The organism is Flagellimonas oceanensis, from assembly GCF_003992595.1.
Classification (GTDB): domain Bacteria; phylum Bacteroidota; class Bacteroidia; order Flavobacteriales; family Flavobacteriaceae; genus Flagellimonas; species Flagellimonas oceanensis.
In genome coordinates this window covers 230,687-395,602 of record NZ_RZNA01000040.1, presented here as the reverse complement: position 1 = coordinate 395,602, position 164,916 = coordinate 230,687, and the positions used below count along the sequence as shown (strand labels likewise).

At 41.5% G+C, this 164,916-nt stretch carries 166 protein-coding genes and 1 other RNA gene (1 of these 167 running past the window's edge); 77 read left to right on the top strand and 90 right to left on the bottom strand.

The features are described 5' to 3' along the window. Positions 1-49: 49 nt before the first annotated feature. From EO132_RS11580 to EO132_RS11530, 11 genes are all read right to left on the bottom strand, one after another. On the bottom strand, positions 50-868 hold the full coding sequence (locus EO132_RS11580; RefSeq protein WP_127136440.1) for an IS3 family transposase: 819 nt from the start codon (positions 866-868) through the stop codon (positions 50-52). Positions 869-891: 23 nt separating this feature from the next. Beyond that, positions 892-1,167 (bottom strand): transposase, encoded by a 276-nt coding sequence (locus tag EO132_RS11575; protein WP_072882405.1) that lies wholly within the window; start codon positions 1,165-1,167, stop codon positions 892-894. A 48-nt stretch (positions 1,168-1,215) separates the two neighbouring features. Further along, positions 1,216-1,581 carry a hypothetical protein gene (locus tag EO132_RS11570; protein ID WP_127138002.1) on the bottom strand — a complete coding sequence of 122 codons (366 nt, stop codon included), beginning with the start codon at positions 1,579-1,581 and terminating at the stop codon, positions 1,216-1,218. Between the two features lie 6 nt (positions 1,582-1,587). After that, the gene (locus EO132_RS11565; RefSeq protein ID WP_127138001.1) at positions 1,588-2,301 is read right to left on the bottom strand and encodes a hypothetical protein; all 714 of its coding nucleotides are present in this window, start codon (positions 2,299-2,301) and stop codon (positions 1,588-1,590) included. Between the two features lie 155 nt (positions 2,302-2,456). After that, on the bottom strand, positions 2,457-2,672 hold the full coding sequence (locus tag EO132_RS11560; RefSeq protein ID WP_127138000.1) for a hypothetical protein: 216 nt from the start codon (positions 2,670-2,672) through the stop codon (positions 2,457-2,459). 5 nt (positions 2,673-2,677) lie between these two features. Further along, positions 2,678-3,373 carry a hypothetical protein gene (locus EO132_RS11555; protein ID WP_127137999.1) on the bottom strand — a complete coding sequence of 232 codons (696 nt, stop codon included), beginning with the start codon at positions 3,371-3,373 and terminating at the stop codon, positions 2,678-2,680. 286 nt (positions 3,374-3,659) lie between these two features. Further along, entirely contained in the window at positions 3,660-4,616 is a 957-nt protein-coding gene (locus tag EO132_RS11550) for a DUF4365 domain-containing protein (protein ID WP_127137998.1), read from the bottom strand. A 154-nt stretch (positions 4,617-4,770) separates the two neighbouring features. Then, positions 4,771-6,063, bottom strand: coding sequence for an SEC-C metal-binding domain-containing protein (locus EO132_RS19300; protein ID WP_164732329.1), 1,293 nt, complete (start codon positions 6,061-6,063; stop codon positions 4,771-4,773). Between the two features lie 757 nt (positions 6,064-6,820). After that, positions 6,821-7,168, bottom strand: a complete 348-nt coding sequence (locus EO132_RS11540; RefSeq protein WP_127137997.1) for a hypothetical protein — start codon at positions 7,166-7,168, stop codon at positions 6,821-6,823. Continuing rightward, complete coding sequence (locus EO132_RS11535; protein ID WP_127137996.1) at positions 7,165-7,521, bottom strand: hypothetical protein; 357 nt, start codon at positions 7,519-7,521, stop codon at positions 7,165-7,167. The genes EO132_RS11540 and EO132_RS11535 overlap by 4 nt, the downstream gene beginning before the upstream one ends. 10 nt (positions 7,522-7,531) lie before the next feature. Next, a complete protein-coding gene (locus EO132_RS11530) occupies positions 7,532-8,743 on the bottom strand; it encodes a HEPN domain-containing protein (protein WP_127137995.1) in 1,212 nt (403 codons plus the stop codon). Between the two features lie 144 nt (positions 8,744-8,887). Here EO132_RS11530 and EO132_RS11525 point away from each other — a divergent pair, with 144 nt between their 5' ends. Further along, a complete protein-coding gene (locus EO132_RS11525; RefSeq protein WP_127137994.1) occupies positions 8,888-9,283 on the top strand; it encodes a helix-turn-helix domain-containing protein in 396 nt (131 codons plus the stop codon). A gap of 81 nt (positions 9,284-9,364) precedes the next feature. Here the strand turns inward: EO132_RS11525 and EO132_RS11520 are convergent, their stop codons facing one another. Next, on the bottom strand, positions 9,365-9,961 hold the full coding sequence (locus tag EO132_RS11520; protein WP_127137993.1) for a hypothetical protein: 597 nt from the start codon (positions 9,959-9,961) through the stop codon (positions 9,365-9,367). 449 nt (positions 9,962-10,410) lie between these two features. Between EO132_RS11520 and EO132_RS11515 the strand changes: the two genes are divergently transcribed. Then, positions 10,411-10,698: a DUF6922 domain-containing protein gene (locus tag EO132_RS11515; protein ID WP_127137992.1), complete on the top strand. Its 288-nt coding sequence runs from the start codon at positions 10,411-10,413 to the stop codon at positions 10,696-10,698. Continuing rightward, on the top strand, positions 10,695-11,459 hold the full coding sequence (locus tag EO132_RS11510; RefSeq protein ID WP_127137991.1) for a nucleotidyl transferase AbiEii/AbiGii toxin family protein: 765 nt from the start codon (positions 10,695-10,697) through the stop codon (positions 11,457-11,459). Before EO132_RS11515 ends, EO132_RS11510 begins: the two co-directional genes overlap by 4 nt. Positions 11,460-11,667: 208 nt before the next feature. Here EO132_RS11510 and EO132_RS11505 read toward each other — a convergent pair whose 3' ends face one another. Further along, positions 11,668-11,895, bottom strand: coding sequence for a hypothetical protein (locus tag EO132_RS11505; RefSeq protein WP_127137990.1), 228 nt, complete (start codon positions 11,893-11,895; stop codon positions 11,668-11,670). A gap of 293 nt (positions 11,896-12,188) precedes the next feature. On the opposite strand from EO132_RS11505, the gene EO132_RS11500 reads away from it, so the two are divergent. Further along, complete coding sequence (locus EO132_RS11500; protein WP_127137989.1) at positions 12,189-13,916, top strand: sulfatase family protein; 1,728 nt, start codon at positions 12,189-12,191, stop codon at positions 13,914-13,916. Positions 13,917-14,091: 175 nt separating this feature from the next. Continuing rightward, on the top strand, positions 14,092-17,496 hold the full coding sequence (locus EO132_RS11495; protein ID WP_127137988.1) for a HEAT repeat domain-containing protein: 3,405 nt from the start codon (positions 14,092-14,094) through the stop codon (positions 17,494-17,496). A gap of 153 nt (positions 17,497-17,649) precedes the next feature. Here EO132_RS11495 and EO132_RS11490 read toward each other — a convergent pair whose 3' ends face one another. The 5 genes from EO132_RS11490 to EO132_RS11470 all read right to left on the bottom strand — a co-directional run bounded on the left by EO132_RS11490 (position 17,650) and on the right by EO132_RS11470 (position 21,527). Further along, positions 17,650-18,975, bottom strand: coding sequence for a hypothetical protein (locus EO132_RS11490; protein WP_127137987.1), 1,326 nt, complete (start codon positions 18,973-18,975; stop codon positions 17,650-17,652). A gap of 24 nt (positions 18,976-18,999) precedes the next feature. After that, the gene (locus EO132_RS11485) at positions 19,000-19,617 is read right to left on the bottom strand and encodes a hypothetical protein (protein WP_127137986.1); all 618 of its coding nucleotides are present in this window, start codon (positions 19,615-19,617) and stop codon (positions 19,000-19,002) included. A 114-nt stretch (positions 19,618-19,731) separates the two neighbouring features. Then, complete coding sequence (locus tag EO132_RS11480) at positions 19,732-20,433, bottom strand: response regulator transcription factor (RefSeq protein ID WP_205780357.1); 702 nt, start codon at positions 20,431-20,433, stop codon at positions 19,732-19,734. A 26-nt stretch (positions 20,434-20,459) separates the two neighbouring features. Further along, entirely contained in the window at positions 20,460-21,152 is a 693-nt protein-coding gene (locus EO132_RS11475) for a hypothetical protein (protein ID WP_127137985.1), read from the bottom strand. 30 nt (positions 21,153-21,182) lie between these two features. Next, positions 21,183-21,527: a hypothetical protein gene (locus tag EO132_RS11470; RefSeq protein WP_127137984.1), complete on the bottom strand. Its 345-nt coding sequence runs from the start codon at positions 21,525-21,527 to the stop codon at positions 21,183-21,185. A gap of 200 nt (positions 21,528-21,727) precedes the next feature. On the opposite strand from EO132_RS11470, the gene EO132_RS11465 reads away from it, so the two are divergent. Then, positions 21,728-23,722 (top strand): tetratricopeptide repeat-containing sensor histidine kinase, encoded by a 1,995-nt coding sequence (locus EO132_RS11465; RefSeq protein ID WP_127137983.1) that lies wholly within the window; start codon positions 21,728-21,730, stop codon positions 23,720-23,722. Here EO132_RS11465 and EO132_RS11460 read toward each other — a convergent pair. The 4 genes from EO132_RS11460 to EO132_RS11445 all read right to left on the bottom strand — a co-directional run bounded on the left by EO132_RS11460 (position 23,719) and on the right by EO132_RS11445 (position 26,358). Beyond that, positions 23,719-24,660, bottom strand: coding sequence for an HTTM domain-containing protein (locus EO132_RS11460; protein ID WP_127137982.1), 942 nt, complete (start codon positions 24,658-24,660; stop codon positions 23,719-23,721). The two genes, EO132_RS11465 and EO132_RS11460, sit on opposite strands and share 4 nt — an antisense overlap. Next, positions 24,635-25,237, bottom strand: coding sequence for a hypothetical protein (locus tag EO132_RS11455; protein WP_164732328.1), 603 nt, complete (start codon positions 25,235-25,237; stop codon positions 24,635-24,637). The genes EO132_RS11460 and EO132_RS11455 overlap by 26 nt, the downstream gene beginning before the upstream one ends. Before the next feature lie 54 nt (positions 25,238-25,291). Next, positions 25,292-25,696: a hypothetical protein gene (locus EO132_RS11450; RefSeq protein ID WP_127137980.1), complete on the bottom strand. Its 405-nt coding sequence runs from the start codon at positions 25,694-25,696 to the stop codon at positions 25,292-25,294. A 116-nt stretch (positions 25,697-25,812) separates the two neighbouring features. Further along, positions 25,813-26,358, bottom strand: a complete 546-nt coding sequence (locus tag EO132_RS11445; protein WP_127137979.1) for a hypothetical protein — start codon at positions 26,356-26,358, stop codon at positions 25,813-25,815. A gap of 163 nt (positions 26,359-26,521) precedes the next feature. Here EO132_RS11445 and EO132_RS11440 point away from each other — a divergent pair, with 163 nt between their 5' ends. Then, a complete protein-coding gene (locus EO132_RS11440) occupies positions 26,522-26,869 on the top strand; it encodes a winged helix-turn-helix domain-containing protein (RefSeq protein WP_127137978.1) in 348 nt (115 codons plus the stop codon). On the opposite strand, the gene EO132_RS11435 is transcribed toward EO132_RS11440, so the two are convergent. The 10 genes from EO132_RS11435 to EO132_RS11390 are packed head-to-tail and all read right to left on the bottom strand — an operon-like array spanning position 26,866 to position 35,235. After that, complete coding sequence (locus EO132_RS11435; protein WP_127137977.1) at positions 26,866-27,621, bottom strand: sulfite exporter TauE/SafE family protein; 756 nt, start codon at positions 27,619-27,621, stop codon at positions 26,866-26,868. The genes EO132_RS11440 and EO132_RS11435 overlap by 4 nt on opposite strands. A 3-nt stretch (positions 27,622-27,624) precedes the next feature. Further along, the gene (locus tag EO132_RS11430; protein WP_127137976.1) at positions 27,625-28,791 is read right to left on the bottom strand and encodes a molybdopterin molybdotransferase MoeA; all 1,167 of its coding nucleotides are present in this window, start codon (positions 28,789-28,791) and stop codon (positions 27,625-27,627) included. Beyond that, positions 28,791-29,783, bottom strand: a complete 993-nt coding sequence (gene moaA, locus EO132_RS11425; protein ID WP_127137975.1) for a GTP 3',8-cyclase MoaA — start codon at positions 29,781-29,783, stop codon at positions 28,791-28,793. Before moaA ends, EO132_RS11430 begins: the two co-directional genes overlap by 1 nt. Further along, positions 29,776-30,672, bottom strand: coding sequence for a bifunctional molybdenum cofactor biosynthesis protein MoaC/MoaB (gene moaCB / locus EO132_RS11420; RefSeq protein ID WP_127137974.1), 897 nt, complete (start codon positions 30,670-30,672; stop codon positions 29,776-29,778). Before moaCB ends, moaA begins: the two co-directional genes overlap by 8 nt. Beyond that, positions 30,673-31,116, bottom strand: coding sequence for a molybdenum cofactor biosynthesis protein MoaE (locus EO132_RS11415; protein WP_127137973.1), 444 nt, complete (start codon positions 31,114-31,116; stop codon positions 30,673-30,675). It abuts the gene before it with no gap. Then, positions 31,109-32,122, bottom strand: coding sequence for a HesA/MoeB/ThiF family protein (locus EO132_RS11410; RefSeq protein ID WP_127137972.1), 1,014 nt, complete (start codon positions 32,120-32,122; stop codon positions 31,109-31,111). Before EO132_RS11410 ends, EO132_RS11415 begins: the two co-directional genes overlap by 8 nt. Then, entirely contained in the window at positions 32,119-32,355 is a 237-nt protein-coding gene (locus EO132_RS11405) for a MoaD/ThiS family protein (protein ID WP_127137971.1), read from the bottom strand. The genes EO132_RS11410 and EO132_RS11405 overlap by 4 nt, the downstream gene beginning before the upstream one ends. Continuing rightward, positions 32,352-32,957, bottom strand: a complete 606-nt coding sequence (locus EO132_RS11400; protein WP_127137970.1) for a nucleotidyltransferase family protein — start codon at positions 32,955-32,957, stop codon at positions 32,352-32,354. The genes EO132_RS11405 and EO132_RS11400 overlap by 4 nt, the downstream gene beginning before the upstream one ends. After that, positions 32,954-34,108 (bottom strand): XdhC family protein, encoded by a 1,155-nt coding sequence (locus EO132_RS11395; protein WP_127137969.1) that lies wholly within the window; start codon positions 34,106-34,108, stop codon positions 32,954-32,956. Before EO132_RS11395 ends, EO132_RS11400 begins: the two co-directional genes overlap by 4 nt. Next, on the bottom strand, positions 34,105-35,235 hold the full coding sequence (locus tag EO132_RS11390; RefSeq protein ID WP_235856442.1) for a cysteine desulfurase family protein: 1,131 nt from the start codon (positions 35,233-35,235) through the stop codon (positions 34,105-34,107). The genes EO132_RS11395 and EO132_RS11390 overlap by 4 nt, the downstream gene beginning before the upstream one ends. 176 nt (positions 35,236-35,411) lie before the next feature. Between EO132_RS11390 and EO132_RS11385 the strand changes: the two genes are divergently transcribed. Genes EO132_RS11385 through arsB form a run of 4 tightly spaced genes read left to right on the top strand, consistent with a single transcriptional unit; the run spans position 35,412 to position 37,936 of the window. Next, complete coding sequence (locus tag EO132_RS11385; protein ID WP_127137967.1) at positions 35,412-35,741, top strand: ArsR/SmtB family transcription factor; 330 nt, start codon at positions 35,412-35,414, stop codon at positions 35,739-35,741. A 46-nt stretch (positions 35,742-35,787) separates the two neighbouring features. Then, positions 35,788-36,252 carry a DUF6428 family protein gene (locus EO132_RS11380; protein ID WP_127137966.1) on the top strand — a complete coding sequence of 155 codons (465 nt, stop codon included), beginning with the start codon at positions 35,788-35,790 and terminating at the stop codon, positions 36,250-36,252. Between the two features lie 14 nt (positions 36,253-36,266). Next, positions 36,267-36,884, top strand: coding sequence for an arsenate-mycothiol transferase ArsC (locus EO132_RS11375; protein ID WP_127137965.1), 618 nt, complete (start codon positions 36,267-36,269; stop codon positions 36,882-36,884). Then, complete coding sequence (arsB, locus tag EO132_RS11370; protein ID WP_127137964.1) at positions 36,884-37,936, top strand: ACR3 family arsenite efflux transporter; 1,053 nt, start codon at positions 36,884-36,886, stop codon at positions 37,934-37,936. Before EO132_RS11375 ends, arsB begins: the two co-directional genes overlap by 1 nt. Before the next feature lie 8 nt (positions 37,937-37,944). Here the strand turns inward: arsB and EO132_RS11365 are convergent, their stop codons facing one another. Then, a complete protein-coding gene (locus tag EO132_RS11365) occupies positions 37,945-39,480 on the bottom strand; it encodes an N-acyl-D-amino-acid deacylase family protein (RefSeq protein ID WP_127137963.1) in 1,536 nt (511 codons plus the stop codon). A gap of 141 nt (positions 39,481-39,621) precedes the next feature. Here EO132_RS11365 and EO132_RS11360 point away from each other — a divergent pair, with 141 nt between their 5' ends. Continuing rightward, positions 39,622-40,575: a TolB family protein gene (locus EO132_RS11360; protein WP_127137962.1), complete on the top strand. Its 954-nt coding sequence runs from the start codon at positions 39,622-39,624 to the stop codon at positions 40,573-40,575. Positions 40,576-40,617: 42 nt separating this feature from the next. Further along, complete coding sequence (locus tag EO132_RS11355) at positions 40,618-41,067, top strand: hypothetical protein (RefSeq protein WP_127137961.1); 450 nt, start codon at positions 40,618-40,620, stop codon at positions 41,065-41,067. A gap of 8 nt (positions 41,068-41,075) precedes the next feature. Here the strand turns inward: EO132_RS11355 and EO132_RS11350 are convergent, their stop codons facing one another. Then, entirely contained in the window at positions 41,076-42,359 is a 1,284-nt protein-coding gene (locus tag EO132_RS11350) for a TlpA family protein disulfide reductase (protein ID WP_127137960.1), read from the bottom strand. Between the two features lie 63 nt (positions 42,360-42,422). On the opposite strand from EO132_RS11350, the gene EO132_RS11345 reads away from it, so the two are divergent. Then, positions 42,423-42,812 carry a DoxX family protein gene (locus tag EO132_RS11345; protein ID WP_127137959.1) on the top strand — a complete coding sequence of 130 codons (390 nt, stop codon included), beginning with the start codon at positions 42,423-42,425 and terminating at the stop codon, positions 42,810-42,812. Here EO132_RS11345 and EO132_RS11340 read toward each other — a convergent pair. Then, positions 42,804-44,297: a potassium/proton antiporter gene (locus tag EO132_RS11340; protein WP_127137958.1), complete on the bottom strand. Its 1,494-nt coding sequence runs from the start codon at positions 44,295-44,297 to the stop codon at positions 42,804-42,806. The two genes, EO132_RS11345 and EO132_RS11340, sit on opposite strands and share 9 nt — an antisense overlap. Positions 44,298-44,679: 382 nt before the next feature. Here EO132_RS11340 and EO132_RS11335 point away from each other — a divergent pair, with 382 nt between their 5' ends. Beyond that, positions 44,680-45,528 (top strand): TolB-like translocation protein, encoded by an 849-nt coding sequence (locus EO132_RS11335; RefSeq protein WP_127137957.1) that lies wholly within the window; start codon positions 44,680-44,682, stop codon positions 45,526-45,528. Between the two features lie 684 nt (positions 45,529-46,212). After that, positions 46,213-46,857, top strand: coding sequence for a response regulator transcription factor (locus tag EO132_RS11330; RefSeq protein WP_127137956.1), 645 nt, complete (start codon positions 46,213-46,215; stop codon positions 46,855-46,857). 68 nt (positions 46,858-46,925) lie between these two features. On the opposite strand, the gene EO132_RS11325 is transcribed toward EO132_RS11330, so the two are convergent. Both EO132_RS11325 and dnaK read right to left on the bottom strand, forming a co-directional pair. Then, positions 46,926-49,328: a TonB-dependent receptor gene (locus EO132_RS11325; RefSeq protein ID WP_127137955.1), complete on the bottom strand. Its 2,403-nt coding sequence runs from the start codon at positions 49,326-49,328 to the stop codon at positions 46,926-46,928. 213 nt (positions 49,329-49,541) lie between these two features. Further along, entirely contained in the window at positions 49,542-51,470 is a 1,929-nt protein-coding gene (gene dnaK / locus EO132_RS11320) for a molecular chaperone DnaK (protein WP_127137954.1), read from the bottom strand. A gap of 231 nt (positions 51,471-51,701) precedes the next feature. Between dnaK and EO132_RS11315 the strand changes: the two genes are divergently transcribed. Both EO132_RS11315 and EO132_RS11310 read left to right on the top strand, forming a co-directional pair. After that, positions 51,702-53,126 carry an L-serine ammonia-lyase gene (locus EO132_RS11315; RefSeq protein WP_127137953.1) on the top strand — a complete coding sequence of 475 codons (1,425 nt, stop codon included), beginning with the start codon at positions 51,702-51,704 and terminating at the stop codon, positions 53,124-53,126. Between the two features lie 47 nt (positions 53,127-53,173). Continuing rightward, positions 53,174-54,283, top strand: coding sequence for a glycoside hydrolase family 88/105 protein (locus tag EO132_RS11310; RefSeq protein WP_127137952.1), 1,110 nt, complete (start codon positions 53,174-53,176; stop codon positions 54,281-54,283). Between the two features lie 2 nt (positions 54,284-54,285). On the opposite strand, the gene EO132_RS11305 is transcribed toward EO132_RS11310, so the two are convergent. Continuing rightward, positions 54,286-54,768, bottom strand: coding sequence for a nuclear transport factor 2 family protein (locus EO132_RS11305; RefSeq protein WP_127137951.1), 483 nt, complete (start codon positions 54,766-54,768; stop codon positions 54,286-54,288). A 71-nt stretch (positions 54,769-54,839) separates the two neighbouring features. Here EO132_RS11305 and panB point away from each other — a divergent pair, with 71 nt between their 5' ends. Continuing rightward, positions 54,840-55,658, top strand: a complete 819-nt coding sequence (gene panB, locus EO132_RS11300; RefSeq protein ID WP_127137950.1) for a 3-methyl-2-oxobutanoate hydroxymethyltransferase — start codon at positions 54,840-54,842, stop codon at positions 55,656-55,658. Positions 55,659-55,678: 20 nt separating this feature from the next. Then, complete coding sequence (locus EO132_RS11295; protein ID WP_127138015.1) at positions 55,679-56,383, top strand: RluA family pseudouridine synthase; 705 nt, start codon at positions 55,679-55,681, stop codon at positions 56,381-56,383. Here the strand turns inward: EO132_RS11295 and EO132_RS11290 are convergent. Beyond that, complete coding sequence (locus EO132_RS11290) at positions 56,373-57,917, bottom strand: hypothetical protein (protein WP_127137949.1); 1,545 nt, start codon at positions 57,915-57,917, stop codon at positions 56,373-56,375. The genes EO132_RS11295 and EO132_RS11290 overlap by 11 nt on opposite strands. Before the next feature lie 147 nt (positions 57,918-58,064). Here EO132_RS11290 and EO132_RS11285 point away from each other — a divergent pair, with 147 nt between their 5' ends. Next, entirely contained in the window at positions 58,065-59,237 is a 1,173-nt protein-coding gene (locus EO132_RS11285; RefSeq protein ID WP_127137948.1) for a 2-isopropylmalate synthase, read from the top strand. Positions 59,238-59,251: 14 nt separating this feature from the next. Then, on the top strand, positions 59,252-60,370 hold the full coding sequence (gene leuB / locus EO132_RS11280; protein ID WP_127137947.1) for a 3-isopropylmalate dehydrogenase: 1,119 nt from the start codon (positions 59,252-59,254) through the stop codon (positions 60,368-60,370). Between the two features lies 1 nt (position 60,371). Here leuB and EO132_RS11275 read toward each other — a convergent pair whose 3' ends face one another. After that, positions 60,372-61,619, bottom strand: a complete 1,248-nt coding sequence (locus tag EO132_RS11275; RefSeq protein ID WP_127137946.1) for a peroxiredoxin family protein — start codon at positions 61,617-61,619, stop codon at positions 60,372-60,374. A 129-nt stretch (positions 61,620-61,748) separates the two neighbouring features. On the opposite strand from EO132_RS11275, the gene pheT reads away from it, so the two are divergent. Next, complete coding sequence (gene pheT / locus EO132_RS11270) at positions 61,749-64,160, top strand: phenylalanine--tRNA ligase subunit beta (RefSeq protein ID WP_127137945.1); 2,412 nt, start codon at positions 61,749-61,751, stop codon at positions 64,158-64,160. Here the strand turns inward: pheT and EO132_RS11265 are convergent, their stop codons facing one another. Next, positions 64,161-64,688, bottom strand: a complete 528-nt coding sequence (locus tag EO132_RS11265) for a fasciclin domain-containing protein (protein ID WP_127137944.1) — start codon at positions 64,686-64,688, stop codon at positions 64,161-64,163. A 214-nt stretch (positions 64,689-64,902) separates the two neighbouring features. Between EO132_RS11265 and EO132_RS11260 the strand changes: the two genes are divergently transcribed. After that, positions 64,903-65,622, top strand: coding sequence for a hypothetical protein (locus EO132_RS11260; protein WP_164732327.1), 720 nt, complete (start codon positions 64,903-64,905; stop codon positions 65,620-65,622). Here the strand turns inward: EO132_RS11260 and EO132_RS11255 are convergent. Beyond that, the gene (locus EO132_RS11255) at positions 65,619-67,247 is read right to left on the bottom strand and encodes an ABC-F family ATP-binding cassette domain-containing protein (RefSeq protein ID WP_127137943.1); all 1,629 of its coding nucleotides are present in this window, start codon (positions 67,245-67,247) and stop codon (positions 65,619-65,621) included. The genes EO132_RS11260 and EO132_RS11255 overlap by 4 nt on opposite strands. Positions 67,248-67,418: 171 nt before the next feature. Between EO132_RS11255 and EO132_RS11250 the strand changes: the two genes are divergently transcribed. Beyond that, complete coding sequence (locus tag EO132_RS11250; RefSeq protein WP_235856441.1) at positions 67,419-68,807, top strand: TlpA family protein disulfide reductase; 1,389 nt, start codon at positions 67,419-67,421, stop codon at positions 68,805-68,807. 61 nt (positions 68,808-68,868) lie between these two features. On the opposite strand, the gene fsa is transcribed toward EO132_RS11250, so the two are convergent. From fsa to ffs, 3 genes are all read right to left on the bottom strand, one after another. Beyond that, a complete protein-coding gene (fsa, locus tag EO132_RS11245; protein WP_127137941.1) occupies positions 68,869-69,525 on the bottom strand; it encodes a fructose-6-phosphate aldolase in 657 nt (218 codons plus the stop codon). Positions 69,526-69,564: 39 nt separating this feature from the next. Further along, a complete protein-coding gene (locus tag EO132_RS11240) occupies positions 69,565-70,374 on the bottom strand; it encodes an SDR family oxidoreductase (protein ID WP_127137940.1) in 810 nt (269 codons plus the stop codon). A gap of 24 nt (positions 70,375-70,398) precedes the next feature. Beyond that, positions 70,399-70,497, bottom strand: an RNA gene (gene ffs, locus EO132_RS11235) — signal recognition particle sRNA small type. 99 nt (positions 70,498-70,596) lie between these two features. Here ffs and EO132_RS11230 point away from each other — a divergent pair. From EO132_RS11230 to EO132_RS11205, 7 genes are all read left to right on the top strand, one after another. After that, complete coding sequence (locus tag EO132_RS11230) at positions 70,597-71,640, top strand: glutaminyl-peptide cyclotransferase (RefSeq protein WP_127137939.1); 1,044 nt, start codon at positions 70,597-70,599, stop codon at positions 71,638-71,640. Further along, entirely contained in the window at positions 71,640-72,032 is a 393-nt protein-coding gene (locus EO132_RS11225; protein WP_127137938.1) for an acyl-CoA thioesterase, read from the top strand. The genes EO132_RS11230 and EO132_RS11225 overlap by 1 nt, the downstream gene beginning before the upstream one ends. Before the next feature lie 408 nt (positions 72,033-72,440). Continuing rightward, positions 72,441-73,172 carry a LytR/AlgR family response regulator transcription factor gene (locus EO132_RS11220; RefSeq protein WP_127137937.1) on the top strand — a complete coding sequence of 244 codons (732 nt, stop codon included), beginning with the start codon at positions 72,441-72,443 and terminating at the stop codon, positions 73,170-73,172. Between the two features lie 165 nt (positions 73,173-73,337). Further along, entirely contained in the window at positions 73,338-73,487 is a 150-nt protein-coding gene (locus EO132_RS19295; protein WP_164732326.1) for a hypothetical protein, read from the top strand. Positions 73,488-73,836: 349 nt separating this feature from the next. Then, positions 73,837-75,894: a tetratricopeptide repeat-containing sensor histidine kinase gene (locus EO132_RS11215; protein ID WP_127137936.1), complete on the top strand. Its 2,058-nt coding sequence runs from the start codon at positions 73,837-73,839 to the stop codon at positions 75,892-75,894. A 28-nt stretch (positions 75,895-75,922) separates the two neighbouring features. Next, positions 75,923-76,591, top strand: coding sequence for a response regulator (locus EO132_RS11210; protein WP_127137935.1), 669 nt, complete (start codon positions 75,923-75,925; stop codon positions 76,589-76,591). 174 nt (positions 76,592-76,765) lie between these two features. Continuing rightward, on the top strand, positions 76,766-77,431 hold the full coding sequence (locus tag EO132_RS11205; protein WP_127137934.1) for a hypothetical protein: 666 nt from the start codon (positions 76,766-76,768) through the stop codon (positions 77,429-77,431). A gap of 17 nt (positions 77,432-77,448) precedes the next feature. Here EO132_RS11205 and glyA read toward each other — a convergent pair whose 3' ends face one another. Further along, on the bottom strand, positions 77,449-78,723 hold the full coding sequence (gene glyA, locus EO132_RS11200; protein ID WP_313781228.1) for a serine hydroxymethyltransferase: 1,275 nt from the start codon (positions 78,721-78,723) through the stop codon (positions 77,449-77,451). Positions 78,724-78,974: 251 nt separating this feature from the next. Here glyA and EO132_RS11195 point away from each other — a divergent pair, with 251 nt between their 5' ends. Further along, on the top strand, positions 78,975-80,159 hold the full coding sequence (locus tag EO132_RS11195; protein ID WP_127137932.1) for a hypothetical protein: 1,185 nt from the start codon (positions 78,975-78,977) through the stop codon (positions 80,157-80,159). Positions 80,160-80,262: 103 nt separating this feature from the next. On the opposite strand, the gene ytxJ is transcribed toward EO132_RS11195, so the two are convergent. Further along, positions 80,263-80,652 carry a bacillithiol system redox-active protein YtxJ gene (ytxJ, locus tag EO132_RS11190; RefSeq protein ID WP_127137931.1) on the bottom strand — a complete coding sequence of 130 codons (390 nt, stop codon included), beginning with the start codon at positions 80,650-80,652 and terminating at the stop codon, positions 80,263-80,265. 142 nt (positions 80,653-80,794) lie between these two features. Here ytxJ and clpB point away from each other — a divergent pair, with 142 nt between their 5' ends. The 5 genes from clpB to EO132_RS11165 all read left to right on the top strand — a co-directional run bounded on the left by clpB (position 80,795) and on the right by EO132_RS11165 (position 87,185). Next, a complete protein-coding gene (gene clpB, locus EO132_RS11185) occupies positions 80,795-83,395 on the top strand; it encodes an ATP-dependent chaperone ClpB (RefSeq protein ID WP_127137930.1) in 2,601 nt (866 codons plus the stop codon). 158 nt (positions 83,396-83,553) lie between these two features. Beyond that, entirely contained in the window at positions 83,554-84,867 is a 1,314-nt protein-coding gene (locus EO132_RS11180) for a gluconate:H+ symporter (protein WP_127137929.1), read from the top strand. Positions 84,868-84,878: 11 nt separating this feature from the next. Next, entirely contained in the window at positions 84,879-85,343 is a 465-nt protein-coding gene (locus EO132_RS11175; RefSeq protein WP_127137928.1) for a RidA family protein, read from the top strand. Between the two features lie 8 nt (positions 85,344-85,351). Further along, on the top strand, positions 85,352-86,416 hold the full coding sequence (locus tag EO132_RS11170; protein ID WP_127137927.1) for a dipeptidase: 1,065 nt from the start codon (positions 85,352-85,354) through the stop codon (positions 86,414-86,416). A gap of 172 nt (positions 86,417-86,588) precedes the next feature. After that, positions 86,589-87,185 (top strand): TetR/AcrR family transcriptional regulator, encoded by a 597-nt coding sequence (locus EO132_RS11165; protein ID WP_127137926.1) that lies wholly within the window; start codon positions 86,589-86,591, stop codon positions 87,183-87,185. Here the strand turns inward: EO132_RS11165 and EO132_RS11160 are convergent, their stop codons facing one another. Next, positions 87,186-88,622 carry a PorP/SprF family type IX secretion system membrane protein gene (locus EO132_RS11160; RefSeq protein WP_127137925.1) on the bottom strand — a complete coding sequence of 479 codons (1,437 nt, stop codon included), beginning with the start codon at positions 88,620-88,622 and terminating at the stop codon, positions 87,186-87,188. A gap of 99 nt (positions 88,623-88,721) precedes the next feature. Here EO132_RS11160 and EO132_RS11155 point away from each other — a divergent pair, with 99 nt between their 5' ends. After that, positions 88,722-89,219: a SixA phosphatase family protein gene (locus EO132_RS11155; protein WP_313781227.1), complete on the top strand. Its 498-nt coding sequence runs from the start codon at positions 88,722-88,724 to the stop codon at positions 89,217-89,219. A gap of 2 nt (positions 89,220-89,221) precedes the next feature. Here the strand turns inward: EO132_RS11155 and EO132_RS11150 are convergent, their stop codons facing one another. Further along, on the bottom strand, positions 89,222-89,959 hold the full coding sequence (locus tag EO132_RS11150; RefSeq protein WP_235856440.1) for a DUF6503 family protein: 738 nt from the start codon (positions 89,957-89,959) through the stop codon (positions 89,222-89,224). An 80-nt stretch (positions 89,960-90,039) separates the two neighbouring features. On the opposite strand from EO132_RS11150, the gene smpB reads away from it, so the two are divergent. Beyond that, positions 90,040-90,501, top strand: a complete 462-nt coding sequence (gene smpB, locus EO132_RS11145) for an SsrA-binding protein SmpB (protein WP_127137922.1) — start codon at positions 90,040-90,042, stop codon at positions 90,499-90,501. Here the strand turns inward: smpB and EO132_RS11140 are convergent. Beyond that, a complete protein-coding gene (locus tag EO132_RS11140; protein WP_127137921.1) occupies positions 90,498-91,139 on the bottom strand; it encodes a protein-L-isoaspartate(D-aspartate) O-methyltransferase in 642 nt (213 codons plus the stop codon). The two genes, smpB and EO132_RS11140, sit on opposite strands and share 4 nt — an antisense overlap. Before the next feature lie 115 nt (positions 91,140-91,254). On the opposite strand from EO132_RS11140, the gene EO132_RS11135 reads away from it, so the two are divergent. The 8 genes from EO132_RS11135 to EO132_RS11100 all read left to right on the top strand — a co-directional run bounded on the left by EO132_RS11135 (position 91,255) and on the right by EO132_RS11100 (position 98,741). Beyond that, complete coding sequence (locus tag EO132_RS11135) at positions 91,255-92,220, top strand: Gfo/Idh/MocA family protein (RefSeq protein WP_127138013.1); 966 nt, start codon at positions 91,255-91,257, stop codon at positions 92,218-92,220. 51 nt (positions 92,221-92,271) lie between these two features. After that, positions 92,272-93,159, top strand: a complete 888-nt coding sequence (locus tag EO132_RS11130) for a 3-hydroxybutyryl-CoA dehydrogenase (RefSeq protein ID WP_127137920.1) — start codon at positions 92,272-92,274, stop codon at positions 93,157-93,159. A gap of 6 nt (positions 93,160-93,165) precedes the next feature. Next, positions 93,166-94,401, top strand: a complete 1,236-nt coding sequence (locus EO132_RS11125) for a DUF1015 domain-containing protein (protein WP_127137919.1) — start codon at positions 93,166-93,168, stop codon at positions 94,399-94,401. 79 nt (positions 94,402-94,480) lie between these two features. Next, positions 94,481-95,140: a YggS family pyridoxal phosphate-dependent enzyme gene (locus EO132_RS11120; protein WP_127137918.1), complete on the top strand. Its 660-nt coding sequence runs from the start codon at positions 94,481-94,483 to the stop codon at positions 95,138-95,140. A 13-nt stretch (positions 95,141-95,153) separates the two neighbouring features. Next, positions 95,154-96,485, top strand: a complete 1,332-nt coding sequence (locus EO132_RS11115; protein ID WP_127137917.1) for an exonuclease domain-containing protein — start codon at positions 95,154-95,156, stop codon at positions 96,483-96,485. Between the two features lie 3 nt (positions 96,486-96,488). Then, entirely contained in the window at positions 96,489-97,337 is an 849-nt protein-coding gene (locus tag EO132_RS11110; protein ID WP_127137916.1) for an ion transporter, read from the top strand. After that, on the top strand, positions 97,334-98,257 hold the full coding sequence (gene miaA / locus EO132_RS11105) for a tRNA (adenosine(37)-N6)-dimethylallyltransferase MiaA (RefSeq protein ID WP_127137915.1): 924 nt from the start codon (positions 97,334-97,336) through the stop codon (positions 98,255-98,257). Before EO132_RS11110 ends, miaA begins: the two co-directional genes overlap by 4 nt. Continuing rightward, positions 98,250-98,741, top strand: coding sequence for a gluconokinase (locus tag EO132_RS11100; protein WP_127137914.1), 492 nt, complete (start codon positions 98,250-98,252; stop codon positions 98,739-98,741). Before miaA ends, EO132_RS11100 begins: the two co-directional genes overlap by 8 nt. A gap of 77 nt (positions 98,742-98,818) precedes the next feature. On the opposite strand, the gene EO132_RS11095 is transcribed toward EO132_RS11100, so the two are convergent. From EO132_RS11095 to EO132_RS11035, 13 genes are all read right to left on the bottom strand, one after another. Beyond that, positions 98,819-99,535, bottom strand: a complete 717-nt coding sequence (locus EO132_RS11095) for a response regulator transcription factor (RefSeq protein ID WP_127137913.1) — start codon at positions 99,533-99,535, stop codon at positions 98,819-98,821. 9 nt (positions 99,536-99,544) lie between these two features. Further along, positions 99,545-101,128 (bottom strand): sensor histidine kinase, encoded by a 1,584-nt coding sequence (locus EO132_RS11090; protein ID WP_127137912.1) that lies wholly within the window; start codon positions 101,126-101,128, stop codon positions 99,545-99,547. A 64-nt stretch (positions 101,129-101,192) separates the two neighbouring features. Further along, positions 101,193-101,786 (bottom strand): dephospho-CoA kinase, encoded by a 594-nt coding sequence (gene coaE, locus EO132_RS11085; RefSeq protein ID WP_127137911.1) that lies wholly within the window; start codon positions 101,784-101,786, stop codon positions 101,193-101,195. Beyond that, a complete protein-coding gene (locus tag EO132_RS11080; protein WP_127137910.1) occupies positions 101,783-102,739 on the bottom strand; it encodes a CdaR family protein in 957 nt (318 codons plus the stop codon). The genes coaE and EO132_RS11080 overlap by 4 nt, the downstream gene beginning before the upstream one ends. 2 nt (positions 102,740-102,741) lie before the next feature. Then, the gene (locus tag EO132_RS11075; protein ID WP_127137909.1) at positions 102,742-103,749 is read right to left on the bottom strand and encodes a glycosyltransferase family 2 protein; all 1,008 of its coding nucleotides are present in this window, start codon (positions 103,747-103,749) and stop codon (positions 102,742-102,744) included. Between the two features lie 118 nt (positions 103,750-103,867). Further along, complete coding sequence (locus EO132_RS11070; RefSeq protein WP_127137908.1) at positions 103,868-104,680, bottom strand: enoyl-ACP reductase FabI; 813 nt, start codon at positions 104,678-104,680, stop codon at positions 103,868-103,870. Positions 104,681-104,753: 73 nt separating this feature from the next. Next, the gene (gene recN, locus EO132_RS11065) at positions 104,754-106,406 is read right to left on the bottom strand and encodes a DNA repair protein RecN (protein ID WP_127137907.1); all 1,653 of its coding nucleotides are present in this window, start codon (positions 106,404-106,406) and stop codon (positions 104,754-104,756) included. A 46-nt stretch (positions 106,407-106,452) separates the two neighbouring features. Next, a complete protein-coding gene (porD, locus tag EO132_RS11060; protein ID WP_127137906.1) occupies positions 106,453-107,343 on the bottom strand; it encodes a type IX secretion system protein PorD in 891 nt (296 codons plus the stop codon). Further along, a complete protein-coding gene (gene coaBC, locus EO132_RS11055) occupies positions 107,336-108,541 on the bottom strand; it encodes a bifunctional phosphopantothenoylcysteine decarboxylase/phosphopantothenate--cysteine ligase CoaBC (RefSeq protein ID WP_127137905.1) in 1,206 nt (401 codons plus the stop codon). Before coaBC ends, porD begins: the two co-directional genes overlap by 8 nt. Positions 108,542-108,544: 3 nt before the next feature. Continuing rightward, positions 108,545-108,871 carry a DNA-directed RNA polymerase subunit omega gene (locus EO132_RS11050; RefSeq protein ID WP_127137904.1) on the bottom strand — a complete coding sequence of 109 codons (327 nt, stop codon included), beginning with the start codon at positions 108,869-108,871 and terminating at the stop codon, positions 108,545-108,547. Between the two features lie 24 nt (positions 108,872-108,895). After that, positions 108,896-109,732, bottom strand: a complete 837-nt coding sequence (locus EO132_RS11045; RefSeq protein WP_127137903.1) for an outer membrane protein assembly factor BamD — start codon at positions 109,730-109,732, stop codon at positions 108,896-108,898. A 108-nt stretch (positions 109,733-109,840) separates the two neighbouring features. Then, on the bottom strand, positions 109,841-110,731 hold the full coding sequence (dapA, locus tag EO132_RS11040; protein WP_127137902.1) for a 4-hydroxy-tetrahydrodipicolinate synthase: 891 nt from the start codon (positions 110,729-110,731) through the stop codon (positions 109,841-109,843). Between the two features lie 4 nt (positions 110,732-110,735). After that, positions 110,736-111,269, bottom strand: a complete 534-nt coding sequence (locus EO132_RS11035) for a DUF6913 domain-containing protein (protein WP_127137901.1) — start codon at positions 111,267-111,269, stop codon at positions 110,736-110,738. Positions 111,270-111,384: 115 nt separating this feature from the next. On the opposite strand from EO132_RS11035, the gene EO132_RS11030 reads away from it, so the two are divergent. Both EO132_RS11030 and EO132_RS11025 read left to right on the top strand, forming a co-directional pair. Then, complete coding sequence (locus tag EO132_RS11030) at positions 111,385-112,098, top strand: 5'-nucleotidase C-terminal domain-containing protein (RefSeq protein ID WP_235856439.1); 714 nt, start codon at positions 111,385-111,387, stop codon at positions 112,096-112,098. Positions 112,099-112,101: 3 nt separating this feature from the next. Beyond that, entirely contained in the window at positions 112,102-113,013 is a 912-nt protein-coding gene (locus EO132_RS11025; protein ID WP_127137899.1) for a metallophosphatase, read from the top strand. Between the two features lie 445 nt (positions 113,014-113,458). On the opposite strand, the gene EO132_RS11020 is transcribed toward EO132_RS11025, so the two are convergent. The 6 genes from EO132_RS11020 to EO132_RS10995 all read right to left on the bottom strand — a co-directional run bounded on the left by EO132_RS11020 (position 113,459) and on the right by EO132_RS10995 (position 118,928). Beyond that, positions 113,459-114,058, bottom strand: coding sequence for a BspA family leucine-rich repeat surface protein (locus tag EO132_RS11020; RefSeq protein ID WP_127137898.1), 600 nt, complete (start codon positions 114,056-114,058; stop codon positions 113,459-113,461). Next, complete coding sequence (locus EO132_RS11015) at positions 114,006-114,875, bottom strand: cadherin repeat domain-containing protein (protein WP_127137897.1); 870 nt, start codon at positions 114,873-114,875, stop codon at positions 114,006-114,008. Before EO132_RS11015 ends, EO132_RS11020 begins: the two co-directional genes overlap by 53 nt. A 331-nt stretch (positions 114,876-115,206) precedes the next feature. Continuing rightward, positions 115,207-115,500, bottom strand: coding sequence for a hypothetical protein (locus EO132_RS11010; protein ID WP_127137896.1), 294 nt, complete (start codon positions 115,498-115,500; stop codon positions 115,207-115,209). After that, positions 115,497-117,494, bottom strand: coding sequence for an NAD-dependent DNA ligase LigA (gene ligA, locus EO132_RS11005; RefSeq protein WP_127137895.1), 1,998 nt, complete (start codon positions 117,492-117,494; stop codon positions 115,497-115,499). Before ligA ends, EO132_RS11010 begins: the two co-directional genes overlap by 4 nt. 31 nt (positions 117,495-117,525) lie before the next feature. Continuing rightward, positions 117,526-118,443, bottom strand: a complete 918-nt coding sequence (gene prmC / locus EO132_RS11000) for a peptide chain release factor N(5)-glutamine methyltransferase (RefSeq protein WP_127137894.1) — start codon at positions 118,441-118,443, stop codon at positions 117,526-117,528. Continuing rightward, positions 118,443-118,928: a GNAT family N-acetyltransferase gene (locus EO132_RS10995; protein ID WP_127137893.1), complete on the bottom strand. Its 486-nt coding sequence runs from the start codon at positions 118,926-118,928 to the stop codon at positions 118,443-118,445. The genes prmC and EO132_RS10995 overlap by 1 nt, the downstream gene beginning before the upstream one ends. Positions 118,929-118,956: 28 nt before the next feature. Here EO132_RS10995 and ribD point away from each other — a divergent pair, with 28 nt between their 5' ends. From ribD to EO132_RS10975, 4 genes are read left to right on the top strand one after another with little or no spacing between them, the layout of a single operon-like run. Continuing rightward, positions 118,957-120,009 carry a bifunctional diaminohydroxyphosphoribosylaminopyrimidine deaminase/5-amino-6-(5-phosphoribosylamino)uracil reductase RibD gene (gene ribD / locus EO132_RS10990; RefSeq protein ID WP_164732325.1) on the top strand — a complete coding sequence of 351 codons (1,053 nt, stop codon included), beginning with the start codon at positions 118,957-118,959 and terminating at the stop codon, positions 120,007-120,009. Beyond that, the gene (locus tag EO132_RS10985) at positions 120,002-120,604 is read left to right on the top strand and encodes an HAD-IA family hydrolase (RefSeq protein ID WP_127137891.1); all 603 of its coding nucleotides are present in this window, start codon (positions 120,002-120,004) and stop codon (positions 120,602-120,604) included. The genes ribD and EO132_RS10985 overlap by 8 nt, the downstream gene beginning before the upstream one ends. Then, positions 120,605-121,468 carry a DMT family transporter gene (locus EO132_RS10980; RefSeq protein ID WP_127137890.1) on the top strand — a complete coding sequence of 288 codons (864 nt, stop codon included), beginning with the start codon at positions 120,605-120,607 and terminating at the stop codon, positions 121,466-121,468. Next, positions 121,468-122,082, top strand: coding sequence for an IMPACT family protein (locus tag EO132_RS10975; protein WP_127137889.1), 615 nt, complete (start codon positions 121,468-121,470; stop codon positions 122,080-122,082). The genes EO132_RS10980 and EO132_RS10975 overlap by 1 nt, the downstream gene beginning before the upstream one ends. 114 nt (positions 122,083-122,196) lie before the next feature. Here the strand turns inward: EO132_RS10975 and EO132_RS10970 are convergent, their stop codons facing one another. Next, on the bottom strand, positions 122,197-122,595 hold the full coding sequence (locus EO132_RS10970) for an acyl-CoA thioesterase (RefSeq protein ID WP_127137888.1): 399 nt from the start codon (positions 122,593-122,595) through the stop codon (positions 122,197-122,199). A gap of 201 nt (positions 122,596-122,796) precedes the next feature. On the opposite strand from EO132_RS10970, the gene dnaA reads away from it, so the two are divergent. The 3 genes from dnaA to EO132_RS10955 are packed head-to-tail and all read left to right on the top strand — an operon-like array spanning position 122,797 to position 125,423. Further along, a complete protein-coding gene (dnaA, locus tag EO132_RS10965) occupies positions 122,797-124,221 on the top strand; it encodes a chromosomal replication initiator protein DnaA (RefSeq protein ID WP_108244696.1) in 1,425 nt (474 codons plus the stop codon). Between the two features lie 16 nt (positions 124,222-124,237). Next, positions 124,238-124,690 (top strand): low molecular weight protein-tyrosine-phosphatase, encoded by a 453-nt coding sequence (locus EO132_RS10960; RefSeq protein WP_127137887.1) that lies wholly within the window; start codon positions 124,238-124,240, stop codon positions 124,688-124,690. Positions 124,691-124,721: 31 nt separating this feature from the next. Next, complete coding sequence (locus EO132_RS10955; protein WP_235856437.1) at positions 124,722-125,423, top strand: SAM-dependent methyltransferase; 702 nt, start codon at positions 124,722-124,724, stop codon at positions 125,421-125,423. A gap of 49 nt (positions 125,424-125,472) precedes the next feature. On the opposite strand, the gene EO132_RS10950 is transcribed toward EO132_RS10955, so the two are convergent. From EO132_RS10950 to dapF, 4 genes are all read right to left on the bottom strand, one after another. Continuing rightward, entirely contained in the window at positions 125,473-126,123 is a 651-nt protein-coding gene (locus EO132_RS10950; protein ID WP_127137885.1) for a hypothetical protein, read from the bottom strand. 159 nt (positions 126,124-126,282) lie between these two features. Beyond that, on the bottom strand, positions 126,283-127,326 hold the full coding sequence (gene mltG, locus EO132_RS10945; protein ID WP_127137884.1) for an endolytic transglycosylase MltG: 1,044 nt from the start codon (positions 127,324-127,326) through the stop codon (positions 126,283-126,285). Next, positions 127,316-127,849, bottom strand: a complete 534-nt coding sequence (locus EO132_RS10940) for a GNAT family N-acetyltransferase (RefSeq protein ID WP_127137883.1) — start codon at positions 127,847-127,849, stop codon at positions 127,316-127,318. The genes mltG and EO132_RS10940 overlap by 11 nt, the downstream gene beginning before the upstream one ends. After that, positions 127,837-128,619 carry a diaminopimelate epimerase gene (gene dapF, locus EO132_RS10935; protein ID WP_127137882.1) on the bottom strand — a complete coding sequence of 261 codons (783 nt, stop codon included), beginning with the start codon at positions 128,617-128,619 and terminating at the stop codon, positions 127,837-127,839. The genes EO132_RS10940 and dapF overlap by 13 nt, the downstream gene beginning before the upstream one ends. A gap of 136 nt (positions 128,620-128,755) precedes the next feature. On the opposite strand from dapF, the gene EO132_RS10930 reads away from it, so the two are divergent. From EO132_RS10930 to EO132_RS10895, 8 genes are all read left to right on the top strand, one after another. Next, positions 128,756-130,156 (top strand): S1C family serine protease, encoded by a 1,401-nt coding sequence (locus EO132_RS10930; protein ID WP_127137881.1) that lies wholly within the window; start codon positions 128,756-128,758, stop codon positions 130,154-130,156. A gap of 127 nt (positions 130,157-130,283) precedes the next feature. Continuing rightward, positions 130,284-131,732 carry a glyceraldehyde-3-phosphate dehydrogenase gene (locus EO132_RS10925; protein WP_127137880.1) on the top strand — a complete coding sequence of 483 codons (1,449 nt, stop codon included), beginning with the start codon at positions 130,284-130,286 and terminating at the stop codon, positions 131,730-131,732. Between the two features lie 107 nt (positions 131,733-131,839). Then, entirely contained in the window at positions 131,840-132,445 is a 606-nt protein-coding gene (locus EO132_RS10920) for a tRNA (guanine-N1)-methyltransferase (protein WP_127137879.1), read from the top strand. Between the two features lie 214 nt (positions 132,446-132,659). Then, positions 132,660-133,337 carry a tRNA (guanosine(37)-N1)-methyltransferase TrmD gene (gene trmD, locus EO132_RS10915; RefSeq protein ID WP_127138012.1) on the top strand — a complete coding sequence of 226 codons (678 nt, stop codon included), beginning with the start codon at positions 132,660-132,662 and terminating at the stop codon, positions 133,335-133,337. Between the two features lie 121 nt (positions 133,338-133,458). Beyond that, positions 133,459-133,809, top strand: a complete 351-nt coding sequence (gene rplS, locus EO132_RS10910; protein ID WP_014031354.1) for a 50S ribosomal protein L19 — start codon at positions 133,459-133,461, stop codon at positions 133,807-133,809. Between the two features lie 619 nt (positions 133,810-134,428). Beyond that, on the top strand, positions 134,429-136,648 hold the full coding sequence (locus EO132_RS10905) for an NADP-dependent isocitrate dehydrogenase (RefSeq protein ID WP_127137878.1): 2,220 nt from the start codon (positions 134,429-134,431) through the stop codon (positions 136,646-136,648). 140 nt (positions 136,649-136,788) lie between these two features. Next, positions 136,789-139,164, top strand: a complete 2,376-nt coding sequence (locus EO132_RS10900; RefSeq protein WP_235856436.1) for a TonB-dependent receptor — start codon at positions 136,789-136,791, stop codon at positions 139,162-139,164. 4 nt (positions 139,165-139,168) lie between these two features. Further along, positions 139,169-140,059 carry a DUF4249 family protein gene (locus EO132_RS10895; protein ID WP_127137876.1) on the top strand — a complete coding sequence of 297 codons (891 nt, stop codon included), beginning with the start codon at positions 139,169-139,171 and terminating at the stop codon, positions 140,057-140,059. Positions 140,060-140,065: 6 nt separating this feature from the next. Here EO132_RS10895 and EO132_RS10890 read toward each other — a convergent pair whose 3' ends face one another. Continuing rightward, positions 140,066-141,385 carry a GntP family permease gene (locus tag EO132_RS10890; protein WP_127137875.1) on the bottom strand — a complete coding sequence of 440 codons (1,320 nt, stop codon included), beginning with the start codon at positions 141,383-141,385 and terminating at the stop codon, positions 140,066-140,068. Between the two features lie 57 nt (positions 141,386-141,442). On the opposite strand from EO132_RS10890, the gene EO132_RS10885 reads away from it, so the two are divergent. Then, a complete protein-coding gene (locus tag EO132_RS10885; protein ID WP_127137874.1) occupies positions 141,443-141,679 on the top strand; it encodes a DUF6095 family protein in 237 nt (78 codons plus the stop codon). Here the strand turns inward: EO132_RS10885 and EO132_RS10880 are convergent. Continuing rightward, positions 141,676-142,395 carry a DUF4294 domain-containing protein gene (locus EO132_RS10880; protein ID WP_127137873.1) on the bottom strand — a complete coding sequence of 240 codons (720 nt, stop codon included), beginning with the start codon at positions 142,393-142,395 and terminating at the stop codon, positions 141,676-141,678. The two genes, EO132_RS10885 and EO132_RS10880, sit on opposite strands and share 4 nt — an antisense overlap. A gap of 102 nt (positions 142,396-142,497) precedes the next feature. Here EO132_RS10880 and EO132_RS10875 point away from each other — a divergent pair, with 102 nt between their 5' ends. Both EO132_RS10875 and EO132_RS10870 read left to right on the top strand, forming a co-directional pair. Further along, the gene (locus EO132_RS10875; RefSeq protein ID WP_127137872.1) at positions 142,498-143,586 is read left to right on the top strand and encodes a M42 family metallopeptidase; all 1,089 of its coding nucleotides are present in this window, start codon (positions 142,498-142,500) and stop codon (positions 143,584-143,586) included. Between the two features lie 85 nt (positions 143,587-143,671). Next, positions 143,672-144,220, top strand: coding sequence for an NUDIX hydrolase (locus EO132_RS10870; protein ID WP_127137871.1), 549 nt, complete (start codon positions 143,672-143,674; stop codon positions 144,218-144,220). Here the strand turns inward: EO132_RS10870 and hisS are convergent. Both hisS and EO132_RS10860 read right to left on the bottom strand, forming a co-directional pair. Continuing rightward, positions 144,204-145,592, bottom strand: a complete 1,389-nt coding sequence (gene hisS, locus EO132_RS10865) for a histidine--tRNA ligase (RefSeq protein WP_127137870.1) — start codon at positions 145,590-145,592, stop codon at positions 144,204-144,206. The two genes, EO132_RS10870 and hisS, sit on opposite strands and share 17 nt — an antisense overlap. A gap of 195 nt (positions 145,593-145,787) precedes the next feature. Next, positions 145,788-146,261 carry a DUF6495 family protein gene (locus tag EO132_RS10860; RefSeq protein WP_127137869.1) on the bottom strand — a complete coding sequence of 158 codons (474 nt, stop codon included), beginning with the start codon at positions 146,259-146,261 and terminating at the stop codon, positions 145,788-145,790. Between the two features lie 183 nt (positions 146,262-146,444). On the opposite strand from EO132_RS10860, the gene EO132_RS10855 reads away from it, so the two are divergent. Beyond that, positions 146,445-146,915: a DUF4168 domain-containing protein gene (locus tag EO132_RS10855; RefSeq protein ID WP_127137868.1), complete on the top strand. Its 471-nt coding sequence runs from the start codon at positions 146,445-146,447 to the stop codon at positions 146,913-146,915. A 75-nt stretch (positions 146,916-146,990) separates the two neighbouring features. Here EO132_RS10855 and rplI read toward each other — a convergent pair whose 3' ends face one another. From rplI to rpsF, 3 genes are read right to left on the bottom strand one after another with little or no spacing between them, the layout of a single operon-like run. Then, on the bottom strand, positions 146,991-147,443 hold the full coding sequence (gene rplI / locus EO132_RS10850; RefSeq protein ID WP_127137867.1) for a 50S ribosomal protein L9: 453 nt from the start codon (positions 147,441-147,443) through the stop codon (positions 146,991-146,993). A gap of 13 nt (positions 147,444-147,456) precedes the next feature. Next, complete coding sequence (gene rpsR, locus EO132_RS10845; RefSeq protein ID WP_014031368.1) at positions 147,457-147,753, bottom strand: 30S ribosomal protein S18; 297 nt, start codon at positions 147,751-147,753, stop codon at positions 147,457-147,459. 4 nt (positions 147,754-147,757) lie between these two features. Next, positions 147,758-148,096: a 30S ribosomal protein S6 gene (rpsF, locus tag EO132_RS10840; RefSeq protein ID WP_127137866.1), complete on the bottom strand. Its 339-nt coding sequence runs from the start codon at positions 148,094-148,096 to the stop codon at positions 147,758-147,760. A gap of 235 nt (positions 148,097-148,331) precedes the next feature. Here rpsF and EO132_RS10835 point away from each other — a divergent pair, with 235 nt between their 5' ends. Then, a complete protein-coding gene (locus EO132_RS10835; protein ID WP_127137865.1) occupies positions 148,332-149,024 on the top strand; it encodes a LytR/AlgR family response regulator transcription factor in 693 nt (230 codons plus the stop codon). Here EO132_RS10835 and priA read toward each other — a convergent pair whose 3' ends face one another. Genes priA through nadC form a run of 4 tightly spaced genes read right to left on the bottom strand, consistent with a single transcriptional unit; the run spans position 149,025 to position 153,750 of the window. Continuing rightward, entirely contained in the window at positions 149,025-151,484 is a 2,460-nt protein-coding gene (gene priA / locus EO132_RS10830; protein WP_127137864.1) for a replication restart helicase PriA, read from the bottom strand. A 3-nt stretch (positions 151,485-151,487) separates the two neighbouring features. Next, complete coding sequence (locus tag EO132_RS10825) at positions 151,488-151,907, bottom strand: DUF2147 domain-containing protein (protein WP_235856435.1); 420 nt, start codon at positions 151,905-151,907, stop codon at positions 151,488-151,490. 4 nt (positions 151,908-151,911) lie between these two features. Then, positions 151,912-152,892, bottom strand: a complete 981-nt coding sequence (locus tag EO132_RS10820) for a YihY/virulence factor BrkB family protein (RefSeq protein ID WP_127137862.1) — start codon at positions 152,890-152,892, stop codon at positions 151,912-151,914. Beyond that, positions 152,893-153,750: a carboxylating nicotinate-nucleotide diphosphorylase gene (gene nadC / locus EO132_RS10815; protein ID WP_127137861.1), complete on the bottom strand. Its 858-nt coding sequence runs from the start codon at positions 153,748-153,750 to the stop codon at positions 152,893-152,895. A 92-nt stretch (positions 153,751-153,842) separates the two neighbouring features. On the opposite strand from nadC, the gene rlmH reads away from it, so the two are divergent. Then, on the top strand, positions 153,843-154,316 hold the full coding sequence (gene rlmH / locus EO132_RS10810) for a 23S rRNA (pseudouridine(1915)-N(3))-methyltransferase RlmH (RefSeq protein ID WP_127137860.1): 474 nt from the start codon (positions 153,843-153,845) through the stop codon (positions 154,314-154,316). Positions 154,317-154,403: 87 nt separating this feature from the next. Here the strand turns inward: rlmH and serA are convergent, their stop codons facing one another. Beyond that, positions 154,404-156,296, bottom strand: a complete 1,893-nt coding sequence (serA, locus tag EO132_RS10805) for a phosphoglycerate dehydrogenase (RefSeq protein ID WP_127138011.1) — start codon at positions 156,294-156,296, stop codon at positions 154,404-154,406. Between the two features lie 272 nt (positions 156,297-156,568). Beyond that, on the bottom strand, positions 156,569-157,021 hold the full coding sequence (locus EO132_RS10800; protein WP_127137859.1) for a methyltransferase family protein: 453 nt from the start codon (positions 157,019-157,021) through the stop codon (positions 156,569-156,571). A 60-nt stretch (positions 157,022-157,081) separates the two neighbouring features. Between EO132_RS10800 and EO132_RS10795 the strand changes: the two genes are divergently transcribed. The 4 genes from EO132_RS10795 (at position 157,082) to EO132_RS10780 (ending at position 162,209) form a co-directional block, all read left to right on the top strand. Continuing rightward, on the top strand, positions 157,082-157,663 hold the full coding sequence (locus tag EO132_RS10795) for a non-canonical purine NTP diphosphatase (RefSeq protein ID WP_127137858.1): 582 nt from the start codon (positions 157,082-157,084) through the stop codon (positions 157,661-157,663). 146 nt (positions 157,664-157,809) lie between these two features. Beyond that, positions 157,810-159,564, top strand: coding sequence for a DEAD/DEAH box helicase (locus EO132_RS10790; RefSeq protein ID WP_127137857.1), 1,755 nt, complete (start codon positions 157,810-157,812; stop codon positions 159,562-159,564). Positions 159,565-159,639: 75 nt separating this feature from the next. Beyond that, entirely contained in the window at positions 159,640-160,422 is a 783-nt protein-coding gene (locus EO132_RS10785) for a carboxypeptidase-like regulatory domain-containing protein (RefSeq protein WP_127137856.1), read from the top strand. A gap of 98 nt (positions 160,423-160,520) precedes the next feature. Beyond that, positions 160,521-162,209 (top strand): alpha-amylase family glycosyl hydrolase, encoded by a 1,689-nt coding sequence (locus EO132_RS10780; RefSeq protein WP_127137855.1) that lies wholly within the window; start codon positions 160,521-160,523, stop codon positions 162,207-162,209. 2 nt (positions 162,210-162,211) lie between these two features. On the opposite strand, the gene EO132_RS10775 is transcribed toward EO132_RS10780, so the two are convergent. The 3 genes from EO132_RS10775 to EO132_RS10765 are packed head-to-tail and all read right to left on the bottom strand — an operon-like array spanning position 162,212 to position 163,820. Beyond that, positions 162,212-162,592 (bottom strand): VOC family protein, encoded by a 381-nt coding sequence (locus EO132_RS10775; RefSeq protein ID WP_164732324.1) that lies wholly within the window; start codon positions 162,590-162,592, stop codon positions 162,212-162,214. A 3-nt stretch (positions 162,593-162,595) separates the two neighbouring features. After that, a complete protein-coding gene (locus tag EO132_RS10770) occupies positions 162,596-163,123 on the bottom strand; it encodes an SRPBCC family protein (protein WP_127137854.1) in 528 nt (175 codons plus the stop codon). 43 nt (positions 163,124-163,166) lie between these two features. After that, positions 163,167-163,820 carry a TrmH family RNA methyltransferase gene (locus EO132_RS10765; protein WP_127137853.1) on the bottom strand — a complete coding sequence of 218 codons (654 nt, stop codon included), beginning with the start codon at positions 163,818-163,820 and terminating at the stop codon, positions 163,167-163,169. A gap of 83 nt (positions 163,821-163,903) precedes the next feature. On the opposite strand from EO132_RS10765, the gene EO132_RS10760 reads away from it, so the two are divergent. Both EO132_RS10760 and EO132_RS10755 read left to right on the top strand, forming a co-directional pair. Beyond that, complete coding sequence (locus EO132_RS10760) at positions 163,904-164,836, top strand: NAD-dependent epimerase/dehydratase family protein (RefSeq protein WP_127137852.1); 933 nt, start codon at positions 163,904-163,906, stop codon at positions 164,834-164,836. Further along, positions 164,826-164,916, top strand: partial view of a hypothetical protein gene (locus EO132_RS10755; protein ID WP_127137851.1) — the start only. 593 nt of this gene lie beyond the right edge of the window; the window shows 91 of its 684 coding nt (coding positions 1-91); its start codon is at positions 164,826-164,828; its stop codon lies beyond the right edge, outside the window. Before EO132_RS10760 ends, EO132_RS10755 begins: the two co-directional genes overlap by 11 nt.

Sequence of the window (164,916 nt, the reverse complement as noted above, 5' to 3'; positions counted from 1 at the left end):
TGTAGATACCCCGATCTTTAGGACAGTTTCTCTACAAAACTAATATAATTCAAGCCGCTCTCTTAAATAGATCGATAGGTCTTTCATAGTCGATGGACTGGTGTCTTCTTTCATGGTTGTAATAATCAAAGTACTCTGCCAATAACAGATAAAGGTCCATACCGTCCCTTGGAGGGTTCAGGTATATCTTCTCGTATTTTACATTCCTCCATAGCCTTTCGATAAAGGCATTGTCCGTGGCCCTTCCCTTACCGTCCATGCTCAGGCGTATTCCCTGGCCCAAAACATAATTGGCGAACTCCTCGGCGGTGAACTGGCTCCCCTGGTCCGTATTGAGGATCTCAGGTGTCCCGTGCTCACCTATGGCCTCTTCCAATGTTTCCCTGCACCATTGGGCATCCATGGAATTGGACACGCTCCAGTTCAGGACATAGCGGCTGTGCAGGTCGATGATGGCCACCAGGTAGAGATATCCCTGTTGCATGGGGATATAGGTGATGTCGGTTGCCCATACCTGATTGGGCCTGTCAACTGTCAGGTTGCGTAGCAGGTAGGGATACGTTTTGTGGTCCTTGCACCTTCGGGAGGTGTGCTTTCCCGGAAGTACCGCCCTAAGCCCCATTACCTTGTAATAGAGCCGTTCGATCCGGTTCCTGCTCACTTTATAGCCTTTGTCTTTGGTCAGCCAGATGTGCATCCGCTTGGCCCCTTTGAAAGGGTGGTGGAGATAATGTTCGTCCATCTCCCGCATGAGCTTCAGGTTCAGTTCGGTCTCGCCCCTGGGCTTATAGTACAGCCCGGAACGATGGACCGACAATGTTTCGCATTGTTTTACAATGCTCATCTTGGAATGACCCTTGCGTATCATTTTTCTGCGTTCGGAGAGTGGTCTCAGCGCAAGGCGTCCTTTAAAAAATCGTTCTCGACCTTCAACTGGCCTATGGCCTTTAGAAGTTTGTCCTTCTCCCTTTCGGTCTCGCTGCGGGCATCCTTCTTGCCCGATTCGAACACCTGCTCGGCCCCATCGAGGAAATCGCGCTTCCATGCGCTGATCTGGGTCGGGTGTATCTCGTACTTCTGGGCAAGTTCGGCAAGGCTATGCCGCTCTTTCAAGGCTTCCAATACCACCTTGGTCTTGAACTTCGGGGTAAACTTTCTTCGTGTCATATTCAGTAAATTTAATGATTAAACTTACTGCCCTAATTTTTGGGGTATCTACAATCCGATGAGTTTTGCTTTTTCTTGAAACTCAATTATTCTATAAATATCCTCTCGATGATATCCATTCCAAGCATCTTGTCTTACAATATCTTCGTGAAATTTGTCAATATTCAGTGTTTCCAATAATTCACGAACTATTTTTTTATCGGATTTTTTTGGTTTTTCACTTAATCTTGTTAATTCTCTTTTAAGAGTTATAATCTCGTAAAATAAAATACCACTTAAGATGGTCAGTGAGGCAATAATTGAATATTCCCAATTACTAAATATGTCTGGTAGCTTGATATAGGTGGTAAGATAAGTAAGAACAATTGGAATGATGAACATACTTAAATACCATTTATTTAACATTTTGCTCATTGTACCTTACTGCAATTTTATATTCAAATGTTTTTCAATGTCCAATCCATAATCTTCTATATCCCTTCCTTCTGGAATACTAATTCCAATAACTTTATGGGTTTCGTAAAAGTCCATAATCACAAAGAATTGCTTTTCAATATTGCAGTAATAATATTTGTAATCAAAAACCTCTTTGTTCTTGCATTTTCCGTTAATCCAGTTTTCAGAGTACTTTTTTTCAATTTCGAAATAATAAAAATGTGTATTTGCGGATAAGCTTAAATCGTTAAATCCATTCCAAAAATGATGTGTGCTACCTTGAAAATGTTTTCTGTAAATGTTGAAATAAAGTCCACGGATTATTTTTTCAAAATAGATGTGCAAATGTTTTGAATTCACACGAATATAGCCACCTCCTTCTGGCTTTTCAAATATATTATTCGCAATATCTATTCCTAATCCCTTACTTTCTTTTCTCTGAATTCCTTTTAAAATTTTCTCATTAAAGAGTTTTCGAGCAGCATTTGATTTATGAGAAAGCATTATTAAATTTATTCTCATTCTTTCATCAATTTTTGATAGTTCTTGATTATGCTCTTTACAAGCTGTAACGGTTATTAATTCATTTCGATGTCCTTTAGGAAATAAATTTTGAGGTGGAACGTGATCATATCCTACTGCCTGTTTTCCGCACCAATAGCATCTGTCTTCAGATTTGATTTTTGAATTAGCGTTCATTTTTTAAGGATTATGTGCAATGGTCTCTGTGGCTTCGTTGTGGAATTATCCGCACGATTATTGCCTCGAAATCCAGCAGTCTGATTTATGCTTTTATTTTGGCGTGGCAAAAAACTACAATGAATTACAGCCATCTTTGTTTTAGTTCATTTTTTTTAAGGCATTGGATAAACACATTCCTCGTCAGCTCTATCTTTTTTTCCTAATTTTTGAACGTGAAACCATCCATCTGTTTCTCCCTCATAAATTTTTTCCTCACATTCTGGACAGTAGGCTTCTTCCATTATTTTTATTTCTGAAAACATCAATTTTTCCTCTCGGATTTCCGATTCTGAATGACAATTTTTGCATTCTACATTAATTTTTTCCATAATTTTTAATTTGATAAGAAAAGTCTATTCAATTCGGGTATTGTATGTTGGTACAGATAATTACTCCTGCAAAAACATCCGCTACAGTTTCTTGTCTTAAATTTATTTTTAAATGGTGGATTAACTTTTAAAGATTCTTTTAAGTCAGCCATTCCTTGATTAAAGAAAACAACACCTGTTTCTTCGTTCATAACTCCTGGATTGTCATAAATTACTTCTTCAACGTAATCCAAAAGTATGGGCTCTGTATTATTTTTAATCGTAGTCATTTTCCTTTGACGAGCATAGGAATCCCAGTTTTTCTTTAATTCAGCTAAAGAGGAAAAATATTTTTCCTCTGTTGTCATTTCTTGGTTCCAATTTATGGGATTGTCCTTAGTTACCCATATTTCTATATCAAGTTCATTCAAAAATTCAGTCGTCAATTTGAACAAAACGGGGCCATAATAATTTTGACGATTGAAATAGGTGTGTAAATCAACAGTGTCTAAAAAGACATCATTCCATACTTCAAAAATTTTGTCAATTTCATCTGAAGATTGTGGCGTTTGTTCTAATCCTTTTGATTCAACAGCTCCTCTTGACAATAATCCCCCTTGTTCAATAAAAGTCCTCGATGTTCTAACTGTGTTAGCGTGATAGAGATGATGTATTCCTTTTTCGCTTAACAATTCAAATAATTCTTTATTATTTAATCTCATCTTGTTCTTTTGTCAAATTCACTACAACGGTTTGGCTATACGTAGTGCTAGATTAAAAAGCACTTTACAGTTGACTCACCTAAATGTTTGTTGATGTTACTTTTATTTCATTTTAGTACCAAGACCCCCATTACGTATAGTATTTGTTGGCGCTAGTATTTTTTTATCTTTGTCGTTGGCCGGGCCACTGATGCATACAAGAAGAGTAAAGACCTTTTTAGGTCACTTTGCGTAATTCTTCCGAAAAGACGTTTTAGTTCTTAGAAGCATTTAGTGGCCTTTTTTATTAAAAAACCCCTTTCCCCCTTCTTGATTCAAAAATTGAATAAAACCAAATTTTCGCTGTATTTGCTTTTCCATTTTTATTGAAAAGCCTTTTCCTTTTTAGCATTACCACAACTACTCCTTGATATCTGTGGGGAAATGTAACTTTTGCCCTTAAGCTAATATTATCAATGATTATTGTATTTGAATGTTTCTCATATTTCTCTAATAATTTAGTGTATTCATATCGTTTCGTAGAAGTAAGTATCGATTTCAAAGCACCTAAGAGTTCGAAGGATTGATGTATATGAAGCGGCTTTCTTCCTTTTCTCGTAATATGCTTCCACCCTACTCTATTCACAGTTATTTTTCCTAATGTGGGGTTGTTATAAACGCCTGCTATATTTTTATATTCTTTCCATGCAGTTTTCTTGAGTGGTTGGGTTAAATCGATATATTCAAAATCTTTTGGTTTAAGCTCTACACTCTCCAAATCGTGATCAAGGTGATGAGTGCAAAGGTTTTTAATAAAACCTTTAGAATGCTCCCCAAATCGAGATAACTTATCTATGGTTAAATAGGACTTGTAGTAAAGATCGTATGTGTCGTTTTGTTTAAGGTCAGCCCACCAAGCGTGCGGAAGAATGTCATTAGTTGAAGAATCAACATAAATTAAAATCACTGGTCCAGGGTATCTATGCCATCTAGGCCTATGTGTTTCAATATAATCAATGCCTAGTCTTAACTTGAAGCTATTTTGATTTTTCTTTTGATCAACTTTATAGCTAGGCCCGCATTTTACTTGAACAAAGGCCGTTTCACCACTTGCTTCTCCGTTCTTCGCAAAAAAAACTATTCCATCAATACCGTCATCATTTCTTGCATCAAGTTCTTGAAATCTACATTTCCATTTTTCACGGACAAACTGACCAACAACTCTTAGTCCTATTACTTCTTGTTCTGATCTTGTGTTGCTCATAAATACATATTAGCGCCAACGGTTTGATTATGGGGCGTTTGGCATTTTGAAACGTCAACTTGTCTAACCACTATATATTTTATTATATGTTAACATACTCAAACTTAACACCATCCGCTAAATGACCTATATTTTTGTCATGTTTAATTCATTCTCAGGACTCTTCAAATACATATCTTTTCGAGAATTCATGCAGTTTTTTACTATACTCATCTATCTCTTTTTGTTTATTCTCCACAATCGATAAAACTCCTTTTTTTCCACTTTCCAGTAATTCTTCATGTAGTATTCTATAATTTAAAAGAATCGTCAAAAGTTCATCATGCGTTTTTTTCTTTTGCACAGGAACAACTACACTTTTTACTTTATCTTCCCGATTTTTTATATGATTTATCAAACATTGAAGATTTGTTAGCGATTTTATAAGCTTCAATTGCTGATTTGTTTCATTAAGCACGTCCGAATCAGAATATGGTAAATCTGGTTTTGGAAGCATAATTTCTTTTAATTGGATTTTCCAGTTATCTATTAAGTAATTTGGAATTATTCCTGAATATTTTTCAGTTATTCCAAGAAGCATAAACTCATAGATTATTTTAAGCCTATCCAAATGGATCACAGAAACATCTCGATTGTGAGCCTCTTCTCTTCTAATTTCGTTTAACTCACTAATAAGGTTTTCAAACTCAATCTTATTTGCAAATAAGTCAGAAAAGTCTTTCCAATTGGTGCAAATTATTTTCTTTAACTGTAGAACAAATGTATACTCTATCAGAACTTTACCATCTTCAATTTCTTCTCCAAATTGATTTTTATAAGTTCCTTTGATAATTTCAAAGAGCTTCTTACCCAATGATAACCTAAACCAGTCAGAACCGTGCTTTGAGGACAACCTATTTACAATAACTTTCCTTAGTGCATTTTCGATATCAGAAATTTGTCGTTTAGCAATTGCCAATCTGTAATCTTTTGTATTTTCTTGAAATATTGTAGATTTCATCCAATCAATTGCTTTTCCATTCCCAATCATAGCTGCAGATTCCGTTGATGAAATAGCATGCATTATTTCAATATCTGAGCTATTATATGCTCTAACTGCATAATAATCAAGTTGAATATTCCTGAATGAATCATCCTTAAAAAAGCCATGAAGAGCTCCCATTACAGAACTAATCTCAGCCTTAAGATCAATTGAATTCTCCGATTCTGCATAAAATTGACATTCCAATGTTTTTCCATTAAGTAGTTTAATCTGCTTAACAGAAATATTCGAAACCTTACTGTTAACGGAATTAATGTTTTTTAATCCAATCTCTAGAAATGATATGATTTCATCTACCGAGAAATCATTTTTGGGAATAGCTAATGTTGAATCCTTTTTCATACAGCATTTTTTGTATTTCAATCCACTTCCACATGGACATATATCATTTCTTCCAATTTTCATTTAGCAGAATGTTCCTCAGAATTAAACACACCTTGATTATATATACTACTTTATCGGCATCTACTACCAATTTAGTTGGCTATGCCCAAGCTTTAAATAAAGCATAGTTTTACTTGGCTCACTATAATTATAGGGGATTGAGCTAAATGTAAGAATTTTCAATAAACTAGAAAATGTGGAATTCCGTAAGAGGTTGAATAATTCCATCGAATGGATGATTTGGATTCCAAACTTGATCGCTTTCTTTTTTGTTTTGCTTCGCAAAAGAAAAATGTAAAGCAAGAGGATAGCACGCTGGCGCGATGCTATTGATTCATTTTCCTTCGGAAAAGCCCATTTTTAGTGAGATTTTTGAAAATATTATTTAATTGGAATTAAAGAGTTTTTCACGGAAAAGTACTCTCGGCCCAGTAAAATCAATGAATTTTTCACGGAAAAATGCTTTTTTGAGGTTTGTTCAAGAATATCTATAGCAGTATCACGATGGGGGTATTCATTTTAGCGACCATTTTCCCATTTTTGGTGAAAAAATGCTCTCAGCCCAGTAAAATCAAGGAATTTTTGATGAAAAAATGATTATTTGGCGTTAGGATCAAGCATGGATATGTCTTCAATCTTTTAACCATCTGAAATTTAAGGGTTAAGCCCATTTTTAGCGTAAAAATGCTCTTAGCCCAGTAAAATCAAGGAATTTTTAGCATAAAAATCATAAAAACAACTGCTTGTTTGAGGTAAAAATGCTTTTGTAATTCCTAGATCAAACGTCTCCTTTGGCTTTCTTTTCTTCCCGATAAAATAGGTTCAAATGATCCATCAAAGCTTCTTCCCCGACCGGCATCAATCGGTTTGCAATGGTCATCGCCTGATGGATGAATTCCTCTTCGTTCCTTTCCATTACTTCATCCGAGCCAAGCTCTGGATTTATTGCCCTCATGGAAAGGTATAGCAATGCTCGCACGGTCAACAATAGGTCGGCATGACCGTCAAGGTAAAAGAACGTGGGTTGGAACTTGTTCTTGAACCATGGGTGGGGAACCAATGTTGGAGTATGGTCGCTCCCGTGGAATCTTAAATCCTTTAGGAGCTTTTCTTCGTTTGGGTTCATGGATTTTTTTTGTTTTCAAGTTCTGACAGCTTTTCGTCCAGCTTGTCCATAAAGTACAATTGGCTATCCGGAAGGATGCTCAATACCATTTCCAATACTTGGATCACACTGTCCTCTTTTGATGCATTTTGGTTGGCAGGAAACAACATCATTCCCTCTCCATCAAGGGCAAACACGCAAACCTCCAAAAGACTGATGATCTGCGTCAAAAGATGGTTGTTGTCCCTGACCTCGAAAGTCACATAATTTCTATTGGGATCGATGGATTTTTTGTTCCCCAACAGTCCCGAAAGATTGTTCCTGAGCTGTTGTATCTCTTCCAAGGTCTTTAACCTTTTCTTCTTTGATTTCATGGAAATGGATTTATTGGATTGTGGTTGTCTTTTGTTCCGAAAGCAGTTTTCTGGCCTTGTCCAAGAATTCCATTTCATCATGGGGGATCAGGTCAAGTATATATCCGAGAACCCCGCTAATATTACTGTGGGGTTGGGGAACGGAACGTGTCGAGAAATTCTCGTTTTCCAAAGCTGTGATACAGACCTTGATCAGATCCGAGATCATATAGGAGGTTTCACAGTATCCCTCGGTAATGAGTTCCGTGCTGTACAATCCCTTTTCAGGGAGATAGGGCTTCAAGGCATGGAAACACATTTTTTCCAGTTCCTTCAATTGACGAACAAATGATGTCTCATCATTGTTCCCCGCGTTCTCGATCGCTTTCGGGAATTCTTTCTCAAAATCCTTTCCGATTCCCTCAATTTGGTCTTTGCACTGATCAAGATGCCTATGGAAAATGGATTCGACTTCTTGGATGAAATCCTTCATTTGTGTTTGGATGGCCTTGGCCTGTACCTTTGTGATCTCAAATTCATTGCCATATCGGGCAACGCTATAGGCATGTTCCAATAGGAGCAACAGTTCATTGCTGTTTGGCTCAGAAGATTCCAAAAAAGGCTGTAGGGTGGGAAAGAAATGTTTGCAGTAATTGATATGGCTGATGATACTGTGTGTTACCATGCTCCTTCCTATGCACATCTGTTCAATGAAGCGGAACGAAAGCTCAAAGGCCTGGTGCATGTTGAAGGTGGCAATGGCATGATCCCCTTCCTTTATCAGGATGTCGGCAGTATTGGCAAAGGCATTTACTTTTGCCAATTCCGATTTATGATATCGAATGGCCCTCTTGACAAGGGTCTCATATGCCATTGAGGGGTAATCCATAATGTTTCCTCCTTGTAAGCGAGCAAAAACAGTTTCCCCCAGACAGCAGTGTTCCAAGAAATAGAGCGAACCCCTTTCAAGGCCTATCTCGGATTGGCTTTCCGTGTAGACCCTTATCCTGAAATCGGGATGCTTTTTCCCTTTTTTGGCTACTAGGGAACGGATCTCATTAGGGAGAGGATCATTGTTGACATCCACAAATAGGGTAAGAAAATAGTATTCGGTATTGCCCTCCTTCTGCTTGCTGGACAAAAAAGCACTGTCAATGGTAATGATGTTCAGGATGCTGTCGAGCAATTCGGACAGCTCTTCCGCTTTTTCAAAGTTTTCGGGTATGTTTGTGTCATATTTCATAAAATTGTGTTTTAAAGGGTTCGAGAATCACTGACCATATTAAGGCCACATTCCCAAGTACCCCACCATGGACACTTGTATTTTATTGAAACTGTTTTGTATTTTACAACCGGATTATTGTACGAAACACCCTATATTTGAGATATGCAGACAAAGACCAAGAACAACCATATAGGCAGAAAGATCAGCAGGATCAGGGAACTCCGTGGGATGAAACAGGAAACCCTTGCAGAGGAACTGGGTATCAGCCAACAGGCCGTTTCCAACATTGAGAACAGCGAGAAGGTGGATGATGTGAAACTGGAAGAGATTGCCAAGGCTTTGGGGGTTACTAAAGAAGGTATTGAAAATTTTTCTGAAGAGAATGTTCTGAACATTATTTCAAATACTTTTACCAGTAACGACAGTTCTACAATCAACGCAATAAATGTTCAGCCAAATTTTAATCCATTGGATAAAGTGGTTGAATTGTATGAACGTCTTGTCCAAGCTGAAAAAGATAAAGTTGCTTACTTGGAGAAGCTTCTAAATAAAAAGTGATTTTGCCTCGCTCAGTAAATTAGTTTCGGTAAGATTTGGGCTTGCAACACTTCACTTCGTTTCGTTCGCTTTATCTTAGATTTAATCATTCAATGTATCAGATTTATAAGTTTGAATTAGCGTCTCGACCCTTTGTAATTCCTCCTTCAATGCTCTTATTTCTAGTTCCAAAGCTTGGTTTTGTGTCTTATCATCAATTACCTCAACTTCAAAGGGAGGCTGCGGGATTGGCTTTGAAAACAATGGAATAATTGTAGATGCAAGTAAAGTAATCATAGCAATCCATATGGAAACTTTAGCTGTCCTATTCGCTTTCAAAGCCTGCTCTCTTGACTCTTTTAACTCCAAATAATCTATGTATTGTTTAAAGGTCTTTCCTGACAGCACAAACTTTGCTCGTTGAAAATCCTGAAATGCCGGTAAGTAAAAGTCTCGTTTATCTCTAAAATATGATGGAATCATAGTACGGTAAGTTTCAAACGGCTTATGTGAACTTGCTCTAATACGGTCATCAGTTGTAAATGCTTCCACGAACCATTCCACAAGGCCATACTTTGCATTGATTGATATTGTTTTTCCCGACTTTTTCTCGATTTTCTCTATTAACTCATCAAAAGTAATTCCATCTGGAAATTCACTTCCAATTTCCATTGCCATTACATAAACGCTTTCTTTCATTATAAAAACCCTTTATAGTGCCAACCAAAATAATAAACTGTTCCATTCAAAGATAATTCTTACGCACTTTCGGAACTGTATGGCATTGCACCAATCAAAAATGGAAAAACCAATAGAAAGTACATCAACCTAAAAAAGAGAGATTGTAATATTGGCTAGCCTAGTTTTATTGACTTTAGTTGTTCCTTTTTTACTTTATCTTTTGCAACCTTCGGGAGCAAAAGCAAGATTTGTCATGACAATGACACATCTTGAATTTCCACTTTGTGGAAAGTAGCAAAGTTTATTGCCTCTTTCAATACACATTTGTCAAAGATAGTTTTCAATCATCGTATCATTACCGTATTTTTTCGCATCATATCGTTTCATTAATTCATTTTACAATATGACCATGGCACTGAATTTGATGGATTTACGTTAAATAAGAAATTGATTTGTACCTTTACGTCATGAACAGAAGGCAAAATATAACCGCTATTTTCCCAAAATACCTTTTTTGGGACGTGGATATGACCAGGTTAAATCCTCAAAGGGATAAAAACCTTATTATCCCCAGAGCTTTATTTGCCTCTACCGAAGATACTTTTATTGATGATATTGAGCGTCTGGAAGAACTATATTCTAAAAATGAGATTTTACAAACGCTAAGAAGCACCAAAGAACGTATCAGTAACACCGTTTGTGAATTGGTTGCCAAAAGATACCATGCCAAATCCTTCGCTCGCTTTGCTTTATGAGTGCCGTTAGTCCTGCACTTGCCAAAACCATAACAGAACTACAACTACTCAAAACCCTAGAGAAATTTGCCTTGGGAGGAGGCACCAATCTGGCTTTGCGCTATAAACACCGTGTTTCAGTTGATATTGACCTTTTCACAAATGAAATTATTGGCATAAATGGGTTTAAGAAAATCGCCGAAGAAGCAACCCAATTTTATGGTAATAATGTGACTGGCATCGATTATCCTTGTAAAATAAATGACCAATTTGTTTTTCTGCGTTTTTTTATAAAACAGAAAGATGCCTTTATCAAAGTTGAGGTTTTACAGAATTTTCAACGATTGGATGACATAGAGATCATTGATGGCGTCAAACTGCTATCCGCCAAAGATGTAGGTCTTTTAAAATTGATGAGTGCCAGTAACAGACCATCCAAAAAAGATATTTTCGATTTGGACTTCATAACCGATACCATACCGTTACCAAATCTATATACCCATCTTGAAGTCAAGCAAAAGAAATTTAATAAAGAGGAATATCAAACCATTTTTGATTTGGACAAAGAAACAAGTCCTATTGAACGACCAGAGCTGTTGATCGCCTTTGATGAAATTAGAAAGGTTTCCGGCTCACGTCCATCCCATTCACAGGATCTAATACAGATTATGGAAGAAAGTAAAACATGGAAGGAATCACGATATAGCTGGTTAAGAAAGGTTAGAGCATTATACAGGGAGTTGGGATTGGAATATCCAAAACCCAAAGGATACGATTTGTAGAGATTTGGCTTATTTTTGCCTTAAAATGTTAAAAAATAGTTAAAAAGGTGTCCCTTTCGGTAGTGCCAAAATTTTGACCCATTGAAAGAGCCTAAAAACATGGGATTTTTTCCATTTCAACCAGACCCTCTTCCTCCGCAAAAGAAAGCCCGACAATTATGTCGGGCTTTTTGTTTGTATTGGAAATGCGGTTCATCTGGGAATTTTTTTAAGGGTCATTTCCAGGCATGGGTTTATCTTCATAAAAATCCTTGAAGGTCTTTTCGGTGGTGTAATCGTCCCTCAAGACCCTATAAACAGTAATAACTAGAAATACCTGCCCCAATACGGTCAAATAAAATATCCAATTGAAGGCCAAGTCCATCGCGGCAAAAATGGTGACCGTTACTAAAATCAGGGTGGTCAAACCAATCCAGTCCATTACAGAGATTCTCATGTTTTTCTTTTTATTGTTCAATGTTATTTAAAAATAGTTAAACGCTTTTTGTTTTTAGTGAAATTGCTGTTAAATCAGAGAAAGCTTTCGCTGATTATACCTGGATCGTTTCTAATGCTTTGATGACACTTTCTAAAAAATAAGCTTGGGAAAGGAATCTTCTTTATTGCAACGCAGCCCGTGTATTCACCAGTTTCCAAAGCAATCATTTAAATTTTGGGTTATTCGCAATAAAACAATGTTGAATTGCCTATCTTTTACCCAAAATACGTGATTAGCTTAAACAAACTAATATGTCTTTAAAAATCAACCGACCAAAAACCCTGAAAATAAAAATTCCAATCCTCTTTTTTTTCGCTTTCTGTCTGAGCCTGCAAATAGGATGTAAATCCGAGGTCAAAGAGGAAGAAACGCAAAGACCCAACATCGTCTTCATTATGTCAGACGATCATGCATACCAAGCGATTTCTGCTTATGACAACAGTTTGATAGAAACCCCGAACATTGATAGAATTGCGGAAATGGGGATGTTATTTACCAATGCAAGTGTTACCAACTCTATCTGTGCACCCTCCAGAGCCACTATATTGACTGGAAAACACTCTCACGTTAACGGTAAAGTGGACAATGTATCCCCTTTTGATACCACCAACGTAACTTTCCCGCAATTACTTCAAAAAGCAGGCTACCAAACCGCTATGTTCGGAAAATTGCATTTTGGAAACAATCCTAAAGGATTTGACCAGTTTAAAATTTTACCCGGACAAGGTGCTTACTACAACCCTGACTTTATCACAAAAGATGAAGGGGAAATCAACGTCAAAGGTTACGTGACCGACATTGTTACGGATATGACCCTAGACTGGCTGGACAATGAGCGCCAAGAGGATAAACCCTTTATGCTCATGTACCTTCACAAAGCACCGCACCGTTCTTGGTTTATGGCGGAAAGACACATGCAGGAATACACCCAAAAAACATTTGAAGAGCCCGCCACTTTGTTCGATGACCACGAAGGTATGCCAGCTGCGAAAGTTGCCCAAATGAAGATTGACGGTAATATGGGCTGGGCCAACGATAGCAAACTATATCCAGAAGTTATGGATCAACTAGGCTTGGAAGAAGTGATTGGTTTTGACAGGGGCAGGTTTGAAAACTCCTTGGAACGAATGGATTCCATCCAAAGAGCCAATTTTGATGCCGCCTACGAAAAAGTTGCCGAAGACTTTATAGAACAATATCCCAACATGACGGATAAGGATATCGCCAAATGGCGCTATCAACGATATATGCAAGACTATTTGGGCACCATCAAATCCGTGGATGAAAACGTAGGTCGTGTTTTGGATTACTTGGAAGCCAACAATATGATGGAGAATACCATTATCGTGTATACCTCCGACCAAGGATTCTATTTGGGCGAGCACGGTTGGTTCGATAAAAGATTTGTCTACGACGAAAGCCTAAAAACACCATTGTTGGTTTCTTGGCCCAATCGTGTAAAGGCAGGGAGTGTATCGGATGAGCTGGTCCAAAACTTGGATTTTGCCCAAACATTCCTAGATATTGCTGGAGCTCCACAGCCTAGCGACATGCAGGGAAAGAGCTTGGTTCCCGTGCTAACGGGCGATATGGAGAACTGGGACAGAGATGCTGTATATTACCATTATTACGAACATCCTTCGGAACATAATGTGAACAGGCACTATGCCGTTATTACCAAGGACTACAAATTGATTCATTATTATTTCGACTTGGACTATTGGGAGCTTATCGACAGAAAAAAAGACCCATTGGAGCAGCAAAATTATTATGATGACCCCGCCTACGCCGATATTCAAAAAGACTTGCACCAAAAACTTGATGCACTACGCGAACAATACGGCGATTCTGAAGCCATAAGTCAGCAATATATTGATGAATTTATGCCACTCGCCAAAGAAGGCAAGGTATGGGGCGTGGAAGACGATATATTGGAACCCATTGTGGAAAAATGGGAAAGTTCCAAGAAGGAGGAATAACAACAAATAACCATCATTTGGAAAGCCCCGTTTTGGGGCTTTTCTCATTAGTTTCTTTTACATCTCTAAGGCAAGTTGTTTTCAAGCCAAACCAAAATACTAACAAATCAATGCTAGGGTGTTTGCCCATTTTTTATACCTTTTCCGTCATAATTAAATCAAACCATAAAAAACGATGCGCATAAAACCTGTGTTTGCAATCACGTTGCTTGGATTGCTCATTATAGTTTCCTGTAAAAAACAACCAACAAAACCAACCGAAACCCCTATTACTATCGAATTGGACTCAGCTTATCTCAATAATGAGGTTGCTGAAGCGGAAAATATAGGCTCTGTACAATTAGCGGAAGGGCTTCAACTCAATCTCTGGGCTCCCGACACCCTTGCTCCCGACCCCATCGCGATGGATATCGATGCACAAGGTCGTATCTTTTTTACCCGTACCAACCGACAAAAAAACTCTGAATTCGATATTAGAGGTTATCGAGATTGGATGACAGCATCCAACAGTTTTGAAACCGTCGCAGATAGAAAAGCCTTTCTGCACGAAACCTTCGCTCCTGAAAAAAGTGAAGAAAACTCTTGGTTGCCAGACCTCAATAATGATGGCAGTCACGATTGGATGGATTTAGCAGTGGAAGAAGATGAAGTTTGGCGCTTGGAAGATGCCGACCATGACGGTGTTGCAGAGAAAGCGACTCGTGTCGTTCACGATTTTAATTCCGAGGAAAGCGATGTGGCCAACGCTTTGGCGGTTGATGGCGAAAAGTTGTTCGTTGGAATTGCTCCTGATATGTGGCTGATGGAAGATACCAATGGCGATGAAGTATTTGATGCCAAAACTTCCTTGGCCACCGGTTTTGGCGTCCATATTGGTTTTGGCGGTCACGGCATGTCAGGTGCCGTAATGGGCCCAGATGGCAAACTTTACTGGGGTATAGGCGATATTGGAGCCAATATTACCGACAAAGATGGAAATCGATATCCTTACTCTAACCAAGGTGTGATTGTACGCAGTAATCCTGATGGTTCCGATTTTGAGGTATTCGCCCACGGACTTCGAAACACCCATGAATTTGTGTTTGATAAATACGGTAATATCATTTCCTCCGATAATGATGGGGATCACAGAGGAGAAAGTGAACGCCTTGTACATATTGTTGAAGGTTCGGATGCAGGATGGCGCTCCAATTGGCAATATGGAAAGTACACCGACCCAAAAAACAACGAGTACAAGGTTTGGATGGACGAAAAACTATACCTACCCAGATGGGAAGGTCAAGCGGCCCATATCATCCCTCCTATCATGAATTACCACAATGGGCCTACAGGAATGCTTTTTAACCCAGGTACCGCTTTGGGTTCCGATTGGGTAGATAAATTCTTTTTGGTGGAATTTGTGGGCGACCCCGCCCTATCCCATATATGGTCTTTCGATTTAAAACCAAAAGGAGCTTCGTTCGAACTTAAATCCGAAGTGGATATGTTGAGTGGCATCTTGCCAACAGCTATCAAGTTTGGCCCTGATGGCGCCCTTTACCTCGCCGATTGGATCAATGGATGGGACACCAAAAACTCTGGAAGAGTTTGGAAACTGGATGTTACCGATTCGGAAAACGATTTGGCCGAAGAACGCAAAGAGACCCAAAAATGGATGACCACTGATTTTTCTGATTTGGACAATGATAAACTTGTAGACCTATTGCATTATCCGGATATGCGCATCCGCCAAAAAGCACAGTTTGAATTGGCAAAAAGCACCTTCTGGGGTCATCGCAAATTAAAACAAGTCGCTCAAGAAGACGAGAATCAATTGGCTCGTATCCACGCCATTTGGGGTCTTGGTCAACAAGCAGGCGATGATATCGATAAGGCTGACCTCTTAGTGGAGCTCTTAAATGATGACGACCCAGAAATTGTAGCACAAAGCTTAAAGGTTCTTGGCGATGTGTATCATTCAGAAGGAAGTGATAAAATGATAGCCTTACTCGATTCCGAAAATCCTCGGGTACAGTTTTTTGCTGCCCAGGCATTGGGACGAATTGAAGCGGAAAATGCCGTCCAACCATTGTTGGATCTGGTAGTGGAAAATGCGGATGAAGATGTCTATCTACGTCATGCTGCTGTTTTGGCACTATCCAGAATCGGAACCTACCAACCTTTGGTTGAATTGGCCAATAGTGATAATCGTTCCCTGAAAATTGCTGCGGTTTTGGCTTTACGCCGAATGAAACGCCCAGAAGTAGCTCAGTTTCTAAAGGATTCAGATGAATACATTGTTACCGAAGCTGCACGAGCCATTAATGATGATAAGGGGATTCAAGAAGCCCTTGGCGATTTGGCGGCACTATTGGAAAACCCAAAATTCAGTTCCGAACCCTTAATGCGGCGTGTTATTAATGCTTCGCTTCGAGTGGGTGGCGAAAATCAACTTGATAATTTGATTTCATATGCCAAGAATGAAGATGCTCCTTCCGAATTACGAGGTGAGTCCTTGGCCGCTTTGAGTACGTGGACATCGCCATCTGTAATGGACCGCGTGGACGGCTATCATTTGGGAGAAAAAGAAAGACCATTGGAACCCATACAAGACAAAGTATCAGGTAGTATGTCCGATTTTTTGGCTGACGATAATCCAGAAGTACTTGTAGGCGCATTGAAGTTGTTGTCCGCCTTGCAACTAAAAGGACATGAAGACCGATTGGTACAACTCCTTCGCACAAACTCTTCTCCCGAAGCGAGAGCGGAGGCCCTGAATGCATTGGGCAGTATAGACTACGATCAATTAGCTCAGGTAATGCGCATGGGGATGAACGATGAAAATGCACAGGTTAGACGAACTGCCGTGACGTTGATTGGCGACCTTTCATTGACAAAAGAGGAATTGCCCGCCGTGGTAAATCCAATATTCAGTAAAGGTGGGGTTGGTGAACAACAAGCCTTACTGCAAGTCCTCGCAGAAATGCCCGTGGAAAAAAGCGAAGTGGTATTATCCGAAGTCCTACAAAAAGCTGCACGCGGAGGTATTGATGAAGCTGTAATGCTCGATGTAATGGAAGCTGCATCCAACAAAGACTCGGAAATGGTCAAAAAAGAGCTAGCCGCATTAAACAATCAGGGCTATGGTACGGATGCTTATGCAGAAACCTTGTATGGCGGCAGTTGGTGGAACGGACAAAGCGTGTTCACAAGCAACCCCACGGCACAATGTGTGCGTTGTCATGCATTGAACGGCTCTGGCGGACAAGTAGGTCCACCCATGGACGATATCGGCAACAGGTTGACCCGGGAGCAAATATTGGAAGCTTTGATCGAACCCTCCAAACGAATAGCTCCAGGTTACGGAAGCGTAGCCTTGACATTGACCAACGGACAGGAAGTTACAGGGCTTTTGGAGGAAGAGAACGAAGGAAGCCTAGTACTGCGCACTTCGGATGCCGAACCGCTTGAAGTAGCACACTCACGTATTCAAACAAGGCGAAATTTACCTTCGGGAATGCCTGCGATGGGTAAAATGATCAGTAAAAGGGAACTACGCGACCTCATCGAGTATTTAAGCAACCTAAAGACAGAGGAATAAGCAATATAAGAAGTTTCTTAGGAGAGTTTTATTGTATGATATCGCATAGCTTAGCACAAAGTTTGGTACGCGGCGAAGTACAAACTGTTCCATAAACAAATAAAGGCCTTGTGTTGCTATACACAAGGCCTTTATCACAATTTTTAGGGCTATCTATTTTGGTATGTTGCATCCCATTTCATCCCAAGGATAACGTCCGGCTGGTAGCGCTTCATCAATAGTAATAAGAGGCAAAAATATTTCTGCATCCATCGCAACTCCAGAACCTTGAAGGTTAAGGCCGAAAATACTTCGTAATTGATTGGCACCTGTATTGGGTACTGTCACAGCAGCATCCACTTCTTCCCTACTGATTTCTTGTCTACTAGCATAAATCTCTGCCCAACGTTCTGCCACGGGAATCTTTATCAATAAACCTTGGTTTCCATCACTCATTGGGTCTAAATACATTGCTTCGTCCAATATGTCGGCGACAGCCATTTTATCATTGATTTCACGATAATCGTATTTTCCGTTACCTGTGAACAGATTGTTCTTCATAGTGATTTTGGCTCCTTTATTGTACAAGCCACCCATGTGTCCGTAGCCTAAGGCATTGTTTTCTATCGAAGCCACCAAATTTTGATCTATGGCGAGGGCATCCCCTCCGTAAGAAGCAATGGGGTCATGTTTCCAAGTAAAGAGTACGGTATTGTGCTTGATTTGAAATTTAGGCAATAGGGATTCGTCCGAACCCATATAACCTGTGCGGGCTTGGATGCCATAGCCAGTGTTGTTGATGCAAAAATTGTTCTGGATAATGCCTTGTCCTCCTTTAAAAACACGTACGGAAATAGCTCCCTCGGTCGGTGCCGTATTCATGACCACACAATTTTGAACAGCAACGTTAGTGAAATTGCTACCTACAATAACAATACCTCCTGATTCGGGAGATGGGTTCTGTTGGGTTTTAGGACTTGCCTTTCTCCTTATTGCCAAATTCTTGTCCAAATGATAACGGTTTCGCGGCCCATGGTCCACGATAATACCGTCCACAACAATCTCGGACCCTGTTGACTTTTGCCCATTGTTCTCCCGTTGCTGATCAGTGCGGATATAGATCCGTGGCTGTGTGGATTTCATATACTCGTTGGTTCCCGTAAAAATGGTCTTGTGGGCATCCCAGGGATCGCGCGTAGTAAAAGACGTATCGTAACCTCCGTAAATTTTAACGGGCACATTGATTTCATCGGCCCCACTGGAACCTTTGCTCAAATAAATCCCTTCTGCTATGTGAATGCGATCATTGGGTTTAAGATGATGTATAATGTTACCCAAATCTTTGGCGGGACGCTCTTTTGTCCCCATTTGACCTGAACCGGTTGTTTTGCTTATAAACCAATCCCTGCCCTCATTGGAAAAATTGGGAGATGTGTTTTGGGATACACCCCAGTTCAACGTTACTAAAAGAATGATTGCGGTTGAAATTTGATTCTTCATTTTATATTTAATATTAGTATTTGATTATTGTTGATATGGACGAAAGGACCTTAATAGGTTCAGGATATTTGTACAGTTCTCTTTTTTCATGCCAATGGGTGTCCAAGCGACCAAAAAGTATAGGTCATCATTTTTTTCAACGAACAGCGTGTAGTAAGATATAGGAAAGGGAATGTCAGCTATTTGAGCATCAAATTGCAGCCCTCTGTTATTGGCATTGACGATTCCTATGGACAATTCTTCTTCCGAAATAACCTTCATGTCGTGTCTGAACGATGCCAGCTGAATCTGTTCATAGTTTTCCAATACGGAAAGTCCATCTTGGTAAGCTCCATACTTACGCTGTGCAGTTTGAAATTCCCCTGCAGATTCATCGATAACTATGGCGTAAAGCTCTTTTTCTTCATTCAGAAGCTGTAGGTTCGCAGTGTCATTTAGATCGTATACCTTTTCCATATGTACGGGAAGGTCCAGGGAATACTTCTGCGGTATGCCAATGGTTCCTTTCATGTTCCGGGAACGATTTGTAGTCGTCCCCGTCGCCCTTTCTTTTCGCTGCCGGGCATAGTTTTGATAGGCTGAGTAAAGTCGATAACACAATATCGCGGCAGCACCGACGATTCCAATAATTTTAATATCCATTGATTTGCTGTTTACCGCAAATTAGGATGTTGCCGCTTTTGGGATATCCAAGAATTCCATTGGGGCGAAAAAATCTATGAAAACAGGTAATTTTTTATGGACGGCACATATCTCCTAGGTAAGTAGGGCGTATTCCAAAGCCACCTTTACCAAACCGGCGGTGTTTCGTGTACCGGTTTTAATGAGCATGTTTCTGCGGTGGGTTTCCACGGTACCAAAACTAATAAAGAGCTTGTCCGCTATTTCTTGGGTGGTATGTTCCTCCAAAATCAATTGAAGTACTTCCTTTTCCCTTCGGGAAAGTTTTGGGAACAGACTCGAAGTCTCCTTGATTTTCTTGTCGTTGGTCATCATATTGAATACAATCTCCTTGGATGTTTCATCCAAATAGGTCTTTCCTGCAAAAACGGATTCTATGGCTTCCACCAATTCCGTTTTCCCTGCATTCTTCAATACATAGCCCTTTGATCCATTATTGAGCATTTGTCTGATCAGGCTACTTTCTTTATGCATGGTTATGGCTATAATTTTGGATTCCAGGCCTAACTTGGTTATTTTTTTGCAGGCCTCAATACCATTTAAACCGGGCATATTGATGTCCAACAGAATTACATCGGGATTGATTTCGGGTAATTTGTGAAGTGCTTTTTTAGCGTCTAGTTCAGAACCAACAACTTTGATGTCATCTTCATTCTGCAGCAATAACTTGAATCCTTCGATAACCATTTGATGGTCATCAATAATAAAAACATTGATCATTGGTCGGTTGGCGATCTTAAGTGGTTGGTTGATGGTTTTCCCATTAAATATAGACATACCGTTGGTTAAAATAAAAACTCTTTCTAGTCTAACTGATAACCAGACACATAGGGTTCTCCAACCTTGGTGGATGTGGTTATATGGTAAGGTCTTTTGAATCCATCATCAAAATTGAGCACCCCATCATACACCCAAAGCTCCTCCCCGTCCGAGCCGGTGTGCAATCTCAATGTGGTTCGTTTATAGTCTGTAATCTTCCCATGCTCATCGATGAGGGCTTTCATGAAATTGCCCAATTCAACCCCCAAAGTTGGTTTCCGGTACTCTTCGATTACGTTTTTTACTACCGCTTCATAATTTTCCTCAACAATGTTCTTGGAAAACTCTGTGAAAACCTTCGCCTTTTGCAAGTAAGGTCCAAGAGTTTCCGGTTCGTATCTGTAAACGGTGGATTCTCCGGTCTCCGAGTTTACCGTTTCCACGATAATGTATCCGAACTCTTCCTTCTCCTCATTCGTAAATCCATCAAGCAACATCATGGCCACGGATGGGCTTACCAAATCGGGGCGTAAGGTATCCAACATCTTGCTATTGGTAAGCTTTATTTTAAAAGCTTCATAACTTTCGTTGTTTTCATCGTTCATTTGGAATTCTCTTGAGGAGGACACACTGGCTTCATAGTTTTCAGCAATCTTGTCCAAGGTAGCATTTTGGTTGTCCGTATTGCACGAAATTAGCAGTAGCCCCAATATGGGCAATATAAAAAGAGTTCTCATTTTTTGGTAAGTATTTAGTATAGCTTGGTTTTAAATATATTCTTTGGAGATAAATTGGGATACTTCGGTTTCAAGAGACTTGAAATCCTCTTTTTTCACATAATACATTACCCCATAAAAAATGAGCCCGCCAATTAAGGTCAAAGCCATTAAAATCACAAAAAGCACGAACATCCATGGTAGCATTAAATTAATGTTCCCCACTACCTTTACCTTATTATTTTTTGGGATTATAATGGCCATAACGGGACCATTGACCACATTGATTATTTTTTTGTTCAGTAAAGGACTTTTTATTTTATAGTTAGGGAAAGCCGTGGTCAATTTTTGTTTTAATTGTTCCACATCTGCGGTTTGGTTCAGTGACAATTCCATGGTTGAGGTTTTAATGGTTATCTAATATTTTAAAAACAACGGCAAACTATACCAACCTCATTGATTCGGTCTCCCTCAATTCTTGTACTCCAAAAAAATCCATGAAATCATAGATTTTTGGGGGTTGGACGATTTATACAGCAGCTACTACTGATATTTTTTTAAATTGACCGTTCAAACCAACCTCATACCGAATATTAATGATGCTCGTTCTTCCCCAACGTAAAAAACAGTTGTTTTTTACTTTTTTGTTGTTCCTTTTAGCCATTAACAGTTCATTCTCCCAAGATCCAGTTTCGGAATTTTTGGATTCCATTTTGACACATGAGGAAGACACCTCTAAAAAAGTGTTGGGGCTATTGCGTTATTCAGGGCAAAACCGATATGTACCACCCACCAAAAAATTGATAGCGAAGGCCGTTCAAATTTCAAAAACAAATGAAGATGCACTGTTACTGGCCAATAGTTACTATGCCTTGGGGAACTACCATTTTTTTAATGCCAACATCGATTCCAGCCTTACCTCTTTGGACCTTGCAGACGAATATTTAGGAACCAAAGATCAAATGCTCAAAGCATCCATACTTTCAACTCGGGGCGGCATTTATAGTAAGTCCGGCGATGTTACACTTGCCTTGGCAACGCAATTGGAAGCCAAAGCCATTTTGGAACAGATTGATGAAAGTGGTTTGGATGATAGTGCAAAGAACCAATTGACGGGTAAAAAACTGGTGCTTTACAATAGTCTGGCCAATCTGTATCTTAAAATCGATGATTACGAAAACGCGCTGAAAAATTATGATGAAGCCTATAATTTAGCCACTAAGGACGAGCGTGCGCTTCCCAACACGGCTATAATCCTAAGTAATAAAGGGGAACTGCTATATAAAATGAAACGCTATGAGGAAGCCCTTCAAACTGCTTACGATGCCAAAAAAATGAAAATTGAGGCAAAGCTTCCAGAGCGATTTGTAGCGGTCTCCAACTATCATATCGGTAGGGCGCTTTATCAGCTTGATAGTGTGGGCAGTGCGCTGAATTATTTCAACAAGGCCCTTACCACCAGTCGGGACAAACAATATGCCCATGGAGAAATGCTTGCCCTTGCCGAAAGAGGATTGCTTTATCTGGAGCAAGGCAACCTTGAAAAAGCCTTGACCGATTGTAGACGATCCCTGGAGTTCGCAGAAGCCATGGATGAAATAGAAACAAAAATTGAAGCGTGTGATTGTCTTTACAAAACCGAAAGCAAGTTGGGAAACTATGAAGCATCCCTTAGGAATTTTGAAATGTACACGCAGTTAAAGGATTCCCTTTTCAACGAGAAGAACGTTAGAAAAATTACCCGGTTGGGCATGCAGTACGAATTTGATAAAAGGGAAGCGGAGCAAGAGTTGTTGATTGCCAAGAAAAACCGACAACAGAAGCTTATGTTATGGGGAGTTGGTGTTTTGGTGGTTTTTGGTCTATTGGCCTCCATTTTCCTTAGAAAGCGCTTGATCTACCAAAAAACCATCACTGCGCAACGACAAGCGATTCAGGAACAAGAAATCGTGAAACTGCGACAACAGAACAGAATCACAACCATGAACAGTATGATCGAAGGTCAAGAAAAGGAGCGTGCCCGCATTGCCAAGGACCTTCACGATGGATTGGGAAGCCTACTGAGCTCCGTTAAGTCCCATTATATCGCGGTTACCGAAAACCATTCAACCAACAAAGAAACGGTGGACAAAACCGAACAACTTATTGACTATGCTTGCAATGAAGTTCGTAGAATCTCGCACAATATGGTGCCGCACACCTTAGCAGTTTCTGGGTTAAGGGATGGAATCAAGGATTTGGCCGATAGATTGACCATCGACAATTATGAGGTAACCCTGGAAATAAACAAGCTCCCAAAATTGGATGCCACCAAGGAAGTCATGGTATACCGACTGGTACAAGAAATCGTTTCCAATATTAAAAAACACGCCAATGCAAAGTCCATATTTATTCAGCTATATGCGCACAACGAGCAGGTATTCCTGACCGTTGAGGATGATGGAGTCGGATTTAATCCCCAACAGTCCAAAAACAAAGAGGGCCTTGGACTTAAGAATATCGAAAGTCGCGTTGCCTACCTGAATGGAGAAATTGACTGGGATAGTGAGGAAGGACGAGGAACCACTATCAATATTAATTTCTTGGCCTAACGAATCCTAAGAAGTGAAGCGTATTTTTCGTTCAACAACTTAACAAAGTGAAAGTTGTAGGATTTATTTACACTGAAGTCATAATACGCGGTAAGATTCAAAATAATCATCAGGGTTGAAAAGAAATATAGGTTAAGCAATAATGCAATTCCCAAATGCATTCCTATGGTGGTGGCCAACCAATACTTTCGAAGCGCTTTCACATTGATTAAAAAGTAAAGCATTTCAACAAGGATTACGGACCAACCGATTAGTGCCAAAAGCCATTGGTGTTCGGACAACCATTCAACACCCAAATTAAAATCCAAGTTAAAGTAGGGCAATGTAATTGTTTTCCAAATAGCTTCCCCGTTCCGCCAGTTATAGCCCAGAAGCTTATCAAAACCAGAAAAGAAATAGGCAATGCAAATAAATATCCCAAATAGTCTTCGCAAAAGTTGGAAATCTACTTTGGGCCGCAACTTTAGTACCATCCTTTTAAATAAAATAGCATCCAAAGAACCGTAAAGATTAGAGGGTAAAAAACATAAAAAGAATAGACTTATATTGGTAAAGTAATCCACCCCATAATTGAAAAACACATTGGTTTTGAGCAAGGCAATATGCAGTATCAATAAGACCAAAGCTGAAAATTGGGTAATACACCCCATCGCCAATAATAGGGTAAACAATAGAAAAATCAATGTGATGGAATTCAAATAAACGTCCATTGGGAAACCCAAACTCTCTGATAACCGGAAATGGGTCAAAATTGTATCGAAAACAAACAAATCGGATATGGGGTTGGGCAGTAAGGCCATGTCTCTGAACAGATAGGGCAAATCTTTATAAAAGGCCATTAAATGCACTAGGACAAATATGGCCACCGAAACTCTAAAGAACACCAAGAACATGGCGTTTTTAGAAACTTGATTATTTATAGTTTTCCCAAAGTTCATCGCGCGTATAGTTTTTTGATTTCAAAAACACATATATGGGAGCCATAGTCTTATTGCTTTTCAATTGTTCCAAAGTTGGGTAGTGATACAGTTGAACCTTTGCATTAACAAATTCAGCTTGTTCATTATCCAACAGTACCTTGGAGGCCAGCCCTTTCAAAAAAATATCACATCTCTTGATTTCAAGCGAATCCGGGTCTGATTCCATATATTTCTCGAACATGGAATAGGCCGTCCTAATTCTCGAAACACTCTCCTTTTGGTGCATGTTAGGAAAATAAGTAGTCTCAATCAATGTACTGTCTGTTGAGAACAACGTAAATTCGGTAAGGTATTCGCTGGCAACGTTTGGTGCAAAAAAACCAAATCCGGTATCCATCCCGGTGTAGGATAAAAAAGTTGAAACAGCCTTATTTTCCACAAACCCAAGAGAACGGTACAATATATTTTCCTGCTTTCTTTTTTCAGCATCCTCTGTATGATAGAACTCTGTATACGAAGAGATAGTCCCCCTGACATTGACCACCAGTGTGGTCATAAAAATAAGCCCGAAGAGAGCTACGTAGATTTTGTTCAATATTCGCATGGCAATACAAAAAGAGCCAGGGTCTTTTAGGACCCTGGCAAACAACTATCTCAAATAGGATTCCATTGTTTTATCAATGAATTCCCTAGCTTCAGCTTCGTTCTGGACACGAACATTTTTAGTTTTGTACAAAGTCTTCGTAAAATTTTTACTCTTCGCTTCCTTGTGAACAACAAGTGTTCTACCGTTTTCGTGCAAGACCGCAGTTTCTTTCCACCCCTTGGCATCTCTAAACTCAGAAAAATCGAACTCTTTCGTGGGTTGAACATGTTTGGCTTCCTTCCATCCTTTGTAGGTCATAAGCTCTTTAAGAGTCTCCGGTTTTAAATCGACCTGGGACATTTGATAGGTACCATCTTTCAATCGAACCAATTTCTTTTCTTGACTACCCTGAAATGAAAAAAAGGTCAAGGATAGCACTGCCACTACCAAAAGTGTGATTTGTTTCATAATGTATTGTATTTTAAGGTGAATCGTGCCCAATAATTAAGAGGGTTGGGTCACTTGCAAAATGCCGACATCCAAAGCTGATAAGGAATGTCGCCCCCGAGGGAACTTTCTCTAAGCTATTTAGCGTTGATTCGGTATTTGAACCTATTGGCAACCGACTTGTTTCTCATGGCCACGCTAACGATTTTTCCCTTTACGCCAGTTAATGTGAATACCTTGGTCTTTCCGTTCCTATCATTCGGAAAAGTATAGGTTTTCAGTGTTTTCGTTATCCCATCTCTACCATGGGAACAGATGACCACACCGGTTTCTGCCCGTCCATCATATTTATTGATCGTGATTTTCATGGTATTGTTGAAGGATGGAGGGGTTACAAAAGTCCTTTTCGTCTGACCTGTTATGCTGCCGCTTTCATTACCTCCGTCGGTTTCCAAAAACCGTGGTCCAATATTGGCGCCACTATTAGATGAAATCCAGTTCCAGGCCCTTTTAACCTTTTGAACCTTATTTTTAAAAGGAATCAGTGTGAAATTAGGTTTCCACGGGCCAAACTGTTCCCATGTCTTTTCTGCAAGTTTTTTCCCTTGATTACAGTTTTGAGCATTTGCATTGAAGCTAATCACAACCATCACAAGAGCACATACGAGGATTGATTTTTTCATTTTGAATGTTTTAAATGTTACGCTCGCAAAGTAGAAACCAATACCTAGTTGTTTATCCATCAAATCTTATAGAATGTAAAAATCCATGATTTCCCGTAGGTCAAACCTTAACATTAAAAAATTGAAGAGTTTTGGTTATCTTGAAGGAAGATAAAAGGTACCCATGGACTCAAATAAAGAGCTTAAACTACGATGCTGGATAGATATTGACGGAAAGAAATTCTTTGGCACCGGACGTGCTCAATTGCTAGTAATGATTGAAAAGAACGGTTCTTTATCCAAAGCGGCCAAGGAAATGGGCATGTCCTATCGTAAAGCATGGGCGATGGTGGAAGATATGAACCAACGAGGCCAGCAACCCTATGTGAAACTCCACAAAGGCGGAACCCAAGGAGGTGGAGCAGAATTAACGGAGACTGGCAAGATAGTGCTATCCACCTTTCAAAAAATGAACGATAAAATTAATGAAACCGTTCAGCAGCATACGGAAGAACTTTTGGGACTCATTTAAATCTTTACCCCAAATCCGTGCAACAAAATTAGTCGGAACCCTACGTACAGCACCAAAATACTGGTAAGCACACCTAAAAACTTGAGATTGAACTTTTTATTGGATAAATAAGAACCAATACTTCCTCCAATCACAACAGCAACAATAAGCTGTAGCATCAATGCATTGTTCAGTTTGAAAGTTCCCGCTACATTGAGACCGATTAAACCCGACACGGAATTTACCAATATAAATACGGAAGCCAATGAAGCAATTATCCTAGGATTGGCCCATTTTAAAAGATTCAATACGGGCGACAGGAAAATACCTCCTCCTATCCCAGATATGCCCGAGAGCAAGCCTATACTCCCTCCCAACAAGAGCTTTTTAGGGTTGGAAAACTCCTTGGTGTCCATTTTTTTCTTTACAAAACGCAATAGCATGAAAATACCTGCCAAAACCAAGGCACTACCCAAAATTAAAAAGAAAGAAGTTTTGGAAAGTCGCAACTGAGCTCCCAGATAAGCCAAAGGAATGCTAGCTACCAAGAAAGGCCAAAACTTTTTAAGGTCAAACACCCTGTTCTTGATGAAGAATAACGTTCCTATGGTCACAACGCAAATATTAAGAACGAGTGCGGTGGAACGAATTTCATAAAAATCGGTCAGGAAAAGACTTAATATGGCCAAGTAGCTAGAACCACCTCCGAATCCAACAGAACTGTAGAATAATGCAATCAGAAAGAAGACTATGGGAAGATATTCAACCGTCATCAATTATGAAATTAGTTTACACTTGATGAAATCGCCTTCGTTGAATGCTTCCCCATCAGCCACAAAAGCTAGTGCATTGCCCTTGGCCATGGATTGAATCATGGAAGACCCTTGTCCATCAAGAATCTCTACTTTTCCATTAACAACAGCGGCTTTTAAAAAGGATGGCCGTCCAAAACGGTTTTCATATGCATGCTTTATCGGGAATTGATAAGTGGTCAAACCTACGTTCTCATATCCTGATAGTTTTTGTAATAACGGAAGTACGTACACATAAAAACAGGTCAGTGAAGATGCTGGGTTCCCAGGCAAGGCAAACACAAACTGATTTTCTTTCCTTCCAAAATACAAAGGTTTTCCTGGTTTTTGAAACACCTTGTAAAACAATTCATTGACCTCGTTTTCTTCGAGGGATTGTTTTACAAAATCGTAATCACCGACCGATATCCCTCCCGAGATAATCAGTACATCGCAAGACTCCAATGCCGTTTTAATGCCTGCTTTCGTGGCCTCAAAATCATCTTTTATCTGCGTTTTTTGATGATGCTGAAATCCAAATTGCTGAAGTGCCCCAGAAATCGCGTAGCTGTTGGATTCGTATATCTGTCCTTCGGTTTTGGGTTCTCCCGGTTTTACGAGTTCATTTCCCGTGGTGATGATATTGATTTGTGGTTTGGAAAACACTTCCAATTGCGATAATCCCAAACTGCCCATCAAAGCCAAAGAAGGTGGGTTCAAAATGTGCCCTTTTTCAAATACCGCTTGCCCTTCCGTCAACTGACCGCCCTTTTTTCGGATATTCTGTCCAGCTTTGGGCACCTCATCAAGAAACAGCGTGCTGTCTTTTACGGAGGTTTTCTCTTGCATCATCACAGCAGTGGTGTTTTTGGGCACTTTTGCTCCAGTAAAAATCCGAACGGCTTCTCCATCTTGCAACGAGACATCCTCGGAATCGCCAGCAGCGACCTCCCCTATCAATTGGTATTCTTGATAAAGTCCGGAAAGGGCATATCCGTCCATCGCCGAATTATCAAACTCAGGTACATCAAAGGGTGATACCGTGTCTGTTGCCAATGCATAACCCAATGCCTTCGCCAAAGGTTTTGATTCACTTTTTAAACAGATGTTTTGATCTTCGATAATACGAAGGGCTTCTTCAATCGTAACCATTAGCCTCCTATTGAAATCATTGAACGGTTTTGCTCGTAGTGGTCGGCGTCCATTTTAACATCCATGCCATCACGGGAATGCTTTTTGGATTTTATGGCCTCCAGAATGGTGCTTTCAATTTGTTCTCCTTTTCGAAGCGGCGTCAATAAATCAGTTTCTGAGGTGGTAAAAAGACAGTTTTTCATTTTGCCATCGGCGGTCAAGCGAATACGGTTGCATTCATCGCAAAACGGATTGGTAATCGTGCTTACAATGCCAAAACTGCCCTTGTGACCCTTCACTCTAAAATTTGTGGAGGTACTGTGCTTTGGATTTTGTAACGTTTCGATTTCCCCGAACTTGTCGCCTACGGTCTTTAAGATTTCTTCTTTGGAAACGCCCTTGCTCCAGTCCCATTTATTCCCCTTAAAAGGCATAAACTCAATAAATTTGGGTGTAATGTTTTTATCCTTGGTCAATGCGATAAAATCATTGATTTCCTTATCATTCACTCCCTTGACCAACACAATATTGAGCTTGATATCCATATCCATGTCCAAGGCCATGTTCAAGTTTCGCATAATGCGCTCATAATAGTCCCGCTTGGTGATGAAAATGGATTTGGCCTTGTCCAGTGTATCCAGACTGAAATTAATTTTGCGCAGCCCAATTTTATTGAAAAGGTCCAAATATTTATCAAGTACAATTCCGTTTGTGGTCAATTTTAGGGTCACGCCCAGTTTGGCAAGCTCCTCGACCAAATAGCCGAAATTCTTCCGAACCAAAGGTTCGCCGCCCGTCAGCCGCACCGTATCCACGCCCAAATCCCGAAATGTCCGTGTCATTTCAATGATTTCCTCCAGCGTCATGATACTCGGTTTTTCCATCAGCTCAATGCCTTCTTCCGGCATACAGTAAAAGCACCGCAGGTTGCACCGATCCGTCAATGAAATGCGCAGATAGGTATGTGGCCTACCGAAGTTGTCTATTATTTGTGGTTTTTTGTCAATCATGTCTTTTTCCTTCTATCACTTTAAATGCATGCAGCACATGCGGGAAAATCGCGTCCATGGATTCCGCTGCTCCCTTTGTGGAACCTGGAAGTGCCAATATCAATTTACCGTCTTTAATGCCCGCGATGGAACGCGAGAACATCGCATACGGCATCCTGTTTTGCCCGTAGCTTCGCATTTGTTCTTCTACTCCTTTTAGTTTGATGTCCAACATGGGTTCCAAGGTCTGCGGGGTGACATCTCGAGGTCCCACGCCTGTTCCTCCGGTAAAAATCAGCAAGTCAGCAAAAGTGTTTTCCACTTTTTTGATGATTGCTTCAGCTTCATCGGGAATAATGCTTTTTTGGGATGGCACACCCAGAGACTTCAATTTCTCAATGATAGCCTCTCCTGCCCTATCCTCGCCTTTTCCTTTGGAAATGGTATCCGAACAAACAACAACATCAGCGGTCAACCCTTCCGAATTGATTTTATAGGAAGATTTCCCTCCTTTTTTGGATTTAAGGCGAATAGTGCCGATTTCCACGTTTTTGTCAATCGGTTTTAGCATATCGTACATGGTAAGGGCCACAACACTTGCTCCGTGCATCGCCTCTACCTCTACCCCTGTTTTATATATGGTCTTTACCGTCATGGAAATGGTAATGTCCAACCCGTCAATTTCATAATCGATGCCCGTGTATTCAATGGGTAACGGATGACAATCAGGCAATAGGTCCGGTGTTTTCTTGACGCCCAACAAACCAGCCGCTTTGGCCATTTCAAACACATTCCCTTTGGGAACTTCATTGTTTTGTATCGCATCTATCGTAGCTTGGCTACTTGTTTTTACGATAGCTTCAGCGGTAGCTTCCCGCAAAGTCGTCACTTTATGTGTAATGTCTACCATTTACTTATTTACTTTCCATTGATGAGTTTCGTCCTCAAAAATCTCTTTACCGAACACAGGTACTTTCGCTTTGATTTCCTCCACAAAAAAGTTGGTCGCCTCTATCGCAATCTTTCGGTGTGCCGATGATGTGAACACGAACAAACACAACTCCCCAACGTTTACCTTACCCAAACTGTGATAAATATGAGCACAGGTAATGTCGAACTTGGCAAAAGCTGCTTCGCGTATTTCGTGGAAGACTTTCTCAGCCATTTCTTCATATGCTGTGTAATCGATGGCAGTCACGGTTTTACCTTCTACCTCGTCGGCCCTTATCTGTCCCAAAAAAATACTGTGCGCGCCAATATTCGTCTTGCTTTGGTGGTTAGCCACCGAATTGGCTATTTTTTCGGGAGGAATCGCTCCTTGTACAAATACTTTTTTTGGTTTCTTCTTATCCATCAATAATTGTTTCTATACCGCCTTCCACGTTTTTCAAATTGTGAAAGCCAAATTCGTTTTTAAGGATTTCTATGGCGTTTTTGCTTCGTTTTCCAGATTGGCAGAATACAAAAACCTCCTGATTATTGGGTATTTCTTGGTATCGTAATGTTAAATCACTCATCGGAATACTGAGCACTTTTTTACCCTTTGGTTTGGGCTGTTCGAACACTTCGCGTACATCGAGATACCACTGTTCCTTATTTTTTAAATCGCAATCAATGTAAACGGGAGCTATTCCATTCTTGCGAATTTTTTCCACTTCTTCGGGGCGCTTGTTTATTTTGATGATCTGCTCGCTGGCCCGCATCATATTGATGAGTTTTAACCTACCCGACATTACTTCGCCCGCCCCCAAAATAATTTTAAGTACTTCCGCTGCCTGCAGCGTTCCGAGAATGCCCGGTAATACACCCAATACGCCCGTGGCCTCACAACTGATGTTCTGCCGTGTGCTTTTTGGGAACACACACCGATACGTAGGCCCATTCTTGTAATTGAAGACCGATAATTGTCCTTCATTTTTATAAATAGAGGCAAAAACCCAAGGTTTATTCGTCAATATGCACGCATCATTGATAAGGTACTTGGTTTCAAAATTGTCCGTGCCATCCAAAACGACGTCGTATTGATTGATGATGTTTTCCGCGTTTTCAACGGTCAACGGCACTTCGAACACTTCAAACCGTACCTCACTGTTCTGTTTTTCCAAACGTTCCTTGGCAACAACAGCTTTTGACCTTGCCACATCCGATTCTTGAAAGAGGACTTGTCTATGCAAATTGGACATATCGACCTTATCATGGTCCATCAAACCAATTTTGCCGACTCCTGCGCCTGCCAAATACATCGCAGCAGGACAGCCCAGCCCCCCAACACCAACAATCAATACTTTGGCATTGCGAAGCTTTCCCTGACCTCCAGGCCCAACTTCCGTGAGTTTTATTTGTCTGTCGTATCTGCTCATCCTCCAGCGAATGGTGGCAACAAGGCCACTTCGTCCCCGTCTTTTAAGGTTATTGTATCATCCAAATTTTGGTTTACGGCTATCTGTACGGACTCTTTGTCCGCTATAGCCAAGCCGTTCAAGCATTGTACCTTTAGTTCCAAAGCGGTAAGCGTTCCATTGAGGTCCAAAACCTCTTCGGACTTTTCAGTAGCTTCGGCTACCAAACCAAAATATTTAACGGTCACTTTCATTCTTCCATTTGCTTTAGTTGCTTCACATCTTCTTCGGTATCCACATCAAAACCTCCCTTTTTAAAGGTTTCCGCACAGTAATTAAAATCTTCCATGCGAGTTAGTTTCTTAGCTCCTTCGTCTCCTTCCAGCTGCAATAACAATGGAAATGCTTCCTTACTAAAGATGGCCGGCACTCCAATATTATCCCCATATTTGGAATAGGTTGCTTTTGGATGTTGTGTCAGTTGGGTATGCACCAGTTTGATTAAGTTGGTGCGTTCCAAAAAGGGTTGGTCGGATACCAGAAACAATACATAGTCCAATCCTTCTTCCTTCGCCATCGCAGCTTCCAGCCCAACCTTGATGCTAGACGCCATTCCTTGCTCCCAATGGGTATTAACGACCACTTTAAAGTCATTGGGATTAATTTTATCGACAATCTCCTCCCGCTCTCCGCCTAAAACCAAAATTTTGGTTTGGAAACCCAGTAGGTCCACTTTATCCAATGCATGGTCCAAAAGGGTTTTTCCCTTATATTCCACCAATTGCTTTGGTCGCCCCAAACGAGTAGAGCCACCTGCTGCCAAAACAACCACCGCTATGTTTTCTTCTGCACTCAAAGGGTTATTTTTTGAAATTGATTCTGTTTCGTATCGTGAATCGGCTCAGTTTTCTGCTTTAAAGGTCGAGCCTCTTTGTCGGTTAGCACACTTTGTATCTCTGCCAAAATGGACAATCCAATTTCGGCCGGTGTCTCTGCGCCTATTTCCAAGCCTACAGGTGCGTGAATCTTGGCCAAATCCTCTTTGGATACTTCGATGCCTCCATCTGCCAACTCGTTAAGCATGCGCTCATATTTTTTCAATGGACCCAAAATGCCAATGTAAGGTGTCTCGGGATTTCCGAGCAATAACTTAAGCACCGATAAATCGTAGTTGTAATTATGGCTCATCAACACAAAACAAGTTCGATTATCTATGTTGATATTTTTTAGCGTTTCCTCTGGTTTGGTAACAATCACTTCGCAAGATCCCACAAAACGTTCTTTGTTGGCATGCGTGGGACGCCCATCGGTAACGGTCACTTTCCAACCTAGTAAATCGGTTTGTTGCGCCAAGATTTGGGCATCGTTCCCTGCTCCTACCAATACCAATTTTACAGGTGGTTGATGGATTTGGATGAACACAAAATGTGTTTTCTCTTCCGTTGTGAGCTCTGCAAAACAAGATGCATTTTCATTGATGACCTCTCTACTTTTAACAAGCAAAGCTTGTTGTAAATCATCGCAAAGCTGCTGACCCGAAACTGCCTGATTTTCATCCGTAACCAAACTGGTTCCCAGTTGTTGTTGGGATTTATCCAAATTAAAAACGACCGAGACCGCCATGGGAACTTCCTGTTCGGTAATGGTTCTCAAAAGTTCGCATGGATTGTTCCCATCGGTATAATTTATGGGTTCAAAGAGCACCTGAATAATACCATTACAGCCTAATTGTGCGCCGATAACCGCATCATCCTCATCACTGGTATCGTAAGTGACCAGCTTGTTTTCTTGTCTATCCAACGCAAAAAGTGCTTTTCTGAGCGCATCACCCTCTAAGCAACCTCCGCTTATGGCCCCTGTAATATTTCCGTATTCGTCCACCAACATTCGTGCACCGGCTCTTCGGTACGATGAGCCTTCAACATGGACAACAGTAGCCAAAATACAGCGTACATCCTGCAATTTTAGCTCTTTATATTTTGATATGATGACATCCAACTCCCTCATACAACACTAGTTTTTAGTTGGTTGACTGCTTTTTTAATTTCAAACACCGCTTTTTCAATATCTTCCGAAGAGGTGTCTCGGCCTGTACTGATTCGTAGACTGGCCAAGGCAACTTCATCATCAACTCCCATCGCTTTTAATACGTGTGATGGATTCACTTGATTCGCGGTACAGGCGGAACCCCGAGAAACAGCCAAGGCATTCAAATAACGAAGCAACTTGGTGCCATCCACTGCTTTGAACGATACATTTGTGGTATTAGGCAACCGCTCTTCATTTTGGCAATTGATGGTTGCCTCATCTATGGTCAACAGCCCCTCCTCCAATTGGTTTTGAAGCCTTTTAAATCTTTGGTGATTCTCTTTCAAGCTTTGCTTTGCAATTTCACTAGCTTTGCCAAAACCAACAATACCAGGAACATTCAAAGTACCAGGTCGCAATCCTTTTTCGTGGCTGCCACCAAAAAGATGTTTGTCAATGGAAATGTTATTGTTTTTATTTAAATAAAGTGCACCAACACCTTTGGGGCCATAAAGTTTGTGTGAAGAAAAAACAGCTATGTCGATTCCCGAATCCTGTAAATCAATTGGGATTTTACCCACTGCCTGTGTAATGTCGGACATTACAGGAACACTCTTGGAATGCGCTATTTCGGTTATCGTTTTTATCGGATGAATCAGACCTGTCTCGTTGTTGGCAAGCATCAAGCAGACCAAAATTGTGGATGGGTTTATTTCTTCCTCCAACACATTCAAATCGATGTTTCCTTGTCCATCCACATTTAAATACGTGACTTCAAAACCATCGGATTCCAAAGCCTCCAAAGTATCCACGACTGCTTTGTGCTCCGTTTTACAGGAAATAATGTGGTTGCCCTTGCTCCTGTTTTTTTTGCAAAATCCGAACAAGGCCAAATTAGCGGCCTCAGTAGCTCCGGAGGTAAAAGTGATTTCCGTTGGTCTACAATTTACCAGCTTCGCTACCTGAATACGTGCTGTTTCAACTGCATCATCGGCATACCATCCATAGGAGTGATCACTGCTTGCATTGCCAAAGTTCTCGGTAAAATACGGCAGCATTGCCTCCACCACTTTTGGATTTGTAGGTGTGGTTGCATTGTAATCCAAATATATTTTTCCGTTTAGCGACAAATTACAATCGTTATGTTTAAGCGTGCATAACGCAATGTAATAAGAAAGAATCAGTATTTACCTATGTTTTTCAAACGATTATGAAATAAAACTCGATAAAACCTTTGGCGACAACTCTATTAATCGTAATATTGCAATGAACAAAATTATCTATGGGCTTAGCCAAAACTGAAATATTCACCGATAAGCAAAATCAAATTGCGCAGTACGCCAAGGTTTTTGGGCATCCAGCACGCGTTGCGATTTTACAGTATTTGTACAAGTTGAATGCTTGTGTTTGTGGCGACTTGGTGGATGAAATCGGTTTGGCACAACCCACGATTTCCCAACATTTAAAGGAATTGAAGCATCTAGGTTTGATCAAGGGCAATGTAGAAGGCACCAGTGTTTGTTACTGCATTGATGCCGAGAACTGGAAGAAAATGAAGAGCGTTATGTCGGAATTCTTAGATCAGGACCTGGACAAAAAGGAATGTTGCTAAAAAAATTTGAGTTCATTAATCGTAATATTACAATAAATATAGAGATATGAAATTAGAAGAAGTTAAATCAGCATTGGCGCAATTGGAGACCATAGCGTTCCAATTACCAAACGGGGAGTTGGTTCCCAATCATTTTCACGTAACCGAAGTGGGTAAAATCACCAAGCATTTTATTGACTGTGGTGGAACTGTCCGTAACGAAGAAGTGGTCAATTTCCAACTCTGGAACGCCAATGACTACGACCATAGGCTTCATCCTGAAAAATTGGTACATATCATCGAATTGTCTCAAAAAACATTGGATATCGGAAATTTAGAAGTTGAAGTGGAGTATCAAGGGCAAACCATTGAGAAATTCGCACTTGATTTTGATGGCACCAACTTTTTATTGACCACCAAACAAACCGATTGTTTAGCCAAGGACAAATGTGGTATTCCAGAAGAAAAGCCCAAAGTAAAACTTTCCGAGCTTCAAAATTCTGGATGTGTTCCAGGAAGTGGGTGTTGCTAAAAAATTCAAAGCTTATGTCACATTACAAGGTGTTGAACGATTATATTTCAAATCTGGATATCACAACCATCACATCGGAGAGAAAACAAACCTTATCTCCTCTTGTGGAGTATGTTCAGGAAAAAGTCAGCAATGGAAAATCCATTCGTCTCAACTTTATCTGTACCCATAATTCCCGACGGAGTCATTTGTCCCAAATTTGGGCTCAGACGATAGCGTATCATTTTGGAGTTAGGAATGTGAGTTGCTATTCGGGAGGAACGGAGGCAACCGCCTTATTTCCCATGGTAGCCTCTACCCTAGCGAACACAGGTTTTGAGGTACAGATGCTTTCCGAAGGAAAAAACCCAGTGTATGGCATCAAGTTTTCGGAGAACGAACACCCCGTTATCTGTTTATCCAAACGAATGGATGATGATTTTAACCCGAAATCGGACTTTGCCGCCATTATGACCTGTTCGCAAGCCGATGAAGGTTGCCCGTTTGTGCCCGGAGCTGAAAAACGAATCCCGATTACCTACGACGATCCAAAAGCGTTCGACGACACGCCTCAACAAGCTGAAAAATACAGCGAGCGAAGCAAACAGATTGCCACCGAAATGTTTTATGTTTTCTCCAAAATTCAAAACTAATGGCCATCAAAAAATTGAGCTTTTTAGATAAGAACCTGACCCTTTGGATTTTTGTAGCCATGGCCCTTGGGGTCGGGATTGGATACTTTTTTCCCAACTTTCCTGATTTTGTCAATTCTTTTAGTAGCGGAACCACCAATATCCCCATTGCCATCGGATTGATTTTGATGATGTACCCACCCTTGGCCAAGGTCAAATATTCTTTGCTGCCAAAAGTGTTCAAAAACACTAAAATCCTATCCATCTCCCTTGTGTTGAACTGGATTGTGGGCCCTATTTTAATGTTTGCCCTTGCCATCATATTTCTCCGGGACTACCCGGAATATATGGTTGGGCTTATTCTGATCGGTTTGGCGCGATGCATAGCCATGGTGCTCGTCTGGAACGATTTGGCCGAAGGAAGCAGCGAATATGGTGCCGGTTTGGTGGCATTGAACAGTATTTTTCAAGTTTTTGCTTATAGTTTTTACGCTTGGATATTCATTACTGTACTCCCACCCCATTTTGGTTTTGAAGGAGCCATTGTCGATATCTCCATTGGTACCATTGCCGAAAGTGTGGCCATCTATCTTGGCATTCCTTTTTTAATGGGAATTTTGAGTCGTCAGATTTTGGTGAAATCAAAAGGCGAAGCTTGGTATACCTCAAGGTTTATCCCTGCTGTTTCCCCGATGACTTTGATAGCCCTCTTGTTTACCATTGTGATCATGTTTTCCTTAAAAGGAGAGTTGATTGTTGAGATTCCGATGGATGTGTTGATTATTGCCGTTCCCCTGCTGATCTATTTTGCTTTGATGTTCCTTATCGGTTTCTTTACCACAAAGGCTATGGGTGCCGAGTACGACAAAACTGCTTCGGTGGCATTTACGGCGGCTGGAAATAATTTTGAACTGGCCATAGCCGTTGCTATAGCTGTCTTTGGACTAAACTCAGGTCAAGCCTTTGCTGGTGTCATAGGCCCATTGGTGGAAGTTCCGGCCTTGATCTTATTGGTAAAGGTTTCTTTTTGGTTGAGAAAGAAGTATTTTGGCTTTAATACATCAAAAGCTTAAGGTTATTCTTAGGGTATTTGTTTCCGCAGCATTTGACCGAATCGTTCCTCGGAGAACTGAGCATTTGTAACGGCTCTTTTTCCGTTGACCCAAACTTCATCAAACCCTTCTGCAAGTTGATGTGGATTTTCGAACGTTGCTGTTGCTTTTACTTTTGCAGGATCAAAAAGCAAGAGGTCAGCCTTCAAACCCTCTTGAATCAGTCCCCTGCTTTGCAAACCCATTGTTTTGGCCGCAAGCCCTGTCATTTTATGAACTGCTTCTTCCAAAGTGAATAATCCATCATCATTCACGTAGGTTTCGATTACTTTAGCGAAACTACCGTAGCCGCGGGGATGTCGCATAGTTGGGCTTCCGTCGCTACAAATGTTGACCAAATCGCTTTGCACCAAAGTTTTTTGCAGGGTTTCATCCATAATAAAATAAGCCCCACTGGCACCATAAGGGCCAATATCCTCAATTAATACATCTTCAAATGGCTTGTTCAATTCCTCTGAAATCTCCTTTAGATTTTTCCCTGCGAATTCTCCGGAGCCAATCAAGGTAGCCTCAGGGCCGTTGCGTTGTGCAATTTTGTTCCGAAGAAATTCCTGTAGTTCCGTTTTTCTATTCGCTACCACCTCATCAAAATCATGGGGCTTTTTGGCCCAGTCCGGGAAAACAATGGCAATACCCGTATAACTGGCCGTGTAGGGATACAAATCCGCCGTGACCTCTACACCTTCGGCCTTGGCGCTATCAAGTAGGCTCAAAATCTCTTTCCCTCGTTCCTCTCCTTTTCCGTAAACGGATTTAATATGTGAAACGTGCACTGGGCAATACTTACCCTGGCTCAGCAGTTCCCTTATGGATTGCTCCACTTCTGTATCATCTTCGTCCCGCATGTGGCTCATGATAAGTCCATCACGCTCCCCTACTACCTTTGCCAATTCCTCCAGTTCCTCTTTCTTAGAGAAACTACCGGGGTTGTATTCCAAGCCAGAGGTCATACCAAAAACACCGGCATCAAAGGCATTGTTCAACAAACTTTTCATTTCAGCGAGACCTTCTTCCGAAGGAACTTCCTCATAATTTACCCCTGAGAGTTGGCGTATGGAATTATGCCCCACGAACATTGCAATGTTTACGCCGGCATTCACGGAATCCACTTTTTGCATCCAGCCGGATAAATCTTTCTCTCTGGGGCTATATCCATCTTGTCCGAGTGCAATGGTGGTAACGCCCATGGCAAGAAAATTCTTGAATTCGGGACTTTCTATAGGGTCGCCATGGCCGTGCGTATCTATAAAACCGGGAGTCAACACCTTTTTCGCAGCATCTACCTGCTCTTGTGCCAGAAACTCTAGTGTAGTATCCTTTTCAATCTTTGCTATTGTGTCATTCAAGACCAAGACATGTGCCCTGTAGCTTTCTGACCCGGTCCCGTCAATTACCTTGGCGTTTTTAATCCATAGGTCATATGTGGTATCATCGGTTTTTTGAGCTTCATTACAAGAGAAAAACAAACAAGTCAATAGTAAAAAAGAAAGAAATCTGGAAAGCATAGTTGGTTGGTTTAAGTCGGTCTGTTCCCTATGGGAAAAACAGTGTTCATTACAAATAAACTATAAAATATGACAGGTTTAAAATTTCAGATAGTTTAGTATCTTCAACATTGCATAAAATTCAATCAAACTAAACACATTATGACAAAAGGAGTAACTATTCTTGGGCTTTTAGTATTGTTGTTATCCTGTAAATCTGAAAATGACACCTCCGAACACGAATTGGGACTGGTTTACAATGTTCTAAGGGATGTTGATATTGACAATTACGAGGTGTTCTCCATGAATCTGGATGGTACGGATAAGAAAAACATCACAGATCTTTACAATGTGGAGTGGACCTATTATTCGTACCAAGACACGCTTTATTTTATTTCTGACAGAGGGGCTTGCAAACGATGCTATTTTCTGTACAAAAGCAATTTCAAAGGAGAAAATGTCAAGAAAGTTTCCAATCTGGAATTGGCTGATAGCTGGATGAGCACCCGAAAAGACGGCTCTGAGCTAATCGTTAAACCCAAACTGATAATAGAATCCACCTTTTATATCCTTGATGGAAATGGAAAAATCATTGATCAATTGGATACTGGATTGCCTTTTGCCGCAGACCCTCTATTTGTAAACGATGGAAAGCAAGTGGTTTTCAGGGGTGGTAAGACCAGTGGAAAAAATATAACTGGGTTTGATGAAGAACTATACATTATTGATGAAGATGGTCAAAACCGAAAGCAACTGACCCATTATCCGGAAAAAGACTCAACTGCTGGAAGATTTGGGTACCGTGCCGGAGCGCCTAAATTGCATCCAACAGAAAACTTTGTAACCTACCAAAGTAAACAAAACGGCAAGTACAGTTTGTATGCCGTTAGTTTGGATGGCAGCAAAACCTGGAAACTGACCGAAAACACCCAAAACGAAGGCTGGCATGATTGGAGTCCGCATGGGAAATGGCTCGCCATTGAACTGTTCGATGATGAACAATCCCAATTTCATATTGGTTTGATGAATTGGGAAACCAAGGAAATGGAAATCTTGACCGATGATACCTTCCAATATCAACAAGCACCAAGTTTTATTTGGAAATCAACAGATTAACTCTACATTCCAATTAATTTTTGGTATAACTTTATTCAAATCATGACAAAAAGAAAATCCAACGCTCTTATTTTTATGGCCATCGCTTTGGTTTTGGCGATAGTATTCTATCAAAACAGTGTTTTTCCGAACAATCCAGAGGCTTACTTCAACTCCAAATATTATTATCAATTTGGCCCTATTGCAATATGTGTTGAGTTATTTATAGCAGGTATATATCTTTTTCAAGGCCACAAAAAAAGTAATTTCACCCTAGCCCTTTTCGCCTTTAACGCATTATTAGACCCTATTTTTAATCTAATAGGGCTCTTTGACTCCAATGTTCCTATTTATGCAACCATTATTTTTGTGGTCTGCGCTATTTGGTCCCTGTATCTGGCTTTTTCCAACACCTATAATCTTGGAAGGATTTCTTTGTTAGAGGTACTTGGAAGCTTTATTTTAGGAGCTACCCTCGAACTTTCGTTCAATTATCTTTTCCAATTTTTGTAACGATGGCTTTACTTCTTGGACATATACTTATCTACAAAATTAGCCAAATCATCCCCATGCAGGTTTTTGGCCAACACCCTACCCTTTTCATCCAATAGAAAATTTGCAGGAATCGTAGTCAAACGTAGCGCGTCCATAAAAGGGTTTTGGTCCCCTTGTAAATGTGATGCATGCAACCACCGGTGTGCTCCATCCTTTGTAATGGCATTGCTCCAAGCCTTTTCACTACTTTCCAATCCATAGGCAACAATTTGAAAACCGTTTTCATGGTGCTCTTCCCAGAGTGGCACTAGCACATTTCTGTTTTCCACTCTGCAAGGTGCGCACCAAGAGGCCCAAACATCCAATAGCACCATTTTTTGATTTTCAAGTAACGTTTGCAAAGATGTAGTTACCCCATCTTTCATGGGGAATTGTGTCTCTGGGATAAGATCGCCAACCAAAATGGGTAGATTTCGTTTATCGGCCACCGTAGCCAGTTCCTTTACCCAAGCATGTTCTGGGTAGAGCGCATTCCACTTTTCAGACTGTTTGTACACCAGTTCCGCAACACGTTCATAGTTCCCTTCAGGGCTGGCCCAACGCAAAGCAACCATCGCAGGTAATAGTTTTGCTGTGCTATCCGAAAAATCAATCAACTCCTTTTTAAAATTATACAAGTTCTTTTCACGTTGCAGTAAATCCTCATCCACACCATGATTCTCCATTTGACCTGCCAAATATCTTTCATAGGCCTCCAAACGTATATCCCGCAATTGCAACAGCGCTTTATTTGTTGCTGATGGTTCTTCAATAGCAAAAGTGGATTGAAAATGGGCAATATCAGCTTCAATCCTTATTTGTGAACCTGGTTGATAGATTAAAGGAAAGTAATTATCCGTTTTGGGGTTTTCATTTGTTAATCGATTGGGGTATTTCTCTCCCTTTCGCTGAACCGCAAGTTCCAATAAAACGGGTTCCTCATATGCTGGAAGGTTGATGAATTCGAAATGACCGTTTTTGGATACTTGTGCTGAATCCAGCACTTTTCCAACAAAGCTCTGTGCCACATTGTCAAATTTCTCTGGTTGAATCAAATATACCGTTGGTTTCCAATCTGCTCCAGCATCCAAATCAATGGTTACCGAAAGCTCAGCATTTTCGGAACAGGATTGCATCATCAACACGAAAAGCAAAGTAAACTTCAAAACGTTTTTCATGTGCATAAAATTAACTATTTCCTCAGATGATTTTATGACGAAACTCATCAGTACGGCATATAAAACCAATCTATTCCAAGATAATTTCTTCATTAAAAGTTATTTAACCTGAAATATTCCGACCATAACCACACAACCTTATCAAAACAAACAACGATGACAACAAAAAAGATCATACACGCAGTTTTACGGATAGTTCCGGCCGTGATTTTACTACAGACCTTGTTTTTTAAATTTTCCGCAGCTCCAGAATCCGTCTATATTTTTGAACAACTCGGATTGGAACCTTGGGGAAGAATAGGTTTGGGAGTTATTGAGTTGATCATAGCACTTCTGATCCTTATCCCTAAAACCACTTGGATTGGCGCCCTATTGGGCATTGGCATAATGTTAGGCGCCCTATTTTCACACCTTACCCAATTGGGCATCGCAGTACAAAACGATGGCGGCACCTTGTTCATCCTAGCTCTGGTTACTTTGATTTTCTGTCTGGTACTGGCATGGCAACAGCGAACTCAAATACCCTATATCAAAAAACTATTCTGAGGCAGTCTCCTTTTCTTTGGCTCTTTTAAGGTGAAGGGAATCGTAGACTTTGTCCAGAATTTCAGGTTTGTCCGTAAGCACTACTAAAGTATCGTTGGCTTTTATTTCCGTCAAACCGTTTGGGGTAAGGTAGTTGCCATCGCGCTCAATCATCGCAATAATCGCCTTCTTGGGAAAGTTCAGGTTTACTATTTTAACCCCTGTAGCGGGACAAGACTCACTAATGGTTATTTCCTTCATCAAGGCTTTTGGATGTTCCGACAATAGTTCATCTGTGGGGGAAAGGGGCTTGGCACTTTCGGGCAATCCCACATGCAACCACTTGGCAACGATGGACAGGGTGCTTCCCTGAATCAATACCGAGGTCAACGACACAAAAAATACGATATTGAAAATCATATGGGCCTTATCCACCCCCGCTAAAAGCGGATAGGTCGCAAAAACAATAGGTACAGCTCCCCGTAACCCTACCCACGAAATGTAAAACCTACGCCTCATTTTCATTCGGAATGGGGATAGAGATATCATAACCGCCAGCGGACGGGCCACAAATATCAAAAAGAGGGAAATCAACAGGCCAACACCCATAAATGGAACAATCTCCGAGGGGAATACCAGTAATCCCAAGGTAAGGAAAAGTACAATCTGCATGAGCCAGGCCAACCCATCGAACATGCGCATAATAGTTTTCTTGTGTATCAAATTTTGATTGCCCAAGTACACGGAACAGATATAGATGGCCAAAAACCCATTGCCCCCTATAAAATCGGTGGCCGAGAAGGTAATGAACATCAAAGCGATGGTCAACACAGGGTAAAGTCCCTCAAAATCAAGTCGAATCCTGTTGATGATTATTTTACTGAGTTTTCCGAACAAGAACCCTGCTGCTCCTCCAAGCGCCATTTGAAGAAAAAACATGGGCAACACGGACAAAATGTTCTTTTCGGGAAACTGCACCAGGGTCAAAAATGCAATGGTCAGTACGTAGGCCATGGGATCGTTACTACCACTCTCCAACTCCAAAGTGGGCCTTAAGTTCTTCTTCAGAGCCAAGTTCTTGCCCCTGAGTATGGAAAATACGGCAGCGGCATCGGTAGAGGAAACAATAGCTCCCAAAAGCAGGCTTTCATATAAAGTAAAATCCGTGATCAGATATACAAAGTACCCCAAACCCATAGCAGTAAGTAAAACTCCCAAGGTTGAAAGTACGATTCCCTCTTTAAGAACCGGTTTTACGGACTGCCAACTCGTATCCAATCCACCTGAAAAAAGAATAAAGTTCAAGGAAACCACCCCCACAAACTGCGCAATCTTGGGATTGTCAAAATAAATACCAACTATTCCATCAGATCCGGCCAACATCCCAATGGTCAAAAACAACAATAAGGTCGGAATTCCAAAGCGATAGGTTGTTTTACCCGCCAAAATACTGATGAGCAATAGTACCGAACCGATTAATATGATGTTTTCTATGGTAATGTTCATACAGTGACCGTGAATTAGGGTTTGAGGTTGATAATCAAGAGTAGACGAAAAGCAATCCTGAAAAGATCGATGCATTTTCAGCAAAGGCGAAGATAATTCAATTTGTCTGATTTATAGGATAAAAACGAGTACGATCATGTCACAAAATCAATAGTAAGAAGTTACTTTTAGAAGAATAGTTCTATAATTTGAGTATCCGTTCAAAAACACAAAAGGAACGTTTAAATGCATTTTTTAGATTGTTCGAGTGTTAAACAGCTAAAAAATATTCGATAAACTGCACTTTTTAGTCGTTAAAAGTGAAAACCTATGAAAAATTGATAAGTATTCGCGCTGATTGTTTTTGATCTTTGCCATGTATTAACCCCCAAATCTATACATCATGACACGATCTACGATTTACAGTCTACTTGTTACAGGAATGATACTTGCCAGTCAAAATACTTTTGCACAGGCAGATGAAAAAATGATCAACGACACTATGGAAGGAAGTGTTTCCACCGTTGATGGTTATGTTCCCTCCATGTCGATTACCAAAGATGGCAAAACGGCCTACTTTAGCAAAGGCACCTACGAAAAGCCACTTTACGGTGTGTTCTCCAAAAAAGAATTGATTTACCACGTTTACCGTGCCGAAAAAGTAAACGGCGAATGGACCAACATTACCCAATTGGAAGTATGTCCAAAACACTACTCAGCCAAACACCCTACGGTAACCGCTGATGGAACACGCTTGTTCTTTGCCTCCAATATGAAAGGAACCTTTGGTAAATATGATATCTATGTGGCCGACATTGCCGCAGACGGAAGCTTGGGCGTATCCAAGAACCTTGGCCCCAAAGTAAACACGAAGGAAGATGAGCTTTACCCAAGCATCTATAACGAAACACTGTTGTTCTTCGCTTCCGAAGGAAGAGATGGTTTTGGCGGACTGGACCTTTATGCTTCACAAGTGGTTAAGAACTCCCTGACTACATCGGTAAATTTAGGAGCGCACATCAACAGTAATAGCGATGAGTATGCCATTCAGTTGAGCCCGGAGAAAAAGATGGGATTTGTGGTGTCCAATAGAGGTTATAACAATACAGTAGCACAATATACCGTAGCGTATGGACGTTCAAGTAAGCGGGATCAGTACAACGATGTAGCTGAGGGAGATACAGGACTCCAAACCGCAATGAATGAGAAAGCCTACGAATACGTAGACACATCATTCCAAGACGAAGAATAAAATTGCTTAAAATACTTATTGAATCGGTCAATAAACCTGAAGTGTCCATTGATGTTGTTTCATAGCCGAGTTTCGAAACACTCATGACAATGATAAGAAAGACAGGGGGAAACTGACAGACTATCATAGAAAGCGGGTTGTATTATTTCAATCTGACCGATTTACTTCAAGAATAGGATGCTGATGGGACGGCATCCTATTTTTTTGTTTAATTAGTTGAAAAACAACTTTTTACACCTAAAACATTCACTTCCTTCCTCTTCCATTTCAAGCTGATGGATTGTATCCAAAAGTGCATTTGAACGAAAACCACTACAAAAATTCTGCTCAATAGTTAAAAAATTCTAAATTCACTATTGAAATAATACAATCCCAAATCTATTATGTCATGAACAAAAACTACAACACACGAAAAAAAGGCGTCCCAAAACCTCTTTTCACCTTACTTTTTTAATGAGGTAACACCTCAACCAAACACAGATTTCAGCACTTAACCCCTTAAAGGGTTACACCCATTTTTGGAGAAAACCTTAATGGAGGACTTGCTTTTGTTCATTGTGAACGTATCAGCAAAACTTCCTTGGTTTATCCCAACTTCAAAAATGTGGCGACGGACGATATTGTCCAAAACTTAACCTACAATACACTTATGTAACAGTATTAATCCCCCAAATCTTTCTTATCATGAAAACGAATGTTTTAAAAATTGCCATCATCGACAACGATGATACGCTTGGCGGCATTTACCATCAGTACTTTACTGATAATGAGCAGTACGAACTCCACGGTGTTTACAGCTCCGTTCACGGTCTTTTGTCCAATTTTGGACGGTCCCACCCAGATATTATCATCTGTGAGGCCATATTGAACGGAATTTCCGGCATTGATGGCTTAGAGTACTTTTATCGAAAGAACAAAGACCTCAAAGTGTTGATGATGAGCCAAAAAAATGATTTCAAGCTCATTAAAGAGGCCTTTAAAAAAGGGGCCAGTGGTTACTTGATCAAACCCATGACCAAGGACCGATTGTTCAATGCGCTGGATGCCCTTGGGCAACATGGCATTGCTTTGGAACTGGATGTGGCAAAAAAAATCATTGATTCATTCCAGACCAAGTCTTTTGATGTGTTCTCGAAAAAAGAAAACGAAATCATTGAGCTACTCACTCAGGGCTTTACTTACAAAATGATTGCTGACAAGCTTTTTGTGACCCCTAGCGCGGTCAATTTTCATATACAGAACATCTACGTTAAACTCAACGTGAACTCCAAATCGGAGGCGTTGCGAAAACTCAAGGAAATGGAAATGCAGCAGTTGAATGCGGCCTAACTTAAAAACGTAATTCACGTAAAAACCCTGACGAAATCGTCAGGGTTTTATTGTTATATCCATGGGTTTCAAAAAACTTTACTCGCCATTCCTATCCTTCCCTTAGTCGAAATTGCACTTATCTCTACCTTTATTCTAGAGAGATCTTTCTTCTTGGGCACTTGAATAATCGCTTCCCCATTATCATCAGTTTCCAAATTTGGATTCCAGTATGACAGGTTCAATTTATTTTCCTTCCTTTTGGAAAGCTCATTTACATAGTCATTGAAATCAAGTGTGGGCATATATCCCTCAAAAACCAATTCGCTTTCTTTTCGTGGAACATATTCCAATTCGTCTCCTCTTCTAGTGTAAATTGCGATAACTCCTCCAGAGCCCCTAGTTCCATAAATGGATGCATCTGCTCCCACCAGCAACTCAATTCGTTCAATATCTCTCGCGCTTGTCAACGCCATGACATCCATCAATTGGTTTTGGGTATTTCCGCCATAACCCCTGTCTATTCTCTTTCCTCCTCCTTGAGATAAAGGAAAACCATCCAACACCCATAAAATTGGCCCCGAAGCACTTGTAACCCTAACCGATGGATTCAGTGTTTCAGCTCCACTTACAACAACCCCGGGCAACTCAGCAAGCAATTGCACAAAACTTTTAGGTCTCACGGGATCTTGAAGTTTTATACGGTTTGAAGGCACATCAATTCCATAAATGGAGGGTGACATTTTTTTCCTTTCAGGAGCTTTTTCCACTATCTCAATTTCTTCAAGCTCAATTGTTTTTTCAGAATTGCCACCAAAAGGCTCTACATCCATATACGGCTCAGTGTTAGCCTGTTCTTTATTTTTTTTCATATAGGGAAGTAGGACGTTTTTCCTTTCCTCCATCATATCGATTGGTACAATCTGCACCAATCTCGATGCAACATCACTACCTTTGGTTCTGGTAACCAACGTAGCTCTACCCTCTATTTGGATATCTTCTAACCTCACTATTCCCTGAGCATCACTTTGGGCTTCGCCCAACCAAATCTCTTCCTCGCTTTTGGCGAAAAATTGAATTGTCGTATTGCTTAAAAGCTGGTTGTTCAAGTCATAGGCATGGCCAACGATTTCCAACCCTTTTTGAAATGGAAATCTCGTATTACCCTCAGTCAATGTCTGTTCTCCCTCCTTCGCATTTGACAATAGCGCTTCAAGGTCTTTGAGAAAAGATTCCTTCCTTCTACTTAAGGCATGGGTACTACCCGAGGTATTGGTAGATGAATCCTTATGTCTTACAGTCTCTAAATCCAAATACCCTTCGTAATCAGCATCATACTCATTGACACTGATGGCCAATCTCGACTTAACAGGTTTGTTATTTAAATCCCTTACCTTGATTCTGTAAGTTTTCATATCTGTTTCACTATCAAGACCTATAGGCTCAACAGCTATTTGAAGCTTTTTCCCTTTTATGAAAATGGGCCTTTTTGCCAATTCAGCACCAAGATTATCAACTAACCTTAAAGTAAAAATGCCTGCTGGAAAATTGGTTTTGAGAAGTTCCACATCCAATGTGTTTCCATCATCAAAATTCAATTTTTTTTCGAAATATTTTATCCCGCCAGATGTACCGATCAAGGTAACTTCTTGTTCAAGGACTTTGTCTGAGGCGGTAATATGTATTTTGGCATATTCCTCATCCAAATTATTTACATGCAGCAGACAACCCTCTGTTTCTGCCTTTGGAAGCATAAAAAAGGTGCCGTCTTCCATCTGTAGCCGATATCTTTTACCTTGTTTTGGTTGAAGAATAGCCGTGCCCAAATCGGATGAGTAAAAGGATACCTTAGCCACTTCTCTATTGTTTTCATCTACAATTCTTCCCTTTCCCGAGGAATCATCAGAAGTTCCAATAACAAGTCTATTCTTTTGATCAGATAAAAACGTACCTCCTTCTGGAAGGATAAAAACTTCGGAAACACCATTCGATTTTTCATCTTGCGACAATTCGCCGATTTGAAATTGTTCCTTTGCGGCAAAATCAGGGCCATAGTTTTGCGACCAACGTGTATAAGCTTTTAGAGTATACCTTCCCGAAACTATGTTCCTGGGCAATTCAAGCTGGCCCTGAACCATTCCATTTACTATTTTATGGAATTGTCGCTTCAGCAAAGCCCCGTCATCATCCAATAGTTCTATATTCAGAACTCCACTTTTACCATTTTGTACAGATAGGTTCCCAGAGAAAAGATAAGCCTTAAAAAAGATAGGTGTGTAAGTGTTTGTCCTCCTATTGGCCAATTGTAGTAGGACACGCTCAGGCCACAATGCCAGTGAATCTTGGAAATTATCCTGAAAATTGAATGAAAACTCATCCCAGCGAGCATTTTTATGGTCAAAAACTGAGTTTTGAGCCGAAGCCGAACCAATAACCATTGTCAGGAAACAAATAATAAAAAATGTAAAAGGTCTTTCCCTGTTGTTTTTCATCGTATCAGTTATGGCTTCTCAAATAAAGGGGTAAATTTTGAAAAAGATAAAAAGAAGCTGTTATCAACTATTACTGTATTGTTTAAATATAAAGAAAAATAGTTAGGTGGCCTTCATCCTTTTGAACCTGCAAAACTGAGATTGATGGGGGTTGAAAACAAAAAAGCCCTGGCGAAATCGCCAGGGCTTTTTTATATATTCAATGTATTTGAATTATTTCACTTCTTCGAAGTCGACATCTTCCACGTTGTCACCTTCAGAGGCACCACCGTTATTGGCCGTATCACCACCGGCAGCATCACCAGAAGCTCCCGCTCCAGCTGCACCACCTTGTGCTTCAGCCTGTGCTTTGTACATTTCCTCAGAAGCTACTTTCCAAGCTTCGTTGATTTTTTCCAAAGCAGGCTCAATAACCGCTAGGTCTTTGCCTTCATAAGCTTTCTTCAACTCTTCCAAAGCCTCTTCGATTGGCTTTTTCTTGTCATCGGACAATTTATCGCCAAACTCGCTCAATTGCTTTTCCGTTTGGAAGATCATGGCATCAGCCTCGTTCAATTTATCGGCAGTCTCCTTGGCCTTTTTATCCGCATCGGCATTGGCCTCAGCTTCTGCTTTCATCTTTTCGATTTCTTCCTCGGTCAAACCGGAAGAAGCCTCGATTCGGATGTCTTGCGACTTACCAGTAGCTTTATCCGTTGCAGAAACCTTGATGATACCGTTCGCATCAATATCAAAGGTCACTTCAATTTGAGGTGTACCTCTTGGTGCTGGTGGAATACCATCCAAGTGGAACCTACCAATGGTCTTGTTATCCGCTGCCATCGGTCTTTCCCCTTGCAGTACGTGGATTTCAACCGAAGGTTGGTTATCCGCTGCAGTAGAGAATACCTGTGATTTCTTGGTCGGGATTGTCGTGTTCGCCTCGATCAATTTCGTGAACACACTTCCCATGGTTTCGATACCCAAAGAAAGTGGGGTAACATCCAACAAAAGCACGTCTTTCACGTCTCCCGTCAATACACCACCCTGGATAGCGGCACCAATGGCCACAACCTCATCTGGGTTTACACCTTTTGATGGTTTTTTACCGAAGAACTTCTCAACGGCTTCCTGTACCGCAGGGATACGGGTAGAACCACCTACCAAGATAATCTCGTCTATATCGCTTTTTGAAAGTCCTGCAGACTTCAATGCTTTCTCACAGGGATCAATTGTTCTTTTTACCAAATCGGCGATCAATTGCTCAAATTTGGAACGGGACAATGTTCTTACCAAGTGTTTTGGTCCTGAAGACGTCGCTGTAACGTAAGGCAAGTTGATTTCTGTCTGTGCAGAAGAAGACAACTCAATTTTGGCCTTTTCGGCAGCTTCCCGCAAACGCTGAAGCGCCATGGGGTCTTCACGAAGGTCCATATCTTCATCTTTCTTGAACTCTTCGGCTAACCAATCAATGATTTTTTGGTCAACGTCGTCACCACCCAAGTGGGTATCACCATCTGTGGCCAATACTTCGAATACACCGTCACCCAATTCCAAAATGGAAACGTCGTGCGTACCACCACCAAAGTCAAACACCACTATTTTTTGTTCTGTGTCTTTTTTATCAAGTCCGTATGCCAAAGATGCGGCCGTTGGTTCGTTGATAATACGCTCTACAGTAAGACCTGCGATTTCACCAGCTTCTTTGGTGGCCTGTCTTTGTGAATCGTTAAAGTATGCAGGAACCGTAATTACCGCTCTCGTTACATCTTGTCCCAAGTAATCTTCTGCGGTCTTCTTCATTTTTTGAAGAATCATGGCAGACAATTCTTGTGGGGTGTACAAACGACCGTCCACGTCCACTCGTGGCGTATCGTTGTCACCTTTTGTTACCTTATAAGGTACCCTTTGTGCCTCCTTGCTGGATTCTGAGTATTTGTTACCCATAAATCGCTTGATGGAATAAATCGTTTTGTGAGGGTTGGTCACCGCTTGTCTTTTTGCTGGGTCACCGACCTTGATTTCCCCACCTTCAACAAATGCGATCATCGATGGAGTAGTTCGCTTACCTTCGGCATTTGGAATTACCACGGGCTCGTTACCTTCCATTACAGAGACGCAGGAGTTGGTTGTACCTAAGTCTATACCTATAATCTTGCTCATCGTATCTAAAGTTATATCTGTTTAAAAATTCTTTTTTATCTCGCTCATAAAATGTCAATGATTATGCCATGGCCTAGAATATGACAAGGTGTCAGATTATTGCCAAAACCCTTGAATACCTTGACTCTCTTGAAGATGTCAAAACGAATATTGAAAAAGCGACTTGTATATTTAAAAATCCGCGATTTTATCCCGTTTAGCTTCCTATATTTGAAACTGTAAATTGAGTTTATGGAGTGTATTAGTGTGTTTGATATGCTGAAAATTGGTGTAGGGCCTTCCAGCTCTCATACCCTTGGTCCTTGGCGTGCCGCTGAACGCTGGATTGCCGAACTTGAAGAGCAGCATGTTTTTGATGATGTGCAAACCATCAAGGCATACCTGTACGGCTCCCTTTGCCTTACCGGGAAAGGGCACGCCACCGATATTGCCGTGGTCATGGGTCTATTGGGCACCGACCCGGAGACTGTAGAGATTGACAGCATTTCAGGAAGAATTGACAGCATCAAGGCTGAAAACAAACTCAATTTCGGTGGAAAAAGAGAGATTCCCTTCAGTTTTCAGCATGATATCCTCTTTAAAAAGGAATTTCTTCCCTTCCATGCCAACGGAATGCTATTTGAAGCCGAACTGTCCAACGGCAAAACCATATCCGAAACGTACTATTCCATTGGAGGTGGATTTGTTGTTAAGGAAGAGCGTATCCATGCCAAAGAGAACAAAGAAACATTCAAAACCTTTCCACATCCCGTAAAAACTGGGGATGAGTTACTCCGGCATTGCAATGCCCAAAATAAATCCATTTCCACCATTGTGATGGAAAATGAACTATCACTTCGGACAGACACCGAAATTGACGAAGGTATTGCCCGAATCTGGAATACCATGTTGGAATGCATGTTTACAGGCTGCCATACCGAAGGAAAGCTTCCTGGTGGGTTGAATGTTAAACGTCGTGCCTATGAAATGCATCAAAAACTAAAAGGGGACGTCTCCTACTCCACTCCGCAGGAGTGGTTGGAAAGTATTCGCGATACAGAGGTCAGGTTCCGACAAATAATTAAATGGGTAAGCTGTTTTGCGCTCAGCGTAAATGAAGTGAATGCCTCCTTGGGACGAGTGGTTACCGCGCCAACCAACGGAAGCGCTGGCGTTATTCCCGCTGTATTGATGTATTACATGGTCATCGAAAACCATGATGCCAATTTTGATGACGTGAAACAGTTCCTTCTAGTGGCCAGTGAAGTGGGCAGCATTTTTAAAAAAGGCGCTACCATCTCCGCAGCTATGGGAGGGTGCCAAGCCGAAATAGGCGTATCATCCGCCATGGCCGCCGCTGGATTAACGGAATTGATGGGAGGCACTCCCGAGCAAGTATTGATAGCTGCCGAAATTGCGATGGAACATCATTTAGGTCTCACCTGTGACCCTATTGGCGGTTTGGTTCAGGTTCCTTGTATAGAACGTAATGCCATGGGAGCCATTAAAGCGATAAATGCAGCGGAATTGGCTCTGGACACCGACCCAAAAGAAGCTAAAGTTCCTTTGGACAAGGTAGTGAACACGATGTGGGAGACCGCAAAAGACATGAACTCTAAATACAAAGAAACCTCCGAAGGGGGTCTTGCTGTCGGTGTGTTTTTGAGTGATTGTTAAAGTATTAAATTGTCAAACACAACCATTGACATAAAAAAGAATATAAAATGACCAACCTTAAAACCGCCTTAGTAGGATGCATGCTACTCATTTCAAGTTTGTCTTTTTCACAAAAAATCAAACCAGAAGAGGTCAAGGCCACCATGAAAAAAGTCGCGGATTGGCAAATTGACCATTATCGGGACGCTTACACCTATGATAATCCACACCATCCTCTCGATTGGACAAATGGAGCTCTCTACGTTGGTATGGTAAAGTGGGCTGCAATGGCGGAAAATGACAAATACTACGTATGGCTAAAAACCATTGGCGAATTCAGTGATTGGAAGTTGCACAATCGGATCTATCATGCGGATGATCATACTGTAGGACAGCTTTATTTGGAACTGTACAGGAAATATAAAGACTCAAAAATGATGGAACCCACAAAAGAGCAGTTCAACTTTATCATGTACCATCCGGCCAAAACTTCATTGAAATGGAGAACCCCATACCACCAATCTCGTTGGAATTGGTGCGATGCGCTCTTTATGTCCCCTCCTGTTTGGGCTAAACTGTACAACATTACAGGAGAAAGGAAATACCTTGACTTTATGATGAATGAATTCAAGGCGACCACTGATTTTCTGTTTGATGAAGAAGAGCATCTTTACTATCGTGATGAAAGTTATATGGGCCAATTGAATAATGGCACCAAAATATTTTGGTCTCGTGGCAATGGTTGGGTTTTTGCGGGATTGGCAAACATCATGAACGAACTAGAACCTGGGAGCGAAGAACACCTTTATTTTAGGGATATTTTCGAAAAAATGGCTGCCAAACTGTTGAAGATACAGACACCTGAAGGGCATTGGGCAATGAGTTTATTAGGCCAGAAATATTATCCCACCCCAGAAACAAGTGGTACTTCGTTTTATGTATACGGACTTGCTTGGGGCATTAACAGAGGTATATTGGACAAAAAAACCTACGGCCCTGCTATTGAAAAAGCTTGGAAAGCATTAGTGAACCATGTGAATGAAAAAGGTATGCTCGGATATGTACAACCTATTGGGGCGGCTCCGGGAAAAGCTTGGCCAAACAAAACCGAAGTATATGGCGCAGGTGCCTTTCTTAGTGCTGGTTCAGAAGTTTATAAATTGTACGGAGGCAAATAAAATCACTCTTGCATGCACCCCTCTTTGCCCCTGGTATCAATCAGGTAGATGATTTTCCATTCTCCATCAAAATTGATAAACTGAAAGGAATTGATGCCGCAATGACTGAACTCACCATTTACCCAAAACTCGTATCCTACCCAGGCATTGGCCATGGTTCTATCCACTTGAATAGAGAAAGAGGTCAGCTTTTCCTCAAACTTTGTGGTTTCTGGAATACCTACAATGGATTTTAAAAATTTCGGAAATTCCTCAGTCTTGAAAATCGTCTTGCCCTCAGGGTTTCTTCCCGTGGTTTGAAGTACAATCTCGTCGGCCACGGTACTCTTTATGATAGTCGAGTCTTGCTTGTGGAAACCGTCGAAAAAAGTTTCAACAACTTGTTTGATTTTTGCTTTGGCTTCTTCGTTTGAAGGATTTGGACCTTGGGCATACCCCAGTGTACCCAAAGCAAACAACACTACACAACTGAACAGTTTTCTCATTTGATTAGTTTTTTTGATTGAAGCCTAAATTAAACAAATCTGCTTACTTTTAGCCATCAAATAAAATTACGATGTCTACAGCTAAAAAAGAATATAAAAGGGTAACGGTAAAATCGTTGGTGGATATGAAAAAGACTGGTGAGAAAATCAGTATGCTCACTTCCTACGATTACTCTATGGCCAAAATTGTGGATGGTGCCAATGTGGATGCCATTTTGGTAGGAGATTCCGCCAGTAACGTTATGGCCGGCCATGAAACCACATTGCCCATTACCCTGGATCAAATGATCTATCACGCTACCTCCGTAGTCAGAGCCGCAAAAAGGGCCTTGGTTGTGGTGGACATTCCTTTTGGAAGTTATCAGGGCGATTCCAAGGAAGCCTTACGCTCAGCTATCCGAATTATGAAGGAAAGTGGTGCTCACGCCGTAAAAGTGGAAGGTGGTGAAGAAATCAAAATATCCATCAGCCGAATTTTGGAAGCAGGCATTCCAGTGATGGGCCACTTGGGACTTACCCCACAATCCATCTACAAATTTGGTACCTACACGGTCCGTGCCAAGGAAGAAGAGGAAGCTGAAAAACTAAAATCCGATGCCAAACTATTGGAGGAATTGGGCTGTTTTGCCATTGTTCTGGAAAAAATTCCAGCCAAATTGGCCAAAGAGGTCGCGGAGAGCGTTTCCATACCTATTATCGGAATTGGAGCTGGCAACCACGTGGACGGACAAGTGTTGGTTGTGCACGATATGTTAGGCATGACCCACGAGTTCCACCCAAGGTTCTTAAGAAGATATCTCAATCTATACGATGAGATGAGCAATGCCATTTCCCAATATGTGGATGATGTGAAAAGCCAGGATTTTCCCAATGACGAAGAATCTTACTAAACTTCAATTAACAATTGTCAATCAACAATAGCCAACATTCCAATCCTTCCAACCTTCAAGTTCTTTTTGAAGACAACCACCTAATCGTGGTCAATAAGCGCGTAGGTGATATTGTACAAGGCGATAAAACGGGGGACGTCCCTTTGAGTGAGGTCGTAAAACAGTATTTAAAAGAAAAGTACAACAAACCGGGTAATGTGTATTTGGGCGTCGTGCATCGCTTGGACCGCCCTACATCGGGCATTGTGCTCTTTTCCAAGACATCCAAGGCCCTCCCGCGTCTCAATAAATTGTTTGCTCAGGGAGAGACCAAAAAAATGTACTGGGCAGTTGTAAAAAACGCACCTCCCCAGGAAAGCGGTACTTTAATCCATTGGTTGGTACGAAATCCAAAGCAGAATAAGTCCTATGCACACAACAACGAAGTTCCTAATAGCAAAAAAGCTGAGTTGGATTATAAGATCATAAAGAAACTCGACAACTATTATTTGTTGGAAATTGATTTGAAAACCGGTAGACACCACCAAATCAGGGCCCAGTTGGCGGCCATAGGCTGTACCATAAAAGGAGATTTAAAATACGGTGCCGACCGTAGCAACAAGGATGGTGGAATTCATCTACACGCACGAAGTTTGGCTCTTGTGCATCCCGTGCAAAAAGAACCTATTGCATTTTTGGGAGCCCCACCAGAGGATCCCATTTGGAACGCCTGTCTTAGCGAGTAAGTGCCAAGGCTTTTTCCCTAATAATCTCGGAAACAGGTTTGTTCTGCAGATGACTTTCCAACCACGAGAGGATATCCAAATACAAAAATGCCCGTTTTTCGTAGGGGTGGTTTTCGTACTTTTTTAGCTCGTTGTACAATTTCTGGAACTCACCTTTTAGATCCGTCGGGTAGATGTCCCCAAGATTCCGTAGGAACTTGATCATTTCCTTTTGCACCTCATGTAAATCGTTCATTTTCAACAAGAACTTATAGGTGCTTTTAAGCTGCACTTCCAAATGATAATCCATTCCTGCTTCGTAATGCGCAACAAGGCTTAACACCCTCGCAAAACACATCAAATCTTCACGCATCTTCAATTTTTTGTTGGAAATGATTTTCTTCAGGTAGGCAATACAGTTTTTGTTGTCCCCATTTCCAAAATACAAACAAGCGATTTTGTAATAGAGCAGCATAATGTGGTGTTCATCAATCTGCTGTCGATGTTTTTTGATGCCATACTCGATGATGTTGACCAAATAAATTCCTTTGTCAAAAGTGCCCTCCAGAAAATGAAGATTCAGCTTGTTGGTGTTGATGTACAAAAAGGCTAGCGAACTGATGTTATCATTTTTAGGGAACTTTGAATCCTTTACCTGCTCTTCCAACTTTTCCAAAGTTTCCCTGAACTGGGAGGCATATTTCACAAAGAAAAGTGACTCCAACAAATAGTGGTTACCTTTTAAAAAGAACACGGGATTCAGTGGAATCATATGGTCGTTCTCATAAAACAGGTCCACCCATTTACTGGCGTATTTGTAGGCTGACAAAAAGTCCTGAATCAAAAGACTATACCATAAATGCGCTTTGTAGAGCCATAATTTTTCACGGAAACCCAACTTTTCAATATCGTATTTTGGCAGATGTTCTTCAAAGTAGTTTTTTACTTTTTGCAAATCCTCATCACTGCGCACATACCCAACTTTCAACATCATTCCATACAACTGTAACGAAAGATTGGAAAGCTTGCTTGTCATCACATTTTGCGCAGAAAGTTCCTTGGCCTCAACGGCAAGTTCATCAGCCCTATCAGGTATACTTCGGGTAATATACTGGGTTTCGATAACCTTCTCCAACTCAACGATTTCGTAGGCCACGTTCTTTTCCTCGTTCTCTATCGCGAAACTTTTGGCTTTCTCCAAAATCTTCAAGCTTTGCTTATACAGCCCTTTTTGATAGAGAATGGTGGCAAAATCGAGTTGCTCCCTGATTTGAATACGTACATTTTGATTCACTGGGTTCAGCCTGAGACTTACCAAAATCTGCTTGTACAAGTGCGCCTTGAGGTTGGAAAGCTGGGATTTTTTGACGATGCCGCTATCCAAAATCTGCTTCTCATCGTACTTCCGCATCTTATCCAAGAGGTTGAAAAGTGCCAAAAACTTGGCATCCGTATTGACCCCCAAACGACCAACATAGAGCTTAAATTGACGTTTTTCGGACTTGGACAGCGATTTTACCAGTACAAACAAAGCATCCTTATGGGCATTTGTCATCGTAAAAAATATTGTTTAAACAATTGTTTTTCAGTTATTTAGTTCTATCAAAAAGCAATTAAACGTTGTAACGTTACCAGAGTCGCTTTTCCTCTTCAGCCTACCTTCCCTATTTTCGTAAGTCATAGAAAAAAACAGGTTGAAATAATGGGTAAAGATAAGGTAGAAATTTTTGACACAACACTAAGAGATGGAGAACAGGTACCTGGTTGCAAACTGGATACCGAACAAAAATTAATCATTGCCGAACGATTAGATCAATTGGGAGTTGATGTAATCGAGGCAGGGTTCCCCATATCTAGCCCCGGTGATTTTAAGTCCGTAAACGAAATCGCCAAATTGGTCAAAAATGCAACGGTCTGTGGATTGACCCGCGCCGTGAAGAAAGACATTGAAGTGGCCGCAGAAGCCATTAAGGATGCCAAAAAACCACGAATACATACGGGAATCGGAACTTCCGAATCGCATATCAAATACAAATTCAATTCTACCCAAGATAAGATTATTGAGCGTGCCGTAGCAGCTGTGGCCTACGCCAAAACCTTTGTGGAAGATGTGGAATTCTATGCTGAGGATGCAGGCCGTACCGACAATGAATTTTTAGCTCGAATCTGTGAAGAGGTAATCAAAGTCGGAGCAACAGTGCTGAACATTCCAGATACAACAGGCTATTGCTTGCCCGAAGAGTACGGTGCCAAGATGAAATACTTGAAAGAAAATGTAAAAGGCATCGATAAAGCTATCCTATCCTGTCACTGCCATAATGATTTAGGTTTGGCCACTGCCAATTCCATCGCAGGTGTTGCCAATGGAGCTCGACAAATCGAATGTACCATCAACGGTATCGGCGAACGAGCTGGAAACACTTCTTTGGAAGAAGTGGTAATGATCATGAGACAACATCCGCACTTAAACTTGGATACCAACATCAACAGCCAATTACTTTGGGATACCAGTACCATGGTTTCTCAAAAAATGGGAATGCCTGTGCAGCCCAATAAAGCTATCGTAGGTTCCAATGCGTTTGCCCATAGTTCCGGAATTCACCAAGATGGGGTAATCAAGCGTCGTGAAACCTATGAAATCATAGACCCAAAAGATGTTGGGGTAAGCGAATCCTCCATTGTATTAACTGCACGAAGTGGGCGTGCCGCTTTGGCCTACCGAGCCAAAAATGTTGGGTACGAACTCACAAAACTTCAATTGGATACGGTTTACGAAAACTTCTTGAAGTACGCCGATGTGAAAAAAGAAATCATGGACGAGGATATTCACGAAATTGTTGAGACCAGCAATATCGGAATGAAAAGCCTAGCTTAAATCACGGTTATTTTATGGCATTGAAAATTGCATTACTTCCTGGGGATGGTGTAGGACCCGAAGTGTTGGCCCAGGCAGTAAAATGTTTGGAGGCTGTGGAAGAAACCTTCAATCAGCATTTTATTTTTAAAGAAGCTCCTGTTGGTGCCATTGCCATCGACAAAAAGGGAACTCCCCTACCCGATGCCACACTAAAATTATGCAAAGAGTCGGACGCCGTACTTTTCGGAGCCATTGGCGACCCTAAATATGATAATGACCCTGACGCAAAAGTGCGACCCGAACAAGGTTTGTTACAATTACGAAAAGAATTGGGCTTGTTTGCAAACATCAGACCCGTTCTTTCCCATCCAACTTTGTTGGATAAATCCCCTTTGAAAAAAAACGTAATCAACGGTACTGATTTTGTCATCTACCGTGAACTTACGGGCGGCATATATTTCGGAGAGAAAAAATTGAACGAGGAAGGCACCAAAGCTTCCGATCTTTGCGAATACACCGAGGATGAGATAAGCCGAATAGCACATTTGGCGTTCAAAGCCGCAAAAGTCAGAAAAAAGAAGCTTACTTTGATTGACAAGGCCAATGTGCTGGAATCTTCTAGACTTTGGCGCAAGGTGGTTACGAAAATCGGGGAAAGCTATCCCGAAGTTGACTTGGACTTTATGTTTGTGGACAATGCCGCAATGCAAATCATACTCGACCCCAAACAGTTTGATGTTATTTTGACCGAAAATATGTTCGGCGACATTATTTCCGATGAAGGCAGTGTTATCGGTGGTTCCATTGGTTTATTGGCTTCCGCCTCGGTGGGCGATGAAAACGCAATGTTTGAGCCTATTCACGGCTCCTATCCTCAAGCTAAGGGCAAAGATATTGCCAACCCGATTGCATCGATTCTATCCGCAGCTATGCTGTTGGAGCATTTTGGACTGGCCGAAGAAGCTTGGGCCGTTAAAAAAGCGGTGGATAAATCCCTGAAAAAAGGAATTGTCACTCCAGATTTAAAGGAAAACAGTCAGTACGGAACCAATCAAGTTGGGGACTTTATAGCCCACAACATTGTGGATATCGAAGATGATACTCTCATGAACGATGAGAACATCGATTTGGGCAAGTCAACCATCATCTAAATCAACCTTCACTTTCCAATACTTCTCCCTTGGTCATTTCATCAATGGTCCTATGGAACTCTTCCTTGAATTCAACAAATTTTTGGCCTGTTGCCGGTCCGTTGAAACCCGTATGGATTTTGTGAACTTCTCCAGCTTTATCAATATAGATGGTCGTGGGATAAGAAAGAATATGGTTCAGCATCGGTAGTTTTTCATTGGCCTTTTGCTTGTTGGATGTGCCATACTGAGCCAAAAGAATCGGATAGGGCACTTCTTCGCGCTCCTTGAGCCTTTTGATTCCTTCAAAAGCTTTTTCCTCGGTCTTTGCATATTCAAAGGCCAACCCAACAAACTGAAGGTCTAAGTCTGGGTTATTTTTGATGAAATCCACGTAAAACCGTGTTTCGTCCAAGCAATTGGTACACCAAGTACCCATAATCTGTACAAGAACCGCCTTATCCTCGAACATTGGGTCGTCCAAATCCACCATCTTCCCATCAGAATTTGGAAAAGAGAAATCAAATTTATCGTAACCTTCGCGCAAATAGGTAAGTCCATCGGAATCGGGAAGTTCAAAAGCCTCGTTCCGCGCACCCATGAATTCTTGAACCGCATGCTTTCCTGAATAAAATTTTCCGTTTAAGGTACTATCGGTCACTTGGGCCAAAAAAAGGAATACGTGCGAACCATCAAAAGCGGACAGCTTCATGCTATCCCCCGTGACAACGCCTTCCAGATAGCGGTAATCCCCTGTCTTGGTTCTAAAAGTTCCTTTGACATTGTTTCCATTCTGCATAAAAATACCTTTTGCAGGATATTCATCCGCCGTATTGATATGGAAATAGGTCTCCCAAATACCCGATAGGTTCACTGCAGCCGGTTCTTTGGCTTCAAAACGATCCAACTTCCCTTGGACAGCTCTAAAAGGAACACTGCGCTCTTTACCCTCTTCAATGAATTGACCAGTGATTTCAGTAGCGGTATAGGTCCCGGCAATATGACCTTCAAATATGGGCATTCGAATATCGATGGAATCCCCATTGAAGGTAAACTCATCTATGGTAACAACTTCCTCTGCATTATAGACCTGCATCACATACCCGCCCTCTTCGTTCTGGTTGATTATGAACTCAAAAGGCAATTGTTGTGATTCGGAAACTTCCATGGTCCCCAACCAATGACCCTTCTTGAGTTCAATTTTTTCTTCTTTTTTACAAGAAGTAAATATGACCAAAAGCCCTACTATTGCTGCGCCTATTTTATTCATGAATCAAAAGATTTTACTTAAATGTAGGAAATTGGTTTTAAAACAAAACACTCCTTACGATTTAAGGTCATTATTATCGTTGAATCTGTTACCCTATTGTTATATATTTGTGCCCTCTAAAAATGGGGTATGAAGATTTCTTACAACTGGTTGAAGCAATTTTTGCAAATTGATTGGGATGCTCAAAAAACTGGCGAGCTTTTAACAGATTTAGGTCTGGAAGTTGAGGGTATATCACAATTTGAATCAGTTAAGGGTGGATTAAAGGGTATCGTGGTCGGACACGTGCTCACTTGCGACAAACACCCAAATGCCGATAGATTGAAGTTAACCACTGTTGATGTAGGGCAAGAAGCTCCTTTACAGATTGTTTGTGGCGCGCCCAATGTGGCAGCAGGCCAAAAAGTACCCGTAGCCACTGTTGGCACTACCCTATACACCAAAGAAGGGGAAGCCTGGATGATCAAAAAAGGGAAAATCCGTGGAGAAGTGAGCCAAGGTATGATCTGTGCAGAAGATGAAATCGGGGTTGGCGAAAGTCACGACGGCATTATGGTACTCAATGAAGAGTTGGTTCCGGGCACTCCCTGTTCCAAGGTCTTTGACGTTGAGAATGACGAAGTTTTTGAAATAGGTCTTACCCCTAACCGAGCGGATGCGATGAGTCATTTTGGTGTGGCACGCGACCTCAAGGCAGGGTTGGAACAAAAAGAGATACAAAAGGAATTGGTCACTCCTTCCGTAAGTAACTTTTCCATTGACAATCGCTCGTTGAAGGTCGATGTGGAGGTTATGGAGAGTGATCTTGCACCAAGATATTGCGGGGTTACCATTAGCAACCTTGTGGTGCAGGATTCCCCAGATTGGCTGAAAAATAGATTGAAGGCGATTGGATTGGCCCCGATAAACAACATCGTGGATGTGACTAACTACGTACTTCACGAATTGGGTCAGCCCTTGCACGCTTTTGATGCCTCCAAGATAAAAGGGAGCAAAGTTGAGGTGAAAACTCTGCCCGCCGGAACCAAGTTCACCACATTGGACGAAGTGGAACGTGAGTTGCATGAAGATGATTTGATGATTTGTGACGCAAACAGTCCCATGTGCATTGCCGGAGTCTTTGGTGGACTTCACTCAGGAGTTACAGAACACACCACCTCCATATTTTTGGAAAGTGCCTATTTTGACCCTGTTTCCATAAGAAAAACGGCCAAAAGGCATGGTTTGAACACCGATGCATCATTCAGGTTTGAGAGAGGTATCGACATCAACATGACGAAATACGCCCTTAAAAGGGCGGCTCTTTTGATCAGGGAGATTGCAGGAGGCTATATCACTTCTGAAATCGCTGATCTTTACCCGAAAAAACCACAAGAAAGACAGGTATTCTTGACTTTTAGCAAAATCAATTCCTTGATTGGTCAGGAAATACCGCGGGATACCATCAAATCCATTCTTTCCTCTTTGGAAATCAGAATCAACAACGTAACGGAATCCGGTCTTGGATTGACCATTCCCACGTATAGGGTCGATGTTACCCGAGAAGTTGATGTGATCGAGGAGATTTTAAGGGTCTACGGTTACAACAACATTGACTTCAAGGAAAAGTTGAACGCTTCCATTGCAAAAACATCACGCTTTGAGAATTACAGAATTCAAGACGTGGTCGGAAGTATGTTGGCATCCAAAGGTTTTTACGAAATAATGACCAACAGTTTGGTTTCATCTGACATTACTTCGGATGATGATAGCGCTGTTCAAATGATGAACCCCTTGAGTTCGGATTTATCAGTGCTACGGACCTCCATGCTTCATTCTGGTTTGCAAACAGTGAGCTACAACCACAATAGGCAAAAAACCGACCTGAAGCTGTTCGAGTTCGGAAAGACCTACCACAAAGTGGACGGAGAGCATCAGGAAAATCAGCATTTGGCTATATTTATCTCTGGTGACCGTAAACAGAACAGTTGGGCCGTTGCCTCCAAAAAATCTGAATTTTTCTATCTAAAAGGTATTGTTGACAATGTTTTTGAACGCTTGGGGCTTCGAGACATTGACACAAAGCCATTATCTGATTCAGATTATGCCGAAGGGGTTTCCTATGTGAAAAACGACAACGTTTTGGTGTCGATTGGCTTGGTCGGCAAGGCTGCCCTTAAGCGATTCGACATTAAGCAAGAGGTGTTCTATGCCGATTTGAACTGGGATGTCATTTTGGAATCCGTGAGCACACAAAACGTAGTTTTCAAGGAGATTCCGAAATTCCCGGAAGTAACCAGGGACTTTGCCCTATTGCTGGACGAGTCGGTCTCTTTCCAAAAAGTGTACGATATCGCTTGGAGCACAGAAAAAAAGTTGCTTAAAAAGGTAAACCTGTTCGATGTGTACACAGGCGACAACCTGCCTGACGGCAAAAAATCCTATGCGGTAAGCTTTACCTTGATGGACGAAAAGAAAACCTTGACTGACAGGCAAATCGATAAAATAATGGGTAAACTATTGGCCCAGTATCAAAAGGAATTGGGAGCGGAACTTCGCTAATCACATTCGGGCAGGCAGAATAACACTGTCTATCTCGTGAACCACCCCTTCATTTTCAAGATTAAGGTCGGCTGTGGTAATTCTTGCTGTATTGCCTACGGGATCCGTAAGTACAATGTCGTAACCATCCAAATGTGCGGTTAATTTTTTACCCTGTACGGTGGTAAAACTTGCTGTTCCGTTACCATTGCCTATGGCACGGAGCATACGTGAAGCTGTCAATTGACCTGCTACGATATGATAGGACAACAAGGATTTTAAAGCCCTCTTATCCTCTGAATTGATAAGTTCCGCGATTTTATTGTTCGAGAATTTTTCAAAAGCGGCATCAGAAGGTGCGAAAATGGTGAATGGCCCTGATTTTTGAAGCAATGCACCTAATTCGGTTGCATTTACCGCACTTAAAAGAATTTTGTGATTATCCAATCTACTGGTGTATGAAAGTGCATTGGAAGTGTTTTGGGCAGTGGTACAAATTGAAAAAGCCAAGCAAAGGCCGAGCAATAGTCTGGTTGCGGGGGTATTCATGAGGTTGGTCTAAATTTTAGGGCTTGTTCTTTTTAGTATGATTATACGATTAACTACCAAAAACGTCGATAAGATACATCTTTTTTGATGACATTCGAGCTATTTTATTCCTTCAAAATTCCATTTAACATAAACTTAACATTGTGTTTTTATGACAATTGTCAGTATCGAAAATTCAAATCATTAAATTTGAGTGGATTACTAAAAAAACAGCATGATTTTGAAAGGAACAAACATTGAACAAAAACTTCAAAACATAAGAAATAAGAAGGGCGACAGTGAGCAAATTTTGAAGGAAGTCCGCCAAATTTTGCAAGAAGATGCATTGAAAGAATCGCAAATATCCCATGAGCTAAGTTCCAAAAACAATGTTGGTTCAAATGACTTTGAATTTGACCTTCTGAAAACCGAAAACATCTTCCATATCGACCAAATCAAGGACATTTGTATTGATTATCGATTGCGCTTTTTGGACAGCTCTTACTTTAAAGGCGAGATTCCACAGGAAGCCATTTCAAAAATCAAACATTTGGAGGCTGCGCATGATACCAAACTCAAAGGTTTTAAGATTATGGCCCCTTCCAAACTGTTTAAACTGGAAGACAAAGACGACCCGCTTCTCTTCGCTCCTATCGGAAACGATTACTACTATTTAATCCACAAATGGGGCAATGATCTGCATCCATTGCGAAAATTCTTCGCATGGCCATTTAAGAACATTGCCAACTTGGTTTTTGTGGTTTTATTGATCAGTTACTTTGTAACCCTCATGGTCCCCGAAGGATTGTTTTCCAAAAAGAATACCACCGCAGAGTTCTGGATCATCTACTTTTTTATGTTCAAATGCATAGCATCCATAGTGATTTTCTACGGATTTGCCCTGGGCAAAAACTTTAACCCAGCCATTTGGAAAAGTAAGTACTTTAACGCTTAAGCAGTTACCGCGTACATTTTTTCGCGCTGCTCTTTTATGGACTTGTCGGACATATAATCATCGAAACTCAAGTAACGGTCAATAACACCGTTCGGCGTCAGCTCAATGATTCTATTTGCCACTGTGTTCACAAACTCGTGGTCATGGGTAGTGAGCAAGATCGTCCCTTTAAAGTTCTTCAAAGAGTTGTTGAAGGCCGTGATGCTTTCCAAATCCAAGTGGTTGGTCGGCTCATCCAACATAAGTACGTTGGCACGAAGCATCATCATGCGGCTGAGCATACAACGCACTTTTTCTCCACCGGAAAGTACGGTGCATTTTTTCAAGGCTTCTTCGCCACTGAACAGCATCTTGCCCAAAAAACCTCTTAAGTAGACCTCTTCACGCTCCTCTTCGGTCTTGGCCCATTGGCGCAACCAATCCACCAAGTTGATGTCCTCCTGAAAGAATTCGGAGTTGTCGGCTGGCAAATAGGATTGCGTAGTGGTTACCCCCCATTGGAACTTCCCGCTGTCAGGTTTGGTTTTATCCGCAATGATGTCGTAGAAAGCAGTGGTTGCACGTGAATCTTTGGAGAGAATGGCCACTTTATCTCCTTTGGCCAAGTTGATGTTCACGTTTTTGAACAATAAATCCCCATCTTCCGAGGTGGCGGAAAGTTTCTCCACGTTCAAAATCTGGTCTCCAGCTTCGCGCTCACGGTCAAAGATGATGGCAGGATACCTTCTACTTGACGGCTTGATGTCCTCCACCTTAAGCTTGTCCAACATCTTCTTACGGGATGTGGCCTGCTTACTCTTCGCTACGTTGGCACTAAAACGCTGAATAAACTCATTGAGTTCTTTCGCTTTTTCCTCGGCCTTTTTGTTTTGCTGGGCTCTTTGACGGGCCGCTAATTGACTACTCTCGTACCAAAAGGTATAGTTACCTGAAAACAGGTTTATTTTTCCAAAATCGATATCAGCAATAGAGGTACAAACGGCATCCAAGAAGTGCCTGTCGTGAGATACCACGATTACTGTATTATCGTAATTGGCCAAGAAATTCTCCAACCAGTTAATGGTATCGTAATCCAAATCGTTGGTGGGCTCATCCATGATCAACACATCTGGGTTCCCGAACAAGGCTTGGGCCAAAAGTACACGTACTTTAAGTTTGGAGTCCAAATCGGCCATGTTGGTATAGTGCAAATCTTCTGTGATTCCAAGGTTGGAAAGCATGGCTGCGGCATCGCTATCGGCGTTCCAGCCATTCATTTCTTCGAACTTTACCTGAAGCTCCCCTATTTTCTCCGCATTTTCATCGGTATAGTCCGCATACAGCGCATCGATTTCCTTTTTTATCTCGAACAAGGGCTTGTTTCCCATGACCACGGTTTCCAATACAGGATACTCGTCGTAGGCATTGTGGTTCTGTTCCAAAATGGACATCCTTTTCCCCGGCTCCAAATGCACATGACCCGAGGTTGGGTCTATCTGTCCCGATAATATTTTTAGAAAAGTGGATTTACCAGCGCCGTTAGCGCCAATGATGCCGTAACAATTTCCTTGGGCAAAGGTTACGTTAACTTCATCGAACAAAACTCTTTTGCCAAACTGTACGGATAAATTCGATACTGATAACATGCAACTATCTTATTTTTTTGCAAAAGTAGCTAAATAGAAATCGTAATTCTAATTTAAATGAGCATATTTAAACGATGAAAAATCACCGTTTAACAACATTTAACTAGCCCTTAACAAGTTTAGCTTCTTGGGTTGCTTACTTTTGAGAGACTAATGAATCGCTTCCTATATATGGTAAGATTTTTACTAGGCCTCTCCTTATTGTCCACTTTTGTATCGTGTTCCGATTCCTCGGAAAACGGTTCTTCAATATTTTTTGGCGGTGAAATCGTTAATCCCACAAGTGACTTTGTCGTGCTCTACCATAATGACACGTATGTGGATTCCGTAAAGTTGGACAATCAAAATCACTTTTCCTTTCAACTGGACAATATTGAAGGGGGACTCTATCACTTCAACCATACACCACAATACCAATACATATATCTCGAAAAGGGAGATAGTTTATTGGCGAGATTGAACACTGTGGAGTTTGATGAATCATTGGTTTACTCTGGCAAAGGAAGTGAAATCAACAACTTTATGACCGAAATGTTCCTAGCTTATGAAAAGGAAGAGGATTTGGTCAGAAGTTATTATCCATTGCGACCGGAAGAATTCAGCAAAAAGACAGATTCCTTGCGTGCCATAAAGGTCAAACTTCTAAAGGATTTGGAAGCAGACAATGTGCTTTCCATCAATTCCCTGGGTATGGCTGAGGCTTTTATTGATTACCACTCATACATCAGCAAGGAGAAATATCCCTTTTACCATAAGAAGAAGACTGGAGAAGAAACTATTCATGAACTTGGCAAGGATTTTTATGGATATCGCAAAAACATAGATCTAAACAATAAGGACCTGACCTATTTCAGACCTTATTTTGATTATATGAAATGGCACTTTGGCAACATATCCTACATGACATGTTTGGAAAATTGCAGTACTGATAAAAAGCCCATCAGTGACCGTTTGCACTTCAATAATCACAAACTCACTTTAGTGGACAGTATTGTAAAGCAGCCCGAACTAAGAAACATCTTGTTCAGGAATGTTGCGATGGACTACTTATTGGTGGAACACACCCCGAGCGAAGAGGCAACGGTTTTTATTGACAAATTCAAATCCCTATCCACCAACGAGGAACACAAAGAAGAAATTGACCTTCTCTATACAGGGATAAAAAACTTACAGCCCAACAACACGGTTCCCAATATTGCCGTCAAGAATTTCAATAACGAAGCGATTTCCCTAAAAGACCTGACCAATAGCAAAAAGAATACGGTTTTCTATTTTTGGACCGCAGACCAAGAAAATCATTTCAAAAACATCAATAGGCATATTACCTCTTTAGAGGAGAAATATCCCCACTACAACTTTGTAGGCATCAATTTAAGGACCAGCTATCCAAAATGGCAGAAGTTGATGAAGGATTACAAATTGGACACGAACAGGCAGTTTTACGGGGAGGACTTCAAAGAATTACAAATGGCCATGATTATTGACGGACTCAACAAGTGTGTTATCACCAAAGACAGTATGGTGGTCGATGGCTTCGCCAACCTATACACTTCCTTATAATAATATATAAAAAGCCCCGAATTTTCATTCAGGGCCTATTCGATTTTATCAAGATTCCAAATTAGGAATTTCCTTTCTTGTAATCTTCCAAAAACTTGGCCAATCCAATATCGGTCAATGGATGTTTCAACAATCCATCTATGGAAGACAATGGGCCAGTCATCACATCGGCGCCAAGCTTGGCACAATCGATTACGTGCATGGTATGACGAATGGAAGCGGCCAAGATTTCGGTTTCAAATCCGTAGTTATCATAAATCAAACGGATTTCCGCAATCAGGTTAAGACCATCGGTTGAAATATCGTCCAATCTGCCCAAGAACGGAGAAACATAGGTTGCTCCAGCTTTGGCAGCCAATAGGGCCTGACCAGGTGAGAACACCAAAGTACAGTTGGTACGGATACCTTTATCTGAAAAATATTTCAATGCCTTTACACCATCCTTGATCATAGGAACTTTTACCACAATCTGCTCGTGCAGTTCCGCTAGCTCCTCGCCTTCTTTGACCATTTCATCAAACTCCGTGGCCACTACTTCGGCAGAAACATCTCCATCAACAATATTGCAGATATCCACGTAGTGCTTTAAAATATTATCCTTTCCTGTAATACCTTCTTTCGCCATTAGGGAAGGGTTGGTGGTCACACCATCCAACACACCCAGCTCTTGGGCTTCCTTAATTTGGTCAAGGTTGGCAGTATCAATAAAAAACTTCATTTCTAAGTATTTATAATTTGTTCACTAATACGTGTAAAATTACAACTTATAATGGTTGAGGAGCAATTTTTCGTAGACTTTGTCGGGTAAAATGTTCTTTAACCTAAGGGAAAACTTTTGTAAAAATGCACCGACCGGGTTATGTACCTTCGGTTTTTTCTGGTTGATGATCTTGTAAACCGCTTCGGCCACTTGGATGGGGTCTCCCCCACTATCCACATCCTCATCAATCCCTTTTAGGGTTTGATTGTACTTTTCTTCGTAAGCAGAGCCCTTGATTACCGGGGAATGGTACCTGCCCGATGCAATATTGGTGGCAAAATCCCCTGGGGCCACATTGGTCACGGTTACGCCAAAATCCTTGGTTTCCATGCGCAGTGCCTCGGTAATGAGCCCTAGAGCACCTTTGGTGGCGGAATAGAACCCTCGGTAGGGCAATCCCATATAGCCCGCAATGGATGTTATATTGATGATGGCTCCCCCGCCCTGCTTTCGCATTTGGGGTAAAACGGCCTTCATCACATGTATAGGACCATGAAAGTTGGTCTCGAATACATTTAGGATCTCTTCGTGGGGTGTCTCTTCAATAGGGCCCGTGATACCCACACCTGCATTGTTTATCAATACATCCAATCTGTTTTCCTTGGAAATCACATGGGAAACGGCTTTTTGAATGCTTTCCACATCCTTCACGTCTAATTGAACAAGCTCAAATTCCTTAAAATCGGGGTAGTTTTTTGGATTGCGTGTAGTACCATAAACGGTAAATCCTTTTTGGGTCAAATATGTTCCTATGGATTTACCAATACCTGAAGAACCTCCGGTGATCAGTACAACTTTTTTATCCATGATCATCTGATTTTTGGGTACAAAAAAAGGCAAGCTACCTACATCGCACCGCTACGACCGCATACCCTTGCTGCGTTCCCGCCCTGGGGGATTCTGCAGGAGCTGGTCGTGTAGGACTTGCCCAGCTGCAAATATACGACCTTTTATATTTGTGGCAATCCCAATTCATTCTTAATTTCGGTGTTTTAGGATTAACGATTTATGACACAAGCAGTAAGAACCATGGGCAAACTTTTTTCTATAACCGGGGCATTGCTCTTCTTTTTGGGATGCGGCGGAAGTGCCAACCCAGCCAAACATTTTTCCATTCAATTGGAAAACAAAGCCATACAGCAAAATCAGCAACTAGGTGTGGCGCTGAAGAACAAAAAAGAAATTGAAATTTCGGACTTACATTATTATATAGATGATAAGGAAATACCTGTGGAAAATGGAAAGTTGACCATGGACCTACCTACTTTGGGCAACAAAACCTTGGTCGCCAAGTTCAAAATTGAAGAACAGACCGTGGAAGTTGAAAAAGATTTCCGGTTATTGGCTGCTGCAGCCCCAGAGGTGTACACTTATGAAATAATCAATAGTTATCCGCACGATACGGGAGCATACACCCAAGGCTTGGAATTTCACAATGGCACGTTATATGAAAGTACAGGCAAGAGAGGTGCCTCCTCGGTCAGAAAAGTGAACTTTGAAACAGGTGAAGTCCTTCAGCAAATAGATATGGATGCTTCTGTATTTGGAGAAGGCATCACTATTATGAACGATAAACTCTACCAACTTACATGGCAGAGCGGTTTGGGATATGTGTACGATATCTCCAATCTGGAAAAAATCAAAAACTTTACCTATGGTAAAAGCCGTGAAGGATGGGGTCTATGTAACGACGGCGAAAAAATATTCAAAAGTGATGGCACCGAAAAAATATGGTTCTTGGACCCAGAGACGTTGGAAGAGAAAGGACATATTGAAACGGCCACCAACAAATCCATTTTCAACATGGCCAACGAGTTGGAATATGTAAACGGTAAAATCTACGCCAATGTGTACCAAAAAGAAAGCATGATGATCATTGATGCCACCTCGGGAGCCATTGAAGGGGTCATCAACTTTGGTGGACTCAAGAACAAAGTGAAAAAAGGTCCTGAATGGGACGAAGGCAATTCAGTTTTGAACGGAGTGGCCTATCATCCAGAACGGGGAACGTTTTTTGTGACCGGCAAAAATTGGGACAAATTGTTTGAGGTAGAAATCCGCAAAAAAGATTGATGAAAACCTATTCGGAAGTTTTTGATGTTGTCCCAAGTGACCTGGACGATCTTAACCATGTCAACAATATAAGGTATGTGGAGTGGATTCAGGATATCTCCAAAAAGCATTGGATGCATGTTACCTCAGAGGAAACTCAGGAATCGATGGTCTGGGTGGTTCGGAACCATAATATTACTTACCATAAATCCGCCGTGTTGGGACACACTATCCTGATGAATACATATATAAAGAGCAATAAAGGCCCTATCTCCATACGAATCGTGGAAATCAAAAACAAAGCAACAGATGAGCTGTTGGTCAAAGCGGTAACGGAATGGTGCTTATTGGATGCCAAAACCTTTCGGCCCAAACGGGTTCCAGAGGAAATCGAAGCGCTCTTTATGGACTAAAAAGCAATCTTATGCTTTAAGTCGCTGTATTTCATCGAAATATGGCCCTATATCCCAAAATCCACTGTCCAAAATTTTGAAGCGGCCTCAACAAATTGTAATATAGTAGTAAGCCAAACATGAACTAAACCTATTTGTTGAACCAATCAAGCGCAATTATTACCCAATTTACATTCCAAATTTTCCAGAATTCAGCACCATAATATCGGTGGTTTTTTGAGATTGATTTCATCACGAAATTGAACCAAAAAAATCGAAGAAATAATTACATATAATTTCGTTTTAACGATTTTTTATGGAAATGTGTAGGAAAATAGTCCGATTTAGGGGGAAACCCATAGTTTTTTTAAGGGAAAACTGCAACGAGTTTTTTTCATGCGTTAGTAACTTGCAATCAGCAAATTGCACATGGAATATACTTACAACATAATCGATTCGGATGCGAGCTCAAAGCTTCAGTTGCAACTCTACTTGGAGGAGTTCGAGGATTTGGTTTGTGCAGAGGTGGACACCAGTGCTTCAAGTGGTCTCAATTCCATTTTAAAATACAACCCTGATCTTGTACTTATCAATCTTGGCGAGGATGGCATGGATTACTTCCAAATGATCACGGAACTGAACCAATACATGCAGACCCTTCCATTGATCATAGGATATGCCAAAACCAAAAAATATGCGTACAACGCCATTAAAAGTGGTTTTTTTGATTATTGGATCCTGCCGCACAACGAATTTGATATTAGAAAGACAATTTTCCGCTTAAGGAAACTACATCCAAAACAAGATACTCCATCCACCATTTGTCTTAAATCCTATAAGGATTACCGGTATCTGGATACTAAAAACATCCTTTACCTGAAATCCGACAACAATACTACCGATTTCTTTATGAAGGATGGCAATGTCATCAGCGCCTTTAAGACCTTGAAATCCTTTGAGGAAAAACTTCCCAAGGATTTTATTCGGGTGCACCAAAGCTATATCATAAATAGTAGGTATGTATCCCGTATCAACTACGGCAAATCCATTTGCAGCCTCAACCATGGCGAAGAGGAACTTCCTTTTTCCAAGACATATAAGGATAAAGTGGACCAATTAAAGGAAATGCTCTCCAAAACGGCAGCAAAGGCCCTTAATTAGCAAAATTCTTGCAGATTATCGTAGAATTCTAGCAGATTGACTAGGAATACTACGCCCCTTCCAGAAATACTTCCCCAGCTGAAAATGCCAGATACTTTAGCGGTATAAACTTAATTTTTTACCTAAAGACCTAATATTATGAAAAAAGTACTAAGCATTTTAGCCATGGCATTATTGACAATTGGATTCTACTCTTGTGAAGCCGAAACCGATGTACAAGACACTGAGGCCATGTTCGAACAAATAACTGTAGACCAGAACGCTCTTTCTGATGATGATGAAACGGAAGTTGATGCACGCGAAGATGATGAATAGATAAACAATGCTTTTCAATTATCAACCCAACTTGACTCGAAATGTATTTTTAGTATTGGTTTTATCTTTAGTATTCATTTACCAAAAAGATGAGTCCAATGTAGAATCAAAAGCTGATTCATTTGAAAATTATCCAAAAGAATCACTTAGGAACCGTATCCATATTGGAATTGCAAAGTACAGTTCGATGCGGCTACAACAAAGTACCAACGATAGTCGCCAACTTTAAAAAATTGGTTACCATATACAACCCAGCCCCAAACCTCTATAGATTTGGGGCTTTTTTGTTACCTTGGATATACAAACGAACCCAATCACTTTGAAAACCGGAACCTTTATACTACTTTTTTTGTTTGTTTTAGGATGCGCTCAACATGAACCCAAGCAGGAGTCGGCTTCCAACCCACAAGTGGATTCCATCCAAGAATTGGTTACTATGGCCAAAACGGCTAAAGAATTATCATTTGAGAATCGGAAGTCATACTTGGAAGATGCGGAGCAAATGGCAATGACCATATCCAAGGACACCACAAAACTGGAACAACTTGCGAAAATTTCATTGGCATATCTAAAATTGAAGGACTCTCTAGGTTTTAGAAAATCAAATACTAAACTTTTGGAACTATCCAAAAAAGCCAAGGTAGAAAAAATACTGGGGTATTCACATTGGGACTTAGCAATCTTTTTACAATCCAATGGAATTACGGATAGTGCATTCTACCATTATAAAGAAGCATTGAACAGCTTTGAAAAATTGCCTTCAGACTCCACCTCCAAATCCCTTAAAGGACGTATGCTATATAATATGGCAAGGATTCAAGATTCCTATAAGGATTATTTGGGTGGGGAAATCAGTGCCGCAGCAGCCATTAAGATTTTTGATGACCTAGAAGACAATTATAGACTATACAATGCCTATAATATGTTGGGCGTTCTGGCCAATGGCATGGGCAATAGTGAAAAATCAATCGAATCCTATAACAAAGCCAAGGAATATTTGATAAAATCCGATAGGGCAGATAAAAATGAACTCCTATGGAAAATTCAAAATAATATTGCCAATATTTATACGAATACAGGGAATTTTGGAAAAGCCAAAGAAATCTATCAACAACTACTTTCCAACCAAGACTTAAAAGAAGAACTGCCCGGTACCTACGAAAAAGCCCTTGGGAGTTTTGCCTATTCCGTACTTAAGGCTGACGCTGATGTAGAACGAGCCGAAGAAATTATCAATGAATCTTTTGAAGTGAATTCAGCAACCGGCGATCTTTATGATAGAGCCAGACTCCACTACTATTATGCTGAAATTTTGTCCGCTAAAAATGATACTACAAGGGCTATCTCCCAAGCTAAGGAAGCCTATGCCATCGCTAGGGAAACCTATAATAACGACCGGTCCCTCGATGCACTGAAACTATTAACCCAACTGGATACCGGCAACGCCTCTGCATACGCACAGGAATATTATGAATTGGATGAGGTCATAAGCGAGGAAGAACGCACAAAAAGGGACAAGTTCGGCAGAATCCGTATGGAAACCGATGAAATTATAGAGGAAAACCAAATCCTTACCAAAGAAAAGCAGGTTTGGGCCTATTCCGCCTTACTCTTGATTGTATTCGGGATGGGTTTCATGATCATTGTTTCCCTTTATGTGAGCAACAATCAACTCAAATTCAAACAACGTCAACAAGAAAGCAATCAGGAAATATACAACCTGATGCTCTCCCAACAGGGGAAATTCGAAGAAGGCAAACAACTGGAACAAAAACGGATTTCCGAAGAGCTGCACGATGGTATTTTAGGCGAAATGCTGGGGATTCGTTTGATCCTGAGCGGACTCAACGAGCGGGAAGACCCTGTTTCGGTTGAGCAACGGGCAGCACTTATCGAAAAACTCAGGGAGTTGGAAGAAGAGATAAGAACCATTTCCCATGAATTGAACCATGCATCGTACGAAAAATTTCATAATTTTATTGTGTCGTTGGAAGATATGATCGACGGTATTGAAAAATCCTCTGGTATAACTTGTTCCTTCAACTACGACAAGAAGGTTCCATGGGACAATTTGCTGGGAGACATCAAGATCAATGCCTACAGGATTATCCAAGAATCATTGAAAAACTGTGTAAAACATGCTAAAAGCAAGCATGTAAGCATTTCTTTTCAATCCATGGAAGACAACAAGTTGAAACTGACCATAACCGATGACGGTGTAGGTTTTGACATCAATAAAAAAAGGAAGGGAATTGGTCTCAAAAACATTATTTCGAGATGTAAAAAAATAAAAGGAACCTTGGACATTGACAGTAAACCGGGCAAAGGAACAACCATTAAAATTACCATGCCTGTTACGTACGTGGATGTAGAGACTTCGGAAAAAATAGATTTAATAAATGTTTAGTTCCCCAAATACAGCAACAGAACCTACCATGAAAACATTAAGAATACTTGCAATAGACGACCACGAAATGACCATGCTCGGGTATAAGTTCATACTCGAGGGCATTGAGTTCGATGGGCACAACATTATAGTGGATACCGCTACCTCCTACAACACAGGAAAAAAGCTTATCGAGGATTCGGTGGACACCTTTCAATACGACATCCTTTTCTTGGACGTGCAATTATTTGCACCAAACGAAGATCAACCCTACACTGGCGAAGATTTGGGCATCTTGGCACGTAAAATCGTACCTGATAGCAAGATTGTGTTCATGTCCTCCTTCAGCGATAACTTTAGGATAAACAGTATCCTTAAATCTGTTGACCCCGATGGATACTTGGTAAAAACGGATATAGACCCTAAAACACTTGAGGATGCAGTAAAAACCATAATGCTGGACCCTCCTTATTATTCTTCGAAGGCCTTGGGTGCCATCAGAAAGAAAATGGCCAACGACATCGAAATAGATGAAAAGGACAAGCAGATACTCTACCATCTTTCCAAGGGAACCAAGAACAAGGATTTGGAAAAATTCATCAGACTGTCCCCCTCTTCCATTGAAAACAGAAAACGACATTTAAAGAGCTTGTTCGGAACGGAAAATGAGAACGATCTAGCCTTGATTTTGGCCGCAAAAAACAGAGGTTTCATTTAAGAGTATTTCACACAAAAAACAGGATGGGCACATTTTGTGGTTGATCTACATCCGATTCTTCATAAAAATCTTACAAACAAGGGGAAAACCCCAGAATTTTTAAGGGTAATCTGCAATCCCGTGAAAAAGATTCATCCTAACTTTATGTGAAAAGAAATAGAGAACTCTTTACACATGCCATTCCCAAACAAATACAACGATAAATACAAGCAATTGGCCCCAAAAACTTTTGAGGCCATAGAGGGCTTGGATGATTTCATTAAAGATCTTGAAAGATATTTTTTCGGTACTGTTAAACTGAAGTGTAAGCACAATATTTTGGAAAACAGGTTGGATTTGGTGCTAGACCTACACTTTAACTTCAGTATTGCGGATTGCCTCAACCATTTTAACAATGGTGATTGGAGCAACTACAGCATTTCTGAGGAAAGTAGTTGTAATATTTGCGCTGCCATGAGGGACGCTCTCGAAAAATTAAATGAAAAAAGTACATATCCTGCCGATATTATGGAGACGTCGCTACACTTTACAGATACTTCCATTGTAATAAGCAGACTTTACTCCAATAGTATCACAGAACACATAGGCGACATTCTCTCGACCCTGAGCAAGCACTTTGTTTATTTTACCAAAGGATTGACGGAAATGCCCTACGAAATATTTGTCCCCGTTTTTGAAGACAAAACCATACAAGGCCATCAAACTAAAATGGACACAGAGACCAATTACTACACGTATTGGGGACTCTATTTTGAAAATGGCCCAGAAGAGCACGAAGCCCTCATCTACTCGTTGAGCAAAAAGAAATTTTACGAGGAAAGCATTTTTCTCTTCGAATAATATTCCACTAGCAAATACTAAGCACTGAACAAAGGTCGCGACTTCATCAAGTCGTTGACCTTTTGTTTTATTTCCGCAACCTTTTTCTCGTTTTCGGCATCGGTAATGATCTCATCGATAAAGCTTACGATGGTCTCCATATCTTCTTCCTTAAGACCTCTGGTGGTAATCGCAGAAGTACCAAAACGGATTCCCGAAGTGATGAATGGGGATTTATCGTCAAAAGGCACCATGTTTTTGTTTGCAGTAATATCTGCTTTTACCAATACTTGCTCCGCTTCCTTGCCAGAAATATCCTTGTTTCGCAGGTCAATCAACATCATGTGGTTGTCCGTTCCTCCGGAAATTACTTTGTAATCCTTGTCCATAAAGGCTTTGGCCATAGCAGCAGCATTTTTCTTTACCTGAACCATGTAGTGCAGGTATTCATCCGTAAGGGCCTCGCCAAAAGCGATGGCTTTGGCAGCGATGATGTGCTCTAAAGGTCCACCTTGGTTCCCCGGGAATACCGCCAAATCCAACAAACCTGACATTTTTCTCAAATTTCCATTTTTCAGCTTGATTCCAAAAGGGTTATCAAAGTTCTCTCCCATTAAAATAAGACCACCACGTGGACCACGTAAGGTTTTATGGGTTGTAGTGGTAACAATATGGCAATGAGGAATAGGATCGTTCAAAATGCCCTTGGCAATCAATCCTGCAGGGTGTGAAATATCGGCCAACAAAATAGCGCCAACACTATCTGCAATCTCACGGAATCGTTTAAAATCCATGTCTCTGGAATAGGCAGATGCACCAGCAATAATCAATTTGGGCTTTTCCTTATCGGCAATCTCTTGGATTTTATCATAATTCAATAGACCCGTTTCCTCATCCACCCCATAAAAAACAGGGTTGTACAATTTTCCAGAGAAATTAACGGGAGAGCCATGGGTCAAATGCCCTCCATGAGACAAATCAAACCCCAAGATAGTGTCTCCTGGGTTAAGACACGCATGGTACACCGAGGCATTGGCCTGCGAGCCTGAGTGTGGTTGTACATTCGCATATGCCGCTCCGAACAATTCCTTCGCTCGGTCAATAGCTAACTGCTCCACTTGATCCACCACTTCGCAACCACCATAATAGCGCTTTCCTGGGTATCCTTCGGCATATTTGTTCGTAAGTACGGAGCCTGCGGCTTCCATTACCTGCGGACTTACAAAGTTTTCGGAAGCTATCAGTTCAATACCTTCCAACTGTCTTTCCTTCTCTTGCGCTATAAGTTCAAAAATCTTCTGGTCTCGTTGCATGTTTCCCATTGTTTTATTAAGGGCGTAAAATTACGAATTGAAAGGGGATTTCCATCTATAAAAATGAGCTTGGAGTCTAATTTTATCAAATGACAATTAACAATTTTCAAAAGTATCGTGATTACTCCCCAGCCCTTTGAATTAAAGGATTTCGAAATAAAATATACTAGCGCGCGACCTTTTTCGTTAATAGGGTGTGGATTTTTGGCACAGCTATTGAATTCCCCTAAACAACCATAAAGTTGACCATTATGAAAAAACTTTTACTCTTAACCACAATTATAGTTTTAAGCGCATGTAGTGGCGTAAAGAAAACACAGGAAGCCCTGAATACTGGAAATTATTCCACGGCAATGAACAAAGCCATTAAAAATTTGGCCGAGAACAAGACCAAAAAAGGGCATCAGGAGTACATTGTTTTGCTGGAAGAAGCATTTGCCAAAAACACGGCAAGGGAGCAGCAGGAAATTGCATTTCTTCAAAATGATGGCAACCCAGCCAACTTGGAGACCATCTACAATAAATATTTGCAGTTGAAGCAAATCCAACAACGTATCAGACCACTATTGCCGCTGTATATTAATGATGAAGGCAGAACTGCCGAATTTAATTTTGTGAACTACGACAACAAAATTTTGAACACCAAGGACGATTTATCCGAGCATTTATATCAAAACGCTTCGAATTTATTGGCATCTGCTAAATACAAAGCGGATTACAGAACAGCATATGAAGATTTGAAATACCTGCAGGAAATAAACCCAGGCTACAGGGAAACCGTGGCAAAAATGGATGAAGCCTACAATAAAGGATTAGAGTTTGTTAGGGTTCAGATAGCAAATCAAACACAACAAATCATTCCCGAGCGTTTGGAAACGGAACTATTGGACTTCAATGCCTTTGGAATTGACAACTTCTGGTTGCAATACCACACCAACCCGATTGAAAATGTAAAATACGATTACGCCATGAACCTCGATTTCATGGAAATCAATGTATCTCCGGAGCGAATCAACGAGACACAAGTCATCAAGGAAAGACAAATAAAGGATGGCTGGGAATACCTTTTAGACGACAATGGAAATGCCGTAAAAGATAGCTTGGGCAACAAGATAAAAATTGACAAAATGCGGACAGTAACGTGTAAACTGTTCCAATTCACACAAACCAAGACCGCACAAATTGGGGCTAAGGTCAGTTTTACGGATTTGAGAAGCGGACAGGAAATCAACTCCTACCCCCTATCCAGCGAGTTCTTGTTTGAGCACATTTTTGCCAACTATCAAGGCGATAAAAGAGCTTTGGAAGATGATTTGATGCTCTACTTGAATGCTAGGGAAGTTCCCTTCCCATCCAACGAACAAATGGTGTACGATGCAGGCGAAGACCTTAAACTGCGACTCAAGAACATCGTCTCAAAATATCAGTTCAACTAAAAGATTGTGTCACATCGAGCGCAGACGAGATGTATTAAGTTCTCGACTGTAGTTTATCTTGAGCGAAGTCGAAAGGCTCGAAATGACATCAATTTCTTCTCATTTATACATACTTCGTAAAATCAGTATCCGAAATGGCACCGTGTGATGTATGAAAAACCACCTCTCCATTTTTTATTATCAATAATTGAGGGGATTCGTGCCGAACCCCGAACTTATCCTCAATAGCCTTCGATACATCCCTATGACTCTGTATCGTTAAAAAATAAAGGTCAATGTCCAAATCCATATCATAAGATTCGGTAAACATGTTCAATACCATCCTGCTAATGCCGCAGGTGCTGGAATGTTTATAGATAACTTGAGGCTTATACTTAGAATTTTCCGTTATGGTTTCCAATTGGTCCAAAGACGCTAACTGAATCCAAGGCAACTCCTTCTTTTCCTTTGTCGTTTTCTCCTTCTTTCCGAAGACGCTGTCAAATATTCCCATATCACAAATTTACAAGTTAAGTCGTGAGCAAACAAAAAGCTTACAACTGACTAAATGTCTTGCTATTTCTGGTTTCATCGGACATTTTGACGGTGTAAATGCATTGGTAAGGTTGTTGACATAATAGAGAAAAACAACGACAATGAACTTTAATAATTTTACCATAAAATCACAGGAGGCCATTCAAAGGGCCCAGCAGTTGGCCCAAGAATTTGGGCATCAACAAATCGAGAACGAACACTTGTTTAAGGCCATTGCCGAGGTCGATGAAAACGTGTTGCCTTTCATATTGAAAAAATTGAACGTCAACACCAACCTCATCAATCAAATATTGGACAAGGAACTCCAGAGCTTTTCAAAAGTATCAGGAGGGGAAATCATGCTTTCCAGAGAAGCTGGAAAAACCGTCAACGAAGCGAGCATTGTTGCCAAAAACATGGGCGATGAATATGTTTCCGTTGAACACCTGTTATTGGCCATTTTCAAATCCAAGAGTAAAATCGCCCAAATCCTAAAAGATCAGGGCGTGACCGAAAAAGATTTGAAAGCTGCCATCGAAGAGTTACGCAAAGGCGGTAAGGTAACTTCGCAAAGCGCAGAGGAAACCTATAACTCCTTGGATAAATACGCTAACAACCTCAACCAAATGGCCGATAGCGGCAAATTGGACCCCGTAATCGGACGTGACGAGGAAATCCGTAGGGTATTGCAGATTTTATCCCGACGTACAAAGAACAATCCAATGTTGGTGGGTGAGCCCGGTGTAGGTAAAACCGCTATTGCCGAAGGTTTGGCACATCGAATCATTCAAGGGGACGTACCCGAAAACCTAAAGGACAAGGTCATTTATTCTTTGGATATGGGTGCACTTATCGCAGGTGCCAAATACAAGGGTGAGTTCGAGGAACGTTTAAAAGCCGTGATTAAAGAGGTTACCTCATCGGATGGAAACATTGTGCTCTTTATTGATGAGATTCATACACTGGTAGGTGCTGGTGGCGGACAAGGTGCCATGGATGCTGCAAACATCCTGAAACCAGCCTTGGCACGTGGCGAGTTGAGAGCCATTGGCGCCACTACATTGGATGAATACCAAAAGTATTTTGAGAAAGACAAAGCCTTGGAACGTCGATTCCAAAAAGTAATGGTCGACGAGCCTGATACCGAAAGTGCCATTTCCATCCTAAGGGGAATCAAGGAAAAATATGAGGCACACCACAAGGTTCGGATCAAAGATGATGCGGTAATTGGTGCCGTGGAGCTATCACAACGCTATATTACCAACAGGTTCTTGCCCGATAAGGCCATCGACCTTATGGACGAGGCTGCTTCCAAACTTCGTATGGAAATCAACTCCAAACCCGAGGAATTGGATGTGCTCGACCGTAGAATAATGCAGTTAGAGATTGAGTTGGAGGCCATCAAAAGGGAAAACGACACGTCTAAATTGAAAACCTTGAACTTGGATTTGGCCAACCTCAAAGAGGAACGCAACGAAATCTTCGCCAAATGGGAAAGCGAGAAAACCGTAGTGGACAATATCCAAAAAACGAAAGAGGACATTGAAAACTATAAAGTTGAGGCTGAACGTGCCGAGCGAAACGGCGATTACGGAAAAGTGGCCGAATTACGGTACGGGAAAATAAAAGAAGCCCAAGAGCGATTGGAAAAACTCCAAGATGAATTGGCAGAACAGCAAACAGCGGGTACATTGATCAAAGAGGAAGTAACCTATGAGGATATTGCCGAAGTGGTCGCCAAGTGGACCGGTATTCCCGTGAACAAGATGATGCAGAGCGAACGCGAAAAACTGTTGCAACTGGAAGATGTACTGCACAAACGCGTAGTAGGTCAGGATGAGGCGATTATCGCCGTATCCGATGCCATTCGAAGAAGCAGGGCAGGATTACAAGATGCCAAAAAACCCATTGGTTCGTTCCTATTTCTGGGTACAACAGGTGTAGGTAAGACCGAGTTGGCCAAAACCTTGGCAGCCTATCTGTTCGATGATGAAAACGCCATCACACGGATTGATATGAGTGAATACCAAGAGCGTCACTCCGTTAGCCGATTGGTGGGAGCACCTCCAGGATATGTTGGTTACGATGAAGGTGGTCAGCTAACAGAAGCCGTAAGACGTAAACCCTATTCCGTAATCTTGTTGGATGAGATTGAAAAAGCACACCCTGACACCTTCAACATACTATTGCAGGTGTTGGATGAAGGTAGGTTGACCGACAACAAAGGTCGCGTAGCGGATTTCAAAAACTCCATCATTATTATGACGAGCAATATGGGAAGCCACATTATCCAAGAGAAGTTTGAAGATGCCGTAGATGTGGAAAGTGCTTCCGAGGCAGCAAGGGTAGAAGTGCTGGGATTGCTCCGCAAGACCATCAGGCCCGAGTTCCTCAACCGTATTGATGACATCATCATGTTTGCTCCATTGAGCAAATCGGACATCAAGGATATTGTGGGATTGCAGTTGGAACATTTAAAGAAAATGTTGGCCAAGCAGAACATTACCCTCGATGCCACCGAAGAAGCCATTACATATTTGGCTGCAAAAGGTTTCGACCCGCAATATGGAGCGCGACCCGTAAAAAGATTGATTCAGAAAGAGGTCTTGAACAACCTTTCCAAGGAGTTGTTGTCAGGAAAAATAACTTCAGACAGCATAGTGCTCTTGGACTCTTTTGATGATCAATTGGTATTTAGAAATCAAGATGAATTGGTAGAGTAATTCTACAAATAAGTTTCAGTCAGGAAATCCCCTCCCCTAACTTTTTGGGAGGGGATTTTTATTTATATCAAATTTCTTCATCAAAATTTTAGAATTCCACAACTTTCGTATGCCATTACATTTAAATCCTTATTTTAGCTCAAAACCATTTCCTGAATATGCCACTAATCATTGCCGTTCTAGGTATTTTACTGCTCTTCTTGCTCATCGCAAAATTTAAACTCAACGCCTTTCTCTCATTCATTATCGTATGCCTCTTCGTTGGTATCTTCCAAGGGATGGAATTGGGTAATTTAGTGCAATCCATACAACGGGGAATTGGCAATACATTAGGCTTTCTGGTCCTTATACTTGGACTTGGGGCCATGTTGGGAAAATTGGTGGCCGATAGCGGTGCCGCCCAACAAATCACAACACAATTGGTCGCTAAATTTGGTGTAAAGCACGTACAATGGGCCATGGTAATCACAGGATTTATCGTAGGTATCCCAATGTTCTACTCCGTGGGCTTTGTTATTTTGATTCCTTTAGTGTTTACGGTCGCTTTTTCAACAGGACTGCCCTTGCTTTACGTAGGATTGCCCATGCTTACCTCCTTATCGGTAACCCACGGGTACCTTCCGCCCCATCCCGCGCCAACAGCTATAGCGGCTATGTTCAATGCGGACATTGGAAAAACTTTGATATACGGACTCATCGTGGCCGTACCCGCCATTATTGTTGCGGGACCGTTATTTGCCCGAACCATAAAAAAGATTGAGGCCAAGCCTCTAAAAGAATTTTACAATGCCGAACCCATACCTGAAGAGGAACTGCCATCGACTGCAGTAAGTATTTTAACAGCGCTCTCCCCGATTATCTTTATTGGGATTGGTATTGTAGCGGAACAATTTTTGGAAGAAGGATTACTCAGAAATATTTTGACCTTTATCGGCAATCCTGTGATCGCCCTGTTGATTTCAGTCCTAATTGCTATTTACTCCTTGGGATTGGCCAAAGGCAAGGAAATGAGCACCATTATGAATTCGTTGTCCGCTTCCGTTTCCAGTATCACCATGATTCTTTTGATCATCGCTGGGGCCGGAGCATTAAAGGAAGTGCTGATTGACAGTCAAGTAAGCGATTACATTGCAGATAGTTTAAAGGATTCCAGTATCTCACCTTTGGTGTTGGCCTGGCTCATTGCAACTGCCATACGGGTTAGTGTGGGGTCGGCAACCGTGGCCGGACTTACCGCAGCTGGTATTGTGCTCCCACTGGCCTCGGGGACGGGAACAAGTCCAGAATTAATGGTTTTGGCCATTGGCTCGGGAAGTTTAATGCTTTCCCATGTCAACGATACCGGTTTTTGGATGTTCAAGGAATATTTCAATCTTTCGGTCAAGGAAACCTTGTCCACTTGGACTGTTATGGAGACCTTGGTAGGCGTCATGGGGCTTTTGGGCGTCTTGGCCATCAACAGTATAATCTAACAATATATAATATGGAATCACCATCACAACGCATGGAGGCCTTGAACCTCCAATTACCCCCTGCTCCGCCACCTGCGGGCGTGTATCGACCTGTTTTAGTGGTCGACAATTTTCTATACGTATCAGGTCAAGGTCCTGTTAATTCAGATAGCTCTTTGATGATAGGCCGTGCGGGCGAAGACCTTGATGAGGACCAGGCTAAATTAGCGGCTCGCCAGGTAGGGTTGACCATGTTATCCACCATCACAACACATTTTGGGAGCTTGGATAAAATCAAAAGAATGGTAAAAGTATTGGGTATGGTAAATTGCACCCCTGATTTTGGCAAACAGCCCTACGTAATCAATGGTTTCAGCGAATTGATGGTTGATATCTTCGGGGAAGACCATGGAATCGGGGCACGAAGTGCGGTCGGGATGATGCTCCCCAACAATATTGCCGTAGAAATTGAAGCTGTATTTGAACTTCACCAATAACACCTTACATGTTTATATTTGATGCCCATCTTGACCTTGCCATGAACGCTCTTGAATGGAACAGAGACCTTAGACTTTCCGTTCCAGAAATACGGGAATGCGAACAGGGTATGACCGACAAACCCGACCGTGGCAAGAATACTGTTTCCCTCCCCGCTATGCGGAGAGGCAACATCGGGTTGTGTATGGCCACGCAAATCGCACGCTTTGTAGAGAAAGGCAGTTCCCTCCCTGGTTGGAACTCACAGCATCAAGCTTGGGCACAGACACAAGGGCAGCTGGCGTGGTACAAGACCATGGAAGCCGCAGGCGAAATGGTTCAAATTAAGGACATTGAAAGCTTGGAATCCCATCTCAAACTTTGGAAAAGTGATGAGCCCAACAAACCGATTGGTTACATTTTAAGTTTGGAAGGTGCCGACTCCATTGTAGACCTGAGCTATTTGGAAAAATCATACGAATCAGGACTCCGTGCCATTGGACCAGCCCATTATGGCCCAGGTATTTACGCTCATGGCACGGATTCGGTAGGAGGCATAGGTCAAAAAGGAAAAGATTTGCTCAAAAAAGTGGAAGAGCTCAATATCATCTTGGATGCCACCCATCTATGCGATAAAAGCTTTTGGGAGACCATGGACGTGTACCATGGCCCTCTTTGGGCCAGTCATAATAACTGCAGAAAATTAGTGGACCATAATCGGCAGTTTTCCGATGAGCAAATCAAAGAGCTTATCAACAGAAAAGCTGTAATTGGTGTTGCACTGGATGCATGGATGATGGTTCCCGATTGGATTCGCGGTAAATCCACCCCAAAAGACATGAACGTCACCTTGGAAATTGCCGTTGATAATATTGACCATATTTGTCAATTGGCTGGGAACACCGATCATGTTGGCATCGGAACAGATTTAGACGGTGCTTTCGGAAAAGAACAGACCCCATGGGACTTGGACACTATTGCTGATCTTCAAAAAGTTCCAAGCATGTTGGCCAAAAGAGGTTACACCAACTCAGATATTGAAAAAATAATGAATCAAAATTTCATCAATTTTCTAAGAAACGTTTGGTCTTAAATATTGCTTCTCATCGGTCACCCCTCCAACAATCTGTAAAAACATTTTCCCAAACCCCAATATTTTGCCCCAAAAAGTAAGGAACTTGTTAAAATAGAGTGTTTTGGACAATTTAATACCAAACAGTATGTGTTTTTTTATATATTAGTTTCGACCAACAGCAACCTAGAGGATGACCAAGAAAGCAGAAAGAACCACCGCTTACATTATCGAGACCGTAGCCCCCATCTTTAATCGCCACGGTTATATAGGCACCAGTATGAGCGACCTTACAGAGGCCACTGGGCTTACCAAAGGTGCCATTTACGGCAATTTTGAAAATAAAGAAGCCCTAGCGCTATCCGCCTTTGAGCACAATAGGAATATTTTGCTTCAAACCATCGATAACAAATTGGATATTGGGATTGAAGCCTTGGATAAACTATTCTCCCTGCTGAGCTTTTACAAACAATATGATGTCTTCACACTGCCATTGGGCGGGTGCCCACTTTTGAATGTTGGTGTGGATGCACAAAGCAATAATAAGCTACTGGCTGCAGCGGTAAAGGAAACCATCAAGGAGATTGAAGGGAAAATTGCCCTTATATTGGAAAATGGTGCCAAACAAAACGAAATAAAACTTCCTGTTCCGCCACTGCAATTTGCCAAACAATTCTTTACCATGATTCAGGGTGCCGTAGCCATGAGTACTATGACACAGGATAGAAAGTATTTGGTCAATACAGTTACGTATTTGGAGTATTTGGTTAAACAGGAACTTAAAAAGTAACTAGTTACCTTTTACTCTAAAGATCCAAGTCTTATCCGCATACTTACCAAAAAACTTGCTGTCTCTGGCTTTTCTTGCCTCATCCATGGTATTGTACCGTTCCAAATACACATAATTATATTTATTGAAACTTCTGTAAAAAGATTTTGGTTCCAGACCTTTTTCCCGCAGTGTTTTCATAAAGTTTTCGAAGTACTTTTTGGTTCCATAAACATTCGCAATCAAATAGAAGCCAGGCTCTAAACCATCTTCGCTTTCAACCTCCTCATACCTTTCATTGGGCCTTACCTCTACTTTTTGGTTTTGCAAACGCGCAATACTATCTTTTTTGCGCTGAAGCTCCAATTGCTCCTTGATGCGTTGCACTTCGGCTATGGAATCCCTTTTACGTTGTAACTGTCTTCTTCGTTCCAGCTCACGTTGTTCCTGCTCTCTCCTTTGTTGTTCAATTTCTTCTTCCCTACGGTCAAGCCCCTCATCTACTTCCGCTTCGGGCAACACTTCTTCAGAAAGCAGCTCCTTTTCTTTTGGCTTTGTTTTTCCAAAGTGATAAGAGGCAATAATTTCAAAAGTGGAATCTTCTTCACTCAACGAGCTATCCGTTCCAAATTCCATAAGTCCACCTATGGAAAAGGCATTGGACACTGTAAGACCCAATCCCCCGGAAACACCATAAAAACTATTATATCCACCTTGCACCCAGAATTTTGAAGTCGAAAACAATCCATTCAAACCAAATTGTGTGTCGCCATTGGGCACCGATTTTGCATATAGCACAGGGCGAACGTAGCTATTTCCCAAACCTTCGGACAGGTATACGGGAAAATCGTTACTGAGGGTTCCCGCAACACTTTGAAAACTTTCCATACTATCATCATTTCCCGAAACATTAAAGCCTACAGCATTTTCAAAAGCCAAGCCCACACTAAACCTGTTGACCAACAAACGTAATCCTGGAGTAAATTGCACTTTAAAGCCTTCCAAATCCTCCAGCGCAATTGGATCAAGTTCATCCTCGGGCACGTATTGCTCGTCGGCAACGGTTTGCTGAAAGGCAAAGGTGTTCAATCCCGCCATTAAACGGATATCGTCGTCCAATTCAAAAGTTTGTGCAAAGGTTAGGTTGGCCCCTGAATACAAAAATATACCCGTATTATGCTGTAAAAAACCAGCCGAAGCGACAGATGACTCGTTCAGTCGATGGGTATAATTAACAAAAATGGAAGTTGGGTCGCCATCAATACTCTGCCATTGCCAGCGGGTCCAGACGGAGAGTGAGTTAGGATTGTTCCAATCCATAGCGTAGGTGGGGTTGAACAAACTAGCATTGAATTGCGTGAGCGAATGTTGCCTAAAATCGGATGGCAAAACAGGCTCTTGACCCCAACTTGTGGCGTAAATTACCAATGCAAACAAGAAAACCAAAAACTTGGGCATACGAGAAAATGAAAATTAAACGTTACTTTTAAAACTGATTAACAAAAATACACGGGAACTTTGAATAGAACTATGCGAACCATCAAACCCTTAATTGCCTTGGCAATTATACTCGTTGGAAGTATCGGCTGCAAAAAAGATACGAAAATTGCGGAAGACCCAGTTATTTCCACCTTCTATTTTATACGGCATGCGGAAAAAGATAGAACCGACCCCGAAAATCCAGACCCGGAGCTTAATCAAGATGGTTTGGATAGGGCCATACGCTGGGCTGAAGTGTTTGATGCCATCCCGTTGGACGTGGTGTATTCAACCAACTACGAGCGCACCTCCATGACAGCCGCTCCAACATCGGTAAAAAAAGATATTGATATCAAATATTACGACCCGTCCTCACTAGATATGGAAGAGTTTAAATTGATCAATGAGGGTAAAAATGTTTTGGTTGTGGGCCACAGCAACACCACACCCATGCTTGTGAATAAAATGATAGACCTTGAAAAGTATGACCAAATGGACGATTCGGACAATAGTAGTCTTTTTATTGTCAGAATCATTGACGGAGTGCCCACGGATATCCGTCTAAAAATGGATTAGACCTACTCTACCGTAATATTTTCCAACTCAATTTTGCTTAGGAGTTCAAGCTCTCCTTTATTATACAACTGTCCAATCTCTAGAATGTCCGTGCCCTCATTTTTGGGTTTATAGTTTTCATAATCGACAAATCGGATACCGTTGACATAGCGCTCATTGTACGCTTTTCTAAAGCGTTGCCCACCTCCATTTACATGAAAGTCATATGCCAAATAATCAGGTTTAAATAACTCTTTATCAAACCAGTATAGGTAAGTATCCTCAAAATCATCACCCCCGCCCTCTTGGTCAAAGGTCACTTTTACTTTGTAATATTCCTTGTTATCGATAGTCTCCTTACCCAAAAGTTCCTTGTTTACAGCACCATCGTTCAAGCCATAAGGCAAACGCACAAAATAATGTACTGAATTTATTGAGTTGGCATATTTAACCGCCATGGTGTCGTGGACCATTACCAAGGAATCGTTTATGTAACGCTCGAACTCATCGCCCCGCTTTATATCGGTAATGGTAGTGGAGTCCAAATCCGATATCCGTTGGTACACACGTTGACCATCCGCATTTTCGGCAACGTAGCTTTTATCCCTAAAATCAAAAGTCACTATGTAATCATCAAAGCGTTTTCCTCCACTATCCGCAATGGAATTATCCACAATATCTTGAGCTGTCAATTCTTTCTTGGGTTCCTGCTTGCATCCAATGGCAAAAACAAGTATTAAGGGGATTATAATTCTTTTCATAAGGTTATTTGGGTAGTTATTCGTAAAATCTAGCATAACATTACAATTTTCTTGGCAAAGAGTTTATATTTTTGTCCACAATGCAGCAAAATATCAACATAAAAAATAGAAGAGCCCGATTTGATTATGAAATTTTGGATACCTACATGGCAGGAATTGTCCTGGGGGGCACCGAAATAAAATCGCTTCGTGCCGGTAAGGCTTCCATTTCGCAAAGCTTTTGTGAGTTCAATGACAAAGGAGAGCTTTTCGTGGTCAATATGCAGATTGATGAATACAGCCACGCGAGCCACTTCAATCATGCGCCAAAGGCAGTTCGCAAATTATTACTCAACAAACGTGAATTAAAGAAACTCCATAAGGAAGTGGCCACCACCGGCCTTACCATTGTTCCCCTCAAAGTTTTTATCAATGACAGAGGGCTTGCCAAAATGAACATTGGCTTGGCAAAGGGTAAAAAACTGTACGATAAACGGGAAACCATTAAAAGTCGGGACAACAAGAGGAACCTGGACCGAATCAAAAAAAGTTTCAACAACTAGTTTTTATCTTCCAACAAGGGCACAAAACGAAAGGAGCCAAACTCCTTTTTCTCAAACTCCTTTTCTGACTTTCGCACGAACAAGGTCATGATTTGTTCATTCACTCCTATGGGAATTACCAGCCTCCCCCCTACTTTCAGTTGGGACAAAAGTGGTCGTGGCACATCGGGTGCGCCTGCGGTTACGATAATGCCATCAAAGGGAGCCTCTTCGGGCAAACCTTTATAACCATCACCAAAAATCATTTTCTTGGGACGGTAATGCATCTTATTGAAGAAGAACCGGGTGGTTTTGAATAATTCCAATTGTCGCTCAATAGTGTAGACCTTAGCCCTCAAATGCAATAAAACAGCCGTTTGATAACCACTGCCCGTGCCAATCTCCAAAATTTTTGCACCGGGTTTCACTTCTAACAATTCTGTTTGAAAAGCAACCGTGTAGGGCTGTGAAATGGTCTGGTCGGCACCAATGGGAAATGCTTTATCCTGATACGCATGGTCCTCAAAACTACTATCCAAAAATAAATGCCTGGGAATGGTCTTTATTGCTTCGAGCACTTTTTTGTCCGTAACTCCCTTAGCAGCAACAATCTCCGCTAAGTTCTTGCGCATTCCCCTATGTTTGAGCGTATCCTTCATGGTCTATGGTCTGGTGGCACGAATTTAAAAAGTTCCCTAAAAATATCCCCTTAGTTCCACTCAAAAATTTATGGAAACTGCCATCATATCCGTATTTTTGACGAAAACAGGTATTATGCTAAAAGTTGGTGTCCTCGGAGCAGGACATTTAGGAAAAATACACCTTAGGCTCTTAAACCAATCGGATGAATATGAACTTGTCGGGTTCTATGATCCCGATGAAATCAATGCCAAAAAAGTAGCCGCAGAATTTGGCTATACCCACTACGACAACATCAACAATTTGATAGATGCCGTGGACGTTGTCGATATTGTAACACCGACATTGTCCCATTTTGATTGCGCTAAGAAAGCCATCGAAAAAGGGAGGCATGTTTTTATAGAAAAGCCCATTACCAACACCCTCGAAGAAGCGGAAGAATTGTTGGAGCTATCCAAAAAGCATAATGTTAAAGGTCAAGTTGGGCACGTGGAACGCTTTAACCCTGCATTTTTAGCGGTAAAAGGCAAAATCGAGAACCCCATGTTCATCGAAACGCATCGCTTGGCGGAATTCAACCCCCGTGGAACCGATGTGCCAGTAGTTTTGGATTTGATGATACACGACATCGATGCCATATTGAGTGTTGTTCCGTCCGAAGTGGAAAAAATCAATGCAAGCGGTGTCTCAGTGATAAGTCAATCGCCTGATATTGCCAATGCGCGCATACAATTCAAAAACGGCTGTGTGGCCAACCTTACCTCTAGCCGAATCTCTTTGAAAAACATGCGGAAGACACGTTTCTTTCAGCGCGACGCCTATATTTCAGTAGACTTCCTGGAGAAGAAAGTGGAAGTGGTAAAAATGAAGGACGCTCCGGAAAACCCTGGGGATTTTGATATGATTCTTCAAAATGCCGAAGGCGACAAAAAGCAAATCTATTTTGAAAACCCCGAAATAGACGTCAACAATGCTATTTTGGATGAGTTGGAAACATTTGCGGATGCCATCAACAACGATAATACCCCAATTGTAAGCTTGGAGCAAGGAACAAATGCCTTACGGGTGGCCCTTCAAATTATTGAGTCTTTTGAAAATTAATCGTCGTCATTCTTGACTTTGCTCGAATGACGCAGTTGTAAACAATATACTATGCAACAAATCACAGTAATCGGTGCTGGAACCATGGGTAACGGAATCGCCCATGTTTTTGCCCAAAACGGATATAAAGTCAATTTGGTGGATATTGCTCAGGCCTCTTTGGATAAAGGAGTCGCCACCATTACAAAGAATTTGGACCGAATGATTTCCAAAGAAGTCATCGACGATGCCAAAAAAGAAGCTACGCTCTCTAATATCACTACCTATACCAATCTTAAAGAAGGGGTGTCGGATACTGATTTAGTGGTTGAAGCCGCTACAGAGAATCTGGACATCAAACTCAAGATTTTCAAGGACTTGGATGAAATCTGCAAAGCAGAAACCATTTTGGCCACCAACACATCCTCTATTTCCATCACGCAAATTGGTGCTGCTACCAATCGCCCAGAAAAGGTAATTGGGATGCACTTTATGAATCCAGTCCCGATTATGAAGTTGGTAGAAATCATTCGCGGATATAATACATCGGACGAAGTCACGGAAACCATCATGGGGCTATCCAAGAAATTAGGGAAAACCCCGACCGAGGTAAACGATTATCCAGGGTTTGTGGCCAATCGCATTTTGATGCCCATGATCAACGAATCCATCGAAAGCTTGTACAATGGCGTGGCTGGCGTTGAAGAAATAGACACCGTGATGAAATTGGGCATGGCCCATCCCATGGGCCCGCTGCAATTAGCCGATTTTATTGGGTTGGATGTATGCCTTTCCATATTAAATGTTATGTACGATGGATTTAAAAACCCAAAATATGCTCCTTGCCCCTTACTCGTGAATATGGTAATGGCCGATAAATTAGGGGTGAAATCGGGAGAAGGTTTTTACGATTATTCCGAATCCAGAAAAGCAGAAAACGTTTCCGCACAATTCAAATAAGATTTCATGGCCATTGTAAAACCTTTTAAGGCCATTCGCCCCACAAAGGACAAAGCTTTTTTTGTTGCATCCCGCTCCTACGAGGAATATTCCAAAGAGGAGCTTAAAGCGGTATTGCAGTACAACCCGTTCTCGTTTCTGCATATCATCAACCCAGGATTCAAGTTCGAAAAGAACATCAAGGGAAAGGAACGTTTTGGGTTGGTGCACAATCGGTACTTGGAGTTTTTGGAGGAAAACATCTTTCAAAAAGATGATGAGCCCAGTTTTTACCTCTATCAAATTGAAAAAGATGATTTTAAAAGCTTGGGGTTCTTTTGTGCCTGCAGTGTGGATGATTATCGGAGCAATGTCATCAAAAAACACGAGGACACCATTCAGGATCGTGAAGAGCTTTTTGCTGATTACCTTCATACCGTTGGCTTTAACGCTGAGCCTGTGTTAATGACCTATGAGGACAATAAGCTGGTAGATGAAATCTTTCAGCGTAAAATTGAACGGAAACCCGAATACGACTTTACCACTACAGACAGGGTCAACCATAAACTTTGGAAAATCTCCTATCCCGAAGGAATTGAAAAACTGGAAAAGGCCTTTGGCGACCTCGATGCGCTTTATATTGCGGATGGACATCACCGTAGTGCATCTTCCAGCTTGTTGGCAGACTTAAAAACATCCGAAAACGAGAACCATACGGGAGAGAAGGCGTACAATTATTTCATGGCTTACTTGATTCCTGAATCCCAGATGCGGATTTCCGAGTTCAACCGAATGATCAAAGATTTGAACGGGTATTCGAAAAAGGAATTTTTGATACAACTGGACGAGCATTTCAGAATAGAGAAAAGGGAAGATGGACTGTGCAAACCGTCCAAAAAACATGAATTCAGCATGTATTTGGAAGGAGAATTCTATACGTTGCATTTCAGGAAAACCAACCATGAGTTTACCGATGCCTTGAGCAAACTGGACACCCAGATTTTGTACAAAACCATTTTGGAGCCGATTTTAGGTATCACGGATCTTAGAAATGACAAACGAATTTGCTATGGTTATGGTAAAAACAACCTTATCCAAATGAAGGATTTGGTGGATTCGGGAAACTATGCGGTGGGTTTCAGTCTGGTTCCCACAACAGTTGAAGAAATCAAGGCAATTGCCGACGCAGGTTTGGTAATGCCCCCAAAAAGCACGTATATTGAGCCTAAGCTCCGCAGCGGACTTGCTATTTATGAATTGTAACAAATGCCATCCCTGCGAAAGCAGGAATCCATAAATTTAAAAGATTCCGCATCAGGTGCGGAATGACATCGATTAAACTATGTCCATAAAAGATAATCTCAATACAATAAAATCCAAGCTCCCCGAGGGAGTTACCTTGGTCGCTGTTTCCAAAACCAAGCCCAATGAAGACCTTTTGGAGGCTTACGAAGCAGGGCAACGGGTCTTTGGAGAAAACAAAGTGCAGGAGATGGTCCAAAAATGGGAAGATTTGCCCAAGGACATCGAATGGCACATGATTGGTCACGTGCAACGTAACAAGGTCAAATACATGACCGAGTTTGTTTCCCTGATTCATGGTGTCGACAGCCCTCGATTGTTAAAGGAAATCAACAAACAAGCAAAAAAGCACGACCGTGTGATTCCATGCTTGCTACAAATCCATATTGCAGAAGAAGATACCAAATTTGGACTGGACAAAGCAGAACTGGATGAGCTTATCAATTCTGATGCTTTTGAGGCTATGGAAAATATCAAAATTGTAGGATTGATGGGCATGGCGACTTTTACAGATGACAAAAACCAGGTGCGCAAGGAGTTTGCCCAACTCAAATCCATGTTTGATGAACTTACAACCAAATTGGAAGATATCACCATACTTTCCATGGGCATGAGCGGCGATTACCAGATTGCCATTGAGGAAGGCAGCAACATGGTACGAATCGGAAGCAGTATATTTGGGGTTAGAAACTATTCATAACGAGTAATTTTCCATGTACGCGATACTTGACATTGAAAGCACGGGAGGAAAATACAATGAGGAAGGCATCACTGAAATTGCCATCCACAGGTTTGATGGACGTGAAGTGGTCGACAAATTCATTTGTTTGATCAACCCGGAACGCGAAATACAACCCTTTGTGGCCAAGCTCACGGGCATCAACAATAAAATGCTGCGCTCCGCACCCAAGTTTCATGAAGTGGCCAAACGCATTGTGGAAATTACCGAAGGGGCTGTTTTGGTCGCGCACAACGCCCAATTTGATTATCGAATCCTAAGGACCGAGTTTAGGCGTTTGGGGTATGATTTTCAACGCAAGACCCTTTGTACCGTTGACCTTTCCAAACAACTCATACCCGAAGCGGAGTCGCACAGTTTGGGAAAATTAGCGCGTTCACTGGGTATTCCCATGAGTGATAGACACAGAGCCAACGGCGATGCACTTGCCACCTTGAAACTTTTTAAATTGTTGCTGAACAAAGACTCGGAAAAGAAAATCATTACCGAAGTCATCCGCGAAGAAACCCATGGGGAACTATCACCTACCCAGTTGGACATGGTTTTTAACCTCCCATCCGATACCGGTGTATACTACATGCACGACAAGGACGGGGACATTATCTTCATCGGAAAGACCAAGAATATTAAAAAGCGGGTCAACCAACATTTTACCAATGTGGGCAAAATGGCACGAAAACTACAAAAAGAAACGAAAAAAGTAACTTACGAAACCACGGGGAGCGAACTCATTGCTATTTTAAAGGCCTATGTGGAGCAAAAAAAGAAAAGACCCCGCTATAATCATGTATCCAAAAAGAAGCTCTTTACGCACACCATTGATTTTAATCAGAACGGAACCGAGCATATCATATTGGAAGTGGAAAAAAGTCGGAAGTTGGAACACAAAAACATAGCCTTCAACGGGACGCAGTCAGCCAAAAGCTTTATCAATAAAGTTTCAGAAGAGTTTGCACTTTGCCCTTCTTCCTTGGGAACCGACAATGAATGTGTGCACCAAGAGGCGGAACAAAGTGCATCCAACTGTAACGAAAAAGTGCTTTCCGCTTTTGAAAAATACAGTATTCAAGACAAGGATATTGCACTGACCGACCAGGGGCGGGAAACAGGGGAACGAAGTTTTGTCCTGATCAAAAATGGTAGACTTCAAGGGTTTGGCTATGTGGAACTCAACCATCAAATCAATAATATTCATATCTTAGAATCCATTATGACTCCCATGCGGAGCGATGAGAACACCACATTTATTGTAGAGACCTATCTAAGAAAAAATAATCGACTTAAAACTATTCCACTAACCTCCTGATCATTGAAAGACAACAAACCACTTCCCAAATGGAAAAACAAACTTCATGAAGTCATTTATGAAGCGGACACTCCATCGGGTAAGTTGTTTGACATTCTGCTCTTTATACTGATTATCATCAGCGTTATTTTGGTAATGCTGGAGAGTATTGATGATTTTGACGAGCATTACCACAAAACACTTCTCACCTTAGAGTGGATAGTGACCATATTTTTCACCCTGGAATACATAGCTCGCCTGATCAGCATAAAGAAGCCATTGAAGTATGTTTTCAGTTTTTACGGGGTTATCGATTTCTTATCCACCATCCCCCTCTATCTATCTTATATTCTAGCTGGCTCCCAAGTTTTACTGGCTGTAAGGGCCTTTCGCTTGTTACGTATTTTCAGGATACTGAAGCTCGTTAAATTTATGGGCGAAGCTTCTCAGTTGCAGTCAGCATTAAAAGCAAGTCGGGCCAAGATTGCCGTATTTATTTATGTGGTTTTGATTTTATCCGTAATCATGGGCACCATCATGTATATCGTGGAAGGGGATGATTCAGGCTTTACCAGCATTCCCAAAAGTATTTATTGGACCATTGTGACCCTAACAACTGTGGGGTATGGCGATATAGCACCGCAATCCAATCTAGGTCAATTTTTGGCTACCGTGATTATGATTTTGGGTTACGGAATCATTGCGGTACCTACTGGCATTGTCACTGCGGAATTTGCGCGAAACAAAAAAAGTGATGATGAAGAGGATGATGGTTTTATGGTACATGTCAACACACAGGCCTGTCCCAGTTGCTCTGTTGAAGGCCACAGGGATGATGCCACTCATTGTTTTAATTGTGGACACCCATTATGAGCAAAAAAATAGTACTTGCCGTGGTTGGACCCACCGCCATTGGAAAGACCGCTTTGGGCATCCAATTGGCCAAGCATTTTGACACCGACATACTTTCCGCTGATTCCAGGCAGTTTTTCAAGGAAATGGAAATAGGCACCGCCGTTCCATCCAAAGAAGAGCTGAGTGAAACGCATCATCATTTTGTACAACACAAAAGTATATTTGAACCATATTCAGTTGGCGATTTTGAGAAAGAAGCCATCAAACTATTGGATGATGTATTCCTGAAAAAAGACATTGCCGTGATGGTGGGTGGCAGTGGACTTTATGTGGATGCCGTTGTATCTGGATTGGACAAGTTTCCAGAGGTTGACCCAAAAACACGGGAACAACTCAATCAGCAATTGGAAGAGAAAGGATTGGAAAGTCTTCAAAAAGAACTCGAACTACGAGACCCGGATTACTATAAAACGGTTGACTTGGACAATCCGCATCGATTGATTCGGGCCCTAGAGGTGTGCATCACGGCAAATAAACCCTACTCTTCATTCCTGAACCAGCCCAAAGCAGAAAGAAACTTTAAAACTCTATATATCGGTATTGAGGCTCCCAGAGAGACGGTTTACGAGCGAATCAATGCCCGTGTAGACCTCATGATGGATGCTGGCCTACTGGAAGAAGCAAAAAAGCTTTACCCCCACAAAGAACTGAATGCTCTACAAACAGTTGGTTACAAAGAACTTTTTGAATATATTGAAGGGCAATGCACATTGGAAGCTGCAGTTTCGGAAATCAAAAAGAACACCAGACGATTTGCAAAACGGCAACTGACATGGCTGCGAAAGAATGAAGCCATTCTATGGGTCCCTTACGACACTGAACCTAAAAAGGTACTCCAAATGGTTAATGACCGACTTAAAACCAACCTTTATGCCTAACGGTAAAACTGTGATTGTAGTCATGGGAGTCAGTGGTTCGGGTAAGACCGAAATTGGAAAGCTGCTTTCAGAAAAACTGTCCAGACCCTTTTTTGACGGCGATGATTTTCATCCCGAAGCCAATGTGAAAAAAATGAGTTCGGGCCACCCCTTGAACGATGAAGACCGTAAAGAGTGGCTGATAGCTTTAAATAAACTTGCTGTAGACCATAAACACAAAGGTGCCATAATCGCATGTTCGGCCTTAAAAAAGAACTACAGAAGCCTCTTAAGGGCGGGAATGGGTAATTGTATGACCTTTGTTTATTTAGATGGATCCTTTGAGCTGATAAAGTCACGTTTGGAAAAAAGAAAAGGGCATTTTATGCCCATAAACTTGTTGCAATCCCAGTTTGATGCTCTGGAGCCACCATCCAAGGCAATTATCGTTTCCATTGAAGAAACGCCCGTCAAGATTGTCAAACAAATCATGAAAGAACTTTAAAGTTAAAATTCCCTCAATTTTTCGGCAGAAAAAAGCCACCTACTATAGGTGGCTTTTTTATTTATCCATATATGATCTTATTGCTCGTTTTCCGCTTTGACCACAAGCCTAAACCCTTCACCATGAATGTTCAGGATTTCCACTAAGTCATCCTTTTTCAGGTATTTCCTCAGCTTGGCAATGTACACGTCCATACTTCTTGAGGTAAAGTAGTTGTCATCCCTCCAGATTTTGGTCAATGCCAACTCCCTTGGCATCAGATCATTTTCATGAAGAGCTAGCAAACGCAGCAATTCATTTTCTTTTGGAGAAAGTTTGATGGGTTCCTCTTCTTTATATTTCAAGAAACGAAGTTTTGAGTTCAAATGGAAATTCCCGATTTGGAACTCGAACTGTTTGCTGTCCGCCAAAGAGCTGGATGCCTTTCTTTGTAAGATCGCTTTCAATTTCATCAACAGCACCTCGGAGTCGAAAGGCTTGTTCAGGTAATCATCGGCACCTGCTTTGTATCCTTTCAACACGTCCTCTTTCATCGTCTTAGCGGTCAAAAAGATAATCGGAACGTTCTCATTTTTCTCGCGGATTTCCTTTGCCAAGGTAAATCCATCCTTATAAGGCATCATAACATCCAAAATACAGACATCGTAGTTGTCTTTTTTGAACTTTTCGAAACCTTCCATTCCGTTTTTGGCCAGAACAACATCAAAATCGTTCATGGTCAAATAATCTTTAAGTACGATTCCAAAATTGGGATCGTCCTCCACCAATAGTATCTTCTTTTTCTCTGTTTCCATAGTTTGTTTTTAAATTAAAGGGAGTTTTATAAAGAAAGTGCTTCCTTTTCCTTTTTCACTTTCGGCATAAACCTCACCTTGATGATCATCTATAATTCGTTTTACGTAGGCCAATCCTAAACCGTGGCCCTTAACGTTATGTATGTCGCCGGTATGTTCCCGGTAAAATTTTTCAAATACTTTTTTGAGCACCACTTTGCTCATTCCCGCTCCTTGGTCTTGCACCTTGATAATGATGCTGTTTTTTACCACTTCGGTGTATACATCAATCTTTGGGGTCTCTGGGGAATATTTCACTGCATTATCCAAAATATTCACTATCACGTTGGTCATGTGCATATCATTGGCCAATACTTCTGCCCGTTCCGCATCCAAATGCGCATTGACATATCCGCCCCTATCCTGTACGATCAATTCTATATGGGCAATGGCATCGGTAACTATATCGTGCATATTTACCCTATCCTTACTGATGTCCAATTGGTTTTTTTCCAGTTTGGATATTCTCAGGACATTTTCCACTTGGGCATGCATCCTTTTATTCTCATCACGAATCATGCCTAGGTAACGCAATACTTTTTCCTTGTCCTCAATGGATTTTGGATTTCGAATCGCTTCTACGGCCAAATTAATAGTGGCAATCGGCGTTTTGAACTCGTGCGTCATATTATTGATGAAATCCGATTTGATCTCGGAAATGCGCTTTTGCTTGATCAGCTGGTAAATAGCACTGGAATAGGCCAACATGATTACCAAGGTAAAAACCAATGACAGAAATGCCATTCCCATTACGGAACCAAAGATGTATCGTTTCATGCTGGGAAAAGTCAATAACAACGAAAAATTGGACACTCCTTCACTATCCTTGAAAATCGGTGCCTTGTACATTTTAGAACCGGAGAACTTGAATTTTCTAGATCTTATCTTGGTCGGATAGCCTTGACTGTACACCCCATACTCATAGTCGATATCAATATTCCTATTACTGAGTTCTTGGCTGAGCAGAAGTTCCAGTTCTTGTTTGGAAACCCGTTTATGAATCGGTTGGATTTTAGCATATTCCATGAAAACATCCTCATATTGGGCTTTCTCCATGCTACTGAGGTTACCGATTTTCGTGATTTTCTCAATGGGGGTCAAATGAGAAATCCTACCATCCAAACCAGACTCTTCCTTGAAAACCTGTTTAGTTCTTCTACTGGTAAAATTTTTGAACGTAGTGGTATCATTAGTACCTAATGTATTATCAAAGAACGCAGAGGTTATATTGTAATCTTCTTCAAGAATGCCATGGGAGTAAAAAAGGATTTCGTCGGAATTGAGGTCCCTTTCCACAAACATGAAGTTTTTGAACTGAGCACTTTTTGGCTCTCCAACACTATCTATCATGGAAGCTACAAGGTCTGAGTAATCTTTCATCTCGCGCTTCTCCACCCTACTCGCCACCTTGTCCAATATGTCCGTGATTGTTCTTGAGAATTGTTCTTCCTTATCGTTTATGGATGTTTGTATCCAATAAACCTGCACGAAAATTATCCCTAAAAGGGATAAACTCATAAGAACAACCAGAAGAACGAATAGCTTCTTGTTCATTGATGTAAAATTAAAAATTTAACATTTACTACTTTGAGCGTTTAACCAAAACTTAACATAAATGTTAAAATTTGGATGCTGCCGCTAAAAGTTTGAGGTGTAGTTCTTTAACCTTTTTTTTGGTTTTGTCCAATTCAAGGTTTTCAAGTGAAAAATCGGCCAAATCAAGCTTTTGACCATCATTTAATTGGTTTTGCATTCTATCAATTACCGCTTGTTTTTCAACTCCATCCCTATCCACGACCCTTTTGATACGTGTTTCGACGGGAGCTGTTACCAAAATGGTGGAATCATAGTTGTTCTGGGCATTGTTTTCAAAAATCAGAGCTGTCTCTTGTATCACATATGGTGTTTCTCGAGCTTCCGCCCATTGCATAAAGTGCTTTCTAACAGCCGGATGAACGATTCCATTAAGCTTTTCCAGCAATTCTGAATCTTTGAAAACCTTGTCAGCAATAAAAGCCCTGTTCAATTCCCCATCTGAATAGGCTTCTTTGCCCAATAAATCAGTAATGGCCGCTTTAACCTCCTGAGAACCTGACATCAATAGTTTGGCCTCCTTATCAGAATCATAAACGGGGACACCAAGTTCCCTGAACATGTTGGCCACGGTACTTTTTCCACTACCTATCCCCCCTGTCAATCCAACTATCATCATTGCTGTTCCAATACAAAGTTCACTGTATTCTCCTCTAATTTGATATCGTAGACCTTTTGTGGGCTCTCGGTAATTTCCAAAAACAATTTACTGCTTTCCGAACCATCCAACTGACCATAATCGGCCACAATTTCAAAATCCGAAGCGGATATCTCCTTCAATCTTTCAATGGTCGCCTTACACAAAATGGTGACCGAATTGGGAAACGTTCTAATTTGGTATCCTTCAGGAGCATTGACAACTTGAATCGGCACATCAAACACCTTTTCAGAAAATTTTGAGACCTTGCCCGAAACCGTAGCGCGCCCCTCTGAAAAAATACTGTTATCCAAACCCTTTGGAAAGACCAAACTCACTTCGGAAGAAAAATCTTCATTCACATCTGTTAACTGTATTGCCGCTGTTTTGATGGATTTTATGGTGTCTATTTCATTTTTTGGCCCTTTAACCTCAATGGAATCAGGCGAAACCATGATTTTCCCATCCAATATGTGGTTTTGCTGAAGCTGAAGCTTCAGATTGGCCTTAATGGGTATTTTTTTTGAGTCAACCTGATAGAGATCTACATCCAGTACATTCCTGTCCAAATCCAACAAGGATATATTTTGGGACAATTGCTGATCCATTTGTCGCCTCAACATTTCTTCGCTGAGCACATACTGCCCGTTTCTGTACTCGACTTGGGATACATCGATATCAATTTGACTCCTGAAAATCTTATAATATAAAAATTGAAAACCACTGGTCCTCAATTTAGCCTCAATCTCATTATTGGAATTTTTTCCCAATAACAAAGAATCAGGGAGGTTTCTATAATTAAGGGTAAAAAAGGCCCTCGACTCATAAGTTTCGGATAGATTACTGATGAACCAAGCCAAAAATGAGCATATCAAGAAGAGCGAAAATACTTTCGCTTTCTTTTGATTGAGGCCTTGCAATACCTTTTTGAACACGTTTATCTTTTCTTGAAAAATAGTTTGGGAAACAGTTCTTCCGGCTTCTTATTACTAAAGTTAAGCAACATTGTGGACTTGAAAAAACCAATTCCATATCCTGTAAACTGAATCAAAGCAGCAAAAATGGACAAAACCCCTACAATTAGGTTCTTACTCTTAATCAATGCGTCCAAAAACAATATTGAAAAATAGAAGCCATATAACAATAGTGGCAGCCAAAGTCCAAAAATTGAAGCAACGATAGCGACAGCCAGTCCCAACATAAACAAGGTAGGGAACCAATAGGTAGGCTTTGCCGTTCCGGGGTGCCATTTGTTTAAAATAGGACGTACCATCCCAAACTTATTGACCTGAATATAAAATTTGTTCCAATCAATACGCCTTTTGTGATAGACATAGGCATTAGGAAACAATCTTGTATCAAACCCAGCTTTCCAAATACGGAAAGTCAGGTCTGGGTCCTCTCCCGGATGTATACGTCCAAAACCACCAGCCTTTTCGAAAGCTGTTTTGGAAATACCCATGTTGAAACTACGGGGTTGAAATTTACCTACGGCCTTTTTACCTCCACGAATACCACCAGTGGTCAAAAAAGAGGTCATTACGTAGTTGATAGCTTTCTGAATGGTGGTAAAAGAAGTGTCAGCAGCATCAGGACCACCAAAACAGTGCACAAACTCTTTGCTAAGTTCTTTATCTACTTCTGATAAATACTGTTTGGGAAGGATACAATCGGAATCCAAAATGATAAAGTAATTCCCTTGGGCCTTTTGCATCCCGAAGTTTCTCGAATCGCCGGGACCTGAGTTTTCTTTGTAGTAATAGGAAATGTTGAGCTTATCCTGAAACTTTTCTACAATGCCCTCTGATGATTCCGAAGAACCATCCTCTACGATCACCACTTCAAAGTCTTCTTGGAAATCCTGTTTTTGAAGGCTTTCCAATAGTTCCCGAACTTCTTCGGGCCTATTGAACACCGGAACTACTATGGAGAAAAATGTATTCATTTGGAAGATGAAGTTCTAAGAGGTGGATTGTCAGTTCGAGCGCAGTCGAGAACCTTTTTCAGTTGATTACAATCTCGACTGCGCTCGATTTGACATGAGTATAAACCCGGAACAAACCTTATTCCGAAAACTCGTCGATTACCTCTTGGCTTACTCCTGTATTGGAGAAACCTCCATCATGGAACAAGTTCTGCATGGTTACCTTTTTCGTCAAATCGGAGAAAAGGGACACGGTATAGTTGGCACAATCATCCGCCGTGGCATTGCCCAATGGCGACATTTTTTCCGCGTAATTGATAAAGCCATCAAAACCTTTGACGCCCTGCCCTGCCGTGGTTGGAGTTGGCGATTGTGAAATGGTGTTCACTCGCACCTTATGTTCTTTACCGAAGAAATAACCAAAACTCCTGGCAACAGACTCCAAATAAGCTTTGTTGTCCGCCATATCGTTATAATCAGGGAATGTTCTTTGTGCTGCCATATAGGTCAACGCAACTATACTTCCCCATTGGTTCATAGCTTCGGCTTTGTAAAGTGATTGCATTACTTTATGAAAAGATAATGCGGACACATCCCATCCTTTTTCGGTAAAGCTGTAGTTCTCATCTGTATAATGTCTTCCTTTTCTAACATTAACGGACATTCCGATGGAGTGAAGCACGAAATCCAATTTTCCGCCCAAAATCTCCATGGATTTCTCCACCAAGTTTTTCAAATCCTCTTCGTTAGTGGCATCTGCGGGAATAATTTCTGAATTGGTCTTGTCCGCCAGCTCTTTGATTTGCCCCATTCGCATGGCGATAGGTGCATTGGTCAAAACAAACTCGCCACCTTCTTCGTGAACGCGTTCTGCGGTTTTCCATGCAATGGAATTAGGGTCCAATGCGCCAAAAATGATTCCTTTCTTACCTTTTAAAAGATTGTATGCCATAGTTTCTTGCAATTGTTGATTGTGTGACAAAGATATTTAAACTAATTGAAGTTTGAGAAGCCCCTAGCCGGATTTATTGCAACAGCTCCTTGGCGTGCGCCAGAGCAGATTCGGACAACGACTTGCCGCCCAACATTTCTGCCAACTCCCGAACACGTTCGTCAGTACTTAGTTGTTTAATGTGAGTGCTTGTGCCCTCTGCCCCTTCTTCCTTGTAGACCTTGAATTGATAACGCCCTTTTGAAGCTACCTGTGGTAAATGCGTAATTGAAAAAACTTGCATGGTCCCACTCATTTGCTGCATAATCTCTCCCATTCGGTTGGATATTTCACCAGAAACCCCTGTGTCTATCTCATCGAACATCATGGTGGGCAGGTTTTCATACTCCGCCAAAATGGATTTTATGGTCAGCATTATTCGGGAAAGCTCACCACCGGATGCTACCTTTTTCAACTCGCCATAACTGGAACCCTTGTTCGCTGAGAACAAGAACACCAAATCATCTTTTCCGTTGGTTTTAAATGATTTGGCCGGGTTTACCTCAATCTTGAATGTTGCTGCGGACATTCCCAAGGATGATAGATTGGCTTGAAGCCTTTCGTTCAATGTGGGGATGACATTTTTTCTGCCCTCACTTATTTTTTTGGCCCAGGCATCCACTTTTTTAGTGATGGCTTCGACCTCTTCTCGTTTTGCTTTGATTTTAGATTCAATATTGGCTACAGCATCCACTTTTTGGGCCAATTCTTCACGAATTTCAATGAGTTCCGTTACTGAATCAGTATGATGTTTTTTCTGAAGGTCGTACAATTGCTGCAATTGACTGTTTACCACTTCCAGGCGCTCTGGATTGGCCTCTACCCCTTCTTGCAACTGCTCCAATTCGGAAGCGATGTCGTCGGTTTCAATCAAAACGGATTGAATTCTATCAGACAAAGATTTATAATCAGAGCCAAAATCCGTCAAACTTTGGAATGCACGTTTTAAGTCTGTCAGCCGGCCTACAATGCCCAATTGCTCATCATTCAACAACTGATGCCCTGCGGACAACTGCTCCATAATCTGCTCCACATTGCTCAACTGCTCATACTCTTCCTCCAGCTCTTCCTGCATGCCTTTTTTGAGCTTCGCATCTTCCAGTTCCTTCAACAAAAAACTATTGTAATCGTGCTCTTTGTCGGCATCTGCCTGAAATTCTTCCAACTTTTGAAGTTCTTTGGAGGCCGCTCTCAGTTTTTCAAGTTCTTGGGTGTACCCAGATAGGTTTTCGGCGTTTTCCGCCAAAGCGTCAAGCACTTTCATCTGAAAATCATTGTCCGTAAGCTGCATGGTTTGGTGCTGCGAGTGCACATCCACCAATTGATCGCCCAAGGCCCGCATCACATCCAATGTTACTGGAGAATCATTTACAAAAGCCCTCGACTTCCCGCTGGGCAATATTTCCCTGCGAAGAATCGTGGTTTTCTCGTAATCCAAGTCGTTTTCCTCAAAAAATGGTTTAAGTTGATATTTTGACACATCGAATTCGGCCTCAATCACACACTTTTGATCCTTGTTCTTCAAAGAGGATAAATCGGCGCGCTTTCCTAAAACCATGGAAAGGCCGCCTAGTAGTATGGATTTTCCCGCACCGGTTTCCCCTGTTATAGTGGTGAATCCGTTGGAAAAAGACACACTTACATCATCAATGAGTGCATAATTTTGGATGGATAGATTTGCTAGCAATATTGAAGAATTTACCCGTAAAGATAAATTTCTTTATAGAACTGCACTAGTAATTTATTTCATTCCATGTGCTGGAATAAAATGGGGCCACTTTGTTAAGGGTTTCCTTGAGTTTTACGATATCCACCTTGGGACCATCGGAGAAGATATTCTGAATTTCCTCGGACTTGGCATCAAAAAAGGTCTGAATCAAAAAGGCATTGGGCCTACGACTGATAAGCGTTTCAAACAAACGAAGGCTTCCTGCAATGATTTGCTTGCCGGTACTGTTATTATCTGCCAGTATATCGAGTCCTTTTCTGTGATAATTGTACATGGCAATCCTATATTCACGGAAAGCGTTACTCAATAGGTTATCCACTAATTCAAAACGGCTACGGTCTCCAGTATCCTGACCCCAACCGCTATAGTTTGAACTTTGTGCCTGAGTCACTATATTTTGTGCCTGTCGGTAGAAATCGTTACCTCCTTCCAAGGAGAATGTGTCGGCATCCAATCCCAAAATCATATAAACGTAGTACGAAATAACACCAACCAAATTGGAGTCGAAGTTATTTGGATTGTAGACCAAGGGTTGAAACTCCTGATATTGAAAATTAAATGCATTGTCCTTGTAGTTGAATACAGGACTCTCGTAGGTAGTATTAAAAACAGGTCTCGTGGACTGTATCTGGATGTTGGCTTCAAAACGATCGGACTCGTATTGGGTCACTGTAATAAACATCCGAGCATTGACTCGTTCATTTTCACGATACGTCCTGTTCGTCCATTTGGTCTTGTTAACAAAATCGTTCAGCGAACGCTCCAAAGTCCTGAATATCTGCTGATTGGTCTGCCCTACTTGGTCTGAGTTCACAGTCACCCGACAATTCAATTCCTGTGCATAAGTCCCGAGGACAGCAAATAATAGAAAAACGGAAAAAAGTATGTTACGCATGGATTCTGGAGATGATTTCTTCCCAAATATCGGAAGCCACTTCGGACTTCGTCTTCAAATCAAACGTTTTTATCCCTGAATTCTTATCTATGAAAGTGATTGTATTTGTACTTCCGCCAAACCCTGCACCATCATCTTTTAGCGAGTTGAGCACAATACCGTCCAAATGCTTTCTTTGGAGCTTGCCTTTGGCATTTTCCAGTTCGTTCTGGGTTTCTAAAGCGAAACCGACCAAGAACTGATTCTTTTTGGCTTCCCCAAGTGACATCAAAATATCCGGGGTGCGCTCCAGTTCAATCTTCATATCGCCCTCCTGTTTCTTAACTTTTTCAGAAGCGATGGTTTTGGGTCGATAATCCGCAACTGCAGCTGCACATATGGCAATATCGGTATCCTCGTAGTGTTCATGACAGGCGTCGTACATGTCCTGCGCAGCAACCACGCGAATCAGTTGAATATTTTGATCATCTATGCTCAAGTGTGTAGGGCCTGAAACCAAAATTACATTTGCGCCCAGAATAGCAGCTCTCTTTGCCAATTCAAACCCCATAGTGCCCGTGGAACGGTTGCCCAAAAAGCGAACAGGGTCGATAGCCTCTTGAGTGGGGCCTGCGGTAATGAGTACTTTTTTCCCCGAAAGCGGAAGACCCTTTTTCAAATCTTCCTGTATAAAAGCCATTATGTTTTCCGGCTCTGCCATACGTCCTTCGCCGTGCAATCCGCTGGCCAATTCGCCTGATTCAGCAGGAATCATGATGTTGCCAAAAGATTGAAGTTTCTCCAAAGAGCTTTTTGTGGAAGGATGCTTGTACATATCCAAATCCATAGCTGGGGCAAAATACACAGGGCATTTTGCTGACAAATAGGTCGCTAAAAGTAGATTATCACAGGTTCCATTGGCCATCTTGGACAAGGTGTTGGCCGTGGCAGGTGCAATCAGCATCACATCGGCCCAAAGTCCAAGCTCCACATGATTGTTCCAAGAAAGACTTCCATCCTCCTCATTGATAAAATCCATCATAACCGGACTCTTGGAAAGTGTCGACAAGGTAAGTGGGGAAACAAAAGAGCTGGCGCTCTGGGTCATAACAACTTTGACCTGGGCGCCAGCTTTAATCAGTAAGCGAACAAGAAATGTGGTCTTGTAGGCGGCAATTCCCCCGGAAACTCCCAAAAGGATATTTTTACCGCTAAGCATTTCTTAAGCGTCTTTCTCTGTATTCCTGTAGTAGATTTTATCTTCCAACCACTCTTGTACTGCCAAAGCATGTGGTTTTGGCAATTTTTCATAGAATTTGGAAACCTCAATCTGTTCTTTGTTTTCGAACACTTCCTCCAAGCTGTCGCTATAGGTAGCGAACTCTTCTAGCTTCTCCAACAATTCTTTTTTGATTTCAGAATTGATTTGGATGGCTCTTTTGGCCGCAATGGAAATGGCTTCGTAAATGTTTCCGGTTTTTTCGTCAAACTCGTTTCTGTTGAGTGTTGTAGTGGAAACCGGGGCCTTTGTGTTTTTCAAATCTTGCATATGCAGTGGTTTAAAAACTAGTTTTTATTTGGATAAGGAAGTAGTGTTATAAGCGCTCAATTCCTCGCGGATTGTTTCAGCATAACCATCTGCCTTTTTCTTGAATTCCGTTTCTGGAAAATAACGCATTAACGTATTATAGGATTCAAGAGCATCTTCCAATCGCTCTTGTTTTCTTTCTTCGGTACTGTTCAGAGCCAATCTTGTGGCCGCTTCAATTCGGTAAAAAAGGGCTTCTTCCCTGTATACCGAACCTGGGTTATCCGTAATGAAATTATCCAAAGCCGTAATGGCCGAAATCAATATAGGTAGGTTGAACTCCCCTAATTTATTGAATTGTTTGGCAATCTCTATCTCTTTCTTTTCCTTTTTGGTGGTCAATTCCCCTGCCATGGTATTGGCCTCTTCAAAATATTCGGACTCAGAGTAATTATTGATAAAGGTTTGAAGTTTCAACAAAGCCTTATCCGTTTCGGTTTGATCCAAAGAATATCTCGGAGAAAGCATATAGTAACTTTTGGCTCCCAAAAAACTAGCTTCTTGAATCTTATCACTTCGGGGATACGATTTGATAAAGCGCTCAAACTGATACCCTGACAAATAATAATCGCCGTTTTTGAAATAACTGTCCGCAAAAAAGAACATCACACGCTCTCCCTGTGGCCGACCCACATATTTGGGTGCAATCTGCTCGAACAAACGAACAGCCCTTTTATAATCACCTTCCTCATACAGTTTTTCGGCCATTTCATATTTGGCCTTTGTATCGGTTTCCTTGAGCACCTTTTGGTACTCGCTACAAGAAACGAGAAGTACTGCTGCACAACAAAAAAGGAGTATTGACCTCATATTCAAAAACATTTTGCAAAATTAGTGATATTGAATGGATATAAAAAAGATTTTTTTACCACTCAAATGTAAAGGGTAACACGGCCAATCAACAAGAATTTGGGCAACATTTAACGAATTTTAAACATGTGCCTTGTCCAAGGTCTTTAAAGAAACCTCGATTTTATGCTTTAAAACCGGGGTCGCCTCCACTAACGGCAACCTTACCGAAGCTCTACAAATACCTTTGTTTTCAAAAATACTTTTGATGCCCGCTGGGTTACCTTCCTCAAAAATAAGACCCATGAGGTCAGATAATTTATGATGGATTCCATAGGCTTCCCTAGTATTGCCCTCCAGACCCAACTTGATCATTTCGGAAAAAAGTGATGGCAATCCTTGACCCAATACCGAAATAACTCCTCCACCTCCTGCTAAAACCGTAGGTAAAGCTGTGGCATCATCACCTGAGATGACCAAAAAGTTTTCGGGTTTGTTTTTGATGAGTTTATCTATTTGAACGGAATTGCCGCAAGCTTCCTTGATCCCAACGATATTTGGAAAATCATATGCCAAGCGCAATGTGGTTTCTGGCAGCATGTTACTTCCTGTCCTAGAAGGTACGTTATACAGGATGATGGGTATCGGGGATGCTTCCGAGATGGCTTTAAAATGCTGGTAAATCCCTTCCTGTGTTGGTTTGTTGTAATATGGGGAAACAGACAGAATCGCATCAAAATCCGATAAATCCAATGTTTTCAACTCATTGACAACGGCCATGGTGTTATTGCCACCTACACCTATTACCAAAGGTAACCTTCCGGCATTGGTTCGCACCACTACATCAACCACCAATTGTTTTTCTGATGGGGAAAGGGTTGCGGTCTCAGCTGTGGTACCCAGCACTACCAAATAATCCACACCGCCCTGGATATTGTGCTCCACCACACTTTCCAAAGCTTCCACGTCCACCGATACATCTTCTCTGAACGGGGTTATCAATGCTACTCCTGTTCCGATAAATTGTTCCATTTACTCAAATTTCTTTTAAGACCTTTAAATACTTTTTTAACTCACTCTTGAACAACTTAAAATCATTCATGGGTGTATTTAAGATCAAATCGTTGACCTTGGGGTCTTGGCTACCTAAACCTACTTTGAGACGAGCGGGGGTTTTTACCGATAACAACTTCATAATCAAATTATCCTCTTCATAATAATTGATCAGCATATCGTATTCCCTGCCCAAAAACTCAAGAACGTACCCGTTCTCTATCTGTCCTTTCCACCCCAAATCCCTATCAGAGAACATTTGGATGGCATAAGGAGAGTTTTTGTCGTATTCCCGTTTATAGCCAATAATCTTTATGGCATTGGGACGCAACTCAAATTCATCAATAAGTTCATAAAAGGCTTCCGCTTTCTGGAAATTGTCCACATCCACTATACAGCCGACGCTTGTAATCCCCTTTCCCCTGGTCACGGACTTTGGAGGCTTTTCCATTTCCTCCCTTAAATATTTTAGCCCGGATTTAACCTTAAATTTGTCTTGGAGTCCTTTCAAAAACATATTTTTGATGATTTTTACAAAGGTAAATAATCTACCAAGACGACTTAACAAAGATACGCACGTGAACAATCTAAAATTTAAACAATTTGTTGTATTTACAACTTTTTGTTTTTTGATGTCCTGTAAAAATGAAACGGGAAAACTAACCGAAATCGAAGGGAAACAAATACCGATTGATTCCACCATAGCCCAGACAGACTCCATCACAGACTTTGTGGAACCCTACAAAAACCGAATCAACGAGATCCTGGACAGCACCTTGGCCTACGCTCCAAAACCATTACTGTTGAATGATGGCGAACGCACCTCATCCATGGGAAATTTAATGGCGGACATCGTTTTTGAAGAAGCCGCTCCCATTTTCAACTCTAGATCGGGTAAGGAGCTTGATTTTGTAGTACTGAATGCCGGTGGGGTACGCTCGGTAATTTCCGAGGGAAATGTAAGCGCAAGGAATGCTTATGAGGTAATGCCCTTTGAAAATTATATCGAAGTGGTAGAGCTCAGCGGTTCCGCTACACGACAATTGATCAACTTTGTAGCTAAATCCTCCCGTAGGCATCCCGTATCTGGAATTGAAATCATTACTGACAAAGAGGGAGCTCTGGAATCCGTGAACATTCAGGGACAACCTTTTGATGAAAGTCGAAATTACTTTGTGGCCACATCAGACTATTTGGTCAATGGTGGACCCAGCGTTGGTTTTTTTGATGAAATTGTTTCAAGAACGGCAACCGATTACCTATTGCGCAATGCCATCATCGACCACTTTAAAAAAGTGGACACCTTGAAAGCTGTAGCTGATGAACGAATTAAACAACTTGATTAGACCATGAAAAGAAGGGATTTCATAACCAATACCACTGCGGCTTCCACCTTGATTGGTTTGGGAGGACTAAGTTTAAGCTCCTGTTCTAATTTGGGAAAAAAGCAGATTACCATATTGCACACCAACGATGTGCACAGCCATATCGACACCTTTCCTTCCTCCCACTCCAGATACCCGAATTTGGGCGGGGTTTCCCGAAGGGCCACTTTGGTGGAACAAATACGTAACGAAAACCCAAACACCCTGCTATTTGATGCTGGGGATATTTTTCAGGGTACACCTTATTTTAATTTCTATGGAGGCGAATTGGAGTTTAAGCTGATGAGCAAACTCAAATATGATGCTTCTACTATTGGCAACCACGACTTTGACAATGGTATCGATGGCTTGTTGGCACAAATGCCCCATGCTACTTTTGAGATGATCAGTGCCAACTACGATTTTTCCAATACCGTAATGGATGGTTACGTAAAGCCATACAAAATCTATATGGTGGATGGTGTAAAAATCGGCGTGTACGGGCTAGGCATAGAATTGGATGGTTTAGTAACCAAAAAATTGTACAAAGAGACCCAATATTTGAATCCGTACGAGATTGCGTTGGATATGGAGAAGCAATTGAAAGAGGAAGAACAATGTGATTTAATTGTTTGTCTTTCGCATTTGGGGTACGATTACAACGACCCTGAAAGGCCATGCGATACACGATTAGCGCAACAAACCTTCCACACGGACTTGATTATTGGTGGACACACCCATACCTTTTTGGACAAGCCCGATGTACGCACCAACCAAAGTGGAAACTCGGTACTCGTTAACCAAGTGGGCTGCTACGGCATTAATCTGGGTAGGATTGATTTTTACTTTGATTCGAATAAAAATGCCTCTGCTCAAGGGGTAAGTATTACGGTTTGACCTTGTTGTTTTAAACACCGTTTAACTCTCTACCCTATTGTCATCCTGAGCATATTTGAAGGCCGTAGTTTGATGGTTTCGATTGTTAGGTAATTCGATTATTCGATGGTTGGATTGTTGGAAATTGACAATTGCTTATCGAAAATTGATTACTGTTCATTGGACTGACACGCCTGCCGTAGGCCTGAATCCCATAAATTACCGCTAATGACTTTGTACTGAGCCTGAAACTTACTCTTGCGCTTGAAAAAAGGAATGCCTCATTATAATGGTCAAACCTTAAAATGGATTCCTGCTTTTTCATCCCGTTGAAGAACGGGGCGCGGGAATGACACATAAACTTATCATAAAACAGTGCCCTGAATGCAGTAGAAGGGGCTCAATCAAAAAACCATTACTTGGTCTCTGCCTCGTAATGGTTTTGAACTATGTTTTTATCATCAATTTATGGGCAAGGTGCATCACCTATTATGTCCCAATTATGAGCTTCAACCAATAAGGCCCTATTGAACTCAGCCTCTCCCCCACAATACTCCAAGCCTTCGGCTCCTAATGTAATTCCATTGGGGAGGTCTGCTTGATTTTGACTGCTCCATCCGATGAGGGTATTGCTGTAATTGGTCGTGGACTTTCCAGAGCCATCCATCATGTTTTGCATACTGCTTACGCTGCTGATGTTCCAGCTTCCCAGGTCTTGATCAAAATTGGGTGCCAAGGCAAACAATCCTTCCATGTTTTGGACATTGCTTACATTCCAGTCCCCTATAGCGCCATCAAATGAGGAATCTGCAAACATCCCTTCCATGGAGATGACATTGGTTAAATTTGGTTTATCCTCAGCTTTGTACTCCATGCCCGAACATGAAGTAAAAGCCCCGAACATCGATTGCCAAGGAATAATACCCCAATGGTCTATGGAAACAAGAGCTTTTTGAGACTGCTCGTCTGAATAATACATGGAAATCGCCGGGAAGTCACCCCCAATGGAAACCTTATACATACCGGCCGAAGCATATACCGTGTTCAATATCTTGTATGGGGGCATCGGTTGTTATGTGCTCCACAGTACCATCCCCCCAATCAATCTGAAAATCATAAGCATAGTTTAAATTCTTTCCAATGGTCAACTTAGGGCTACTTGGTAAAATATCCCAGGTGGTCACAAAGGAATTGGGGTCTTCTCCTGGCCCCTCTATTTTGTTCAAAACACTGATTTGAACTTCAGCCGTGGCTTCTTCCACACCGTCGGTTACCATAACTTCTATAGTGTGTTCCGTGGATGTTTTAAAATCGAGTTCCTTGCCTTCTGCTACACTGAGTTCGCCTGCATTGTTGATGACAAATAGATCACCATCATTGATTGATATGCTAAATTCCAGCGCATCTCCATCAGCATCGGTGGCTACAACCACATCAATGACTTCACTTGGGGTAATATCCTCCAACACCTCAAAAGCTTGATTATCTATTACGGGGCCCGCTATGTTGAAGTTATTCACATTAATAGTGAACTCCGCTGATGCCTCATCCTCTCCATCCGTAACGGTAACAGTAACTTTATGGAGCTGAGCTTCGCTAAAGTTTAATTGTTTTCCTGCTTTTAGACTTAGTACACCCGTTGTCTTTCCAATCTCAAACAGGTCATTGCTGTTAGTAGTTATCTCGAAAGAAAGGGCATCCTCATCTTTGTCGTCTTCCGTTACCGTACCAATGATAAAATCAACACTAATACTTTCAATTACTGTATACGTGGCTACTTCAATTGTTGGCGCATTGTTTTTGGGTGGTGGTGGCGCATCATCTTTGCCACAAGACCAAATAAGAACTGAGAGTAAACCAAATAATAACAAATTCTTTTTCATCGTTTTTAAAACTTTTAGGGTTATTAATAGGTCTAAACTCCGTATTTATTGAATTCTTTGTAATGGTAAATTGACGGATGGGTGTTTTCAATTGACAGATGAGGCTTGTCAATTGACGGGGTTTTTCAACAACTCCGGATTTTGATGAATTCTTGCGATAATTGGATGATCAAGAGTAAGAGGATTGACACCAATTTCAAAAATGATCACAACTACTTTTGATTACACATCTGAAAAAGAGATTTTTCAGTCCCAACAATCATTCTTTACTAATAACAACTTTAAGCGCTAATCCTTTACCACTTGTTGATAATTGGGCACAGGTTGCCTCCTAAAGATTCGCTTCGACCAGCACTTTCAATTCTTCATCCAAACTGCATTCCGGAAAAGGTTTGTCCGCTCGGCCATACCAGTAGCCAGCGTTCCACTTGTCACCTTCTTTTCGGTGCAGATAGGCATGAATCCAACTACCCATTGGGGAATGGAGATCTTGGACAATATCGTGTGATGCTTCCCAGTCCCCTTTTGCATCAAACCAAAGCGACTGTAAAGGTTCGGACCACTCCTTCGGCGGTGCATTGTGACTTAATGTACATTCAAATTCTTCGAAGGTTTTGGGTATCATACTTCCAGTTTTTGTAGAAATTCCTGTTCTGATATTATGGGAACCCCCAAATTTTCCGCTTTGGTGCGTTTACTGGGGCCCATTTTGTCGCCAGCGACCAAAAAGCTAGTTTTTGAGGACACGGACGATGCCACCTTGCCCCCATTGTCCTCAATCAATTTCTTCAAATCGTTTCTACTGATTTCGAATACTCCGGAAACCACAAATGTTTGCCCCTTGAGCAATTCAGTTTGATTTTCCAATTGCTCTTCGGACAACGAGAATTGTAATCCATGGGATTTTAATCGATCAATAATATCCTGATTGACAGGTTCGCTGAAAAATTTGATCACACTTTGTGCAATTCGCTCCCCTATCTCATCCACAGCAACCAATTGCTCTTGCGAAGCAGCCATTAAAGCATCAATGTTTTTGAAGGCTTTTGCCAGTTTTTTGGCCACCGTCTCCCCTACATACCGAATCCCCAGAGCAAAAAGCACACGTTCAAACGGAATCGCTTTGGATGCTTGCACGCCATTTACCAAATTTTCAGCAGACTTCTCCGCCATACGCTCCAATGGCAATATTTGCTCCTTGGTCAGGGTATAAAGGTCGGCATAGTCATCAATCAAATCTTCATTGAAAAGAAGCTCCACCGTTTCGCTGCCCAAACCTTCGATATCCATGGCCTTGCGGGAAATAAAATGTTGGATTCGACCAGTAATCTGGGTAGGGCACCCTGTATCATTTGGGCAAAAGTGTTGCGCTTCGCCTTCTTTCCTTATCAATTCCGTTTCACATTCCGGACAGTGTGTAATATACTCGGTAGGTTTCGAATCGGGATCTCGCTTCGTAAAATCAACCTTTACAATTTTAGGAATGATTTCCCCTCCCTTTTCCACAAAAACGGTATCGCCTTCGCGAACATCAAGCTTCGCAATTTGATCGGCATTGTGCAACGAGGCTCGTTTTACCGTTGTTCCTGCCAATAAAACTGGTTCCAGATTAGCTACAGGTGTAATGGCCCCCGTACGCCCAACTTGATACGTAATCTTATTTAGCTTGGTAATCGCCTGTTCCGCCTTGAATTTGTATGCCATGGCCCATCTTGGCGACTTGGCCGTGTACCCTAGCTCCTCTTGATGCTGGATGCTGTTTACCTTAACTACTACCCCATCAGTCTCGTAAGGCAAGTCGTGCCGATGTACCTCCCAATAATCCGCAAACTGCATGACCTCTGCGGTGGATTTGCAAAGCTTGGCCACCGTGGGTACTTTGAACCCCCATGACCGTGCTTTTTCCAATACTTCAAACTGGGATGCAACTCCCAGATTATCGCCCGCGATGCTATACAACAGACATTCCAAAGGTCGTTGGGCCACCAAGGCACTATCCTGTAATTTTAAACTGCCCGATGCCGTGTTTCTTGGGTTCATGTAAGGGTCTTCACCAGCTTCAACACGCTCTGCGTTCATTTTGGCAAATCCTTCGAGCGTTAGGATAATTTCCCCACGAATATCAAATTTTGGTGGATAATCCCCTTTCAATTGCAAGGGAACTGACTTTATAGTCTTGATGTTGTTGGTCACATCATCCCCTTGAAAGCCATCGCCCCGGGTAACTGCTTTTACCAATTGCCCGTCTTCATACGTTAGACTGATGGAAGCTCCATCATACTTTAATTCACAAGTGAACTCTACCTCAACATCTCCCAAAATCCGTTGGATGCGCTTTTCCCAATCTTCCAAGTCCTCTTTGGAATATGAATTGTCCAAAGAATACATGCGATGCTCATGGGGAACGGTTTCAAAGTTTTTGGTAACCATCCCTCCCACACGCAAGCTTGGTGATGTTGGGTCTTGAAATTCAGGGTGTTCCGCCTCCAATTTTTGGAGTTCCTTGAGTTTCATATCAAACTCATAATCGGAAATGGACGGCTCATCGAGCACGTAATATTTATAATTGTGTTCCCTTAGTTCATCACGCAGGGAGATTATTTTTTGTTCTATACTCATTGGTTTTCTTTATCAGGATTAAAAAACACCCCTAAAGTCCCCTCGAGGGGACATTTGCTTTTAGCTTTCTGTCATTGCCAAACATATCTTTTCGCAGTTCAATTTCTGAAAAATTACGGGCATGGAAAAGTGCTTTGGTCTCCTCTCCCAAATATTGATTGATTTCAAAATACAACTTTCCCTTTTCGGAGAGATGCTTTTCTGCAAAATCGATAATTGCCCTGTAAAACAACAACGGGGCTTCGTCTGGTACAAACAAAGCCGTTTTCGGCTCAAAGTCCTTTACATTCTTTTGGATTCCCTCCTTCTCCAACTCCCTGACGTAGGGCGGATTGGAAACGATGATGTCAAAATCAAGTTCAAGTTCAATGTCAAGGATATCTTCGTGCAAAAATGTGATATCCACTCCATTTGATGCTGCATTTTTCCGAGCCACGTTCAATGCACCTTCGGATACATCCAAAGCAAACACTGTGACATTGGGAAGATGCTTTGCTAAAGCAATAGCGATACAGCCACTTCCTGTTCCGATGTCTAAAATTCGTAAAGAATGGTCGTTGAGCATAGTCGAAATGACGCTTCGGCTCCGCTCAGCGTCCGATTTAAACTGTTCTTCCATCTGACAATCATCCAAAATCCATTGCACCAATTCTTCCGTCTCAGGGCGAGGTATCAACACGTTTTCATCCACCTGAAGCTCCAAATCCATAAAATGGGCCGTGCCCAAAATATATTGAAGGGGTTTTTCCAACTTCAATTCGGACAATACTTCAAAAAGCGGTTGTTCCTCTTCCTTGGTCAAGGTAATTCCAGGCTGAATGGCCAGAATGAATCGTTCCAGGTTCAGGTAATGTTCAATACAAGAATAGAAAAAGGAATCAATTTCTTCCTTGAGATAGATTCCACCCAACTCTTTATGGTAAATGTCTTTGATTTCTTTTAGGAGCATTACAGTTTTTTAAGCATCCAAACGGGGCAGGAAAAATGTCCCGTATTTCCCATGGGGGCATCTATATATTCAAAACCGTTTCTTTTGTACAATTTTTGGGCAGCTTCCATGTAAGGCATGGTTTCGAGATAGCATGCTTCAAAACCGAATTCCTTTGCCTTGTCCAAACAAGCCTCAATCATTTTGGCACCAAGTCCTTTGCCCCGAGCCTCCTCCAAAAAGTACATTTTTTGAAGCTCGCACACGTTTCCCTCATAGTTATCCAATTGTGCTACACCCGCACAACCGATTACTTTGCCTTCTTGTTCCACTACAAAATATGTTGCTTTTGGCACATTATAATTGGAATACATATCATCCAAAGCTTTGTCGGCATAAGCGGTGCCAACTTTGGGCACACCCATATCCTCAAAAACCTTTCGTATTACCTGGGCTACCTGTGCATTGTCTTCGGGGGTTATTTCACGAATCACCGTATCTCCCATTCTTTTTTTATTGTTCTATTTTTGCGGTGTGAATATACATCAAAAATACATCCTTCGCTGCATGGAACTGGCCAAAATAGGACTTGGAACAACAGCTCCAAACCCTATGGTGGGATGTGTGATCGTGCACAACAATAGCATCATCGGAGAGGGATTTACCAGCCCCTACGGAGGTCCACATGCTGAAGTGAATGCCATTAACTCTGTCAAGAATAAGGACTTGCTGAAAGAAGCATCCCTATATGTTACCTTGGAGCCCTGCTCCCATTATGGCAAAACCCCTCCCTGCGCTGATTTGATTGCCAAACACCGACTCAAAGAAGTTTTTATAGGTTTGAAAGACCCGCATGATAAAGTGGCTGGCAAGGGCATTGAAAAATTGGAGAGTGCTGGTTGCAAAGTCACAGTGGGTGTTTTGGAAGCTGAATGCAGGGAACACCACAAACGGTTTTTGACCTTTCAAGAAACGAACCGTCCTTATATAATTTTAAAGTGGGCAGAGTCGGATGATGGTTTTTTGGCCCCCAATGCCTCCGAGCGAAGCAATAACCCTGAACCCTTTTGGATCACCAATTCCCATTCCAAACAGTTGGTGCACCAATGGCGAAGCCAAGAACAGGCCATTTTGGTCGGAACAAACACGGTTTTGGAGGACAATCCCAAGCTGACCACTCGCAACTGGGCGGGCAAAAATCCTATCCGTGTGATTTTGGACAGGAGTTTGAAGATTGATTCAAACTATCATGTTATGGACAAATCGGTTCAAACCATCATTTTGACAGCCGTCGAAGATGCATCACAATATATAGGAGGTATTGAATATGGAGTAATCGATTTTTCAGAGAATTTGGCCCATCAAATTTGCAGTGCGCTCCATCAACATAACATTACCAGCGTAATTATTGAAGGCGGAGCAAAAACGCTTCAAACTTTTATCTTTGAAAACCTTTGGGATGAAGCCCGTATTTTTAAAGGTGCTGTTTGTTTTAAAAATGGTTTGCCTGCTCCTAAATTCCAGGGAACTTTACAGCTTCAAAAAAAGATATTGACAGATACCCTATCCGTTTACAGCAATGATTAAAAACATAATTCTCGATTTTGGCGATGTGCTCATCAATCTGGACAAACCTGCGACGGCTAAAGCTATGGTGCAGCACGGTTTTACCGAAATAACCCCCAGTTTAGAAAGTCTATTTCAAAATTATGAGAAAGGACTCATGGCTTCTTCTGACTTTTTGGATGAAGTTTCCACTCACTTCCCCAAAGCCAGCAGGGAATATTTGACTAACGCGTGGAACTCCATTTTACTGGATTTTCCCGAACACCGTTTGGAATTCATTGAACAGTTTGCTGCAGAAAATGTATATAAAATGATATTGTTGAGCAACACCAATGACCTGCATATTGAACGTGTGAGGGAACAAATGGGCGCTGAACGATTCAATAGGTTCAAAAATGCATTTGATGTGTTTTACCTAAGTTATGAAATGGGTATGCGTAAACCAGATGCCGAAATTTTTGATTTTGTTCTCCAAGAAAACCAACTTACAGCGGAAGAAACCTTTTTTGTGGATGATGTAAAGGAGAATACCGATGCTGCAGCCACCTTAGGAATTAACGTTTGGAACCTTCAAGTGGGCCGAGAGGATGTAACCCAGCTAAAATCAAAATTATAAATGGTATATCTGATTCTGAGCGTTTTGAGCTCGACTTTGATTTTTGTGGTCTTTAAACTGTTCGATGTTTTCAGAATCCAGACGCTTTACGCCATCATTACCAATTATGTGGTAGCCTGTGCCGTTGGGTTCTTTTTGTATGATGGTCCCGTTGGCGTAAATGACTTCACCTATAAACCTTGGCTCATCGGTCCTATATTATTAGGTATACTTTTTATTGTCATCTTTAATTTGATGGCTCGTACCGCACAGGTCTCAGGTGTTTCCGTAGCCTCGGTGGCCACCAAAATGTCACTGGCCATTCCCGTAGTGATGGGAGTCCTTTTATATGGTGAGCATTTAAGTGCTTTACAGATTATCGGGATTGTTTTGGCGCTGGTCGCCGTGTACTTGGCTTCCATTAAAGAGAAGAGCATTAGGATAGACCGAAAAGCACTGATACTACCTTTATTGGTTTTTCTGGGCTCAGGTATTATCGATACGAGCATCCAGTATTTTGAGGAAATCCATTTGACCGATCAAGAGATTCCCGTGTTCTCTTCCATGATTTTTGGTTTTGCTGCCTTGACCGGTTTTATTTTTATCGGTATAAAGGCAACTAAAATCCCCTTGAAAATCAACCTGAAAAACATTGTGGGAGGAATTGCTCTTGGTGTACCCAACTATTTTTCCATTTACTTTTTGATTCGCGCCCTACGGGCTGACATTTTGAGCAGTGCCGCCATCTTTACCTTAAATAATGTTGCCATAGTGATGTTCTCCACACTTTTCGGAATAGTTTTGTTTAAAGAGAAACTAAGTCTTAAAAACTGGAGCGGTGTCGCCTTGTCCGTTTTGAGCATAATATTGGTAGCTTTGTTCTAATGGAGAAAAAAGAGGATGCTTATAGGACTGTTACCAAAACTTCACCCGAGATATTATATAAGGACAGAAAGAGCAAATTCTACGCTCAAGTACACCCCATTGCTTCAGAGGATGATGTAAAACCGATTGTAGAGGAGCTTCGAAAAAAGTATCATACGGCCAATCATGTTTGTTATGCTTGGCAACTGGGAACAGAAAACCCTATGTACAGGGCCAATGATGATGGCGAACCGAACAATTCAGCCGGAATGCCCATTTACGGACAAATACAATCCTTTGATGTGACCAATGTACTGATTACCGTTACCCGAATCTTTGGAGGCACCAAACTTGGGGTCGGCGGATTGATACAAGCCTACAAAACGGCTGCTCAAATGGCGTTGGAAAGTGCCAAGATTGTCAAAAAAACCATCAAGACGAAATTGCGGTTACAATTTGAGTATCCGGCAATGGATATAGTGATGCGTACCATCAAACAAAAAAACCTGGACATTGTGTCCCAGAAAATGGAATTGGATTGTGAACTGGTTATTTCGGTCCGATTAAGTGAATCGGAAGAAGTTTTTCAACTTTTCGATGAAATACATGGAGTGGATACGACTATGATGGATTAATTGAATCGAAAACCGCCTGGGTTGTTAAATCCAGGACCGCTTCGCTGAAAGATACAAGAACAAAGACTCACCAATCCCAGGACCTGACTTCTGACTTCTGACTTCTGAAAAAATTCAATCATCCAACTTTTCCAAAATATAATCTGGACATTTTATGGGCCTGCCGGTTTTTTTATCCATAAAGGCCAAAACTGTATTTGCGGTGGCCAATAATTCCCCCGCTTCGTTGATTAGTTTATAATTGAATTCAATTTTGACCAAGGGTTTGGATTTGAGTTGCGTCTCCACAGTTAACAAATCATCATACAGCGCAGACTTTTTGTAATCAATATGTAAAGAAATTACGGGCAGCATCACACCATTATCCTCCATACTCTTGTAAGTGATTCCCATCGCTCTTAACCACTCTACTCGACCCAATTCGAAGTACTGTGCATAATTACCGTGGTAAACAACACCCATTTGGTCGGTTTCTGCATAACGAACCCGAAAAGAATATGAATTTAGACCCATTTTTAGCTGAAAAATTATATATTTAGAGGCTCGCTTATTTTAAGGGCAACATGCGAAAAAAAAACAAAACTTTCAATGACAATTTCATTTTTTTTTTAAAAGATTTGTTCACATATTTGTCGCATCCAATAAGCATCCTATAATCCTTTAGATGCTTACTCTTAAGTTTAAAGCTAACCATTAAAACAAGGAAAAACTTCTATGAGTGCTACTGCTAATTCCGTATGGAACAACTGTTTGGCTTTTATCCAAGATAACATCCAACCGCAGGCATTCAAAACATGGTTTGAACCCATCAAACCTATAAAACTAACTGATAAGGCACTAAGCATTCAGGTTCCCAGTAAGTTTTTCTACGAATGGCTCGAAGAACATTATGTAAAGCTTCTTAAAGTTGCCATGACCCGTGAGTTGGGTAGCAACGCTAAGCTGATCTACGTTATAAAAATGGAAAACAAGTACGGTAACAAGGAGCCTTTTACGGAACAGATTCCAAGTTCCAACCGTACCGCTGTGGGACCTCAGGAATTGGATGTGCCGATTACCTCCAAAAGTCCCGAACTTAAAAATCCATTTGTGATTCCTGGAATTCGAAACATTAAAATTGAATCCCAGTTAAATCCCAACTATAATTTTGATAATTTCCTGGAAGGCGATTCCAACCGCTTGGCACGTTCAGCAGGAATGGCTGTGGCCAACAAACCGGGAGGAACATCCTTTAACCCATTATTGGTTTTTGGTGGCGTCGGTTTGGGTAAGACCCACTTGGCCCATGCAATTGGGGTTGAAATAAAAGACAAGTATCCAGAAAAGACGGTACTCTATATTTCGGCGGAGAAATTCACGCAACAATATATAGAGTCGGTAAAAAAGAATACCCGAAACGATTTTATCCATTTTTACCAGTTGATAGATGTACTTATCATTGATGATGTACAATTTCTATCCGGCAAATCTGGAACTCAGGATGTATTCTTCCATATTTTTAACCACTTGCACCAAAATGGTAAGCAGGTAATATTGACATCGGACAAAGCTCCTGTGGATATGCAGGATATTGAGCAGCGTTTGCTCTCCCGTTTCAAATGGGGTCTTTCAGCAGAATTGCAAAGTCCAGATTACGAAACCCGTGTGTCCATCTTGAAAAACAAATTGTACCGAGATGGGGTTGAAATGCCCGAAGATATCATCGACCATGTGGCCAAGAACATCAAGACCAATATCCGTGAACTGGAAGGTGCCATCATTTCCTTGATTGCACAATCTTCTTTCAACAAACGCGAGGTTACTTTGGAACTGGCCCAACAAGTAGTGGAAAAGTTCGTGAAAAACACGAAGCGCGAAGTCTCCATTGACTACATTCAAAAAGTAGTATCCGATTACTTTGAAATGGATGTGGCCACGCTTCAGTCCAAAACCAGAAAACGCCACATTGTACAAGCCAGGCAATTGGCCATGTTCTTTGCAAAGAAATTTACCAAGGCGTCTTTGGCCAGTATTGGTTCACAAATTGGAAAACGCGATCATGCGACCGTGCTCCATGCCTGCAAAACGGTGGATAACCTTGCTGAGACCGATAAGCAATTCAGAAAGTACATTGAGGACTTAAGCAAGAAGTTCTCTTAATATTCACAACTCATTTATGAAAACCAAAGTTTTGATGGTCTGCTTAGGAAACATTTGCAGATCACCATTGGCTGAAGGCATTCTGCAATCTAAAGTGGATTCTGAAGCCGTTTTCGTGGATTCCGCAGGGACGGCCGGATATCATGTAGGTAATCCGCCCGACAAACGCTCCATTGCTGTAGCCAAAAAATATGGCTTGAACATTACTCATCAAAAGTGTAGAAAGTTTTCCAGACAAGACTTTTTGGAGTTTGACCACATCTATGTCATGGACCGAAGCAATTTTTCGGATGTGGCCAGTCTTGCCACAAACAAAGAGGAAGCCAGCAAAGTAAAATTGTTGTTGAGCGAGGTTGAAGTAGGCATACAAGAGGTTCCTGATCCCTACTATGGAGGCGAAGATGGTTTTGAAAATGTATACCAAATGATCGATAGGGCTTGTGAGGCAATTGCGAAAAAGCTAAATTAAGCCCATGCAAGAGGAAAAACCGGGTTTAGTAATGGGGAAAATCTATTTGATTCCCACCACCTTGGGAGACAATGCTCCTTTGGAGGTGTTGCCCATATCGGTAAAAGGAACCATTGAACGCATTGACCACTATATTGTGGAAAACGAAAAGACTGCCAGACGATTCATCAAACGGGTAAGTCCCAGCAAATCACAACCCGAACTCCACTTACAACCCCTGAACAAATATACCAAAGCAGAGGAAATTCCTTCGTTTTTAGACCCTTGTATCCATGGGCATGATATCGGGATTTTATCTGAGGCTGGATGCCCGGGAATTGCCGACCCCGGCGCCGATGTAGTTCGTGTTGCCCACGAAAGAAGGATACAGGTGGTGCCCTTGGTAGGCCCCTCCTCTATTTTGATGGCAATGATGAGCAGTGGGATGAACGGACAAAACTTTGCCTTTAATGGTTATTTGCCCATTGACAATACAGAACGAAAGAAGATGGTGAAAGGTTTGGAACGATTCTCCCGCGACAAAGGACAATCCCAAATTTTTATGGAGACGCCTTACCGAAACAACAAATTGGTGAAAGAGCTATTGAAAACGCTCCATAAATCTACCCGCTTGTGCATTGCTTGCGACATTACTTTACCAACGGAGTTCATCTCCACCAAAAGTGTACATGAGTGGAGCGAAATTGAGATAGACCTCGATAAACGACCGACAATCTATATTATTCAAGCATAAAAAAAGCTCCGAAATCCGGAGCTTTTTTTAAATAGTAATTCTTAGCCTATTATACCTTGGCATTTTTCTGCTGCTTGATATTGGAAATATCGTAGCCCGCAAACTTTTTCATGTAATACGAAATGTTACTTCCGTAAGCATCAGTTACATCATTTTGCCCGTACGATCGTAGATACTTTTTGACGTTTCCTGCTCCAGCCAAATGTGCTGCAGCTAGTATACCCGACTCCGTAACCTTGATTCCTCCAATGGTTTTTCCGTTAAAACGCTTAATGTCTCTTCTCAGAATCCACTTGTTTCGGGCAATATTGGCCTCAAAAGCCTTTTCCTGAAGTTCTGGGTTTTCCAGAAAATCATCCATATCGTAAACGCCCATCAAATGCAAGGTACTACTACCAAACTGGTATTTACCTAAATAGCCCAATGTGTTTACTCTATGATATTTACCCTGGGATTCTTTAAAAGCGAGCGCTTCCTTAAAGCCATTGAAGGCTTTGCCCAGAAAAGGAGGGGTTACCTCGTCCTCGTCATCGTCAATAAGTGCAATGGAATCTTGCGGTGCAAAAAATTCCAAATTGGTCGATACCTTTAATGATTCCGGAATTTCAACATCCACTTTTTTCATTACAGTATACGTTCCAAAACTTGTCAAAACTACAATCATGGCAAGATGCAGTATAAAACCTATCCATCTTTTCATATTGTTCATATTTGTGATCTCGATACATATACGTATCAAAAATCAATTTGGCCGGCAAATATAGGAGGAGTTTGTAGAATGGGTACCCTAAAGCTCATAAAGATTTCTTAAATCAGCCTTAAAATCCGTTAAAGTGATGAAAATCAACGATAAAGAGTGCTATCTCATTACTTTTTGTTGGTTCAACCAACGGATGTATTGCACTTTATTTCGGTTGTGTTGCGCCAAAGTTTTGGCAAACATGTGATATCCAAAGTTGGAAACATCGACCACAAAATAAAGATAATCGTGCTTTTCGGGGTTCAAAACCGCATCAATGGATGATATGTCCGGCATCGTAATCGGACCGGGCGGGACACCTGCATATTTATAGGTGTTGTATGGGGAATCCATCTCCAAATCACGAAAAAGCACTCTTTTTATGATAGTATCATAATTGCCCGTTTCTTTTTTGATGGCATAGATTACCGTGGGGTCAGCTTGAAGCAACATCCCCCTTCTTATCCTATTAAGGTATACGCCAGCAACTCGAGGGCGTTCATCCACTTTAGCGGTTTCCTTTTGCACTATGGCTGCCAAGGCAGTAACCTCGTTAGGGCTGAGACCCAAGTTTTTTGCTTTTTGCAAACGCTCCTCGTTCCAGAAACGATCATACTCGGTTTTCATCCTGTCTCGAAAGCTCTCGGCATCGGTATTCCAGAAAAACTCGTAGGTGTTGGGAATATACATTGCGAGTTTGCTATCCTCATTAAACTTGGATTCCTTCAAAAAATCGGGATCATTAAAGGTTTGAACAAGTGATAAACTATCGGCTTCAATTTGTTCAGAAATCCTTCCAGCCAATAAGGCAACCGATTCTTGATTATTAAAAGATACCTGTACAGGAATATTAGCGCTGCGTAGGGTATTGATGATCTCGTTATTGTTCATCCCTTTTTTCAGTGCATATTTCCCAGCCTTAATATTGGTAATGTATCCTTTGCGCTTGGCAACCGCTTCAAAAGTGGACAAATCCTGCAATAAAGGCTCCAATGAGGTTTTAACATCTGAAAATGTAGCATCAGAAGCAATATAAACATATGCCTCATCATTATTGAACAGGGTGTTGGGGCTAAAAATGGCACTATAGATTTGATAGGAGATAAAACCGCAAATCAACAGCCCAAGAATGGCGGTTGCCCAAAGTACTTTTTTAAGATTCATCTGTGTTGATCTTTTGATACATTATTTCGTTCTTGAACCCTTTACTGGTCCGTATCCATTCTTTTTTAACGCCGATTTCCTCAAAACCCATTTTTTGAAACAGGTGGATACTAGCTTCGTTATCCTCCAAAATATTGGCGTACAGCTGATGCATGTCCAAATTGGAAAAAGCATAGTTACACAAAAGTGACAAAGCTTCCGCCCCAGCCCCCTTGTTGCGATCTCCCGGTTCAACAATTATGATTCCAATGCCTGCTCGGCGGTGTTTGGGGTCAAAATCAAACAAATCAATCAGCCCAATACACTCATCTTGATGATTACTGATGCACAATCGCAATTGCTTCACATCATAAATATCCCTATGGGCATTGTCCAAATATAATTGCAGCACTTTTTTGGAATAGGGCTTTAAGGTGCCGCTTACCTCCCAAACCGATGTGTCATTTTCCAGTTTGTAGAGAAAATCGAGGTCGGTGGGCTCCAAGGCCCTTAAATAAACTTGTTTTCCTTTTAGATTGAGCATTCGATGGTTCCTTTAAATACTTGTATCGCTGGACCTTTTAGAAAGATATTGCTGTATTTCCCGTCCTTTTTCTCAAAAGAAATGGTCAAATCTCCCCCAATGGTTTTGATATGAACTTCATTGGCAGCGGTTTTACCCGATTCGTGCATGGCCAAGGCCACTGCTGTTACACCAGTACCGCAAGAGTAGGTCTCACCTTCCACTCCCCTCTCATAGGTCCGTACTTCGAAAGTGTTTTCGTTGGTCTGTTCCACGAAATTGATATTACTTCCAGGCTGACCATATAATCCGTAACGGAGTTTTTTGCCTTCTTTTTGTACATCAAACTTTTCCAATTCTTTCACGATTTGCACATGGTGTGGTGAACCTGTGTCCAAAAAGCTATGGTTTTGTTTCTCATGGATCTTATCCACGTTCACCATTTTCAAGTTCACGATATCCCCTTCGATCGTTGCATGATGTAGCCCGTCGACTGCATTGAAGATTGCTTCTTTTTCAAAAACTCCCAAATAGTGCGCAAAAGCAACCAAACATCTTCCTCCATTTCCGCACATACTGGCCTCTGCACCATCAGAATTAAAATAGACCATCTTAAAATCCGACATATTGTCATTTTCCAATAGAATCAATCCGTCAGCTCCTATGCCAAATCTTCGGTCGCAGAGTTCTGCCACCAACTTGGTATTGTTTTTGGGAAATATTTGTTGACGATTGTCGATAATTACGAAATCGTTCCCCGTTCCTTGATATTTAAAAAACTGTAGTTCCATATTCACATCTGCAAAGGAACAAAGATATGGGATTATTTAAGGTTTTTTTTGGAGTTAAAACAGCGTTAAACCAACCTAATCGAAAATTGAAAACTTTTAATTTTGTTAGAGCTTAATGTTAAATAATTATTGAATTATGAAGAAAATAGCGAGTTTATTCCTAGTATCCGTATTTGCTGGTGCAATTACGCTGGGAGCTTACAAATTATTTTTTGAGAAAGAAAGCTATAAGTTGGTCACTTCGGAAGAAGAAACACCCTTTGTTACTACGAGCAACTTGAACACTTCGGCCAAAGGTGCTGGAATCAACGAAGCTGATTTTACCATTGCTGCCGAAAAAACGGTCAACTCGGTAGTGCACGTTAAAAATATGACGATGAGCAGTAGAGGGCCATCCAACATAGCCGAATTCTTTTATGGATATGAACGTAAATCAACCCCACAAGTAGGGACTGGATCAGGAGTTATCATTTCTCCTGATGGATATATTGTGACCAACAACCACGTTATCTCGAATTCCAGTCAATTGGAAGTGGTGCTGAACAACAACAAATCCTATGAGGCGGAAGTAATAGGTACAGATCCCGATTCCGATATCGCCCTTTTGAAAATTGATGCCGAAGATACCCTTCCCTATCTGGCCTTTGGGGATTCCGACAACACCAAAATCGGCGAATGGGTATTGGCCGTAGGCAACCCGTTCAACCTAACATCCACAGTTACCGCCGGGATTGTAAGTGCCAAAGCCAGGTCACTTTCTAGAACTGGGGCGCAATCCTTTATCCAAACCGATGCAGCCGTAAACCCTGGAAATAGCGGTGGCGCTTTGGTAAACACAAATGGCGACCTTATTGGCATCAATACTGCCATTACTTCGCAAACAGGCTCTTATATCGGTTATGCCTTTGCGGTACCTAGCAATATTGCCAAGAAAGTGGTGGAAGATATCATGGAATTCGGTAATGTTCAGAAAGGACTTTTGGGTATTTCCGCAGCCAACACCAAATCGAGGGCGGCCATAGAAATGGGGCTCGATGAGCTTGAAGGTGTTTACGTGGCTGGTGTTGAAGAAGAATCAGGCGCTGATGAAGCCGGTCTACTGGAAGGAGATGTCATCAAAAAAGTTGATAATATCGAAATTGTTAAGTTTTCGGAACTTACAGGATACCTCTCTGCCAAAAGACCCGGCGATATCGTGCAGGTAACCTTGGACCGCGACGGAAAAAGCTTGGTTAAAAATGTAACCCTGAAAAAACAGAACAGCGTTATTCTCCCAGCTACTTCTTTTAAGGTAAAGAATTTGTCTAAAGCCGACATGAAGAAATTCGGAGTTTCCAAAGGAGTGAAGATTACCGATGTGCCCGAATCCTATGCCAGGTACAATCTAGTCAACAAAGTTATCATCGCTTTGGATGGCGACCCGATTGAAAATATAAATGATGCCAAAGAACGTTTTGGCAACCTATCACGATATGGAAGAACCAGTTTTACCATGATCAATGAGAATGGTGAAAAGGAACACATGATTCTTCAGTAAAAAGTGCTGAAAAAACACTTAAAAGCGTCTTGGAAAAGGCGCTTTTTTTATATCGAATATGTTTTACGAAAACGTTTGAAATATATAATTTAGCCAAAAATAAACTGCACAACCGCAACCTATATCCATGAGTGACAACATATCTTACGAAAAAGAGCTGGCCTTTCAGGCAGACAGGAGAAAAGCAACCACCGAATTCATAAAAATCATCAGCGACCTATGGTACGATAAGGCCATTGAAGTGGTGCTGTTCAAAAATCAAATCATAGATAAAAATGTAAGCGACATCATCAACCTACATGAATACGCTGGGGAATTTGTACAAAAACCCATGTCCATTTTTGATTCCGTGGAAATTTTAAGGGCGATAAACGACATCAACCTTCCTCCTGCCAAGTTGGATATTGGGAAATTGACCTACGAGTACAATTCCAACCAGAACGCACACTTGAATGTAAAGGCCTTTGTCATCGACAAGTTAAAAGATGCCCAATCCTCCAAGGCCATAAAGCCCAAGGATGTAGTGCTTTACGGTTTTGGACGCATCGGTCGATTAGTGGCCAGAGAGCTTATGGCAAAAACAGGGCGAGGCAGCCAATTGCGATTACGGGCCATTGTTATCCGAGGTGAATTGAACAGAGAGGTTCTTGAAAAAAGGGCTGCACTACTCAAAACCGATTCCGTTCACGGACCGTTCACAGGTACTGTGGATGTTGATGAAGAAAAGCAAGCGTTGGTAATCAACGGAACCACCGTGAAAATCATAAGCGCCAATCAACCTGAGGATATCGACTACACCAAACATGGCATCATCAATGCCTTGGTCATCGACAATACTGGGGCTTTTAGGGATAATGCCGCATTGTCCAGACATCTGAAATCAAAAGGAGCCAGTAAAGTGCTCTTGACCGCACCGGGAAAGGAAGTTCCCAATATCGTGCATGGTGTGAATCATAAGGATTTTGACCCCGATAAAACCAAAATCTATTCTGCCGCTTCATGCACCACCAATGCCATTACTCCCATCTTAAAAGTAATTGAGGATTCTCTGGGCATCAAAAAAGGACATTTGGAAACCATCCACGCCTACACGAACGACCAAAACTTGGTGGACAACATGCACAAAAAGTACCGCAGAGGTCGTGCTGCCGCCCTCAACATGGTAATTACCGAAACCGGGGCTGGCTCTGCCGTAGCAAAGGCCCTTCCTTCATTAAAGGGTAAATTGACCTCCAATGCGATTCGAGTTCCCGTTCCCAACGGCTCCTTGGCCATCCTTAATCTGGAGATAAAGAACAAGACCTCAAAAGAAGGAGTGGATACACTGATTAAAAAATATGCCTTGGAAGGGGATTTGGTAGAGCAGATTAAATACGCCTTGAGCAACGAACTGGTTTCTTCAGACATTGTAGGTACAACAGCACCATCCATTTATGACAGTAAGGCCACCATTGTATCGCCTGGAGGTAAAAATATTGTGCTCTATATCTGGTATGATAATGAGTACGGCTATTCCCATCAAGTGATTCGATTGGCAAAATATATCGCCAAAGTTCGCCGTTATACGTATTATTAGTGGATGTAAATTGTTCAAAGAAGCGATTTTCTTTTTTTGAAATTTGCTATATTGATGTAATTTCGTCCCACCCTTAATCTAAATTTAATACGAGAACCTTATTGAACATGAAGTATTTACGCATTTTATTTGCCTTAGCCTTACTTATCCCAACCTTGGCAATCCATGCCCAGGAAGAAGAATCCACTGAAGAAACGGACAACACCCTTAGAGGGCAGTTGGAAGAACTGGAAAGGAAATCGGGAAATTATCGGGCCAATGGCATCCGTTATGAAGTCGTCAAGTTATCGGACCTCTATGAAACCAAAAAGAACATTTTTGATTCCATAGACACTGCCAACAAGACCATCAAGGATTTGTCGGCCACCATTACGGCCAATGATGCTGAAATCGAAGACCTAAACGGTAAATTACAGGAAACCACCAATAAGCTCAATGCTGTTACCGAAGAAAAAGACAGTATTTCTTTCTTTGGTGCCCTGATCAGTAAAGGGACCTATAACTTTATATTATGGTCCATCATTTTTGGACTGTTATTACTCTTGTTGTTCTTTATTTATCGCTTTAGGAACAGTAATTTCTTGACACAACAAGCCAAATCCGCTCTTGCTGATTTGGAAGAGGAATATCAGAACCATAGACGAAGAGCTTTGGAGCGCGAACAAAAAATCAGTCGTCAGCTTCAGGACGAATTGAACAAGCAGAAAAAATAAGAGCTAGAGGCTGTCTAAAAAGCAACAAAATTTTGGTTTTTGTCAGGTTGAGCGCAGTCGAAACCTCTTGATGGTCAAAATTGACTTTGGTTCTCGACTGCGCTCGAACTGACAGTTAACTAACTTTTAGAATTTAGTCCCTTTTTTTTATATCAGAGTTGTTGTCAGCATTCACTACTTTTGAGGCTGAAATCAATACCCAGTAGCCATGTCCATGCGGATAGACATTATTACCGTACTTCCTGAACTTTTAAAGAGTCCTTTTGAAGCCTCCATTTTAAAACGAGCCATCGAAAAAGGATTGGTGGAAGTACACTTACACAACCTAAGGGACTACTCCATTGGAAACTACAAACAGGTGGACGACTATCAGTTTGGTGGTGGCGCAGGTATGGTCATGATGGTAGAACCAATCGATAAATGTATTTCCGAACTCAAAGCAGAACGGGATTATGACGAAGTCATTTATATGACCCCCGATGGAAACACCCTTAATCAAGGGATGGCCAATGAGATTTCCATGAAAAAGAACATCATTGTGCTCTGTGGCCATTATAAAGGTGTGGACCAACGGGTAAGGGATATGTTCGTGACCCGTGAAATCTCTATAGGCGATTATGTATTGTCTGGAGGTGAGTTGGCCGCTGCCATTTTGTGCGATGCCGTGATTCGTTTGTTACCTGGCGTCTTAAATGATGAAACCTCTGCCCTGACCGATACATTTCAAGATAATCTTTTGGCCCCGCCCGTGTATACCCGGCCCTCGGAATATAAAGGTCATAAGGTCCCTGATATTTTACTGAGCGGCAATTTCCCAGAAATTGAAAAATGGCGTGAGGCACAAGCTTTGGAGCGTACCCAAGAAAGAAGGCCTGACCTTTTGGAAAAATAAATCAAAAAGCCAAAAAACAACTTGTTATTTCTAAATAATAGATTAGTTTTGCAATCTCAAAATCAACCTCTGACGAAATCCGTGAAAGTTGGTCTTGCAAAAAACATTAAAAAAAACAAAAATGGAATCCTTAATAAAATTTGTTGAAGACGAATTTGTTCCAAAAAAAGAATTTCCAAAATTTTCAGCTGGTGATACCATCACTGTTTATTACGAAATCAAGGAAGGTGAAAAAACACGTACCCAGTTCTTTAAAGGTGTAGTGATACAACGTAGAGGAAGTGGTGCCACTGAAACTTTTACTATTCGCAAAATGTCCGGTACTGTAGGTGTGGAAAGAATTTTCCCAGTGAACATGCCAGCTTTGCAAAGAGTTGAAGTCAACAAAAAAGGTAAAGTACGTAGATCTAGAATCTTCTACTTTAGAGGTCTTACCGGTAAAAAGGCCCGTATCAAAGAGGTTAAGGGATAATCACTATTCCATACAACATGAAAGAGCACCCATTTCGGGTGCTTTTTTTATGAACAATTGTTAATAACCTCGGTTCATATCGTGTTGATTTTTAATGCTTTGAAAAGTTGCTAATTTTACTTTTCCGTTCTACTTTAGTCGAAGATATGAAAGTGATACCATCACAATCGTGTCGATTTAAAGTTGACGTTCTTTAAAACTGTGGATTCCCTTTTAATTGGTAACACTACTGATCACAAAAGGAATTTCGAATAAGGAGGAGTTTAGGCAAGACCTTATGAGAAATCATGAATTTTATGTGCGAATGGAAGAGCAATTTTCCATTTTGATAAAGTTTAGGAATACAACAGTACACTTTGCAGAATGTAGTTTAGTTGAAAAATTAAGAGCATAGCAAAGCAAACGTCGAAAGGGCAAAAGAGCAATCAAATAGATTGCGGTTTTGGTACCACCAAACAAATCTTGAGTCCTATCTGAAAGCCATATCTTTCGTAAAAAAAAGATATGGCTTTTGTTTTTTCACAAATTCGCACCAAAAACTCACACTTTTAGCCACTTCCATTCGTGCTTCACCGTCCATAAATCGTATATTTGCAACCGCTCAAACAAATACATTTAAATGGCTAAACTTTATTATACCAAAACAGACGAGGCTCCCGCCTTAGCAACATTATCTTTCTTACCCATTGTAAAATCCTTTACCGAAACCGCCAGTATTACCGTAGAAACCAAGGACATCTCTTTGGCCGGTAGAATTGCTGCCGTGTTTCCTGAATTGTTGACCAAGGACCAACAAGTTTCCGACGATTTGTCCATCTTGGGCGAACTCGCCAAAACCCCAGAGGCCAACATTATCAAACTTCCGAACATTAGTGCTTCCATTCCGCAGTTAAAAGAAGCCATTGAGGAACTTCAAGAAAAAGGGTACAAACTACCGGACTACCCGGATGAGCCCAAAACTGACGAGGAAAAAACCATCAAGGCCAAATACGACAAAGTAAAAGGTAGTGCCGTAAACCCTGTACTCCGCGAAGGAAACTCAGACAGACGTGCTCCCAAGGCCGTAAAAAACTACGCCAAAGCGCATCCACACACCATGGGCGAATGGTCATCCGATTCCAAGACCCATGTAGCTACCATGTCTCACGGGGATTTCAAAGCCAACGAAAAATCATTGACCTTGAGCAATGCTGACGAAATCCGTATTGAGTTAGTGGGCGCAGACGGCAGTACAACCGTATTAAAAGACAAACTTTCCCTTTTGAAAGGCGAGGTTATCGATGCCACGGTAATGAGCAAAAAAGCATTGGTTGAATTCTTGACAAAGGAAATTGCCGATGCAAGAGAGAAAGGCATCTTGCTTTCACTACACTTTAAAGCTACCATGATGAAGGTCTCTGACCCTATCATTTTCGGACATGCTTTGGAAGTGTATTTCTCTGAATTGTTCAAAAACTATGGGGATACTTTCGAGAAATTGGGAATCAATCCAAACGATGGCCTGGAAACCTTGTTGGATAAAATCGGAAAGTTGCCCCAAGATCAGCATAAAGAAATCGAAGCAGCCATAAAGAATAGCATCGACAACGGACCTGATTTGGCCATGGTCAACTCCGACAAGGGAATTACCAACCTACATGTACCGAGTGATGTGATCATTGATGCTTCCATGCCTGCCATGATCAGAAACTCTGGTAAAATGTGGGACAAGAATGGAGAGCTTCAAGACACTAAGGCCATCATACCCGATAGTAGTTACGCCGGGGTGTATCAAGCCACCATCGATTTTTGTAAGGAAAACGGTGCTTTCGATCCTACAACCATGGGAACAGTGCCCAATGTAGGTTTGATGGCCCAAAAAGCCGAAGAGTACGGTTCTCACGATAAAACTTTCGAAATCGAAAAAGCTGGAACCGTAAAAGTGGTCAATGCAGCAGGTGTAACATTGATAGAGCATGCTGTTGAGAAAGGCGATATCTGGAGAATGTGCCAGGTAAAAGATGCCCCTGTTCAAGATTGGGTCAAATTGGCTGTGTCCCGTGCAAGGGCTACAGGTGTACCAGCTGTTTTCTGGTTGGATGAAAACAGAGCCCACGATGCTGAATTGATCAAAAAAGTAAATCTTTACCTTAAAGACCACGATACAGAAGAATTGGATATCAGAATCCTTTCCCCTATCGAAGCCACCAAGTTTACCTTGAAGCGCATGAAGGAAGGGAAAGATACCATTTCCGTATCCGGTAACGTGCTGAGGGATTACTTGACTGACCTCTTCCCTATTTTGGAAGTGGGAACAAGTGCAAAAATGCTTTCCATTGTTCCATTGATGAACGGTGGTGGATTGTTCGAAACCGGTGCTGGTGGTTCCGCTCCAAAACACGTAGAGCAATTTTTGGAAGAAGGTCACTTGCGATGGGATTCACTTGGTGAGTTCTTGGCATTGGCCGTTTCCTTGGAATTCTTCGGAGATAAGAACAACAATGCAAAAGCACAAGTACTTGCCGATGCATTGGATAAAGCAACCGAAGAGTTCTTGAACCAGGATAGATCACCTTCCAGAAAGGTAAACGAAATAGATACGCGTGGAAGCCACTTCTACCTTGCACTATACTGGGCAGAGCAATTATCCAAACAGAGTAAGGATGAAGAACTAAAAGCTATTTTCAGTAAGGTTTACGATGCCATGTCATCGAACGAAGAGAAAATTGCCCAAGAGTTGATAGACGCACAAGGCTCACCTATGGATATCGGAGGATATTATCTTCCAAATCCAGAAATGGCATCCAAAGCCATGCGTCCCAGTGAAACGCTAAACAGTATTTTGAGTTCCATTGGATAAACAAAACAAGCTATAATCACTCGTAAAGGCAGTTGAAATTTCAGCTGCCTTTTTTTGTTGGATATGTTAAATAACCTATGGTTTACCTCTTTCCTTTTTACTGTTCTCCATAAATGCGTATTTTTAAACAAACCAATCGAATGCCCAGACATTATCTCGCATTGTTGCTAGCCCTGTTTGGGCATTTTTTCATATTACAAGCCCAAGAAAAATACACCTTGAGCGGTACTATTTCCGAAGCGTCCAGTAACGAAACATTGATTGGAGTGACCGTTGCGGTTTCCGAACTCAAAACAGGAACCACCACAAACGAATACGGTTTTTATTCCATAACACTTCCCGAAGGCGAATACCAAATCGTAGTGAGTTATCTGGGTTTTCAGGAAATCGTTGAAAACATCACGCTAGACCGAGATGTAAAGCAGGATTTCAACTTAGTTGAGAGAGCTGAGGCATTACAAGAAGTGGTCGTGACCGACAATGTGGAAAAACTGGACATTCGAAAACCCCAAATGAGCGTTACATCGTTGGCATCCAATACCATCAAGGAAATTCCAGTGGTGCTCGGTGAATCCGATGTCATAAAATCACTATTACTTTTGCCCGGGGTTACCAGTGCCGGGGAAGCTTCCTCTGGGTTCAACGTGAGGGGCGGTGCTGCAGACCAAAATTTGATTCTATTGGATGAAGCAACCGTGTTCAACTCCTCCCATCTTTTCGGTCTCTTTTCCGTCTTCAACCCTGATGCCATCAAAGATGTTAAACTTTTCAAAGGAGGTATTCCGGCACGTTATGGCGGAAGGGTTTCATCCGTGTTGGACATCTTTCAAAAAGAAGGGAACAGCAAAGAATTTAAAGTAAACGGAGGTATCGGGGCCGTGGCAAGTCGATTGTTGATTGAAGGCCCCATCCAAAAAGACAAAACTGCATTTTTGGCGGGTGGACGAGCTTCCTACGCACATCTGTTTCTACCCTTGTTCGATATCGACAACAAGGCGTATTTCTACGATTTGAACACCAAAATCAATCATAAAATCAACGAGAACAACAATATTTTCCTTTCAGGCTACTTCGGAAGGGACCTGTTCAATATCAGCGATAGATTTGTGAACGTGTATGGCAATGGGGTGGGCAACCTAAGATGGAACCATCTGTTTTCGGATAAACTTTTCTCCAACCTCTCCTTGATTTATTCCGATTATTATTACGGTTTAGAGCTTGATTTTGTAGGATTTGAATGGAACTCTGGAATCCAAAACTTTAATGTTAAATACGATTTGAAACACTATCTTAACAACAAGCTCCAGATGAATTACGGAATCAACAGCATTTACTACGTATTCAACCCCGGAAAAATAGTACCCAATAGCCCGGATTCTGGTATCGTCGAGGATCAGCTTACTAAAAAATACGCCAACGAGAATGCAGCTTATATTGATGTGGAACACGAGATTACGGATAATTTAAGTGTTGAATATGGGTTGAGGGTAAGTCAGTTTAGCAGGTTGGGGCAAGACGAGTTTTTTGTTTATGCCAATGATAATCCCGTGGAGTTTAATTCATTTTCGCAGACCTATCGTGAAGCAGAACCCATAGATACAATTCATTCCGGAAGAGGTGGAACCCTTGAAACCTTTTTTAATTGGGAGCCCAGGATTTCCATGTCGTACACCTTCAAGGAAAATAATTCCATAAAAGCAAGTTATACCAGATTGGCACAGTATCTTCACCTTATTTCCAACACCAGCTCCCCTACTCCTTTGGATGTTTGGACACCCAGTGGCCCCTTTGTAAAACCACAGTTGTTGGATCAATTTGCCGCTGGATATTTCAGAAATATTGATGAGGGGGCTTATAGTTTGGAGGTCGAGACTTTCTACAAGACCATTCAAAACCGTATTGACTATATCGATGGTGCCAACCTGATAGCCAATGATGCCATAGAACAAATCATACTGAATGGGGAGGCAAGAGCGTACGGATTGGAGCTATTGCTACGCAAAAATGAAGGACGATTCAATGGCTGGCTGGCCTACACGCTTTCCAAGTCTGAACAACGGACACCAGGAAGGTCCAGTTCGGAAACAGGCATCAATATGGGGGAATGGTACAACACACCCTATGACAAAACACACGACCTTTCCATTTACGGCAGCTTTGAACTCAATGAAAAATGGAGTTTCAATGCCAATTTCATCTATCAAACAGGGCAACCTACCAATTACCCCATTGGCCAATTTGAATTTGAGGATGTGACCATCCCCTATTATGGCTTACGCAACAAGGAAAGGCTTCCCGATTACCACCGATTGGATATTTCAGCAATTTTGACCCCGAAAAGGAACAAGGGCAGAAAGATTCAATCGGAGTGGGTCTTCAGTCTTTACAATGCTTATAGTCGTAAAAATGCGGCATCCATCAATTTTAGGGAAAATGAGGACACCGGACGAAACGAAGCCATTCGAACATCGATTTTTGGTATCATCCCATCGGTAACCTATAACTTTAAATTCTAACGCTATGAAAAAACTCATGTCCTTGATTTTTATGGCTGTATTGCTGGCATCATGCGAAGATGTGGTTGATGTGGATTTACCTGAGGCTGACCCCAAACTGGTAGTGGATGGCCTGTTACGCGTTGATAAAGAACAGGAATTCATTGATGTACGCATAGGCCTAAAGGCAAGTACCACTTTTTTTGAAGAGAACCAACCTGTTCAAGCCGAAAGCGTTACGATTTCCTATGGACAACCGAATAGCGAAGGAGATTTCGATAACCTATCTTCTTCATCCTTGGTAGAGGAAACACCCGGTTCGGGGATTTATGTACCAGATTCCAGTCTGCCATCGGACCAGCGTATTCCTACTTCAGCTGCTGAACCCGGGACCGTATTTATGTTGGAAATAACCTATCAAGACAACTATTACTTTGCCCAAACCGAGTATGTATCCACGGTTCCCTTGGACAATTTAGAGCAAGGGGACGAAGTCTTTTTTGATGAAGACCAGACCGAAATCATCGTAACTTTCACCGATAACGGCGAGGAGGACAATTTTTACCTGTTTGATTTTATGTTCGGCGAATTCCAAACAGTGGAAGATGAGTTTTTTCAAGGTCAACAATTTGAATTTTCCTTTTTCTATGATGATAAAACCGAACCAGGAGATGTGGTAAGGGTGAGTATTTTGGGAGCAACGGAAGATTTTTACAATTATATGGATTTGGTTTTGCAACAGACTGGAAACGGAAACAGTGGAGGTCCTTTTCAAACACCCGTAGCAACCGTGCGAGGGAATGTTTTTGACCTTACAGGGCTGGGTAATCCGGATAACGTGGAGCGTCCCAATGATTATGCCCTTGGATACTTTGCCGTGGTCCAAGAGTATTCCAGAACCCTTATTATCGAATAGAAAGAGCTATACCAAGGCATAAATCAATAGAATCATTAAAATACCCACCGTACCCTGAACCAATGTGCCCAGTGTATGACCTCGTAGCGCTGTTTTCACTTTCATATTGGAAAACTGGGAAACCACCCAAAAATAACTGTCGTTGATGTGGGAGACGGTCATAGCACCCGCCCCAATGGCAAGAACAGCCAAGGCCTTATCCGTAATGGAAATGAGTCCAAATGTTTCCAATAGTGGCGCGATAATGGCCGAAGTGGTAATAATGGCCACTGTTGATGACCCCTGGGCCGTTTTGAGCACCGTAGAAATCACAAAGGCAATCAGAAGGCCACCAATTCCCGTGCTGGATTCCAAGTTAATGATGGAGGCAATGTCCATCGTACGAAGAATGGCACCAAAAGCACCACCAGATCCCGTTATCAAAACAATGGCACCTGCCTGCTTGAACGCTTCGGGCACCCAGCCTTTTTTCTCTTCCGAAGGGACTTTTCTACCCAAGGCGAAGGCAAAAAACACACCAATAAGCAGCGCAATCACAGGACTGCCCAAAAAGTTGAAAATACTGAACACCACACCTTCTCCTAAAGGGTGGGTTGGGTAATCGACAATAGATTTCATAGCAATCAAAATAATCGGGGCAAGCAAAGGCAAAAAAGCTTGAAAAGGTTTTACCGTGGATGGAATTTCTTCTTTTTTTTCCGCCTTTTCCGATATGTCATCCTCCTGCAGTGATTTTCCGATGAATCGTGCCCAAAAATACCCTGAAATAGAAACTGGAATGGCGACCAGAAGACCAAAAATGAGTACCATACCCAAATCAGCATCCAAAATAGCAGCTGCAGCCAGCGGTCCGGGTGTAGGAGGTACAAAAACATGGGCAGAATATAATCCAGTAGCCAAAGCAATGGCAAAAACCAAAGTGGGAATACCTGTCTTTTTGCTGATGGCCTTATTTAATGAAGAAAGTATGATGTATCCCGAATCACAATACACAGGAATGGAAATGACAAACCCAGCCAAATTCAGAGCCAAGGGAGAACGTTTTAAGCCAATCACTTTTAAAATACTATTGGCAAGAACCTGGGTGCTACCTGTTTTTTCCAGATAAATACCGATTACAGTCCCAAAAGCAATGACCAATCCAATGCCCGAAAGTGTATTACCAAAGCCTTCCGCCATGGTGGACATGATATCCTTTGGCGCTATTCCCAACAAAAAACCGGAAGCCATAGCAGCGAGGGTCAGTGAGAATATGGGGTGCATTTTAAATTTTACGGTAGCAATTATAATGAAGAGGACCACTACCCCCAGAACTAGTATTTCCATGGTTAATTTTTAGTGCAATATCCCCTAAATATAAGCTAATATTCCTACTTTGGTCTCATGAGGCGAACTAACAAGGAACTTCTGGTCAAGGGTATAAAATCGTTTGGATATACGGTTCTTGCCATGTTTATGGGGCCATTTTTAATCTACGAAGCATTCAAAAATGAAGGTCACCCTTTTTACTGGCCTGTTTTAATTGTGGGCATTATCTGTGCTATTTTGGCCATTTATTTAGGGTTTAGGTCCGTGAAAATTGTCATGGATGCCGTTTTCGGAGAAAAACCCAAAAATTAGTTGCCCGTGCTGGGCGGTTGATTCTTCCATTTATTGGAAAGTTGGGCATAATCGTAGTCCAAGACCGATTTTTGCCGCTCCAACCTACTCGCCGCAAAGGCACGTTGCAAGATATCCTCAATCAAATAATCTTCGTGTACTTCTTCGGGACGAAATTCCTCCTTTAAACTGATTTTGAAAAAACTGGCCGTAGTGTTGTACCAGAAAGCACGCCATCCGCTTCGCAAATCCTTGACCAAATCAAAAGCGGTAGTTCCTGTTTGACGATGAATCAGTTTCACTAGAATTTGTCCCTCGGTGCGGGTAAGTTTCTTTAGTTCTTCGGAAAACTCCCCTTCAATGTATTTTTGGACCTTTCGCGTATAACGCCTTTGATGTCTTCGTTTTTTGATGTGTTGTAGACTATCGTTGAGCTCCACCAATCGTTCAGCCGCCAATTTGGCGTAGGGATACACCTTCAACGTTTTTCTTCGGAGAATATAATACCGTAATTTATCCTTTCGGTTTGCAAATTCCAGTTTACCGAAAATATAAACTTCGTCCAACTCAATGGAACTCATTAAAATGGAGTCTCCTTCAAACCGAACATAATAATCCTCTATGGAATCATTGGCAATGGAATCGACGGGGCTTTCAATGGAATCCTTCTGCGGTTCCTGAGCAAACCCTTGGGCAGTAAGTGCCAGAAAAACAACAAGAAAACAGTTACGTAGCATAACATTTCTTCCTCAATAGTCTTGCCAAAAGTAAGTATAAAGGTGTGATTTGGCTATTAAATAAAAGTGAATATTCTTATGTTTGTCTATTAAAATAGATTTATGTCAAAAGAGAAAATCATCAACGAAAAATCCCTTGAGTTTTTAGAAAAATACTTGAACAACCCCTCTCCCACCGGTTATGAATGGGAAGGGCAGAAAATTTGGATGGACTATGTGAAACCTTTTGTGGACGAGTTTATCACGGATACGTATGGAACTGCAGTTGGAGTCATAAATCCAGATGCCAAATACAGGGTTGTGATCGAAGGGCATTCCGATGAAATTTCTTGGTACGTCAATTATATCACGGATGAAGGTTTGCTCTATGTAATTCGAAATGGGGGAAGCGACCATCAAATAGCACCTTCCAAATGGGTGGATATCCATACCAAAAACGGTATTGTAAAAGGTGTTTTCGGATGGCCCGCCATCCATACTAGAAACAAGGCCAAGGAAGAACCACCAAAATTGGACAACATCTTTATCGATATAGGTGCCAAGGATAAGGAAGAAGTGGAAAAAATGGGCGTACACGTAGGTTGTGTGATTACTTACCCTGACCAATTCCAGATATTGAACAAGGACAAATTTGTTTGCAGGGCCTTGGACAACCGAATGGGCGGTTATATGATCGCAGAAGTGGCTCGTTTGCTCAAAGAGAACAAAAAAGAGCTTCCTTTTGGTCTATACATTACCAACTCGGTTCAGGAAGAAATTGGACTACGTGGTGCTGAAATGATCACACAGACCATAAAACCGAACGTAGCCATTGTAACCGATGTGTGCCACGATACCACCACACCGATGATCAATAAAAAGACAGAGGGCGAGACCAAAATCGGGGATGGACCTGTAATTTCCTATGCGCCAGCCGTACAGAACAAATTGCGTGAGCGTATTTTGGAAACCGCGGAATCCAACAAAATTCCATTCCAGCGTAATGCATCATCAAGATACACAGGAACGGATACCGATGCTTTTGCCTACAGTAACGGAGGTGTGGCTTCAGCCTTGATTTCGTTGCCTTTGCGCTACATGCACACTACGGTGGAAACGGTTCATAAGGATGATGTGGAGAACGTTATCCGTTTGATTTACGAAACCTTATTGAACATCAAAGAAGGAGAAACCTTCAGTTATTTTGATTAATTGAGTCTTTATCATCCTTTTCAGATTTTAAAATTATGTCACCCTGAAACATCTTCAGGGTGACTTTTTTTTATCTTTATGTAATATGGATGAGCGTGTTGACATTTTGAACGAACAAGGAAAACCAACAGGGGAATCCTGTTTAAAATCAGAAGCACACCGTAAAGGCTTGCTGCATCCAACTATTCACGTTTGGCTCTATACTACAGATGGCCGAGTGCTGGTTCAACAGCGAGGTGCGAAGAAAGCCACCCATCCCCTACTTTGGGATGTTTCGGTTGCCGGGCATGTTTCCGCAGGGGAAGAAATTGTTACAGCAGCCGTTAGAGAGGTGGAAGAAGAAATCGGGCTGACCGTTTCCGAATCCGATTTGGAGCCACTGGGGACTTTTAAGGCCATTCACAAAATTTCCGAAGACTTTATCGATGCAGAACTGCATCACATTTTTTTGTGCAAGCTAAATGTTTCGTTGAATCAACTTACTAAACAAGAAAGTGAGGTTGAAGATTTAGCCTTGGTTCCTCTATTCAAATTTGCTGAGGAAACCTGGGGTTTGGCCAGTGTGGGGAAATATGTCCCACACGGTCCCACTTATTACAAAACCATCATCAAAGCGATTAAAACTCGGACTTGATCTTTTCCACAAACTCTTCGAGAGCCTCCAAAGAATAGTCTTTCTGGTCGCCTGTCTTCATATTTTTGGCAACAAACTTGCCATTGGTCAACTCTTGGTCCCCCAGAAGAATTACATAAGGCACTGCTCTTTTGTCAGCATATTTGAACTGCTTCTGCACTTTGGTATCCGTAGGATACAAATCGGCCCTTAGCCCTTGTTTACGGAGTCTAGACACCAATTTCAAAGCCGCTGTTCCTTCTTTCTTTCCAAAATTGAGGCAAAGTACGTCCAATGAAGTATCCAAGCTGTCCGGGAACAGGTTCAATTCTTCCAAAACCAAATAAATTCGGTCCAGTCCAAAGGAAATCCCTACACCACTCACGTCTTTGAGTCCAAAAATGCCGGTAAGGTCATCATAACGGCCTCCACCACCGATGGAACCCATTTTCACGCCTTCGGGTGCTGCCACTTCAAAAATGGCTCCTGTGTAGTAATTAAGACCTCGGGCAAGGGTTACATCCAGCTGAAGAGTGGCCGATTGCAGCCCAACCATATCCATGGTCGAAATAATCGCTTCCAGCTCGGAAACACCCAACATTCCGACCTTGGAGTCCACAAGAATGTTTTTCAACTTTTCCAATTGTTCGGAAGCGGTCCCTGTCATATCAAACAATGGTTGCGCCTTGGCAATGGCACTTTCGGAGATTCCTTTTTCGACCATCTCCGCTTTTACTTTTTCCTCGCCTATTTTGTCCAACTTGTCCAAAGCCACGGTAAAGTCCACCAACAGATGTTTGGCTCCGATCACTTCGGCGATTCCGGATAGTATTTTTCGATTGTTGATTTTGATGTTGGCTCTTTTCAAACCCAAATCAGTAAAAACGGCATCGTACAATTGTACAAACTCCACTTCTTGAAGCAGGGAGTCCGCACCAACCACATCGGCATCACACTGATAAAACTCACGGAAACGTCCTTTCTGTGGACGGTCCGCACGCCATACAGGCTGAATTTGATAGCGCTTGAACGGAAAATCTATCTCGTTCTGGTGCATGACCACATAGCGGGCAAAAGGAACGGTAAGGTCGTAGCGTAGGGCTTTTTCGGAAATCTTCGGCGTCAAAGAAGCGGAATTCTTGGAACTGTAGGTTACATCATCCACTTTGGAAATAAAATCCCCTGAATTCAAGATTTTAAAGATCAAACGATCGCCTTCATCCCCATATTTGCCCATCAAAGTATCATAATTCTCAAAAGATGGAGTCTCTATCGGCTGAAAACCATAGGTTTCGAAGTGTTTTTTTATGGTTTGGATGATATAGTCACGCTTGGCTACCTCTGCAGGTGAAAAATCGCGGGTTCCTTTAGGTATGGATGGTTTCTTTGCCATGTGGTTTTAAATTCTCGTGCAAATATACGGTTTTGGTCGATGTCAATCGGGCTAAGGGTTAAAGGGTAAAAGTTTTCTTCAATGGCTAGACGATTTCACAATGAAAGGTAATGCTGAGGGATGTAATTTATTGGTTCTCGACTGCGCTCGAACTGACAGTTAATCACACTTTGCCTCCCAAGTCCCAAACCTTAATCAATGCTCCATAATCTGGTCAAACCATTGATACAGTTCCCCTTTGGTAATGACAGCGCCTTGTTTGATAATTTCAAATTTATCCATATTCTTGTCCCCTCCGTACGCCTTGGAAGCGGATAAATATTCCACAAAATCAGATTGATAGTTACGCTTGAACCAGCCGAAACCCACTTCAGTCCTTAAGTCGATTTCAGGATTTAAAATCTTCACGGACAGGAGCTTCATCTCCTTATCGGTCAAATGAAAGAGGTGCATATGTTTCTCTGACACATTTTCCAGATATTCCACTTTGTTCAACACGCCTTCCCATATAAGGTCGCTAAACACATCAATTTCTTCTTCAGCGACTTCAGGCTTCTCTTTTTTAAGGGTATCCCATTCCTCCGCGGTAATGGACTGGGTCGCCAAAAAGTTGATGAATTCAGGATGGAGCTCCTCTAATTGCTCTCTGGTCAATCTTTTGTATTTCATGCTGCAAAAATATAAAAGGTAATGGAGAACCTCTTTGTATTTGCACCAAGAAAACGGTCAAATCCTTGAATTTACAACATTGCTTTAAGTTTAGATTAACACCTATATCGCCGCCGATTTTTGGCAAGCCCTTTTATTTATTGTAGTTTCGGAAACTAACATTATTAATAAAATACGTACAGAATGAGATTTTTGAAATCAATTAAAACTTTTGTGGTCTGTATCGCAGCTGTTGGTGTCAGTGCTTTTTCACAAGTGAATGCACAGGAACAAGTACAGGTTAGCGATGCGGAACTGAATAAAATCGCCTCGGCTTTTCAGGATATTCAGAAAGTGAATATGGAAGCTCAGCAACAGGTAATGAAAACTGTTCAGGAAAGTGGTTTTGATGCCAATAGGTTCAACGAAATGTACCAAGCCACTGCCTCTCCTGAGAAAACGGTTGAGGCCAGTGATGAGGAAAAAGAACGCTTTGGCAAGCTGATGAACGAGATACAGGAAATGCAAGTTGGTTTTACCCAACAAATCGAGGAAATCATCAGTAATGAAGGATTGAGCATGGAGCGCTATCAAACCATTGCAATGGCATTACAAAGTGATTCCGAACTACAAGGTAGACTAAGGACTATGTTGGAAAAACAACAGCCGAAATAAGATTTCTCTTTTTAAAGAACACAAAAAAGCCCTCCGAAAATCGGAGGGCTTTTTTCATATAATATGTTTTGAAGTTTATTTTGCTTCCGCAATTACTTCAAATGGGAATTCTACGATAACTTCCCTGTGCAATCTGATAATAGCCTCATAAGGACCAGTTCTTTTGACAGCTCCACCTTTAATATTGATGAATTTTCTGTCGATTTGGTGTCCTTCTTTGTCCAAGGCAGCAGCTAGGTCGATGTTTGTTACAGATCCGAACAATTTGTCGCCTGCACCAACTTTTGCGGCAATTTTGATTTCCAATTGCTTCAACGCATCGGCAATCTTAGTGGCCTCATCAATAACCTTTTTCTCCTTGTGGGCTCTTTGCCTAAGGTTTTCCGCCAAAACTTTTTTAGCAGAAGGTGTAGCCAAATCGGCCAAACCCTGTGGGATAAGGAAGTTTCTGCCGTAACCGTTCTTTACGGTAACGATATCATCCTTAAATCCCAAATCCTGTACATCTTCTTTTAGAATAAGTTCCATTCTCTGGTGTTTTTTATTTCAACATATCGCCAACATACGGCATTAACGCTAGGTGACGGGCACGCTTTACGGCCTGTGCCACTTTTCTTTGGTATTTCAAGGAAGTACCTGTAAGTCTTCTTGGAAGCAATTTACCTTGCTCGTTCACCAACTTCATCAAGAAATCCGGATCTTTGTAATCAATGTACTTGATTCCTGATTTCTTGAACCTACAATACTTCTTTTGCTTGCTGGTCTCAATGTTAAGCGGGGTCAAATATCTGATTTCCCCGTCTTTTTTCGATTTTGCTTGTTGTTCAATGGATGCCATACCCTTATGCCTTTGCTTTTAGTTTGTCTCTTCTTTTTTCCGCCCAAGCAATCGCGTGCTTGTCCAATTTAACGGTCAGAAAACGCATAACGCGCTCATCTCTTCTCAATTCCAACTCGTATGGGCCAATAGCCTCACCTGGAACTTGGAATTCGAATAAGTGGTAAAATCCACTTTTCTTGTGCTGAATGGGATAGGCCAATTTCTTAAGTCCCCAATCTTCTTTGGAGACCATTTTGGCACCATTCTTAATCAAGAAATCTTCAAATTTCTTGACTGTTTCCTCTATCTGGGTCTCAGATAGAACGGGATTCAAAATGAAAACAGTTTCGTAATGGTTCATTATAATATATTTTTAAAGGAGCGCAAAATTAATAATATTTCTTTCACCCTGCAAGAAAAGTAAAAAAACTTCGTTTAAGTACAAGAGTTATCAACATTAAAAAACCCAATAAACCTAAATAACACATATGGCAATTTACACAACAAAATAGACCATGTTTACATCTTTTGTTGCTCTTAAACGTCTTTTTTATGTACTTTGCCGATGATTTAAAACCCTACAAATCACCCCATTCATGAAATTAAAAAGTATAATTGTAGACGATTCTTCCATGCAGCGCATGGCTGTTGCGAAATTGGTCAACAATCATCCACACCTAGCTTTGGTTGCTGAGTACAGCAACGCCATTGAAGCAAAAAATGGCCTGAAAAACCATGAAATCGACCTTATCTTCTTAGATGTTGAAATGCCGATTATCAGCGGTTTTGACCTTTTAGAGGCCCTAGAGAACCCACCACAGGTTATCCTGATTACCGGAAAACCTGATTATGCACTTAAAGCGTTTGACTACGACGTTACCGATTACCTTCACAAACCCATTACTTTGGCCCGTTTTGAGGCTTCTGTAAAAAGAGCTGTTGCCAAATACGAGCAAATGAACAGGGTTGATGAGGACGAAGAACACATTTTTGTGAAAAGTAACCTTAAAAAACGTAAGGTTATCTTAAACGACATTAAATGGGTCGAGGCTTTGGGAGATTACATTAAATTGGTTACAGATGAAGCCAATATCGTAATCCTTTCCACTATGAAATCTTTCGAAAAGCAATTGCCTGCTGAAAAATTTCTACGTATCCATAAATCCTATATTGTGAATCTGGAGAAGATTGAGAAATTCAACAGTAAAAATGTTGAAGTGGGGGGCAGACAGATTCCTTTGAGTAGAAACAAGAAAACAGAACTAGCCGAAGCGCTGGCCAATGTATAATTATATGTGGTCCACATTGTAGACCAATCGTACACTTTTATACTTGGAAATAGCATTAAAGGATTTTTCAATTCTTTTAATGCTATTTTTTGTTTGGGCCAATGGCTGCTTGCGCGGAATCTTTATCAGAATGTTTTTCAGGTAATCCCTTCGGATTCTAGCCACGGGCGGGTATTCCGGTCCTAGAATGTTGGAACCGAGTACATTTCGCAAGGACCCTGCCAACCAATCGGCAGCCTCGTTCAATTTATTGAAATCCTTATCCTTCAACGTGATTCTAATCAGCCGCACCAAAGGTGGGTACTTAAACTGTTCCCGCTCGTAAAACTGTTCCTTGAACATCTTATCGTAACTGTTCGTGGTGACCTGCTGTAATATTTGATGGTACGGATTGTAGGTCTGAATCAATACTTTACCACGTTTCTGGGTTCGCCCTGCCCTACCCGCTACCTGCGTCAGCATTTGAAAACTGCGCTCATGGGCCCGGTAATCGGGGAAATTGAGCATGGAATCCGCATTCATGATGCCCACTAAACTCACATTCCTAAAATCCAACCCCTTGGTAACCATCTGGGTACCAACCAAAATATCCATCTCTTGGTTTTCAAAAGATGAAATGATTTTCTCATAGGCAAACTTGCCTCGTGTCGTATCCAAATCCATTCGTCCTACAGAAACATTCGGGAACAACTGCCCCAACTCTTGCTGAATTTGTTCGGTACCAAAACCTTTATTGTCCAAAGTAGGACTCCCACACGCCAAACAAGCCTGCTGCAAAGCCATGTGATAGCCGCAATAGTGACAACGAAGCTGATTTCTGCGTTGATGGTACGTCAAGCTAACATCGCAATTAGGACATTGTGCCACGTGACCACAGGTGGTACATTCCACCACAGGGGCAAACCCCCTTCTATTCTGGAAAAGAATGATCTGCTCCCCTTCCTCCAACGCTTCGGTAATGGCCTTGATCAGAATTTCTGAAAAATGACCTTTCATTCTTCGCTTTCTAGTAGCCTCTTTAATGTCCACTAGATTGATGTCGGGCATCAAAACATCGCCAAATCGATGTGCAATGGATGCATAACCATATTTTTGGGTCTTGGCATTGAACATGCTCTCAATACTCGGTGTTGCAGAGCCCAACACGATATTTGCCTTATGAAGGGCGGCCAAAACCACAGCAGCGTCTCTAGCGTGGTACCGTGGTGCAGGGTCAAATTGTTTAAAAGAATTTTCATGCTCCTCGTCCACCACCACCAATCCTAAATCAGTAAACGGAAGAAATAGGGACGAACGTGCACCAATTACTATCTGGGCTTTTTCAGCGCGGTTCAATACATTGTTCCACACTTCAACTCTTTCGTGAATGCTGTATTTTGAATGATAAACAGACACTTGATGACCAAAGTAATGCCTCAGTCTATTGATCAATTGTGAGGTCAATGCAATTTCCGGAAGTAAGTACAAGGCTTGTTTGCCTTCTTCCAAGCATTTTTGAATCAGTTTTACGTAAACTTCGGTCTTTCCTGAAGACGTGACACCGTGCAACAACACCGGTTTTCCGTCATCAAACCCCTGATTGATATTCTGTAAAGCCTGATGCTGATATTCATTTAAATCGACATGCTTGGAAGCTTCGGACCGTTCATCAAACTCAACCCTATCTTTTCGGATGTGGTACTCCTGCAAAATATTCTTGTCGATTAGCGCCTTGATGACAGCGCGTGAGGCTCCACTCGCCTCTTCCAATTCAGAAACCGCAATAGGCTTATTACTTTTTTTGGATTTAATCTGGAACAAAGACAGCACCACTTGACTTTGCTTGGGCGCTCTGGTAAGTTCATTCAAAAGTTCCGCCAATTGTTCCCCTTCGTCATATTGTTCGGAAAGTTTGACATAGCGGACCAATTTGGGTTTGTATTGTTCGTACAACTCTTCTTTTTGAAGTACGACGCCTTTATGAACAAGCGTATTTATCAATTTCAGGACATTTTTTTTGTCCACAATATCGCTTACCTCAGAAATCTTCAATGCTGTTTGATGCTGTAGCGCCTCGAATATGAGAAACTCGTCATCTGTAAGTTCAGCTTCATCCACATCTGCATTTTTATTGGGCAGCACCAAGGTTTCGCTTTCCAACATAAAAGCGCTGGGCAAAGCGCTTCGGATGACCTCTCCTAAAGTGCACATATAATATTTGGCCACCCATTCCCAATGCTTTAGCTGCACTTGGGTCACTACGGGCTGCTCGTCTAGAATCTGATAAATTTCCTTGGGTTCGTAGGCTTCTGGTGCATTTTGGTGCACTCGATAGGCCAGAGCGGTATATATTTTTGATTTGCCAAAAGGAACGGCTACGCGCATTCCTTCCTGAATAAAATCCGCTTCGGCCTGCGAAATTTTATACGTGAAGAGTTTTTCCAAGGGAATGGGAAGAACAACATCCAAAAAATAATCCATACATTAATTCTCTACAACCCTGTGCCATGTTTGGGTCCTGTGTAAAAATGCCAGATACCCTCTTACTTTTAATCTATCCTCGTTATCCTCGTCCAACCAGACTTTTCCTCTAAAGGTCATCGCTTGTTCGGGGTCAAACAGCGTATCTCCTTTGTATATTCCATCCTTGTGTTCTTCAAAATCCTTCATGATTGTCATGCCAAGAATGGGCTTGTCCTTTTTGTCGCCATCACATTTGGTACACAGTGCTCCTTTTTTCCCGTCTTCCAATATTTTGACCACTTTGGCATGCAGCATGCCATCTTCCTTATAAATTTCGATGATGGCTTTTTCCACTCCATTACGGTCATCAATGGTCTTCCACTTTCCGAAAACGGTCTGTGACCACGTTATCTGACAAAGCAGAAAACATAGAAGATACATGCACTTATTCAGGGTTTTGCTGCTTTTCATGTCGTTTTTTTAAGGAGTTCAACGTAGCATTCAATTCGAAACCTAACAATAATATATTAGAATTCAACCAAATGAACACCATTAAAATCAATAATCCTCCCAAAGCTCCATAAAGTTCGTTGTAACGTGCAAACTTCTCAACATAAATCCCGAAAAGATATGAGGTCAATAAAAATAAAAGTGTGGTCAGCAATGCTCCTGCTGAAAAAAACCGTGCCTGCCTACCTTCTGCAGTACCAAAATAGTACAAAATGGCTGTTGCCAAATAAGAAATAAACAGAAAGAACAACAGTTTGGCAAATTGAAGCCCCACAGCATCCCCTTTCTCAATATCGGTTCCTAAGGCCCTTCCAAAGAATTCGCTGGCGTTGCCCACGATGTAAAACTCAAAATAAACAAAAGCAACGGCCCCAATAATCAATAGGATGGAGAGAATCAATCCCACCATTAAGGCATAGGCGTACTGACGAAAAAAGTTACGGGTAAGCTCAACGTGATAGGAGTATTCGAAACCGCCAAAAATAGCATTGACCCCATTGGCCACTAAAAATATGGACAGAAAAAAAGCCGAGGACAACAACCCTCCTTGCTTTTGGTCTTTGATTTGCTGATAGATTTCACTAAAGTAATCACTTGTGGCAGAAGGCAGAAAGGACTCCAAAAAGTTGAGAAATTGGGTATCAAAATTCGCATTGCCCACACTCACATACGGAATAATGAACGGAATCAAGGTCACCATAAAAATAAGCAATGGAAAGAGCGCTAAAAAAATACTGAACGCAATGGAACTTGCCCGGGTGGACACCGCACCCTTTACGATACCCACCAAATACATTTCAACAAGATCATAGAGGGAAAGTCCTTCAAAAGCTTTGAGCTTTATTTTTTTCAAAAGGCGTACTAGCCAATTGATCACAGGTATTTTTTCCAATTTCTCCTCTATGGCTACGGACATTTAAACGGCTTTTAAACTTAGGTCCATGTTGTAAACGGAATGGGTCAAAGCCCCGGATGAAATGTAATCCACTCCGCATTCGGCATATTTTCGAATGGTATCTTCCGTGATGCCTCCTGAGGACTCGGTAAGGCACTTGCTCCCGATTCGTTTTACAGCTTCACGGGTGTCATCATAATCAAAATTATCCAAAAGGATGCGGTATACACCGTCTGACTTCAATATTTCATCTACCTCCTCCAAATTCCGAGCCTCGACAATGATTTTAAGATCTTTATCCTTTTCTTTTAAATAATCCTGTGCTTTTTGAATGGCTTTTGTGATGCCTCCTGCAAAATCGATATGGTTATCCTTGAGCATGATCATATCGTACAAGGCAAAACGATGGTTCTCCCCTCCTCCGATTTTAACGGCCCATTTTTCCAAGGCACGGATTCCAGGGGTTGTTTTTCGAGTGTCCAATATTTTGGTGTCCGTACCATCCAAAATAGAAACAAAATCCTGGGTCTTAGTGGCAATGGCACTCATTCGCTGCATAGCATTAAGCACCAACCGTTCCGCTTTTAATATACTTTGGGAGCTGCCTTCGACATAAAAAGCAATATCACCATATTTGACCTGAGCGCCATCTTCCAGCAAAATTTCCATGGTCAATTTTGGGTCAGCATAATGGAACACTTGTTTAGCAAAATCCACTCCGGCGATAATGCCCTCGTCCTTTACAAGAAGTTTTGCTTTTCCCTGCGTCGATGCGGGAATGCAAGCCAAGGAACTATGGTCGCCATCGCCAACATCCTCTCTTACGGCATTGGCAATGATCAAATCCAGTTCGTTTTGAAATTGTTCTTCGGAAATCATCCAATTGGGGTTTTAACGAAAATAGTAAAAACATTGTTCCATGTCCATGACTTTGGCATGCTTAATTTAAGCCGAAACGTTTATTTTTGAGCATGCAGATTACTTTAATCGCCATAGGCAAAACCGATAAGTCTGAACTTGAAGAACTTATATCCGTTTACGAGAAGCGGCTAAAGTATTACATCAAGTTTCAGTTAGAGATAATTCCGGATATAAAAAATCGTAAAAATCTGTCGGAAGCGCAGCAAAAGGAAAAAGAGGGCGAATTGATTCTAGCGCAATTGCAGCCTACGGACACCTTGATTTTGCTTGACGAAAAAGGAAAACAATATGCCTCAGTTGACTTTGCCCAGTTTTTACAGAAAAAAATGAACAGCGGTATTAAAAACCTGGTTTTTGTCATCGGTGGACCTTATGGTTTCAGTGATGCCGTTTACACCAAAAGTTCGGGTAAGATAAGTTTGTCCAAAATGACCTTTTCCCATCAAATGGTTCGACTGTTTGTTGTGGAACAGATTTACAGGGGATTTACCATTCTTAGGAACGAGCCCTATCATCATCAATAAGTTGGACGAAAGACCGCTTCGCTCTAAGAGACAAGATTAAAGACTCTTTCGTGATTAATTGGTTACGTCTTGATCTTCTACCAGAGACTAGTAAAGCACCCTGAACTTGATGGTGTTCTCTATTTTTTTGAGCGCCTTGATCACATCCTTGTCATACTCCTTGTCCAAATCAGTGATTACATAACCTACTTCACTATCCGTAGATAGGTACTGCCCTGAAATATTAAGCCCGTACTGTGCCAATATTTCGTTGATTTTAGCCATGATACCAGGAACGTTTCTGTGGATATGTAAAAATCGGTGCGCCTTGTTCTGTTTGGGCAATCGAATATTCGGGAAGTTCACTGCATCCACAGTATTTCCCGAGTTGATGTAATCCATAATCTTGTTCGGAACAAAATCGGCAATATCGCGCTGTGCTTCCTCTGTGCTTCCACCAATGTGCGGTGTGAGAATTACGTTGGACAAACCTTGTAATGGCGTTTCAAATGCTCCATTGCTTCGTGGTTCGGACGGATATACATCTATGGCAGCACCACCCAATTTTCCACTTTTGAGGGCATTGGCCAATGCTTCGATGTCGACCACAAATCCTCTGGAAAGATTAATGAGTTTGGCCCCATCCTTCATTTGGTTGATCTCACGCTCCCCGATAAAGTTTTTATTGGCCTTGTTGTCGTCTACATGCAGGGTAACCACATCGGAAACGCTCAATAAATCTTCCAAAGTATCGCATTTTACGGCGTTACCCAATGCCAACTGGTCATTTACATCGTAGTAATACACCTTCATCCCCATGGCCTCGGCCAACACGGACATTTGTTTACCAATGTTTCCGTAACCCACAATACCCAGGTTTTTGCCTCGCACCTCCTGTGAACCTGCAGCGGTCTTGTTCCACTCTCCATTATGGATTTCCGTGCTTCGTGGAAAAATACTGCGCATCAACATAATGATTTGCCCCACGGCAAGCTCCACTACGGAACGGGTGTTGCTGTAGGGTGCATTAAAGACCACGACACCTTTCTTTTTGCTGTAATCCAGATCTATTTGTGTGGTTCCGATGCAAAATGCACCTACGACCATCAATTTATCGGCTGCATCCAATACTTTTTGGGTCACTTGGGTCTTAGACCTGATGCCCAACACATGAACACCTTTAATGCGTTCAATGAGGTCTTCTTCGGAAAGACTGGTCTTGATCAGCTCGACCGAGAATCCTTCTTCGGAAAGATTTTCGAAAGCTACTGGGTGTACATTTTCCAGTAAAAGGATCTTGATTCTGTTCTTGGGGTATGATAAGTTTCTTGGCAAATCGTTTATAAATAAAAATTCATCTAAGTTCGGTGCTACGTGATCGGCATTGTTGGTAGCCTTTTCACGATGCACATTTTCGGTATAGGCGAAAAATTTATGGGCAATTCCGGCCTCGCGCATCACATAGTCGCTGTAACCATCACCTATTACCTGGACCTCGCCATCCAAATCCAGGTTTTTTAAACATTCTATTTTCCCGTTGTGGGACGCCAACACATTGTTTTCATCAAAACCGGTTATGTTGCCTTCGTCATCAAAGGTAAAAGTATTGGCATATACCCTATCGGATGGTATGTTGTACTCTTCAACAATAGGATCGATAAACTCCTTGAAACCGCAGGAAATCACATAAATATCCTCGGAATACTCATGAAAGAACTGTTTATTGGCCTCAATCGACTTTGAAATCTTTTGACGCAGTTCAATTACCAAATCCTCCAAGTCACTCCTATTGGCATCCAACAAACGAATTCTTCGCTCCAAGGATTCTGTAAAGGAAATATCCCCATCGATTCCCAAGTTGGTGATCTTTTGGATTTCCGCCACGATCTCGTCTCTTTTTGGATTGCCTTGCAGGGTCATTTCCGCCAAAACATCCAACGCCTCCACACGTGTGAGCGTACTATCAAAATCGAACACATATTTGCGTCCTGTTTCCACCATGAGCTGTTTCAAAAAAATTAAGGCATAAAATTAAACATTAATTCCATCCTTGGAATCGGAACTTATCAAAAACCTTACACATTTGTGGATAAATCAAAAATCCGTTACGATTTGTTTTAAATGCCACCCAAAACCCATCTTTTTGCAACAGTACTACTATCTAAATCACCGATGAAATCAAGTCCTATCTCAAATAATCAAGTAAGCAGTATGCTTTTTATGTTGATGGTTGGAAGTTGTTCTGTTGAAACGAACAATCCAAATCGAGCCAATCAAAACCAACGTCTTGTAAGCTTGCAATAGATCTTATATTCCTGCCCGAATAGCTTCATTAACATCTCTTCCTCGGGCTTTATCTGAAAATGGTTCATATAGGACACAAAACCGGCAGCAATCAATGTATTGAAGGCGTTACCCAACTTTAGCCCAAAAGCCAACAAAAACAGCAACATGCCCAAATACATAGGGTTTCGGGTGTAGTTATAGACGCCATTGGTTACCAGTTTTCTGGTTTTCTTTGGATTTAAGGGGTCGACCGTGGTTTTTTTGATGAAAAATTGAATAACGGATATCAAAATCACTAGAACTCCTAGTCCAGACAAAATCATAGCCAGTTCTTGCCTACCGAAGAAATCGAACTCGCCCACAGGTAAAAACCTATCCAAAACATACATTAATCCTCCAAAAACCAGCATAATTACAGCTGGTGGCACTTTCATTTTCATAGAAATCGCTTAAAGTTCGAAATTACTACTTTTGAAACTCATAATTGAACACTTAGTAATTTGAAATTAGTTTTTGCCACCCATAACGATCACAAACTGAAAGAAGTTCAACAATTACTTCCTGAAAACATTCAGCTGTTGTCCTTAAAAGATATCGAGTGCTTTGATGAAATCCCGGAAACCGGCAACACATTGGAAGAAAATGCCAAGATCAAAGCAGACTATGTAACCCAAACCTATGGTTTGGATTGTTTTTCAGATGATACCGGTTTGTTGGTGGATGCTTTGAATGGTGCTCCTGGCGTCTATTCTGCCCGGTATGCCGGAGAACAAAAAAAGGCATCGGACAATATGGCAAAGCTATTAACGGAGCTTGAGGGTTCCGACAATCGCTCAGCACACTTTAAAACCGTAGTGCATTTAAACCTTCAGGGGGAAAGTTTCACTTTTGACGGTATTGTTGAGGGACACATTACCACCGAACTGCATGGAGAAGGTGGTTTTGGCTACGATCCTATTTTTAAACCTGATGGACACGACAAAACCTTTGGGGAACTGCCGCCTGAGACCAAAAACGCTATTAGTCACCGCGCTAGGGCCATTCAAAAGTTGGTGGCATTTTTAAAAAAGAAGACGACTTAGCTTGCACCGATCAAAATAAGTGTACCTTTGCCGCTTTATTAACGCCGCCGGTATGGGCAAGGTGTTGTGATGGGCTTGAACGGGAAATACTAAAAATCGCTCTATACAACACAAACATATTTGCGATTTAAGGTATTTACACCGCTATGACAAAATTTGAAGCCTTGGGGTTGGACAAACCCCTATTGGATGCTATTTCCGACCTGGGATTTGAATCCCCCTCTGAAGTACAAGAAAAATCAATCCCAATTTTATTGGAGCAGGAAACCGATTTGGTTGCCTTAGCACAAACAGGAACAGGTAAAACTGCCGCTTTTGGATTTCCGATGATTCAAAAAATCCAACAGGATAGCAGAACCACGCAAGGATTGATTCTCTCCCCTACACGGGAGCTTTGCTTACAGATCACCAACGAATTAAAACTCTATTCCAAATACGTGAAGGGACTGAATGTGGTAGCCATTTATGGTGGTGCCAGCATTACCGAACAGGCCCGACAAATAAAGAGAGGCGCACAGATTGTTGTGGCCACTCCCGGTCGTATGAAGGACATGATCGGCCGAAACATGGTCGATATCTCCAAAATTGATTATTGCGTACTGGATGAAGCCGATGAAATGTTGAACATGGGCTTCTACGAGGATATTAAGGACATTTTGTCCAATACCCCTAAAGAAAAGTTTACTTGGCTATTTTCAGCAACCATGCCGAAAGAAGTGGCCACAATCGCCAAAAAGTTCATGCATAAACCCATCGAAATAACCGTTGGGTCCAAAAATGCAGGGGCTTCCACCGTACAGCACGAGTATTATGTGGTAGGCGGACGCGATCGTTATGCCGCGTTAAAGCGTTTGGCGGATGCCAACCCAGGTATCTTCTCCGTAGTGTTCTGTAGAACCAAAAGAGATACCCAACGTGTGGCCGAAAAGCTTATTGAAGATGGTTACAACGCCGGTGCTTTGCACGGAGATTTGAGCCAGAACCAACGTGATTTGGTCATGAACTCCTTCCGTAAAAAGCAGGTACAGATGTTGGTGGCTACCGATGTGGCGGCCCGAGGTATCGATGTGGATGATGTGACACACGTGATCAACTACCAGCTGCCTGATGAAATCGAAACCTATACGCACCGAAGTGGTCGTACAGGTCGTGCCGGAAAGTCAGGGATCTCCATGGTGATCGTTACACGTTCCGAACTCAGGAAAATCAAGGCTATTGAGAAAAAGATTCAGCAGGAATTTTTATCCAAAAAGATTCCCGATGGTATCGAAATCTGTGAGATTCAATTATATCATTTGGCCAATAGGATCAAAGAAACCAAAGTCAATACAGAGATTGATAGCTATTTACCCGCCATCAACGATGTTTTGGAAGGTATTGATCGTGAAGAGCTCATCAAAAAGATATTCTCCGTAGAATTCACTCAATTCTACAATTATTACAGCAAAACCAAAGACCTCAACAGTCAAGATTCAGGAAAAGGAACAGGAAGTGGTAAAGGAGATATTCCGACCGAAGGTTCCGTTCGTTACTTTATCAATGTTGGCGAACGCGATGGTTACGACTGGATGAGCCTGAAGGATTTCCTTCGTGATACCTTGAACTTGGAAAAAGAGGATGTCTACAATGTAGATACCAAGGATTCTTTCTCCTTTTTCAACACAGATGCGCAACTTACCGAATTCATTCTTCAAACCTTTACCGACTTTAAACTGGAAGGACGTTTTATAAATGTTGAAGTTTCCAAAAACCCCGGCGGTGGTGGCGGAAAAGGAGGCAAAAAACGTCGCGGTAGAAAAGGAGGCGGCGGAGGCCGAAGAGGTGGCAATAAGTCCTACAAAGGAGGAAAAAAGGGCGGTTACGGCAAAAAAGGAGGCAAGAAGAAGCAAGGGTTTTATTAGTTAATTCTATATTAAATGGTAAGTCTCTCCTATTTATTTTTCTTTGTTTAGTACTTTTATAGCTACAAAGATTGCATGAGAAGATTACTACTTATACTACTGTCCCTTATCCCACTGCTCGGTTTTTCTCAAGTTGAAGATGATGAAAGCCAAGAAGTTCAGGATTTTACCGCAACGGTAATCAATGCCCAAACGGATTTTCCATTGGAAAGTGTGCATGTGGTCAATCTCAATCAGGTAAAAGGTACTATTACCAATCCTGAAGGTAAGTTTACCATACCCGCTGCGGTCAACGATACGCTGTACTTTTCGTACTTAGGATTCAAAACACAAAAAGTACGGGTAACCAATGATATGTTTCGGTTTGGGAATACTGAAATTGCATTGACCGAGTTGGCCTATGCCCTTGAGGAAGTGGTTGTGAGGCCTTATCAGCTTACAGGCTATTTGGAAATAGATGTAAAAAATCTACCTATAAACGATGCCAAACAGTACAGTATTTCGGGGCTTCCTACCAGTTACGAAGCAGGAAACCGAAACCCAAGTGCGGTCACGAAGGTTTTGGGAGCCATTCTTAACCCGGCAGACCTCTTACGGAACTTGTTTGGAAAGAAACCGAAACAGATGCGAAAGCTCCGTCAAATCAAAGAGGATGACAACATTCGCGATCTTTTGGCTTCCAAGTTTGATAGGGAGACCTTGACAGAGTTGCTTCAACTGGAAAAAGTGGATATTGAGGATATTCTCAACAACTGCAATTATTCCAAATCCTTTATAAAAACAGCCAACGATCTTCAGATTTTGGATGCGATTTCCAGCTGCTATGAAGAATACAAAGTGCTGAATAGAAATCAATAACCACCTGAATTAATTTTGTGTTTGGATTGTTTAAAGTGGATATAAATAAATTTTATATTTACCTAGGCATTTTATAGCTTTAAACAAAATCCCAATCCATGAAAAAACTACTTGTTGTTTTGTTCTCGATACCCTTATTTATTGGCTGCAGGAAAGTTCAAAAACAGCAGGAAGCCACGCAGGCGCAAGTAGTTGAAGAAGAAGCTCCAAAAAAAGAAGTGCCTTTTGTATGGGAAGGTGCCAACATCTATTTCTTGCTTACCGACCGTTTCAACAATGGCAACCCCAATAACGATGTGAATTTTGGTCGCACAGAAGAAACCGCCGTCCTAAGAGGCTTTGAAGGTGGTGACATAGAGGGAATCACACAAAAAATTAAAGAAGGATATTTCACTGACCTCGGCATCAACGCAATTTGGTTCACCCCTGTAGTGGAACAAATTCATGGAGCAACGGACGAGGGAACAGGAAAAACCTATGGGTATCATGGCTATTGGGCCAAGGATTGGACTTCCATCGACCCCAACTTCGGAACTAGGAAGGATTTGGAAGAATTAGTGAAGACTGCTCATAGCAAAGGAATTCGTATTCTTTTGGATGTTGTTTTGAATCATACCGGACCCGTTACCGAAAAAGACCACGTTTGGCCGGATGATTGGGTAAGAACAGGGCCAAAATGTGAGTTTACCACCTACGAAAACACAACCGCCTGCACCTTGGTGGAAAACCTCCCTGATATCCTTACAGAATCCGATGTAGCTGTCGAATTGCCCGATGCCCTATTGGCCAAATGGAAAGAGGAAGGTCGTTTGAGCAAAGAACTGGATGAACTTCAGTTGTTTTTTGACCGTACCGGATACCCGAGGGCACCACGCTACTATATCATCAAATGGCTTACGGATTACATTAACGACCTAGGCGTTGATGGTTTTCGTGTGGATACGGTTAAACATGTGAATGAAAATGCCTGGGCGGACCTTCATAAAGAGGCCAACTATGCTTTTGAGATGTGGAAAAAGAAGCATCAGGATAAAGTATTGGACGACAATCCTTTCTATATGGTCGGCGAGGTCTACAACTACGGTATTTCCGGTGGTCGCGAATTTAATTTTGGTGACAAAAAAGTGGACTTCTTCGATTATGGTTTTAAAAGTCTCATCAATTTTGAACTAAAAAGCGATGCGGACAAAAGCTATGAGACCATATTCAAAAAATACAGCAAACTCCTTCATACCAAATTAAAGGACAAAGGCGTACTCAACTATTTAACCTCGCATGACGATGGTGCGCCTTACGATAAAGACCGCACAAAACCTTATCGCACAGCCAATGTACTTTTGCTCACTCCGGGCGCCTCTCAAGTATATTACGGGGATGAAACATCACGTAGTTTGATTATTGAAGGCACCCAAGGTGACGCCACGCTACGTTCATTCATGAACTGGGAAGATTTGGACAGCCTTCCCGAAACACAGAAAATACACAAGCACTGGCAAAAATTGGGTCAGTTCCGAGCTAATCATCCCGCCATAGGTGCAGGTAAGCATAAACGTTTGGCCAAATCGCCTTATGTATTCTCAAGAACCTATGTCAACGGGGAATATCGGGATAAAGTCGTCGTAGGCTTGGATTTACCTAAAGGTAAAAAATCACTTTGGGTAAAAGGATTCTTTGGCGACGGCACAAAATTGTACGATACCTATTCCGAGACCGAAGTTACCGTAGCCAACGGAAAAGTCATTCTGGAAAACGATTTTGATATTGCCCTATTGGAACTTGTGGAATAAGCTTATTGTCTGGAATGAAGGGCAATTCGGTTGCCCTCCGTGTCCAAAAACACCGCCATATAACCTATATCAGGACTAATTTGAGTCTTTTCCTGAACAATTTTACCACCGTTTAACTCAATTCGGTCCAGTTCCTCTTGCACATCCATGCTATTGAAGTAAACCAGTACCCCATCACGCTCACTAGGCTGGTACCAATCCTTGTTTTTTATAAGGGAGCCCGAAGCCCCTGGTTTTCCATGATCCGCAGGAAACCAGCCCATCTTGGTTCCTCCAAAATCCTGTAATTTGATGTCGACCTGGAAAACGTCGTCATAAAACTTTTTTGCACGGTCCATATCCGCTACAGGAATCTCGAACCAGCCAACCATATTGTATTCCATAACTTATTGGTTTTCCAAAATTTCTTTTAAACTGGCAAGACCTTCTTCAAAATCTTTGCCCACGGCTTTGTCCATGTTCATGAAGAGCATCACAATGCTCATAGGAAACTTGTTCTTCCCGGAAAATCCCCAAATTACTTTGGTTACTTTGGGTTCTACCTCTTTAGTAAGAATGTAAGCATCAGAATTGGATTTAAACGGCTTCAAAAACCGTAGTTCAGAATCAATCCGCTCGCCATCAATGATTTTGATGATTTCCTGTTCCCCTTCCCCTACTTCCTTGTTGCCGCTCCAATAACTAATGGCTCCGACCTCTTCATCGGTTCCCGTAAATTTCTTTTCCATGTTCGGGTCACGTTTCCCCCATAGAGACCATTCATCCTGTTTTTTCAACGATTTGAGATACGCGAAAACAACATCTTTAGATCGATGGATTTCGATAGCGCGGGAAACATCATAATTTTTAGGAGCAATGGCGGCCAAGATTAGGATAAGAACCACCACCGCCAAAACAATATAAAGTATTAGCATAACTGTGTAATTGATTGATTAACAGTTAAAATTACAAAAATTTTTATTCGGCCAGGTATCTTTTTATAATGCCGTTGACGTCCTTTATGGATTTTTTGGTCCAGTCCAACCTTTTTTCCAGCACCTCAATATCAGACAATTGCCAATCAAGATAGGAATCACGTACTTTTTGGGCCAATTGCTGTATAATGATTGCCGCCGAAACGGAAACATTCAAGCTCTCGGAGAAGCCCACCATCGGAATTTTTAGGAATCCATCTGCCTGTTGCATCACTTCTTCAGAAAGGCCTTCTTTCTCGGTACCAAAGAAAATGGCGGATTTTTCATTTGGAAAAAAATTGGGCAGTAGTGTGGAATTATTGTGCGGAGTGGTCGCTATAATTTGGTAACCCGTATTTTTTAATTGGGAAATGCAGTCCGTGGTATTTCTGTATCGCCGTACATCCACCCATTGCTCGGCCCCCATGGCTATGTTCTTGTCCAGCCGTTTACCGAATCGGTCCTCTACCACATGAACGTCTTGTACCCCAAAAACATCACAACTGCGAATTATGGCACTGGTATTGTGCAATTGGTATACATCTTCGATGGCAACGGTAATATGCCTTGTTCGTTGTTGTAGCACGTCCAAAAAACGCTGTTTACGCTCTTCGGTAAGATAGGTTTCCAGGTATGTCAACAAGTCATCATCAAACATAAAACCAAGATAGGAAAAATTGGAATTTTGGTTTCCTGAAAAATGGATTTGCTATCTTAGGAGCTAAGCGTTACATAACACATATGCACACCATACTAGGAGCAAACGGACAGATAGGGGAAGAATTGACCAAGGAACTGTATAGAAATTATTCTAAAGAGATTCGTTTGGTGAGCAGAAACCCAAAAAAAGTGCATGACACGGACCAACTTTTTCCCGCCAACCTGATGGATCACGAAGCAACCCACGAAGCAGTTAAGGGAAGTGGGATTGCCTATGTAACGGTTGGCCTTCCCATTGATTCAAAAATATGGGAGGAAAAATTTCCCGTGATGATGCAAAACGTTATCGCAGCCTGTAAAAAGCACGAATGTAAATTGGTCCTTTTTGATAATACGTATATGTATGCTAAAACCAGCGAACCACAGACCGAAGAAAGTGCTTTTGCTCCCGTTGGCCGAAAATCCAAGGTAAGGGCTCAAATAACTGAAATGTTATTGCGTGAAATGAGGAATGGCAGCATTGAGGCTGTAATTTGCAGGGCTCCTGAATTCTACGGCCCAAACAAGACCCAGAGCGTTACCAACACCTTGATTTTTGATAATATTGAACAGCACAAGAAATTAAAAGTCCCTTTGCGGGATGATACCAAAAGAACATTGATATGGACCCCAGATGCGAGCAGGGCCATGGCATTGATCGGGAACACCCCTGATTGCTATGACCAAACATGGCACTTGCCCTGTGATGACAGTCGACCTACGTACAGCGAAATGATAAACATGGCTTCCGAAGTTTACGGTAGGGAATTAAAATATGCTGTTCTCAAAAAATGGCAATTCAATATTGGGGGCATTTTCAATAAACAGATTAAAGAATTACAGGAACTTTTACCCCGCTACCAATGTGATAATATTTTTAAGTTCGATAAATTCAACCAAAAGTTTCCATCCTTCAAAACAACCAGTTTTAAAGAAGGTATCATTCAAATCAAAAAAGAACAAAATGCCTCGTAAAAACATAGTTTCAACTATTCTATTGCTCACGGTTCTTGTCCAAGGATACGCCCAAACAACTTCCCTTATAAAAACGAAGG

Coding starts and splice junctions, on each gene's coding strand:
- clpB (WP_127137930.1), top strand. CDS start 80,795: ATGAACTTTAATAATTTTACCATAAAATCACAGGAGGCCATTCAAAGG.
- EO132_RS11130 (WP_127137920.1), top strand. CDS start 92,272: ATGCAACAAATCACAGTAATCGGTGCTGGAACCATGGGTAACGGAATC.
- EO132_RS11520 (WP_127137993.1), bottom strand. CDS start 9,961: ATGAAAGAAAGCGTTTATGTAATGGCAATGGAAATTGGAAGTGAATTT.
- EO132_RS10775 (WP_164732324.1), bottom strand. CDS start 162,592: ATGGAATACAATATGGTTGGCTGGTTCGAGATTCCTGTAGCGGATATG.
- EO132_RS11560 (WP_127138000.1), bottom strand. CDS start 2,672: ATGGAAAAAATTAATGTAGAATGCAAAAATTGTCATTCAGAATCGGAA.
- EO132_RS11035 (WP_127137901.1), bottom strand. CDS start 111,269: ATGTTTTTGAAAGGACTCCAAGACAAATTTAAGGTTAAATCCGGGCTA.
- EO132_RS11350 (WP_127137960.1), bottom strand. CDS start 42,359: ATGAAGAAATTATCTTGGAATAGATTGGTTTTATATGCCGTACTGATG.
- EO132_RS11255 (WP_127137943.1), bottom strand. CDS start 67,247: ATGTTATCAGTATCGAATTTATCCGTACAGTTTGGCAAAAGAGTTTTG.
- miaA (WP_127137915.1), top strand. CDS start 97,334: ATGAGCAAAAAAATAGTACTTGCCGTGGTTGGACCCACCGCCATTGGA.
- EO132_RS11460 (WP_127137982.1), bottom strand. CDS start 24,660: ATGAACTTTGGGAAAACTATAAATAATCAAGTTTCTAAAAACGCCATG.
- EO132_RS10950 (WP_127137885.1), bottom strand. CDS start 126,123: ATGAAAAGATGGATAGGTTTTATACTGCATCTTGCCATGATTGTAGTT.
- porD (WP_127137906.1), bottom strand. CDS start 107,343: ATGCGTAACATACTTTTTTCCGTTTTTCTATTATTTGCTGTCCTCGGG.
- EO132_RS10800 (WP_127137859.1), bottom strand. CDS start 157,021: ATGAAAATGAAAGTGCCACCAGCTGTAATTATGCTGGTTTTTGGAGGA.
- EO132_RS10985 (WP_127137891.1), top strand. CDS start 120,002: ATGATTAAAAACATAATTCTCGATTTTGGCGATGTGCTCATCAATCTG.
- EO132_RS10900 (WP_235856436.1), top strand. CDS start 136,789: ATGCCCAGACATTATCTCGCATTGTTGCTAGCCCTGTTTGGGCATTTT.
- EO132_RS11075 (WP_127137909.1), bottom strand. CDS start 103,749: ATGAATACATTTTTCTCCATAGTAGTTCCGGTGTTCAATAGGCCCGAA.
- EO132_RS10765 (WP_127137853.1), bottom strand. CDS start 163,820: ATGTTTGATGATGACTTGTTGACATACCTGGAAACCTATCTTACCGAA.
- EO132_RS10760 (WP_127137852.1), top strand. CDS start 163,904: ATGCACACCATACTAGGAGCAAACGGACAGATAGGGGAAGAATTGACC.
- EO132_RS11195 (WP_127137932.1), top strand. CDS start 78,975: ATGAAAAAACTTTTACTCTTAACCACAATTATAGTTTTAAGCGCATGT.
- EO132_RS11355 (WP_127137961.1), top strand. CDS start 40,618: ATGACAAAAAGAAAATCCAACGCTCTTATTTTTATGGCCATCGCTTTG.
- dapA (WP_127137902.1), bottom strand. CDS start 110,731: ATGGAACAATTTATCGGAACAGGAGTAGCATTGATAACCCCGTTCAGA.
- rpsF (WP_127137866.1), bottom strand. CDS start 148,096: ATGAACCATTACGAAACTGTTTTCATTTTGAATCCCGTTCTATCTGAG.
- ligA (WP_127137895.1), bottom strand. CDS start 117,494: ATGAGTATAGAACAAAAAATAATCTCCCTGCGTGATGAACTAAGGGAA.
- dnaK (WP_127137954.1), bottom strand. CDS start 51,470: ATGAGCAAGATTATAGGTATAGACTTAGGTACAACCAACTCCTGCGTC.
- EO132_RS11180 (WP_127137929.1), top strand. CDS start 83,554: ATGCCACTAATCATTGCCGTTCTAGGTATTTTACTGCTCTTCTTGCTC.
- EO132_RS11555 (WP_127137999.1), bottom strand. CDS start 3,373: ATGAGATTAAATAATAAAGAATTATTTGAATTGTTAAGCGAAAAAGGA.
- EO132_RS11310 (WP_127137952.1), top strand. CDS start 53,174: ATGACCAACCTTAAAACCGCCTTAGTAGGATGCATGCTACTCATTTCA.
- EO132_RS11415 (WP_127137973.1), bottom strand. CDS start 31,116: ATGGATAAGAAGAAACCAAAAAAAGTATTTGTACAAGGAGCGATTCCT.
- EO132_RS11465 (WP_127137983.1), top strand. CDS start 21,728: ATGATGCTCGTTCTTCCCCAACGTAAAAAACAGTTGTTTTTTACTTTT.
- EO132_RS11140 (WP_127137921.1), bottom strand. CDS start 91,139: ATGAAGGATACGCTCAAACATAGGGGAATGCGCAAGAACTTAGCGGAG.
- mltG (WP_127137884.1), bottom strand. CDS start 127,326: ATGAATCTTAAAAAAGTACTTTGGGCAACCGCCATTCTTGGGCTGTTG.
- trmD (WP_127138012.1), top strand. CDS start 132,660: ATGCGGATAGACATTATTACCGTACTTCCTGAACTTTTAAAGAGTCCT.
- EO132_RS11565 (WP_127138001.1), bottom strand. CDS start 2,301: ATGAACGCTAATTCAAAAATCAAATCTGAAGACAGATGCTATTGGTGC.
- EO132_RS11020 (WP_127137898.1), bottom strand. CDS start 114,058: ATGCCCCCATACAAGATATTGAACACGGTATATGCTTCGGCCGGTATG.
- coaBC (WP_127137905.1), bottom strand. CDS start 108,541: ATGCTTAGCGGTAAAAATATCCTTTTGGGAGTTTCCGGGGGAATTGCC.
- EO132_RS11090 (WP_127137912.1), bottom strand. CDS start 101,128: ATGAACAAGAAGCTATTCGTTCTTCTGGTTGTTCTTATGAGTTTATCC.
- EO132_RS11500 (WP_127137989.1), top strand. CDS start 12,189: ATGTCTTTAAAAATCAACCGACCAAAAACCCTGAAAATAAAAATTCCA.
- EO132_RS11395 (WP_127137969.1), bottom strand. CDS start 34,108: ATGAGGGAGTTGGATGTCATCATATCAAAATATAAAGAGCTAAAATTG.
- EO132_RS11015 (WP_127137897.1), bottom strand. CDS start 114,875: ATGAAAAAGAATTTGTTATTATTTGGTTTACTCTCAGTTCTTATTTGG.
- EO132_RS10835 (WP_127137865.1), top strand. CDS start 148,332: ATGAAATTAAAAAGTATAATTGTAGACGATTCTTCCATGCAGCGCATG.
- EO132_RS10920 (WP_127137879.1), top strand. CDS start 131,840: ATGAAGTATTTACGCATTTTATTTGCCTTAGCCTTACTTATCCCAACC.
- EO132_RS11050 (WP_127137904.1), bottom strand. CDS start 108,871: ATGCAAGATTTGAAAAACACAAAGGCCCCGGTTTCCACTACAACACTC.
- EO132_RS11550 (WP_127137998.1), bottom strand. CDS start 4,616: ATGAGCAACACAAGATCAGAACAAGAAGTAATAGGACTAAGAGTTGTT.
- EO132_RS11125 (WP_127137919.1), top strand. CDS start 93,166: ATGGCCATTGTAAAACCTTTTAAGGCCATTCGCCCCACAAAGGACAAA.
- EO132_RS10770 (WP_127137854.1), bottom strand. CDS start 163,123: ATGCTAATACTTTATATTGTTTTGGCGGTGGTGGTTCTTATCCTAATC.
- EO132_RS11315 (WP_127137953.1), top strand. CDS start 51,702: ATGGAGTGTATTAGTGTGTTTGATATGCTGAAAATTGGTGTAGGGCCT.
- EO132_RS11115 (WP_127137917.1), top strand. CDS start 95,154: ATGTACGCGATACTTGACATTGAAAGCACGGGAGGAAAATACAATGAG.
- EO132_RS11535 (WP_127137996.1), bottom strand. CDS start 7,521: ATGAAATCAAAGAAGAAAAGGTTAAAGACCTTGGAAGAGATACAACAG.
- EO132_RS10820 (WP_127137862.1), bottom strand. CDS start 152,892: ATGTCCGTAGCCATAGAGGAGAAATTGGAAAAAATACCTGTGATCAAT.
- EO132_RS11250 (WP_235856441.1), top strand. CDS start 67,419: ATGGTAAGATTTTTACTAGGCCTCTCCTTATTGTCCACTTTTGTATCG.
- EO132_RS11490 (WP_127137987.1), bottom strand. CDS start 18,975: ATGAAGAATCAAATTTCAACCGCAATCATTCTTTTAGTAACGTTGAAC.
- EO132_RS10880 (WP_127137873.1), bottom strand. CDS start 142,395: ATGCTACGTAACTGTTTTCTTGTTGTTTTTCTGGCACTTACTGCCCAA.
- EO132_RS11010 (WP_127137896.1), bottom strand. CDS start 115,500: ATGATACCCAAAACCTTCGAAGAATTTGAATGTACATTAAGTCACAAT.
- EO132_RS11445 (WP_127137979.1), bottom strand. CDS start 26,358: ATGAAAAAATCAATCCTCGTATGTGCTCTTGTGATGGTTGTGATTAGC.
- EO132_RS11275 (WP_127137946.1), bottom strand. CDS start 61,619: ATGAATAAAATAGGCGCAGCAATAGTAGGGCTTTTGGTCATATTTACT.
- EO132_RS11045 (WP_127137903.1), bottom strand. CDS start 109,732: ATGTTTTTGAATATGAGGTCAATACTCCTTTTTTGTTGTGCAGCAGTA.
- rpsR (WP_014031368.1), bottom strand. CDS start 147,753: ATGGCATCCATTGAACAACAAGCAAAATCGAAAAAAGACGGGGAAATC.
- EO132_RS11570 (WP_127138002.1), bottom strand. CDS start 1,581: ATGAGCAAAATGTTAAATAAATGGTATTTAAGTATGTTCATCATTCCA.
- EO132_RS11325 (WP_127137955.1), bottom strand. CDS start 49,328: ATGAAAAACAACAGGGAAAGACCTTTTACATTTTTTATTATTTGTTTC.
- EO132_RS10860 (WP_127137869.1), bottom strand. CDS start 146,261: ATGAAATACAAAAGATTGACCAGAGAGCAATTAGAGGAGCTCCATCCT.
- EO132_RS11340 (WP_127137958.1), bottom strand. CDS start 44,297: ATGAACATTACCATAGAAAACATCATATTAATCGGTTCGGTACTATTG.
- EO132_RS11205 (WP_127137934.1), top strand. CDS start 76,766: ATGCCATTCCCAAACAAATACAACGATAAATACAAGCAATTGGCCCCA.
- EO132_RS10780 (WP_127137855.1), top strand. CDS start 160,521: ATGAAAAAACTACTTGTTGTTTTGTTCTCGATACCCTTATTTATTGGC.
- EO132_RS10895 (WP_127137876.1), top strand. CDS start 139,169: ATGAAAAAACTCATGTCCTTGATTTTTATGGCTGTATTGCTGGCATCA.
- EO132_RS11360 (WP_127137962.1), top strand. CDS start 39,622: ATGACAAAAGGAGTAACTATTCTTGGGCTTTTAGTATTGTTGTTATCC.
- EO132_RS11220 (WP_127137937.1), top strand. CDS start 72,441: ATGGAATATACTTACAACATAATCGATTCGGATGCGAGCTCAAAGCTT.
- EO132_RS11030 (WP_235856439.1), top strand. CDS start 111,385: ATGTCCTGTAAAAATGAAACGGGAAAACTAACCGAAATCGAAGGGAAA.
- EO132_RS10955 (WP_235856437.1), top strand. CDS start 124,722: ATGGGGAAAATCTATTTGATTCCCACCACCTTGGGAGACAATGCTCCT.
- EO132_RS11025 (WP_127137899.1), top strand. CDS start 112,102: ATGAAAAGAAGGGATTTCATAACCAATACCACTGCGGCTTCCACCTTG.
- EO132_RS11095 (WP_127137913.1), bottom strand. CDS start 99,535: ATGGAAACAGAGAAAAAGAAGATACTATTGGTGGAGGACGATCCCAAT.
- EO132_RS10855 (WP_127137868.1), top strand. CDS start 146,445: ATGAGATTTTTGAAATCAATTAAAACTTTTGTGGTCTGTATCGCAGCT.
- ytxJ (WP_127137931.1), bottom strand. CDS start 80,652: ATGGGAATATTTGACAGCGTCTTCGGAAAGAAGGAGAAAACGACAAAG.
- EO132_RS11410 (WP_127137972.1), bottom strand. CDS start 32,122: ATGAGCAGATACGACAGACAAATAAAACTCACGGAAGTTGGGCCTGGA.
- EO132_RS11475 (WP_127137985.1), bottom strand. CDS start 21,152: ATGAGAACTCTTTTTATATTGCCCATATTGGGGCTACTGCTAATTTCG.
- EO132_RS11495 (WP_127137988.1), top strand. CDS start 14,092: ATGCGCATAAAACCTGTGTTTGCAATCACGTTGCTTGGATTGCTCATT.
- EO132_RS11580 (WP_127136440.1), bottom strand. CDS start 868: ATGATACGCAAGGGTCATTCCAAGATGAGCATTGTAAAACAATGCGAA.
- smpB (WP_127137922.1), top strand. CDS start 90,040: ATGCAGCAAAATATCAACATAAAAAATAGAAGAGCCCGATTTGATTAT.
- rplI (WP_127137867.1), bottom strand. CDS start 147,443: ATGGAACTTATTCTAAAAGAAGATGTACAGGATTTGGGATTTAAGGAT.
- EO132_RS11170 (WP_127137927.1), top strand. CDS start 85,352: ATGTTTATATTTGATGCCCATCTTGACCTTGCCATGAACGCTCTTGAA.
- nadC (WP_127137861.1), bottom strand. CDS start 153,750: ATGATTTCCGAAGAACAATTTCAAAACGAACTGGATTTGATCATTGCC.
- panB (WP_127137950.1), top strand. CDS start 54,840: ATGTCTACAGCTAAAAAAGAATATAAAAGGGTAACGGTAAAATCGTTG.
- EO132_RS11335 (WP_127137957.1), top strand. CDS start 44,680: ATGACACGATCTACGATTTACAGTCTACTTGTTACAGGAATGATACTT.
- dnaA (WP_108244696.1), top strand. CDS start 122,797: ATGAGTGCTACTGCTAATTCCGTATGGAACAACTGTTTGGCTTTTATC.
- EO132_RS19295 (WP_164732326.1), top strand. CDS start 73,338: ATGGCATTATTGACAATTGGATTCTACTCTTGTGAAGCCGAAACCGAT.
- EO132_RS10870 (WP_127137871.1), top strand. CDS start 143,672: ATGGATGAGCGTGTTGACATTTTGAACGAACAAGGAAAACCAACAGGG.
- EO132_RS10930 (WP_127137881.1), top strand. CDS start 128,756: ATGAAGAAAATAGCGAGTTTATTCCTAGTATCCGTATTTGCTGGTGCA.
- EO132_RS10785 (WP_127137856.1), top strand. CDS start 159,640: ATGAGAAGATTACTACTTATACTACTGTCCCTTATCCCACTGCTCGGT.
- EO132_RS11290 (WP_127137949.1), bottom strand. CDS start 57,917: ATGACAAATGCCCATAAGGATGCTTTGTTTGTACTGGTAAAATCGCTG.
- leuB (WP_127137947.1), top strand. CDS start 59,252: ATGGCATTGAAAATTGCATTACTTCCTGGGGATGGTGTAGGACCCGAA.
- EO132_RS11375 (WP_127137965.1), top strand. CDS start 36,267: ATGTCACATTACAAGGTGTTGAACGATTATATTTCAAATCTGGATATC.
- EO132_RS11575 (WP_072882405.1), bottom strand. CDS start 1,167: ATGACACGAAGAAAGTTTACCCCGAAGTTCAAGACCAAGGTGGTATTG.
- EO132_RS11450 (WP_127137980.1), bottom strand. CDS start 25,696: ATGAAACAAATCACACTTTTGGTAGTGGCAGTGCTATCCTTGACCTTT.
- rplS (WP_014031354.1), top strand. CDS start 133,459: ATGGAATCCTTAATAAAATTTGTTGAAGACGAATTTGTTCCAAAAAAA.
- EO132_RS19300 (WP_164732329.1), bottom strand. CDS start 6,063: ATGAAAATTGGAAGAAATGATATATGTCCATGTGGAAGTGGATTGAAA.
- EO132_RS11385 (WP_127137967.1), top strand. CDS start 35,412: ATGGGCTTAGCCAAAACTGAAATATTCACCGATAAGCAAAATCAAATT.
- EO132_RS11230 (WP_127137939.1), top strand. CDS start 70,597: ATGGGCAAACTTTTTTCTATAACCGGGGCATTGCTCTTCTTTTTGGGA.
- EO132_RS10925 (WP_127137880.1), top strand. CDS start 130,284: ATGAGTGACAACATATCTTACGAAAAAGAGCTGGCCTTTCAGGCAGAC.
- arsB (WP_127137964.1), top strand. CDS start 36,884: ATGGCCATCAAAAAATTGAGCTTTTTAGATAAGAACCTGACCCTTTGG.
- EO132_RS10995 (WP_127137893.1), bottom strand. CDS start 118,928: ATGGGAGATACGGTGATTCGTGAAATAACCCCCGAAGACAATGCACAG.
- EO132_RS11120 (WP_127137918.1), top strand. CDS start 94,481: ATGTCCATAAAAGATAATCTCAATACAATAAAATCCAAGCTCCCCGAG.
- EO132_RS10790 (WP_127137857.1), top strand. CDS start 157,810: ATGACAAAATTTGAAGCCTTGGGGTTGGACAAACCCCTATTGGATGCT.
- EO132_RS11150 (WP_235856440.1), bottom strand. CDS start 89,959: ATGAAAAGAATTATAATCCCCTTAATACTTGTTTTTGCCATTGGATGC.
- EO132_RS10825 (WP_235856435.1), bottom strand. CDS start 151,907: ATGTATCTTCTATGTTTTCTGCTTTGTCAGATAACGTGGTCACAGACC.
- EO132_RS11160 (WP_127137925.1), bottom strand. CDS start 88,622: ATGCCCAAGTTTTTGGTTTTCTTGTTTGCATTGGTAATTTACGCCACA.
- moaA (WP_127137975.1), bottom strand. CDS start 29,783: ATGATTGACAAAAAACCACAAATAATAGACAACTTCGGTAGGCCACAT.
- EO132_RS11070 (WP_127137908.1), bottom strand. CDS start 104,680: ATGGCATACAATCTTTTAAAAGGTAAGAAAGGAATCATTTTTGGCGCA.
- coaE (WP_127137911.1), bottom strand. CDS start 101,786: ATGATGATAGTTGGATTGACAGGGGGGATAGGTAGTGGAAAAAGTACC.
- EO132_RS11305 (WP_127137951.1), bottom strand. CDS start 54,768: ATGAGAAAACTGTTCAGTTGTGTAGTGTTGTTTGCTTTGGGTACACTG.
- prmC (WP_127137894.1), bottom strand. CDS start 118,443: ATGCTCCTAAAAGAAATCAAAGACATTTACCATAAAGAGTTGGGTGGA.
- EO132_RS11260 (WP_164732327.1), top strand. CDS start 64,903: ATGATTTTGAAAGGAACAAACATTGAACAAAAACTTCAAAACATAAGA.
- EO132_RS11365 (WP_127137963.1), bottom strand. CDS start 39,480: ATGCTTTCCAGATTTCTTTCTTTTTTACTATTGACTTGTTTGTTTTTC.
- dapF (WP_127137882.1), bottom strand. CDS start 128,619: ATGGAACTACAGTTTTTTAAATATCAAGGAACGGGGAACGATTTCGTA.
- EO132_RS11100 (WP_127137914.1), top strand. CDS start 98,250: ATGCCTAACGGTAAAACTGTGATTGTAGTCATGGGAGTCAGTGGTTCG.
- fsa (WP_127137941.1), bottom strand. CDS start 69,525: ATGAAGTTTTTTATTGATACTGCCAACCTTGACCAAATTAAGGAAGCC.
- EO132_RS11345 (WP_127137959.1), top strand. CDS start 42,423: ATGACAACAAAAAAGATCATACACGCAGTTTTACGGATAGTTCCGGCC.
- EO132_RS11505 (WP_127137990.1), bottom strand. CDS start 11,895: ATGAGAATCTCTGTAATGGACTGGATTGGTTTGACCACCCTGATTTTA.
- EO132_RS11470 (WP_127137984.1), bottom strand. CDS start 21,527: ATGGAATTGTCACTGAACCAAACCGCAGATGTGGAACAATTAAAACAA.
- EO132_RS11515 (WP_127137992.1), top strand. CDS start 10,411: ATGAACAGAAGGCAAAATATAACCGCTATTTTCCCAAAATACCTTTTT.
- EO132_RS11330 (WP_127137956.1), top strand. CDS start 46,213: ATGAAAACGAATGTTTTAAAAATTGCCATCATCGACAACGATGATACG.
- EO132_RS11175 (WP_127137928.1), top strand. CDS start 84,879: ATGGAATCACCATCACAACGCATGGAGGCCTTGAACCTCCAATTACCC.
- EO132_RS10940 (WP_127137883.1), bottom strand. CDS start 127,849: ATGCTCAATCTAAAAGGAAAACAAGTTTATTTAAGGGCCTTGGAGCCC.
- priA (WP_127137864.1), bottom strand. CDS start 151,484: ATGGATTATTTTTTGGATGTTGTTCTTCCCATTCCCTTGGAAAAACTC.
- rlmH (WP_127137860.1), top strand. CDS start 153,843: ATGCAGATTACTTTAATCGCCATAGGCAAAACCGATAAGTCTGAACTT.
- EO132_RS10960 (WP_127137887.1), top strand. CDS start 124,238: ATGAAAACCAAAGTTTTGATGGTCTGCTTAGGAAACATTTGCAGATCA.
- EO132_RS11510 (WP_127137991.1), top strand. CDS start 10,695: ATGAGTGCCGTTAGTCCTGCACTTGCCAAAACCATAACAGAACTACAA.
- hisS (WP_127137870.1), bottom strand. CDS start 145,592: ATGGCAAAGAAACCATCCATACCTAAAGGAACCCGCGATTTTTCACCT.
- EO132_RS11485 (WP_127137986.1), bottom strand. CDS start 19,617: ATGGATATTAAAATTATTGGAATCGTCGGTGCTGCCGCGATATTGTGT.
- EO132_RS11240 (WP_127137940.1), bottom strand. CDS start 70,374: ATGGATAAAAAAGTTGTACTGATCACCGGAGGTTCTTCAGGTATTGGT.
- moaCB (WP_127137974.1), bottom strand. CDS start 30,672: ATGGTAGACATTACACATAAAGTGACGACTTTGCGGGAAGCTACCGCT.
- EO132_RS10875 (WP_127137872.1), top strand. CDS start 142,498: ATGTCAAAAGAGAAAATCATCAACGAAAAATCCCTTGAGTTTTTAGAA.
- EO132_RS11480 (WP_205780357.1), bottom strand. CDS start 20,433: ATGTCTATATTTAATGGGAAAACCATCAACCAACCACTTAAGATCGCC.
- EO132_RS11165 (WP_127137926.1), top strand. CDS start 86,589: ATGACCAAGAAAGCAGAAAGAACCACCGCTTACATTATCGAGACCGTA.
- EO132_RS11405 (WP_127137971.1), bottom strand. CDS start 32,355: ATGAAAGTGACCGTTAAATATTTTGGTTTGGTAGCCGAAGCTACTGAA.
- pheT (WP_127137945.1), top strand. CDS start 61,749: ATGAAGATTTCTTACAACTGGTTGAAGCAATTTTTGCAAATTGATTGG.
- EO132_RS10980 (WP_127137890.1), top strand. CDS start 120,605: ATGGTATATCTGATTCTGAGCGTTTTGAGCTCGACTTTGATTTTTGTG.
- EO132_RS11225 (WP_127137938.1), top strand. CDS start 71,640: ATGAAAACCTATTCGGAAGTTTTTGATGTTGTCCCAAGTGACCTGGAC.
- EO132_RS11530 (WP_127137995.1), bottom strand. CDS start 8,743: ATGAAATATGACACAAACATACCCGAAAACTTTGAAAAAGCGGAAGAG.
- EO132_RS11380 (WP_127137966.1), top strand. CDS start 35,788: ATGAAATTAGAAGAAGTTAAATCAGCATTGGCGCAATTGGAGACCATA.
- EO132_RS10975 (WP_127137889.1), top strand. CDS start 121,468: ATGGAGAAAAAAGAGGATGCTTATAGGACTGTTACCAAAACTTCACCC.
- EO132_RS11265 (WP_127137944.1), bottom strand. CDS start 64,688: ATGAATACCCCCGCAACCAGACTATTGCTCGGCCTTTGCTTGGCTTTT.
- EO132_RS11285 (WP_127137948.1), top strand. CDS start 58,065: ATGGGTAAAGATAAGGTAGAAATTTTTGACACAACACTAAGAGATGGA.
- EO132_RS10905 (WP_127137878.1), top strand. CDS start 134,429: ATGGCTAAACTTTATTATACCAAAACAGACGAGGCTCCCGCCTTAGCA.
- glyA (WP_313781228.1), bottom strand. CDS start 78,723: ATGCAACGAGACCAGAAGATTTTTGAACTTATAGCGCAAGAGAAGGAA.
- EO132_RS11540 (WP_127137997.1), bottom strand. CDS start 7,168: ATGAACCCAAACGAAGAAAAGCTCCTAAAGGATTTAAGATTCCACGGG.
- EO132_RS11135 (WP_127138013.1), top strand. CDS start 91,255: ATGCTAAAAGTTGGTGTCCTCGGAGCAGGACATTTAGGAAAAATACAC.
- EO132_RS11525 (WP_127137994.1), top strand. CDS start 8,888: ATGCAGACAAAGACCAAGAACAACCATATAGGCAGAAAGATCAGCAGG.
- EO132_RS10885 (WP_127137874.1), top strand. CDS start 141,443: ATGAGGCGAACTAACAAGGAACTTCTGGTCAAGGGTATAAAATCGTTT.
- EO132_RS11440 (WP_127137978.1), top strand. CDS start 26,522: ATGGACTCAAATAAAGAGCTTAAACTACGATGCTGGATAGATATTGAC.
- EO132_RS10970 (WP_127137888.1), bottom strand. CDS start 122,595: ATGGGTCTAAATTCATATTCTTTTCGGGTTCGTTATGCAGAAACCGAC.
- EO132_RS11435 (WP_127137977.1), bottom strand. CDS start 27,621: ATGACGGTTGAATATCTTCCCATAGTCTTCTTTCTGATTGCATTATTC.
- EO132_RS10890 (WP_127137875.1), bottom strand. CDS start 141,385: ATGGAAATACTAGTTCTGGGGGTAGTGGTCCTCTTCATTATAATTGCT.
- EO132_RS11210 (WP_127137935.1), top strand. CDS start 75,923: ATGAAAACATTAAGAATACTTGCAATAGACGACCACGAAATGACCATG.
- EO132_RS11430 (WP_127137976.1), bottom strand. CDS start 28,791: ATGGTTACGATTGAAGAAGCCCTTCGTATTATCGAAGATCAAAACATC.
- serA (WP_127138011.1), bottom strand. CDS start 156,296: ATGGTGGAAACAGGACGCAAATATGTGTTCGATTTTGATAGTACGCTC.